General features: G+C 37.7%; 210 protein-coding genes and 1 tRNA gene (2 of these 211 only partly in view). 67 read left to right on the forward strand and 144 right to left on the reverse strand.

The window, feature by feature from the left end:
- From EWU22_RS00280 to EWU22_RS00305, 6 genes are all read left to right on the forward strand, one after another.
- On the forward strand, positions 1–107 hold the end of the coding sequence (locus tag EWU22_RS00280; protein ID WP_130923946.1) for a GtrA family protein. It extends 388 nt beyond the left edge of the window; 107 of the gene's 495 nt are visible here — the last part of the coding sequence; its start codon lies off the left edge, out of view; its stop codon occupies positions 105–107.
- Between the two features lie 197 nt (positions 108–304).
- Positions 305–478, forward strand: coding sequence for a hypothetical protein (locus EWU22_RS00285; RefSeq protein ID WP_193495328.1), 174 nt, complete (start codon positions 305–307; stop codon positions 476–478).
- A gap of 63 nt (positions 479–541) precedes the next feature.
- Positions 542–1,165: a SprT-like domain-containing protein gene (locus tag EWU22_RS00290; protein WP_109324242.1), complete on the forward strand. Its 624-nt coding sequence runs from the start codon at positions 542–544 to the stop codon at positions 1,163–1,165.
- Positions 1,125–4,466, forward strand: coding sequence for a type IX secretion system sortase PorU (porU, locus tag EWU22_RS00295; RefSeq protein WP_130923947.1), 3,342 nt, complete (start codon positions 1,125–1,127; stop codon positions 4,464–4,466). Before EWU22_RS00290 ends, porU begins: the two co-directional genes overlap by 41 nt.
- A 101-nt stretch (positions 4,467–4,567) precedes the next feature.
- A complete protein-coding gene (gene porV, locus EWU22_RS00300) occupies positions 4,568–5,749 on the forward strand; it encodes a type IX secretion system outer membrane channel protein PorV (protein WP_130923948.1) in 1,182 nt (393 codons plus the stop codon).
- A 68-nt stretch (positions 5,750–5,817) separates the two neighbouring features.
- The gene (locus tag EWU22_RS00305; protein ID WP_130923949.1) at positions 5,818–7,086 is read left to right on the forward strand and encodes a M16 family metallopeptidase; all 1,269 of its coding nucleotides are present in this window, start codon (positions 5,818–5,820) and stop codon (positions 7,084–7,086) included.
- On the opposite strand, the gene EWU22_RS00310 is transcribed toward EWU22_RS00305, so the two are convergent.
- Both EWU22_RS00310 and EWU22_RS00315 read right to left on the reverse strand, forming a co-directional pair.
- The gene (locus EWU22_RS00310; protein ID WP_130923950.1) at positions 7,083–7,991 is read right to left on the reverse strand and encodes a PfkB family carbohydrate kinase; all 909 of its coding nucleotides are present in this window, start codon (positions 7,989–7,991) and stop codon (positions 7,083–7,085) included. The two genes, EWU22_RS00305 and EWU22_RS00310, sit on opposite strands and share 4 nt — an antisense overlap.
- A gap of 10 nt (positions 7,992–8,001) precedes the next feature.
- The gene (locus tag EWU22_RS00315; RefSeq protein WP_109324271.1) at positions 8,002–9,180 is read right to left on the reverse strand and encodes a hypothetical protein; all 1,179 of its coding nucleotides are present in this window, start codon (positions 9,178–9,180) and stop codon (positions 8,002–8,004) included.
- 170 nt (positions 9,181–9,350) lie between these two features.
- Between EWU22_RS00315 and cysS the strand changes: the two genes are divergently transcribed.
- The 5 genes from cysS (at position 9,351) to typA (ending at position 16,397) form a co-directional block, all read left to right on the forward strand.
- Positions 9,351–10,844: a cysteine--tRNA ligase gene (cysS, locus tag EWU22_RS00320; protein ID WP_130923951.1), complete on the forward strand. Its 1,494-nt coding sequence runs from the start codon at positions 9,351–9,353 to the stop codon at positions 10,842–10,844.
- A gap of 4 nt (positions 10,845–10,848) precedes the next feature.
- Positions 10,849–11,589, forward strand: coding sequence for a rhomboid family intramembrane serine protease (locus EWU22_RS00325; protein ID WP_109324274.1), 741 nt, complete (start codon positions 10,849–10,851; stop codon positions 11,587–11,589).
- A gap of 1 nt (position 11,590) precedes the next feature.
- Entirely contained in the window at positions 11,591–12,454 is an 864-nt protein-coding gene (locus EWU22_RS00330; protein ID WP_130923952.1) for a rhomboid family protein, read from the forward strand.
- A 67-nt stretch (positions 12,455–12,521) separates the two neighbouring features.
- A complete protein-coding gene (gene dxs / locus EWU22_RS00335) occupies positions 12,522–14,474 on the forward strand; it encodes a 1-deoxy-D-xylulose-5-phosphate synthase (RefSeq protein ID WP_130923953.1) in 1,953 nt (650 codons plus the stop codon).
- A 114-nt stretch (positions 14,475–14,588) separates the two neighbouring features.
- A complete protein-coding gene (gene typA / locus EWU22_RS00340; RefSeq protein WP_109324277.1) occupies positions 14,589–16,397 on the forward strand; it encodes a translational GTPase TypA in 1,809 nt (602 codons plus the stop codon).
- 33 nt (positions 16,398–16,430) lie between these two features.
- Here the strand turns inward: typA and EWU22_RS00345 are convergent, their stop codons facing one another.
- The 8 genes from EWU22_RS00345 to EWU22_RS00380 all read right to left on the reverse strand — a co-directional run bounded on the left by EWU22_RS00345 (position 16,431) and on the right by EWU22_RS00380 (position 23,110).
- On the reverse strand, positions 16,431–18,398 hold the full coding sequence (locus EWU22_RS00345) for a ComEC/Rec2 family competence protein (protein ID WP_262708112.1): 1,968 nt from the start codon (positions 18,396–18,398) through the stop codon (positions 16,431–16,433).
- 123 nt (positions 18,399–18,521) lie between these two features.
- Entirely contained in the window at positions 18,522–19,094 is a 573-nt protein-coding gene (nadD, locus tag EWU22_RS00350) for a nicotinate (nicotinamide) nucleotide adenylyltransferase (RefSeq protein ID WP_130923955.1), read from the reverse strand.
- Positions 19,095–19,097: 3 nt separating this feature from the next.
- A complete protein-coding gene (gmk, locus tag EWU22_RS00355; RefSeq protein ID WP_130923956.1) occupies positions 19,098–19,664 on the reverse strand; it encodes a guanylate kinase in 567 nt (188 codons plus the stop codon).
- A gap of 20 nt (positions 19,665–19,684) precedes the next feature.
- Positions 19,685–19,957 (reverse strand): phosphohydrolase, encoded by a 273-nt coding sequence (locus tag EWU22_RS00360; RefSeq protein WP_109324294.1) that lies wholly within the window; start codon positions 19,955–19,957, stop codon positions 19,685–19,687.
- A gap of 53 nt (positions 19,958–20,010) precedes the next feature.
- Positions 20,011–20,619, reverse strand: a complete 609-nt coding sequence (locus tag EWU22_RS00365) for a sigma-70 family RNA polymerase sigma factor (protein WP_109325439.1) — start codon at positions 20,617–20,619, stop codon at positions 20,011–20,013.
- Between the two features lie 97 nt (positions 20,620–20,716).
- A complete protein-coding gene (locus tag EWU22_RS00370; RefSeq protein ID WP_109324295.1) occupies positions 20,717–21,226 on the reverse strand; it encodes a hypothetical protein in 510 nt (169 codons plus the stop codon).
- A 1-nt stretch (position 21,227) separates the two neighbouring features.
- Positions 21,228–22,067, reverse strand: a complete 840-nt coding sequence (mreC, locus tag EWU22_RS00375; RefSeq protein ID WP_109324298.1) for a rod shape-determining protein MreC — start codon at positions 22,065–22,067, stop codon at positions 21,228–21,230.
- Positions 22,068–22,084: 17 nt separating this feature from the next.
- Complete coding sequence (locus EWU22_RS00380; RefSeq protein WP_109324299.1) at positions 22,085–23,110, reverse strand: rod shape-determining protein; 1,026 nt, start codon at positions 23,108–23,110, stop codon at positions 22,085–22,087.
- 315 nt (positions 23,111–23,425) lie between these two features.
- On the opposite strand from EWU22_RS00380, the gene EWU22_RS00385 reads away from it, so the two are divergent.
- Positions 23,426–24,352, forward strand: a complete 927-nt coding sequence (locus EWU22_RS00385; protein WP_109324300.1) for an AraC family transcriptional regulator — start codon at positions 23,426–23,428, stop codon at positions 24,350–24,352.
- An 80-nt stretch (positions 24,353–24,432) separates the two neighbouring features.
- Here EWU22_RS00385 and EWU22_RS00390 read toward each other — a convergent pair whose 3' ends face one another.
- On the reverse strand, positions 24,433–26,400 hold the full coding sequence (locus tag EWU22_RS00390; protein WP_231962549.1) for a pseudouridine synthase: 1,968 nt from the start codon (positions 26,398–26,400) through the stop codon (positions 24,433–24,435).
- Between the two features lie 137 nt (positions 26,401–26,537).
- Between EWU22_RS00390 and EWU22_RS00395 the strand changes: the two genes are divergently transcribed.
- Positions 26,538–28,562 (forward strand): OmpA family protein, encoded by a 2,025-nt coding sequence (locus EWU22_RS00395; RefSeq protein ID WP_130923957.1) that lies wholly within the window; start codon positions 26,538–26,540, stop codon positions 28,560–28,562.
- A gap of 1 nt (position 28,563) precedes the next feature.
- Entirely contained in the window at positions 28,564–29,904 is a 1,341-nt protein-coding gene (locus EWU22_RS00400) for a dihydroorotase (RefSeq protein WP_130923958.1), read from the forward strand.
- Here the strand turns inward: EWU22_RS00400 and EWU22_RS00405 are convergent.
- Positions 29,901–30,575 (reverse strand): porin family protein, encoded by a 675-nt coding sequence (locus tag EWU22_RS00405; protein WP_231962551.1) that lies wholly within the window; start codon positions 30,573–30,575, stop codon positions 29,901–29,903. The two genes, EWU22_RS00400 and EWU22_RS00405, sit on opposite strands and share 4 nt — an antisense overlap.
- Before the next feature lie 80 nt (positions 30,576–30,655).
- On the opposite strand from EWU22_RS00405, the gene EWU22_RS00410 reads away from it, so the two are divergent.
- Together EWU22_RS00410 and EWU22_RS00415 are read left to right on the forward strand one after the other, a co-directional pair.
- Positions 30,656–31,243 (forward strand): ribonuclease HII, encoded by a 588-nt coding sequence (locus EWU22_RS00410; RefSeq protein ID WP_130923960.1) that lies wholly within the window; start codon positions 30,656–30,658, stop codon positions 31,241–31,243.
- Positions 31,244–31,279: 36 nt separating this feature from the next.
- Positions 31,280–35,260: a S8 family serine peptidase gene (locus EWU22_RS00415; RefSeq protein ID WP_130923961.1), complete on the forward strand. Its 3,981-nt coding sequence runs from the start codon at positions 31,280–31,282 to the stop codon at positions 35,258–35,260.
- On the opposite strand, the gene EWU22_RS00420 is transcribed toward EWU22_RS00415, so the two are convergent.
- Genes EWU22_RS00420 through fcl form a run of 3 tightly spaced genes read right to left on the reverse strand, consistent with a single transcriptional unit; the run spans position 35,257 to position 37,936 of the window.
- The gene (locus EWU22_RS00420; RefSeq protein WP_130923962.1) at positions 35,257–36,249 is read right to left on the reverse strand and encodes a YhdH/YhfP family quinone oxidoreductase; all 993 of its coding nucleotides are present in this window, start codon (positions 36,247–36,249) and stop codon (positions 35,257–35,259) included. The genes EWU22_RS00415 and EWU22_RS00420 overlap by 4 nt on opposite strands.
- A gap of 5 nt (positions 36,250–36,254) precedes the next feature.
- Positions 36,255–36,992, reverse strand: coding sequence for a class I SAM-dependent methyltransferase (locus EWU22_RS00425; protein ID WP_130923963.1), 738 nt, complete (start codon positions 36,990–36,992; stop codon positions 36,255–36,257).
- A 5-nt stretch (positions 36,993–36,997) separates the two neighbouring features.
- A complete protein-coding gene (gene fcl, locus EWU22_RS00430) occupies positions 36,998–37,936 on the reverse strand; it encodes a GDP-L-fucose synthase (RefSeq protein WP_130923964.1) in 939 nt (312 codons plus the stop codon).
- Between the two features lie 120 nt (positions 37,937–38,056).
- Between fcl and EWU22_RS00435 the strand changes: the two genes are divergently transcribed.
- From EWU22_RS00435 to EWU22_RS00450, 4 genes are read left to right on the forward strand one after another with little or no spacing between them, the layout of a single operon-like run.
- On the forward strand, positions 38,057–38,995 hold the full coding sequence (locus tag EWU22_RS00435; protein ID WP_130923965.1) for a toxin-antitoxin system YwqK family antitoxin: 939 nt from the start codon (positions 38,057–38,059) through the stop codon (positions 38,993–38,995).
- Positions 38,995–39,348: a hypothetical protein gene (locus tag EWU22_RS00440; protein WP_130923966.1), complete on the forward strand. Its 354-nt coding sequence runs from the start codon at positions 38,995–38,997 to the stop codon at positions 39,346–39,348. The genes EWU22_RS00435 and EWU22_RS00440 overlap by 1 nt, the downstream gene beginning before the upstream one ends.
- Positions 39,349–39,392: 44 nt before the next feature.
- A complete protein-coding gene (locus EWU22_RS00445) occupies positions 39,393–40,922 on the forward strand; it encodes a SulP family inorganic anion transporter (RefSeq protein ID WP_130923967.1) in 1,530 nt (509 codons plus the stop codon).
- Between the two features lie 2 nt (positions 40,923–40,924).
- Positions 40,925–41,566, forward strand: a complete 642-nt coding sequence (locus EWU22_RS00450) for a carbonic anhydrase (RefSeq protein WP_130923968.1) — start codon at positions 40,925–40,927, stop codon at positions 41,564–41,566.
- Here the strand turns inward: EWU22_RS00450 and aspS are convergent.
- Positions 41,561–43,321, reverse strand: a complete 1,761-nt coding sequence (gene aspS / locus EWU22_RS00455; protein WP_130923969.1) for an aspartate--tRNA ligase — start codon at positions 43,319–43,321, stop codon at positions 41,561–41,563. The genes EWU22_RS00450 and aspS overlap by 6 nt on opposite strands.
- Positions 43,322–43,426: 105 nt before the next feature.
- Here aspS and crtD point away from each other — a divergent pair, with 105 nt between their 5' ends.
- Positions 43,427–44,896, forward strand: a complete 1,470-nt coding sequence (crtD, locus tag EWU22_RS00460; protein WP_231962553.1) for a 1-hydroxycarotenoid 3,4-desaturase CrtD — start codon at positions 43,427–43,429, stop codon at positions 44,894–44,896.
- Between the two features lie 22 nt (positions 44,897–44,918).
- The gene (locus EWU22_RS00465; protein WP_109324327.1) at positions 44,919–45,392 is read left to right on the forward strand and encodes a DUF4293 domain-containing protein; all 474 of its coding nucleotides are present in this window, start codon (positions 44,919–44,921) and stop codon (positions 45,390–45,392) included.
- Between the two features lie 2 nt (positions 45,393–45,394).
- Here the strand turns inward: EWU22_RS00465 and EWU22_RS00470 are convergent, their stop codons facing one another.
- Complete coding sequence (locus EWU22_RS00470) at positions 45,395–46,363, reverse strand: KpsF/GutQ family sugar-phosphate isomerase (protein ID WP_130923971.1); 969 nt, start codon at positions 46,361–46,363, stop codon at positions 45,395–45,397.
- A gap of 88 nt (positions 46,364–46,451) precedes the next feature.
- On the opposite strand from EWU22_RS00470, the gene EWU22_RS00475 reads away from it, so the two are divergent.
- The 9 genes from EWU22_RS00475 to ribD all read left to right on the forward strand — a co-directional run bounded on the left by EWU22_RS00475 (position 46,452) and on the right by ribD (position 58,801).
- A complete protein-coding gene (locus EWU22_RS00475) occupies positions 46,452–48,773 on the forward strand; it encodes a RecQ family ATP-dependent DNA helicase (protein WP_231962555.1) in 2,322 nt (773 codons plus the stop codon).
- Positions 48,774–48,781: 8 nt separating this feature from the next.
- Positions 48,782–50,068: a phosphoribosylamine--glycine ligase gene (gene purD, locus EWU22_RS00480; RefSeq protein WP_130923973.1), complete on the forward strand. Its 1,287-nt coding sequence runs from the start codon at positions 48,782–48,784 to the stop codon at positions 50,066–50,068.
- A 24-nt stretch (positions 50,069–50,092) separates the two neighbouring features.
- Entirely contained in the window at positions 50,093–51,496 is a 1,404-nt protein-coding gene (gene ricT / locus EWU22_RS00485) for a regulatory iron-sulfur-containing complex subunit RicT (RefSeq protein ID WP_130923974.1), read from the forward strand.
- Positions 51,471–51,956 (forward strand): gliding motility lipoprotein GldH, encoded by a 486-nt coding sequence (locus EWU22_RS00490; RefSeq protein WP_262708111.1) that lies wholly within the window; start codon positions 51,471–51,473, stop codon positions 51,954–51,956. Before ricT ends, EWU22_RS00490 begins: the two co-directional genes overlap by 26 nt.
- Positions 51,957–51,960: 4 nt before the next feature.
- Positions 51,961–52,443, forward strand: coding sequence for an Lrp/AsnC family transcriptional regulator (locus tag EWU22_RS00495; RefSeq protein WP_109324333.1), 483 nt, complete (start codon positions 51,961–51,963; stop codon positions 52,441–52,443).
- A 72-nt stretch (positions 52,444–52,515) separates the two neighbouring features.
- On the forward strand, positions 52,516–53,613 hold the full coding sequence (locus EWU22_RS00500; protein WP_130923976.1) for an efflux RND transporter periplasmic adaptor subunit: 1,098 nt from the start codon (positions 52,516–52,518) through the stop codon (positions 53,611–53,613).
- A 7-nt stretch (positions 53,614–53,620) separates the two neighbouring features.
- Positions 53,621–54,667, forward strand: a complete 1,047-nt coding sequence (locus EWU22_RS00505; RefSeq protein WP_130923977.1) for a glycosyltransferase family 9 protein — start codon at positions 53,621–53,623, stop codon at positions 54,665–54,667.
- Between the two features lie 8 nt (positions 54,668–54,675).
- A complete protein-coding gene (locus EWU22_RS00510; protein ID WP_130923978.1) occupies positions 54,676–57,780 on the forward strand; it encodes an efflux RND transporter permease subunit in 3,105 nt (1,034 codons plus the stop codon).
- Positions 57,773–58,801 (forward strand): bifunctional diaminohydroxyphosphoribosylaminopyrimidine deaminase/5-amino-6-(5-phosphoribosylamino)uracil reductase RibD, encoded by a 1,029-nt coding sequence (ribD, locus tag EWU22_RS00515; RefSeq protein ID WP_130923979.1) that lies wholly within the window; start codon positions 57,773–57,775, stop codon positions 58,799–58,801. The genes EWU22_RS00510 and ribD overlap by 8 nt, the downstream gene beginning before the upstream one ends.
- Here the strand turns inward: ribD and EWU22_RS00520 are convergent.
- Positions 58,793–60,115, reverse strand: a complete 1,323-nt coding sequence (locus tag EWU22_RS00520) for an Nramp family divalent metal transporter (protein WP_109324345.1) — start codon at positions 60,113–60,115, stop codon at positions 58,793–58,795. The two genes, ribD and EWU22_RS00520, sit on opposite strands and share 9 nt — an antisense overlap.
- Before the next feature lie 129 nt (positions 60,116–60,244).
- Between EWU22_RS00520 and EWU22_RS00525 the strand changes: the two genes are divergently transcribed.
- Positions 60,245–60,907 carry a metal-dependent transcriptional regulator gene (locus EWU22_RS00525; protein WP_109324346.1) on the forward strand — a complete coding sequence of 221 codons (663 nt, stop codon included), beginning with the start codon at positions 60,245–60,247 and terminating at the stop codon, positions 60,905–60,907.
- A 20-nt stretch (positions 60,908–60,927) separates the two neighbouring features.
- On the opposite strand, the gene EWU22_RS00530 is transcribed toward EWU22_RS00525, so the two are convergent.
- The 4 genes from EWU22_RS00530 to EWU22_RS00545 all read right to left on the reverse strand — a co-directional run bounded on the left by EWU22_RS00530 (position 60,928) and on the right by EWU22_RS00545 (position 66,567).
- Positions 60,928–63,867, reverse strand: a complete 2,940-nt coding sequence (locus EWU22_RS00530) for a DEAD/DEAH box helicase (protein ID WP_130923980.1) — start codon at positions 63,865–63,867, stop codon at positions 60,928–60,930.
- 109 nt (positions 63,868–63,976) lie between these two features.
- Positions 63,977–64,804, reverse strand: coding sequence for a 50S ribosomal protein L11 methyltransferase (gene prmA, locus EWU22_RS00535; protein WP_130923981.1), 828 nt, complete (start codon positions 64,802–64,804; stop codon positions 63,977–63,979).
- A 6-nt stretch (positions 64,805–64,810) separates the two neighbouring features.
- Complete coding sequence (locus EWU22_RS00540; RefSeq protein WP_109324360.1) at positions 64,811–65,758, reverse strand: MlaD family protein; 948 nt, start codon at positions 65,756–65,758, stop codon at positions 64,811–64,813.
- A gap of 8 nt (positions 65,759–65,766) precedes the next feature.
- Entirely contained in the window at positions 65,767–66,567 is an 801-nt protein-coding gene (locus tag EWU22_RS00545) for an N-acetylmuramoyl-L-alanine amidase family protein (RefSeq protein ID WP_109324361.1), read from the reverse strand.
- A gap of 162 nt (positions 66,568–66,729) precedes the next feature.
- Between EWU22_RS00545 and EWU22_RS00550 the strand changes: the two genes are divergently transcribed.
- Complete coding sequence (locus EWU22_RS00550; protein WP_130923982.1) at positions 66,730–69,447, forward strand: putative LPS assembly protein LptD; 2,718 nt, start codon at positions 66,730–66,732, stop codon at positions 69,445–69,447.
- Here the strand turns inward: EWU22_RS00550 and msrA are convergent.
- Positions 69,444–70,001, reverse strand: a complete 558-nt coding sequence (gene msrA, locus EWU22_RS00555; RefSeq protein WP_226998224.1) for a peptide-methionine (S)-S-oxide reductase MsrA — start codon at positions 69,999–70,001, stop codon at positions 69,444–69,446. The genes EWU22_RS00550 and msrA overlap by 4 nt on opposite strands.
- A gap of 161 nt (positions 70,002–70,162) precedes the next feature.
- Here msrA and EWU22_RS00560 point away from each other — a divergent pair, with 161 nt between their 5' ends.
- Positions 70,163–70,801, forward strand: coding sequence for a phosphatase PAP2-related protein (locus EWU22_RS00560; RefSeq protein WP_130923983.1), 639 nt, complete (start codon positions 70,163–70,165; stop codon positions 70,799–70,801).
- On the opposite strand, the gene EWU22_RS00565 is transcribed toward EWU22_RS00560, so the two are convergent.
- The 4 genes from EWU22_RS00565 to EWU22_RS00580 all read right to left on the reverse strand — a co-directional run bounded on the left by EWU22_RS00565 (position 70,798) and on the right by EWU22_RS00580 (position 75,088).
- Entirely contained in the window at positions 70,798–72,726 is a 1,929-nt protein-coding gene (locus EWU22_RS00565; protein ID WP_130923984.1) for a polysaccharide biosynthesis protein, read from the reverse strand. The two genes, EWU22_RS00560 and EWU22_RS00565, sit on opposite strands and share 4 nt — an antisense overlap.
- Before the next feature lie 103 nt (positions 72,727–72,829).
- Positions 72,830–73,531 (reverse strand): WbqC family protein, encoded by a 702-nt coding sequence (locus EWU22_RS00570; RefSeq protein ID WP_130923985.1) that lies wholly within the window; start codon positions 73,529–73,531, stop codon positions 72,830–72,832.
- Between the two features lies 1 nt (position 73,532).
- Complete coding sequence (thiL, locus tag EWU22_RS00575) at positions 73,533–74,558, reverse strand: thiamine-phosphate kinase (RefSeq protein ID WP_130923986.1); 1,026 nt, start codon at positions 74,556–74,558, stop codon at positions 73,533–73,535.
- A 47-nt stretch (positions 74,559–74,605) separates the two neighbouring features.
- Entirely contained in the window at positions 74,606–75,088 is a 483-nt protein-coding gene (locus tag EWU22_RS00580) for a hypothetical protein (RefSeq protein ID WP_109324372.1), read from the reverse strand.
- A gap of 80 nt (positions 75,089–75,168) precedes the next feature.
- On the opposite strand from EWU22_RS00580, the gene EWU22_RS00585 reads away from it, so the two are divergent.
- The 3 genes from EWU22_RS00585 (at position 75,169) to EWU22_RS00595 (ending at position 77,806) form a co-directional block, all read left to right on the forward strand.
- A complete protein-coding gene (locus tag EWU22_RS00585; protein ID WP_226998226.1) occupies positions 75,169–75,426 on the forward strand; it encodes a cytochrome b5 domain-containing protein in 258 nt (85 codons plus the stop codon).
- Positions 75,427–75,430: 4 nt separating this feature from the next.
- A complete protein-coding gene (locus EWU22_RS00590) occupies positions 75,431–76,291 on the forward strand; it encodes an N-acetylglucosamine kinase (protein WP_130923987.1) in 861 nt (286 codons plus the stop codon).
- A gap of 93 nt (positions 76,292–76,384) precedes the next feature.
- Positions 76,385–77,806, forward strand: a complete 1,422-nt coding sequence (locus EWU22_RS00595) for a nicotinate-nucleotide adenylyltransferase (RefSeq protein WP_109324384.1) — start codon at positions 76,385–76,387, stop codon at positions 77,804–77,806.
- A gap of 55 nt (positions 77,807–77,861) precedes the next feature.
- Here the strand turns inward: EWU22_RS00595 and carA are convergent, their stop codons facing one another.
- From carA to rplC, 30 genes are all read right to left on the reverse strand, one after another.
- Entirely contained in the window at positions 77,862–78,962 is a 1,101-nt protein-coding gene (gene carA / locus EWU22_RS00600) for a glutamine-hydrolyzing carbamoyl-phosphate synthase small subunit (protein WP_109324385.1), read from the reverse strand.
- 89 nt (positions 78,963–79,051) lie between these two features.
- Positions 79,052–79,669: a 50S ribosomal protein L17 gene (gene rplQ / locus EWU22_RS00605; RefSeq protein WP_130923988.1), complete on the reverse strand. Its 618-nt coding sequence runs from the start codon at positions 79,667–79,669 to the stop codon at positions 79,052–79,054.
- Positions 79,670–79,759: 90 nt separating this feature from the next.
- Positions 79,760–80,749, reverse strand: a complete 990-nt coding sequence (locus EWU22_RS00610; protein ID WP_109324395.1) for a DNA-directed RNA polymerase subunit alpha — start codon at positions 80,747–80,749, stop codon at positions 79,760–79,762.
- A 71-nt stretch (positions 80,750–80,820) separates the two neighbouring features.
- Entirely contained in the window at positions 80,821–81,426 is a 606-nt protein-coding gene (gene rpsD, locus EWU22_RS00615) for a 30S ribosomal protein S4 (protein WP_109324396.1), read from the reverse strand.
- Positions 81,427–81,529: 103 nt separating this feature from the next.
- Positions 81,530–81,925 carry a 30S ribosomal protein S11 gene (rpsK, locus tag EWU22_RS00620; protein ID WP_109324397.1) on the reverse strand — a complete coding sequence of 132 codons (396 nt, stop codon included), beginning with the start codon at positions 81,923–81,925 and terminating at the stop codon, positions 81,530–81,532.
- A gap of 45 nt (positions 81,926–81,970) precedes the next feature.
- Complete coding sequence (gene rpsM / locus EWU22_RS00625; RefSeq protein WP_109324398.1) at positions 81,971–82,348, reverse strand: 30S ribosomal protein S13; 378 nt, start codon at positions 82,346–82,348, stop codon at positions 81,971–81,973.
- A 43-nt stretch (positions 82,349–82,391) separates the two neighbouring features.
- Positions 82,392–82,508: a 50S ribosomal protein L36 gene (gene rpmJ / locus EWU22_RS00630; RefSeq protein WP_109324399.1), complete on the reverse strand. Its 117-nt coding sequence runs from the start codon at positions 82,506–82,508 to the stop codon at positions 82,392–82,394.
- 28 nt (positions 82,509–82,536) lie between these two features.
- Positions 82,537–82,755, reverse strand: a complete 219-nt coding sequence (gene infA / locus EWU22_RS00635; protein ID WP_092013982.1) for a translation initiation factor IF-1 — start codon at positions 82,753–82,755, stop codon at positions 82,537–82,539.
- A gap of 9 nt (positions 82,756–82,764) precedes the next feature.
- Positions 82,765–83,571: a type I methionyl aminopeptidase gene (gene map, locus EWU22_RS00640; protein ID WP_130923989.1), complete on the reverse strand. Its 807-nt coding sequence runs from the start codon at positions 83,569–83,571 to the stop codon at positions 82,765–82,767.
- A gap of 1 nt (position 83,572) precedes the next feature.
- Entirely contained in the window at positions 83,573–84,892 is a 1,320-nt protein-coding gene (secY, locus tag EWU22_RS00645; protein ID WP_109324401.1) for a preprotein translocase subunit SecY, read from the reverse strand.
- A gap of 17 nt (positions 84,893–84,909) precedes the next feature.
- Positions 84,910–85,356 (reverse strand): 50S ribosomal protein L15, encoded by a 447-nt coding sequence (gene rplO / locus EWU22_RS00650; protein WP_109324402.1) that lies wholly within the window; start codon positions 85,354–85,356, stop codon positions 84,910–84,912.
- 45 nt (positions 85,357–85,401) lie between these two features.
- Entirely contained in the window at positions 85,402–85,581 is a 180-nt protein-coding gene (gene rpmD, locus EWU22_RS00655) for a 50S ribosomal protein L30 (protein WP_205753085.1), read from the reverse strand.
- 35 nt (positions 85,582–85,616) lie between these two features.
- Positions 85,617–86,135 carry a 30S ribosomal protein S5 gene (rpsE, locus tag EWU22_RS00660; protein ID WP_109324404.1) on the reverse strand — a complete coding sequence of 173 codons (519 nt, stop codon included), beginning with the start codon at positions 86,133–86,135 and terminating at the stop codon, positions 85,617–85,619.
- Between the two features lie 8 nt (positions 86,136–86,143).
- The gene (gene rplR, locus EWU22_RS00665; RefSeq protein WP_109324405.1) at positions 86,144–86,491 is read right to left on the reverse strand and encodes a 50S ribosomal protein L18; all 348 of its coding nucleotides are present in this window, start codon (positions 86,489–86,491) and stop codon (positions 86,144–86,146) included.
- A gap of 45 nt (positions 86,492–86,536) precedes the next feature.
- Positions 86,537–87,094 carry a 50S ribosomal protein L6 gene (rplF, locus tag EWU22_RS00670; protein ID WP_109324406.1) on the reverse strand — a complete coding sequence of 186 codons (558 nt, stop codon included), beginning with the start codon at positions 87,092–87,094 and terminating at the stop codon, positions 86,537–86,539.
- Positions 87,095–87,155: 61 nt separating this feature from the next.
- On the reverse strand, positions 87,156–87,551 hold the full coding sequence (gene rpsH, locus EWU22_RS00675) for a 30S ribosomal protein S8 (protein WP_109324407.1): 396 nt from the start codon (positions 87,549–87,551) through the stop codon (positions 87,156–87,158).
- Positions 87,552–87,627: 76 nt separating this feature from the next.
- Positions 87,628–87,897 (reverse strand): 30S ribosomal protein S14, encoded by a 270-nt coding sequence (gene rpsN, locus EWU22_RS00680; RefSeq protein ID WP_109324408.1) that lies wholly within the window; start codon positions 87,895–87,897, stop codon positions 87,628–87,630.
- Positions 87,898–87,936: 39 nt separating this feature from the next.
- Positions 87,937–88,491 (reverse strand): 50S ribosomal protein L5, encoded by a 555-nt coding sequence (gene rplE / locus EWU22_RS00685; RefSeq protein WP_109324409.1) that lies wholly within the window; start codon positions 88,489–88,491, stop codon positions 87,937–87,939.
- Positions 88,492–88,535: 44 nt separating this feature from the next.
- Positions 88,536–88,871, reverse strand: a complete 336-nt coding sequence (gene rplX / locus EWU22_RS00690) for a 50S ribosomal protein L24 (protein ID WP_109324410.1) — start codon at positions 88,869–88,871, stop codon at positions 88,536–88,538.
- Positions 88,872–88,912: 41 nt separating this feature from the next.
- A complete protein-coding gene (gene rplN / locus EWU22_RS00695) occupies positions 88,913–89,281 on the reverse strand; it encodes a 50S ribosomal protein L14 (protein ID WP_109324411.1) in 369 nt (122 codons plus the stop codon).
- Between the two features lie 46 nt (positions 89,282–89,327).
- Complete coding sequence (rpsQ, locus tag EWU22_RS00700) at positions 89,328–89,585, reverse strand: 30S ribosomal protein S17 (protein WP_109325446.1); 258 nt, start codon at positions 89,583–89,585, stop codon at positions 89,328–89,330.
- Positions 89,586–89,654: 69 nt separating this feature from the next.
- Positions 89,655–89,846, reverse strand: a complete 192-nt coding sequence (gene rpmC, locus EWU22_RS00705) for a 50S ribosomal protein L29 (RefSeq protein WP_109324412.1) — start codon at positions 89,844–89,846, stop codon at positions 89,655–89,657.
- A 39-nt stretch (positions 89,847–89,885) separates the two neighbouring features.
- The gene (gene rplP, locus EWU22_RS00710; RefSeq protein WP_109324413.1) at positions 89,886–90,305 is read right to left on the reverse strand and encodes a 50S ribosomal protein L16; all 420 of its coding nucleotides are present in this window, start codon (positions 90,303–90,305) and stop codon (positions 89,886–89,888) included.
- Between the two features lie 43 nt (positions 90,306–90,348).
- Entirely contained in the window at positions 90,349–91,176 is an 828-nt protein-coding gene (rpsC, locus tag EWU22_RS00715; protein WP_109324414.1) for a 30S ribosomal protein S3, read from the reverse strand.
- Between the two features lie 23 nt (positions 91,177–91,199).
- Entirely contained in the window at positions 91,200–91,577 is a 378-nt protein-coding gene (rplV, locus tag EWU22_RS00720) for a 50S ribosomal protein L22 (protein WP_109324427.1), read from the reverse strand.
- Positions 91,578–91,616: 39 nt separating this feature from the next.
- Positions 91,617–91,895 carry a 30S ribosomal protein S19 gene (gene rpsS / locus EWU22_RS00725; RefSeq protein ID WP_109324428.1) on the reverse strand — a complete coding sequence of 93 codons (279 nt, stop codon included), beginning with the start codon at positions 91,893–91,895 and terminating at the stop codon, positions 91,617–91,619.
- Positions 91,896–91,898: 3 nt separating this feature from the next.
- Positions 91,899–92,726, reverse strand: coding sequence for a 50S ribosomal protein L2 (gene rplB / locus EWU22_RS00730; RefSeq protein WP_109324429.1), 828 nt, complete (start codon positions 92,724–92,726; stop codon positions 91,899–91,901).
- 47 nt (positions 92,727–92,773) lie between these two features.
- Entirely contained in the window at positions 92,774–93,061 is a 288-nt protein-coding gene (gene rplW, locus EWU22_RS00735; RefSeq protein WP_109324430.1) for a 50S ribosomal protein L23, read from the reverse strand.
- Between the two features lie 37 nt (positions 93,062–93,098).
- Positions 93,099–93,728: a 50S ribosomal protein L4 gene (gene rplD / locus EWU22_RS00740; protein WP_109324431.1), complete on the reverse strand. Its 630-nt coding sequence runs from the start codon at positions 93,726–93,728 to the stop codon at positions 93,099–93,101.
- 42 nt (positions 93,729–93,770) lie between these two features.
- Positions 93,771–94,388 carry a 50S ribosomal protein L3 gene (gene rplC / locus EWU22_RS00745; RefSeq protein ID WP_109324432.1) on the reverse strand — a complete coding sequence of 206 codons (618 nt, stop codon included), beginning with the start codon at positions 94,386–94,388 and terminating at the stop codon, positions 93,771–93,773.
- A gap of 530 nt (positions 94,389–94,918) precedes the next feature.
- Here rplC and fbaA point away from each other — a divergent pair.
- Complete coding sequence (fbaA, locus tag EWU22_RS00750) at positions 94,919–96,001, forward strand: class II fructose-bisphosphate aldolase (protein ID WP_130923990.1); 1,083 nt, start codon at positions 94,919–94,921, stop codon at positions 95,999–96,001.
- A gap of 209 nt (positions 96,002–96,210) precedes the next feature.
- Here the strand turns inward: fbaA and EWU22_RS13425 are convergent, their stop codons facing one another.
- The 7 genes from EWU22_RS13425 to EWU22_RS00785 all read right to left on the reverse strand — a co-directional run bounded on the left by EWU22_RS13425 (position 96,211) and on the right by EWU22_RS00785 (position 101,977).
- Complete coding sequence (locus tag EWU22_RS13425; RefSeq protein WP_231962559.1) at positions 96,211–96,519, reverse strand: hypothetical protein; 309 nt, start codon at positions 96,517–96,519, stop codon at positions 96,211–96,213.
- 574 nt (positions 96,520–97,093) lie between these two features.
- Entirely contained in the window at positions 97,094–97,678 is a 585-nt protein-coding gene (locus EWU22_RS00760; protein WP_130923992.1) for a precorrin-2 dehydrogenase/sirohydrochlorin ferrochelatase family protein, read from the reverse strand.
- Between the two features lie 9 nt (positions 97,679–97,687).
- Complete coding sequence (gene rlmN, locus EWU22_RS00765) at positions 97,688–98,749, reverse strand: 23S rRNA (adenine(2503)-C(2))-methyltransferase RlmN (protein WP_109324437.1); 1,062 nt, start codon at positions 98,747–98,749, stop codon at positions 97,688–97,690.
- A gap of 1 nt (position 98,750) precedes the next feature.
- Entirely contained in the window at positions 98,751–99,203 is a 453-nt protein-coding gene (locus EWU22_RS00770) for a GatB/YqeY domain-containing protein (RefSeq protein ID WP_130923993.1), read from the reverse strand.
- 4 nt (positions 99,204–99,207) lie between these two features.
- Positions 99,208–100,740 (reverse strand): GH3 auxin-responsive promoter family protein, encoded by a 1,533-nt coding sequence (locus EWU22_RS00775; protein ID WP_231962561.1) that lies wholly within the window; start codon positions 100,738–100,740, stop codon positions 99,208–99,210.
- The gene (locus EWU22_RS00780) at positions 100,740–101,591 is read right to left on the reverse strand and encodes a glycerophosphodiester phosphodiesterase family protein (protein WP_231962562.1); all 852 of its coding nucleotides are present in this window, start codon (positions 101,589–101,591) and stop codon (positions 100,740–100,742) included. The genes EWU22_RS00775 and EWU22_RS00780 overlap by 1 nt, the downstream gene beginning before the upstream one ends.
- 44 nt (positions 101,592–101,635) lie before the next feature.
- Positions 101,636–101,977 carry a DUF4296 domain-containing protein gene (locus EWU22_RS00785; protein ID WP_130923994.1) on the reverse strand — a complete coding sequence of 114 codons (342 nt, stop codon included), beginning with the start codon at positions 101,975–101,977 and terminating at the stop codon, positions 101,636–101,638.
- A gap of 100 nt (positions 101,978–102,077) precedes the next feature.
- On the opposite strand from EWU22_RS00785, the gene EWU22_RS00790 reads away from it, so the two are divergent.
- The 4 genes from EWU22_RS00790 to ispE are packed head-to-tail and all read left to right on the forward strand — an operon-like array spanning position 102,078 to position 105,607.
- Positions 102,078–102,950 carry a DUF58 domain-containing protein gene (locus tag EWU22_RS00790; protein ID WP_231962564.1) on the forward strand — a complete coding sequence of 291 codons (873 nt, stop codon included), beginning with the start codon at positions 102,078–102,080 and terminating at the stop codon, positions 102,948–102,950.
- Positions 102,950–103,810: a hypothetical protein gene (locus EWU22_RS00795; protein WP_130923995.1), complete on the forward strand. Its 861-nt coding sequence runs from the start codon at positions 102,950–102,952 to the stop codon at positions 103,808–103,810. Before EWU22_RS00790 ends, EWU22_RS00795 begins: the two co-directional genes overlap by 1 nt.
- On the forward strand, positions 103,807–104,799 hold the full coding sequence (locus EWU22_RS00800; protein ID WP_130923996.1) for a VWA domain-containing protein: 993 nt from the start codon (positions 103,807–103,809) through the stop codon (positions 104,797–104,799). The genes EWU22_RS00795 and EWU22_RS00800 overlap by 4 nt, the downstream gene beginning before the upstream one ends.
- Position 104,800: 1 nt before the next feature.
- Positions 104,801–105,607 (forward strand): 4-(cytidine 5'-diphospho)-2-C-methyl-D-erythritol kinase, encoded by an 807-nt coding sequence (gene ispE / locus EWU22_RS00805; protein ID WP_130923997.1) that lies wholly within the window; start codon positions 104,801–104,803, stop codon positions 105,605–105,607.
- Here ispE and EWU22_RS00810 read toward each other — a convergent pair.
- Genes EWU22_RS00810 through EWU22_RS00820 form a run of 3 tightly spaced genes read right to left on the reverse strand, consistent with a single transcriptional unit; the run spans position 105,604 to position 111,483 of the window.
- A complete protein-coding gene (locus tag EWU22_RS00810) occupies positions 105,604–106,734 on the reverse strand; it encodes an efflux RND transporter periplasmic adaptor subunit (protein ID WP_130923998.1) in 1,131 nt (376 codons plus the stop codon). The two genes, ispE and EWU22_RS00810, sit on opposite strands and share 4 nt — an antisense overlap.
- Positions 106,727–111,055 carry a CusA/CzcA family heavy metal efflux RND transporter gene (locus EWU22_RS00815; protein WP_130923999.1) on the reverse strand — a complete coding sequence of 1,443 codons (4,329 nt, stop codon included), beginning with the start codon at positions 111,053–111,055 and terminating at the stop codon, positions 106,727–106,729. Before EWU22_RS00815 ends, EWU22_RS00810 begins: the two co-directional genes overlap by 8 nt.
- Positions 111,056–111,099: 44 nt before the next feature.
- Positions 111,100–111,483, reverse strand: coding sequence for a hypothetical protein (locus EWU22_RS00820; protein WP_130924000.1), 384 nt, complete (start codon positions 111,481–111,483; stop codon positions 111,100–111,102).
- A 114-nt stretch (positions 111,484–111,597) separates the two neighbouring features.
- Here EWU22_RS00820 and EWU22_RS00825 point away from each other — a divergent pair, with 114 nt between their 5' ends.
- Positions 111,598–112,215 carry a DedA family protein gene (locus EWU22_RS00825; protein ID WP_109324448.1) on the forward strand — a complete coding sequence of 206 codons (618 nt, stop codon included), beginning with the start codon at positions 111,598–111,600 and terminating at the stop codon, positions 112,213–112,215.
- Positions 112,215–112,679, forward strand: a complete 465-nt coding sequence (locus tag EWU22_RS00830; protein WP_130924001.1) for an NADH-quinone oxidoreductase subunit A — start codon at positions 112,215–112,217, stop codon at positions 112,677–112,679. The genes EWU22_RS00825 and EWU22_RS00830 overlap by 1 nt, the downstream gene beginning before the upstream one ends.
- A gap of 2 nt (positions 112,680–112,681) precedes the next feature.
- Here the strand turns inward: EWU22_RS00830 and EWU22_RS00835 are convergent, their stop codons facing one another.
- Positions 112,682–113,818, reverse strand: coding sequence for a PorP/SprF family type IX secretion system membrane protein (locus EWU22_RS00835; protein ID WP_130924002.1), 1,137 nt, complete (start codon positions 113,816–113,818; stop codon positions 112,682–112,684).
- 107 nt (positions 113,819–113,925) lie between these two features.
- On the opposite strand from EWU22_RS00835, the gene bshC reads away from it, so the two are divergent.
- From bshC to cysM, 4 genes are read left to right on the forward strand one after another with little or no spacing between them, the layout of a single operon-like run.
- On the forward strand, positions 113,926–115,488 hold the full coding sequence (gene bshC / locus EWU22_RS00840) for a bacillithiol biosynthesis cysteine-adding enzyme BshC (RefSeq protein WP_130924003.1): 1,563 nt from the start codon (positions 113,926–113,928) through the stop codon (positions 115,486–115,488).
- Positions 115,481–116,515 carry a tRNA 2-selenouridine(34) synthase MnmH gene (mnmH, locus tag EWU22_RS00845; protein WP_130924004.1) on the forward strand — a complete coding sequence of 345 codons (1,035 nt, stop codon included), beginning with the start codon at positions 115,481–115,483 and terminating at the stop codon, positions 116,513–116,515. The genes bshC and mnmH overlap by 8 nt, the downstream gene beginning before the upstream one ends.
- Before the next feature lie 6 nt (positions 116,516–116,521).
- Positions 116,522–117,325, forward strand: a complete 804-nt coding sequence (locus tag EWU22_RS00850; protein WP_130924005.1) for a serine O-acetyltransferase — start codon at positions 116,522–116,524, stop codon at positions 117,323–117,325.
- A gap of 1 nt (position 117,326) precedes the next feature.
- Positions 117,327–118,202 carry a cysteine synthase CysM gene (gene cysM, locus EWU22_RS00855; protein ID WP_130924006.1) on the forward strand — a complete coding sequence of 292 codons (876 nt, stop codon included), beginning with the start codon at positions 117,327–117,329 and terminating at the stop codon, positions 118,200–118,202.
- On the opposite strand, the gene EWU22_RS00860 is transcribed toward cysM, so the two are convergent.
- The 5 genes from EWU22_RS00860 to EWU22_RS00880 form a co-directional block, all read right to left on the reverse strand.
- Positions 118,188–118,763: a hypothetical protein gene (locus EWU22_RS00860; protein WP_130924007.1), complete on the reverse strand. Its 576-nt coding sequence runs from the start codon at positions 118,761–118,763 to the stop codon at positions 118,188–118,190. The two genes, cysM and EWU22_RS00860, sit on opposite strands and share 15 nt — an antisense overlap.
- A 101-nt stretch (positions 118,764–118,864) precedes the next feature.
- Complete coding sequence (locus EWU22_RS00865; protein ID WP_109324460.1) at positions 118,865–119,071, reverse strand: helix-turn-helix transcriptional regulator; 207 nt, start codon at positions 119,069–119,071, stop codon at positions 118,865–118,867.
- A gap of 205 nt (positions 119,072–119,276) precedes the next feature.
- Entirely contained in the window at positions 119,277–120,575 is a 1,299-nt protein-coding gene (locus EWU22_RS00870; protein ID WP_130924008.1) for an amidohydrolase family protein, read from the reverse strand.
- Between the two features lie 11 nt (positions 120,576–120,586).
- On the reverse strand, positions 120,587–123,592 hold the full coding sequence (locus tag EWU22_RS00875) for an amidohydrolase family protein (RefSeq protein WP_130924009.1): 3,006 nt from the start codon (positions 123,590–123,592) through the stop codon (positions 120,587–120,589).
- Between the two features lie 64 nt (positions 123,593–123,656).
- Positions 123,657–125,030, reverse strand: coding sequence for a DUF6056 family protein (locus tag EWU22_RS00880; RefSeq protein WP_130924010.1), 1,374 nt, complete (start codon positions 125,028–125,030; stop codon positions 123,657–123,659).
- Between the two features lie 258 nt (positions 125,031–125,288).
- Between EWU22_RS00880 and EWU22_RS00885 the strand changes: the two genes are divergently transcribed.
- Positions 125,289–127,028: a T9SS type A sorting domain-containing protein gene (locus EWU22_RS00885; protein ID WP_130924011.1), complete on the forward strand. Its 1,740-nt coding sequence runs from the start codon at positions 125,289–125,291 to the stop codon at positions 127,026–127,028.
- A gap of 2 nt (positions 127,029–127,030) precedes the next feature.
- Here EWU22_RS00885 and EWU22_RS00890 read toward each other — a convergent pair whose 3' ends face one another.
- On the reverse strand, positions 127,031–127,441 hold the full coding sequence (locus EWU22_RS00890) for a GNAT family N-acetyltransferase (RefSeq protein WP_130924012.1): 411 nt from the start codon (positions 127,439–127,441) through the stop codon (positions 127,031–127,033).
- Between the two features lie 131 nt (positions 127,442–127,572).
- Between EWU22_RS00890 and EWU22_RS00895 the strand changes: the two genes are divergently transcribed.
- Positions 127,573–130,035 carry a bifunctional YncE family protein/alkaline phosphatase family protein gene (locus EWU22_RS00895; RefSeq protein ID WP_231962566.1) on the forward strand — a complete coding sequence of 821 codons (2,463 nt, stop codon included), beginning with the start codon at positions 127,573–127,575 and terminating at the stop codon, positions 130,033–130,035.
- A complete protein-coding gene (locus EWU22_RS00900; protein ID WP_130924013.1) occupies positions 130,025–132,043 on the forward strand; it encodes a TonB-dependent receptor plug domain-containing protein in 2,019 nt (672 codons plus the stop codon). The genes EWU22_RS00895 and EWU22_RS00900 overlap by 11 nt, the downstream gene beginning before the upstream one ends.
- A 250-nt stretch (positions 132,044–132,293) precedes the next feature.
- Here EWU22_RS00900 and EWU22_RS00905 read toward each other — a convergent pair whose 3' ends face one another.
- The 3 genes from EWU22_RS00905 to EWU22_RS00915 all read right to left on the reverse strand — a co-directional run bounded on the left by EWU22_RS00905 (position 132,294) and on the right by EWU22_RS00915 (position 135,920).
- Positions 132,294–134,711 (reverse strand): glycoside hydrolase family 95 protein, encoded by a 2,418-nt coding sequence (locus EWU22_RS00905; protein ID WP_130924014.1) that lies wholly within the window; start codon positions 134,709–134,711, stop codon positions 132,294–132,296.
- Between the two features lie 8 nt (positions 134,712–134,719).
- Positions 134,720–135,667 (reverse strand): TIM barrel protein, encoded by a 948-nt coding sequence (locus EWU22_RS00910; protein ID WP_130924015.1) that lies wholly within the window; start codon positions 135,665–135,667, stop codon positions 134,720–134,722.
- A 180-nt stretch (positions 135,668–135,847) separates the two neighbouring features.
- A tRNA-Phe gene (locus EWU22_RS00915) sits at positions 135,848–135,920 on the reverse strand.
- A gap of 139 nt (positions 135,921–136,059) precedes the next feature.
- Between EWU22_RS00915 and lptB the strand changes: the two genes are divergently transcribed.
- The 3 genes from lptB (at position 136,060) to EWU22_RS00930 (ending at position 139,477) form a co-directional block, all read left to right on the forward strand.
- Complete coding sequence (gene lptB / locus EWU22_RS00920) at positions 136,060–136,791, forward strand: LPS export ABC transporter ATP-binding protein (protein ID WP_130924016.1); 732 nt, start codon at positions 136,060–136,062, stop codon at positions 136,789–136,791.
- A 65-nt stretch (positions 136,792–136,856) separates the two neighbouring features.
- Positions 136,857–137,984, forward strand: coding sequence for a trans-sulfuration enzyme family protein (locus EWU22_RS00925; RefSeq protein WP_130924017.1), 1,128 nt, complete (start codon positions 136,857–136,859; stop codon positions 137,982–137,984).
- 83 nt (positions 137,985–138,067) lie between these two features.
- A complete protein-coding gene (locus EWU22_RS00930) occupies positions 138,068–139,477 on the forward strand; it encodes a capsule assembly Wzi family protein (RefSeq protein WP_130924018.1) in 1,410 nt (469 codons plus the stop codon).
- A 5-nt stretch (positions 139,478–139,482) separates the two neighbouring features.
- Here the strand turns inward: EWU22_RS00930 and EWU22_RS00935 are convergent, their stop codons facing one another.
- The 4 genes from EWU22_RS00935 to EWU22_RS00950 all read right to left on the reverse strand — a co-directional run bounded on the left by EWU22_RS00935 (position 139,483) and on the right by EWU22_RS00950 (position 143,194).
- On the reverse strand, positions 139,483–140,214 hold the full coding sequence (locus tag EWU22_RS00935) for a hypothetical protein (protein ID WP_130924019.1): 732 nt from the start codon (positions 140,212–140,214) through the stop codon (positions 139,483–139,485).
- Between the two features lie 211 nt (positions 140,215–140,425).
- Positions 140,426–141,691, reverse strand: a complete 1,266-nt coding sequence (locus tag EWU22_RS00940; RefSeq protein WP_161566764.1) for an MBOAT family O-acyltransferase — start codon at positions 141,689–141,691, stop codon at positions 140,426–140,428.
- A 106-nt stretch (positions 141,692–141,797) separates the two neighbouring features.
- A complete protein-coding gene (locus EWU22_RS00945) occupies positions 141,798–142,985 on the reverse strand; it encodes a cytochrome P450 (protein ID WP_130924021.1) in 1,188 nt (395 codons plus the stop codon).
- Positions 142,964–143,194 carry an acyl carrier protein gene (locus tag EWU22_RS00950; RefSeq protein WP_130924022.1) on the reverse strand — a complete coding sequence of 77 codons (231 nt, stop codon included), beginning with the start codon at positions 143,192–143,194 and terminating at the stop codon, positions 142,964–142,966. The genes EWU22_RS00945 and EWU22_RS00950 overlap by 22 nt, the downstream gene beginning before the upstream one ends.
- A gap of 218 nt (positions 143,195–143,412) precedes the next feature.
- Here EWU22_RS00950 and EWU22_RS00955 point away from each other — a divergent pair, with 218 nt between their 5' ends.
- Positions 143,413–144,885 (forward strand): capsule assembly Wzi family protein, encoded by a 1,473-nt coding sequence (locus tag EWU22_RS00955; protein ID WP_130924023.1) that lies wholly within the window; start codon positions 143,413–143,415, stop codon positions 144,883–144,885.
- 1 nt (position 144,886) lies between these two features.
- Here the strand turns inward: EWU22_RS00955 and EWU22_RS00960 are convergent, their stop codons facing one another.
- The 46 genes from EWU22_RS00960 to EWU22_RS01180 all read right to left on the reverse strand — a co-directional run bounded on the left by EWU22_RS00960 (position 144,887) and on the right by EWU22_RS01180 (position 191,689).
- Positions 144,887–145,774 carry an NAD-dependent epimerase/dehydratase family protein gene (locus EWU22_RS00960; RefSeq protein WP_130924024.1) on the reverse strand — a complete coding sequence of 296 codons (888 nt, stop codon included), beginning with the start codon at positions 145,772–145,774 and terminating at the stop codon, positions 144,887–144,889.
- On the reverse strand, positions 145,771–146,952 hold the full coding sequence (locus tag EWU22_RS00965; RefSeq protein ID WP_130924025.1) for a glycosyltransferase family 4 protein: 1,182 nt from the start codon (positions 146,950–146,952) through the stop codon (positions 145,771–145,773). Before EWU22_RS00965 ends, EWU22_RS00960 begins: the two co-directional genes overlap by 4 nt.
- Positions 146,953–146,956: 4 nt before the next feature.
- The gene (locus EWU22_RS00970; protein ID WP_130924026.1) at positions 146,957–148,597 is read right to left on the reverse strand and encodes a heparinase II/III family protein; all 1,641 of its coding nucleotides are present in this window, start codon (positions 148,595–148,597) and stop codon (positions 146,957–146,959) included.
- A 4-nt stretch (positions 148,598–148,601) separates the two neighbouring features.
- Positions 148,602–149,690, reverse strand: a complete 1,089-nt coding sequence (gene wecB / locus EWU22_RS00975) for a non-hydrolyzing UDP-N-acetylglucosamine 2-epimerase (RefSeq protein ID WP_130924027.1) — start codon at positions 149,688–149,690, stop codon at positions 148,602–148,604.
- A gap of 1 nt (position 149,691) precedes the next feature.
- Positions 149,692–151,812 (reverse strand): bi-domain-containing oxidoreductase, encoded by a 2,121-nt coding sequence (locus tag EWU22_RS00980; RefSeq protein ID WP_130924028.1) that lies wholly within the window; start codon positions 151,810–151,812, stop codon positions 149,692–149,694.
- A gap of 16 nt (positions 151,813–151,828) precedes the next feature.
- Entirely contained in the window at positions 151,829–152,908 is a 1,080-nt protein-coding gene (locus EWU22_RS00985; protein WP_130924029.1) for an acyltransferase family protein, read from the reverse strand.
- A 1-nt stretch (position 152,909) separates the two neighbouring features.
- Positions 152,910–153,683 carry an AglZ/HisF2 family acetamidino modification protein gene (locus EWU22_RS00990; RefSeq protein ID WP_130924030.1) on the reverse strand — a complete coding sequence of 258 codons (774 nt, stop codon included), beginning with the start codon at positions 153,681–153,683 and terminating at the stop codon, positions 152,910–152,912.
- Positions 153,684–153,685: 2 nt separating this feature from the next.
- Entirely contained in the window at positions 153,686–154,321 is a 636-nt protein-coding gene (gene hisH / locus EWU22_RS00995) for an imidazole glycerol phosphate synthase subunit HisH (protein WP_130924031.1), read from the reverse strand.
- 1 nt (position 154,322) lies between these two features.
- The gene (locus tag EWU22_RS01000) at positions 154,323–155,462 is read right to left on the reverse strand and encodes an N-acetyl sugar amidotransferase (protein ID WP_130924032.1); all 1,140 of its coding nucleotides are present in this window, start codon (positions 155,460–155,462) and stop codon (positions 154,323–154,325) included.
- A 10-nt stretch (positions 155,463–155,472) separates the two neighbouring features.
- Complete coding sequence (gene asnB / locus EWU22_RS01005) at positions 155,473–157,359, reverse strand: asparagine synthase (glutamine-hydrolyzing) (RefSeq protein WP_130924033.1); 1,887 nt, start codon at positions 157,357–157,359, stop codon at positions 155,473–155,475.
- Positions 157,360–158,478 (reverse strand): glycosyltransferase, encoded by a 1,119-nt coding sequence (locus EWU22_RS01010; protein ID WP_130924034.1) that lies wholly within the window; start codon positions 158,476–158,478, stop codon positions 157,360–157,362. It abuts the gene before it with no gap.
- Positions 158,479–158,486: 8 nt separating this feature from the next.
- Positions 158,487–159,347: an NAD-dependent epimerase/dehydratase family protein gene (locus tag EWU22_RS01015; RefSeq protein ID WP_130924035.1), complete on the reverse strand. Its 861-nt coding sequence runs from the start codon at positions 159,345–159,347 to the stop codon at positions 158,487–158,489.
- Positions 159,344–160,045, reverse strand: a complete 702-nt coding sequence (locus EWU22_RS01020) for a nucleotidyltransferase family protein (RefSeq protein WP_130924036.1) — start codon at positions 160,043–160,045, stop codon at positions 159,344–159,346. Before EWU22_RS01020 ends, EWU22_RS01015 begins: the two co-directional genes overlap by 4 nt.
- A 2-nt stretch (positions 160,046–160,047) precedes the next feature.
- Positions 160,048–161,043: an NAD-dependent 4,6-dehydratase LegB gene (locus tag EWU22_RS01025; protein WP_130924037.1), complete on the reverse strand. Its 996-nt coding sequence runs from the start codon at positions 161,041–161,043 to the stop codon at positions 160,048–160,050.
- Positions 161,044–161,081: 38 nt separating this feature from the next.
- Positions 161,082–161,846: a glycosyltransferase family 2 protein gene (locus EWU22_RS01030; RefSeq protein WP_130924038.1), complete on the reverse strand. Its 765-nt coding sequence runs from the start codon at positions 161,844–161,846 to the stop codon at positions 161,082–161,084.
- A gap of 84 nt (positions 161,847–161,930) precedes the next feature.
- A complete protein-coding gene (locus tag EWU22_RS01035) occupies positions 161,931–163,199 on the reverse strand; it encodes a hypothetical protein (protein WP_130924039.1) in 1,269 nt (422 codons plus the stop codon).
- A 66-nt stretch (positions 163,200–163,265) separates the two neighbouring features.
- A complete protein-coding gene (locus tag EWU22_RS01040; protein WP_130924040.1) occupies positions 163,266–164,222 on the reverse strand; it encodes an NAD-dependent epimerase/dehydratase family protein in 957 nt (318 codons plus the stop codon).
- Between the two features lie 5 nt (positions 164,223–164,227).
- The gene (locus EWU22_RS01045; RefSeq protein ID WP_130924041.1) at positions 164,228–164,680 is read right to left on the reverse strand and encodes a dTDP-4-dehydrorhamnose 3,5-epimerase family protein; all 453 of its coding nucleotides are present in this window, start codon (positions 164,678–164,680) and stop codon (positions 164,228–164,230) included.
- Positions 164,677–165,750 (reverse strand): CDP-glucose 4,6-dehydratase, encoded by a 1,074-nt coding sequence (gene rfbG / locus EWU22_RS01050; protein ID WP_130924042.1) that lies wholly within the window; start codon positions 165,748–165,750, stop codon positions 164,677–164,679. Before rfbG ends, EWU22_RS01045 begins: the two co-directional genes overlap by 4 nt.
- Positions 165,735–166,517, reverse strand: a complete 783-nt coding sequence (rfbF, locus tag EWU22_RS01055; RefSeq protein ID WP_130924043.1) for a glucose-1-phosphate cytidylyltransferase — start codon at positions 166,515–166,517, stop codon at positions 165,735–165,737. Before rfbF ends, rfbG begins: the two co-directional genes overlap by 16 nt.
- Positions 166,518–166,554: 37 nt before the next feature.
- Positions 166,555–167,304, reverse strand: coding sequence for a class I SAM-dependent methyltransferase (locus tag EWU22_RS01060; protein ID WP_130924044.1), 750 nt, complete (start codon positions 167,302–167,304; stop codon positions 166,555–166,557).
- A gap of 3 nt (positions 167,305–167,307) precedes the next feature.
- Positions 167,308–168,528, reverse strand: coding sequence for a glycosyltransferase family 4 protein (locus EWU22_RS01065; RefSeq protein WP_130924045.1), 1,221 nt, complete (start codon positions 168,526–168,528; stop codon positions 167,308–167,310).
- Positions 168,529–168,594: 66 nt separating this feature from the next.
- Positions 168,595–169,110 (reverse strand): acyltransferase, encoded by a 516-nt coding sequence (locus EWU22_RS01070; RefSeq protein ID WP_231962569.1) that lies wholly within the window; start codon positions 169,108–169,110, stop codon positions 168,595–168,597.
- 121 nt (positions 169,111–169,231) lie between these two features.
- Positions 169,232–169,816, reverse strand: coding sequence for an adenylyl-sulfate kinase (gene cysC, locus EWU22_RS01075; protein WP_130924047.1), 585 nt, complete (start codon positions 169,814–169,816; stop codon positions 169,232–169,234).
- Entirely contained in the window at positions 169,803–170,225 is a 423-nt protein-coding gene (locus EWU22_RS01080; RefSeq protein ID WP_130924048.1) for a DUF2061 domain-containing protein, read from the reverse strand. The genes cysC and EWU22_RS01080 overlap by 14 nt, the downstream gene beginning before the upstream one ends.
- A gap of 3 nt (positions 170,226–170,228) precedes the next feature.
- On the reverse strand, positions 170,229–171,026 hold the full coding sequence (gene cysQ, locus EWU22_RS01085) for a 3'(2'),5'-bisphosphate nucleotidase CysQ (RefSeq protein ID WP_130924049.1): 798 nt from the start codon (positions 171,024–171,026) through the stop codon (positions 170,229–170,231).
- A gap of 13 nt (positions 171,027–171,039) precedes the next feature.
- Positions 171,040–172,794, reverse strand: a complete 1,755-nt coding sequence (locus EWU22_RS01090) for an LIC12162 family transferase (RefSeq protein WP_130924050.1) — start codon at positions 172,792–172,794, stop codon at positions 171,040–171,042.
- A gap of 23 nt (positions 172,795–172,817) precedes the next feature.
- On the reverse strand, positions 172,818–174,011 hold the full coding sequence (locus EWU22_RS01095) for a sulfotransferase family protein (RefSeq protein ID WP_130924051.1): 1,194 nt from the start codon (positions 174,009–174,011) through the stop codon (positions 172,818–172,820).
- Complete coding sequence (locus tag EWU22_RS01100; protein ID WP_130924052.1) at positions 174,004–175,098, reverse strand: hypothetical protein; 1,095 nt, start codon at positions 175,096–175,098, stop codon at positions 174,004–174,006. Before EWU22_RS01100 ends, EWU22_RS01095 begins: the two co-directional genes overlap by 8 nt.
- Positions 175,099–175,118: 20 nt before the next feature.
- Positions 175,119–175,673 carry a GNAT family N-acetyltransferase gene (locus tag EWU22_RS01105; RefSeq protein ID WP_130924053.1) on the reverse strand — a complete coding sequence of 185 codons (555 nt, stop codon included), beginning with the start codon at positions 175,671–175,673 and terminating at the stop codon, positions 175,119–175,121.
- A gap of 1 nt (position 175,674) precedes the next feature.
- On the reverse strand, positions 175,675–176,679 hold the full coding sequence (locus EWU22_RS01110) for a hypothetical protein (protein ID WP_130924054.1): 1,005 nt from the start codon (positions 176,677–176,679) through the stop codon (positions 175,675–175,677).
- A complete protein-coding gene (locus EWU22_RS01115; protein WP_130924055.1) occupies positions 176,666–177,961 on the reverse strand; it encodes a DUF4910 domain-containing protein in 1,296 nt (431 codons plus the stop codon). Before EWU22_RS01115 ends, EWU22_RS01110 begins: the two co-directional genes overlap by 14 nt.
- Positions 177,961–179,004: a pseudaminic acid synthase gene (gene pseI / locus EWU22_RS01120; RefSeq protein ID WP_130924056.1), complete on the reverse strand. Its 1,044-nt coding sequence runs from the start codon at positions 179,002–179,004 to the stop codon at positions 177,961–177,963. The genes EWU22_RS01115 and pseI overlap by 1 nt, the downstream gene beginning before the upstream one ends.
- A gap of 7 nt (positions 179,005–179,011) precedes the next feature.
- Complete coding sequence (locus EWU22_RS01125; RefSeq protein ID WP_130924057.1) at positions 179,012–179,872, reverse strand: methionyl-tRNA formyltransferase; 861 nt, start codon at positions 179,870–179,872, stop codon at positions 179,012–179,014.
- Entirely contained in the window at positions 179,869–180,429 is a 561-nt protein-coding gene (locus EWU22_RS01130) for a GNAT family N-acetyltransferase (protein ID WP_130924058.1), read from the reverse strand. Before EWU22_RS01130 ends, EWU22_RS01125 begins: the two co-directional genes overlap by 4 nt.
- Before the next feature lie 15 nt (positions 180,430–180,444).
- Positions 180,445–181,230 (reverse strand): imidazole glycerol phosphate synthase subunit HisF, encoded by a 786-nt coding sequence (gene hisF / locus EWU22_RS01135; RefSeq protein ID WP_130924059.1) that lies wholly within the window; start codon positions 181,228–181,230, stop codon positions 180,445–180,447.
- Positions 181,230–181,847 (reverse strand): imidazole glycerol phosphate synthase subunit HisH, encoded by a 618-nt coding sequence (gene hisH / locus EWU22_RS01140; protein ID WP_130924060.1) that lies wholly within the window; start codon positions 181,845–181,847, stop codon positions 181,230–181,232. The genes hisF and hisH (EWU22_RS01140) overlap by 1 nt, the downstream gene beginning before the upstream one ends.
- Entirely contained in the window at positions 181,848–183,035 is a 1,188-nt protein-coding gene (locus EWU22_RS01145; RefSeq protein ID WP_109324552.1) for an N-acetyl sugar amidotransferase, read from the reverse strand.
- Positions 183,036–183,059: 24 nt separating this feature from the next.
- Positions 183,060–184,367: an aminotransferase class III-fold pyridoxal phosphate-dependent enzyme gene (locus EWU22_RS13430; RefSeq protein ID WP_231962571.1), complete on the reverse strand. Its 1,308-nt coding sequence runs from the start codon at positions 184,365–184,367 to the stop codon at positions 183,060–183,062.
- Positions 184,367–185,134: a glycosyltransferase family protein gene (locus EWU22_RS13435; protein ID WP_231962573.1), complete on the reverse strand. Its 768-nt coding sequence runs from the start codon at positions 185,132–185,134 to the stop codon at positions 184,367–184,369. Before EWU22_RS13435 ends, EWU22_RS13430 begins: the two co-directional genes overlap by 1 nt.
- The gene (locus EWU22_RS01155) at positions 185,128–185,985 is read right to left on the reverse strand and encodes an aldo/keto reductase (protein ID WP_130924061.1); all 858 of its coding nucleotides are present in this window, start codon (positions 185,983–185,985) and stop codon (positions 185,128–185,130) included. Before EWU22_RS01155 ends, EWU22_RS13435 begins: the two co-directional genes overlap by 7 nt.
- A gap of 5 nt (positions 185,986–185,990) precedes the next feature.
- Positions 185,991–187,181, reverse strand: a complete 1,191-nt coding sequence (pseC, locus tag EWU22_RS01160; RefSeq protein ID WP_130924062.1) for a UDP-4-amino-4,6-dideoxy-N-acetyl-beta-L-altrosamine transaminase — start codon at positions 187,179–187,181, stop codon at positions 185,991–185,993.
- Positions 187,178–188,188, reverse strand: coding sequence for a UDP-N-acetylglucosamine 4,6-dehydratase (inverting) (gene pseB, locus EWU22_RS01165; RefSeq protein WP_130924063.1), 1,011 nt, complete (start codon positions 188,186–188,188; stop codon positions 187,178–187,180). Before pseB ends, pseC begins: the two co-directional genes overlap by 4 nt.
- A 100-nt stretch (positions 188,189–188,288) precedes the next feature.
- Complete coding sequence (locus EWU22_RS01170) at positions 188,289–189,746, reverse strand: lipopolysaccharide biosynthesis protein (RefSeq protein ID WP_130924064.1); 1,458 nt, start codon at positions 189,744–189,746, stop codon at positions 188,289–188,291.
- A 134-nt stretch (positions 189,747–189,880) separates the two neighbouring features.
- Complete coding sequence (locus EWU22_RS01175) at positions 189,881–191,143, reverse strand: nucleotide sugar dehydrogenase (protein ID WP_130924065.1); 1,263 nt, start codon at positions 191,141–191,143, stop codon at positions 189,881–189,883.
- Between the two features lie 6 nt (positions 191,144–191,149).
- Positions 191,150–191,689: an ArsR family transcriptional regulator gene (locus tag EWU22_RS01180; RefSeq protein ID WP_130924066.1), complete on the reverse strand. Its 540-nt coding sequence runs from the start codon at positions 191,687–191,689 to the stop codon at positions 191,150–191,152.
- Between the two features lie 192 nt (positions 191,690–191,881).
- On the opposite strand from EWU22_RS01180, the gene EWU22_RS01185 reads away from it, so the two are divergent.
- From EWU22_RS01185 to EWU22_RS01195, 3 genes are all read left to right on the forward strand, one after another.
- A complete protein-coding gene (locus tag EWU22_RS01185) occupies positions 191,882–192,442 on the forward strand; it encodes a sugar transferase (RefSeq protein WP_130924067.1) in 561 nt (186 codons plus the stop codon).
- Positions 192,443–192,670: 228 nt separating this feature from the next.
- Entirely contained in the window at positions 192,671–194,401 is a 1,731-nt protein-coding gene (gene recJ, locus EWU22_RS01190) for a single-stranded-DNA-specific exonuclease RecJ (protein WP_231962575.1), read from the forward strand.
- Between the two features lie 1,228 nt (positions 194,402–195,629).
- On the forward strand, positions 195,630–196,052 hold the full coding sequence (locus EWU22_RS01195) for a hypothetical protein (RefSeq protein ID WP_130924068.1): 423 nt from the start codon (positions 195,630–195,632) through the stop codon (positions 196,050–196,052).
- Between the two features lie 166 nt (positions 196,053–196,218).
- On the opposite strand, the gene EWU22_RS01200 is transcribed toward EWU22_RS01195, so the two are convergent.
- The 9 genes from EWU22_RS01200 to EWU22_RS01240 form a co-directional block, all read right to left on the reverse strand.
- Positions 196,219–198,642 (reverse strand): bifunctional YncE family protein/alkaline phosphatase family protein, encoded by a 2,424-nt coding sequence (locus EWU22_RS01200; RefSeq protein ID WP_130924069.1) that lies wholly within the window; start codon positions 198,640–198,642, stop codon positions 196,219–196,221.
- Between the two features lie 103 nt (positions 198,643–198,745).
- A complete protein-coding gene (locus EWU22_RS01205; RefSeq protein ID WP_130924070.1) occupies positions 198,746–199,402 on the reverse strand; it encodes a hypothetical protein in 657 nt (218 codons plus the stop codon).
- 103 nt (positions 199,403–199,505) lie between these two features.
- Positions 199,506–201,677 carry a c-type cytochrome domain-containing protein gene (locus tag EWU22_RS01210; protein ID WP_130924071.1) on the reverse strand — a complete coding sequence of 724 codons (2,172 nt, stop codon included), beginning with the start codon at positions 201,675–201,677 and terminating at the stop codon, positions 199,506–199,508.
- Positions 201,678–201,686: 9 nt separating this feature from the next.
- Positions 201,687–203,144 carry a DUF1501 domain-containing protein gene (locus tag EWU22_RS01215; RefSeq protein ID WP_130924072.1) on the reverse strand — a complete coding sequence of 486 codons (1,458 nt, stop codon included), beginning with the start codon at positions 203,142–203,144 and terminating at the stop codon, positions 201,687–201,689.
- A gap of 4 nt (positions 203,145–203,148) precedes the next feature.
- On the reverse strand, positions 203,149–205,479 hold the full coding sequence (locus tag EWU22_RS01220; RefSeq protein ID WP_130924073.1) for a PSD1 and planctomycete cytochrome C domain-containing protein: 2,331 nt from the start codon (positions 205,477–205,479) through the stop codon (positions 203,149–203,151).
- Positions 205,479–206,915 (reverse strand): DUF1501 domain-containing protein, encoded by a 1,437-nt coding sequence (locus EWU22_RS01225; protein ID WP_109324586.1) that lies wholly within the window; start codon positions 206,913–206,915, stop codon positions 205,479–205,481. The genes EWU22_RS01220 and EWU22_RS01225 overlap by 1 nt, the downstream gene beginning before the upstream one ends.
- Before the next feature lie 32 nt (positions 206,916–206,947).
- Positions 206,948–209,743, reverse strand: coding sequence for a PSD1 and planctomycete cytochrome C domain-containing protein (locus EWU22_RS01230; protein WP_161566767.1), 2,796 nt, complete (start codon positions 209,741–209,743; stop codon positions 206,948–206,950).
- 105 nt (positions 209,744–209,848) lie between these two features.
- On the reverse strand, positions 209,849–211,351 hold the full coding sequence (locus EWU22_RS01235; protein WP_130924074.1) for a RagB/SusD family nutrient uptake outer membrane protein: 1,503 nt from the start codon (positions 211,349–211,351) through the stop codon (positions 209,849–209,851).
- Between the two features lie 10 nt (positions 211,352–211,361).
- Complete coding sequence (locus tag EWU22_RS01240; protein ID WP_130924075.1) at positions 211,362–214,430, reverse strand: SusC/RagA family TonB-linked outer membrane protein; 3,069 nt, start codon at positions 214,428–214,430, stop codon at positions 211,362–211,364.
- Positions 214,431–214,821: 391 nt separating this feature from the next.
- Between EWU22_RS01240 and EWU22_RS01245 the strand changes: the two genes are divergently transcribed.
- The 5 genes from EWU22_RS01245 to EWU22_RS01265 all read left to right on the forward strand — a co-directional run bounded on the left by EWU22_RS01245 (position 214,822) and on the right by EWU22_RS01265 (position 217,456).
- Entirely contained in the window at positions 214,822–215,112 is a 291-nt protein-coding gene (locus EWU22_RS01245; protein ID WP_130924076.1) for a Dabb family protein, read from the forward strand.
- An 8-nt stretch (positions 215,113–215,120) separates the two neighbouring features.
- Positions 215,121–215,705, forward strand: a complete 585-nt coding sequence (locus EWU22_RS01250) for a Crp/Fnr family transcriptional regulator (RefSeq protein WP_130924077.1) — start codon at positions 215,121–215,123, stop codon at positions 215,703–215,705.
- Between the two features lie 120 nt (positions 215,706–215,825).
- Positions 215,826–216,545 (forward strand): pirin family protein, encoded by a 720-nt coding sequence (locus EWU22_RS01255; RefSeq protein WP_130924078.1) that lies wholly within the window; start codon positions 215,826–215,828, stop codon positions 216,543–216,545.
- 35 nt (positions 216,546–216,580) lie between these two features.
- Positions 216,581–217,111 (forward strand): YceI family protein, encoded by a 531-nt coding sequence (locus EWU22_RS01260; RefSeq protein ID WP_109324602.1) that lies wholly within the window; start codon positions 216,581–216,583, stop codon positions 217,109–217,111.
- 24 nt (positions 217,112–217,135) lie between these two features.
- Positions 217,136–217,456 carry a hypothetical protein gene (locus tag EWU22_RS01265; protein WP_130924079.1) on the forward strand — a complete coding sequence of 107 codons (321 nt, stop codon included), beginning with the start codon at positions 217,136–217,138 and terminating at the stop codon, positions 217,454–217,456.
- Between the two features lie 12 nt (positions 217,457–217,468).
- Here the strand turns inward: EWU22_RS01265 and EWU22_RS01270 are convergent, their stop codons facing one another.
- Together EWU22_RS01270 and EWU22_RS01275 are read right to left on the reverse strand one after the other, a co-directional pair.
- The gene (locus EWU22_RS01270) at positions 217,469–217,849 is read right to left on the reverse strand and encodes a hypothetical protein (RefSeq protein WP_130924080.1); all 381 of its coding nucleotides are present in this window, start codon (positions 217,847–217,849) and stop codon (positions 217,469–217,471) included.
- Between the two features lie 7 nt (positions 217,850–217,856).
- Complete coding sequence (locus EWU22_RS01275; RefSeq protein WP_130924081.1) at positions 217,857–218,744, reverse strand: patatin-like phospholipase family protein; 888 nt, start codon at positions 218,742–218,744, stop codon at positions 217,857–217,859.
- Between the two features lie 120 nt (positions 218,745–218,864).
- On the opposite strand from EWU22_RS01275, the gene EWU22_RS01280 reads away from it, so the two are divergent.
- Entirely contained in the window at positions 218,865–219,233 is a 369-nt protein-coding gene (locus tag EWU22_RS01280) for a hypothetical protein (protein ID WP_130924082.1), read from the forward strand.
- Between the two features lie 7 nt (positions 219,234–219,240).
- Here the strand turns inward: EWU22_RS01280 and EWU22_RS01285 are convergent, their stop codons facing one another.
- The 6 genes from EWU22_RS01285 to EWU22_RS01310 all read right to left on the reverse strand — a co-directional run bounded on the left by EWU22_RS01285 (position 219,241) and on the right by EWU22_RS01310 (position 226,154).
- Entirely contained in the window at positions 219,241–221,028 is a 1,788-nt protein-coding gene (locus EWU22_RS01285; RefSeq protein ID WP_130924083.1) for a hypothetical protein, read from the reverse strand.
- A gap of 131 nt (positions 221,029–221,159) precedes the next feature.
- Positions 221,160–221,894, reverse strand: coding sequence for an LOG family protein (locus EWU22_RS01290; RefSeq protein WP_130924084.1), 735 nt, complete (start codon positions 221,892–221,894; stop codon positions 221,160–221,162).
- 204 nt (positions 221,895–222,098) lie between these two features.
- Positions 222,099–222,947, reverse strand: a complete 849-nt coding sequence (locus EWU22_RS01295; RefSeq protein ID WP_130924085.1) for a sugar phosphate isomerase/epimerase family protein — start codon at positions 222,945–222,947, stop codon at positions 222,099–222,101.
- 12 nt (positions 222,948–222,959) lie between these two features.
- Positions 222,960–224,663: a GMC oxidoreductase gene (locus tag EWU22_RS01300; protein ID WP_130924086.1), complete on the reverse strand. Its 1,704-nt coding sequence runs from the start codon at positions 224,661–224,663 to the stop codon at positions 222,960–222,962.
- Positions 224,664–224,666: 3 nt separating this feature from the next.
- The gene (locus EWU22_RS01305) at positions 224,667–225,173 is read right to left on the reverse strand and encodes a gluconate 2-dehydrogenase subunit 3 family protein (protein ID WP_109324622.1); all 507 of its coding nucleotides are present in this window, start codon (positions 225,171–225,173) and stop codon (positions 224,667–224,669) included.
- A 99-nt stretch (positions 225,174–225,272) separates the two neighbouring features.
- Positions 225,273–226,154 (reverse strand): sugar phosphate isomerase/epimerase family protein, encoded by an 882-nt coding sequence (locus EWU22_RS01310; RefSeq protein WP_130924087.1) that lies wholly within the window; start codon positions 226,152–226,154, stop codon positions 225,273–225,275.
- Positions 226,155–226,321: 167 nt separating this feature from the next.
- On the opposite strand from EWU22_RS01310, the gene EWU22_RS01315 reads away from it, so the two are divergent.
- The 3 genes from EWU22_RS01315 to EWU22_RS01325 all read left to right on the forward strand — a co-directional run.
- Complete coding sequence (locus tag EWU22_RS01315; RefSeq protein WP_130924088.1) at positions 226,322–227,845, forward strand: sulfatase family protein; 1,524 nt, start codon at positions 226,322–226,324, stop codon at positions 227,843–227,845.
- Between the two features lie 685 nt (positions 227,846–228,530).
- The gene (locus tag EWU22_RS01320; RefSeq protein ID WP_130924089.1) at positions 228,531–229,727 is read left to right on the forward strand and encodes an AraC family transcriptional regulator; all 1,197 of its coding nucleotides are present in this window, start codon (positions 228,531–228,533) and stop codon (positions 229,725–229,727) included.
- Between the two features lie 78 nt (positions 229,728–229,805).
- Positions 229,806–230,686 carry the start of a glycoside hydrolase family 2 protein gene (locus EWU22_RS01325; RefSeq protein WP_130924090.1) on the forward strand. Its footprint extends 931 nt past the window's final position, so 881 of the gene's 1,812 nt are visible here — the first part of the coding sequence; the start codon lies at positions 229,806–229,808; its stop codon lies beyond the right edge, outside the window.

Consider the following 230,686-nt stretch of genomic DNA (forward strand, 5'->3'; position numbering starts at 1 on the left):
CCATCAATGGCATGGGCTTTAGTTTTGTGTCAAACTATGTTTTACACAAATCTTTCACCTTCAAAAGCAGTGGGTTTTACGACCGTTTCAAGGATTTAATCCGTTAATTTTGTTCAATTCTTAGAAATACTTAAGATTTACTTAATGTTTTTAGAATCAAAAAAGTACCCCTATTGGACATATTGGCATTTTTTCAATTAACCTCGGCTCAATACTTAAAAATTTCTTAAAATTTTTGTCGGAATAATTGGTAGATACGATTCAATCCATTAGTTTTGTAGCTCAAACCTTAAATATCAAAAAAATGAAAAAAGTATTCGCTCTAGCTTTCGTTGCTGCAATGGTAACTTTGGCATCTTGTGGTGAGAAAAAAACTGAAGCTGCTGCTGACACTGTAGCTGTTGATACTGCTGCTGCTGCTGCTGTTGATACTGCTGCTGCTGACACTGCTGCTGCTGACACTGCTGCTAAGAAATAATTTCTAAGCAAAAGAGAGAAAAATCCTTCGCATGCGAAGGATTTTTTTTATGCCCTTTACACAATGGTCAAAAGTAAAAGAATTCAATCCTTTTTCGATCATTTCCCCGCCAGCGTAGCTGAGTACTGTTTTCAGCTTTGGCAAGATTATTCTTTTGATTTTATTGTCAGTAAAGAACGTGGTTCCAAATTAGGGGACTACCGTTTTTCCCCAAAAAAAGGGCATCAAATTACGGTCAACCACAACCTCAATCCTTATGCTTTTTTGGTCACCTACATTCATGAGGTTGCTCACTTAACTACTTACCTAGCTTTCAAAAACAAGGTCTCTCCACATGGAAAGGAATGGAAACAGGAGTTTTACAAATTGTTTGAACCCATCCTTGATCCTGAATTACTCCCTGAACGCTTCGTTTTAGTCCTACAAACCTACCTGAAAAACCCAACCGCTTCTTCTTCCATGTATACCCCTTTGGTGGAAGTTTTAAAGACCTTTGATCCTGAAAACCCATTAGTTAGTCTACATGAATTAGAAGAAAATCAATTGTTTTTTCTAAAAAACCTCCGACTAGTCAAAGGGAAACTTCGTAGAACACGTTACATTTGCAAAGAACAGATTAGCGGGAAACTCTATTTAGTAGCCAAAAATGCCCAAGTTAGCCTATTGGAAAACCACTCGACCGATTAGTCCTGGACATCTCTTCTTGGCTTTCATTTCTTTTTTCCTGTTTCCTCGGATTAATTTAGCTCAATCACATTCTGCCCTATCAGAAGGAACATGGACAAAAGTTGCCATTACTCAAACAGGTGTCTATCAAATAAATAAAGAGTGGCTACTTAAACACAAAATCGATCCTAGCCGAATTAATCCTCAGAAAGTGGCTGTATATCAAGGCCAAAGAGGTGTACTCCCCCAATTAACTAGTAGCACTAGATTAAGAGATTTAGAGCCTATTACCAGTTTATTTATCGGAGAAGAGAACGGTATTTGGGATGAAAGTGATCAAATTTGTTTTTTTGCTGAGTCTCCCCATCTCACACAATGGGATAAAGTTCTGAAAAAATGGAAAACCGACACTCATCCCTACAGTGATTCTGCTTACTACTTTATCCGTTGGGATAGTCCTAGTACCAAGAGAATCAAGCAAAGCAAATGGGAAACAGGCCAAGATCCAAGCTTAGATTTTGCTTGGTCACATTTTCATTATCAACCTGATTTAACCAATGCCATACAATCAGGAAGACAATGGCTCGGCGACGCCTTTTATGGAAATAGTGAAAAAATCATTCAATATCCCATCAAAGATTACAAGGATGGGAAAGCAGCCCAACTTTTTGGCCAATTAGCCTCCAGCTCAGTAAAAGAAGGAACATTCTCTTTCACCATAGAAAACAATACGATTTCACCATGGGTACTAAATAGCATATCTGGGGATCGATATGATCAAAAAGTACAAATCAAAAATTTTTCTAGTGAAGTGACTCCCGTCATTAAAAACAATCAGTGGTCCTGGAAAATCAATTATGTCAATTCTGTTGGAACAGGTTATCTCAATAGCCTAACACTCAATTACCCGAGGATACTCAATGCCGCGAATGAAAATCCATTGTATTATTTTACCAATATTCAAGATTCTACCTTCAGTATTTCTATTCAAAATCTATCTAAACAACATCAAATTTGGTTAAAAAATGGAGAGCAGGATTGGCTTAGCCTCTCAAATGATCAAGCCAAAACTAAAATCACTACCTCTGCTGGAAGTAGCCTATTACTTTTTGATCCGACTAAATTGTCGACACCTAGCTTCATTCAACAGCTTGCCAACCAAGATATCAAACAAAATCCCACGAGTGAACTCATTATAGTCTGCAGCCCAGCCTTACATATTGCCGCCGAAAAACTCGCCCTATATAAAAATAAACAAGCCAATATTAAAACGACTGTCATCACCACCGATTTAATTTATCATGAATATTCTGGAGGTAAACAAGATGTAACAGCCATTCGAGATTATTTATATGATCAAAAAAATAGGCCAAATGCACTTTTAAAGTACGTTATACTGTTAGGTGATGCCACAATCGACTATAAAAACAAGAATACGATATCCACGTCAGCTGAAAAGTCCAGCTACGTACCCACTTATGAAAGTAGAGAATCATATCATCCGCTCCTAAGTTATGCTTCTGATGATTATTTTGGTTTCCTTGCTTCAGGTCAAGGCGAATGGGTGGAAGGCGATTTCCCTATCAATGAAAGCTTATCCATAGGAGTTGGTCGATTACCCGGAAGGAATCCAGACGAAGCTTTGGTACTGGTCAATAAACTGATAGATTATTCAGAAAAACAAAAATTGGCCAAAGCTTCTCTATTTCAATTCAGTTGGATAGCAGATGATGGCGATTCGAATTTACATACTCAAGATGCTGAAGATTTCTCTAGCAGTTTAGCCCAGAGTAAGCCCATTTTTCAGAAACAAAAAATCTATTTGGATCAATATCCGATGGAAATGACGAATGGGATATACACCTCGAAAGCCACCAAACAACAAGTGAAAAATGCCTGGGAAAAATATGGGGATTTTATTCACTTTATTGGACATGGGGCAGAAACGGTTTGGACGGATGAAAAAATCTGGACAACGGAGGATATTCAAAAAATTACGAATGCCCAACATCTCCCATGGATACTGACCGCTACTTGTCAATTTGGAAGATTTGATGACCCCAATGTGCTTTCTGGGGCCGAATTAAGTCTTATATCTGATAAAGGAGGCGCTATTGGTTTAATCAGTACTACAAGACCCGTTTTTCAAAGTAGTAATTATATCTTTGGTCAAGCCTTTTATCGACTTATCAAAGAACATGCCCATGATAAAAATTATCGCATTGGGGATTTGTTTCGAGATTCAAAAAATCAAAGTCATGCTGGAGTTATCAATCGAAATATTAGTCTATTAGGTGACCCCACAATGAACTTACCCTGGTCCTACCAGTCGATTGATTTACCTATAGACACACTTTTGGCTGGCTCTGAGACACCTATCACCATTCCAATCTCTGCTAATTTAGAAGAAGTAGAAGTTACATTAATTGGACCTAAGGTTGCTCAAAAAACATTAGGGACTAAATCCCCTTCATTTTCCTATCAAAAAGACGGCGATACATTTTGGAAAATATCCAGTAAAATCTTGAATGGTAAAATCACTATCTCTCCCAAAAGCATTCCTCAGCTATCAAGTTCAGTCCAGGAAGTAAGTTTAAAAGTGATCGGAAAAGATCAAGAAGGAAATACTTGGGGAGGAGCTAAATCCATATGGCTCAAAACTAGCCAACAGAATTTATCCGACAAGCAAGCTCCAAGCATACAAATCAGCATCAACGAACCCAATGTAGAAGCCACGAGTTCGAAACCGATCTTAGAAATTCAACTCAAAGATGATGTAGGTTTTTTATGGCAAAAATTAAATGGAGAAATTAGCTATTTGAGTATAAATGATACGCTTAAAGTACCATTACTGGATTATTACAAACCAAATCCGGGTTTCGCTAATGAAGGAACGGTACTTTATCCTTTTCAAAATTTAGAACCTGGTATCTACAAAATTCAGGTAAAATGTTACGATTTAAACAATAACATGAGCGAGTCATCGTTTCGTTTTCAAGTTTCAAAAGAGAATCTTGCGGCTAATTTTTGCCTTGTATATCCAAATCCCTTCCAAGAACAGTTGAATATTCGCCTAAGTCAAGAAAAATTCTGGTCGGATTATCAGTATAATTTCAAAATTATCAACCTCTTGGGTCAAACCATTGTTGAAAAAAACGGAAATTTACTGGGAGGAGGTTCTGAATTCATTGATCTTTCTTTCGTATTCAAAGAAGCAGAGCTGAGAAATATAGGAATGGGAGCTTATTATATGCTTGAAGTTAAAGATATAAGTGGTTCTGGTTTCCGTAAGTACAAGGGCAAAATAGCTACCTTAAAATAAATTTTGACAAATATTTTAGCTTATAAAACAACAATTAGCGTAAAAATGCCTATTTTTGGACTTCGCTTTATGCTGAATAGACTCTCTAATTTTTTTAAACAATGACGACAAACAATTCATTATTCCCAAAAGCATTATTAACCTTGGTAGCAGGCTTGATTAGTTCTTATGCATTTGGACAAGCATTAGTTTCTGGTCAAATAAATTCAGGAAGAATTCCTACACCAACCATGTTATTCTTGAATGTGGCTCCAGATGCGCGTTCGGCTGGAATGGGAGATGCTGGTGTCGCTATTTCATCGGATGTAAACGCCATTTATTGGAATCCAGCAAAATTAGCTACAGCTGAGAAGGACTTAGGATTCTCTATATCATATACTCCTTGGTTAAGAAACTTAGTAAATGATATGGCTCTTTACAATATTGCTGGCTACAAAAAGACAAGCAAAGATCAAGCATTTGGATTCTCTATCAACTATTTTGATCAAGGTTTATTCCAAGCAACTACTTCAACAGGACAAAGTGCAGGAAATTTCAATTCGAAAGAATATGCTATTACTGTATCTCACGCTCGTAAATTATCCAACACATTATCATTAGGTGTTAACTTAAAATACATTAACTCTAATTTATTAGGGAACTACACAGGAACCAATGGTTCAGGTGTTGCTATGAAACCTGCTCAAACTGTTGCTGCTGACGTAGCATTATATTGGAACAGCGTTTCTGCCAAAGAATGGAAGTATACTTACGGTTTAGTTTTATCTAACATATCTGGTAAAGTTTCTTACGGTGGCGTTGATAAAAACTTCATTCCAACAAACTTACGTTTTGGTGTTGCCACAACGAAAGACATTTCAGAAGGTAATCGTTTAACCTTTACTTTAGATTTCAACAAGTTAATGGTACCAACACCATATTCAATCGATGCTAATGGTGCTAAGGTTGGAAATGATCCAAACGACGCTACAGCAATCGGTGGTATCTTTAGTTCTTTGTTTGACGCTCCAGACGGATTTAGTGAAGAGTTAAAAGAAATTACTACTTCAATCGGTGCTGAATACTTATTCAATAATTCATTCGCTTTGAGAACAGGTTATTTCAATGAAAGCGAAATGAAAGGAAATCGTAAATATTTCACTTTCGGTGTTGGTTTCAAATTAGACCAAAAATACGGATTTGATTTTGCTTACTTAGTTCCAACAGGTTCTGGTAGCCCATTAGCTAATACACTTCGTGTGTCTTTATTAGCCGCTATCAATAATGGTTCATCTAAGAAATAAGCTAAGCTACTTGTTTTGATTTCAAATGACATTCCTAGGGATGTCATTTGTTTTTTTACCCTACTACCATGCTAGACCGTTCCACACCCCCTCCTGCTTTCCCGATTGAATTAGTGAAATTTCCTACTGTTGGTGTATTTCATCTAAGTAATGGAATTCCCGTTTACTCCATCAATCTAGGAGAGCAACCTGTCTTCAAACTGGAAATTATTAGTCCAGCAGGATCAAAGTCTGGATCGAAAACTGGCTTAGCCAACATGGTAGCCAATCTGATGAAAAGAGGTACTCTTACTCATTCCGCTCAAGCAATACATGAAGCATTTGATTTCTTAGGTGCGTTTTGGGATATACAGGCCAATCTAGATAATGCCAATTTTTCTGTTTACGGCTTAAATAAACACTTTGAAGCTCTGATTCCATGGGTAGCGGAACTTCTCAAAGAAGCAACATTCAGCCAAGAAGAATTTGAAAAGGAAATTGCCATCGAGATCCAAAAAAACAAGTTGAATTGGCAAAAAACTTCATTCGCTGCTAGCCAGTTATTTCGTGGACAAATTTTCGGAAATCATGCCTATGGACGCTATTCTTCTCCCGAAAGTTTAGCCGATTTAAGCCGAAATGATTTATTTGATTTCTATACATCTACATGGGTAAATGTCAAACCCATTATTTTTCTTTCAGGTAGAGTTTCCGACAGAGAATTGCAGTTACTTGACCGATTTATTGGCCAATTACGCTTTGATCAGCCATGGCCAGGTAAACTACCTATTGTGACACCTCAAGCTGTACAAATCGAACATGACCGTCGAGATGGAGCCTTACAAACTTCCATCCGTGTAGGTAAACTAGCCATTGGAAGAAATCATCCAGATTACTTCCAATTCAGTATTCTGAACACCATATTAGGTGGATATTTTGGTTCTAGGCTTCAAAATAATATTCGCGAGGATAAAGGTTTCACCTATGGTATATCTTCCTCCATAGTGCCGCTGCAAGAGTCCTCTTATTGGGTAACTGGCACAGATGTCAATGGAGAAAATAGCGAACAAACCTTAGAGGAAATCAAGAAGGAAATCCGGATATTACAAAATGAATTGGTTTCCGAAGAAGAATTAGAATTAGTTAAAAACTATTTGATGGGCAGTTTTACTGGCGAACTTACTCAGGCCTTTGACATTGCTGAAAAAATCAAAGTCATTCAGTTGGAAAACCTAGCGCCTGACTTCTATGATCAATTTCAAACGCAGATTATTCAATGCCAAGCTCAAGAATTGCGCGAAATAGCGAATCAATACTTGAACTTGGATGAATTACATGTGGTCATGGTAGGAGCTTAGAACCTAGCTAACTCTCGAAACTCATTCACACGAGACTCTAGATCCGCTGGACTAATTTCAAACAAACGCTCTGTTCCAAATTTCTCAACGCAGAAGGAAGCCATAGCTGAACCATATACAATGGCTTGGCGCATGTTTTCAAAAGACACATCGTCTTTCTGAGCTAGATAACCAATAAATCCACCTACAAAGGTATCTCCTGCTCCCGTTGGATCGAATACTTCTTCCAAAGGCAAAGCTGGACAATAGAACATTTTATCTTCTTGGAACAACAAGGCGCCGTGCTCTCCTTTTTTGATAATCAACGTTTTAGGTCCCATGGCCATAATCATCTTAGCCGCTATTCTCAAAGAATATTGACCAGATAACTGACGGGCTTCCTCATCATTGATACACAACACATCGACCATTTTCAATACGCGTTTCAAGTCGTCCATAGCTACATTCATCCAGAAATTCATTGTGTCCATTACGATTAATTTAGGGCGCTTACTTAAACCTTGAATGGCGTCAATTTGCACTTGTGGAGTCAAGTTACCCAACATTAAATAGTCACAATCTTGATATGCCGTAGGAATTGTCGGCTGAAAATCAGCTAATACATTGAGATCAGTCACCAAGGTATCACGGGTATTCATGTTATTGTGATACTTGCCTGCCCAAAAGAAAGTTTTTTCTCCTTCTTTGATCTGTAAACCAGTCAAATCAATTCCCTTTTCTTCCAAAGTTTCCATGTATTCTTTAGGAAAATCGTCACCAACTACAGCGACTACATTTACTTTAGGTAAGAAAAATGCGGCGGATAAACTAATGTAAGTACAAGATCCACCGATAATTTTATCTGTTTTTCCGTAAGGGGTTTCTAGGGCATCAAAAGCCACTGTTCCAATTGATAATAAGCTCATTTTGAATTATTTAGCCAACTTTAGGACAACGACTAAAGGGCTGATTTGGATTAAATAAATAACGATAGGTAATGTATGTTTTATCGATACTGGCACCTAACTGTGACACAAATCGAAGCATTTTTGGGTTAAAGTCTCCTACCCAATTCATATCCATTGTTTCATAAGGATAAAAAGGATTATCACGGGCAGCTTGACGGAATCTTAAAGCTATGGCAGACTCTACCCCTTTACCTTGGTGGTCAGGCACAACGCCAAAAATCACCCCACAGCAACGAGTTAAAGCCCCTTTCCATTTCAATAGTAAAAATTTAATCATTCCCCACACATTCATCTTTCCATTTAGATGCTTGACAATTTGATTCAAATCAGGAATGACAATAAAAAAAGCCACGGGATCTCCTTCAGCAGTATAAGCAAACCACAACAATTGTTCATCAATGATGGGCTTCATTTTCTTCACTAACTTCTGGGCTTGTTCTGAACTCATGGCTGTAACGCCTGGGAATTTTGCCCATGCCGCATTGAAGATAATTTTAAAGTCTTCGGCATATTTACTTAAATCCGATTTCTCAATATGCTTAAATACATAGTTGGGATTCTGATAAATTCTTTGTGCTTTTTCTTCAATCGAGGGAGCTACATTAGCCGCAGAAACCGGGGAAACAAACACATATTGCTGGAAATAATCTTTGAAACCATAGCGCTCAAAAAAAGCGATATAATACTCTTTGGTCCAAGGCATTTTGTAGGTTGGTTCAAATTCCCAACCCTTTACCATTAATCCCCAAAAGCTATCTCGTTCACCAAAATTAATAGGTCCATCCATGGCTTCTAAACCCTTGGATTTCAACCAATCCGCACAAGCATCAAACAAGACAAAGGCAGCCTTTTCATCTTCAATACACTCAAAAAATCCCATACCCCCAGCAGCTAATTCTCCTTCCTTAGCTGGTTTGCCATCATAAAAAGCAGCAACTCGACCAATTACTTGATTTTCTTCATTAAATAACAACCAGCGAATCGCATCACCGTGTTTAAAATGAGGATTTTTTTTAGGATCAAAAATAGACTCAATGTCTGAATCCAAAGGGCGAATCCAATTAGCATCATGCGCATACAAGCTAACAGGAAAGGTTAAAAAAGCTTTTTTTAATAGGCTATCTTCAGCTACTTCTCGTAAATACATGCTGGATTTTAAATGGTATTTTAATATTTAAACAAAGATAATAGAATGAGTCGAGCAATCCGACCTCCCATAAAACATTCAAGGGCTATAAATCGTTTGGTGGTTTAAAAGAATCAAAGTAATTTTAGTTCTTTTACAAATAGCCCTTCTGAAAAGGGAAAATAATTACCATGCAAGCCTTAAAATTATACAATACACTCAGTAGAGAAAAAGAATTATTCACGGCCATTAATGCTCCACATGTAGGTTTATATGTATGTGGGCCAACGGTCTATAATTATGTCCATCTGGGTAATTTAAGGACTTTCACCTCTTTTGACATACTTCATCGCTATTTGCGTCACTTGGGATATCAAGTTCGCTATGTCAGAAACATCACCGATGTGGGTCACTTAGTGGGTGATGGTGATGAAGGCGAAGACAAAATTGGTAAAATGGCCAAGCTAGAAAAGCTGGAGCCCATGGAAATTGTACATCGCTACACGCAAAACTTTCACCAAGTTTTGGAACAATTCAATTTACTTCCACCGAGCATCGAACCAACGGCTACGGGACATATTATGGAGCAAATTGAAACGACTAAAATATTACTAGACAAAGGATTAGCTTATGAATCCAATGGATCTGTCTATTTTGATATAGAAACCTACAATAAACAAGGCGGTGATTACGGAAAACTTTCTGGGCGCGTTTTGGAAGATTTATTAACAGAAACACGTGATTTAGATGGTATAGGTGAAAAGAGAAATCCCCTGGATTTCGCCTTATGGAAAAAAGCTGCACCCGAACATTTAATGCATTGGCCTTCCCCATGGGGTGAAGGTTTTCCGGGCTGGCATTTGGAATGTACTTGCATGAGCCACAAATATTTAGGAGATACCTTTGATATACATGGTGGTGGAATGGACTTAAAATTCCCGCATCATGAATGTGAAATCGCGCAGGCTAAGGCGACTTACGGAAAAGCCCCAGTCCGATATTGGATGCATACCAATATGCTGACTGTCAATGGCCAAAAAATGAGCAAGTCGCTGGGTAACTCATTTTTACCTTCGGAGTTATTTAGTGGGAGTCACCCATTATTGGAACAGGCATATAGTCCCATGACGGTTCGTTTTTTCATGTTACAATCGCAGTATAGAAGCACCTTGGACTTTTCTAATGAGGCGCTCAAGGCCGCTCAAAAAGGCTATAAACGGATTGCCAATGGCTTACGAATTGTCAAGAACATGACTTTCCCAATAGATGCCCAAAGCTCAGCCATTGAAACCAAACATGGAGAAGAAATTCAGGCTGCTGTTCAAGGGTGTTATGATGGAATGAACGATGATTTAAACACGGCAGTTACAATAGCTAATTTATTCACCTTGTTGAAGAAAATAAATCAGATTTATACTGGCCAAGTTTCGTTAGAATCCATTGGAGAAGAGTCGTTTAGTTTATTAAAATCAAGTTATATTTCTTTTTTAGAAGAAATTTTAGGCATTAAAGAAGAGCTTCCTGACAATTGGGAAAGCATGATTCAAGGTTTACTTCAACTGTATTCTGAATTCAAGCAGAGTAAGCAATACGACAAAGTGGATGAAATTAGAACTACTTTCAAATCCATGGGATTAATTATTAAAGACATGAAAACCTCCATTGATTGGGGTTACGAAGAATAAAAAAATGCTACAAAACTTAACACCAACAGTACGTACTTTATTGTTAATCAATGTGGGCCTTTATCTGATCAAAGGCTTTGGTTTTCCGCAAGAATTACTCACATTACATTATTTTGGAGCGAGCGATTTTCGCTTTTTTCAGGTGGTAAGCTATATGTTTGTACATGCTAGTTTCATGCACCTCCTAGGAAATATGTTTGGTCTTTACATGTTCGGCTCCTTATTAGAACGTATCTGGGGTGCTCAACGCTTTCTTTTCTTTTACTTTTTTTGCGGAATAGGTGCAGGGCTTTTGTATATGGGTATCCAGCATTTCATTGATTTTGCGGAAATCAGAAGAGCAACAGAACTAGTATTATCCAATCCCAACTCAGATAATTTAATTGATTATGCCCAACATTATGGGGTTATATCGGCCCCAGGAGGACAAATCAACATCAACTGGGTGATCGCTAATTATGAAGCTCTAATCAATATGGGAGCTTTAGGAGGTGCATCAGGAGCCATTTTTGGAATCATCATGGCTTTTGGCTACTTATTCCCAAATTCAGAAATGTTTTTATTCCCTTTCCCCATACCAATCAAGGCTAAATATTTTGTTACCTTTTACGGACTTTATGAACTCTATGCAGGGATACAGCAAAGTCAAGGGGACAATGTGGCTCATTTTGCTCATATTGGAGGAATGATTTTTGCCGTGATTCTTTTAAAAGTTTGGAAAACACAAAGAAACAATTTCTATTGAGATGAAAAGTATTTGGCAGGATATCAAACTCGTCATACAAAATCCAGAAAATGGATTGTGGCGACTTATTTTGGCCAATGTCTTCGTATTTGTGGTCGTGTCGTTGAGTCATGTATTTTTATCCCTTGCAGGAAAAGAAGCTTGGTATAATCAACTATTAGAACAAATCGCTCTTTCTTCCCAACCCAAGATTGTATTGTACAAACCTTGGACCTTCTTTACTTATTTCTTTGCCCATTTTGAAATATTCCACTTGGTATTTAATATGCTATTCCTATATTGGTTTGGCAGTATCATTCATTCATTTATAGGCCAAAAACGCCTCATTCAATTATATTTTTTAGGTGGATTAGCAGGAGCAATTGCCTACATCTTATTATTAAATAGCTTCTCCTACTTCGTTATGAAAGGGCCCATTTATCTCAATGGCGCCTCTGCTAGTGTTTTTGCCATTGTTGTAGCGGCAGCGACTTTACAACCCAATTATAAAGTTCATTTGTTAATCTTTGGGGAAGTAGCCATTAAATATGTAGCTGCATTCTACATACTTTGGTCTATGATTGAAACTACGGGCACGAATGCTGGAGGTAATATAGCCCATTTAGGAGGGGCCTTATTAGGCTTTCTCTATGCCTATTCATATCAAAGAAAACAATTACGGCGACCTGCTCCAGAAGAAAAAATTTATTCTTACTCCATGACAGTTCAAAAGAAAATTCAAGATTTTGTTGAGCAAAATGAGCCAGAAGAGATTGAAGAGGATGAATTGAATGCTATTTTAGATAAAATTTCGACCTCCGGTTATGAAAGTTTAAGTAAGCATGAAAAGAAACGATTGTTTAAAGCAAGTCAAAAAAATGACTAGTCAGCCGAAAACATTTTTACCTTTGTATTGTTAAATCAGAACCCTTCATCAAAATTACCCCTACAAGATGCAATTTCAAGCCGGACCGATCTTAAGCAAAATCCAATCCCCTGCGGATTTGCGAAAGTTGTCCCCTGCAGAATTACCTGCGGTTTGCCATGAATTGCGCCAATTTATCATTGATCACGTCTCTGTCAATGGAGGTCATTTTGGAGCATCTTTAGGTGTAACGGAATTAACAGTTGCTCTACATTATGTATTCAACACACCAGATGACCAACTTGTTTGGGATGTAGGTCATCAAGCCTATGGACACAAAATCCTGACGGGCCGTCAGGATTCATTTCATACTAATCGACTACTAGGAGGAATTAGCGGCTTCCCAAAACGTTCTGAGAGTGAATACGATGCATTTGGCGTAGGCCACTCATCTACTTCTATTTCCGCGGCATTGGGTATGGCTGTAGCATCTCGGTATAAAAAAGAATTTCATAAACAGCATATTGCCGTCATAGGAGATGGTTCCATGACTGCAGGTATGGCTTTTGAAGCCATGAATCATGCTGGAGATATTCCCAACAACATGCTGATTATCTTAAACGATAATTGCATGGCGATTGACCCCAATGTTGGAGCTTTAAAGGAATATTTAACCGATATTACCACCTCACATACTTACAACCGCGTAAAAGACGATGTTTGGAATCTATTAGGGAAGATGTCTAAATTCGGTAAATCCGCGCAAGAAATTGTTTCAAAAATAGAAAACGGATTAAAAGCTACCTTACTCAAGCAAAGTAACTTATTTGAGTCCCTGAATTTAAGGTACTTTGGCCCCATTGACGGACACGATGTTCAATATTTAACCACGGTGTTAAATGATTTAAAAGATATTCCAGGGCCTAAGATATTACATTGTATCACAACTAAAGGTAAAGGCTATTCCTTAGCAGAAAAAGATCAAACACTTTGGCATGCTCCTGGAAAATTTGACAAAATCACTGGAGAGATTCATAAAAAGACATTTGACAACCCACAACCTCCTAAATATCAGGAAGTTTTCGGTCATACAATTTTAGAATTGGCAGAACAAAATCCCAAAATTATGGGAATTACTCCTGCCATGCCTTCTGGGTCCTCTTTGAATATCATGATGAGGGCCATGCCAGATCGTGCGTTTGATGTAGGTATAGCCGAGCAACACGCAGTTACCTTCTCAGCAGGATTAGCTACTCAAGGACTCACTGTTTTTTGTAATATTTATAGTTCTTTCATGCAAAGAGGCTACGATCAAGTGGTCCATGATGTTTGCCTGCAAAAACTACCTGTTATATTCTGTTTAGATCGAGCAGGTCTAGCCGGTGCCGATGGTCCTACTCACCATGGTTTATATGATTTGGCCTATATGCGCTGCCTTCCAAACATGATTGTAGCTGCTCCCAAAAACGAACAGGAGCTCAGAAATATCATGTATACCGCCTCATTAGATAAATTCAAAGAACATCAGAAGGCGATGACAATCCGATACCCACGAGGCGCAGGTGTCATGCCCGTTTGGAGAACCTCTTTTGAAGAAATTAAAATTGGTCAAGGACAAAAAGTTCTCGATGGAGAAGAAATTGCCGTTTTAAGTATTGGCCATATCGGAAATGAAGCGGAAAAAGCTTGTCAAAAAGCAAAATCTTTGGGCATGAATCCCGCACTCTATGACATGCGATTCGTGAAACCATTGGATGAAAAAATACTTCATGAAGTATTTTCAACATACAATCAAATCATTACCGTGGAAGACGCTTGCGTTCAAGGAGGTTTTGGTTCTGCCATTGCCGAATTTATGCTGGATCATGGTTATAATAAACCAATTTTACGTTTAGGAGTCCCTGACGATATTATTGAACATGGAGAACCTCATGAACTTTACCAATTATGTGGGATTGATTCCGAGAATATCCTGAAGAAAATTGCTGATTTTTACCCGAACAAAATCAAATCTACTTCTCAGAAAGTAAATCAAGACTAAGATTTCACGATTTGATTATCTTCAATTAGTACTTTTCTAAGAAATTATCCCTACCTTTGCACCTTAAATTTCCTCAGGCAGAGAGATTTGATTTCATCAAAGCGCCATTATTTTATGCAAAGCATTCGCAACATTGCCATCATTGCCCACGTTGACCACGGTAAAACTACACTAGTCGACAAAATCATCCATGCATCTAAGATTTTTAGAGAAAATCAAGAATTTGGTGATCTGATCTTAGATAATAACGATCTTGAAAGAGAACGCGGAATTACTATCGTTTCAAAAAACGTATCTGTTCGCTATAATGGCGTAAAAATCAATATCATTGACACTCCTGGTCACGCCGACTTTGGAGGAGAAGTGGAACGTGTTTTACGTATGGCTGATGGTGTTTTGTTATTAGTGGATGCATTTGAAGGTCCAATGCCACAAACTCGTTTCGTTTTATCTAAAGCTATTGCTTTAGGTTTAAAGCCAATTGTAGTTGTAAATAAAGTAGATAAAGAAAACTGTCGCCCAGATGAAGTACATGAGTCTGTTTTTGACTTAATGTTCAACTTGAACGCGACAGAAGAGCAATTGGATTTCCCTTGCTTATATGGTTCTTCTAAACAAGGTTGGATGAATACTGATTGGAAAACTCCAACAGACAATATTATCCCATTATTAGATGCCATCATTGAGCACATTCCTGCATCTAAAGTACAGGAAGGTACTCCTCAAATGCAAATCACATCTTTGGACTACTCTTCATTTGTAGGTCGTATCGCGATCGGACGTTTGGAGCGTGGAACATTGAAAGAAAATATGCCAATCGCACTTTGTAAGTCAGATGGCTCTATTAAAAAAATGCGTATCAAAGAACTTCAGGTTTTTGAAGGCTTAGGTAAAGTACGTGTTGATACAGTAGAATGTGGAGAAATTTGTGCTGTAACAGGTATTGAAGATTTTGAAATCGGAGATACTTTGGCTGATCCAGAAAATCCAGAAGCATTAGAGCGTATCGCTATTGATGAACCAACCATGAACATGTTGTTTACCATCAACAACTCTCCATTCTTTGGAAGAGAAGGTAAAATGGTAACTTCTCGTCATATTCGTGAGCGTTTGTTCAAAGAGACAGAGAAAAACTTGGCTTTGCGAGTTATGACAACTGAAAGTGAAGATAAATTCTTAGTTTTTGGTCGTGGTATTCTTCACTTGTCAGTTTTAATTGAAACGATGCGTCGTGAAGGTTATGAATTACAAGTTGGTCAACCGCAAGTTATTTACAAAGAAGGCGATAATGGTGAAAAATTAGAGCCAATCGAATCATTAGTCGTTGACGTACCAGAAGAAGTAGCAGGTAAAGTAATTGAATTAGCTACACAAGGTAAAGGTGAGTTATTGATTATGGAACCTAAAGGTGACTTACAACACTTAGAATTCAACATTCCTTCAAGAGGTTTGATTGGACTTCGTTCTAAAGTGTTAACAGCTACCTTTGGTGAAGCTATCATGGCACACCGTTTTATTGGATATGAGCCCTTCAAAGGACCAATCCCAGGTAGAATTAATGGTTCATTGATTTCTATGAACACAGGGGTTGCTACACCATATGCAATTGATAAATTACAAGACAGAGGGGTGTTCTTCATCGATCCAGGTGAAGAGATTTACTCAGGTATGGTTGTTGGTGAACACAATCGCCAGAATGACATCGAGGTTAACTTGCAAAATGCAAAACAATTAACCAACATGCGTGCATCTGGTACAGATACCAATACCAAGATCGCTCCTAAATTAAACTTCTCGCTAGAAGAGTGTATGGAATTCATCCAAAAAGATGAATACTTAGAAATCACTCCTAAGTCTTTACGTATGCGTAAGATCTTCTTAGATCCAAACGAACGTAAACGTCAAGAGCAAAAAAATAAATAATATAAAAAAGGCTGTCCGAAACGACAGCCTTTTTTAATATACCTGGGCAGAGATCGTATCTAATGCTACTTGTTGCTTAGACAATGGACTCATCTCTGCTACTTTTTTGAGATAATAAGCTGATAATGATTGAGTCCAAAGCCAATCCACCTGTCTCCTAGATCTCAACCAATCAAAACCCTGTTTTTTTAATTTGCTATCGATAATCAAAACATTGATTTCTGTTGGAAAAAATACATGAACTTGATGTGCTAGGTAAAAGCTCTTCCTTTTCCAATACCAAGAAACATTCTTTCCATCTTCCCAGTTCAGCTGAACAGTATCTTGTATGTAATGGTGTGCTAATAAAGGAGATATATTGGACTGTATCCAAGCAGGATCATGTGACATACTATTGGAACCAACTATTTTAGCTTTTAATCCTTCCACCTCAAGCCAAACTGGCTCCCCTCGATATTGACCTAAATAGGCAATCTTTTGATCATGTACCGTTTTCCATTTCTCCAACTGAAAATAGAATACACTTCCAATGACCAATACACACAATCCCCATAGTAGGAATGTATTACGAGTTTCCCACCAGTATTTCCCCACCATGAGTAATAAAAAATAAGGAAAAAACATCCATACATCCCAATGTAAAAATGGAATTGTTGGTTGAAAAACAGTATCTATCCAAAACATGATTTCATGCAATAAAGTAAGACTATCATCAAACAGGGTACCTATAAAATAATACCACTTAGTCATACTGATTGCACTAAATACAGAGGCGATTAATAGAAATATCATTCCTATCACCAAAGAGATAGAAGAAAGTAAAACCAATATTGGATTTGCTAATAACATGATCCCCACATGTGGAAATTGATGAAAGTAATACAAGATCCAAGGGAAGGTCAATAGCTGAGCTGAAATGGCAACCATAGTTAGCGAAACCCCTTGTTTTAAGAGGTAATTAATCATTGGATTTTTAATCGAAGGTATTCCAATAGAGCTTAAAATAGGTTGGTAAACGAGTATACCTAAAACGGCTAAAAAGGAAAGTTGAAAACCAGCATCATATAATTGCATGGGATCCCAAACCAATATGACAAAAGCTGTGAAGGATAGCATATTGATTGAATTCATAGGATATCGAAATGTTTGAGCAAATAAGACGACCGAAAACATCCAGCTGGCTCGTAATACTGGAGCCGAAAATCCAGTTACACCTGCATAAAACCAAATGAGAATCAGAGGTAAGATAAAAAGGCCTATTTTAGCAATCAGCTTACGTTTTGGGATGAATTTGAGCATAAATTGAATGCATAAAAATAGTATTCCTACATGCATACCAGAAACAGATAGAATATGAATGGCCCCTAAAGCTGCATAACTCTTTTTAGTCTCAAAATCGATCTTTTCATGACTTCCCAATAACATAGCACCAGCTACAGACTTATTTCTTTCTCCTCGAACTACCTGATGAAGATGTTGCAGAAAACGGTGCTGCCACCTATCAAAATAGTGCTGAAATGAGAATAGTTCGGGTCTCTTTTCCAACTTTGTCCATGATGCTGCTAAATAGGCTGTTGAGAAAATCCCCTTTTTAGCATAATATTTAGGCCAATCTTGTCCATAGGGAAACGCAGCAGGTCGAATGAATTGGAGCTTAGACTTAGCTAAATAAAAATCACCTATCTGAGGTATAGCTCCTGTTTTTTCCAAGTAAAAAATGCTTTTCGTTCGAATCCTTTTCCAACGCCCTTTTGCATCCATAAATGCTGAAATTTCACCTTCAAATGCATATGTCTTCGGTTTTATTTGGGGAGTACTTGTAATTTGAAATCGAATGGCCCAAACATCTGATGGAGGTTTTTGAAAACGATTTTTTACTTCTTGAGTCCGAAGAAATGCCGCGATTAGGCAAACGAATGAAAGTAAAATTGAATAAAAAATATCCTTGTTTTTAGTCCATAAAACGAAGCTCATCGGTATGCATAAAAATAAACCATACATAGCTAAAACATCCTCTCTCCAAGTTTGATTGGGGACGATTATTATTCCCAAAACCCACCAAAGGCACAGTCGCAAAAAAGGAAAGGGACTAAAAAAGGAGAACAAAATTTAAGCGCTTAAGGCCTAAATGTAGAATTTTTTCTGAGCGATTAACTGCTCTATGTTATCAGGAACTAGATATTTAATTGACTGATTTTTTTGAATACACTCTCTGATATACGTAGCAGAAATATGTAAAACTGGCGCATTGACCTTTTTTACTTTAGGATGCTTCCAAAGCTCACTAGTAGGCTCTTCCCCTCTAGGATATACGTAAAGCCCAAAATAATCAAGAATCTTATCGTAATTCTTCCAACTTTTAAATTGTTCCAAATTATCTCCTCCCAAAATCAATTCAAATTCATGCTGGGGAAATTTCTCAGATAAATGAATGAGGGTATCAATGGTATAGGAAGGTTTCTTCAAGCTAAATTCAATGTCGCAACTTTTGAATTGAAAATTATCCGCAATGGCTCTTTCCACAAGATCTAAACGATCAAATTCATGAAGGAGGCTTTTACTCTTTTTATGCGGGTTCTGCGGAGAAACAACAAACCAAATCTGTTGGACATCGGTTTGGTTCAATACCGCTTGTGCAATCATCAAGTGTCCATGATGAATGGGGTTAAATGAACCAAAAAATAAACCGATTTTCATGGATTATTGGGTAAAATCATCGAAAAGGGCTTGCGCCTTTTCAATGGCTTCCTCTAATTTATCATTTACTAAAATGACATCAAATTGACTTTGGAAAGACCATTCAAATTTCATCTTAAAAATACGCTTGGATAAAGCCTCCTCACTTTCTGTGCCCCTAGACCGTAATCTCTCTTCCAATATTTCTAAGGTTGGAACCTTCACAAAAATGGCCAATGCACGTTCTCCGTAATATTTCTTGAGAGCTAAACCTCCTTTAACATCCACGTCAAAAATAACATGCTTTCCAGATGCCCAAATACGCTCAATTTCTGATTTTAATGTGCCATAATAGGCCCCGGGATAGACTTCTTCCCATTCAACAAAAGCCTCTTCATTGATTTTTTGACGAAACTCTTCTGGAGTTAAAAAATAATAATCTTTTCCGTTCTCCTCTGATCTTCCACGCTTATCTCGTGTACATGCTGAAATAGAAAATCCCAAATTGGAATTATTTTTGATGAGTTCTTTAACGATGGTCGTTTTACCTGAACCCGAAGGTGCTGAAAAAATAATTAATTTCCCTTCCAAAAAATTGTTGTTTGTTTAAGCTAACAAAATAAGGGAATTAAGATGGAAATAAGGATAATTAATAGAAAAAGTTTCTCTTTGATCCGGGCGAAAAGTTCGTCAGGGCATTTCGCAGTACATTTTTCTTTAATTGCCTTTTTTAAAGATGTCTCCAATTCATATCCCTCTTGACATGGAATACATTGATTTTTATTGGCCAAAAAGGCAGCCTCCTCTTCTGGACTTGCTTCTTTATCCAATATTCGCTGGATTAGCTTCATGCAATCTTTCTGATGTTCACAGCTCTTCTTCATGCTCATTAATTAATTCATTCTGTTTGGGCTAACGCAAGCCTTGGTGTAAAAGTTCAATCCAAATCTGACAAAGTGTCAGCTCCATATCCTTTTGATTTAGCATAAGTAGCTAAAGAGTCTTTCAATAATGCTCTGGCACGGTGTAAACGTGAACGTACAGTACCAATAGGAATATTTAAAATTTTAGCCATTTCTTCGTAGCTAAACTCTTCTAAATCACATAAAATGATAATCATTCTGAAATCAACTGGCAAAGCTTGAATGGCTTTAGTGATTTCATCACCCAGCATTTCATTGACTGTTTCTGCATGTAAATCCGCTTGATGAGCAGGTTCAGGATCATCATCTCCAGCAAAAGATTGCTCGACCCATTCAAATTCTACTTTGGATGGACCACGAGATTTTTTGCGGTAGTCATTGATGAAATTATTCTTTAGAATGCGGAATAACCAGGCTTTTGCATAGGTACCGGGCTCAAAAGAATTGATAAAGCGATAGGCTTTTAAGCAAGTATCTTGAACCAAATCTTGAGCATCATCCTCATCATTTGTCAATCTCAAAGCAAAATTATACATCGCATCTAAATGCGGCATAAATTCTTTTTCAAAAATCTGTCTCGCATGTGGCGAAGGGTCGATTTCATTTTCTACTTGGACGTCCATAGTCATTATATTAAAGCATTATCATTTTCTGATAACGTATTTCCTTCCTACAATTTTATGCCCAAGAAAAAAGAAAGGAAAAATATGACAAAAAGGCTTACTTATTCAAATTAAAAAGCTCTAGTATTCCAAAGACTAAAATTCCTAATAAACAACTTGAAAGCCCTCTCAATAAGCTAATTCCCACTAATTCGAAATCACTAGCTTCCAAAAGAAATAATAGTGTGTGATGACAAAATAGCATCAAAAATAAATAAGAAAAAAACCATAAGGGCCTCATTTCTTGTAAACTTACACTAGAACGTTCATCATAACCATTAGCTGGCGTCAACAAACGGAAAATTGGAGAGCGTAAGGATGCGATAAACACAGAGGCGAAGGCGTGCATTCCGTGGGTATTATAAAACACATCTACTATCCAACCTAGCACAAAGGCTCCTAACATTAGGTAGGCCGGTGGAGTATCTATTGGTGCTTTAATTAGTGGCCATACATACAAGAAACAAAAAGCAAAGTAGGCTATGGTCAAATCCCTTAAAAACAATACTTGAATAAGTAATGTAAAAATAACCGTCAAAATCCATCGAAAGGTGCTACCTGATCCCATCTTATTCCGGCTTAGGTTTAGATTGTTCCAATTTGGCTTGTTGCCATGCTAATCTATTTTTAATCACGTAAACATATTGCAACGTAGAGAAATGAGTTAACAACATGATTTTAATATCATGAAAATTTCCATCCTTCTTCAAGCCAAGCTTAGCTACAATCCCAATAGGCACATTGGGAGGAAAAACCGCATTGTAATCCGATGTTACCACGGTATCTCCCTTAACTACTTTTTTGTATTTGGACACATCCATCATTTCAGCTACTTCGGGCTGCCAGCCGGCCCATTTAACATAGCCTAATTCGCCACTGGACTTTAATTTTGCCGAAACGGTGTTGTTAATGTGTAAAATTGAAATGACCATCGATAAATTCTCTGTGCAAGACAGTACCTTCCCTACAACTCCTGTGGAAGAAATAACGGCCATTCCTGGATGAAGCCCATCCTTGGTCCCTTTATCAATCGTTAAATAATTCTGAGATTGCTGGGTTGTCAAATCAATGACTTTGCAGGCTACGGGTTGATATCTATTTAGCACTGCCTCATTGATGTAGTAAGGCAACTTCAAATCGGGTGCTTTCTGGGCTTTCAATCGAAATACTTCTTGGCGCAATTGGGCATTTTCTGAAGCCAATTCTCGATTGATATCTCTCAACTGATAATAATTCTGAACTTCTTGTTTTTGAGCTAATAAAGACGCCACCCACTGATTTGTGGTATTAAAATATAGGGTTCTCTGGTAGTCGTTGTATTTAAAAACTGACCACAAACTGATCAATTCCAATACGAAAAACAATAGGAAGTTCCTTTGTCGTAAGAGGAATTGAAACAATTGATTCATACCAAAATATGGGGTGACTAGGTGATTAAAACAGGCTTATATTTCTCTAAATTCTTCAAAATTTCTCCTGTTCCACGAACAACGGCTTTTAAAGGATCGTCTGCTACATGAACTTTCAATTGCGTTTTCTTTTCAATACGTTTGTCAAGTCCGTGTAGCATGGCACCACCACCTGCCAAGTGGATTCCATTATGGAAAATATCCCCAGATAACTCAGCAGGAGCCCGCTGAAGCGTTTCCATGATAGCTACTTCAATTTTAGTAATGGACGAATCTAAAGCATATGCTATTTCAGAGTAATTGATTAAGATCTCTTTAGGTATACCTGTCATTTGATCACGACCACGGATTTCAAAATCAGCTGGTGGGTTTTCAAGTTCTGGTAAAGCTGCACCTACCTGAATTTTGATTTGTTCTGCAGAGCGTTCCCCGATAATCAGCTTATGCTCTCTTAATAAGTAATCTTTGATATCACGGGTAAATTCATCTCCCGCAACGCGTATTGAATTCTCTACGACGATACCGCTTAAAGAAATAATAGCTACTTCTGTGGTTCCTCCTCCAATATCTACTACTAAAGAACCGTTAGGTTGTTCGATATCTATTCCAATTCCAATCGCCGCAGCAATCGGCTCATGAACCATGTATACTTCACGTGCACCGGCATGCTCTGCCGAATCTTTTACCGCTCTCTTTTCCACCTCTGTAATACCAGAAGGAATACAGATCACCATGCGTAATGCTGGAGAGAAAAATGAATTTCCTTTGTCCATCATTTTAATCAAGCCGCGCATCATTAACTCAGCTGCTGTAAAGTCGGCAATTACACCATCTTTCAGTGGCCGAATCGTTTTGATGTTATCGTTGGTCTTTTCATGCATCATCATGGCTTGTCTACCAACGGCCAAAACCTTATTGGTAGTCCTATCCAATGCGATAATGGATGGCTCATCTACCACCACTTGATTTTTGTGAATAATCAGGGTATTAGCCGTACCTAAGTCGATGGCAATATCCTTGGTTAGAAAATTAAAAATTCCCATAATTGAATGCTAAAATATACTCCAGTCGCGTGGCTGAACTAAAGCTAAAAAACAAATTTACCAATAAAAAACGAGCTAATTATTTAAATTAAATCAAAAAATGGAATATCCTCGAAATAATTATAAAAGTCAATCTAAAGTACGCTTTAAATACTTTCCTACCCATAAGCTGTCAATTATAGGTTTATTACAATAATTTATTTGTCAATTTAAGGAAAAAATTGGATTAAATAATTTGGAATTATTATCTGTTTTATTAGTTTTGTCCAAGTTTAATCCTACAAATGTTCTGAATGTTTGTAAACGAGCAAAAAAATGGAAGATTATAACAAAATTATCGAATCCCTTGGTGTTAAATTCATTAAGGCGAGAAACATTAGAATATTACAACCAATCCGCATCAAAAATTATTATGATGTAGAAAACTCCCTCTTGATTTTGTACAAAGGTGAGGTTTCTTTTGGTGAAGAAGACACTCCTGTAGAAGAGGGTGATATGCTCTTTATACCTGGCGGAAAAATGGTTAGTGTGACCTACGGTAATTCTGAAAAACCGAAAGCCGTCAACAATGAAGAATTCATGACTCACCGTGAATTGTATTTCGATCAAAACATGGATCCTAATACCATCGGTAAAGCTGATAACTCATTTGGTATGGTAGCATTTGAAGCTAAGGTATTTGACTCGGTCAACTTCTTTACTTCCTTAGACATACCTCCGTTTTTGATAAAAAAAGATGATGACTTAGCGCAATCCATCAAGGAAATCTTGTTGGAAGACATGTCAGAAGAGATAGGCAAAGGTCGTATCATTAAAATCAAGACTGAAGAAATTGTTATTGAAGTGATTCGTTATATCATTCGTAACCGTTTGTTTGTCGAGCAATTAGCCACGAACAGTACTTATTTCAAAGACCCACGCTTAATTGACATTTTTGCTTATATCAAAGATAACTTGGGTGGTGATCTTTCAAATAAAGTTTTAGCAAACGTAGCCAACGTCTCTGAAGATTATGTAGGTCAATATTTCAAAATGCTGACTGGTATTAATCCACAGGATTATATTGAATACCAACGTATGGAAGCAGCTGTTGGATTATTAAGAACAACAAAAAAATCCATCCGTGCCATTGGTTCCGAAGTAGGCTATAAAGACACAGCTTATTTCTGCCGTCGTTTCAAAATGATGTTTGGTATCCCAGCTGGAAAAATGAGAAGAAGAGAATCATTGATGAATATATAATGCTTCGCTTGGTTGTTGAAATAACAAGCATCATGATAATTAAAACAAAAGGCCCATTCACATGGGCCTTTTGTTTGTTACTACATTAAGTATTTCAACTTAACCAATTCTCTTTCGGATAAATATCTCCAATTTCCTCTTGGTAAATCTTTCTTATTTAATCCTGCAAAGGTAGTTCTATCCAACTTGGTTACTTCATAACCTACGTGTTCGAAAATACGACGAACAATCCGGTTTTTACCAGAGTGGATTTTCACCCCTACAACATAGCCATCCGGTGTAACCTTAGCGATATCATCTACTTTGATTTCTCCATCCTCTAAAGTCAAACCAGCCTTAATTTTTTCTAAATCTTCATCCGTCAAGGGCTTATCCAATTCGGCTTGATAGATTTTTTCAATCTCATTGGATGGATGCGTTAATTTATCAGCTAATTCGCCATCATTGGTCAATAAAATCAAACCAGTCGTATTTCTATCCAAACGACCAACTGGATAAATGCGGGCATCCCCAGCATTTTTCACCAATTCCATCACTGTTTTACGATCATTGGGATCTTCAGTCGTTGTTATGAAATCCTTAGGCTTATTTAAAAGTACATATACAGGCTTTTCTCTGTTCAATTTACGGTTACCATATTTTACAATATCCGTTGGCTGAACTTGATAGCCCATTTCTGTAATCACTTTATTATTTACTTTGATTTCTCCTGCTTCAATCAACTTATCAGCATCTCTTCTAGAGCAAATACCTGCATTGGCAATGAAACGATTCAAACGAATGGAATCATTTTTGCGCTCTTCTTGAATGAATTTCTTTTGAACACGAGCAGGAGCTTTTTCTCTAAATCGATCTAATTTATACTGAGGGGTAAATGCTGGTTTTTCTTCATAGCGATTTCTACTTTTAAAGGTATCACGCTTCGAAAACTTGGCATTTCTTCCTTCAGAAAAATCTCTACTTTCTGGAGCATCATCTCTTCTAGAATTAGGACGAGTACGATCACTTGAATAAGCTCTTGGCTTTACTTCATCATTTCCCTGTTCGCTACTTGGCTCAGAACGAAAATCTTCTTTAGGTACAAATGGCTTATCCTCTGAAAATTCTCGGTTCGCATCATATGGCCTTCTCTCTCCATCTCCGAATGGGCGACGAGAATCTCCTGAATCTCTTCTTGGGCCTGAGAATGAACGGCGCTCGCCTCCTTCACGATTTCCTTCGTAAGGTTTGCGGTCTGAATCGCCTCTCGGTCCTGAATATGGTCTTCTTTCTCCGTCTCCTGATGGGCGACGAGAATCTCCTGAATCTCTTCTCGGGCCAGAGAATGAACGGCGCTCGCCTCCTTCACGATTTCCATCGTATGGTTTACGATCTGAATCACTTCTTGGTCCTGAATATGGTCTTCTTTCTCCGTCTCCTGATGGGCGACGAGAATCTCCCGAATCTCTTCTTGGGCCAGAGAATGAACGGCGCTCGCCTCCTTCACGATTTCCTTCGTAAGGTTTACGGTCTGAATCGCCTCTCGGTCCTGAATATGGTCTTCTTTCTCCGTCTCCTGATGGGCGACGTGAATCTCCTGAATCTCTTCTCGGGCCAGAGAATGAACGACGCTGCTCGCCTCCTTCACGATTTCCATCGTATGGCTTGCGATCTGAATCGCTTCTTGGTCCTGAATACGGTCTTCTTTCTCCGTCTCCAGATGGGCGACGAGAATCTCCTGAATCTCTTCTTGGGCCAGAGAATGAACGACGCTCGCCTCCTTCACGATTTCCATCGTATGGCTTGCGATCTGAATCGCTTCTTGGTCCTGAATACGGTCTTCTTTCTCCGTCTCCAGATGGGCGACGAGAATCTCCTGAATCTCTTCTTGGGCCAGAAAAACTTCTTGGGCTATCTGAACGTGGTCCTGAATAGGTACGTCCTTCTGAATTGGCACGAGGACCTGCATAAGGTGCTCTTTCTCCGCCTCTACTTGATCGGCGGTCGTCCGAAGACTTGGGGGTTGAATCTGAACGACGGCCGTCGTTCTTATCAATTCTTTTTCTCATAATACTAAATTTGCAACATCACTGCTGTAAGAAGCAAGACGCTTTTGTCTTGTAATTATTTCGATTTTCGAAATTTATACAAAGGTACGTGAAATAAATGAGCTTAGCTTGTTACATTTGAATTTCTTTTACACTCCATGAAATACGCCAAACCGAAGTCAACATTGCGCTTGATCATCCATTCCTTCCTAGGAATCAGTTTTGCGCTATGTCTTGTTGCTTGCCAAGGAGATGAATTTAAGCTCAAAAAAGCACTAAACTCATTTGATAAAGGGGAATATGAGCTAGTGATACAACAATTAAAACCATTAGCTGAGAAGGGGTATCAATTAGACCAAACCACATACTTTATTGCAGAATCGTATCGACTCTCTAATCGAATATCATCAGCATTGCCTTATTATCAAACAGCTTTAGCTAAAGGAAATTCGGATAATACGATTCGCTTCAATTTAGCCTTTGCCGCTAAGGCAACAGGGAATTATGCACTAGCTCAAACGACTTTAAAGGATTTTCTTCAAAATAAGCCCAGTAAATCATTGAAGCTCAAAGCGGAAATTGAATTAGAAAATCTCCCACAAGTAAGTGAGTTACAGAAAAAAAGTAGCCCCGTTGGAGTCCAAGCAATTCAAGGTAACACCCCAATGGCTGAATTCTCTGCTCGAAAATTAGGAGATGAATTAATCATTACCAGTTCTCGAAAACAAAGTATCTACAAAAACAACGGACTCCCCTATTTAGGATTATATAAGGCATCATTAAAAAGCCCCGTTGAAATTGGTTCATTGAATTTATTTAGTCCGATGATAGACAAAGAAAATGCCAATGAAGGGACTCCTGCATTTTCTAAAGATGGCAATACCGTGGTATTTGCACGAGGTAATACAGGGAAGAACAAAGATTTATCACCCGATGTGGACCTTTATATTAGTCGTAGAAATGGGAGTGATTGGTCTCTACCAGAAAGATTAGCCATATCTGACTCCATTGCATGGGATGGCAGTCCTGCATTTTCATCCGATGGCAAAACCCTATATTTTAGTTCTAATAGACGAGGAGGCAAAGGCGGCTTGGATATTTATCGTTCACCTATGGATAATTCTGGCAGGTTTGGTAGACCTATAAATTTAGGTTCTGCTATTAATACGCCTGGTGATGAGATATTCCCTTTTGTGAGCGAAGATGGGAAATTATATTTTTCATCAGATGGCCATCCTAGCCTAGGAGGGCTTGATTTATTTGTTGCCTCTCGCAATGAAAATGAAATTGTGATCGAGCATTTAGGTGTTCCCATGAACTCCATTTCAGATGATTTTGGAATTAGTTTAGTTGATTCTGTTTCAGGATATTTTAGTTCAAACCGTGCTGGAGGAAAAGGAGATGATGATATTTATTATTTCAAATCACCTTCCATCAACCCCGAAAGATGGTGGACCAATGAGGCTCCGCCAGTTGTAGCCGCTACTGAAAACAAGATTGTTCAATACTTTTTACAAACCGAAATCATTGACCCATCAGGCAAGCCTATTGATTCAGTTAAAGTCAGTATACGTAGAAATGGCCAAAGTATCGACCCAAGTTACAGCAACAAGAAAGGTCGTTTAGAAATCTTGGATTTAGCAGAAAATGACCAGATTGATTTTGTGTGTGAAAAAGAAGATTATTTAACTAAGAGATCAACCTTCTCCATGGAAGGGCGAGAAATTCCAGCTAGGTTATTAAAAAAGGAACTTACAGATACCACGTTTGTTTGGCAAATCGTCATGGACAAAGCAGAGGTGGGAAAAGAAATCACTCAATTGTATCAAATCAATCCGATTTACTATAATCTAGACCGTTCAGAAATTCGAAATGATGCTTCCGAAGAATTAGAAAAAATTGTTCAATTCTTACGTGATAATACCAATGTTTCGATTGAATTAGGATCACATACGGATTCAAGAGGCAGTGTTCCATATAACCAAAAATTATCTCAACGAAGGGCAGAGTCAGCCGTTCGTTACATCGTTCAACGAGGCATTGATCAAAAGAGAATCAAAGCTAAAGGATACGGAGAAAGTCAATTAGTCAATGAATGTGCTGATGGTGTAGAATGTAGCGAAGAAATGCACCAACAAAACAGAAGAACCGAATTTAAAATTACAGAAATCAAAGCGGAGTAATATGTCAAATTACCTATTAAAAAATGCCAAGATAGTCAACGAAGGACAGACAATTGAAGGGGATATACGCATTTCAAATGGCCGAATTGACAAAATAGCCAGTTCCATTAGTCCTCAAGGCAATGAGCAAATCATGGATTTATCTGGCAAACATATTTTCCCAGGGATGATTGATGACCAGGTCCATTTTAGAGAGCCTGGTTTAACACATAAAGCCCATATTGCTAGTGAAGCTAGAGCTGCCGTTGCCGGTGGTGTGACAAGCTTTATGGAAATGCCCAATACTGTTCCAAATGCATTAAGTCAGGAGATCTTAGCAGATAAATATGCTATTGCCCAACGTTCCTCTTTGGCCAATTATTCATTTTTTATGGGGGCAGGGAATGACAACCTAGAGGAAGTATTAAAAACCAATAAACAAGATGTCTGCGGAATAAAAATATTCATGGGTTCTTCTACTGGCAATATGTTAGTAGATAATACTAAAACATTGGAAAATATCTTTTCAAAAAGCGAGCTGCTAATAGCTACCCATTGTGAAGATGAACCAACGGTAAAAGCTCGAACTCAATTATTTCATGAAAAATACCCAGAAGAAGCGCCTGCTTTCATTCATCCGTTAATCAGAAATGAAGAAGCTTGTTACTTGTCTTCTTCGACTGCGATTGAATTAGCGAAAAAGTGGAATACCCGATTACATATTTTACATATCAGTACAGAGGAAGAATTAGCTTTATTTGAAACGGGCAAAGCTGCTAAAGAAAAACGCATTACTTCTGAAGTATGTGTACATCATCTTTGGTTTGATGCTGCTGACTACGAAAAGCTAGGAAATCAAATCAAATGCAATCCTGCTATTAAAGATTCAAGACATAAAAATGCATTAAGAAAAGCATTACAAACTGGGAGCTTAGATATTATTGCAACAGATCATGCGCCTCATACTTGGGAAGAAAAGCAACAAGGTTATTGGAAATCGCCATCAGGTTTACCTTTGGTCCAACATCCCCTATTGATGCTGTTTGATTTAGAAAAAGAAGGTGTGCTTTCGTTGGAACAGATTGCAGAAAAAACGGCTCATACGGTCGCTGACATTTTTCAAATTCAGGATCGAGGATATATTAGAGAAGGCTATTGGGCCGATTTAGCCATTGTAGATTTTGATTCGCCTCAAAAAGTTGAAAAATCCAATCTTCATTATCAATGCCAATGGTCTCCCATGGAAGGCTATACTTTTGGTGCCAGCATAGCCCATACTTTTGTCTCTGGACATCTAGCTTATTCTCAAGGGAAATTCAATGAAAGTCAGTTAGGAAAGCGCTTACTATTTCAACGAAACTAAAACATATCGTCGAAGAATACCCTTAAATAAAAACCAATGGATTGATTGTAGGTTTTAACTGGGGGCTCTGTGATATTTAAAAAACCAGTTTGATACGTAACACCCACCGAAACAAAACGCTTTGAAACGATTCCTATTCCAAATTTCAATCCAGCATCTAGTCGGCGAAAATCACTAGAAAAGCTTTCACTTGTATTTGTGACAGTCTTATAGCTCCCTGGTTTTGCAGGATTAGCTATTCGATTTTCTACTAAAGTCTTGTCCCAAAGACCTACCCCCAAATAGGGCCCGCCCCAAACAGAAACATTGCTAGAAAATTCAGATGCATTCCCCAATGTAAATTCAAAATTGGGATTAAAATCCAAGTAATTTAATGTAATTGTCCTTTCTGAATAAGTGGAATCCGTAAACGATGCTTTACCATGATGTCCACGCTGAGCTAAATTTATTTCTGGATTAAAACTCCAATGCTTATTGATGGGAAATTGCAAACCAAATCCTACTTCAACCGATGGCTTAAATAAATAAGCTTCCCCACTTGCACCATCTCCATTAAATCGAACCGTTTTAACAGCTAAATGAAATATTTTTTTTGTTTTGCCTTGCTGCGCGACGACAACTTGGGTCAAGGTCAAAAACAAAATTGAAAAAAGATAAATTTTTATGCGCATGAGATTGCTTAGAGAAATATTCATCAATTTTACAGAAATAAGATTAATTAAAGAGAACACCTTTCAGTAGTTAAATACAAATGTCGAAACTTCTTCCCTATTTATCAAATAAAGGTTTTGAGGCTGGTCTTGATGAAGCTGGTCGAGGTTGTTTGGCTGGACCTGTCATTGCCGCAGCTGTTATTTTACCTTTGGATTTTTATCATCCTTTTTTAAACGATTCCAAACAATTGAATGCCAAACAAAGAGCAATCTTAAAAAAAGAAATAGAAAGTGTAGCTATCGACTATGCCGTTGCTGAAGTAGATGCTCCAACGATTGACCAAATCAACATTTATAAAGCAAGTGTTCTAGCCATGCACTTAGCAGTTGATCAATTGAAACACCGTCCAGACCATCTTTTGGTCGACGGAAATCGCTTTATTAGCTACCCATTAATCCCTCATACTTGTATAGTCAAAGGCGATTCCAAGTTTTTCTCCATAGCAGCGGCATCCATTTTAGCTAAAACATATCGAGATGAATTAATGGAAAAACTAGCCTCAGAATATCCTGAATACGGTTGGGAGCGAAATGCAGGATATCCGACAATGGAACATCGAAAAGCTATTCTTAGTCATGGCCCCTGTCATTTTCACCGAAAAACCTTTCGTGTGCAAATCAAATAAATTATAGTATTTTCGAAATTCATATCCACTAACAATTTGAAAACTACACCTTTAATCAAGTTTTTTTCGGCGATTGTTCTATTTTTTTTAACATCTCATTCTAATTTGGGGCAAGGAGAATTATATCCTATAGAAAGAAGAAAGGCCATATTAAATTTTGCTGAACAATTTAGTAATCAAAAGGATAGTTTATATCTCAAAATTCAAAAACTAGCTGCAGAAAAGGGAATAGCTACTACTGCTAAAATTGGGAATCGATCCATTTATCTCCAAAGTATAAATCCAAACGGTAGGCCAATATACAAAAGTGTTTTCTCCAATAGAGCCGCATCTATTGCCACAAAAACAAATCAGTTCTATTCAGGGGGTTCATTAGGCATAAACCTGACAGGAAAATCAGATAGTTTATACGGGAAATTGGCTGTTTGGGATGAACAAACTGTTCGAGTTACTCATCAGGAATTAACGGGCAGGATATTACCTCAAGAAAAAACCGTCACCTATGGGGAGCATTCCACCCACGTGGGAGGAACCATGATTGCTTCAGGAATATTTAATCCAGAGGCTCGTGGAATGGCATTTGAAGCCACCCTAAAATCATGGGACTTCCAAAATGATGACGCCAAAATTAGTGCTGCATCTCCTAATCTTCTTGTTAGCAATCACTCTTATGGAGCCATTGCGGGTTGGAGTTACGATTCCGATGTGAACAAATACCGCTGGTATGGAGATGATAAAATGAGTGTGTCTGAAGATTATGTATTTGGTTTTTATGATGACGATGCGCAGGCGAAAGATAAGATTGCTTATAATTCCCCCTATTATTTAATGGTGGCCGCCGCTGGAAATAGCGCGGATGAGAATGGCCCTCCTGCAGGTCAATATTACCTTATTGGCAATACCAAAGATTCTTCTAATGTTGTCAGAGCTACCAATACAGGATTTAATACGGTAGCTAGCCCTGCTACCGCAAAAAATTTACTTTCTGTGGGTGCAGCAGAGCCACTGGCATCTCCTCCCGTTAAACCGACGGATGTTACCATCACCAGCTTTTCTAGTCGCGGACCTACCGACGATGGCCGTATAAAACCCGAAATCATTGGAATAGGGAAAGATTTATTTTCAACGGGATACCTAAGTAACACCGATTATGAACGTATGAGTGGCACTTCCATGGCAACTCCTCAAGTATCTGGTTCTCTATTTCTATTGCAACAACTAAACTTACAACTAAATAAAAAATTCATGTGGGCCTCTACGCTTAGAGGCTTGGTAACTCATACGGCATTTGACGTAGGTCAGGCTGGCCCAGATTACACCAGCGGTTGGGGATTATTGGATATGGAAAAAGCTGGAAAAATGCTGCAAAATAAAGATAAATCTTATGCTATTTCCGAAGAGACTTTACAAAATGGAGGCTCTAAAAAAATGGATTTAATTGCCTCAGGTAAAGGTCAATTGCACGTTACAATTGCTTGGACAGACCCTGCCTATGAAGGTAGTAATGGAAAAGTATTGCCCATTATTCCTTCCAGTGTAAATTCCCGCATTCCCATGTTAATGAATGATTTGGATATTCGCTTGCAGTCTGAAGATGGCCAATTATTGCCCTTTATATTGGATCCAGACAATCCAACTAAAGCGGCTGTAGCAGGTGATAATATTCGAGATAATATTGAACAAATTTTAGTCAAGAATGTAGTGCCAGGTAAAAGTTATAGTCTAACGGTATCTCACAAAGGCACTTTAAAGAATTCCAAGCAGGATTACGCACTATTAATTTCAGGAATGGGAGGCAAAGCTTACTGTGCTATTTCGGCTCAAAACAAAAGTAATATCTTAACGAAATTCGCCTTAGGAAGCTACAGTAACAGTGTTTCCACAAGTCAAGATTTCACCCAAAATGCCATTCCTGTAGAAATTGGCTCAAAAATCCCCATTGACCTAACTTATGGTTCTGCTCAATCCAAGCAAACTAAAGTATTCGTGGATTGGAATCAAGATGGGGACTTCGATGATTCGGGTGAAATGATTTTGGATAGCGGTATACTTACTGCTGGCACATTTTCAGGAAATGCCTCGAATTTTCCAGTTACTGAAACGGGACAATATTATCGCATGAGGGTTGTTACTGAATTAGGAAACAGTGCTAGTTTAGCTGCGTCTTGTGGGAGCATTAGTAGTGGAGAAATAGAAGAATATGTCATTTTAACCACGAATGCATCCAATGATATAAGTGCCTTATCAATTAGTTCACCAACGGGTAGCTTTTGTGCTACATCAACAAGCAGTAGCCTCAACATCCTTGTAAAAAACCAAGGCCTGAAAGATCAAGTGAACGTACCATATGAGTTGAAAATTCTACAAAATGGCATTCAGGTTGGAAAATATTCAGGCACTATTGCTGAAATTATATCAGGTAAAGAGACAGAAGAAACGGTAAGTGGGAACTTTAATTTGCTAGCCGGGCAAGCTTATACCTTTGAACTTACTACGCTATTGAGCACAGATCAAAATACATTAAACAATACTTATTCTCTCGTTAAAACAATTGAAAATCCAAGTGCCCCAATTATAAGTGGAATACAATGTTCTGGACAATCGGAGTTGACCTTAACGGCTACTTCAGGTACACCTCTTTGGTATAATAGTGATAATGCTTTAGTAGGATCAGGTTTAAATATTAAAGTACCCAGTAATAGTAAATACTCCGCTTCTTACAATGATTTTAGTGGTGGAATAGGTCCAAAAACAAAATCGGAATTTGGAGGAGGGACCTATTATGGTTCCTTTGGGCCAACTGTAATTGTGGAAGCAAAAGTTCCCATCATTTTGGAAAGTGCCCGAATTTATGTTGGTACAGCTGGAAGAATCACTTTTGATGTAATCAATAAAGAAACTGGAAATATCGTATCCTCTGTAACAAAAACAGTCAAAGCAAGTAGAACTCTTAGTAGTGGAGGTAGCACAGGCCAACTAGTAGATGACAAAAAAGATGAAGGGCTAGTTGTCAATCTTAATTTGCAAATACCAATTGCTGGCACCTATTACCTTAGTCAAACCTGCTTAGATGGTGCCTCGATATATCGAAGCAACCGAAGTAAATCAGATACCATCAATGCACCAATCAATATTGGATTTCCATATGCCATTCCCAATATACTCAATATCCCAGGTGCCTTGTTTAATAATGGGGTTATTACCTCAGGTTTCTACTATTTCTATGATATGAAATTTAAATCTTTAGGATGTCCAAGTCCTAGAGCCAATGCCAATATTAGTATAAAAGATACGCCCATTGCATCCATTAGCCCGGTTGGGGATTTAACGGTTTGTCAGGGTGCTACTGTATCCATTCAAGGCAATGCATCTGAAAACACCATCATTCAATGGTATTTAAATGGGAAAGCGATAACAGGCGCGACAAGTTTAAGCTACAAAGCAACCACAAAAGGTAAATTTGAAATGGTAGCCAGTTACGCAGGGTCTTGTCCTGTTACAACACAAGCACTAACGATTAATGTGGGAACCATTCCCTCTCCTGCTGTCAGTTATAGCACGGGTATTTTAAAGGCGCCTAGTAATGCCAACGCTTACCAATGGTACTTTGGAATCACAGCAATTACCGGAGCTAATCAAGCTAGTTATATTCCTATTCAATCAGGCGCATATCAAGTAAAAGTTACGGATACAAATGGCTGTTTAGCTGTGTCTGACTACATCAATGTGGTCATATTAGCAACGAAGAAGGAGAATCCATACCAACAATTAACACTATTCCCAAACCCAACAAGAGAGTTTCTTCAATTAGGATTACCCGATCAGTCTATACTGGATGAATACCATATTGAAATTTGGGATTTACAAGGAAAGAAAGTCCTAGAAAAAACCATCAGTTCTTCTTCTATTTCTGATAACAGTATTAGCATGGATGTTAGAGGCTTACCTTCAGGGTCATATGTATTGAGAATGGCGGATTACCCAAGCCAATCACCTGTGAAATTCATAAAATATTAGGACTGGATTTGAACAATAGTCCTACCTGTATGATTACCCTCTCGAATCTTAGCTAAATATGTTGGGGCTTCTGCGAGTGTAATTATGCGAGAAATATGATCCAATGGAATATTCCAAGCTGTGGCTAATTTATCCCAAATTTCTAGTTTCTTTTCTAAAGGGGAATCAGCTGAATATATTCCAAACAAATTAGCCCCGCGTAAAATAAATGGATAAATCTGCAAAGGTAGTTCGACGCTAGAAGCCATACCACATGCCGAAACAGCTCCTCCAAAATGCAGACTTTTAATAATCTTCGTTAGTACGTCCCCACCAAGCACATCAATGGCTCCTACAAATTGCATGGGATAAAGAGCTCGAGGTTTTTCCGATAAAAATTCCTCCCGATCAATGATTCGATCAACTCCCAATTGTTTCAAAAATGCATATTGGTCCACTTTCCCTGTGATTGCCGCCACTTGAAAACCTATATGTTTTAACAATAAAATGGACACTAAACCTACGCCACCAGTTGCTCCTGTCACCACAATTTCACCTTGATTGGGCCTAATTCCATGGTGCCATAAAGCCGCCAAAGCCATACCGGCAGTTAATCCTGCCGTACCCCATTGCATGGCTTTGAGACACGACATGCCGTGAGGAAGAGCTATGATCCATTGTACAGGTACCGAAATATATTCAGCTAATCCTCCATGTGTATTCATGCCCAAATCAAATCCTGTGACAATCACTTCTTGTCCTATAGCAAATGTTTCGCTGGGGTCTTGAACGACTTTCCCCACAGCATCGATACCTGGAATATGCGGAAAATCACGGGTGATGCCTTTATGTCCATTAGCAGAAAGCGCATCTTTATAGTTAAGCGAGGAAAAGCTTACTTGAATAAGGACCCTGTTGGGAACTAATGTAGAAAAAGGTAAAGACTGAAGCTGGGTTTCAAAATGCCCATCAGGCATCTCTGTCGTCCAAAGTGCGTTAAAAAAATCCATAGGGCTTATTTTTTCACCCAGACAAAAATCATGCGGGTCGAGTTCTTTTCATCAAAAGAACCTAATTTATAATCTCCAAGCAAATCCACCAAATGTAAACCTGCTTTTGCCGCATAAGCAATGAAGTCATTCTTCGATATTAATTCAACTCGCTCTTCAAAATGATATGTCTCGCCCTGATCTTCAAAATCAATGGATTTAAATAAATAGCCATTCGATTCCCAACGTCTGATTCGAAATGTAATCCCTTCTCTCACTAAGCTTTCTTCTTCAATCAGATGAGCAATGACGTAGCTAGGGTTAAAAAAATCCATGACAAAAATGCCCTGTGGTTTCAGAACCTCACTTAGTACTTGAAAAGCTTGTTGGTTTTCTTCTTGTGAATCAAAATATCCAAAACTGGTGAAAAAATTAAATATAGCGTCAAACTGAAAATGTGTCGGTAAAGCAATCCTTAAATCATGGACAAAAAATGCCAATTTATCCGTTGAAAAGGCTTGTGCTTGTTCAATATTAGAAGGTGAGAGATCAAATGCTTTGACATCTAATTCTAATTCGTGCAACGTGATGGCATGCCTTCCTTTACCACAGGCCACATCTAAGACATGGGCACCTGCTTGTAGCTTTAATTTTGTCTGTAAGGAACGAATGAACGTAGCTGCCTCAACTTCATCACGTTGGGCATACAAAATATGATAATATGGGGAATCAAACCAGGTACTAAACCACTCCTTCACTTGCATCCTGCCTATTTCCTCGAGTTAGGGTTCTGTAAAAAATCTTGATAAGCTAATTGAATACCATCTTCTAGCACCACTTTATGCTTCCATCCAAGCTCATGCAATCTTGACACATCCATCAGTTTTCTAGGTGTACCATCTGGTCTAGAAGTATCCCATTGAATACTTCCTTCAAAGCCCGTAGCCTTTTTAACCATTTCAGCTAATTCCAAAATACTGACATCCTCACCCGTACCAATATTGATAAATTCAGCCTCATTATAGTTTTCCATGAGGTACAAACAGGCCTCAGCAAGGTCATCTGCATACAAAAATTCTCTTTGTGGAGAACCTGTCCCCCAAAGTGTAATAGAATGATCTCCACGAATTTTAGCTTCATGAAATTTACGAATCATAGCCGGCAATACATGGGAATTCTCTAGGTCATAATTATCATTCATCCCATACAAATTGGTAGGCATGACAGATATAAACTGACAACCGTATTGAGCTCGATATGCCTCGCACATCTTAATCCCCGCTATTTTGGCAATTGCATAAGGTTCATTTGTTGGCTCAAGGAATCCACTCAATAGATATGATTCTTTCAAAGGCTGTGGAGCCAATTTGGGATAAATACAAGAAGAACCTAAAAACATTAACTTCTTAACCTGATTAACAAATGAAGCATGAATCACATGATTTTGAATCGCTAAATTCTCATACAAGAAATCCGCACGATAGGTATTATTAGCAACAATTCCTCCTACTTTTGCTGCAGCCAAAAATACATAATCGGGTTTTTCTAATGCAAAAAATGCATCTACTGCTGCTTGATTTCTTAAATCTAACTCGGCGGATGTTCGCAGAATTAAATTGACATACCCTTGTGAAAGTAACTGCCTAACGATGGATGAACCCACCATTCCTCGATGTCCAGCGACGTATATTTTAGCTTCTTTTTCCAATGAATTCAATTTTTACTTAATGAATGCGGTTTAAGAGTGCAAAAATACATAAAAGCAGGTTCTAATTATTTAAATTCTTAATTTGCGAAATATTTTTGCCGTGCTATCGTTTCATTTCACATGATTAAATCGAACTTATTTCTTGGTTTAAGTTTATTGCTACTCGGATATATTCCAGGTCTAGCACAAAATAGCGCCTTGCAAACCAGTAAAAAGCCCCCTATTGATAGTACTAAAAGAGATAAAGGGACCCTACAAAGTATCTCTGATGCAGTTGGAAAAGGAAAAGATGAAAGCGCTAACTGGAAAAAAGAAAGTAAGGTCATTTTATCTGAATTAGGGATTCAAAACATCGGTTCTAAATCAAAAAATAGCCCGAAAAAGAAAAAAGCAGAAATCAAAGACGAATACGAGGGTGTCAAAACTGAACGACGAATTGGAACATATGGTAGTGGAAATAGAGCAACAGTTGAAGAACTCAATGTGGTAAAATATATTGAAGATGAAGCTGTTAGCCCATATAGTCAAGAAATTTGGTGGTATGACCCTGCTCAATCAAGGGTAGTTAATTCGCCCATCAAAGACAGCAAAAACGCCCAAATTTGCCATGGCCCCTATCGAAAATTTGTTCATGAAAATCTAGTAGAAGAAGGCCATTTTTACATGGGGGTCAAAGATGGTCGATGGGAAAATTATGGTCAAGAATTTGAACTTGAAAACAAACAATATTACAAAAAGGGTTTCCCTGCGGAGTCCATTATTTCCTATTATGATAAAGAACAGAAAAAGATCAAAGAAGTTGTCCCAAAGGTTTATGGCAAAATAGTAGGGCAGTTTTTATCTTTTTATCCGAATGGACTACTTAAAGAGGAAGGTAAACTGGATGATAGTGTTAAGGTAGGTCGATGGAGAGAGTATCATGAAAAAGGAAGTGGAGGAAGATTAAAGAAAGAATGGCGTTATGGAAAGGATAAATTTGATACCTTTGTGCCAGTTCTAGTGCAAGAGAGAGATAATCAAGCTAAAATTATCTTTCAGAGTACCCAGAAATTTGACTGATGAAACAACTAGGTTTTTCTTTATTGGCCTTTGCCTTTTTGATGGTAGCTACGGTGTATTCGCAGCTTAATTCCATCACGGCTGCCTCCACCATACCTGTTTCAAAAACAACAATTAAGACGGACAACTTAGAATCCAAAATGTTCATGGCTCCCTGGGTGGAGCTTTGCGAGGAAGAGGAAGAAGAAGAGGAAGGTAATGCCCAACATGCCTTGTCTGTTTTTACTAAACACGAAGATTTACAATTCATATTTTATGCTGAATCTATTCAGGATACTCATGTATTTCAGTCTTTTAGGCTAACACATCCCCATTTACAAAGCTTTTCCCCTCCTCCAGACATGCGTGGTTAATCTCCATTTCAATTTATTGTAGATTTTAATCAAACCACATTTATATGTCATTCAAGAATTATATTCAATCCTTCGCGCAGGGGGATTGGAAATCAGGAATTGCGGTCTTTCTGGTCGCATTGCCCTTATGCCTAGGTATAGCTTTGGCTTCGGGTGCTCCTCTACTTGCCGGATTAATTGCCGGTATCATTGGTGGTACCATCGTTTCATGGGCCTCCGGTTCTCAATTATCAGTTAGTGGACCTGCGGCTGGTCTAACCATCATTGTAGCCAATGCTATTTTAGATATAGGGTCATTTGCCGGTTTTTTAGTCATTGTTATTTTAGCAGGGATCATTCAAGTGGTTCTAGGATTAGCTAAAATGGGAAAATTAGGAAGTTTTTTCCCCTCATCGGTTATTCGAGGAATGTTGGTGGCGATAGGTATCGTGATCATCTTGAAACAAATCCCTCATGCCATTGGTGATGATTTAGACTTCATCGGAGAGTTTGAATTTAACCAAAGTGCAGATGGCCAAAATACCTTCAGTGAATTAATTGGCTCACTTTTATCCATTAATCCTGGGGCATTAATCATTGCTTTAGGAGGCTTACTTCTACTGTTTTCGTGGACACCCCTTAGTAAAAAAGTACCCCTACTTTCTCAGCTTCCCGCTTCCTTATTTGTAGTCATATTGGGAATCTTAATCAACACGGCTTATGGCATGTGGATACCTGAATGGTATTTAGGAAACTCAAAAGAACACATGGTAGGATTACCTCTTTTTTCGAGTTTAGCTGAAATAGGTCAAGCCATGGTTTTCCCTGATTGGGCACTGCTCAGCAATCCCAAAGTATATAGCCTAGCCATTACTTTAGCTTTGGTAGCCAGTTTAGAATCTTTGCTTTCTTTAGAAGCTACAGACTCATTGGATCCAGCTAAAAGAATTTCTTCCGCTGATCGAGAATTAGTCGCCCAAGGAGTAGGTAATATTTTTTCTGGCTTTTTAGGTGGCTTACCTATCACTTCAGTGATTGTACGTTCTTCTACCAACGTATACGCAGGAGGGAAGAGTAAAATGTCAGGATTTTTTCATGGAATTCTCTTATTATTAGCGGTGTTATTACTGCCCCAATATTTGAACAAAATTCCATTGGCCTGCTTAGCGAGCATCCTTTTATACACAGGATATAAATTAGCGCATCCTTCCCAGTTCAAAAAAGTAATATCGGAAGGTTGGAAACAATGGATTCCATTTATCATCACCATTGTGGTGGTTGTCATGGTTGACCTACTTTGGGGTATTTTTATAGGAACCATTGTAGGAATTGGTTTTGTTATTGTGACCAATTACTCCTCCGTTTTTTCTATTTTCAGTAATGGAAATGAGATTTTGATTAAATTCCAAAAAGACGTCACCTTTTTACATAAAATGGCTTTAAAAGAAACTTTTCGCAAAATCCCTTCTGGCTCAGATGTGTATATTGACACAACGAAAGTTCATTTTATAGACCATGATATTCAATTATTAATTCAAGAATTTATTAACACCGCTCACGAAAGAGGCATAGAAGCTGAAATCAAAAAGAAATAAACATGAAAGAATATAAAAAACTCCTATTAAGTAATAAAGCTTGGGCCTCTGATAAATTAGCCGTAGATGAGCATTATTTTGACAATCTTTCCAAAGACCAAAAACCTCTTTTTCTTTGGATCGGTTGTGCTGACAGTCGGGTTCCAGCAGAAGATATAACCAATTCTAACCCAGGCGACATTTTTGTCCATAGAAATGTGGCCAATATGGTGGTACATACTGACATGAACTTACTTTCCGTATTACAATATGCGGTGGAAGTTTTACAAGTAAAGCACGTGATTGTTTGCGGGCATTACAATTGCGGGGGTGTACGTGCAGCTATGACCAACAAAGATTATGGTTTGATTAATAAATGGTTGAGAAACATCAAGGAGGTTTACGAAAAGAATTTCAATGAAATTAAAGAACTTCCCAGTGAAAAAGAGCAATTTGATCGATTAGTTGAATTGAACGTTAAGGAACAAGTGCTCAACTTAGCGAAGACAACTATTGTACAAAAATCATGGAAAAAATTCGAATACCCATACCTACATGGATGGGTATTCGATATGCATCATGGTGAGATTAAAGAGATATTGAACATAAATCCAAATGAATGGCAAAGTTCTGTGTTCTCTTTCAATTTCGACGAAGAATTATAAATCCGTCTTAATTTTTAGTTCCTTTAATTGTGCAGGGGCAAGGGGTGACGGTGAGTCAATCATCACATCCCTACCTGCATTATTTTTAGGGAATGCAATATAATCACGTATCGATTCTGAACCTCCAAACAAAGAACATAGGCGGTCAAAACCAAAGGCTAAACCACCATGAGGAGGTGCTCCATACTCAAATGCATCCAGTAAAAAGCCAAATTGGGCTTTTGCTTCTTCCTCTGTAAATCCTAAGACTTCAAACATCGTAGATTGAAGTTCTTTTTGGAAGATACGAATTGATCCTCCTCCCACTTCTACGCCATTCACTACTAAATCATAGGCATTAGCTCTTACCTTACCCAAATCTCCCGCCAACATCAAAGGAATATCTTCCGGCTTAGGACTTGTAAATGGATGGTGCATCGCAAACCAACGATTTTCTTCTTCACTGTATTCCAATAAAGGAAAATCAACTACCCAATGTACTTTATAATTGTTCGGATCACGCAATCCCATGCGAGTACCCATTTCTAATCTCAATTCATTCAATTGCTTACGCACCTTATCCCCTTCTCCACTTAAAATCAGGATCAAATCTCCTGGTTCGGATTGAAAGGCCTCAGACCATTTTTTCAAATCTTCTTCCCCATAAAATTTATCAACGGATGACTTCAATCCATCAGCTTGATGACGTACATAGATTAATCCTTTGGCCCCAATTTGTGGACGACGAACAAAATCAGTTAACTCATCTACTTGCTTGCGGGTATACTCAGCAGCACCTTTCACACAGATACCAATGACATGAGAAGCAGAATCAAATACTTGAAAATCTTTGCCTGAAGTCAGATCATTTTCTTCCCCTTTCAGTTCCACAAAATGCATATCAAAACGAATATCAGGCTTATCAGAACCATAATATTTCATGGCATCTGCATAAGTCATTCGAGATACTTCACCTATATCCAATCCTTTCACTTGTAAAAACAAATGACGGATCAAACCTTCAAACATATTCAGGATATCTTCTTGCTCCACGAAAGACATTTCACAGTCGATCTGTGTAAACTCAGGTTGTCTATCTGCACGTAAATCTTCATCTCTAAAACACTTCACCAATTGATAGTAACGGTCAAAACCTGAAACCATTAACAATTGCTTAAAGGTTTGTGGAGATTGCGGTAAAGCATAAAATTCCCCTGGATTCATACGTGATGGAACGACAAAATCACGAGCTCCTTCTGGAGTGGATTTAATCAAAACGGGTGTTTCTACTTCAATGAAATCAGCATCATCCAAATAACGACGCACTTCTTTAGCTACGGTATGACGCAAGCGTAAACTTTCACGAATAGGTGTACGACGAAGGTCAAGGTAGCGATATTTCATGCGCACATCTTCTCCTCCATCCGTCTCGTCTTCAATCAAGAATGGAGGTAATTTAGCAGGATTAAGGACTTTTATTTCACTCACCTTGATCTCAATATCTCCAGTGGCTAACTTATCATTCTTAGCTAGTCGCTCTACAACTACTCCTTTTGCCTCCACGACAAATTCTCTACCCAAATTACGAGCCATTGCTAGAGCCTCTGAACTCGATTTCCCCTCCTCTAACATCAACTGAGTAATGCCATAACGATCACGTAAATCAACCCAAATCATTCCCCCTTTATCTCTTGTCCGCTGTATCCAACCACATAAGGTAACTTCTTGCCCTACATGATCCAATCGTAATTCGCCATTCGTATGAGTGCGTAGCATAGTTTATTCTCAGATTAAAAAAATTTGTGCAAAATTACGGAAAATATCTGTTTTAAACATTTTGTCCTTTTAATAAGTTAGACCCAATTGAGAAATATCATGACTATGAAACAAGTTGGGGTTGTTGGATCAGGTGTTGGAGGATTAGCTTTTGCAATCCGCATGGCTTGTTTAGGACATCAAGTTCAGGTATTTGAAGCTAATTCTTTTCCAGGTGGTAAACTATCCGAATTTCAAATCAATGGCTTTCGATTTGATGCTGGTCCTTCGCTATTTACCCTACCACATTTAGTGGATGAGCTATTTACGTTGGCTAATAAAAACCCGAGAGACTATTTTGATTATCAGCGATTACCTGAGGTTTGCCGCTATTTTTGGGAAGATCACACTCGCCTTATAACCTTACAAAATGCTGCGGATACAGCACATGAAATAGCTAAGAATTTGGGAGAAAATGAGAAAAATGTTCTCGATTTCATCTTGGGTTTACAAGAAAAATACCAAATCATTTCAGAGCTCTTTCTGGAGAATTCCTTACATCAAGCTAGCACTTGGCTTAGCAAAAAAGCCTGGAATGGTTATCTGAACATCCCACATTTGGGCATGTTTTCTACCATGCACCATGCGCACAAAAATCGATTTAAGAATGCTAAAACGGTTCAATTATTCGATCGCTATGCCACTTACAATGGATCAGATCCCTACCAAACTCCCGCTACTTTATCCATCATTCCTCATTTGGAATACAACATTGGCGCTTTTTTTCCAAGTGGAGGCATGATTGCTATTACCCAATCTTTGTACCAACTAGCCACCGATTTAGGCGTGCAATTTCATTTTAATGAAAAAGTCAATAGAATACTTTGTGAAAATAAACAAGCAGTTGGTCTTGAAACAGCTCAAGGAGAATATCCATTTGATATACTAGCAAGTAATATGGATATCCGTCCATCCTATCAACAATTATTGCCAGATCAAATTCAACCAAAAAGACTCCTACAACAAGAAAAATCAAGCTCAGGGATAATCTTTTATTGGGGAATGAGTAAACAATGGGATGAATTAGGGGTACATAACATTTTCTTCTCAGAACAATATCAAGCAGAATTTAAGGCCCTATTTACCGACAAAACCTTATCGAGTGACCCCACCGTATATCTCCATATCTCTAGTAAAGTTGCCCCTGAAGATGCACCAGTGGGTGGAGAAAATTGGTTTATTTTAATCAATGCCCCTGCCAATGAAGGTCAAAATTGGGATGAATTATTACGACTAACTCGAGAAAGAGTCATTCAAAAAATCAGTCGGGCTTTGGGTGAAGATATTAGCTCCTACATCGTCGTTGAGGATTATTTAGATCCGAGAAGAATTGAAGAAAGAACATCATCCTCAGGTGGCGCTCTGTATGGCAATGCTTCCAACAATCGTTTTGCTGCCTTTTTGCGTCACCCAAATTACCGAAGTGCTATCAAAAACCTGTATTGGATTGGAGGAAGTGTACACCCAGGTGGCGGAATCCCACTTTGCTTATCTTCTGCCAAAATTGCCGCCAAGCTTTTTCAAGAAAATGCGTAATTTCGCAGAAAATTGAAATAACATGATTCAAAGACCCCAATCTATTTTCTTACTCATTGTTCTTATTGCCGAAATTTTAGTCATAGCAGGCTGGCCATTATGGACCAAAACTGGTATGTCTGGTGAAACGGCACAAGTGTTTATCTCGGAATGGACTTCTCAGATCCAAGGAAAAGCACAGGTAGAAGCCAATTACATTCCGCTGGTTTTGCTATTGATTTCGGTAGCATTGACAGCCTATATTTTGTTCCAATTTAAAAACAGAATGCGCCAAATGGCATTGGGATTAGTGAATTCCATGTTAATTGCGGCCACCATGGGATATAGTTTTTATACTATTTATAAAAAAACGATTCCTTTGTTTAACCCAGAAATGCAAGGAGCTTATGACCTAGGATTTTATGCCCTAATTGTAGCCCTATTAGCTAATATGATCGCTAATCGTTTGATTCGTAAAGATGAAATGTTAGTACAATCATCCAATCGGATGCGCTAATATTATACGATTCCCTCACGTAGAAGGTCGTGGAGATGAATAAATCCCACGGCCTTTTCATTTTCAAGAACAACCAACTGTGTGATATTTTTTTCTTGCATGATGGCCAAAGCCTCTGTTGCAAATGCTTCCGATGAAATGGTTTTGGGGTTGGAATTCATCATTTGAACAATCTGGATATTCGCCCAGTCTTGTTGTTTTTCCAGCATCCGACGAACATCTCCATCGGTAATAATTCCCAATAATTCCTGCTTTTCGTTCATCACGGTAGTGGCTCCTAATCTCTTGGAACTAATTTCATGAATTGCCTCTTGGATACTGGCTTGAGGTAAAATACATGGAAACTCGTGCTGTGGATAAATATCCGCTACTTTTAAATACAAACGTTTACCCAAAGCCCCACCAGGGTGATATTTGGCAAAATCTTGAGAAGTAAAACCTTTGCATTCCAACAAACATACAGCCAAGGCATCTCCCAAAGCTAGGGCTACTGTGGTAGATGTGGTAGGTGCTAAATTCAACAAATCAGCTTCTTCATCCGCTTGAGCGTGGAGTACAAAATCAGATTGCAGAGCTAAATATGATTGTTTATTGGAAACCATCGCAATGAGGGAAACTCCCAATCTCTTAATTAGGGGCACTAAAACCTTAATTTCTGGTGTATCTCCTGATTTAGATATACAAATAACCGAATCTCCACGTTGTATCATCCCCAAATCTCCATGGATAGCATCTGCTGCATGCATGAACAAAGCTGGACTTCCTGTGGAATTGAGGGTAGCCACAATTTTCTGAGCTATTAAAGCTGATTTGCCTATGCCAGTGAAGACAATTCTTCCAGGACTTGCCAATAAATGTTCCACACAAGCTTCAAATTCAGAATTTATAGCAGCACTAACTTGTAAAATAGCTTCTGCTTCTTGGGTTAAAACTTTTTTTGCTGTGGATTGAATATTTTTGTTTAATTTCAATTTTAGTAGAATTTGAGAACACAAAGTTAATTAACTATGTACGAATAATTCTGCTACATTGTGAAACATACCAGTAGTTCCTAAAATTATGCCCATTCAAATTTCCAACGATACGTTAAAGGAGCATCTCAAGAAGACCTTTGGATTTAGCCAATTTCGTGGAGAACAGGAAGCTATCATCCAAAATACGCTTCAAGGGAATAATAGCTTTGTGCTCATGCCTACTGGAGCAGGGAAATCTCTTTGCTACCAACTTCCGGCGATTGTAATGCCTGGAACAGCCATTGTTATTTCACCTTTAATTGCCTTGATGAAAAACCAAGTGGATCAAATGATCGCATTTGGCGTCAATGCCCAATTTTTAAATTCATCCCTCACCCGATCTGAAATGAACCGGGTGAAAAATGAGGTCTTAAGTGGTGATGTAAAATTATTATACATTGCTCCTGAATCCCTAAATAAACAGGAGAATCTCAATTTTTTACAACAAGCCAATATCTCCTTTGTGGCCATTGATGAAGCACATTGTATTTCAGAATGGGGACACGACTTCAGACCAGAATATAGAAAAATTCGTGCCATCATTGAATCAGTAGATGAGAAACTACCGATTATCGCTTTGACAGCCACTGCTACACCAAAAGTGCAACTCGACATTCAAAAAACATTGAATTTAGAAGACGCCAAGGTGTTTAAATCTTCTTTCAATAGAAAGAACCTTTACTATGAAATTCGTTCCAAAAAGGATATTGATAAACAACTGATTCGTTACATCAAAAGTCATTCGGGAAAAGCTGGTATTATTTACTGCTTAAGTAGAAAACGAGTAGAGGAAATTGCAGATCTATTACATGTTAATGGCATCAAAGCCCTTCCCTACCATGCTGGATTAGATCCTGCCATTAGAATGGCCAATCAAGAGTCTTTTCTAAACGAAGAAGTAGAAGTGATGGTGGCAACCATTGCCTTTGGAATGGGCATCGATAAACCCGATGTGCGTTTTGTGATACATTATGATGCTCCTAAATCTTTAGAAGGATATTATCAAGAAACAGGTAGAGCTGGTAGAGATGGTTTAGATGGGACTTGTATCTTGTTTTACACGTACGACGACATCCTAAAACTAGATAAGTTCAATAAAGATAAAGCCGTTTCTGAAAAGGAAAATGCCAAATTATTGTTGGCAGAAATGGTGTATTATGCCAATTTGGGAGTTTGTCGAAGAAAACAATTACTCAATTATTTTGGAGAATACATGGCGGAGAATTGTGGCTTTTGCGACAACTGCCTTCATCCAACGCCAACCTTTAAGGCCGAAAGAGAAGTTGTTTTAGTCTTACAAGCCATTCAAGAAACAGAAGAAAAATTTGATGCCGAACACATTGCTGATGTGTTGGAAGGCAAAGTGAATCAGTACGTTCAAAGTTACGATCATGACAAATTACCTGTATTTGGGGCAGGTAAAACGGTTTCTTGGAATACTCAAGCCGTGGACGATGATGACGACGACGATGATAATGAGGATGAAGATGAGGATAATCCAACTCCTAAAAAACCGAAACTAAAAAAGAAGTCTCAGAAGGACAATCATGCTGAAGATGAGAAGTCTCCATGGATTTCATTCATCAAACAAATTACCATTCACGGGTATTTGGTCAAGGATATTGAAAACTATGGCGTCCTAAAATTAAGTGAAAAAGGTCTCAACTTTATTCAAGATTCTTACCCCGTAACTTTCTCAAGAGATCATGATTATGAGAAAGAAGCCGAGCCAGATGAAAATGATGAAATGAATGCGGGAGTAGGGGCCAAAGCCTACGACGATGCTTTATTTGAATTATTAAAAAACCTACGTAAGAAATTAGCCAAGGAGAAAAACCTTCCTCCTTATGTTATTTTCCAAGATCCATCTTTAGAAGAGATGGCGACTACTTATCCAAGCACCCAAGAAGAAATGGCTCAGATAAATGGAGTCGGAATGGGTAAAGTGATCAAGTTTGGAAAACCTTTCTTAGATGTAATCAATCGTTACGTAGATGAAAATGAGATTGAAACGGCCCGTGAAGTTGTTGTTAAATCGACCGTCAATAAGTCTAAAATTAAAATTTACATCATCCAGCAGGTAGATCGTAAAATAGATTTAGATGACATTGCTTATCAGAAAGAGTTAAGCATGGCTGAATTAATCGAAGAGATTGAAGCCATTTGTTATTCTGGTACTAAATTGAATTTAGATTATTACATCAATCAAGTCATTGAGCCTGACAAGCAAGAAGAAATTTACGATTACTTCTTGAGTTCGGATACGGATAATATTACCGAAGCATTAGACAATTGCAACATTGACGACGTCAGTGAGGAAGAGTTGCGTTTAATGCGAATTAAATTTTTAAGTGAACTAGCCAATTAACGAATATTATGAATGTATTACTTTTGGGATCCGGAGGACGAGAACATGCATTTGCCTGGAAAATATCCCAAAGTCCATTATTAAGTCAATTATACATTGCTCCGGGAAATCCTGGAACAGCCCAATTAGGCATCAATTTACCCTTTGGATACGCTGATTTTACAGCTATTGTAGATACTATTAGAACCCATCAAATTGAATTAGTGATTGTAGGTCCTGAAGAACCCCTCGTCAAAGGAGTGCGGGATTTTATTGAATCTCAGGAAGATTTACAACATGTAGGAATTGTGGGGCCTGGTGCTTTAGGTGCTCAATTAGAAGGAAGTAAAGATTTCTCTAAAAACTTCATGCATGCACATGGAGTTCCTACCGCTGCGTCCAAAACATTTACGAAAGAAACGGGAGAAGAAGGTTTAGCCTATTTGGCAACACAATCTTTACCCATCGTATTAAAAGCGGATGGATTGGCAGCTGGAAAAGGCGTAATTATTGCACAAAGTCATGCCGAAGCTGAAAAAGCTTTCAAAGAAATGATCTATGATGCCAAATTTGGCGAGGCTAGTTCTAAAGTGGTTATTGAACAATTTTTGAGAGGTATAGAACTGTCTGTTTTTGTGTTAACTGATGGAGAAAACTATGTGGTTTTACCTGAGGCAAAAGACTATAAGCGTATTGGGGAAAATGATGAAGGATTGAATACTGGAGGCATGGGAGCCGTTTCTCCCGTACCCTTTGCTACAGAACGATTTATGGAATTGGTCAAGCAAAAGGTGATTGAGCCCACGATTCAAGGATTAAAATCCGACAACATCCCCTACCAAGGTTTCATCTTCATAGGCTTAATGAATCATGAGGGAGAGCCTTATGTGATTGAATATAATGCCCGTATGGGAGATCCTGAAACAGAAGTAGTATTGCCAAGAATCGAATCAGATTTCTTATCTTTGCTTCTTGCTGCTGCTCGAGGGGAATTAAAAAACGAAAGTTTACAGATTTCTAACCAATATGCCGTTACCACCATGGTTGTGGCAGGAGGTTATCCTGAAGATTACCGAAAAGGGGATATCATGTCAGGCATTGAGAAAGTAGAAGAAGCCCTAGTATTCCATGCTGGGACCCGTGAGCAAGACGGACAAATTGTTACTTCGGGAGGCCGAGTAATGGCCTTAACAGGCACTTCAAATACCTTGGAAAGAGCGATTCAAAAGTCTCAAAGGGCTGCTCAAACCATTCAATTTGAAGGTAAAAACTTTAGACGAGATATTGGTCTCGATGTATTACGCTACAAGTCGTAATGAGACCGATTGACATATATACTTATGGCATGTAAATCGTGTTCAACTGGATCATGTGGATCCAAGGCGTCAGCAGAAGGTGCTGTTTCAGGCTGCCAAAGCAACGGAAGTTGTGGTACTGGAGCTTGTAATAAAATGAACGTTTTTGATTGGTTATCCGACTTGGATATCCCTCAATTTCAGCGTTTTCATGTGGTTGAAGTAAAATTCAAAGCAGGGAGAAAAGAATATTTCCGCAATCCTAATCAATTAGCCTTACATACAGGAGACTCCGTCATGGTCGATTCTTCATCTGGTGTGCAGCTGGGTGTTGTTTCACTTCAAGGAGAATTAGTGCGCTTACAATTATTGAAAAAGGGCATTAAAGACGATGATAAACTCAAAGATATCTTACGCATTGCAACGGATAAAGATGAAGAAAAACATCGCATTTCACTAGAAAGAGATTTACCTACCTTATATCGTACCCGTCAGATCATTGGAGATTTAAAGTTGAACATGAAACTTTCCGATGTAGAGTTTCTTTCTGATGGTACAAAAGCAGTATTTTATTATTCTTCAGACGACCGAGTTGATTTCCGAGAGTTAATTAAATTGCTGGCTACTGAATTTAAAATCCGAGTGGAAATGAAGCAGATTTCCCTTCGACAAGAGGCGGGAAGACTAGGAGGAATTGGTGTTTGTGGAAGAGAATTGTGTTGTTCCACTTGGCTTACTGACTTCAAAAATGTCACTACTTCGGCGGCTAGGTATCAAAATTTATCTTTAAATCCTGTCAAATTAAGTGGCCAGTGTGGTCGCTTAAAATGTTGTCTCAATTATGAATTGGAGACTTACATGGACGCATTGAAAGAAATCCCTACGATTGAAGGCAGATTAAAAACCAAGCGAGGAGATGCCATTTTACAAAAAACGGACATCTTTAAACGCATGATGTGGTTTGGGTATGCTGGAGAAGAATCCATTTGGATTCCTGTAACTTGTGACCGTGTCAAAGAAATTATTGATTTAAACAAAAAAGGGATCATTCCTGACTCCTTCGAAAACCTGAATCCTGATGTGCCCGAGGTTGAAAAACCTAAATTATCTGAATTAAATTCAGATTTGGAAAGGATGGACAAAAAATACGGCAAGGGTAAACCTAGTGGTCAACGTTCAGATAATCCAAGAAGAAATAATGGTGATCAAAAAGCACGTGGCAATTTCCAAAAAGGAAATAAAGGACCGGGAAATAACCCTAATAGACCACAAAGCAAGCCCGAAGGCAGTACGGACCGTCCTGATAATCGAGTAAAACCTCCTGTGGTAAATAGTCCAGAAGGCGCAGAAAATGCAGGAGAGGCTACACCAAAACCATTTAAAAAGAAATTCAAAAAGAAATTTAAACCCAGACCACCTAGAAATGGCCCTGAGACGCCCACTGCTTAAATTCTTTCTGTTATTTTTTTCCTTGAGCTTATTAATAGCTTGTCAAGGTGATCAGGTATTTGACCAAACAAGCAAAATGGGAGAGCAAGGCTGGTCGCAAAAAAATCAGATTGCTTATTCTTTTGAAATTAAAGACATCCATAAATCGTATAGCCTGTATGTGGCTTTACGACAATCGAATGATTACCCATTCAATAATTTTTATTTCATCCCCAAAGTACTTAGTTCAGATGGTAAATTGATCAAGCAAGCTTTGGCAGAAGCCATCTTGTATGATCCTAAATCAGGCAAAGCCAAAGGAGAGGGCTTAGGGGATATTTACAGCCACAAATTCTTAATTTTTAAGCAATTAAAATTTCCCAAAAAAGGCAAATACAGTTTACTTTTGTCGCATGACATGCGAACAGATACCTTGGCTGGAATAATTTCTGTCGGAGCATCCTTAGTCCCTAACCCCTAAGCTTATGTCTAAGATTGATGATATTGATAAACAAATCCTCGCCTTTTTACATGAAGACGCGTACATGTCCAATAAAGACATGGCCCAGCGCTTAGGCATGAGCCCTACTCCTATCCATGAACGCATTAAACGCATGGAAAAAGACGGTGTTATTACGGGGTATAAAGCCACCATCAATCCCAATAAATTAGGTAAATCTTTGACCGTATTTTGCGACATCTCCTTGAAAGAACATGCGGCAGAATACCTCAAGCAATTTGAAGAAGATGTGATGAATTTATCAGAAGTACAAGAATGCTACTGCGTATCTGGTCATAGTGATTTCTTGCTTAAAATCGTTGTGGCTGATATGGATGAATATCGAGATTTTATCCTACATAAACTGGCGAGTATCAAGAATATTGGAAATGCACAAAGCCACTTTGTGATGAATCAAATACGAAATGAAAGCATTTTACCTTGGTTAAATCAAGAAAAAACTAGATAAACCTATAAACTGGGGTAGATGCACCAATAAAATTACCTAACTTGAATAATTAACATCGTTTGAATTGACCTTATGAACAAGATTACAAAAACAATCGTCAGCCTATTAGTAATCGTTTTGATATTAGGCATCGCCTTTTACCCCAAGGTAAAAAAGACTTTTTTCGCCGAAAAGAAAGAAGAAGGTAAAGAGAAAGGCAAAGGTGGTCCTGGAGGGGGCAAAGGTGGTAAAACTACTGTCGTAGTGATGGTGGTAAAATCAACTCGACTAGATGACATGATCAATTCTACTGGTAGTATTTTACCCAATGAAGAAGTTGAAATCCGATCTGAAATAGCCGGAAGAATTATCCAATTAAATATCAAAGAAGGAGATGTAGTCCAGAAAGGAACAATTCTATTACATATCAATGACGATGATTTACAGGCGAGATTAAGAAAGCTAGGCTATAACAAAAAATTAGCGGAAGATAATGAAGCTCGTCAAAAGGTATTACTTCAAAAAGAAGCCATTTCTCAAAGAGAATATGATATTGCAGTAAACTCTGTTAATACCATTTCTGCGGATATCGAGGATTTAAAAGCTCAAATTTTAAAAACAACCATTCGCGCTCCTTTTTCAGGAACCGTTGGTTTTCGTTACGTAAGTATGGGTAGTTATATTTCGCCTACTACGAAAATTGCTACATTGACAAATACTAATCCAGCTAAAATAGAATTTTCTATTCCGGCTAAATATGCTTCTCAAATTCGCAAAGGCAATACGATTGAGTTTGTGACAGAAAATGAGACAAAAACATATGCTGGTAAAGTATATGCCATTGATCCCAAAATTGACCCTTTAACTCGTACACTTCAGATTAGAGCTTTGTCTCCAAACCCAGGAGGGGTATTAGTTCCAGGTGCATTCGCAAAAGTTAACCTAATTTTGAAAACGAAGGGATCTGCCATTTTGGTTCCTACAGAAGCTGTCATTCCTGAATCCAAAGGAAGTAAAGTATTTGTTGTGAAGAATGGCAAGGCTGTTTCTACCAAAGTAGAATTAGGAACACGTGGGGAGAAAAACGTGGAGATTTTATCTGGATTATCCATCGGTGACACATTGATTACCAATGGTATCATTCAAGTTAAACCAGACGGAGAAGTAGATATTAAAGAAGTCGTTCAATAAGATAAAGATGCCCAGCATTTACCTAAGTACAGCTCTTTGGCAATTTAAATTCCGCAAATTAGGTTATTTATTTGCAGGTTTAATTGCCTATATAAAGCTCTGTACTTGGGTTATTTTCCAACGAATTTCACATCCATCTAGACCAGTGGTGGGGGTATTGTTAGCTCAACATCTTGGTGATATTGTCGCCTCAGAGCCTATCATTCCTGCATTATTAGAGAAATATCCACAAGCTAAAATTGTGTGGATCATTCAAGGTCATTTTAGACCACTTTTAGAAAATCATCCAGGTATTTACCGCTTAGTTACGGAAGAAAATATGCTTTTTAGTTTCTTCTTAACAAAGTGGAATCCATTTCAGCAATTTTTCAACTTGCACTTAAATGAATTACGGAAAGATCCATATTTCCATATTCCTTTAGTCAATGAAACGGCGACAGAACTGAATATCAATATTCACAATTACTATTCCCAGCATAATTTATTGGAGAATTTTTCTCAATTAGCTGGCTTAGGATTATTGACTGGGCAGCCAACACTTTATTTACCTAACAAAAAGTTTAGCCTTCCTTTTGAAGGAAATTATTGGCTTATCCATCGGATCTCCAATGATCCTTGTCGCGAATGGACTGACGAAAATTGGATAAAACTACTACAAGCAGCTATTCGAGAATGGGATATCAATATAGTAGAAATAGGTACTAGCCAAGGATTAGATTTTCAACATCCGAATTTCTTATCATTGGTAGGCAAGACCAGTGTTGAGGATAGTTTATTCCTAATAAAATCCGCTCAGTTTTTTATTGGAATCGATTCAGGTCCAACACATTGTGCTAATGCTTTCCAAATTCCTGCTTTAATTATGCTAGGTGAATTTGCCGACTTTAAAAAGTATATGTCTTATTCCGGAGCATATCAATTAAGTAATATTGCCTGTCTGGTTTACCACGAAAATGGCCCAGCAAAAAAATTAAGCTTCGATGAAGTATGGACTAAGCTCCAGCAAAGCGTTGAGGTTAATCACATCTTACCAGAAATACCAAATCATAAATAATATAAATTATGGCCTCTCTATCAGAAACCAGCATTAAACGACCGGTATTATCCATTGTAATGTCCATCACGATTATCGTGTTTGGTATTATTGGATATACTTATTTGGGTGTTCGTGAATTCCCTTCCGTTGACCCTCCTGTCGTAACTGTACAGACTTCCTACACGGGAGCCAATGCAGACATTATTGAATCTCAAATTACGGAACCATTGGAAGAATCCATCAATGGTATTGCTGGTGTAAGAACCTTAGCTAGTTCCAGTAGAGATGGGCGCTCCAATATCACCGTTGAATTTGATTTAGCTGTAAATATTGAAGATGCGGCAAATGACGTTCGTGACCGTGTGTCTAGAGCTATGGCTTTATTGCCTAAAGATGTGGATCCTCCTGTTGTTGCAAAAGCCGATGCAGATGCCAATCCAATCTATAATATCAATATCTTCTCTAAAACCAGAGGTCTATTGGAATTGAATGAATTAGCTACTAGAAATGTGAAGGAAAAGTTCCAAACCATTCCTGGAGTTAGTTCAGTACAAATGTGGGGAGAGAAAAAATATGCCATGCGTATGCATATTGACCCAGAGCGCTTAGCTTCATTCCGATTAACTGCTCCTGATATCGTATCGGCTTTAAGCAAACAAAACATCGAATTGCCTTCAGGAAGTATTGAAGGTGCTAATACGGAGTTAACCGTACGTACACAAGGTAGAATGACCACTGTGGATGACTTCAACAACTTGATTATCAAAGAACAAGATGGCCGTTCCGTGAAATTTTCGGATGTAGGCTTTGCAGAATTGTCCCCTGAAAACGACAAGACTTTCTTTAAGCGTGATATGACACCCATGATTTCTATTGCGGTTATTCCTCAACCAGGTTCTAATCAAATTGAAATCGTTGATGCTATCAATAGAAAATTACCTCAAATTCGTCAAACTTTGCCAGCAGACGTTGAATTAAAAGAAGGTTTTGACAATACGAAATACGTACGCAAATCATTAGTAGAAGTAGAAGAAACCATCTTGACAGCCATTTTATTGGTAACAATTATCATCTTCTTATTCTTACGCGACTGGAGATCTACGCTAATTCCATTAACTGCCATTCCAGTCAGCTTAATTGGTGTATTTTTCTTTATGTACCTGGTCGGCTTCTCGGTCAATGTATTAACATTATTAGGTATCGTATTGTCCATCGGTCTGGTAGTGGATGATGCCATTGTGGTTTTGGAAAATATCTATTCCAAAATTGAAGATGGTATGACACCGTGGAAAGCAGCCTTAGAAGGATCTAAAGAGATTTATTTTGCTGTAATCTCCACCACAATCACCTTAGCAGCGGTATTCCTTCCTGTAATTTTCTTACAAGGTATTACTGGACGCTTGTTCCGTGAATTTGGTATAGTGGTAGCTGGTTCTGTTATCATTTCAGCTTTTGTTTCCTTGACCTTAACTCCCATGTTGAGTTCCAAATTATTGAAAGGCGGACACCATAAACCTTGGTTTTACCGAGTTACTGAGCCATTCTTTGTTTGGTTAACATCAGCATATCAAGGTTCATTGGAATCTTTCTTGAAAATTCGTTGGATGGCCTGGGTTGTCATGGTGTCTTTGATCGGTATCATCTATACCTTATTCAAATATGATGCTATACCTTCCGAATTAGCCCCATTAGAAGACCGCGGTGCCTTACGTATTAGTTCTACCGCACCCGAAGGAGCTACTTTTGATTATATGTTGAACTACACCGACAAAATGGCGAAGTTCTTAATGGAGGCAATACCTGCCAAAGAACGCTATGCCATTTATGCCATCACTTCTCCTCCTTTTGGAAATGGAGCAGCTAACACGGGTAGTTTCCGTATATTATTAGGTGATCCAGAAAAGAGAAGGACTCAACAAGAAATTGCGGATGAACTTTCTCCTAAAATCAAGAAATTTACAGGAGCTCGCTCTAACTTAATTCAAGAGCCAACCTTATCGACTGGACAGCGAGGTGGTGGCGGTATGCCAATTGCCTTTGTGGTTCAAGCTCCCAATTTTGAGAGTTTGAAAAAAATCATGCCTCAGTTCTTAGCGAAAGTGCGTGATAATCCGAAATTCGAGGCATCCGACGTCAATTTGAAATTTACTAAACCCGAGCTACGTATCGAAATTGATCGTGCCAAGGCACAAAATTTAGGAATTGCAATTCAAGATATTGCACAAACGCTCCAACTTGGACTATCGGGTCGTCGATTTGGTTATTTCATCATGGATGGAAAACAATATCAAGTCATTGGTCAAATTGATCGACCGATGCGTAATGACGTTAGTGATTTAAAGTCTCTTTATGTTAAAAATAACCGGGGTGATTTAATTCAATTAGACAATTTGGTTAAAATTACGGAACAGAGTACTCCTCCACAGCTTTTCCGCTATAACCGTTATGTGGCAGCTACAGTACAAGCCCAAATGGCAAAAGGTGTAACCTTAGGTGAAGCCTTGAATGAGATGGACAAAATTGCTAAAGAGACCCTAGATGTATCTTTCTCTACAGCTTATGATGGTCAAAGTAAGGAATTTAAAGAATCAAGTTCATCTTTATTATTTGCCTTTGCATTAGCCATTCTATTGATTTACTTAATCCTTTCTGCTCAGTTTGAAAGCTTTGTAGACCCTTTAATTATCTTGTTTACAGTGCCACTTGCTGTAGCTGGGGCCTTATTAACTTTGTGGGATTTCAGTCAAACGTTAAATATTTTCTCCCAAATTGGTATCATTGTCCTCATCGGATTGGTAACGAAAAATGGTATTTTGATTGTGGAATTTGCCAATCAGCGAAAAGAAGCTGGCTCTAACAAAATGTTGGCCGTTCAAGAAGCAGCTACAGCACGTTTCCGTCCAATTTTAATGACATCGCTTTGTACTATTTTAGGTATTTTACCTATTGCGCTTGCCTTAGGGTCTGGTTCTCAAAGTCGTGTTTCTATGGGTATTGCCGTGGTTGGTGGTATGTTATTTTCTACTACATTAACCTTGTACATTATCCCAGCAATTTATAGCTACATGTCGAGTAACCTAAAACACCAAGGGGAAAAAGAAGAAAGCCCTTCTTTAGTAGGCCATGAATAAACAAGAGATTTGGATGCAACGTGCCCTGGATTTATCCCTGTTGGGGTCAGGGCATGTTGCTCCTAATCCCTTAGTTGGTTGTGTTATTGTTAAAAATGACCAAATCATCGGTGAAGGATGGCATCAAGCCTATGGCCAAGCTCATGCTGAAGTCATGGCCATTCATTCATTAGCCAATCCAGAAGATAGCGTAGATTCTAGAGTTTATGTAAGTTTAGAACCTTGTTCTCATACGGGAAAAACCCCTCCATGTGCTGATTTACTGATAAAATCAAAAGTTAAAGAAGTCATCATTTGTAATTTAGATCCTAACCCACTCGTAGCGGGGCAAGGTATTGAGAAATTAAAAGCTGCAGGAATTCAAGTCATCCAGGGAGTATTAGAAAGTAAAGGTGCAAAAATCAACCGCCATTTTTTTACTTTTCACACGAAGAAACGCCCCTATATCACCTTAAAATGGGCCGCATCTTTGGATAGGTTCATTGCTCAAGAAAATGGGGAACCATATACTTTTTCCAATCCCCAAAGCCAGACTTTAGTACATCAAATGCGTACCCAACACCAAGGGATATTGGTCGGTGTCAATACCATCATTCAGGATAATCCTCAATTAAATGTTCGATTGTGGCCAGGAAACAATCCTATTCGGTTGGTGCTTGACTCCCATAATCGTATTCCCAAAAACAGTCATGTACTACAAGATGGGCAGCCGACTTGGATATTCACGAAGCAAGTAGAAGCAGAGCAAGGTTCATGTCATTGGATAGCTCTAGGTGAACATTACCAAATTAAGGATATTTTAAAATTTGCTTATAAAAAAGGGATTATTTCAATCTTAGTAGAAGGAGGAACTAAAACCTTATCGGCTTTTCTTCAGAGTGGCTTAGTCGACGAAGTTTGGAAACAAGAAAAAGATATTACCTTAGGAAAAGGCATTCCTGAGCCAGAATATGGCTTGAAATGGAAACAGCATCAACAGGTAGGTGAAGACAATGTATGGTATCAGGCAGAGTTAAGCTAGACCAAATATTTGCAATAATAAATAAGCATTCAAGCCTAAAATTACCGCACTAATTAACCAAGAAAGGGTAGTTAACCAAACAGGATTTACGAACTTCCCCATCTTAGCCTTATCACTGGTAAACCAAACTAAGGGTATGACAGCAAAACTTAATTGCATGGAAAGTATCACCTGAGAAAATACCAATAATTCACCCACTTTACTATCTCCCCATATCCAGGTGATAAAAAAGGCAGGCAAAATGGCTAACATTCGAGTGATCAATCGGCGTAACCAAGGAGCCAATTTTAAATCAATAAAACCCTCCATCACTATTTGACCAGCTAATGTCCCCGTTAATGTGGCATTTTGACCTGATGCAAGTAAAGCAATAGCAAACAGAGCTGAGGCCCATTTACTTCCTAAAACGGGATCCAGCAATTGATATGCATCACGAATATCCGCTACATGCGGCATTCCATTGATGTGAAATGCTGACGCTGCCAAAATCAAAATCCCGGCATTGATGAAAAAGGCTAATCCTAAAGAAAGCGTAGAATCAATTGTCGCAAATTTAACGGCTTTGGTTTTATCCGCTTCGGTATGAGCATAAGCTCGCGTTTGAACAATACTTGAGTGTAAATACAGATTATGGGGCATTACTGTGGCCCCCAATATACCAATAGCAACATACAATTGGCTAGAATCTTGAAAAATAGAAGCTTGAGGGACAAGGCCTTTCACCACACTACCAATATCTGGCTGAGAAAGCAAAAGTTCATATCCAAAACACAGTGAAATCACTGCCAATAGCGACATCACAATTGATTCCAGCACCCTGAAACCACGGTGCTGGAAGTATAAAATTAAGAACACATCCAATATAGTAATCAAAATACCATACAGAATTGGAATGTCAAAAAGTAAATTCAACGCGAGTGCCGATCCAATTACCTCAGCCAAATCACAAGCCACAATGGCTAATTCACAAAGTATCCAAAGAAAGATGGCTACCGGTTTTGAAAAAGCTTCTCCACAGGCCTGAGCTAAATCCCGACCAGTAGATACACCCAGTTTTAAAGCTAAATGCTGTAAAACAATAGCAAAAAGACTGGAAATAAAGATAACAGACAATAATGTATATCCGAATTGGGAACCTCCAGCTAAATCAGTAGCCCAGTTACCTGGATCCATATACCCCACGGCCACCATAAAACCAGGACCAATAAATGCACGTAAATTTTTCCAGAAGCCAGGTCCTGAATGAATAGGAATACTTCCATATACCTCGCTTAAAGAACGAGTCTTACCTTCTGATCGCCAAGCATTTGACATGAAATAATGGTTTTATTGCAAACAAATATAGACAAGAATTACGATTAAACAAAAATATTTTTTAGTCAAGACTAAAAATTTATTTTCTGTCTCATTTTGCTTACTTTTATAAAGCTTAACTAAAGAAAAATGGCAACATCATTTGCGGAGGAAAATTATTTAAAGATTATTTATCGTTTATCGGAATCGACTTTAGAAGATATTTCCACCAATGCTGTCGCTGAATTAACCCAAACCAAAGCCGCCTCAGTAACCGATATGCTAAGAAAATTAGCAGAAAAAGGCTGGGTGAATTATCAAAAATATCAAGGCGTACGCCTGACAGATGAAGGTGAAAAAATTGCCTTATCGGTAGTTAGAAAACACCGTTTATGGGAAGTTTTTTTAGTAGATAAAATGGGTTTCAACTGGGATGAAGTCCACGAAATTGCGGAGCAGTTAGAACATATTGAATCCGAAGCTCTGATCAATAAATTAGATGAGTTCTTAGATTTTCCTAAAACTGACCCACACGGTGACCCTATTCCAAATAAAGAGGGGATACTCCCTGAGCTGAGCTACATGCATCTGTCCGATTTAAAGGAAAACAAAGCTTGTGTATTAATGGGAGTAGCTAAAGATTCTGCTGTATTCCTACAACTGCTCACTCGACTGCATTTAAGCTTGGGAGCCAAGCTCATGGTAAAAGAAATTAATCCCTTTGATCGATCTATTTCCGTGTCCATCAATGACTCAGAACCAGTATTCATTAGTCATGAAGTCGCCAAAAATATTTTGATTAAAATCGTTTAATGTAAGGCTAGCCAGATTTTTTAACTCAATAAATCCAAGACTTCGTCTTCGCTTAGATTTCTCAATATACTTTCATCAGAAGTTACCAAATCATTGGCTAAGTCCAATTTTCTTTGTTGAAGAGCTAGAATCTTTTCCTCCACCGTCTGCTTAGATATGAACTTATAAGTAAATACGGTCTTTACTTGTCCAATACGATGTGCCCGGTCGATCGCCTGCGCCTCCGCCGCTGGATTCCACCAAGGGTCTAATAAAAACACATAATCTGCCGCCGTCAAATTTAAACCTACCCCACCCGCTTTCAAGGAAATCAAAAATACCGACTGACCATCTGCTTTTTGGAAACTTTCCACCTGCCCTTTTCTATCAGAAGTGCTTCCGTCCAAATAGGCATAGGCAATATTTCTTTCATCCAGTGCTTTTTTAATCAAAGCTAAATGCTGAACAAACTGACTAAAAATCAATACTTTATGATGTTGCTCTAGGACCGTCTCCAACTTTTCTAACACCGCTTCCATCTTACCCGATTCGCCTTCATAACCTTCTTCGCATAAAGATGGGTGGTTAGCTAATTGACGTAACTTAGTTAAACCTTGTAAAACAGAGAATCTAGATTTTTGCAAACCCTCATCTTTGATTTGCTTCAACAAAACATCGCGGTAAAAGGATTTTGTTTTATCATATAGCCTCTCTTGCTCTTCCGACATCACACAATAAGTCACGGATTCCATTTTAGCTGGTAAATCCGCTGCAACTTGACGTTTTTCTCTGCGCAATAAGTAAGGCTTTATTAAGAAATACAAACGCTTCTTTTTATCCGAATCTGCTTTCTTTTCAATAGGCACTTGAAACAAATCTTTGAAATAACGCTGTGAGCCAAGTAAGCCTGGATTGACAAAATTCATTTGCGACCACAAGTCCATCGTTGAATTTTCCAACGGTGTACCTGTCATGACCAAGCGGTATTTAGCCGACAGTTTTTGTACGGCTTTAGTGATATTAGCCAAAGGATTTTTAATGGCTTGAGATTCATCCAAAATCACATAACTGAAAGCTTGTTTTTCGAACCAATCGATGTCAGAGCGAACCATACCAAATGAGCAAAGAATCAAATCCACTTTACCTAATTGGGCTTGCAACTTTTCCCTTTGAGGGCCACTGTAAACTAAGACCCTTAATTGAGGTGTAAATTTCTTAGCCTCCATCTCCCAGTTATATAACAAGGATGTTGGCATCACCAATAAACTAGGTAAGGTCTCTCCTTGCTCTTTTAAGCTCTGCAACAAGCACAGGGTCTGAACGGTCTTTCCTAGACCCATATCGTCTGCTAGGCAAGCCCCTAGGCCTGCTGATTGGCGTGTCCGCATCCAGCGGTAGCCTTCCATTTGATATGGCCGCAAGGTTCCTTTAAATTGTTTGGGAACAGGGAATTCTTTGGTCTCTAAGGCCAAATCATGCATAGTCTTACTGCGCAGCGCTGTTTTGACCAAATCCTGATTTTCCCATTCTTGAACCAATTGAAAATGCTGACGCTTTAAATAAACCCCATCTTCACCTGGTCTTGTCTCTGAAAAATAAAATAGATCTTGGTAATCGTGAAACCAATTATCTGGAATAATAGCAATGGAACCATCAGGCAAATGAAACTCCTTCTTTTTCTGTAAGATTAATTGACGAATCTTCAAGAAAGGTATTTGGAATTCCCCAAATGAAATAATTGCCTGAATATCAAACCAATCCAACTTCTCTCCAATTCGAATCTTAATTTCTGGCTTACCTAAGAAATACCTTGGAGCTTGACCATCACCTTTAAACTGAACACTAAAACCAGCTTGATCCAAAGCAGCCTTATTCAACGTTAACCATTGAACGGCCTCCCCTCTTGAAAGTACAGCTTTACCATCAACCTCAATCTGCAAACCCAAGGCTTTTAATTGTTGATAAGCTCTTTTTTCCTTAGACAAGGAACGCATGATTTTTTGGAATGCATAACTGTCTCCTTTTTTCTCAAACAAGACATTCGCTTCAGAGCCTAATCCATCCCATGGGAAGCGATTATTCCCATATTGAAATGACAACACAAAATTCCATCGGTCAGCAGCTTCTAAGGCGGCTGATTTTTTACTAGGTACTTTCTCTTCTTCTACTTTATTTACGATAGGACCATAAGACAGTAAATACTGGCAATTCTTTTCCGTATTAAATATTTCAAAGCCTTTGGCATGTACTGGATATCTGGCTACCATCGCCTTCACAAACTTGCGGAAGTAATCTTCCTCCATGTTTTTAGGAATCACGACAAACTTCTTATTTAAAAAAGGTCGTAATTTTTTCCCTTCCAGCGCTGGCTTAAAGTGATATAATTTTTGATTCAATAACATCCATGCTGGCTCATCACACAGTACCATGGCGTCTTTATATTGAAATTCTAATTTATTGCCAGCATATTTTAAGGTAGGGAAATAATGTGTATTCTCTTCATTTCGCATAAAATGGAACAATACTTCCACAGGTTCAGGTTGAATCTGAACATGCTGGCGCATTGGGTTTCCATCATTTCCCATGATGAATAAAGTCTTATCTGGACAAATCAGCTCAAAAACCTGACCCCGCTTTTTTTCTACCACACTCAAAACCGCTTCCTGAATTTCCTTTTCGCCCTTTTCAGCATCAAATGTTTTTAAATAAAACTCTTCCATTGTTTTACGCTTGGAAGTATTGAATTTTTCAAAAATGGCTGCAGGCTTCATCCCTTCAATTAACTTGACAGCTTGCTCGTCGCGCTCATCTAAGCCATGGGCAAATTCATGAAAATTACGGGTAGTTAAAGTCTGATATTCCCAGGTTAATTGAGATTTTTCATTTAACTGTACCACAAAGACTTCGAACAAATAGCCGAGGCATTCATGGGATAACAAGGAATACATTACCTGAAAAGGCTTACTGGGTGAGATCTTCATGTACTAGTAAAGCACTCGAATGCACGAGTTCTTAGAGTAAAACCTTCAAAAATAAGGTTTTTAAACGAAATACCGAAAAAATATAGGCTAATATTAGAAAACTGCAAAATTAAAGCTTTCTCAAGTGCAAACAGGTCCAACGATTCTTCTCTTTTTCAGAAATAAAGGTAAGACCCGCATCGGAAGCTTCTTGCAACAGTAAGGGAACATCTTCTTGGTAAAAACCACTAAGCAATAAATGTCCGCCTGGCTTAATCCGAAGTGCGTATTCAGCCATTTCATCCAACAATATATTGCGATTAATATTGGCTAATAACACATCATATTCATCCGAAGATTGGTCTCGTATGGTTCCTAAATCAAAGCGAATGTCATTCAAATAATTCAATGCGGCATTTTCAATGGAATTTTCAACAGACCATTCATCTACGTCAAACCCATTCACAGGATTTCCTCCTAATTTTCTGGCCACAAAAGCCAAAATTCCAGTACCTGTACCTGCGTCCAAAACGGATTTTCCATCTATATCCAATGTAAACAAAGCTTCAACCATTAAACTGGTTGTTTCATGATGACCTGTTCCAAATGACATTTTCGGATTAATCACTAATTCCATCTGATAACCTGGCTCAGATTCATGAAAGCTAGCACGGATAAACAATAAATTGGAAATACGAATTGGGTCATAATTACTTTCCCAAACATGATTCCAGTTCTGCTTTTCTATTCGCCCCATTTCTACTTCTATGGGACCGATGGATTGATAACGTGTAATAATTTCTTGAAATGCTTCCTCTTGAAATAAAGCTTCAGGACAATAGGCAAAAAAGCCTTCCTCTGTATCTTCAAATATATCAAAGCCTATTTCACCTAATTCGGCCAATAGTATATCCGTCAATTCAGCAGAGGCTGAAATACGCGCTTGAATTGTTGCCATATTTTATTAATTGCTAGGAGGAGTATCTTTCTTCCCAAATACTGAAATATTCACGTAACGCTTCGGTTTCAAGCGAAAATCGATCAATAATTTATCTAAATCCAACAAAGTCTTATTTAAGCCGACGTATAAACTATCATTCTTCAAGAATTTACCTGCAGTACCTTGACCTTTTTCCAAGCCAGAAACAATGCGCTGGATAGATGCCACGGCCAAATTAGCCTCATGCAATGTTCTTCCTACTTGTAAAGCTTGTAAAGAATCTGCCACCGTATTGAATTTGACTAGAATGGGTTTCAATTGCTTCTCCGTTTCAATCAAGCTTTGAGATAAAGTCTTCATATTCGCTGAAATTTGCGCAATATTATTCCTGTTTTCCTCTACCATCCCATTCACCGAACCATTGATGCCGTTCACTGTACTATTGGAACTTTTAATCAACTCATTTAAATAAGTGCCCGTATGCTCAAACTTTTTACTGATTTGTCGAAACGAAATCAAAAGTGAATCCGCATTTTCAATCACAGGAATGGCTCTTTCTTTCAAAAGGGAAGTAACCCCTTTTTCTAAAGTCCCTGGTATAAAGGATTCTTCAGGCAAAGCTCCCTTTCCACCAAATTCCAACCGAATAATTTTACCTCCTAAGAGGGCTCCATCCATTAAAATAGCTTCCGTTTTATCTGGTATAATTAAATCTTTAGCTACGCGGAGTGTTACTAATATTTTATTCCCTTTTTCTGGCTGTAATGAGACTGATTTTACTTTCCCAACTTCAATACCATTGACCATAACCTGATTCGAGACCATCAAACCATCTACATTGTCGTATTCAACATAATAGATTCTTGAAGAAGAAAACACATCATTCCCCTTCAAAAAATTAAAGCCAAAATAGAGGATTAGAAAGGCGATTAAGGCCAAAAACCCAACTTTTAATTCATTACTTTGAAACATCTCAGAATCTATTTTTCGATTTCTTCCTTATACTTTTTAAATGCACCAACTATAGCATCCGCTACTTCTGATTGTCCCTTTTCCGAATTCAAATAACCCTCTTCATCTGGGTTAGTTAAAAATCCACTTTCAATCAAAACACTGGGCATGGCCGTTCTCCAAATGACCAAAAAACCAGCTTGCTTCACGCCAAAGCTCTTTCTATTATACACTTTTGCAAATTGTTCTTCCACCTTAGAAGCAAATTTTACCGAAGATGCCATAAAGGCACTTTGATAATTCGCCATCATAATATGCGCCAAAGGTGAGCTTGGATCAAATCCATTATAGGTGGTTTGATAATCTTTCTCTTGTAAAATAACGGAGTTTTCTCGCTTGGCTACGTTCAAATTACCGTCCGTTTTATGTAGTCCCATGGTATATGTTTCTGTACCATATGCTGCTTTATTAGGTGCAGCATTGCAATGAACAGAAATAAATAAATCCGAACGACTTCTATTGGCGATATTGGCTCGTTCGTTCAATTCAACAAAATCATCGGTATCTCGGGTATAAACGACCTTCAGATCTGGGAATTCACTTTTTAGGCGTTTTCCTACCTCTAAAATAATTTTCAAGGTTACTTTCCCCTCTTGTGCTCCCTTGGATCCCAAGCAACCGGGGTCTTTTCCCCCATGCCCAGCATCAAGACATATCGTTTTAACCAAGTTACGCTTAGCAGCACGAGTAGGCTCAGGGAAACTTGGAATGGCAGCAATTAACAGGCATGTTAAAGCAAAACCAACAAAAGCTCTAAGAACTGTAAACATTATTTTAATGAATTAGACGTAGGTAAGTCGCAATGATGTAATTTTGTATGCTTATACAAAGACAAATATAATTTTTAAATTCCATCCTTCGTTCATTAACATGCGAATTTATCACCAATCCCTTGATGATATACACATGCTGAACGTTGAACTAACGCTGATTTGATAAAGAATTGCATCTATTCTCTTTTTGTTATTTTACTTTTAACCTGCATAGGCCTTCCAAATGTCCATGCTCAAAGAATAGTCCGCGCCGATACCATACAAAAAAGCATTCCAAAAGATACAGCTAGTAAAAGTCAGGATTTACAAACTACCGTATTCTATTCAGCGGTAGATTCCACGGTCTTAGATGCAGATCAACAAATTGTTAATTTATATGGAGGTGCCAAAGTAAAATACGGTAATATTAGTTTAGAAGCAGAATACATTCGTTTAGATTGGGCAAAAAACGAAGTTTATGCCAAGGGGACTTTTGATACTACCAGCAAAAAAATGGTGGGCCTTCCCGTATTTACCCAAGGAAGTGACAAATATGACTCCGATGAAATTCGCTATAATTTCAAATCAAAAAGAGCCATCATTAAGGGTATAGTCACCCAACAAGGTGAGGGTTTTGTTCAAGGAAAAAATGTCAAAAAAGATGAAGAAGAAAATCTATACATCCGAAATGCCATTTATACTACGTGTAATTTGAGTCATCCCCATTTTAATATTCGTGCTAGCAAAATTAAAGTTGTTGGTAAAAAAGAAATCATTTCCGGTCCATTTCACTTTGAACTGAATGATATTCCACTCCCCATAGGTTTACCCTTTGGATTTTTCCCTTATTCGCAGCCAAAAGAAGCTGGAAAATCGGGTATTCTAATACCAACCTATGGCGAAGAGCCTTCTGGTAGAGGGTTTTATCTCCGAGATGGTGGCTATTATTGGGCCGCAAGTGAAAACATAGGCATACGATTTACTGGACAGATTTACTCCAAAGGTGGCTGGGGTTTAGGTGCTAATTCTCAATACAACAAGCGTTATCGATATACTGGCTCATTTAATTTGGCTCTAAATCGCAATAATTCAGGTTCTGAATTCAGTCCATCCACTCGTACAGATTTTGCCTTACAGTGGTCTCATAGCCCAAGAAGCTTAGGTAATTCTAGTTTCTCTGCCTCAGTCAATATCGCTTCGAACTCCTACAATCAATTCAATACATTTAATACACAGCAATACCTTTCTAATACCATCGGTTCCTCTGTTCAATATACCAAAGCCATTGGTCAAAATTTCAGAAGTGGAATCAGCCTACGTATCAATCAGAATACGACAACACGTATTTTTGATGCAGGGACAGATTTCAACCTAGGTTTAAATCAATTCCAACCATTTAAGAAAAAGAATGCGATTGCAGATCGCTTCATCGACCAGTTTAGAATTGGAATGGACTTTTCTGGAACGGTTAGTTTAACTAACCAAGTGTCTGATTTGTACACTCGTTATGAATTTGATGTGTATCCTCGTGAATCTAATAGTCAGCGAGGAATTATTCAAAAACCATTTATTCCCAAAAATGCAGATGATTTACCTCCGGGGGTAATTCCTTTAAATGGCAGTACGCTTCCTATGTTATTGGAAAAAGCGCAAACTAAATTCAATTATAGTATTCCATTATCCCTACCCAACATTAAAATTAACCCTTACATTAACCTAACTCCAGGAATTTCTTGGTCAGGTAATATGTATACCCGTTCCTACAAATACACCTACATGCCATCAGATTCTACCGTAAGAATCGATACCGTAGGAGGTTTGCCTAAATTCAGTTCACAGATTTCCTTTTCTGCCAGCATGAACACACGCGTTTATGGAACCATGCGCTTTACGAAAGGTCGACTTCAAGCTATCCGCCACACGATGGCACCAAGCATTAGTTTGAGTTATACTCCTGATTATTCTGATCCTACTTACGGTTACTACCAGGATGTTCGTATAAATAACAGGAAATTCATCAACAATAAAGGAGAAGAACAAGTAGGAGATATTCGAAGAATTAGCTCCTTTGATCCTCGTCAACTTAGTTATGGAGGAGCTTCTGGAAGCATCAGCTTTGGAATTCAAAATACTTTGGAAGCAAAACTGAAAACTAAATCCGATACAGCAACCAAAGAGTCCGAAAAGATCAATATCCTAGATAACTTTGGAATAAATGGAAGCTATAATTTATTAGCCAAGGAATACAATTTGTCCAATTTATCATTTAATGCCAATTCTAGAATCAAACAATTTGATATTAATATTGGAGGAAATTTAGATCCTTATTTATACGTCCCTGATCAATCTTTTGCCGTTGTAGGCAGAAGAACTCCCGATTTAATGGTCGCCAAAGGTGAAGGATTTGCTCGTTTACAATCCTTTAATTTATCCATTGGGAAGCGATTTGCTCCTGCCAAAGGCCAAGCAGAAAAAGTAAGTAAAAATGCTACGGAGGCTCAATTAAAGCAGATTAACAGAAATAGGGATGATTATGTGGACTGGAATATCCCATGGTCCTTTTCTTTCAGTTATCAATTTAGCATGAACCGAGCTGGTTTAGCTCCTTCCCAAAATATTAGTGGTTTAACCTTTCAGGGAGATGTGAGCTTAAGTGAGAAATGGAAGTTTTCTTTTAGTTCGGGTTACGATTTTAAATACAGCGGACTTACTTATACCAATATTTCGGTACATCGTGACTTACATTGCTGGGAACTAAATTTCAATTGGACGCCTATTGCCAGCCCATTCTACGGTAGAGCCAGCAACTACTCCTTTGATTTACGCGTTAAATCAAGTTTGCTTCAAGAGCTGAAAATCTCAAGAAGAAGAAGCTTTTACGATAAAGGAGGTTTCTAATTTATTTTATCCTTAAATGCTTTAAGGAATTTATCCATTTTAGGCTTAATCACTATTTTACAATAAGGCTCTTCTCCATTTAGATTAAAATAATCTTGGTGATAATCCTCAGCCGGGTAAAAAGTACTTTCTGCAGTAATTTCAGTTACTATAGGATTGGGAAACACTTTCTTGGCGTTCAAATTTTGTTTCCACTGGTCTGCTGCTGCTTTCTGTTCCTGAGTATGATAAAAAATAGCTGAACGATACTGAGTTCCTACATCGGCACCTTGGCGATTCAAAGTAGTGGGGTCATGCGTTTGCCAAAATATTTCTAATAAAGTCTCAAAAGACACAACTTTGGGATCATAGGTCAGCTGACATACTTCGGCATGTCCTGTTAAGCCTGTACAAACATCTCGGTAGCTCGGGTTTTTCATTTTCCCTCCCATATATCCAGATACCACCTTATGTACACCTTTAACCCTTTGATATACTGCTTCCACACACCAAAAACAACCCGCACCAAAGGTAATCGTTTCTAATTGTGCATTGCTTACTTCTGTCTTAGCCATTTTTGTATTTATTTTATCTTTTGTAGCGTTTCCACATGAAAAATGAGAAAAGCTTATTACTATTCCGAGAATTACCCAGGCATTTTTCATCAATTTCTCCATTATTTTAATTTTTAACGTAGTTTTGCGGACTTAAATTATAGATAGAACCAAAGATAAGCATGAAAAGTTATATTCAATCTGTTCGAGTAAACTGGTCAATGGCTTGGGAAGAAAATGCTTTTCGCTGGAAATTCATTGGAGCACTGCTAGTTTTCATGATTTTTCCATGGAAAGCAGATGACTATTTTCAGTGGATTCAACTGCGTGAGGGGATGTTAATTCAAGATGTAATTTTGGCTAATATTCCTGCATTCAACGTCTCTTACCCTATTTTTGGCATTATATATTGCAGTGTTGTTTATCTGCTATTACAATTGTTTCGTACACCCAAAACCTTTTTATGGTTTGCTTGGGCCTTCAATCTAGAAACCGTCATTCGGCTCACCTGCATTTACCTGATACCACTAAATCCTCCCATCAATTTAGTTGATTTGCATGATCCTCTAGCAGAAATATTTATTTATGGGGAGAACTTGGCTATTACCAAAGATTTATTCTTTTCGGGCCATACTGCCACCATGATTTTTGTATGCTTTTTTCTTCCGAATCAGCGTGATAAAAAATGGGCTTATGGATTAACGTTGCTATTGATGGTACTGTTGCTAGTTCAGCACGTACATTATACCATGGATGTCTTAGCTGCTCCTATAGTTACGATTGGATCAATATATCTGGTAAAAAGGTGGTTAAAGATTTAACCTTTGGAACGGATTGCAGCTTTATCCAATTGCTCAAAAATAGAGTTATTTGATTTATACTCTGGAATAATATCCTTGATTTTTGCAACAAGCTGATTACTTGTACCATGATCCAAAATATGTTCCAATTCATGGGATTGGATTTCCATGTAGGAATAACTTGGTGTATTCACTTTGGCAATTAAAATCTTAGGATGATGCGTTGGTAATGTATTCTCATTATTATTCAACAGCTCTTCATATAGTTTCTCTCCTGGACGTAAACCGGTATACTTAATTTCAATATCACGGTCGACCCGTAATCCACTCAAGGTTATCATCTTCTTGGCAAGATCAATGATTTTCACAGACTCTCCCATATCAAAAACAAACACTTCACCTCCATTACCCATAGTAGCAGCCTCTAAAACGAGCTCACAAGCTTCTGGAATTGTCATGAAATACCGTGTAATATCCGGATGAGTAACAGTCACTGGGCCACCTCTTTCGATTTGTTTTTTGAACAAAGGTATCACCGAACCACTTGAGCCCAATACATTCCCAAATCGAGTTGCTATAAACTTAGTAGAAACCCCTTCTAAATTATTCATTGATTGGGTATACATTTCAGCTAAACGCTTGGTGGCTCCCATCACATTCGTTGGATTCACCGCTTTATCTGTGGAAACCATCACAAAACGTTCCACATGATTTTCAGCAGCAAGTTCTGATAAAATCTTGGTTCCCAACACGTTGATTCGGACAGCTTCATAGGGATTACTTTCCATCAATGGCACATGCTTATATGCAGCTGCATGAAAAATAAAGTTAGGCTTATGCGCTGAAATTATTCGCGACATACGTTTTTGATCCGTGACATCAGCCACATATACCGACAATTTCGTATTGATAGGAATACTCGAGGACAATTCAAATTCTAGGTCAAACAATCCAGATTCTGCTTGATCAACTAATATGATAGATGCTGGCAAATAAGCAACGAGCTGTCGAACTATTTCACTTCCAATAGATCCCGCAGCCCCCGTCACCAAAATGGTTTTACTAAACAACTGTTCCCCCACCTGCTTGTTATTCATTTGAATAACATCTCGGCCAAGTAAGTCTTCAATTTTAACATTATGAATCTGATTCACTGCAAATTCTCCACCTACCCATTTCTCTACTGGCGGCAAGATTTTCACAACTACTCCTCGATCCAAAAAGACATCGCTAATTCTTTTTTTAACCTTAAGTGAAATTTTATTAATGGCCATAATGACCTCTAGTCCATCTGTCTTATCTACAAACTTGTCCATGGCTTCAGGTAAGCTATAAACTCGAATTCCTTCGATGGTCTTGCCTATTTTTGATTCATTATCATCAATAAAGCCCAAAATGGAATAATTAATACTGCGATCATTTTGAATCACATTCTTTGTCAGCATCCCTGTATACCCTGCTCCGTAAATTAATATGCCCACAGAAGGTCTAAACTCACGAATAAAGGACTCATAAAATGATTTTACCCAAAACCTTAATGACACCATTAAGAATAAACAGATAAAAAAATCGATCAACAAGATGGATAATGGGACGTAAAAAAGTGTATCTAAACCGAAATAATATCTAACAACTACTGATAGCATAGTCGCCAAAAATGTTCCAGTAAACACCGCTTTCAAAATAATACCGGCATCCTCTATACTGGTATGACGTATTATCCCTGTGTAAGATTGAAAGTACAAAAACGAAAGTACCCGAAAGATAAAAAGGAATAAGAAATGGTACTTAAAAGCATTAAAATCAATATCGATCAAACGGAAATTCATGCGAAGCAAAGTCGCAACCGAGAAGGAAAAAATGACAATTCCTAAATCAAAAGCAAACACTAACCACCTTGATAAGAAGGTATTAGAATATTTGCTAAGGAACAAAGATTGTGACATAGAACCCAATTACTTTCGACATTCTCATTAGAAAAGAATTCAAGTAAAGTTACTAATTCTACAAACAAATTATAAGTAAATTTATCTAACGGAATTTAACTTATTAAATCAAAGAATAAGTAGATAGCATATTTTTTATATCCTCTTTCGAATTCCACATAAGTACGTCTATCATGGATAATCCTGGGACAAAGTCATTTTGACCTCCTTGAAAATACGCAGGCAAGGATTGATTTAAAAAGTTTAATTGAAAACCTTGTTCGGCAAAATATTCTTTTTGATATAATTCTTGGCCATTCTTAGCATTTATATACTGATTACTTCCCAAATGTCCCGTAATCTCCATAAGTCTTTCAGCACGCTCTAAATCTTTAGAAACGCCCAATTGAGAACTAAAATGAAATCTTTTCTCTAATCCTACATATTGCCATGTCTTTATGACACTGGTTGCAGCTAAATCAGCAATACTAGTAGGCTTATCTTGTAATACAGATTCAATCAAGTCCATCACTGGTATAAACTGGGGAGCTTTTTTATAAGACGACTGCAATTGCTGCAACCATTTATTGGGAAACTCTGGGCCCCATGCAATCGTGGACTCTCTGATACTCTTGTTTTGACTTTGTTTTTCTAATGGAATAGTAAATAAAAAGGCTTTTTGCTGCAATAAAATTTGATTCCGATTTATCCAACCCTTTTTAATGAACATGACATCATCATAAAAGACAAAATCATCCACCGCTTGAACCAATTGGAAATAGCCCAAATACGGAAAAAAATAAGGCTGCATGATAGCTACTGACATATTATTGAGGTCCAAATCCAGGGGCTGTCAAAGCAACTACCTGCTCCGATTTCATGACCAACACTCGTTCATTGGGCAAATCAGTCATATATCCAATGGCCGTTACATCTGTAATTTTACTTACTTTATCAAAATCTGATTGGGAAATAGTAAATACTAATTCATAATCTTCGCCGCCGTTCAAGGCTGCAGTTAATGGACTTAAGCTAAATTCAGTAGCAACTAAATACGTTTCATCATCAATTGGAATATTTTTTTCAAATATTCGCGCCCCCGTTCCTGATGCATTGCATAAATGAATTATTTCTGAGGCTAAACCATCTGAACAATCTATCATAGAACTAGGTATCACGCCTAACTCCTTTAAATCATGAATGATATCAAAACGAGCCATCGGCTTGAGTTGTCGCATGACTACGTAGTTCTTTTCATTCAGTTCTGGTTGCATATCTGGGTTTGCCAAATACACTTGCTTTTCTCTTTCCAGCGATTGTAAACCCATCAAAGCTCCACCTAAATCCCCTGTAACACAAATAACATCATTGGGTTTTGCCCCACTTCGCTTCACTAACTGATCTTCTGCCACCAGGCCTAGAGCATTAACTGAAATAATCAAACCTTGCGGAGAAGAGGTTGTATCTCCACCGACAAGATCCATTTTATATTCTTCACATGCCAGCTTGATGCCTTCATATAATTCTTCCACTGCCTCAACAGAAAACCGGTTACTTAATCCTAAACCCACTGAAAGTTGGGCAGGAATGGCATTCATAGCCGCAATATCAGAAAGGGCAATGCTGACAACTTTAAAGCCTAAATGTTTTAAAGGAGTATATGACAAATCAAAATGGACTCCTTCAATTAATAATTCAGTTGTAGAAACGACTTTAAAGCCATTTGCTTCTAGACCTGCGGCATCGTCACCAATGCCCAAAATTGTCCAAGGTTGATGCGACTCAAACCCTTCTGACAATCGTTGAATAAGACCAAACTCTCCTAAAGATCCGATTTCTGTTCTTTTCTCCATACAATAGAAAAGCCGCCCGATGAGGCGGCCTCATGATTAATTTGTGATTAAGGATTGACTAAACTCAACCTAATCTTTTTATTACTTGCTTTTACATATGCCGTGGTAGACTCTATCACCAAGCTACTGGCCGTAGGTACTCCTGAAATAGTAAATGCTAACGTTCCTCCTGTACCTGTAGGTTCTGTACCATCACTTGTTTTTAGGCTAGATAATGTCAGTGTTTTATTATCTGATGACAAACTATAGGTCCCTGTAAATTTATTACCATCATATTCCGTCAAGGAGACAGAAGATGAACTCGTTAAATCCAATTTAAATTGTGCGTAACCAGCTACTAAATTAGAGGTTGCCGCTTTATCATATTGTACATTCCCATCCCATTGAATATTAGAAGCAGACCAAACTTTCTTGATAAGATCGGAAACTAAAGGTGTAGGAGTTGGTGTTGGTGCAGGATCACTCTTACTACATGATGTTACTAAGGCCAAACATAAGACGGAAATAAATACGCGTAAAGTATTTTTCATAAATCCTGTAATATTAAATATCAAGTAAAATTAAAAATCTTTGCTTATAAAACGGCTTTTCATGCTTTTTATTTAGTTTCGTGCTAATTATAATCACATTGGACTCCATACTTCCAAATTACACAAAAGCTCAATTGGCTTTAAGGAACGGTCAAGATCGTCCTGAGATCTGGGTGGCATATCAAGGAAAAATCTATGATATGAGCCATTCCCGACTTTGGAAAAATGGCAAACATTATGAGCATTGGGCTGGCCAAGATTTAAGTGATGAATTAAAAGATGCCCCACACACAGCACAAGTATTTGAAAAATATCAAGCCATTGGCATATTAATCTAATTCCATGATTCTATTAATAGAAAGCGGGTCCAGTAAGACAGAATGGAGGTATATTTCATCCCCTAATGAAGCATATCAATCTTTTCATTCACTTGGAATCAACCCCTATTATCAAACACCTGAAGAAATAGAAGCTTCTCAGAAGGAAGTTCTCTCCCAACTTAGTTCACTTCCTGTTGAAGAGATTTACTATTATGGTACTGGAATTACAGATGAATCTAAAAAAGTGATTATTCAACATTGGCTTAGATCATACTTTGAAGGTGCCAAGATCATACAAGTGGAAAATGATTTGATTGCCGCAGCTAGGTCTCTATGTGGAGACGATACTGGAATCGCATGTATTTTAGGAACAGGCTCAAATTCTGGCTTTTTTAATGGAAATGCTATCACGGAACAAATCCCCCCATTAGGATTTTGGTTAGGAGATGAAGGAAGTGGTGGTCATCTTGGGAAACTATTGGTCCTATCCTACTTACATCAGGAAATGCCGCAAGACATACGTGAACTATTCATTAAGCGCTTTGGGGCACTAAATCGTTTGGATGTTTTATCCAAAGCGTACCAAGGGGAATTTCCTAACCGATGGTTTGCTAGCTTCTCTAAATTCTTATTTGATCATCGGAAGCATCCTTTTTGTTATCAATTAATTGAGCATTCTTTTCAGGAATTCATCCGTTTATATGTAAGCAAATATGCGGAGTCTACTACTCAAAAAATTCATTTTACGGGTTCTGTAGCCTTTTATTATTCGGACATATTGAAACAAGTCATGCGAAAAAATCGTTATCACATTGGAAACATCAGTGAAGCCCCGATGGCAGGTTTAACATGGTATCACAAATCAAAAAAATGGCCTGAATAGGTTAGGATGTTTTCAAGAAAATCATTTAAATAGCGGGATAATTATATAACTTTGCTAAGTAGTTGCCTTTGTAATCAATAAACTCATTCGTCTATGACTGCCAAATTAAAATCCATTGGGACGAAACAAAAAGCCCTTCAGATCAATTTAGATCGCAGTATATATGGTTCATTTGCAGAAATAGGAGCCGGACAGGATGTTGCTGCTAATTTTTTCAAAGCAGGTGGAGCTTCTGGAACCATTGCCAAAACCATTTCAGCTTATGATATGGCCTTTTCTGATGCCATTTATGGAGAAGAGGAGTCGGGTAAATATGTGTGTGAACCGCGCTTAATGAAAATGCTTAATCGTGAGTTCAAATTATTAAAAGTACGATTAACTGAATCTGCCGATGAAAAACGGTTCTTTTCCTTTGCTGATACCGTTTCAGCCTTAAATTATCAGAAAGATAACGATGCACATGGTTGGGTAGGATTACGTTTTCAGTTAAGCCCTAATGGGCCAGTGAATGATGTGGTCATTCATATTAATATGTTGGATAATGACAATATCCTTCAACAACAAGCATTAGGTATCATTGGGGTGAATTTAATCTATGGTTGTTACCATTATCATGCCGATCCAGAAAAAATACTTGTTTCTTTATTAGATGATCTATCGCCTGATCGCATAGAGATTGACATGATTCGCTTTGAAGGACCTGATTTTAAGGAAGTAGATAATCGACTGATGTCCTTGTATTTAGTGAAACATGGCTTTACCCAGGCTGCCTTATTTGGACCTGATGGGAATGTGATGCAACCCTATGATGCACTTTCGAAGAAACACATTGTAGCCATCCGTGGAAGGTTTAGACCGGTGACAAATATCTTTTCAGATATGGTCAAAAAGGGTATTAAACAGTTTGAAAATGAAGCGGATATTGATGATGATAAAATCTGTGTAGTTTCAGAATTAACACTTCGAAATCTAGAAAATGAAGGGAATCACATCAATGAAAAAGACTTTTTAGACCGTGTAGACATTTTATGTTCATTAGGTCAAACGGTATTGATTTCCAATTTCCACGAATACTTTAAACTAGTAGCATATCTAAGCAAATTTAGCCGCTTAAAAATGGCATTAATCATGGGTATGCCTAACTTGGAATATATCTTTGAAGAGAAGCATTATACGCAATATCCAGGTGGGATATTAACGGCTTTTGCTAGTTTATTTGGCTTGAAAATAAAGCTTTATTTGTATCCAACTTTGGATGAAAATGGGCAATTGATAAATTTAACAAGCTTTCAACCTGAAGCTCATTTAAGGGGTTTGTTCCAATACTTGTTGGATAATGAAAAACTGGCTGACATACATTCATACGATGAAAATTTGATGAAAATTCGTACGGATCGAGTGTTGGATTTAATTCAACAAGGATCTGGTGAATGGGAAAACCTAGTACCTAGTTCTGTTGTCAAGCTTATCAAGGAAAAAGCATTGTTTGGCTTTCCTGAAAAGACAATGGCATAAATTCTTACGAAAGAATTCAATAAAAAAGGCAACTTCTCAGTTGCCTTTTTTATTTCTATTTCATCAAACCTATAAATTGATCAAATAAATAGCGAGAATCATGAGGTCCTGGACTTGCTTCTGGGTGATGTTGCACCGAGAATGCTTTTTTTCCATTCACACGTAATCCTTCTACCGTCTGATCATTTAAATTAATATGAGTGAGGGTTGCTTGTGAGCTAACACTAAGTTCTTCCATACGTACAGCAAAACCATGGTTTTGGGATGTAATCTCAGATAAACCTGTTTCTAAATTCTTCACAGGATGATTTAATCCACGGTGTCCATTGTGCATTTTGTACGTTGACAAACCACAAACTTGAGCTAAAATTTGGTGACCAAGGCAAATGCCGAATACCGGTTTATCACTAGCTAAAAATTGACTAACTGTTGCTACTGCATAAGGCATTACAGCAGGATCTCCTGGGCCATTGGATACAAAATACCCGTCAGGTTGCCAAGCTGCTATTTCATCATAAGAAGTTTTAGCTGGAAATACTTTCAAATAGCAACCACGATCTGTCAGATTACTTAATATGCTTTTCTTAACTCCTAAATCAAGCACTGCCACTTTTAATTCTGCGTTTTCGTCTCCTAAAAAATAGGTTTCTTGAGTACACACTTGAGAAGATAGCTCTAGTCCTTCCATGTCAGGTACTTTTGCTAATTCTTTTTGTAAAGAATCGATATCAAAAATTTCAGAAGAGATTAGGCAGTTCATCACTCCTTTGGTACGAATATGACGAACTAATGCCCTCGTATCAATACCTGAAATACCAACGATACCTGCATTTTCTAAATAATCTTGCAAAGATCCTGTGGCAGTAAATCGTGAATTGACACTTGAAAACTCATTACAAACCATACCTGCAATTTGCACTTGATTAGATTCTGCTTCTTGTGCATCCATCACGCCATAATTACCAATATGAGCGGTCGTATTAATAATTACTTGTCCAGCATAGGAAGGGTCTGTATAAATCTCCTGATAACCCGTCATTCCTGTATTAAAACAAATCTCACCACCGTGAGTCCCTATCTTGCCTAATGCTTTCCCGTGAAAGAGTGTACCATCTTGCAACAATAAAACCGCCGGAGTCGATTCTGTAATTTTCATAATGTATCTATGTTTGAATAAAATTTTATCTAAAAAAAGGGCTTCAACTAATTAAAGTTAAAGCCCTTCAAAATTAAAAGAGAAATGAATTATGCATCTTCTCCTTTTTCTTCTTTAGGCTCCTCTGTTGATTCTTCAGCTGTTGGCTCTTCAGCCGCAGCAACTTCTTCAACAACCTCAGCTGCTGGAGCTTCTACCACTTCTTCAGCGACAGCTACTTCCTCAACAACTTCAGCTGATGGAGCTTCTGCTACTGGAGCAGCAGCCTCAGCGCCTTCTTTCTTAGCACCTGAACGACGACTTCTACGAGTTTTACCAGCTTTTTCAGCAGAAGCAGCTAACATAGTTTCGTTGAAATCAACCAATTCGATGAAACAAATCTCAGCGTTGTCACCAAGACGATTCCCTAACTTGATAATACGTGTATAACCACCTGGACGTGCAGCAACTTTTTCAGAAACGATTCCAAACAATTCTTTTACTGAATCTTTGTTTTGAAGGTAAGAGAAAACAACACGACGATTGTTAGTGCTATCTGTCTTAGACTTAGTAATTAAAGGCTCAACATATTTGCGCAATTCTTTTGCTTTCGCAACCGTTGTTTCGATACGTTTGTGTAAAATTAAAGAGGATGCCATATTTGATAATAAGGCTGCTCTGTGGGAAGCTGTTCTTCCTAGGTGATTGAATTTTTTTCCGTGTCTCATTGTGTTAATTCGTAAGTTAAAAGCCCTCTCGGACTGCGGTTAGTGGATTTTACATGACCACCACCTATTACTTATTTAAAAATTGAATAATTAATCTTCGTCTAAACGATATTTCGCAACATCCATTCCGAAGGTTAAGCCTTTCTCTTCTACTAGTTGTTCTAGCTCAGTTAATGACTTTTTACCAAAGTTACGGAACTTCATCATATCAGAGATCTCTAATTTCACTAATTCTCCTAAAGTGCGAACATCAGCTGATTTAAGGCAGTTGTAAGCACGTACAGATAAATCTAGATCGGCTAAAGAAGTCTTCAATAATTTACGCATGTGTAACATCTCTTCGTCTACAACATTGTCTTCCTCCGCTTTTGGCGTTTCGAAAGTCATTGTTTGATCAGAGAATAACATGAAGTGTTGGATTAAGATATAAGCTGCACCTTTCAATGCATCTTCTGGATGGATAGACCCATCTGTTTCGATATCTAACACTAATTTTTCGTAGTCAGTTTTTTGCTCTACACGGGTATTTTCAATGCTAAATTTAACATTTTTGATAGGAGTGTAGATGGCATCAATGGCGATGTGACCAAAAGCTAACTCATTAGCACGAGGCTCATCAGCTGGTACATATCCACGACCTTTTTCGATGATTAACTCAACTTCTAATTCTTTAGAAGAATCCAAGTTGCAAATCACTAAATCAGGATTTAAAACGGTAAAGTAAGGCGTAAATTTAGCTATATCACCAGCAGTAAAAGCTGTTTGGCCTTTTACTTTGATATTAACTTTATTCTCCAAAATCTCTTGCGCCTTTTTAAGACGGATCTTCTTCAAGTTAAGGATGATTTCAGAAACATCTTCATGAACACCTTCAATTGCTGAAAACTCGTGTAAAACACCAGAAATCTTAACGCTTGTAATCGCATAACCTTCCAAAGAGGAAAGTAAAATTCTACGAAGTGCGTTACCAATGGTAACACCGTAGCCTTTTTCGAGTGGCTTGAACTCAAATGTCCCGTGGAAGTCATCGGCTTTCTCCATCACAACTTTCTCGGGCATTTGGAATGCTAATATTGACATATTTCGTAGCTTAAAATGATCTTGAAAAAACGTTATTGATACTCTTTTAAATTGTATTATTAAGCAGCTTATTACTTCGAATACAATTCGACGATAGCTTGCTCATTAAAGTTTTCAGGGATCTGATCTCTTTCTGGATAAGCAGTAAATTTACCTACTAACTCTACTCCATCCCACTCTAACCAGTTGAAACGCTTTGGTGAACGGCTCGCAAGCGAATCAGAAACAACCTCAAGAGATTTAGATTTTTCACGTACACCTACCAATTGGCCTGGGCGTAATGAGTAAGAGGGCACATTTACTACATCACCATCCACAATGATATGTTTGTGGATAACCAATTGACGAGCAGCACGACGAGTAGGAGCAATTCCTAAACGATATACTGTGTTGTCCAATCTTGCTTCACACATTTTTAACAAGTTCTCACCTGTAATACCTTCTTTAACAGCGGCTTTGTGAAACAAATTTTCGAACTGACGTTCTAAAATACCATAGGTATATTTTACCTTTTGTTTTTCCTTTAATTGGATGGCATATTCAGAAACTTTTGAACGTTTCCCTTTACCATGCATACCAGGAGCATAATTTTTACGAGCTAATGCTTTACTCGGACCTAAGATCGCTTCGCCGAAACGACGAGCAATTTTGGATTTTGGACCAGTGTATCTTGCCATTTTTTTTAAAAGTCAATGCCCCTCTTATGGGCAATGAAGTAATTAATTAAGTGAATAAATGATGTTGGAGAAAATAATTACTAATTACCCAACATGAATAAAATTAAACGCGACGACGTTTTGGAGGACGACATCCATTGTGAGGCATTGGAGTAATGTCCTTAATTAAGGAAACCTCAATACCTGAGTTTTGGATAGTACGGATAGCCGACTCACGTCCAGCTCCTGGTCCTTTTACAAAAACCTCTGCTTTTTTCATTCCCGCTTCTACAGCTACTGCTGCACAGTTAGATGCTGCCATCTGAGCTGCGTAAGGAGTGTTTTTCTTAGACCCACGGAAACCCATCTTTCCTGCAGATGCCCAAGAAATTACCTGTCCTGCTGAATTGGTAATTGAAATAATGATGTTGTTAAAGGAAGCTTTGATGTGTACTTGGCCTACAGACTCAACTACCACCACTCTTTTCTTCGCTTTATCTTTTCTTTTTGCTTGTGCCATTGGATAAAATCAATAAAAATTGTGTAGGGGAATTACCCCCTGTTATTATTTAGTTACTTTCTTCTTGTTAGCAACTGTCTTTCTACGACCTTTTCTCGTACGAGAATTGTTCTTAGTTCTTTGGCCACGTACAGGAAGTCCTTTACGGTGACGCAAACCACGGTAGCATCCAATATCCATCAAACGCTTGATGTTCAATTGAACCTCAGACTTAAGCTGTCCCTCCGTTTTGAATTCGGCAGCAATAATAGCACGGATAGCGCTAGCCTCCGTATCATTCCACTCACCAGCCTTCTTGTCAAACGAAATTTCTGCTTTCGTCAAAATCTTTTGAGCAGTGCTACGACCAATACCGAAGATATAAGTCAACGCAATTTCTCCTCTTTTTTTGTCGGGAATATCAACCCCTGCAATACGAGCCATATAGGTAATTAATTGTTGTTATTAATCATTTAATACTTTCGAATTATCCTTGACGTTGCTTGAACTTAGGATTCTTCTTGTTGATGACATAAAGCTTTCCGTGACGACGAATGACTTTGCATTCTGCACTACGCTTTTTGATCGATGCTTTAACTTTCATATTTGTTTAATTTATGGGTCAAACCTTATTATTTATAACGATAAACTATTCTTGCCTTACTCAAATCATAAGGAGACATTTCTAACTTCACTTTATCTCCAGGCAAAATCTTGATGTAATTCATCCGCATTTTACCTGAGATATGCGCAATCACTTGATGCGTATTCTCTAATTCCACCCGAAACATCGCGTTCGAAAGGGCTTCCAATATGATGCCGTCTACTTCGATCGAGGATTGTTTGGCCATAATTTTATGTTAAATATTCAACAATACTGTTGATGTTTTTAATACTTCTTCAATGTAACTAAAGGTTGTCAGCTGTAAAGCTTCATTCTTACCTACTGCTACGGTATGTTCAAAATGAGCAGATGCTTTACGGTCTATCGTCCGGATAGTCCAGCCATCCTTATCTACGGTGATTTGACGTTTCCCTAAATTAACCATAGGTTCAATGGCAATAACCATTCCCTCTTTCAATTTAGGTCCATCTCCTCGGCGACCATAATTAGGAACTTCAGGACTTTCGTGTAGATTTTTACCTACTCCATGTCCTACTAATTCCCTCACTACTCCGTAACCAAATCCTTCAGAATAAGTCTGCACAGCGGAACCAATATCTCCGATACGCTTTCCTGCAACTGCTTGCTTAATTCCTTGGTACAAAGACTCTTTTGTCCTTGTCAATAAATTCTCCACATCCTCACCTACTTGACCTATTGCATAGGTATAAGCGCTGTCGGCGTGAAAGCCATGCTTATAAACACCTGCATCAATGGAGATAATATCTCCTTCTTTCAGTTCTAAACTACCTGGTAATCCATGGACCACCACGTCATTTACTGAGATACAAAGCGAATAAGCATATTTTTTATCACCTACTTGGTAATTTAAAAAGGAAGGATGAGCTTCATGATCCTTAATAAATTGGTAGGCTATTTTATCTAAAGCTAATGTTGTTACTCCAGGTTGAATGGCCTTGGCAACTTCAGCGTGACATTTCCCCAAAATTTCGCCATTCGCTTGAATGATGGCTAACTCTTGAGGTGTCTTTAAATAAATCATCTTATCTGCTAATCATTTCGGAACGTCCTTTCACACGTCCTGATTGCATCAAACCTTCATATTTACGCATCAACAAATAACTTTCTATTTGTTGCAATGTATCTAAAACTACCCCTACCAAAATCAACAAGGAAGTTCCTCCAAAGAAGGAAGCAAATCCTCTAGTTACACCAAATAAGTTGGCGATAGCTGGTAAAATAGCGATGATAGACAACATCAATGCACCTGGCAAAGTAATGCGATCTAAAATACTAGCAATGAAGTTAGATGTTTCTTCACCTGGCTTAACACCTGGAACGAAACCTCCACCACGCTTCATATCATCCGAAATCTGTGTCGGGTTAATGGAAATTGCTGTGTAGAAAAAGGTAAATACCACAATCAATAAGGCAAATAAGGCATTGTATTGCCATGTGGTGAAATCACCAAATGCTTGAGCTACTGACTGAGCAAATTCACTTTTCTCAGCAAAAGACTGAGCCACTAATCCTGGGATAAACATTAATGCTTGAGCAAAAATGATTGGCATAACACCTGAAGCGTTCAACTTTAATGGAATGTATTGACGTTCACCACCTACAGACATCTTACTTCCTACAACTTGCTTAGCATATTGTACAGGAATACGACGAACCGCTTGAGTAACCATCACTGCACCCATCACGACGAAGAACAAGGCAATTACTTCAATGATGAATAATAAAGCACCTGCCATACCACGTGAACCAGCTTCTTGTAATAAGGAAGCAGGGAAACGCGAGACGATACCAATCATAATCAACATAGAAATACCATTACCAATACCTTTGTCGGTAATTTTTTCACCTAACCACATACACAACATGGTTCCACCAATTAAGATAGCTACACCATAAAGACGGAAGAACCAAGGATCAACCAAAATTGCTTCCGCAGGAATAGTTACTTGTAAATAGGTAAATCCTTGCGCAGCTGTAACGAAAATCGTTAAGATACGAGTGATTTGGTTTAATTTTTTACGACCAGATTCTCCATCCTTTTGCATCTTTTGGAAGTAAGGAAGAGCAATGGTCAACAACTGAATAGCGATAGATGCTGAAATGTAAGGCATGATGCCTAAAGCAAATACCGAAGCATTACTTAAAGCACCACCAGAAAACATATTCAACAAACCAAAGAGACCACCATCACCGGCTTGTGTTAATTTAGTCGCGTCTACACCAGGTAGAACGATATAAGAACCCAGACGGAAAAAGGCGATAAAAAGTAACGTATTAAAAATACGACCTCTTAATTCCTCAATCGCGAAGATATGCTTAAACGTTGTTATTAGCTTGTTCATTCGTTTAGAATAGAGGATTAACCAACAATTGCTTGACCACCTGCTGCTTCGATAGCAGCTTTAGCAGCACCAGAGAAACCTTTAACTGTAACTTCTAAAGCAGAAGTAACACTTCCACGACTTAAGATTTTCACTAAGTCAGACTTAGATACTAATCCGTGGCTGTAAAGTGTCTCAAAATTGATTTGCTTCAAACCAGTAGCATCAGCTAAAGCTTGTAAGGTATCTAAATTGATTGCTTTGTATTCTACACGATTGATATTTTTGAAACCGAACTTAGGTACACGACGTTGGATCGGCATCTGACCTCCTTCAAATCCACGCTTGCGTGAATAACCTGAACGAGACTGAGCTCCTTTGTGACCACGAGCGGAAGTACCACCAAGACCTGAACCTTGACCACGACCTACTCTTTTTCTTGTTTTTACCGAGCCTTCTGCCGGCTTTAATGAAGATAATTTCATGTGTATTGGGCTTAACGCTACCCTTTCGGGCAACTCGCAATTAAATTATATATTCTCTACTACAATTAAGTGATTGACTGCACGAATCATACCTGCGATAGCTGGGTTTAATTCTACTTCCACACTTTTACGGATCTTACCTAATCCTAGTGCTTGAATCGTACGTTTCTGAACTTCAGGACGCTTGATGGCACTTTTTACTTGGGTAATTTTAACTTTAGACATCGTATGTTCTATTTTAGAGGCACTAAGGCACTCGATTATCCATTAAATACTTTAGCTACAGAAATTCCTCTTTGGAAAGCCACTGTATGTGGAGCTCTCATTTTAACTAAAGCATCAATTGTTGCTTTAACTACGTTGTGAGGATTAGAAGAACCTTTAGATTTCGCTAATACGTCGTGAACACCTGCTGATTCTAACACAGCACGCATCGCACCACCGGCGATCAATCCTGTACCTGGAGCAGCTGGCTTAACTAATACGAAACCACCAGAGAATTTACCTAATTGCTCGTGAGGAACAGTGTTCTTCAACAATGGAATTTGGAATAAATTTTTCTTAGCGTCTTCGATACCTTTTGTGATAGCATCAGTTACTTCGTTAGCTTTTCCTAATCCGAAACCTACGATTCCGTGACCATCACCTACTACAACGATAGCAGAAAAACTGAAACGACGACCCCCTTTTACCACTTTGGCAACACGGTTGATGGCTACTACTTTCTCCTTCAACTCACCCTCATTAACCTTAATTGGTTTTGCTTGTAAATGCGACATATCTTTTATTAAAATTGTAAGCCACCCTCGCGAGCGCCTTCAGCTAATGATTTAATTCTTCCGTGATACAAATAACCGTTACGATCAAAAACCACTTTAGTGATTCCAGCAGCTTTGGCCTTATCTGCGATAGCTGTTCCTACTAATTTAGCAGCCTCTACATTGTTGTTCACTTTACCTTTCTTGTATGAGGTAGCAGACATAATCGTCTTTCCACTCAAATCATCTACCAACTGAGCGTACATCGCTGTGTTGGAACGGAAAACAGTTAAACGAGGACGTTCAGCTGTTCCCTTTATTTTCGCACGTATCGCACGTTTGATGCGAAGTCTACGTAAATCTTTTGTTGTTGCCATATTGATTTAACTTGTTTGTGTGGATTTCCGGCCCACGCTTTCTATTTATTTCTTACCACCTGCTTTACCTGCCTTGCGACGAACTTGCTCACCCACAAAACGAACACCTTTACCTTTGTAAGGCTCAACTGGACGAAGTGATTTGATTTTAGCTGCCACTTGACCGATCAATTGCTTGTCGATTCCTTCTAAGTTAACCATTGGGTTTTTACCTTTCTCCATCGCCGTAGTGATTTTGATTTCTGCAGGTATAGCCATAAAAATAGCGTGAGAGTAACCTAAGCTCAATTCCAAGATATTACCTTGGTTTGCTGCTTTGTAACCCACACCAATGATTTCTAAATTCTTCACGAAACCTTCACTCACACCAACAACCATGTTGTTGATCAATGAACGGTAAAGACCGTGCATAGCTTTGTGACGCTTTTGCTCTGTCGGACGTTTAACCGTCAACACGTTTCCTTCGATTTCGATGATGATATCTTGGTCTACTTGTTGTGATAAAGTTCCTTTAGGGCCTTTCACAGTTACCAAATTACCTGTGTTAACATCGACTGTTACGCCTGCAGGTAGGTTGATAATTTTATTTCCTATTCTTGACATGAAAATGTAGTTTTTGCTTAGATTTCGAGCTTAGCTCCTTTCAGCGTTAAACAATTAATTATTAATATACGTAGCAAAGTACTTCACCACCAACGTGTAGTGTACGCGCTTCTTTGTCAGTAATTACTCCTTTCGAAGTAGACAAGATAGCGATACCCAAACCGTTCAATACGCGTGGTAACTCTTCCGCTCCGTTGTACTTACGTAAACCTGGCTTAGAAATACGAGTCAAATTAATGATTGCAGGTTGCTTAGTTACTGCATTATATTTCAAAGCAATCTTGATGGTTCCTTGAACTGTAGTATCATCAAATTTATAATTTGAAATATACCCCTTATCAAAAAGCACCTTCGTGATTTCCTTTTTAATGTTGGAAGCAGGAATTTCAACTACCCTATGGCGTGCCTTCAAGGCATTTCTCAATCGGGTTAAATAGTCTGCTATAGGATCTGTCATTGTTTTTAAATTTGCCGCAAGCCATTAAAAAGGCCTGCAAAATTACAAAAATGAATTTAATTAATCAAATTTTATATTACCAGCTTGATTTGGTCACTCCTGGAATCAAACCATTCGATGCCATTTCACGGAAAGTAACACGGCTAATGCCGAATTTACGCATATAACCACGTGGACGACCAGTCAACTTACAACGGTTATGAAGACGTACTGGAGAAGCATTTTTAGGTAACTTATCCAATCCTAGGTAATCACCAGCTGCTTTCAATGCCGCTCTTTTCACTGCATATTTAGCAACTGCTGCTTCGCGTTTTCTTTCTCTAGCTTTTACTGACTCTTTAGCCATGATGTAAAAATTTTAAATGTGTTAGTAGCCGGTGGCTAATTATTTTTTAATATTGGAAAAAGGCATTCCTACGGCAGCCAATAAAGCATAAGCTTCTTCATCCGTGTTGGCTGTAGTCACAAAAGTGATATCCATACCCGAGATTTTAGCTACTTTATCAATTGATATTTCAGGGAAGATGATTTGCTCTTTTACACCTAAAGTATAATTTCCACGACCATCAAATCCTTTTTCTGAGATTCCTTTAAAGTCACGTACACGAGCTAAAGATACTGTAGTTAAACGATCTAAAAACTCATACATACGATCTCCACGCAATGTTACTTTCACACCAATTGGCATGTTTTCACGTAATTTAAAGTTAGAGATCGCCTTTTTAGAAATGGTTGCCACTGCTTTTTGACCAGCAATTTGAGTAATTTCTTCTACAGCTACATCTACTAGCTTTTTGTCCGCTACAGCGGCTCCTACACCTTTATTGATTACAACTTTAGTAATCTTAGGCACTTGCATCACAGACTTGTACTGAAACTTTTCTTTCAAGCTAGGTACAACCTCTTCTACAAAACGTTTTTTTAATCTAGGTACTGCCATTTTTGTATATGTTGTGGATTTCCGACCCACGCGTTAAATTCTATTTATGCAATAAATTTTCCTGTTACTTTAGAGTAGCGCTGTAACTTTCCTTGCTCGTTTACTTTACGACCAGTACGTACAGGCTTTCCGTTTTCAACCACCATCAAATTAGAGATGTGGATTGAACCCTCACGCTTTTCAATACCTCCTTGAGGATTGCTTGCTGAAGGCTTAACGTGCTTCGTTTGCAAATTAGCTCCTTCTACAATTGCACGAGATTTCTCAACGATAACTTGCTTGATAACGCCAGTTTTACCTTTGGCATTACCTGAAATCACCATCACAGTATCTCCTTTTTTTACGTGCAATTTTGTTTGCTTGCTTGTATTATTTTCCATGGTATGATTTTTTCTATTGGATAACCAATATATCTATCTATTTATAAAACTTCTGGGGCTAAAGAAACAATCTTCATAAAACCAGCTTCACGCAATTCACGTGCAACAGGTCCAAAAATACGAGTTCCTCTTGGCTCATCGTTGGCATTTAATAAAACGGCCGCGTTATCTTCAAAACGAATATACGTACCATCTTTGCGACGAATTTCTTTTTTCGTACGAACAACTACTGCTCTTGAAACTGTTCCTTTCTTCATGCTTGAAGAGGAAAGAGCCGACTTAACTGAAACTACAATTTTATCGCCTACAGAAGCATATCTTTTTCCAGTACCTCCCAAAACGCGAATCACTAAAACTTCTTTCGCTCCAGAATTATCCGCTACACCCAATCTTGATTCTTGCTGTAACATTATCTTTGATCTTTAAATTTTAAATTTTGAATAACAAGAGACAGAATTATTTCGCTTTTGCGATTACTTCTACTAATCTCCAACGCTTATTTTTAGAAAGAGGACGGGTTTCCATCACTTTCACTGTATCACCAATTCCGCACTCATTATTCTCATCATGAGCCATCAATTTAGTGGTCTTCTGTACGAACTTTCCGTACAAGGGGTGCTTAACCTTACGGTCTACTGTAATAGTGATTGATTTATCCATCTTATCACTAACCACTTTCCCAATCCTTACTTTTCTTAGGTTTCTTTCTTCCATGGTTGTTGGACTTGTTAAACAATTGACCATTAGCAATTCCGAAATGGTCTATTAAAAATTAATAATTAATTAAGCTTTTGCTTGCGCCGATAAAGCTGTCTCTAAGCGGGCAATCAATTTACGAGTTTCACGAATGCGCATTGGGTTCTCAATCGGTGAAATGGCATGTGCCAATTTCAAACGAGATAAGTTTTCCTGCTCCACAACAATTTGTTGTGTCAATTCCGCTACTCCTAATTTGTTTATTTCTGCGTTTTTCATAACGATGCTATTTAAATTTTAAACCTGGGGTCTAAAACTCTATTCTGAATAATCTCTACGTACTACAAATTTTGTACGCATCGGTAATTTCTGAGCGGCTAAACGCAAAGCTTCTTGCGCTAGGGCTAAAGGAACACCTGCTGATTCGAACAAAATAGTACCTGGACGAACGTTGGCTACCCAATACTCAGGAGCTCCCTTTCCTTTACCCATACGAACCTCTGCAGGTTTCTTAGTAATAGGTTTGTCAGGGAAAATACGAATCCAAACTTGACCTTCACGTTTCATGGCACGAGTTACCGAAATACGAGCTGCCTCAATTTGACGAGCTGTAATACGACCTGGCTCCAAAGATTTAATAGCGAATGATCCAAAATCAATTTCGTGGCCACGGGTAGCAACCCCTCTTACGCGACCTTTTTGCTGCTTACGAAATTTCGTTCTTTTTGGTTGTAACATCTTCTTATAAGTCTAATATCTAATACAAAATTATTATGGATGCTTAGCGCTTTCCTCCACGGCCACGGTTTGCACCACCAGCACCTGGTTTATTGCGATCACCACCTTGATCTGCTCCTTCTGGACGACGAGAACGTCCTCCTCCGCGACGGTCATCGTCACGACCACGTGGGCCACGATCACCAGGACGAGAATCTGCCGAAGTAGATTGCAAGCCCATGTTTGCGTTTGGAGATAAATCACGCTTTCCAAAAACCTCTCCACGGAATACCCATACTTTGATACCGATTTTACCGTAAACAGTTAATGCTTCAGAGATAGCATAATCCACATCTGCACGCAATGTGTGCAATGGGATACGTCCCTCCTTGTATCCTTCAGAACGTGCCATTTCAGCACCTCCTAAACGACCAGATAATTTCAATTTAATACCCTGAGCTCCTACACGCATCGCTGAAGCAATTGCTTGTTTCATGGCACGACGGAAAGAGATACGAGCTTGTAATTGTTGAGCAATTGCTTCTCCAATTAATTTAGCATCGATTTCTGGGCGTTTAATTTCAAAAATGTTGATTTGAACGTCTTTTCCAGTGATCTTTTTCAACTCCTCTTTTACCTTATCTACCTCGGCACCTTGCTTACCAATCACGACACCAGCACGAGCTGTATTGATCGTCAATGTGATACGCTTTAAAGTACGTTCAATAATAACTTTAGAGATAGATCCCTTTGGAATACGAGCAGCCACATACTTTCTGATCTTCTCGTCCTCAACCAATTTATCCGCGAAAGTCTTACCACCGTACCAGTTAGAATCCCAACCTCTTACGATACCTAATCTTAATCCAACGGGGTTAATTTTTTGTCCCATTTCTTGTTATATCTAATAGTTAATTATTCAGCTGAATTTGTTTCCTCTAAAGCAGGTGCTGCCGAAGAAGCCACTACTAAAGTGATGTGATTGGATCTTTTCAAAATCCGGTGACCTCTTCCCTGAGGAGCAGGACGTAAACGCTTGATAGATGAACCTCCATCTACGAAGATAGTCTTGATGTATAAATCAGCTTCTTCGATTTTAGCGTCCTCATGTTTGTTCTGCCAGTTAGAGACTGCTGATAACAACAATTTTTCAATTGCTTTAGCACCCACTTTAGGCTCAAACTTTAAAATACCTAAAGCCTTAGATACTTTTTGTCCGCGTACCATATCCGCTACCAAACGCATCTTTTGAGGCGAAGTAGGAACATTTCTTAATTTAGCAATAGCTTCCATTTTTCAATTTCTGATTATAAGACCCTTAGGTCAATATCTTTACTTTTTACCTTTGTCTTTTTTCGCTATGTGACCACGGAAGTTACGGGTCGGCGAGAACTCACCCAATTTGTGACCTACCATGTTTTCAGTTACATAAACTGGAATAAATTTATTCCCGTTGTGAACCGCAAACGTGTGGCCTACGAAATCTGGAGAAATCATTGAACGTCTTGACCATGTTTTGATCACCGACTTTTTGCCGGATTCGTTCATCACCTGTACCTTGTTGTCAAGGCGGTAATCAATGTAAGGACCTTTTTTTAGTGAACGTGCCATCTACTATTTTTTTCTTCTACTGATGATAAGACGATTAGTGTGTTTCTTTGGATTACGAGTTTTCTTACCCTTAGCCAATAAACCGGTACGAGAACGTGGGTGACCTCCTGAAGCGCGGCCCTCACCACCACCCATCGGGTGATCTACTGGGTTCATCACCACACCACGAACACGTGGACGGCGACCTAACCAACGATGACGACCTGCTTTACCCAAGTTAACGTTCATGTGATCTGCATTCGATACAGTACCGATTGTTGCTAAGCAACGAGCCAATACCATACGCATCTCTCCTGAAGGTAACTTAAGCGTGGCGTATTTACCATCACGTGCTAATAACTGAGCGTAAGTACCTGCCGAACGAGCCATTTCAGCTCCACGACCTGGTTGCAACTCAATTGCGTGTACCAAAGTACCCAATGGGATGTTTGCCAAAGGCAATGTATTTCCAATCTCGGGAGCCACTGACTCACCAGAGATAACTGTTTGACCTACTTGAATTCCTTGCGGAGCCAAGATATAAGCCTTTTCTCCATCTGTATACTCGACAAGAGCAATACGTGAAGTACGGTTTGGATCGTATTCTACTGTCAAAACAGTAGCCGATACATCAAATTTAGAGCGAGTAAAATCAATCACACGGTAACGACGCTTGTGACCACCTCCGATGTAACGCATCGAACGACGACCATCTGCATTTCTACCACCTGTGCGCTTGATAGGCTCCAAAAGGGGCTTATACGGCTTGTCCGTAGTAATCTCCTCAAACGTTGGCGCAATGCGCTGACGTTGGCCTGGAGTTGTTGGTTTTAATTTTTTAATAGCTGCCATTTATTTTAGTTCAAATTATCGGGATGAACCCCCTTAATACATTCTAATTAAATTCCTTGGTAGAAGTCAATTACTTCACCAGTTCCTACTGTAACGATTGCCTTCTTAATCGTAGAAGTACGTCCAGAAGTAATCTTAGTACGAGTGCTCTTGGATTTTTTCTTTCCAATTTGACGCATGGTTTTTACATCCAATACCTCTACTCCGTACATTTTCTTAACCTCCTTGGCAATCTCAATCTTGTTTGCAGTTAATTCAACCACAAATACATACTTGCCTTTTTCTTGCATGGCTTGCGACTTTTCAGTCAAGGCCGGACGTTTAATAATGCCCATGGTATATTTCGTTTATAACAGAACTAGGTTCTGAAAATTATTTACTAAAAGATGATTCAATTTTTTGGATCGCTGCTTCAGTGATCAACAATTTAGTAGCATTTACTAAATCATATGTATTCACATCAGATGCTGTCGAAACTTTTGCCTTAGGAACATTACGTCCTGACAATACCACATTCTTGTCTACTTCTGGAGTAATCAATAATGTCTTTGTATTATCTAAAGAGAAAGCTTTCAACATAGTCAAATATGCTTTTGTTTTGGGAGTGTCAAATGCCACTGAATCCAAAATTGCGATATCTCCACTCTGTGCTTTCGCAGCTAGAGCTGACTGGCGAGCCAATGACTTCACCTTTTTGTTTAATTTGAAATGGTAATCACGTGGACGTGGACCGAAGATACGACCACCACCTTTCATCAAAGGAGATTTCATCGAACCAGCACGTGCACCACCTGTACCTTTTTGTTTTTTAATCTTACGCGTTGAACGTGAAACTTCTGCACGCTCTTTCGCCTTGTGTGTTCCTTGACGTTGGTTCGCCAAATATTGCTTCACATCCAAGTAAACCACATGCTCGTTTGGAACAATGCCAAAGATCTCGTCAGAAAGGGTTACTTTCTTTCCGGTATCTTTACCTGCTATGTTATATACTGCTAATTCCATAATCAGAATGTCTATTGTTAAAGGCTCGCGCCTTTATGGGTTTTAATTTTCAATAATTACGTATGAGTTCTTCGCTCCAGGAATTGATCCTGATACCACCAAAAGGTTTTTGTCTGGATAAATTCTCAAAACCTCTAAGTTTTGAACCTTAACACGATTTCCTCCTGTGCGTCCAGCCATACGTAAGCCTTTGAATACACGTGATGGGAATGAACAAGCTCCAATAGAACCTGGGTGACGACCACGATTATGCTGACCGTGAGTTTGACCACCCACACCACCAAATCCGTGACGCTTAACAACACCTTGAAAACCTTTACCTTTAGAAGTTCCAACCGCATCAATGAAGGTTCCAACTTCTAACATTTCTACTGTTAATACATCTCCTAAGTTCAATGGTTGTTCGAACGTGCGAAACTCTACCAATTTTTTCTTTGGAGTTGTGTTAGCTTTCTTAAAGTGACCCAACAAAGATTTTGTTGTGTGCTTCTCTTTCTTTTCACCGAAACCGATTTGAACAGCGTTGTAGCCTTCGTTCTCAACAGTTTTCACTTGCGTAACAACACAAGGGCCGGCCTCAATCAGCGTACATGCAACGGATCTACCGTCTTCCATGTATAGGCTGGTCATTCCGATTTTTTTACCAATAATTCCAGACATATAATATTTTGTTTAAAAAATTATGCTCACAAGGCTAACTATGGCTTGTTGTGAGACTTTTATTCATAAATCATTGCGAACAATGACGAAGAATCAATAAAAATGCAGATTGGCGTAAAGCGACAAGATGGAGGCGCTGTGGATAACAGCGAAAAACACCTTGTGTAGCTTAATATTCAATCAATGGGTTGGGCATTCAACATTCATTAATCAATACCAGTTCTAACACAAAAATCGAGCTTACCTCAATTTAAACCATTTCGACCCGCATTTTTGGTGTTTTAAATAAATTCGAGAAGTTCTGCCAACCTCTTTCTGAATAAAAAACTGCGTTTGTCGAACGGGAGTGCAAAGGTAGGAAAAATATTAACACATCCAATAGCCCAATTAAAAATATTTTTTAGCTAATCCTCTGAGTCTGTGTATTATTCGGAATTAAGCCTTAGAATTTGTGCATTTTTACTAAATTTGTGCCCTACTCACCTGTTAATCAGGTAGTTTTTATTTATTTCCCAAGAAAAAAAATCATTATGTCAAGTTTAACCAACCAAAAAGGTGTTTTGCACGGAGATGCCGTTCAGGAATTATTTGAAATTGCTAAAAAACATCAATTTGCATTACCTGCGGTAAACGTTACTGGTACTGACACTGTTAATGGCGTATTAGAAGCTGCAAAAGCGGTTAATTCTCCTGTTATCATTCAATTCTCGAATGGCGGTGCTCAATTTTATGCTGGAAAGTCTCTTCCTAATGGAAACCAAGAAGCATCCATCGCTGGAGCAATCTCTGGTGCTTATCACGTACACCAATTAGCTAAAGTATATGGTGTGCAAGTAATTCTTCATACTGACCACTGTGCTAAAAAATTACTTCCTTGGTTAGACGGCCTTTTGGACGCAGGTGAAAAATTCTATACTGAAACAGGACAACCATTATTCTCTTCTCACATGATTGACTTGTCGGAAGAACCTTTAGAAGAAAACTTAGAAATCTGCGCAAAATACTTAACTCGTATGGCGAAGATTGGAATGACACTTGAAATTGAATTAGGAGTAACAGGTGGTGAAGAAGATGGAGTTGATAATTCAGATGTAGATTCTTCTAAATTATATACTCAGCCAGAAGAAGTAGCTTATGCTTATGAAGTATTAAATGCTATTTCTCACCGTTTCACGATTGCAGCTGCATTTGGAAACGTTCACGGTGTATACAAGCCAGGTAATGTGAAGTTACAACCTGTCATCTTGAAAAACTCTCAGGACTTCATTCGCAATAAATATGCATTAGCTGCAGAAAAACCTATCAACTTCGTTTTCCACGGTGGTTCAGGATCTTCACGCGAAGAAATTCGTGAAGCTATTTCATACGGTGCTATCAAAATGAACATTGATACCGATTTACAATGGGCTTTTTGGGAAGGTATTCTTAATTTCTACAAAGAGAAAGAAGCTTATTTGCAAGGTCAAATCGGTAACCCATCGGGTGAAGATGCTCCTAACAAGAAGTTTTATGACCCACGCGTTTGGTTACGTAAAGGTGAAGATACCTTTGTTGCTCGTTTAAAATCTGCATTTGAAGATTTAAATGCCAACAATGCAAATCAGTACTTATAATATAAGGTAACACATTTTAAAGAAGGGGGCTCAAATGGGTCCCCTTTTTTTATTGGATTTAATTCTTCGAGGTGTGGATGATGGGAAAATGCAGGTGGGGTTTTAGTTTTTGGATTGGTATTGGTATTGGTATAAAGATTTGACAACTTTTAAAAAGTTGTCAAATCTAATGGTCAAATCTAATAGGCAAATGTTAAAAAAAATCCATGCTACTCATCAATCAAAGAAAGAATATCAGTTTCCTTAAATTCTTGGACATGAAAATCAATAAACTGTTTTTTTCCTCCAAACCATTTCAAAACAAATTCTTTATCTACAAAACTCTTCTTGAATTGTAATATCTTCCCATATGAGGTCCACTCCCAGTTCCGGAAATCTGCTATTAGGCCATGCTTCTGAGGATTCAGGTGAATATATGCTATTAAAGTAGATAGATCCTCTAATTTGGCTACTAATGCCCTTTTGAAGGGAGTTTGAAATAAGGTACCAACCCGACCATGTTGTTTATTAAATGCCATGGTATACGATTGAAAAAACTTTTTTAGCCTCCTAGTAATAAGCTCATGTACCGGTTTCCCATCCAAATCACTTTCACTAAAATGATTCACCTGAACTAAAAAATGAAAATGATTATCATTTAGACTAAAAGCGATCACATTCACATAACCCTCCAGATATTTTGTCCATTGTCTTAAAAAATAAGAATAGTTTGATCTTGATTTGAAAATTGATTTCCTATCAACTCCTCTATTATAAAGGTGATAATATTCTCCAGAATAAAATTGTGTGTAATAATGCTCTACGTAGGCCATGAATGGGGAAATTAAAAACGAACCTACTCAATATCCATTACTTAAAGCAGCTTATGCATCAGATTATCAACATGTTGATAAAATTGATCAAACAAGAAAATTGATAAATTTTGATACTACATTTGGAAAAGAAATTCCTATAAAAGATTGTCTCATGAGTGCTTAGATTTGACAACTTTTAAAAAGTTGTCAAATCTTTAAACCCCACAAAACTTGGATAAACACAATAACCCCAATGAAATCATTGATATTCGTACAAATCAAAGATTAATACCACCAATTATTTCTTAAAAATCAAGCCCTTTGTTAATTCATTCAATGCCTTAATCTTGGAGTCAAAATCTCCCTTAAGTTCTTTGCGTAAAATCTCCAATGAATCTAAGGAGGTCTGAATGTCGTCCGGAATAACTTCCTCCAAAAATGCTCGAATCCGTTTAGCTAACGTAGGCGACTTGCCATTGGTAGAAATAGCAATTTTCAAATCCCCCTTTTGAACTATTGAACCCAAATAAAAATCACATAATGCAGGCGTATCTGCCACATTGCATAACAAATGTCTCTGCTTTGCTAATTCACTAATCTCAACATGCAAGTCGTATCGATCAGTCGTACAAATCACCAAATCCCTCCCATCTAAATCCTGCACTTCAAATGCTCTATGTATCAATTCAACCTGAGAAAAATCCTTCAAATAAGCCAATAGCTCTTCTCTAAAAAATGGAGCTACCATACTTATCTTAGAAGCTGGAGCATTTCTTAACATCGCCGACACCTTTTCCAAGGCCACATTTCCTCCTCCAACTACCAAAACATTCAGTTGTTCCAATTTTAGAAAAACAGGAAATAACCTATTCTGCGCTTCCATCCAATAAAATTATGCTGTTTTCTTCCCAGCTAATTGTCCACATGCAGCATCAATGTCCTTTCCTCTAGATCGACGAACATTGACAATCATCTTTTTGCTTTCTAAAAATGCCGTGAACTTAGCTAAAGCATCTGCCTCTGCATTCACAAAAGTTGCCTGAGCAATCGGGTTGTACTCAATGATATTAATCTTACAAGGCAACTTTCTAGCAAACTCCCATAACTCCTTCGCATCCTCCACCGTGTCGTTAAACTTATTAAACATGATATACTCTAAAGTAATCTCATTTTCTGTCTTATCGTAAAAATACCGCAATGCCTCCGCTAATGCCACCAACGTATTGGTTTCATTAATTGGCATAATCTGATTCCTTTTGGTATCATTTGCAGCGTGCAGCGAAAGTGCCAAATTAAATTTGACTTGATCATCTCCCAGCTTCTTAATCATTTTAGCAATTCCTGCCGTAGAAACAGTAATCCGCTTAGGAGACATTCCTAATCCGTCAGGTGAAGTGATCTCTTCTATCGATTTCAACACATTGGCATAATTCAACAAAGGTTCTCCCATGCCCATATAAACAATGTTGGTCAAAGGTATCCCGTATTTTTCTTGTGCCTGATCACGAATCAACACGACCTGATCGTAAATTTCATACGACTCCAGATTTCGTTTTCGATCCATATATCCCGTAGCACAAAAACTACAAGTTAAAGAGCAACCCACTTGCGATGATACACAAGCAGTCATTCTTTCCCTTGTTGGAATTAATACTCCTTCTACCAAATGTCCATCATGCAATTTAAAACTAGACTTAATAGTCCGGTCTGTACTTACTTGCATATCAGCTGTTTGTACACATTGCAAAGAAAAATGCTGATTCAACCACTCCCTAGTCGTTTTCGGAATATTACCCATCGCATCAAAGCTGCGAGCTGATTTTTTCCAAATCCACTCATGAACTTGTTTAGCTCGAAACGCAGGATCTCCATGCTGAATCATCAATTGCTTCAACTCTTCAAAACTGAGCTTTCTTATGGCTCCCAATTCCTCTTTCTTGGCTATTTCCGACACTTTATTTCTTTAAAAGTTCTCCTACCTTCGTTGAAATGGCTTTCCCATCTGCTAATCCAGCCAATTGCTTACTTGCCACTCCCATTACTTTACCCATATCCGCTGGACTACTAGCACCCACTTGAACGATGATCGATTGAATCTTCTCTGTCAATTCTGCTTCACTCAACTGTTTTGGTAAAAACTCTTCAATGATACTCAATTCAGCTTGTTCCTTCTCCGCTAAATCAGGACGGTTCTGTGTCACATATACTTCCAATGAATCCTTACGTTGCTTAGCAGCTTTCATCAAAATCTTCATTTCTGTATCAGTTGACAATTCGCCAACATTGGATCCAGACGTTTCTTCTAATAAAATTAGCGACTTAATAGCACGCAAAGCACGAAGTCTATCGGCATCTTTAGCACGCATGGCGTCTTTGATCCCGTTCTCAATGGTTACTTTTAATGACATGTTTTTATTCTTTAAAATGAGCTTTAACTCCCTCCAAAAATTCTCGATTATTACTCAATCGAGGGACTTTATGCTGCCCCCCTAACTTGCCTCTTTCTCGCATCCAAGCATAGAAAGTTCCTTGTGGAGCCTGATGAATAATGGGTGGACCTAATACCAAATCATAAGACCGCTTCGCATCATAATCGGAATTAATCTCGCGGAGGGTCTGATCTAATATCTCCACAAAGGTACGCATTTCTTTTGGTGCTTTTGAAAATTCTATAATCCATTCATGGCTCCCTCGCTGGCCTCCATTCATATAATTCGGCGCAGCTGTATATTCTTTAATGATGGAATTTGTCATCAAACAGGCCTTAGATATAGCCTTTTCTGCATTTTCCATAATGACTTCTTCTCCAAAAGCATTAATAAAATGCTTGGTTCTCCCTGAAATTTTTATTCTAAATGGGTCTAAAGATGTAAAACGAACCGTATCTCCAATTTTATATCGCCACAATCCCGCATTGGTACTTATCACCAAGGCGTAATTAACTCCCATTTCCACTTGACTTAAATCAACAATGATATCTTGCTCCTCTCCCTCATCGTTGATTGGTATAAATTCATAAAAAATTCCATAATCAAGCATCAGTAACAATTCATCATTCAACGACAAATCATCTTGTATACCAAAAAACCCTTCAGAAGCATTATAAATCTCTAAAAAACCTACCCCTTGATCTTTAAACACTTGTTTTTGAAATAATTCTCGATAAGGCCCAAATGCTACTGCACCATGAATCATGAATTCAAAGTTCTCCCACACTTCTAAAATGGACTTCTTACCCGTGATTTCCAAGATTTTCTCAATCAAAACCAAAGTCCAAGTAGGAACCCCCAAAATACTCGTCACATTTTCCTTAGAAGTTTCCAAAGCCATGCGCTCAATCTTTTGATCCCAATCATCCATCAAGGCTACTTCCAATGAAGGTGTCCGGATCATTTGGGCCCAAACAGGTAAATTCTTCATAATAACTGCCGAAACATCTCCTACAAGCACATTAGGATTAGTAGCACAATAAGATAAACTTCCTCCAATGGATAAGCCCTTGCCCTCGAAGACCCTTGTTTCTGGTCGATTATTAATTAATAAGGTAATCATGTCCTTTCCCCCCATCATGTGGCAAGATTCCAATGATTCCTTCGATACAGGGATAAACTTACTGCGGGCATTGGTAGTACCCGAAGACTTAGAAAACCAAGTAACTGGGCTATTCCAAAGGATTTGCTGTTCGCCTTGCATCACCCGATCGATGTAAGGAAAAATTTCCTCATAAGTAGAAATAGGCACCTGTGATTTGAATGTCGCATAATTACTAATTTGACCATAGCCAAATTGCTTCCCCCATTCGGTTTGTCGACCAGCCTGAACCAAATCTTTCAAACAAATTTCCTGTAAATCCAAAGGACGCGTGTATATAGACTCAATCCGCGACATACGTCGTTTCATGAACCATAATAGTGTCTCATTGAATAAGGAAATGCCGTTCGCCATTAATGCACTGATTTTAAATAATGAGGAACTCGATTCGGATAATCAGTAATGACAGCATCCACTCCCATATCAGATAACAACGAAATAATATTAGCTTCATTCGCCGTCCAGGGAACTACTTTCATCCCACTTTTATGGCTAAACTCCACGAAATCTTGAGTCACTGCTTGATAGTTAGGACTATAAATAGCAGGAGTAAATCCTAAATCTTTGATCGTGTTTTCAGGACTTTTTCTTGATACCAAAGCTGAAAGCATAACTTGTGGAGCTATTTTTCCATCATTCATTGCTTTATTCCAATATTTCAACACTTGAAAATCAAAACTTTGAAGTATAATGAATTCCGGCTTTACATATTTCTTAATCACCTTCCAAACCTTTTCGGAAAACTCTTCCACCGTTTTAGGCTGAGAAATCCCATATTCTGCCTCCACCGATTTTATTTCAATATTGTAATAAATAGTCCGCTGATGTTTTTTTCTGAATGCTTCTCCTAAACTCAACACTTCCGATAGTAATGGCTTATGTGCTTCCATTTTAATTTGCTCCGGAAATGAAGCATTACCTCTTTTCCCAGTATCAAACTTCTTTATTTCTCGATAAGTCATCTGATATAGATTAAATATCTTCTCTTCTTCTTTTTCTACTGGCTTACCATCCGGCTTAGAACTATATAATGAATTCATATATGGCTCATGGGAGACCACAACTTTCCCATCGGCTGAAATGCACACATCCATCTCAAGCACTTGAACACCTGCTTCCAAAGCATGCTCAAAAGCAGGTAAGGTATTTTCAGGATACAAACCCCTAAAACCACGATGACCTTGAATAAACGGCATTTGTGCCATAGTTACGAAGTTTAACATCCCCAAAAAACATATTACTCCTATTTTCATCGGTGTGAAGTTTCAGGCTTTTTAAATCGCTTTTCCATGATTCCATTCACCTTATCATACAGACGTAAAAAGTCCTTAGGCTCCTGCACATAGCGATCAAAATTTTTCGCAAATTGTAACGAATCAACTCCGTATTTCTTAAAAATACGCTTTTCTTGATAGTTATAGGCTAATATGGACGAGTCTATACTTCCAAAGTGCATATTGGAAACCTTGGATTCCTCAATGTGTATATCAACTAATATCTCCGCTAATTTATCCTCTTCAATGATTTTGGAAGACGATGATTCCCTGCATGCTAAGAATCCCAAACATAGGAGGAAATAAATTTTTCTCATGGTTCAAATTTCCCCTTAATTTAGAAAGCTTTTATGGCTTTTCATTCGACTTGCTCAAAAAATAGGTAATTTAGCACGATTCTAAGCCCCCATTCATTCCATGGATTCGGACATTCATTCCTTTCTATCACATGTTGTTCAATTGGAAATTCGCATTAGAAAAGCGATCAATACCCAAATGCATGGAAATTTTTCATCCATTTTCAAAGGGTCAGGATTGGAATTTAGTGATCTCCGTCAATACCATTATGGAGATGATGTACGCCACATCGACTGGAATACCACTGCCAAAGGACATGGTACTTTTGTTAAATTATTTAAAGAAGAAAAAGAGCAAACCGTATTTTTTTTGTTAGACGTAAGTGCTTCCCAACAGGTAGGACGAAATTCCCAATCTAAGCTCAAAACATTAAAAGAAGTGGCGGGTGTACTTTCCTTTTCGGCCATGCAAGAAGCTAGCCATTTAGGATTTTGTGGATTTTCAGACAAAAACGAGAAATTCATGCCTCCTGCCATGGGCAAAAAACATGCCTACCGGGTCATCTCCGAGCTTTTTAAAATGGAACCAGAAAATACAGGTACTGATCTAAAAGCCGCATTAGGATTTACTTTACAAGTATTAAAAAGGCGCAGTTTGATTTTTGTCCTGTCTGATTTCATTGATGAAAATTATCATGATCTACTGAGAGCCATGTCCCAAATGCATGATTTAGTTGTTATTCAATTAGTCGATAAACAAGAAATAAAACTACCTTCACTAGGCATAATTCCTATTTTCGACCCAGAAAGAAAAAGAACAACCTGGGTAAATACCAGTTCTAAATTCTTCAAAAACCTCCAAAGAGAACAAGGCTCCAATCGGGCTGAGGAACTCAAAAAATTATGCAAACAATGGCAAGCAGATTACATTAGTATACGGGCTGGAGAGGATTTTGTACCTACCCTAGTAAAATTGTTTACCATTAGAAAATAATGCAGCAAAAGCCAATTCAAATCAAAGGCCAATTTTTAGAGGATTCTGTCAAAATCGGACAGCAGATTCACTATAGCCTTTCTGTTAGGCATAGCAAAAACCAAGAGATTTTTTTCCCAGGCGTCAATCAAAATTACGGTGCATTTCAAGCTGTGGAAAGAACATACTTCCCTACAAGAACCGATGCCAGCGGAAGTATCGATTCTGCCGTGTATACCTTCAAACTATTTCAAATTGAAAATCAGCACAGCCTTGCCATACCTGTTTACCTCATGCAAGAAGCTGATTGTACCAAAATATACCCAAGCAAAGATCAAATATTTCTAAAGCGTTTAGTTCCACATCCTGAAAAAATCAATTTAGATTCTCTTTACCAACATGTACCTATAGCTCCATTGCAACCAAAAACCGACTTGAAAAATGTGGTCATTTGGGGGCTGGGTCTATTAGTTTTAACTGGATTAATTTACTGGTTCTTAGGAAAAAGCCTGAAAAGATGGTTTAAATTGTATGTATTGTGGAGAAAAAATGCAGAATTCCGTCGTGTATATCAACGACTAATCCGTAACATAGAAAACAACCAATTGGGCTTGCAAAATTTAGAACGAGCCTTTTCCCTTTGGAAAAAATACTTAGAAAGCCTTACATTCAAACCTTTTACAACTTTCACCACCAAGGAAATGGTGGATACGTTAGAAAATAAACAATTAGCCAAAGCTCTCCATGAATTAGATTCGGCCATTTATGGAGGTAATTTTTCGGGCAAAACTACCGATTCAGTCAATATGCTCATGGAAATTGCCAATTCCATCTATCAAGAGGAAAGAAAATTCATTTCGCAGGAAAATAAAAAGTCATGAAATACCAGCTATATTTTTCCTGGCAACAATTTGTATCGCTCTTCTCCTATCATTGGGAACATGAAGCCTTCCTATTTCTCCTACCCTTACCTCTGATTATATTTTTAATCCGATATTTATTAAATAGAAAAAACCAAGCTCGAATTACACTCTCATTTACTAAGCCTTTAGTTCAAAATCGTCTAATTCGACTCATCAGCTTCATCCCAGATATTGTTCAAATCTTGCTCTTAACCTGTATCATTTTGGCATTAGCAGGGCCTTATAAAATCAATCCCAAAAGAAAAATTCAACCTGATGGTATCGACATGGCCTTGGCAATTGATATATCCTCATCCATGCTAAATCGAGATGTAAGCCCTTCGCGATTAGTCATTGCCAAACAAGTAGCTACTTCCTTTGTCAAACAAAGAAAAAACGATTTTATATCCATTGTGGCATTTGCAGGAGCTCCGTATTTGGCCAGCCCTATCACGAATGATTCAAGTTATCTACAACAGGCTTTATTAGGCTTAGATTCAAAATTAATTAAGGAAGAAGGTACCGCTTTAGGGGATGCCCTCGGAATGTGTATCAATCAAGTAAGAGATTCTCCTAATCCTAAAAAAATTAGCATCTTAATTAGTGATGGAAATAATACAGCAGGAAATCTTGACCCACTAACATCCACTGAATTGGCTAAAACCTTTGGTATTAAGGTCTACACAATCGCCGTAGGTAGCTTAAAGCCTTCCATGGACCCTGTCGACGAAAGTACTTTACGGGTTATTGCCGAAAAAAGTAAAGGGAAGTTTTACCGAGCCACCGACCAAAAAAGCTTGAACGCCATCTTTGAAGAAATCAATCGAATGGAGTCCACCAAAGTGAAAGAAATCTATTGGGAAGAACATCAGGACCAAAGTAAATTCTTCTTCGATTTTGCCTTCATCCTATTCTTTTTGGGTCTATTCCTGAAACTTAGTCCTATCAGTAATATTTTAGAAGATTAATATGGTGCTTTTCCCTAATGCCAAAATTAATATTGGCTTGTACATTACTTCCAAAAGACCCGATGGTTTTCATGAATTGGAGACTTGCTTCTTTCATGTTCCATGGACAGATATCATAGAAATTAGTCCAAGCGACTCATTTGAATTTTCATCTTCTGGCCTACCTATCTCAAGTGAATTAAAAAACAATTTATGTTTTAAAGCTTATCAAGCCTTGGCTAAGGATTTCCAAATCCCACCCGTTCATATTCACTTACATAAAATCATCCCCATGGGTGCCGGTTTAGGAGGTGGCTCTTCGGATGCCGCATTTACTTTGATGGGCTTGAGGGATTTTTTTGATTTAGCCCTTACTAACGAACAGCTCGTTCCCTATGCTCAACAATTAGGCAGTGATTGTGCGTTTTTTCTTTCCCAACAAGCTCAATTGGGCAAAGGTAAGGGAGATGAATTAAGTCCTATTTCCAGTTCATTAGTTGGTTACCATGTGCTACTAATCTACCCCAATTTTGGCATTTCTACTCAAGAAGCTTATGCCCAAGTTAAACCCCAAGCACCAACTTATGATTTGACAACATCCATTTTACTTCCAATAGAACAATGGAAAGATTGTATCTCAAATGATTTTGAACTCAGCTTATTCCCTAAATACCCTATTCTAGCGCAAATTAAGCAAGAATTATACGATCAAGGGGCTATTTACGCGGCCATGAGTGGCTCTGGATCAACCCTCTTCGGGCTATTCAAAAAAGAAGTCGACACCAATCAATGGGCCGACTTCACTTGTTTTCAAGGTTTAATTTCTTAATCCTTAGCAAATATTGCCTCTAAGGCTGATGCTCCCCTTATAACAACCTTCCCTTCTGGCATGGTTTTAATCGGTTGCACGCCTACAAATTCTTCATTCGAACTAAGTATTTTTACAGGAACTTGCTCCATGATACCTTGTGGATTTTCCACATAAATAAATCCACCTTTTCCCACTCTAGCTAAACCCGCTTGTGGAATGGTTTTCATTTTTTGATTCCCTACCAAAATCTTGGCATTAATGAATTGACCTACCGTAAATCGTAGTTCATCTGCCTCATTATTGAAATGCCCATGAACCGATGTGGTACGCGTACTTAAGTCCACTTGCTTCCCAATTAAAAATACTTTCCCCTTGCCTTGTAATCCTTCGGCTTCAAATTGTATCGTTTGACCTAATTGCAAACTGCCCAAATCTCTTTCAAATACTTTTAATTCTACGTGCTTATGAGCTACTCCAACCAGCTTTACTAATTCATCTGTAGGTTGAATATATTTTCCAATCGATAAAAACACATCAACAATATAGCCATCAATAGGAGCTTTCACTTGCAGAACCGACGATATATTGCCTTTTGCTAATGAATTTAAATCACATCCTAAAATTTCCAATTTCAACCCAAGTGATTTCACTTGTGCTTGCACATTGGAAAAATCAGCTTCTGCCATTTGTAGCTTCTTTTTGGAACCCACCTCTTCGGAATTCAGCACCTGTTGACGCGATTTCTCAGATGTCAAATAAGTTTGCTGACTTACTGCTTGTATATATTCTTGTTGCATTTGAATATAATCCAAACTCGTGATGGTAGCCAAAACCTGGCCTTTATGAACTTGCTTTCCAGGCAATAATTCAAAAGTAGACTTCACATATCCCGCAATAGGTAGTGAGATCGAAGCTGATGAAATAGGAGGCACATCCACTAAACCTGTGCAGGAGACTTCTGATGCCATTTCCTTTTCTTCTAATGCTCCCAATTCAATACCTGCATTTTGCTTTTGCTCGGCACTTAATTTGATATTTGATACAACGGCTTCCTTTGCGGCCGTTTCCGTTTCTTTACTTCCACAAGCAAACATGCCACTGATGAAAATAAAGGTAATAACTCGATATATGATGTGCTTATTCATTTCCTAAAATGGTTTCAATTTGAATGATGTTTTGGTTATATGCCAAAACTTCTTGTAAATATTGTTCTCTGATTTGCCAGGCTTGTTGCGTATTTTGAAGCATTTCTACATACTCAATTTCTCCTTGCTGATAACTTTTCAAAGCCGTTTGCACCAGCCATTCTGCCTGAGGCAAGGCTGTTTGCTGGTAGTACTTCAAAGAATTTCCAAATTTGCCTAAGGATATTTGAGCATTTTGCAAATCAGTATTTATTTGACTCATTACCTGATCCTTTTGACTCGACAGTACCTGTTCTTGTTTTTGAGCAGCCGAAATACGGGCTTTCTGACCTTTCGCAAAAATGGGCAATGCTAAACCCGCTTGAACAAAGTTCTGGCCACCATAATTTTCAATACTTTGTGAAGTGGCTCCTAAACGAATATCCGGTTTCAATTTATTCCTCTCCACTTCCGTTTGAAGTTTGGCGTGGACCACTTGTTCTTCCAACAATTGTAGCGTAGGGTTTTTGGCTAAATCAGCCGGAATTGGAGGTGCTTGCATCGTTAATGCATTCGAGCTCTGGATATCAAATGGCTCCTTTCGATTCATCCAGTAAGCTAAATTCTGATAATTAGCCTGAATATCTGCTCGTAATGAAAGTTGTTTCTGTTGAAATTCCCTTAAACGCGCTTCGGCAGCTACTACCTCTAACCGGTTCGTTTCTCCTTGCTTGAAGCGGACACTGGCAGCCTTCAACATTTGGGAATAGATACTATCTTGTTGATGTAAATACTCTAGATGTTTTTGCTGAATTAGTAATTGATAGTAATACCATTTGACACTTGAGAGCACCAAAATCTGCGTTATCTTCTGTCTTTTCTCCACCAACATTTTTTGGGAAGTCAATGCCTTTACTTGAGCTCTTAACAAAGTCGGCCATGGAATACTCTGGGAAGCAATAATGGTATAATCCTGACTAAAATACGTTTGGGTTTTACCATATTGAAAATCAATACTTCCCTTAGGCAAATCCTTCCCTGATTGAATCAAGGCTTCTGCACTCTGAATTTCTAAGTTTCCTGTATTCAATAAGGCATTATGTTGCAAAGCTTCTTGCATGCAGCTCGACAAGCTCAAAACTGGTTTAGAACCTTGACCCAAGCTTGAAAAACTCAGCATTAAACCCGCTAAAATGACCATGACTATCATTGACTGAGACTTTGATTTATTTTCTTTTCTAGTCATCACCAAGGAATAAACCACAGGAATAACTACCAAGGTTAGGAACGTTGCAGTAATCAAACCCCCAATAACCACCGTAGCCAAGGGGCGCTGTACTTCCGCTCCTGGTGAATGACTCAAGGCCATAGGCAGAAACCCTAAAGAAGCAACCGAGGCTGTCATGATAACCGGACGGAAACGCAATTCCAAGCCTTTTTTTAATCGCTCTGCTACCGAATATCCCTCAGTCGCTAATTGTTTAAAAAATGAGAGAAGTACAATTCCGTTTAATACTGCTACCCCAAACAGGGCAATAAATCCAATTCCTGCAGATACCGAAAATGGCATTCCTCTCAAATACAATGCCCAAATACCCCCAATGGCAGAAAGCGGAATGGCTAGATAAATAATTGCCGCTTCTAACATAGAATTAAAAGTGAAAAATAAGAGGGCGAAAATAAGAGCCAAAGCCAGTGGTACCACTAAAGACAAACGAGATTTTGCCGCTTGTAGATTTTCAAATGTACCTCCATACTTTACATAGTAACCAGCTGGTAAGGTAATTTTATTCTTCATCACCTTTTCTATGTCATTCACTACACTTTGTACGTCTCTATTTCTAACATTGATACCAATGGTAATTCTCCGATTAGTATTATCTCGTGAAATTTCCACAGGAGCATTTTGATAATCCACCGTTGCCACTTCTTCTAAAGGAATTTGCGAGCCATTCGGAAGATCTAAATACAGTTCTTTCAAATTTTGGATATCAGCCCGATGAGCAGAGTCCATACGCACAACCAGATCGTAACGCTTCTCTCCCTCCATCACTAAGCCTGCGGTTTCACCTGCAAATGTCATTTTCACTCGACGGTTTACATCTTGAATACGTAAGCCATATTGTGCCATTTTTGCTCGATTATAATGTACTACCAATTGAGGCACTCCATCAATTTGCTGAACTTTAATATCGCCAACTCCCTCAATTTTGCGAATATAACGAGCTGCCTCAGTCGCTTTCTCAAATAGAATCTCTAAATCTTCTCCAAAAATCTTAATCGCTACATCCGACTTAACACCTGCAATTAACTCATTAAAACGCATTTGAATTGGTTGAGTGAATTCAAAATTTACTTCAGGAAAGGCGTCCAATTCACGATCCATTTTTTCTTCCAATTCCTCCATCGTTTTAGCTTTTTTCCAAACGCTTGGTTCATTCAAAATAATAATTAAATCACAGGCATTAATTCCCATTGGATCCGTTGGGATTTCTGAAGCTCCAATTCGGGAAACCACTTGCTTGATTTCATCAGGGAATTTTTTCAATAGTAAAGCTTGTGCATTATTATTGACCTCAATACTTTGAGACAAGGAGGCATTGGTAGGCAAAACTGTTTCTACTGCAAAATCACCTTCATTGAGTTCAGGAATGAATTCCCCACCCAAACTACTAAATAAGCCTATGCTGGCAGTTAACAGAACCAATGAAGCTATCACTACTTTTTTACGGTTACTAAGTGCCCAATTGACCATAGGACTGTATTTCCCGTATAAAAAATTCATGATTTTGTCTGCCCAAGTAACCTTATGACTTACTTTCTTACTTAAAAATAAGGAAGACATCATGGGAACATAGGTTAATGAAAGTAATAAAGCTCCAAAAATGGCAAATGATACCGTCTGGGCCATTGGTCTAAACATCTTCCCTTCGATCCCTCCTAATGCCATAATGGGCAAATACACAATCAAAATAATGATTACTCCAAATGCCGCTGATTTAAATATAGCTTGAGCAGAAATATTCACCTCTTCATCCATTTCATGCTGACTAAGCACTTCTCCTTTCCTTCGTGAATGAAGTCGATGAATGATGGATTCTACGATAATAACAGCTCCATCAACAATCAAACCAAAATCGATTGCTCCTAATGACATTAGATTGGCAGAAACACCAAAAATATTCATCATGGCAAAGGCAAAAAGCAAACAAAGTGGAATCATGGAGGCTACAATCAAACCTGCACGCCAATTCCCTAAGAGCAAGACTAGAATAAAGACAACAATTAACCCTCCTTCGATTAAGTTTTTCTCTACCGTATTTATGGCCTTACCAATCAATATACTTCGATCTAAGTATGCATTGATATGAATTCCTTGAGGTAGGGTTTTTTGGATCAATTCCATCCGATCCTTCACATCTTTTACTACCGTATTCGCATTAGCCCCTTTTAATAAAAGCATCACAGCTCCCACGGCTTCGCCATGACCATTTTTTGTCATTGCTCCATATCGAACAGCCTTCCCAAACTGCACTTGTGCTACATCCTTCACAAATACCGGTAAACCGCCAGATCCTCGCTGTTTTACCACGGTGTTTTCAATATCTGCAAGAGACTGGATCATCCCTTCTGAGCGAATGAAATAAGCATCGGTACCTTTTTCCAAATAACTACCCCCTGAATTGGAATTGTTATTTTCCAATGCCGCAAAAAGCTCATCAATACTGATGTTCATAGCACGAATACGTTCAGGATTGACGGCTACCTCATATTGTTTGACATAACCTCCAAAAGAACTTACCTCTACCACTCCTTTAATCCCAAGCAATTGACGCTTAACAATCCAGTCTTGATACGTTCGCAAGTCAGCTAATGAGTATTGATCCTTAAACTCAGGATCAACATCCAAGGTGTATTGATAAAACTCGCCAAGACCTGTCGTAATGGGTGCCATTTCAGGAATACCTGCTCCACGCAATAAATAAGGTTCAGCAGCTTTTAACTTTTCCGAAACCTGCTGTCGGGCTACCTCCATAGCTACTTCATCTTCAAAGACGACCGTAATAATAGATAAGCCCATGCGGGAAATGGAACGAATATCCTTGACATTGGGAATCGTTCTCAGCGAAATCTCCAAAGGATACGTGACAAATTTCTCTACTTCGGACGCAGCCAAAGCAGGAGATTGTGTGATGACTTGTACCTGGTTTGAAGTAATATCAGGCAATGCATCAATGGGCAAACGAGTGAGTGAATAACCACCCCATGCCACAAGACCTAAGACGAATAAACCTACAATGAGCTTATTCCGAATACTAAAATAAATTATCGAATTAATCATTTTTCAATGGTAATGGTGAACGTTAGGAAATGAAAGACAAATCCCTAGTACCGAGGAGGTGCGATTAGCACTCTAGCTAACGAAAAATGATATAGATTCTGCCAATTGATTAATTGGCGGCGTGATGAAACAAAAAGAAGAGGTAATAAAAAAACAAGAGAAATGGTCGGTAAAACATATCCACTTACCCCACTAAAATCAAAACTTGGCAAACTAGGATGTTTGGTCGTTTTAGCATGCTTGGAATCCGCTGCGTAATGCATCCAAAGAAAATCCATAAAACTAAAACCTGCAGGAGCTTGGCGCTTATGATCTTGAAAGTGCTTTAACAGTTCATTTGCTTTGAAACTTTGCTCCATTCCCACCTTCGGAATCCAGGATCCCGAAAAGATAATCACAAAAAGGATGGAGGCCAGCCAAGTTTTCATAGCTCAAATGTAGGAAAAAATGGAAATTTTAATGGATATTTATATCCTCAATTTACATTTTTTTGAGACAAAAGCCTAAAAACCAAGGATTAATAAGCGAGTATAGCCCCTATTATGGATGAAATAAATATTTTGTGGCATCAGTTAACTGATTCTGAAACCATCATTCGCTCTGGCTTGCTTGTTATTACGTTGATCGTTTTTGCAGAAAATGGACTGTTTTTCGCATTTTTCCTTCCAGGGGATTATTTACTTTTCTTAACTGGTGTCTTTGGAGGAACAGGGGTATTAAAAGAACCTCTATCAGGTTTATTAGCCAGCATTTTCTTAGCAGCGGTGGTGGGCTCACTTGTAGGTTACTTATCAGGCCGATTCTTTGGCAAATCGCTAGAAAGCAGACCAGATAGCCTCTTTTTCAAGAAAAAGCATTTGGATTCTACTCGTGAGTTTTTTGATAAATATGGCTTTATGGCTTTGGTCATTAGTCGTTTTTTACCTGTAGTTAGAACTTTTACGCCCATTTTAGCGGGTATCAGTCGAATGCCATGGTACAGCTATTTATTACTGAACGTAGTTGGCGGTGGCCTTTGGGTGGGGATATTAGTGACTTCGGGGTACTACCTTGGCCAGCATTTCCCATGGATTATCAATTATGTACATTATATCATTTTGTTTTTCCTTGGAATAACCACCTTTACCGTGATTAAAGGATATTTAAAAATGAGGCAATAATGGAAGCTTTTGCATATGTAGCAGCCTTTTTGATAGCTGGAATATTATTTTTAGCAGTTATTTTAACGCTCGCCAAATGGATTAGGCCGAATCGCCCTAATGTAGAAAAGCTAAGTACTTATGAGTCAGGAGAAGCACCCGTAGGAAATGCCAATATTCGTTTCAATCCTCGTTTTTATTTGATTGCCCTCTTATTTGTCTTATTTGAAATTGAATTAATATTTCTTTTTCCATGGGCCTCTGTTTTCCATCAAGCAGATTTAGAAAAAGCAAGCCCCATTTGGTCTACTTATGCCTTAGTTGAAATGTTTATCTTCATTGGCATATTGGCCTTAGGATTAGCTTTAGCTTGGGTAAAAGGTTATTTAAACTGGGATAAACCTGCCACTCAAACGACATCAACTGAAAGCCCAATACCTGAGCAGGCCTACCAAAAAATTCGTGATAAATACTCGACTAAATAAGATTAATGAGGAGTAGGAACTCCAATCTTATTGTTGATGGTGATTCCTAACACCAACTCATGTGAACCCATGGATTGATTCGCCAATCCATTCGCATTCAAATCATACGAATAGGACATGTGCATGTTATGCCGCAGTTGAACTCCAAACATGGCAGAATATGACTCTTTATGTCGATATCCAAATCCCATCCAAAGTTGTTGGTTAAAATCAGCTTTGACGTTTGCTTCAATGGACATGGTACCTGCTTTATAAAACTTCACTAATGCAGCCGGTGAAACGGTAAAATACTTGGATGTTCTAATATGGTAGCCAATCATGGCGAACAAATTGGGCTTCATGGTACCTGAATATAAGGCCCTGGTGCTTACCTTATCATTATCAAAATCCGAATTATTAGGCCAATAATACCGTCGACTCAAGGTATCCAAAGCTGCCGGATCAGAGCGTTCATAGGTGAAGTTTTCAAAAATCAATTGATTGGCAGATAGGCCTAAGAAAAATTCACGGTTATAATAGAGAACCCCAACATTCGCTAATAATTGACCTGCCGTCAGAGATCCATAAGGAGTAGGTGCACTCGTAATGGGCGTTCCAATAGGTGGATCCAAATATAAAATTAGTGGATCTCCCCCATCTTTTACATCAAAATTATTCATGTTTAAACCCCGAGAATAGTATCCGGCTGTAGCACCCACCGACAATTTATCTTCGCCACCCAAGGACACGTGGTAAGCATAGCTTCCTGCAACAGAAAAAGTAGACATGGGCCCAAACTGGTCAGCTTGAACTTGAAGTCCCAAACCTTGATGAAATTCCCAACGGTAATCTTTTTTTCGACGCTTGGTAGGATTAAAAGATCGTCGAATTGTTTTTGACATATAGGGCGTTCGGCCGGTGGATGTTCGATCTGACTTATCGATCGCCCAATTGGCAGTAGCATAAAAGGTTTTCATCCCTTCTGATAAACCTACCCACTGTTGCCTATACCCAACTTTAATATCAGTAAAATCCTCAAATCCAGCAAATGCAGGATTATACAGATAACGATTCATCATGAATTGAGTAACTTGAGGTGTTTGTTGGGCAAAGCCCAAATGAGCAACTAGAAATAAGAAAAGAAAGACGAAAAATCTCATTTGAAAAATTAGAACCTCAAAAATCTGTTAAATATATTTAATTTCGCTCGAACTTTCTGGAAAACAGTTGGGTTTTTATATATTAACGGCCCTTTCCATTCAACCATATGCCTATCCAAAGCTACCCACTATCTCAACTTTCTGCTTTCAGTTCATTACTGCTAGACTATTTAGATGAGAAACCTAATCTAAAGAACTTATACCAAAATAGCCCTAGTATTACTGGCTTTAAAAATCAATTAGTTGATAAAAAGTCCTTCCCTGCTAGCCATCGAAAAGTTTTGGTAGAGGTCCTTCAAGATCAATATCAAGGTGTGGAAAAAGCACCATCAATTGAAAAATTGCTGGACGACAATACATTTACTGTAACCACTGGGCACCAGCTCAATTTAATGACAGGTCCATTGTATGTCATTTACAAAATCGTCTCCACCATCAATTTGGCCAAACAGTTAAAAGCAGCATATCCTGCCTATAACTTTATTCCAATTTACTGGATGGCCACGGAAGATCACGATTGGGATGAAATTAATCATGTCCATTTAAACCAGTCGACTTTTCAATGGAATACTCAACAACAAGGAGCTGTCGGAAGATTTAACTTAGATGGAATAGGTGATTTTCTTTCTTCTTTACCTTTTTCATTACCCATTTTCCAACAAGCATATACTCAAAATAAAACTTTGTCCGAAGCTGTTCGATGTTACATGCATGAGCTTTTTGGAAAAGAGGGTTTAATTTGTTTAGATGCTGATGATCCTCGATTAAAATCCTTATTTCTTCCAATTATGGAAGCAGATTTGTTGGATCATGCACATGAGCCTTTGGTAGAAAAGCAAAACCAACAATTGAATGAGTTAGGGTATAAAACTCAAATCAATGCCCGAGGGATTAATTTATTTTATTTGGTTGATGGCATCAGAGAGCGAATCGAAAAGCAAGGTGATTTATTTAAAGTTCTGAATCAATCCATTCAGTTCAATACAGAAGAATTAAAAAATGAACTACATGTTCATCCTGAGAGATTTAGTCCCAATGTCGTTTTAAGGCCCATCTATCAAGAATGCATTTTACCTAATTTAGCCTATTTAGGAGGCCCTGCCGAAGTCGCCTATTGGTTGCAATTAAAAGGCATTTTTGATCAACATCAAATACCTTACCCCATCGTATTACCTAGAAATTTTGCGCTATTACTTCCAGCTTTAGAACAAAAGAGAATTGATAAATTAGGTATTCCGATCCCAGACTTATTTCTTTCAGAGACATCACTTATCAGAAAGTATGTACTTGAAAATACCATTTATAGCTTAGATTTTAACCAAGAAATAGAGGCCGTTAATCCGATTTTAGAACAAATGGTATTGAAAGCCAAGCAAGTTGACCCAACCTTAGAGGGTAGTATTATGGCGGAAAGACAACGTTGGATCAATGGTTTGGACCGAATGGCTAAAAAGTTAAAACGAGCGGAAGAAAGAAATCATGAAACAGCGATCCGTCAAATTCAGCAAGTAAAGTCCCGCTTATTCCCTCATGGTAATTGGCAAGAAAGGTATGATAATCTGTTAGATTATTACTTAGAAAAACCTAGCTTAATTCAGGATTTACTCGATAGCTTTGACCCATTAAATTTCGAACTTTACGTGATTCCCATAAAGCCTTCCAATGCCTGAAAAACTTAGCCCCATGGATTTTATTTCCGCTTCATCCGAAGGGGTGATATTAGATGTGCGGTCACCTGGGGAATTTGAAAGAGCGCATATTCCAGGAGCTATCTCTTTTCCTATGTTCAGTAATGAGGAAAGGGCCGCGGTAGGAACTTGTTATAAAAAAGAAGGAAAAGATAAAGCTGTTGAATTAGGCCTTTCCATCGTTGGGCCTAAATTAGCCCCTTGGGTAAAAACTGCTAAAAAATTAGCTCAGGGCAAACCATTATTGGTTCATTGCTGGCGTGGTGGAATGCGCAGTGGCAGTATGGCCTGGTTACTAGAAACCGCTGGTTTACAGGTTAAACTATTGGTTGGTGGATACAAAGCTTACCGACATTTAGTATTAAAAGCCTTTGAAGCACCCATCCCTTTACGGGTTTTAGGAGGAAAAACAGGTAGCGGGAAAACCGAAATATTATTGGAAATGAAAAAGCAAGGCTTTCAAGTCATCGATTTGGAAGGTATAGCTCATCATCGAGGATCAGCTTTTGGGCATTTGGGATTAGCTCCACAACCTACGAGTGAGCAATTTGAAAATGTATTGTTTCATGAATTACGCCATATGGATTACCATCAAGCTATTTGGGTAGAGGATGAAAGCAGACACATTGGAAAAGTGTTCATGAATTTGGATTTTTATTCGCAACTTCGGGAGGCTCCAGTCTTATTTTTGGATATTGATGCCCAATACCGTTTACCTTATTTGGTCAAAGTGTATGCTCAATATCCCAAAGAAATGTTGGCTGAAGCGATCGAGAAAATCAAGAAACGACTCGGAGGCCAACATTATCAGAGAGCTTTAGCCTGCTTGGATTTGGACCTATTTGAAGAAGTGGCTGCCATCACCTTGCAATACTATGATAAAGCATATTTACATGGTTTGGAACAAAGAGATCGTCAAAACATTCAACGATTAGAAATTAATTCCTTAGATACCCAAATACAAGTGGAGGCAATTATTCCACATTTAGCAGAAAGCCTAAAACATTAAAAACATATGTTACCTTCCGAATTCTTAGATGTTATTTTATCCAAGCACGAGCAAACTCGCGACTTTCCTGCTACCTCGGATATTAAAAAACTGTTTACGAAGATTATTCTGACCTTATTTCCAGAACAAACACGTAAACATTTTTCTCAAAAAGAAGAATTGGTAGCCGTGTGGGAAAGCATCGAAAATGGATTAGAGTCCATGTTGCATTCCATGAAAAAAGAATTACCCTCTGACCCGCATAGCTTAACACAAGCATACATGGAGCGTATTCCTAAAGTATATGATACGTTACTAACCGATGTGGAAGCCATGGTCAATGGAGATCCTGCTGCCAATACTGATTTTGAAGTTATCCGAACCTATCCTGGCTTTTATGCCATGGCATTTTATCGCTTGGCTCATGAACTTTGTGCGTTAGGAGTCCCTTTGATACCCCGTATATTAACAGAATATGCCCATTCAAAAACGGGTATTGATATCCATCCAGGAGCACAAATTGGTAAATACTTTTTCATGGACCATGGAACAGGAATTGTGATTGGTGAAACCTGCATTATCGGCGAAAGAGTAAAAATTTACCAAGGAGTAACTTTAGGAGCATTATCGGTAGATAAAAGCATGGCTTCTACAAAAAGACATCCAACCATTGAAGACGATGTGGTGATTTATTCAGGAGCCACTATTTTAGGTGGGGATACTACTGTAGGCAAAAATTCGGTCATTGGAGGGAATGTTTGGCTCACCAGAAGTGTCGCACCGAATACCAAAATATACCATCAAGAAAATACAAAAGTTATCTTAGACTAACATGAGCACGCTATTAGACTTAGTAGGAAATACCCCTTTAGTAGAATTAAACAAATTGCACACCAATAAAAATGTGCGCATTTATGGTAAGTTAGAAGGGAATAATCCAGGAGGATCTGTCAAAGATCGGGCGGCGAAAAACATGATTGAGTCTGCTTTAAAACGTGGAGATATTCAACCTGGCATGAAGCTCATTGAGGCTACTTCTGGAAATACGGGTATTGCCTTGGCAATGATTGCTTGCCTATATAATTTGGAAATTGAATTAGCCATGCCAGCCAATTCCACCAGAGAACGAGTGCTTACAATGGAAGCCTTTGGTGCTAAAGTAACCTTAACTAAAAGTATTGAAGAAGCTCGCGATTATGCTGTGGATAAAGCAGCAACAGGTGAATATATCTTGTTGAACCAATTTGAAAATCCCGACAATTACCTAGCCCATTATAAAAGCACTGGGCCCGAAATCTATCGGGATACTCAAGGCGAAATCACCCATTTTGTAAGCTCTATGGGGACAACGGGGACTATCATGGGAACTTCCATGTATTTAAAAGAGCAAAATCCTCATATTCAAATTGTGGGTTGTCAACCTACTGAAGGTTCTTCTATCCCTGGAATTCGTCGTTGGCCAGAAGCTTACCGCCCCAAAATATACCAACCAGAGCGTGTAGATCGTATCATGGATATTTCCGAAGAAGAAGCCGTATCTATGACGAGGAAATTAGCCAAAATAGAAGGTGTATTTGGAGGAATGAGTAGTGGAGGAGCTGTAGCTGCCAGTATTCGTTTGGCTGAAGAGCTCCAAGAAGGTGTGATTGTTTGTGTAATTTGTGACCGCGGAGATCGCTATTTGTCGAGCAATCTATTTGGAGAGTAAAACTCCTAATAATTTATAGTGCGTAGGTTTGCCCCATCTCAATTTTTGACTTCCTTCGATGTAGTAGGTTTGTACATACCCATCTGAAAATGTCATGTGCATGTTTTTATTCGTTTCAAAAAGAAAATTCTTTTGAGACACTTCAATCTCCACGCGAGTTGGTCTGTTCAGGCCATCCAAATGAACCATAAACTTCTTTACAGGTAAACTTTCTCCTAATTTTAAAGAATACCAAATCAAATCAGGTTCGGATAAATTATCGTAACTTTTTTCAAAAGCTGGTTTATTCAAATCTGCCTCTAAAAACAGGGCCCATTCTTTTGACCAATCGATGTCAGACACCACTTTTACTTCCTTTACTCCGTCTAAAAAAACCGTTTTGTGTACTTTAGGCTTCTTTACTTCGAAAGATTTGATATGTGAATTAAGTAAGTCTGCCCAAGCAAAATACGTGTTTTTAGGGCTTGTCTTGACCGTTTCAGAACATGAAATAAATAAGAAACCTGCCAATAAACAGAGAAATGGTAAAAATTGACGGGTATATAAATTAGAGTTTCTCAAAACAAAAACATTGTTTGATGCAAGCGTAAAGGTACGGATATTCCCTAAATATGAAATAGAAAAGCCGGCTTTTGAAAAACCGGCTTGCTCTGCTTATGGAATCAACTAGCCATAACTTCTTCCAAAGGTATCTTGAGCACCTTAGTCAATTGAAAAATTTTCGTCGCGTTAGGATAATGTTTACCAGATTCCCAATAATTATAAGCGCTCTGACTTACTCCTACGGCACTGGCGACTTGTTGTTGGGTGAGTTGTAAAGATTGCCTTGATTTGATCAAAGCAACAGAGAATAAATGTTTGGTTTTCATACTATTAATTGGTTAGGTGTTTATACTTAATTCAAATGTTTCGATTTGAAATATAATTTACAAATGCCTCCAAAGAAAATATCCAATTTTATGATTTTTTTGATATTGGCACTACATAATATGCAAAAAAATAGCCTGAAATGAGAATTTCAGGCTTAGTAGTAAAATCAAAAAAAGCCTGTGTTCGTAAGACACAGGCTAATCATTACTTTATTTGGTACTTATACTTATATCGTTCAAACAACTGAGTATGTTTGTTTTGTAAGTCAATGAAACGACCTTGAATAAAAGCATGGCTCAAAACACTCGACTTCATATCCAATAAATCTCCTTGGCAAATCAAGATGTTAGCATCTTTTCCATTTTCAATGGTTCCCGTTCTCTTTTCTATTCCTAAGATCTTAGCGGGGTTGAGCGTAATAACCTGCAAAGCCTCTTCTTTGGTCAAACCATAAGCCGCCAATGTTCCTGCCATAAAAGGTAAATTCCTTTGTTGGGTATAGCCGTCTCCAGAATCCTGACTTATACTTACCAAAACCCCCGCTTTATACAAGATAGCTCCCGTCTTATATGGCTGATCTACGGCATCATCTTCAGTAGCTGGTAAACTATGAGGTTCCGATAAAATAACACTCACTTGGTTTTCCTTCAAAATATCCGCAATCATCCAGCTATCTGCCCCTCCTGCAATGACCAATTTAAAATTAAACTCCTTGTTCAATTCAATGGCGGCCAACATTTCTTTCACTAAATCACAATGAATATATAGGGATTGACTTCGATCAAACAGCCCTTTTACAGCTTCAAATTTCAAATTAACTTCTGCATGCGATTTTTCATTTAAATAAGCCTTGGCTTCTCTGAAAAAACCCTTTGCCTGCTCAATGCGCGCTAAGCCCGCTCTAACTGGATCACCAGCAGGTGCATTTCCCCGGCGAACATTATTGGGACGATTAATCAAAGCAGGCATGGTCATGTGAATTCCTTCATCAACCAAATAGGCTGCATCTTCCCAGTTCCAAGCATCTAATTGTACCACACTGGAGCTTCCGGTGATTAATCCTCCTTGTGGAACTATCTGAGCCAATAAAACCCCGTTAGTTCTTAATGTATTAATCACTTTACTATCCGTATTATAGGCTACCAATGAACGTACATTGGGATGTATATCTCCCAACTCTACATAATCCAACGTAGCTCGCGTTGAGCTTACTTCCACCAAACCTAAATTGGTATTAGGAGCAATGATTCCTGGATAAATATGCTTGCCAGTCGCATCGATGTATTCCACATCTGCCCCTATACTAGGAGATGTACTTTCTATTTTCAATTTTCCCTTCTCAATAATTAAATTACTTTTCTCAATTACTTGGCCATTTCCTACGTGGATGGTTGCTCCTGTAATCACGATTTTCTTCGTTTGAGCCGGAGAAGGATGCATGGTTTCCTGCGCCTGAAGCCCCAGAGAAATCACACTTAATATAGCTATGAATATTTTTTTCATGTTGATGTCTATTAATTTTCTGTCAATACCATGCGAGATTGAATACGCTCCCAAAGACTTTTGTCGTGTTGGTGATCTTCTTCGCAATTATTCATTTCCTTGAAAGTAGGTGCTGCTGGACGAGTACTTGCTCCTCCCTTTTTGGCACTAGCCATTTTTTGAACTAATCGTTGTTTTTCTGCTTTCAAATTAGCTTGTAATGTAGCATCCAAATCACGATCAAAAACGATCATTCCATCCACAATCGTTTTTTCAGATTTAGCATAAATACTTAATGGATGCGCTGACCATAGTACTAAGTCGGCATCTTTACCTTCTTTAATACTTCCAACCCGGTCTGCCACATGCAACATTTTAGCCGGATTCAATGTCACCATTTTCAATGCATCTTCTTCACTCATTCCTGCATATTTCACCGATTTAGCTGCTTCCTGATTCAAACGACGAGCCATTTCGGCGTCATCTGAATTGATGGCTACATTAATCCCATTTTTTTGCATTAAATAAGCATTTTGAGGAATGGCATCAAGAACTTCCATTTTATAATTCCACCAATCACTGAATGTAGATGCATTGGCTCCATGCTGCTTCATTTTATCGGCTACTTTATATCCTTCTAAAATGTGTGTAAATGTATTGACTGAAAAATTAAAACTCGCTGCCACCTTCATCATGGAATTAATTTCACTCTGAACATAGGAATGGCAGGTTATAAATCGCTTCTTATTCAGAATTTCCAACAGTGTTTCTAATTCCAAATCGATGCGTTTGCCAGGTCCTAATTTTTCATATTCTCTCGCACGAGTAAAGGCATCAACCAATACTTGTTCTACGCCCATTCTCGAATCTGGGAAACGGTTATTGGCAGCATTATAAGAACGCTTCACGTTTTCTCCCAAAGCGAATTTGATGAAAGGATCCCAATTAGCAAACTTCATTTGCTCCGCGTTTTGACCCCAACGGAATTTGATTAATTGAGTTTGACCTCCAATGGTATTACAGCTACCATGTAAAATATGACTGCTTGTTACACCTCCACTCAATTGTCTATAAATGTCCACATCTTCTGGATCAATGACATCGGCTACTCTCACCTCAGCTGTTACAGACTGGGAACACTCGTTAATTCCTCCTGCTGCAGCCACGTGTGAATGCTCATCGATGATCCCAGCGGTAACGTGCTTATTGGTTCCATCAATCACTTTCGCAGAAGCATCTTTGAGATTTTTCCCCACCGAAACAATTTTCCCATTCTTCACCAAAACATCTGTTTCTTTCAATACCCCCTGTTTTTCATTCGTCCAAACCGTGGTATTTTTAATCAATATCGTTTCTTGTTTCGGTATACTTTTTTGACCAAACCCATTGAATGGATAAACCAAAGATCCAATGGCCTCCTCATCTGCTTTCTTTTCCTTTTTATCTGATTTGCTTTCTTCCAAAGCTCCCTCACGAGTCGCTTTCCAGCTAACCCAATCTCCAGAGGCTAATTGACCCGTTCCTAACCAATTGGCTCCTTGTTGTGTACCAGTCAAACGAATACGTTTTCCTGCGTCTCCCTTTTTAGTGAATACCAAATTGACCAATTGGTCTTTTTGGCTCAAGTCCACTTGAATGGTATCAGCGCCTTGTAAAGTTGCTTTTAAGTCTGGCTTAACCAGTAAGGTATATTTCTCTGAACCTAATTGGAAAGCATATTTCCCTGTTAAATTTGACCAAGCATCTACTTGTACACCATATCCATTCCCTTGTACCCAGTTTTCCACAATTTGTGTTTTATCCTGGAAAATAGGACCAGTTGTTATCAGAAAATTAGCCAACTTCCCTGCCTCCAAAGTTCCAACCTGATCCGCAATTCCTAATAGCTGAGCTGGACTAGTCGTCAAAGCCTCCATCGCTTTTTGCTCCGACAGACCCATTTGAATGGCCTTTTTCAAGTTAGTCATGAAAGAAGATGTTTCTTTCAATCCGTTCGTAGTTAAAGCAAAAGGAATTCCTGCCTTTTCGAAAGCAGCTGGGTTCGTTGGAGCTAATTCCCAATGTTTTAATTCAGCTACATTCACAAAACGTGCATCCGTAGGATCTTCCAAATCCATAGCTTGAGGAAAAGCTAATGGTAAAATGAAGCTCGCTTTCGTGGCTTTAATATCTTCGATGCGCTGATATTCATCTCCTGCCGCTTTGATGATGTATTGTACACCAAATTCATCCCCTATTTTATCGGCACGTAAGGCAGACCATTTATCACTTACTTCAAAAATTTGAGGCAAGGACAAATTCTCATTGAAAGAAGATAAACTCAGATTTAAGCCTTCTTTGCTTGGTTTAGATTTGTACCATTGGGCATCTAAAAAATTCTGTCTCAATAAGGCTACACTTCCCATTAAAGACGTTGGATAATCTTGAGTAGATGCTCCTTTGCTAAAAGAATAATGTGCAGATGCTTTTTCTTTCAAAATGACTAAATTCTCCTTTAAGTTGGCCAAGCTTACAATAGCTCCTACTCCTCTGGAAATCCCGTCCATTTGATGTGTTAAAACAACCCCAAATCCTGATTGTCTTAATTCCTTCGCTTTAGCTTCATTGACATTAAATAATTTCACATGGTCTACTTCTGACTTCAAAGCTTGGTTCCAAGAATAGGGCCCTTTGGTATTGGATAGCATTTGAGCAGGACTACGAAAATTGGTACCCCCGCTTGAAATAGCTGGAGTTCCATAATCGGAATACATATCAATAAACGATGGATAAATATATTTACCTTGACAATCGAGCACAACCGCTTCTTTTGGAATAGGTATATTAACTCCTACTTGTTCGATTTTCCCTTGTCGAATGATTAAGGTAGCATCTGTCAATGTATTTTTAGCATCTTTCACGATGGTCGCATGCGTAAAAGCATAATATCCTTGACGAGGATTAGCGACATCATTGAGGGGATACGTTATTTGGGCTAGAATAGGAATACTGATAACCCATAAGAGGGCCACTGCCCCCAAAGTAAAAAGGTGTTTCATAGTAAGTTTGTTAATGAATTTTAAAGGTAATCATTGAATGACTTTTCTTAACCTGTTTTGCCATTTAATTGTTTTTCAGTCGTACTTGTTTTTTGCCATAATACTTGGCTATGCACTTACACCACAAATGGCTTGAATCCGTTGAAATTTCCTCGTTAAATAAAAAGGCTGATTTAGTCTGAATGGCTGGTATTTCCACCTTGTCAGCAGGATTATGTTGAAGAGCCTCAAATCTAGCTTTCTGCTCTTTGGCAAATTGAAATGCTGTACCAGAACTAATTTCGGTTGCCATCAGGTGGGCACTTTTACTAAAATGCATATTAGGTAAAATCAATAACATGATGAGCAATTGAACAGGAAATTGGGCTTTTTCAGGTATTGACCAGGTTAACTTTTGATGCAGAACAAAACTCAAATAACTGGAACCTAATAATAAATACATAAACAATAAACTCAAGGTCCGATTCGGGATACCTGTTTCATCTAATGCCAAAGAAATAGGTAAAAAGCTCAGATAATACCCTAATGACAAAATACCTAAAACCCCAAAGAAAAGAGGCCATGAAAGTGGATATGCTTGTTTTTTACCCGTTCCAAATAAAAGAATCCAAACATTCATAAGCCAAAATAATGGCTCCTTTAAAAATAGATACAATTGATGAATGGCACTTTTTGCAGCCTCTAATAAGCCATCAACTAATGCAATGTGTTTAGTGGCACGAATGGCATTACCAGGTGCCAAAAAGACAATGGCTAAACCTAATACCCCTACTATTGCCAAAACCCAAAGTTCAGCTTCAATCCGTTTGTTTTTGATTATGCGATACAGTTGTATGCATCCAAATACGGTTGAAAAGAATATCATCGTGATCTCACTACTTCCGATTAGAAGGAATAAGACAAGAGGTAAAATGAAATACCGAATCCAAACTCCTTTTTCAAAATAATACAGATTAAAAAACAAGATGACTAATTGAAAAGATAAGGCATAAAATAAGCCTGAAAACCAAAAGTACCATTCATAAAATCCGGGAATCGTATACCAACCTATGGCTTGAAAAACCAGAGCACTCCAGATGACGGTGGCATTCCACCAAGGTTTCTGAAAGATATTTTTGAATAAAAAAAGTGCATTAGCCAATCCTAGACCCATAACAATCCATGTCCCCCATTTGAAATATCCAAAATCTGGACTAAATATTAGTGGATTCAAGTGCAACATGACATTACCAAAATATCGACCACTCCAACCGATATAATACTGGTAGGCACCTCCAAAAACGCCATATTCTTTCCCTACCCAAGCGAAACAAAAATCATCGGTGATATTCGGTCCATTCGCAATTGCCATACTTCCCATCAAGTATGCCATCATACCCCAAAAAAAGAAACCCAACAAAAGGAGTACGAGTGGTTTAATATTGGATTGGGGGGACATCGTTTTGGACATATTCTTACAAATAGAACTCTACAAAAGGTAGGTATGGGGTAAAAATACGCATAAAAAACAAAAAAATTAACCCCAAATCAATTTGAATCAACTCATTGAATTTGGCCATTTCTGACTAAAGGAAAAATAATTTAATGTCGGATTGAAATGAAAGGAATGAATAAATTTAAAAATATTGATACCTTGTACATGGTTTCCTAAATATATTTGTTAGAAATTTTCAGCTAGGGAAAGAAAAGCATATCCATGATTCATCGAATTTTAATTTTTTGTTGCCTCTTAGGTTTTTGTATCAAAACAGAGTTGAGTGCCCAAAAAATTGGCGATTTTGTATTCAATAAATTACCTCAGAATTATCACTTTTATCCTAGAGATGACAAAAACAAAGCTGATATCATCATTGCAGCCGATGTAACCAACAAATCGGTTACGGCTGTATCAGTAAAAGTTTTACGCAATGGCAGCTTATTTAAATATGCCAAATCGGCCCTGTCTGCCAACAGTCCATATAAAAACAACATTAGCATTAACGCAGAATTAGCCGAATATGATGTTGAGATTTATCAATTCATTGGTTTCGATTCTAGCTTAGTTGTCAAAAGAAAGAACATTGTAGCAGGAGATGCCTTTTTAGTCAGTGGGCAGTCGAATGCTTGGATTGGACCTATCGACGAGAAAGTTTTTCAAGGGGAATATTTACGTTCCTTTGGTGCAGTACAAGGTTCAGACAATTACGGGCCATACAACTTAGCGGATACCCTTTGGTCTCTTGCTACAGACAAAGCCCGTGTAGGACCCTGGGTTTCTGAAATAGCCAAATATCTAATTGAATCTGAAAAAGTCCCATTTTGCTTTATTAATTCAGCAGCAGGTGGCTCGGCTATCGACTTCCATTTGATATTGGATGGTGATTTGAAAGCGCCTTATGGTGGCAACATCATGCTGTATAAGGCCATGAAAGCGGGAGTATTGGATAAGGTTCAGGCCATTATTTACCGACAAGGAGAGGCTGAATCCACACTTCCTGCAGGTAGTCCATTTGATTGGTGGTGGAAATTTGACCAGTTAAAAACAAAATATAAAAAGTTCTTTCCCAGTGCTAAATACGTTTTTTGCCCACAGACCAACGTCTACGAATTTCAGTATTCCCCAGCGGCTTTGGTAAGAGAAAATCAACGAGCACAGTATACCAATGATTTATATGTCAAATCCTTTGCAACCGTAGGTACCAAGCAGTTTGACGGTCTCCATTATGGAAATGAGGGTTATCGTCAAAGTGGTTTTGAATTATTCCGCATTATTTCGGCCGAAATATATAAACGACCATGGGATAAACAGGTTTATAGTCCCAATGTTGTTAAGGCCTATTTCAAATCAAAATCTGAAACGAGAAAGCTGTATTTGGAGTTTGAACAAGGTCAAATTATGATCGCTCCTTCTGATACTACATTTATCGATCCGACAGGTAAAACGCAGAAGCGTAATATGAAGGATAATTTCTTTTATGATGGTATTAATGCGGTGAGTGCGGCCAAATACATCGACAACATCGAGGTGGAAGGCAATAAGGTTATTTTAAACTTGAATCAGGAATACCCGCATGAAATCATTAGTTATTTACCTGATTATTTTAGAGAATTTTATGCTTTTAACAAAGCTCCTTTCCCTGGACCCTTTATCCGAAATAAAGCAGGAATGCGGGCATTTGCATTTTCTTCCATTCCCATAGTTCGATTAGACCAGAACTTTGAATTTAGTATTGGCCCGAATCCTGCCGTGGATAAAATCACCATTCGCTGGCAGAATATGTCGACTGGCACTTTAAAAATATATGACATGAAAGGTAATATTGTCTTTGAAGACACTTACCTCGCCGTATTTTTTAAAGATGTGGATTTGTCCAAATTACCAGCAGCCAATTACTTTTTAAGTACTACTGGCCTTGATGGATCTACAATCACCAAACGCTTAGCGGTAGTAAAATAGTCCTATTGAATTTCATTGACATCGTCGATGAAAAAGCAAAAATCATGTTTTTGCATACCAATTTTAGGATAATAAGCTTGGGCAGCAGGAGCTGCAAGTAAGATTAATTTGGCCCTGGGATGCATTTTTTTGACCCGAATCACTAACTCTTTCCCTATTCCTTGATGTTGAAATGCTTCATCTACTGCCAAATCAGCTAAATAAGTAGTAAATACAAAATCTGTCATGCCTCTGGCAAGTCCTACTAATTTTTCTCCCGCATAAGCTCCAACATATACATTAGCGTTTTCTAGCATTAGTTGCATAGCAGCCACATCCTGCAAGGGTCTTCGTTGACCAAGAGTTGATTTATCTAAAATCTCGATAAAATCTTCAACGTTCAATGTGGGGTTTTCCCGATAGTAAATATCCATACAATCTACATTTAACTCCAATAAATTTAGTTTTTCTATTTATGGACAATTTTACTAAATCATTAAAAAATAAATACAGGATTCATTTATTTAAAAATGCTTGTAAATTGAACATTCAAAACCTTTTACTTATGAAAATCCATTTCTCCAAAAGCCTTTTCTTAGGCTTGGCTTGCTCGTTAATCGTGAGTCATACTATGCTGTCACAAGGAGCAAGTAAATTACAACAAGATTTACAGAAAAAGAGGGTCAGACTTCCCAACGGATGGAAATTATCTCCGCATGGCAAATCGCTATCATTAGGTGATTTACCTTTGAATTTAGCTGTATCAGCCAATAAACAATGGATGGTGGCAACCAATAATGGCCAAAGTATCCAAAGTTTACAATTAATAGATACGAAATCGAATGAAGTAGTTCACAGTATTGAAGTCGCTAAATCTTGGTATGGATTAGCCATATCTCAAGATAATAAAACTGTTTATGCTTCGGGTGGAAATGATAACAAGGTATTAAAATTTGAAATAAGTAATAAGCAATTAGTTGCCAAAGGTTCTATTTCGTTGACAGATAAAGCAAAAGACATCATCTCTCCTACTGGAATGGCTTTGGACGATGAGCGTGGAATTTTATATGTGGTATCCAAAGACAACAATAAACTCTATTTGGTAGATGTTCGCCAGAATAAAGTGAGTGATACCTTTCCTTTACCTGCCGAAGGATTTACTTGTTTATTAAGCCCTAAGCGAGATAAATTATACATTTCTATTTGGGGAGGCGCGCAAATATTACCCTTCAATTGTCAAACAAAAAGCTTTGACAAAGGCATTCCAGTTGGCGATCATCCAAATGAAATTTTATTAACAAAAGATGGCAATACCCTATTTGTTGCCAATGCAAATGACAACTCTGTTTCGGTCATTAATACGCGTAGCAACCAAGTGATAGAGGTATTGAATGCCGCCTTATTTCCCAATGCCTTGGAAGGCTCTTCTACGAATGGATTGGCATTATCAGAAGATGAAGAACGCTTGTATATCTCGAATGCAGACAATAATTGTTTAGCTGTTTTTGAGGTAGAGAATCCAGGCAAATCGAAGTCTCTTGGATTTATTCCAGTAGGCTGGTATCCAACCGCGGTGAAAGTCATTGGACAAACTGTCTATGTTGCCAATGGAAAAGGATTTTCTTCTTTTGCCAATCCGAAAGGACCAAATCCCATGGCAAAAATTCAAAAAGTAACATATCAGCAAGCAGATAATGAGAAAAAAGCTAAAGTAGAATACATTGGAGGTTTGATGAAAGGGACCATGTCTCTATTTCAAGAACCTAGTAGAGCAGAATTAGCCATTTTATCTAAAGCGGTATATACCAATACTCCATACAATAAACAGATTGAGCTCCAAGCAAAAGGAGAAAAAGGAAATCCTATCCCAACCAAGGTGGGGGGTAAATCACCCATCAAATATGTTTTTTATGTTTTAAAGGAAAACCGTACTTATGATCAGGTTTTAGCAGATGTAAAGGGAGGAAATGGCGATTTATCTTTGCTTTTATTTGGAGAAAAAGTAACCCCGAACCAACATAAATTAGTGAAAGACTTTGTCTTACTAGATAATTTTTATGTGGATGGAGAGGTTAGTTCAGATGGACACAACTGGTCTACTTCGGCCCATGCTACGGATTATTTGGAAAAAACCTGGCCAACAGGTTATGGAGGAAGAGGTGGTAAATATGATGGGGAAGGGAATCGTGCCATAGCAAATCCAAAAAATGGATTCATTTGGGATTATTGCAAAAGAGCGGGTGTTTCGTATCGGACATATGGAGAATTCGCTGATGATTTCAAGCCCAATATTCCTTCCATTGCAGGCCATTTCTGTCCAGATTTCCCTTCATTTGATCAGAAAATCATGGATACACTTCGATTCAATCGCTGGAAAAAGGATTTTGATGCCTTATTAGCCAAAAATCAGGTTCCACAATTCAATTCTTTGAGATTCCCGAATGATCATACGGAAGGTCAAAAATTGGGCTCTTATACACCTACAGCTTTTGTAGCAGAAAATGACTATGCCATTGGTCTATTCGTAGAACATTTATCGAAATCCAAAATTTGGAAAGAAACAGCCATATTTATAGTAGAAGATGATGCTCAAAATGGCTCAGACCACGTAGATGCACACCGTACTACGGCATATGTAGCAGGAGGTTTTGTAAAACGTGGATTTGTTGACCATACTCCTTATTCTACCTCTTCCATGTTAAGAACGATGGAATTGATTTTAGGAATCCCTCCAATGAGTCAATATGACGCTGCTGCAACGCCTATGTACAAATGCTTTACTTCAAAAGCTGATATAAGCCCATTCCAACACATTGCTCCACAGGTGAATATTTTCGAAAAGAATGTAGCAGATAATGCCAGTGCTCGACTAAGTGAAAAGCTTGATTTCTCGAAGGAGGATGCTATTCCAGATTTAGTATTGAACCAGATTATTTGGAAGTCGGTACGCGGAGAACACTCAGAAATGCCCGCACCCCGTAGAGCAGCTATTTTAAATACTAAAGAGGAAGAAGGGGATGAAGATTAAGTTAATAGCAGTCGTTTCATTGTATTTAATGAGTCAAGGCTCACCCATTTTAGCCCAAAAAAATGCAAGTGATACCCTTCAAAATATTGTAGTTAGTACCAGTAGAAGTGTCCAAAATGCATTAAAAACACCTTATGCGACTCAAATTTGGTCAGATTCTACGATCCGACAAAAAAGTGCGCGAACCAGCCCTGAGTTATTGATGAATATGCCAGGCATATTCCTTCAAAAAACCAATCAAGGTGGTGGTTCTATGTTTGTTAGGGGTTTAACGGGTAATCAAACGCTTTTGATGTTGGATGGAATTAGATTCAATAATTCCACATTTCGATATGGCCCTAATCAATACTTAAACACGATTGACCCATATACCTTAGAAAGAGTAGAAAGCGTCATGGGTTCAGGAGCTGTACAATATGGATCCGATGCTTTGACGGGTGTTATTCATATGTATAGTCAAAGACCTCAATTTAGCGCGAAACCTTTATTACAAATTGGGCTTCAAAAGCGCTGGGCAAGTAGTGACATGGAAAATTCTTATCAAGGAAAAATCGTGTATAGCCAAAAAAATTGGGGAATCTTAGCCTCAGGATCTACTAAAAAGTTTGGTGATTTAATCCGAGGAAATCAATTAGGTGCTCAAAGCCCAAGTGGCTATCAGGAAGGCTCCTCTATGTTTAAGTTTAGACATCAAGCTAGTAAGTCCTTTGAATGGGAAGTAGGCTACCAACAAATGGTTCAAAACAATGTGCCTGTCTACCATAAAATAGTATTAGAAAACTTTGCCATCAATGAAATGGAAAAGCAAAAATACGAACGTGTCTATTGGAAAGGGACTGTTACAACTCCAAAGGCTTGGGCCAATAAAATAACGGGGACTTTAGCCTTTCAGTCGAGTTTAGAAAACAGAAGGGCTCAGAAAAATGGAAGTAGTACCTTGCGTGTAGAATCAGATCAAGTAAATACGCGGAGTGTCAGTATAGATGTGGAAAGTCAATGGACAAAACATTGGTCTTCCACCTCAGGTGTTGAAATCTATCATGATTGGGTTGGAAGTTCTAGATCGGATATCAACCAGTCCTCACAAAAAATCACTCCTTTGAGAGGACTTTATCCTGATCAATCTCGGTATGAGCAGAGCTCTATCTTTTCTTTACATCATATCCAAATACCCAATTACCAAATTGAATTAGGTTTACGTTGGCATCAAGTGAAAGCCACTTTACCTGATACGACCTTGGGCTTAAGTATCGTTGAAAACCAAGCATTGGTTTATACCGCGGGAATTAGCCGATTCATAGGAACAAACTCTTCCATATATCTTTCCAGTAGTTCTGGCTTTCGATCTCCTAATTTAGATGATTTAGGCAGCTTGGGTATCGTTGATTTTAGGTATGAAAAACCGGCCTATCAATTAAAGCCAGAGTATTCCTTAAATCTGGAATTGGGCTATAAATTTGAAAATTATCGTTTTCGTCAACAAGTTTCGGTATTCAGAACTAGCTTAAGCAATTTGATTACACGGGTTAAAACAACTGCGGTTATTCAAGGCTATCCTGTTTACGAAAAAAGGAATGTAGAGGAGAGTTATTTGGCTGGAGGCGAATGGTCAGGATTATATAAAATCAACACAAAAAGTGCTTTACAAGGCCAATTATCTTATGTTATAGGTCAAAATTTGACACAAAATGAACCCATGCGACGTATTCCGCCTTTGCATGGATCGGTTCAATACCTGATTCAAACAGGGCGGTTTACCTCTCAAATCGAACATGTATTTGCCTTTAGTCAAGAGCGATTAAGTGCGGGTGATAAATCGGATAACCGAATGAATCCCTTGGGTACAGCTGGCTGGGGTGTGGTGAACTTACAGACAACCTATGCCCGTAAACATTGGCAGTTAAGCCTTCAACTTCAAAACTTGGGAGATGTAGATTACCGTATGCATGGCTCTGGCATCAATGGGGTTGGTAGAAGTATCTGGGGGCAGTTTCAGATTACCATGTAGAATTAGGAATGTAGAATGGAGAATTAGGGATGTAGAATTGTGAATATCTTGTCCCGAGATAGGCTGATTCCAAGGTCTTTTATACGACTTTTTATTAGATTAAACTTTCAGTGGAGAATGTAGCATGGAGCACAAAAACCAATCTACATTAATCGGCTAGCTTCTACGAAATTTGAAGTACGACGAGAATCTTTTCCTAAAAAATTCTCCAGTTTACATTCTTCATTCCTAATTCTTCATTCTACATTCCCTACAAGATTCTCACTTTCTTTCCTTTGGCTATTTGTATTTCTTTAGATGTTCCATTAACAATTATCGTCGTTTTCCCCCCAGGAACACCTTTGATGTATAACTTTACCACCTGACCATTTTTCCAAGCCATATCAATTTCAAATCCACCTCTTGCCTTCAAACCTTTTACTTCACCTTCCACTTTCCAGTCATCTGAAATAGCAGGAAGTAAATAAATTTGATGCATGTCGGATTGTACCAACATTTCTGCTACGGCAGCTGCTCCTCCAAAATTTCCATCAATCTGGAATGGAGGATGTGCATCAAATAAGTTAGGATACGTTCCCCCTCCTCGACGGTATTCAATCTTTACCCCGTCAGGTTCCACATATTTCAATAATTCACGATACATTTTGTAGGCATGATTCCCGTCTTTTAATCTCGCCCATAAATTGATTCTCCAACCCTTAGACCAGCCTGTGGTTTCATCCCCTTTAATTTCCAAAGTTCTTTTAGCTGCATTCGTCAAGACTGGTGTGTTTTCTACGGTCAAATGAGTTCCGGGAAACAATCCAAATAAATGACTTTGGTGACGGTGGGTAGGTTCTACATCTTCCCAGTCAAAATACCATTCTTGCAAATTTCCTTTTTTGCCCACTTGATATGGGTATAATTTCTTCAGGGCATCTTGAAGCTGTTGGCTAAAAGTTGCATCTTGTTTTAAGATTTTATCTGCTTCAATGAGGTCCTGAAAAAGCTCCCGTATCATGGCCAAATCGGCCGCTCCACCATAGGCTGTTTCTCCTTGATAACCCGTAGGAGTAATAAATCTATTTTCTGGAGAGGTCGATGGAGATGTAATCAAATTGCCATTTTTGTCTGGAATTAGCATCGCTAAACAAAACTCGGCAGCCCCTTTCATTAATGGATAGGCCTTTTCCTTCAAGAATTTATCATCCTTAGTAAAACTATAATGTTCCCATAAATGTGTAGCTGCCCAAGCGCCACCCATGTACCAATTAGCCCAACTAGGTGACCCATTTCCAAAATCCCCCACGGGATTCGTCATGGCCCAAATGTCCGAATTATGATGAACCGTCCAACCAGGTGCATCATAAAAGGTCTTTGCCGTTATTTTACCTGTTTTTTCTAAATTCTCAATAAAGCTGAGAAAAGGGGCATGCATTTCTGATAAATTGGTATTTTCTGCTAACCAATAATTCTCTTCAGCATTAATATTCATCGTATAATTACTACTCCAAGGTGGTTGAATATGTGGATTCCAAAGCCCTTGTAAATTAGCAGGTACACCCAAGGTTCTAGAACTTGATATCAATAAGTAACGGCCAAATTGAAAATACAAAGTTTCTAAATAAGGATCTTTTTCTCCTTTAGCATACCTTCTTAGACGATCATCTGTGGGAAGCTCAGGGGCCTGTTCCCCTCCTAAATGAAGGCTTACTCGTTTAAAATACTGTTGATAATCTTGAATATGCCTAGCTCGCATCTCAACAACCGTTTTTCTACTGGCCACTTGTAATTGTTCTTGAGCAATTGCATCGTCATTTAAACCTTGACTTTGTGGATTTTTATCAAATCCATTAAAACTAGTAGCTAATGACACTAAAATAGTTGCCTCTGTGGCATTGGAAAGACTAACAGTACTATCTGTTCTGGCCACTTGACCATCCGTAGACTGTAATAAAACATCTGCGGAGAAGCGAGTTCCTTGATTTTCCTTAAAAATAATTGGATTCCCCTTTTTCCTAACATAATTAGGATCTGCTCGCACTGGAGCTACTCCTTGAAAATGTAGGTGATTGATGGTTGACTTCGATTTGTACTTCAATTTGGAACCGAATCTAACACTAAAATTGAGCCCTTTAGCTTGAGAACTTTTCAAGTGAATCACTAATATTTTGTCTGGATAAGAGACAAAGTATTCTTTAGAAATAGTTTGGTTGCCTGCATCATACTTCACCGAAGCTATGGCCTTTTCCAAATCCAATTCTCGGTAATAATTCTTTACAGGGCTAGATTTAAAATCAATGTATAAGTCGCCCAATGGTGCATATGACTCCGAAAATTTACCTTGTAATTTACGGACTAAAGAATCCGCCAATTTATAATTTTCATTTTTTAGTGCTTCTCGAACTGCAGGTAAATGTTTGTAAGCTTGTGGATTCATGTTGGGATCCATGGGCTCTCCTGACCAAAGTGTAATATCATTTAAATGAATCTTATCGGTATCTGTACCTCCATAGACGGTAGCTCCGATTCGGCCATTACCTAATACCAGTGCTTCTTCAAAATATTGAGCAGGTTTATTATACCAAAGTTTTAATTTTTTTGAGGGAGAAGAATTTGCAGGTTCAGTGGCTAATGATACAAAAGTTATTCCACTAAAAAGAGCTATCAGTAAACTGAATTTTTTCATGAATTTAATTATACTTTATATTGGGCATTTACTCGTTTAACTACAGCTTTCATCTTTTCCAAGCCCGTTTTTGCCACCAACAAAGGATCTTGCGTGTAAAGTTGTTTATTAAACAATTCTAAGGATAATACGACTGGTTGGGCACTTGGTTTTAAGGCATGAACAATTTTATCAATAGGTGCTTCCCCATCGCCAGCATAGATGCGATCCGCGTCTTTAATTTGGTCGGGCTTAATACTAGTAACATAATCATTGATATGAAAAATTTCGATGGAATTCTCTCCTACCAAATGTAGGCTTTCGTGGCTAGACCCTCCTTTGTAGATATGAAATACGTCTAGTAATAAACGTGCCTTCTTATGTCCACTTTCTGCAGCTACAAAAAGCACATCTGCCACTCGATGTAAGTTCTTCGAATGCCCCCACATTTCCAATTGCGGAATCACGTTCATTTGTTCCCCCAATTCTAAGATGGTTCTGTAACGTTCTGCGGCAGCCTTTAAATTCAAACCGGCCTCTGCCGTAGCTCCCATAGGAGGTGCGGCGGTACGTTTACACCCTAACTCGGCCAATAAGCCCATTTCACGTTTCAATTGCTCAATTCCCTTGCTTCGAGTAGTTGTGTCATCCACAATCCATTGAGCAAAACCTATGGCATTTTCAATCGTTAAACCTAAATCAGCAATACGTTTTTTGGCCTCAACAATGGTCCCTCCTGAAGCTAAATATTTTTCTAAGGTAGGCATCCAAATTTCCACGGATCTAAATCCAGCTTGAGAAGCTACTTCTAATTCTTTGATAAAACCTAAATTTTGTCCCATGATGGTACTTAGGTTTAAACTCAAGCGAAAAGTGTTTTTGGATGGAATATTTTGGGCTTGAGAAAAAGTTGGAGCAAGCGCCATACCAGCGGTTGCACCTGATGCTTTCAATACATCCCTTCGACTTATTTTCATAGTGAATAGCTAAGTTAAAATCAGTTTATTCATATCAATTGCGCTTAAAATTGGCAAATGACATGTAGATTTGTCAACTTTTGGAAAGTTGACAAATCTAAGCAAACAGAATCAAATCTAGCCTAATATTACGTAAAAAAAAAGACCCTAACTTTCGTCAGGGTCTTTCTAAAATTGAAGTGGTAGAGCCCGGACTCGAACCGGGGACACACGGATTTTCAGTCCGATGCTCTACCAACTGAGCTACTCCACCTCAATTGCCCGATTGCTTTCGGGATTGCAAAAGTATGAATATTTTTTAAAAATGGCAATCCCCAAAATAAAAAAAATGGAAAAAGCTTGGAATGTGTATTCTTCTTGCTGACCCCAACTCTTTTCCCTATTTTTGAAATATGATCCTAAGAACAGAAAATCTGGTAAAAAAATACGGCCAACGCTTGGTCAATGACCACATTAGCTATCAGGTTGCCCAAGGAGAAATTGTTGGACTACTAGGACCCAATGGCGCCGGAAAAACAACCTCTTTTTATATAGCCACAGGCTTAGTAAAGCCTAATGAAGGCAAAGTTTGGTTAGATGATCTGGACGTCACCCACCTTCCCATGTACAAGCGTGCTAGGTTAGGAATTGGATACTTAGCTCAAGAAGCATCTGTTTTCAGAACACTCACCGTGGAAGAAAATATTTTGGCAGTGCTCGAAATGACCAAACTGACCAAAACAGAGCAAAAAGAGAAAACGGAATTACTATTAGAAGAGTTTTCTTTAACGCACGTTAGAAAAAGTCTGGGACAAGTACTGTCAGGAGGAGAACGTAGGCGAACTGAGATTGCAAGGGCATTAGCAGTAGACCCCAAGTTTATCTTATTAGATGAACCCTTCGCCGGTGTAGATCCCATCGCAGTCGAAGAAATTCAAAGTATTGTCGCCAAATTAAAATACCGAAATATTGGCATCTTAATCACCGATCATAATGTTGATGAGACTCTTTCCATCACCGATCGCGCCTATTTGTTGTTTGAAGGAAGAATTCTCAAAGCAGGAACGCCTCAAGAATTAGCCGATGACGAACAAGTTCGTCGCTTATATCTTGGTAAGAATTTCGAATTACGAAAGAAAAACTAATAAGTTATTAGGGTTTTTGAAGATAGAATGAAGAATGTAAAATGTAGAATTTCGGAGGTTTTGACATGAAAAAAGAAACACTAGCCATACATAGTACCAACCTGAAAGATGAAACAGCGGCTTCTATAGCAGCTCCTATCTTCCTAAGTACAACTTTTGAGCGCTCGGAGGATGGTACATATCCCAAAGGACATATGTATGCTAGAAATTCAAGCCCTAACCGCGAAGTGTTGGAAAAAGGTCTGGCCGCATTAGAAGGGGGCCTCAGAGCCTTTGCCTTTGGATCGGGTTTAGCAGCAGTTAATGCCGTTTTTCAATGCCTTCAATCGGGAGATCATATCTTAATGCCCTCAGTAGGTTATTATGCCAGTTATAAACTTGCCGAAGAAATTTTAGGCCCATGGGGTTTACAAGTCTCTCAAGTAGACATGACTGACCTAGAAGCCGTTAAAAATGCGATCCAATCTAACACAAAACTGATTTGGATAGAGTCTCCAGCCAATCCCATGTTAAGTTTAAGCGATATAGTTGGTATCTGCCAAATCGCCAGTAAATTAAGCATTAAAGTCGGGGTTGATAATACTTTGGCAAGTCCCATTTTACAGAACCCCATTGCCCTAGGAGCGGATATTGTGATGCATGCAACGACCAAGTACATTGGCGGACATTCTGACATATTAGGTGGAGCCGTTGTCCTCAAAGAAGATGATGATTGGGCACACAGAATCCAGCGAGTTCAGATTTTAATGGGCGCTACACCCAATCCGCTGGATTGTTACTTACTGGCTCGAGGTTTAAAAACATTGCCTTTGAGGATGAAAGAACACAGTAAAAACGCCGCCATTTTGGCAGAAAAATTAGAAAATCATCCTGCTGTAGAAAAAGTACACTACCCAGGACTCCCTAGTCACCCTCAGTACGACTTAGCCATGAAGCAAATGCCAAACGGACAAAGTGGCATGATTGCTATTCAGCTAAAAGCATCTGAAAATGCTACACAGAAGTTCGCTTCTACCCTACATTTGTTCCAACAAGCCACTAGTTTGGGTGGGGTAGAGAGTTTAATCGAACATCGCAAATCCATTGAAGGCCCCCAAAGCAGCACTCCAGGTAATTTATTACGTTTATCGATTGGTTTAGAGCACGTTGACGATTTATGGACCGACTTACGTACTGCACTAGATAAATTATAAAAGGACGATTCCCATTTATTCAAGCATATTTGTAAATTAGGTGCATAGATTTACGATCAATCTATCCGATATTCATTATTTGCATGCTTCTTTCTCTACTGTTAAGTTCATTTATTGGTATTACCAGTCCTGCTATAGCCAAAGATACCCTTAGGCATACTTCTGTAGATATCATGGCAGTTGGTGCTACCAATTCCACAAACCCATTTTGGACAAGAAGTTTACAATACGGTACAGTGCCCGTTGAAAATCCAACAGGAATCATTCGAACAAACACCGGAAAATGGTATAATCCCAAAAAAGACTTTGATTGGACATATCAAATAGAAGCCACAGGCTGGTTAGCTAAAGATTCTAAGTTTTTACTATCGGAAGCTTACATTGGCCTTAAAAAAGGGGCATTTGAAGTTTGGAGTGGCGCTAAAAGAGAGGTTATCGGCTTAGGAGATACAACGATGACGGCCGGTTTTTTTATTTGGTCTGGAAATGCCTTACCCATGCCAAAGGTTCATGTTGGCACTCGAAATTATGTTAATATATTACATGATTGGATAGGGATAAATTTCCAATTCGCTCATGGGTGGTTTGATAATCAAGGAGCCATTGCAAACTCCTATTTGCATCAAAAATCACTTTATTTACGATTCGGCCAACCTGTCTCCGCTTGGAATGCTTTTCTAGGATTTAACCACCAAGTACAATGGGGAGGTAGCAGAAAAGACCCCAAAGGAAGTATTTATGACGTCTATCCTTCCGATTTCAATACTTTTACTAAGGTATTACTGGGAACTGGTGAAGGAATTTTACCAGATGATGACGAGAATAATAAATACGGCAACCACTTAGGCAGTTTAGACTTGGGACTTCGTTATCAAAATGATCAGATGGAAATCCTTTTGTACCGACAAAATCCCTATGAATCTGATCGAATTTGGTCATTAAATACCATTGATGATGGCCTCACTGGCCTTTCCTTTAAGTTTAAAGAGACAAAAATCATTGAAGGATTAAGTTTAGAATACCTTTATACAGGAAATCAAGGAACTCACCAAAGCATATTGGGGAATCTATTAAATAAGCAGGATAATGATTATCCCAATATTGTCAATTACCTGAATGTTCGTGGTCGAGATGGTTGGATTTATTCGGGAAGAGGATTAGGTACACCCATACTTATCATGGATAAAGAAAGTCAGCAAGGAGGCGGATTAAGTTTTGCCTATAATGCCGTGAGGTCCATGTATGTTGGAATTCGAGGTACATTGCCTCAACAAATACATTGGATGGCCAAGCTAACTTCTACTTCTTATGATTATCCAGTCATCCCAGTCAATAGTCCATCATCTTATTTAAAGCAATTCTCAGCGTCCTTGAGTTTACAGAAACAAGTCAATAAAAGACTCGGAATTAGTTTTCAAATTGCAGCTGATCAAGGTGATCGTACCAAAAATACAGTTGGGGGAATGCTAGGGATAAAATATCGTTTCCCTTAAATTTATTACCATGAGGCTTCATTGGATTTGATGTATTTCAATAAGCCTTGTGAGTAAACATAAGCACCCTGATTGTTCAAGTGGTTTTTATTCTCTAAATACTTTGAATTAGTCATATTCCGTAAAAATTGCTCCTCATATTCCCACTTAGCCTCTTTGGGTATTTTATTAAAGACAGGAACTTTAACTTCGAATTCAGCTTTATCGTTGCAGGTAATTGGAAGTAAAAACACTACTTTAAATTCGTTTTGCTTTTGTGTTTTTAATACTTGATTTACTTTCCCAGATATATTCACATCCAATGGACAAGAGGCAAATGCCAGTAAATCTTCTTGACTTAAAAAAGACTCTTGGGTAACTATATCATTCCTGTTCGTTGGAGAAAACCCAATTTCATCATATCCATTATAATCCTCTTGAAATACAATCCCCTTGATTGCATTTTGATTTTGAATCATCGTATTCCAAAATGCTTTCTCAAAATCATCTAAAAACCCGTAATTTTTAGATGGAGGTAAGGGTTTCTCCAAAAATTTATAATACGAATTAGGGAAATCTGGTAGTTCCAAATATTCCACAGCCGTCTTAAATGTTTCAGGATAATTAACCATATAGGATGTCAATTCGATAAAAACGACCTTGTTCCCAGGCAAATGCTTAATATACTGAGCCAAATATAGATTCTGCGCCAAGGTATTTCCTAAAAGACCTACATTGTACACTTGCCAGGTTGACAAGGAGCCTTGAATCAACGGTGAATTAACACTTCGCTGAATTCTACTAGACCCTAAAAAGAAAATTGATTTTGAGGTCGAATCAAGCCTAGCTATTGATTGCTTTAATGTAGTGATATTTGAATTCCTCGAAAATCTTCTAAAAAGTACATTCGCATAGGCAAATAGTAGCATTAAGGATATCCAAAAAGTGAGTTTTAGTACAAATCTCATCTCAAAAAGCTAAATAATAATTATTAAGACCTCCCGTAAAATCCCCAAATACAAATAGACTTAAAACAAGTTGAGTATATATTAAACGTCTTTTCCAAGGTGCTACACTCTCTAGAAATGAATCCATTCTCTCATCTTTAGACCAGAAATTGTACAAATCGACCAGTAAGAACATCATTAAAAAGATGCATATATTTCGCCAATGAAGAAACCATACTTCCATGGGGAAGTACGTGGGCATTTGAATTTTGTTCCACAAAGCCCCAAGAGTAGGATAAATAAATACTAGCGCAATGAATGAACATCCTAAAATATGATATACTATACCCAGACTTTGTTTTAATAAGCCCCCCTGTTTAAGTTTATGTACTTTCAAAGCTTTCTCCAATAGAATCCATAACCCATTCAAAAATCCCCACAAAAGGTATTGCCAGCTAATTCCATGCCATAAACCTATAAGCATATACGTTAACAATAGAAGGAGATAAGGCTTATTTCGCCAGAACTGAAACTTGATTTGCCAATAAAAAAAATAATCTCTGAACCATTCATTTAAGGTAATATGCCATCCTCTCCAAAATTCATGTCGATTCCTAGAAAAATAGATTCGTTTATGAAAATTATCTTTTAATCGAACATTAAAAATTTCAGAAACCCCTTGAAAAAAATCAATAAATGAACTAAAACTGAAGTATATGTAGAAAAAGAACAAGCAACCAATTAACAGGGTCCACCATCCTCCTATTTCACTCCCTCTTAATGTGATTAGTAATTGATTTAATCGTTGAGCCAATACAAAATTCTTGAACAGTCCCCATAATATGAGTCGCATTCCATTACTAAATGACTTTTCGGATATGTTAGCTTGATCAAACTGCTCATTTAAATAGCTGAATCTGTGTAAGGGGCCAGCATGTAAGGTGGGGAAATAGAGTAAATAGAGCATTAATTTAAAAAATGAATCAGCTGGCTTGATAAACCTTCTTCTAATATCCATCAAATAACTTACGGCATTGAAAACAAAAAAACTTAAACCCACAATTTGCCAAATGCCCGTATTCTCCCAAAAATTTACTTCCAGTAAATTGATGTGATCAATCCAAGATTCTTTTAGTTTATATACGATCAAAAATCCTATGAGAATACCGATTCCTAATCCTATCCAAGGAAATGAAGATTGAATTTTATTTCCCATCCAATAGGTAATGCCGCTTCCTACTAAGAAAAAAAACAAGGTTAATGGCATAAAAATACCGATCGTAAGCATGGAGCCGACTAAAAGAGCTTTCCAAACCTGTTTTTTAAAAATAAAACTAAAACAAATGGTGAAGAGTATATAAAGAACACTTGAAAAAAGTCCAATTTGAGCCATATTAATACATTTTAACCATAGCTCTCTCTAAAGTCCTCATAAATATTTGATTCCCCCATTCCAAAGGTTGTGTTGAATCAATATTAAATTTTTGAAGGAACTCTACCATAGGTTTAAGTCCAAATTCCATTTCTTTTCTAGCGATCAAGGCCCCTAAACAGAGGTGTGTTCCTGCTCCAAAAGCTAGGTGTGGATTAATTTGTCTATCCGGTAAAATTTCTTCTGGCGATTCAAATATTTCCTCATCTCGGTTGGCACTAGCAATTCCCAAAACAAATCTCGTACCTGCAGCAAAATGTTGACCTTCAACAATGACATCCGTTTTGTTTTTCCTGATGGTAAACTGAAGTGGAGAATTGAAACGTATAAACTCCTCCGTTACCCATTTGATTTCTTTTGCATCCGCATTAACAATAAAATCTATTAATTGAGGATTTGACAAAACATAGTATAGAGTAAAGGACAAATTATCTTTTGAAGTCTCAAAAAAAGCCATTAAAGTCACAGCCAATATGGAATAATAATCATCCTCTTCGAATTCAAACCCTTCCAATTCTTTCACTAATTTGGCTTTAAAACCTGTTTCAGAAAAAAGACCTTTCCCCCACAAAAAACATTGGTTGATTTCTAAATACATTTGTTTAGAAACAAAAATATCCTGACTTCTAGCAGCCAAATTAGAGTACTCAACAACTTTTTCAAAGCTAGCAAAATCTTTGAGTCCAATAAATTGCTTTAGAATTTGAAAAATGAAGTACTTAGAAAAATCCACTAAATCTAATTCCTGATAATCTTGGAAATGATTCACACTATCTTTTACAGCCTCTTGAATCAAACGATCAAAATCATAGCTGAACAATACTTTTCCTAATGCAATTCTTAGCTTTCGGTGTATGTCTCCATTTAGATACATTAACCATTTACTCGTAGTTTTAGCAAGGAAAGGGCATTGAGGACTATTCTTAAAAATATAGCTTTCTTTACTCTCGAAATAAGTTGCCAAACTACTTACCTCAAAGTCCGTCGAATCTAAAATGGGCGCAATATCACGATATCTAAACAACAAAATATTCCCAAAACTGTCTTTCTGGATAGGGTTATGCTGCCGACAAAGGGCATAAATCGGATAGGGATCATTAAAATAATCAGGAGCAAAGGGGTTCCATTTTATTGTTGATTTTCCATCCATACACAGAGTTTATTTATCGTATTAAACTCCGAAAATAAGGAAGGATCTACATTTTCCAACTGAAATACGCTTTCCATTTCAAAAGATATGGAAACAATGGACAATGAATCTAAATTAAAATGTTCAAATGGCACGTCACAATCAACCTCTTCCTCTGCAATTGACGCCTCTGAGGCTATTTGTGTAATCAACCAATGCTTAAAATTCATTCAATTTTATATTTTATTAATTTTCAAATTTACATCATAAAAACAAATACTCCGCTCAAAATCCATATAAAGGCATTCTTATAAAAAATAGGACTTAAATCTCGTATCATCGAACAGCATTCATCCTTTGAATTTACCATTAAATAATTAGGCCCTTCAAACTTTGACATTTCTCCTTTTATTGTCTTATTTCAATTACCATTTGGACAACTAAGTAAATGCTCCAATTAAGAAGAATCGCCTTTTATTGTATCCCCAATTTACTATTTGGGGGAATTTTACTACTCCAACATTTCCCATTAATCGGTCGAGTGGATACAACCATTCATGCCCGCATAGAAGCTCAATTTTTAGCTTCTAATGTAGGTACTACACCATTTTGGATAAGAAGTTTACAATATGGTCAAGTTCCCATGGAAAACCCAGGGGCAGTTATTAGGGCTTGGTCAGGGAAGAATTACCATTTGAAGAAAAAATCCGATTGGAAATATGAGCTAGAAGCCACAGGATGGGGAGGCAAACAAAATGAATTTGGCTTAACACAAGCCTATATAAGTGGTAGAAGTGGGAAATGGGAATTATGGGCTGGAAGGAGAAAAGAGATCTATGGTTTAGGGGATTCCACGCTGTCTGGTGGATTTTATGCATGGTCTGGCAATGCACTTCCCATCCCAAAGGTTCAAATTGGCACCAGGGATTACCTTAACTTATTTAAAGGCTGGTTAGGGGTCCATATGACATTTTCTCATGGTTGGATGGATAACCAAGGTCCCACCATCCATGGTTTTTTACACCAAAAAAGTCTCTATGGTCGATTCGGGCGACAAGATGGATTCATTAATGTATTTGCAGGAATCAATCATCAAGTCATATGGGCTGGAGAAGCCAAGGTTAAAACTGGCAATAAAACAGACTTTTATCCTAGTCATTTAGACACCTATTTTTATGTTGTCACTGTTTTAAAAGATCGAGAACTCATAAAACCTGATTCAACAGCCACTTATGACGATTTGGGTAACCAATTTGGAAATCATCTAGGTTCATTTGATTTGGCTATCAAATTTCATCCACATTGGGGAGAGATTTTAATCTATAAGCAATCTGCCTATGAAACAGGGAGAGGATTTGCTTTGACCCAAATTAATGATGGATTAACTGGAATTTCCTTCAAAAATAAGACGGGGAGCTTCATTGATAGGATTACCTTGGAATATTTATACACGGCCAACCAAGGTAATTATATTTCAGGCTTAGCCGAATTTTTCAAAATCAAAGATCCCCATCAATCCGAAATTGAATCCTATTTCAACAATGGCTGTGGAAGCTGGCAATATGGAGGAAAGGGGATTGGAACGCCTTTGATCATCATTGACAGTGAAAGTCAGCAAGGCGGAGGATTAAATTTTACGTTAAATGCTGTAAAATCGTTTTACATTGGCCTCTCAGGAAGAATTAATAATACCACATTTTGGCAATCACGACTTTCTAGCTCTTTCTATGCTAGCCCAAGAAATCATGTAGCCCCGAGGCTATCTGAAAGTGATTTCATATCCCAGTTTTCAGGTATAATTTCTTTGCAAAAAATACTGAATGATCAATGTAATTTAAACCTTCAATTCGGATATGATGAAGGTAGTCGAGTGAAGAATACACTCGGCGGAAGCATAGGTATCAAATATAGCTTATTCTAAGCTATATTGAAGATTGTGAAAATGAGGTCAATGTTTTCAATATCCCTTCACGAGAGCTTAATGGCATATTTTTCCCAATAGCTTGAGTAATTTTTTCATTACTGACCACATAGCTCTCGGTTAATTTTGTCAATCTTTCTGAATTTAAAGGCAGATGAATCCAATCTCCCAATTGGGCCATTCTAGAAATAATTGCTTTAGGCAAATTCCAAATGGATGCTTGCTTCCCTGCAGATTGAGCCATTAATTGGATTAATTCATTCGTTGATAGCGACTCATCATCCGCTACTTGATAAATCCCTGATGGTATATCTTTTCTGTCAATTAGTTCTTGAATGACAAATACTAAATTATCTATACTACAAAAAGAACGGTGATTACTAAATGCTCCTAAAGGCCAAGGAATTCCTCGGCGAACTACCTCAAATAACAAGTTCAAATTTCCCTTATTTCCTGGACCATGAATCATACACGGTCGCAAGATATAGACTCTTTTCCCATCTGGAATAGCATGACTTAGTATATATTCCTCTGCCAAAAGCTTACTTTTCCCATAATGTGTTTGAGGATTAGGAAGTACCTCCTCCGTTAAAATACCTTCCACAGCATCCGCAGAAGCTTTAACTGAGCTCATAAATATAAACGTAGACGCTGTTGATTTCAAAAATGAATCAAAAACCTGCTTAGTCAATTCTGTATTGACGGCATAATATTCATTAGGCTCACTGACCTTTTTAAGATCATGTGCTTTCCCAGCTAAATGAAGAACAACATCGGATTCAACATTGAAATTCTCTCGGTCAAAAACATAGAATTCATGTGTAGGCGCAAGGCTCCCCATGACATTTTTTCCTACAAATCCAGAAGCGCCCGTTATAAATATTTTCACAAATATTGAATGATTGATTCCGCCATGGCGTGGTTAATATTATCTCTATTATACTTGCTGAAAAACTCCTTTCGGTCTATTTCTTTACCTTCATTGAATTCTTTCACGCCTCGAACCATAGCCTCCACATCACAAGGAGAGAAAACAAATGAACAAGTAATTTCCTTCTCAATGAACTCTTTAGCATAGCCAGAAACACCCGCAATCATGGGACTATCAAACGTGGCCAATTCAAAGATTTTACTGGGTAACACTTTTTTAAACGCATCTAAGTCATTCAAATGAAGGAATAAATAATCTGCTTTTTGGTACTCTTCAATTAACAAATTCCTTTGTATCGGCTTTCTTAGTTCTACATTGGTTACATGCCTTTTTTGTAATTCCGACAATAACTTGCCCTTTGCGCCTCCATCTCCAATGATGATAAATTGATATCCTTCTCCTAACATCACTGCAGCTTGAGGTATAATTTTATGAAGACCTTGCCCCTCTCCAATATTCCCAGCATAAACAATTGTCTTTACTGCATTGTGTTCCTTTCTTAAGCTTACAGGATTCGGTTTCACTTGTAAAAATTCATCGTCAATCCCATTCGTGAATTCCGAAAACTCTACGCCCTTAAATTGCTGAAAATATGTCTTAAATCCCCCGCTAATTAAATTAATGTGTACGGCATTGGAGAAGGTTTGATACTCAATAAGCTTTAACACGGGCAACATAAATAATTTAATGATGGGAGATTTAATAACATCACTAATCGTATCCACAAATATGTCCCTAATGTCCAAGTACAACGGTTTTTTATGCTTGATCGATAAAACATATCCCAAAAAAGCAGTAAAAAGTCTACTAGAAGAAGCAAATATTAAATCCGCTTTTTGCCCTTTGTTTAACCTAATAACCTCTTTAAAATACGTATAAAAAGATTTTATTTGATCCATCATCCCACTTTCATGAGCTGGCAAAGCTATTCGATGAATAATCAAATTACCTCTTTCTTCATATGCACTCGCCTCAGCATGGTAGGTATCGTATCGATTGGGCATGGTGGTATAAACTTCTACCACACTATCCTCCTTTACCTTTTCTGCCAAAACCTTGGCTAAAGGACTATTCCTAAAAGATCCTGCACACAAATCCGGTTCAAAGTAAAACGTTAAATAGACAATTCTTTTCAAGTGCTTAAAATGTTACATTCAAAATTATTTCTTGAGACTCTGGCAATGCTATTTCCAAGCAAATAGTAGGAACCGAAAGTCCAAATATAGGGTGATAGCTTGATTTTTTCTGTATGATTGGTATGTCATTAATACCATCTGAAGCTTTCAATACAGCTAAATTTTTACCATTTTTATCCAAATAAAGCACTTGATCTTCTTCCCTAACGGTTATTTCTGGATGAAGAAAATACCTAGCTTTTGCACTTGCTATTTTACCAAAGATCTGATCTTTAACGGTCAAAATTACCCCTTGCTTAGTCCAAGTCCTTCGATGAATTATATCTTTTGAAAATCGTTGATAACCTGTATGCGAACAAGCAAGTGTAAAATCAACTCCTTCTTGATTCCAATCCAAATCCATCGGTTCAGCACGACGTGCCACTCTAAATCCTGACCATACTTCAGATGAGTTTTCTCCATTAATTTCCACCGTTGAATGCGCGCTGGTACTTCGCTGCCTTAGCCTTTCTTGGCTCAGACCGTACAGGGAAGTTCCTGAATTAACAATGACACGTTCTCCATGTAAAGCTAATTCAAAGGATAATGTATCAGCATGTGCATGTCCTGGCAAATATGTTGGGCCAATTTCCCCAACATCAGCTATCATCTTAAATTCCTTACTGGCAGAAACAAAAAAACCTGATGACTTTAATAATCTTGTAGTGGCCTCCCCCTCCATTTTATTGACTTGAATCCCCAAATCGAAGGCAAAAGGTTCCAATTGATCCAATCTTGGGGCTATACCATTGGCACAATCATTAAAATGAGCCAATTCTCCATGAGCATAAGACATGAGTTGTAACCAGGTAAATCCCAATTGAATTTTTTGAGCTACCTCACTCCTAGGGAAAGTTGGTATGTTTGCATGGCAAATCGCAAATAGATCCAATAAATCCTCCATCCCTAAAGCATGATACATTGGGCTCAATTCAAAATGTGCTCCGTCTTCTAAAAACTGCTCATTCAACTCCTGGTTAAGTATCTCTAGACCTTGATTCAAATATTTCTGAGCCTCTAATCCTTTAAAAAACACCCCCGCAAATATCAATGCTTTGGCATTAATGAATAAGTGATTGCCCAAAAGATGGTATTCAGGTCTATCACCTAAATACCGTACTTGATTCCAAAGACTGGTCAGCGCTTTGTCTGTCAACAATTTTGTTCGCCAATGCCATTTTATCCAATTGATGATTCTCAAAGAGCTAGGATATGGCTCCCAGGCTGTTCCTTTCCCAAATGGGTTTTCATCAATCCACTGATGTATCAGATCCAGTTCTTTTTGAACTCTTGAATCTTCCTCTACATAAGAACTATTGATAAAATCAAAATAATGTAGATTATATCTCCACAATTTAGACACCTCAGGATGATCCCAGCCTATAGATGACAAACAATTGGTCTCGGATAAGAAGGTAAAACAATCCAGATCTTGAGTAAAGGATTGTTTAGCTATAAACCCTTGATAAGAAGTATCAGTATCGATTTTAGGATGTATAGATACCTCTCGAATACTTCTTGGTAAAAAATGAATAAACCGACCAATCAGCTGGGTCGGTTTTAAGAACTTAATCGTATGAAATAGTAAAGTAATTTTACGCCACATTATGCTAACCTAATTGAATCAACTTTTGTATAATGCGCTCTCCTGTTTTGCCATCCCATAAAGGAGGAATTCCACCCTTTTTCCAATCTCCTCGAAACAACTTTTCTAGAGCAGGAGCTATTGCTTTGGGATTAACACCTAACAATTCATTCGTTCCCAGACTAATCGTTTCGGGTCTTTCTGTATTATTTCTCAATGTCATGCAAGGTACTCCCATCATGGTAGTCTCTTCGGTAATTCCACCCGAATCAGTAATGACCGCTTTAGCATGTTTAACCAAATAATTAAACTCTAAATAAGACATTGGATCTATTTGAATTAAAGAATCATAGTTTACTTCTAATCGATTCAATATTTGTTTCGTACGAGGATGCACTGGAAATATCAAAGGCAATTGATTCGAATGAATCACTATTTGATCAATTAATTCTTTTAACTTACTTTCTTCATCCACATTGGCTGGACGATGTAATGTCATTACCAAATACTTCCCTTTTTCAAGATGGTGCTGATCCCAAACTTCTGGCTTTATAAACCTAGCTTGGTTCAACAATAAGGTATCAATCATCGTATTACCAACAAAAAAGATCCGATCATCTGATATCCCTGACTTTCTAAGATTTTCATTAGCTACCTCAGAAGTAGTGAAAAAATAATCGCTGATACTATCTGTCAATAATCGATTTACTTCTTCAGGCATACTGATGTCATGTGAACGAATACCTGCCTCCACGTGAGCGACTTTAATTTGTAATTTTTTGGCTACAATGGCACATGCCATGGTGGAAGTCACATCTCCTACCACCAAACATAAGTCCGTAGTCTCTTCTAGTAGGAGCTTTTCATAACCCATCATAATTTTAGCGGTTTGCTCCGCTTGGGTTCCCCCACCTGCGCCTAGATTTACATCAGGTTCAGGTAAATTCAATTGCTCAAAAAACGAATCACTCATATTTCGGTCAAAATGCTGACCTGTATGAATCAATCGGAATTGAATATTTAGTTTTTGCGCTTGTGCCTGCTTAATCGCATGGATGATGGATGCAATTTTAATAAAATTCGGTCTTGCGCCTGCTATTAAATCTATTTTCATACTAAACGGTAATCCAAGTTCCTTCACGTAAACTCTTTAATGCAGCGAAGGAAGCTTTTGTTGTGTTATAAATTTCATCAAATGGGATTAATGGCCCTTTACCTTGCTTGACACTTTCTATCAACCCTTTAAATTGGTCTTTATGACCTTTATCTAAAGTTCCACCCATGGAACTAAAACCCTTAAATCCATAAGCACTAAGCTTTCTAAAATTATCTACAATTAATGTTCTCCCTTGTGAATAAACTTCTATCCGCTCTTTGGCATATGCCTTACTGCCATTTGCAAAATAATTAATAACCCCTTGCGATCCATTCTCAAATTTCAAGGTAATAATCGCATTATCGGTCTGTTCCGTTGGATTTTTGCCTAAAGCGCTCATGGTCACTTCTGCCACTTTGCTTCCTGTTAAATACACCATCAAATCGATAAAATGGCATGCTTCCCCTACAATTCTTCCACCTCCAACTTGCAAGTCTTGAACCCATACATCGGCAGGAATAAAGCCTGCATTCATCGTTGCAATGATATTCAACGAATCTGTACTTCCTCCTAGCAATGTTTTTGCTTGTCTAACAAAGGGAGAAAACCTGCGATTAAATCCAACGGTTAAGGTCAAAGACGCTTCTAGTGATTGATAGACTTGTCTGATGTCTTCCAATTGTTCATCGTTGATAGCTAACGGTTTTTCTACAAAAACGTGTTTGCCAGCTTGCAATGATTCCTTCACCATCTGGGCATGTGCATCATGTCTGGTTGTGATTAAAACCAAGTCTACTTCTTCATCCTGTAATATTTGGTGGTAGTCTGTGGTACTAAATTCAAACCCATATTTATTGGCCAACGATTTAGCTGTCAGTCCCCCAGCACTAGAAATATATTTATACTGAGCTCCGCTATTTTTCAAGGCGGGCATCATCGTCATTTTAGTAAAATTCCCCGCCCCAATAATGCCAATTACCCCTGATGACTTTTGAGCGACATAAGCCTTACCAGAAACGACCGTCTGATTCCAATCAATGGTGTCAGTATATTCTAAAATAGAGGCGATGGAGCCTCCTCCCATTTTATTATAAATCTGCAAATAATCCGCCAAAGGAACTCGCTCTGTAATTAAATCAGCTACTTGTAATCTTTTGGTAGCTAATGCAGTCAATATGGCTTCAAAATTTCTCTTTTCTGTCCAACGAACATAGCCGATGGGATAGTCTACACCCTTCTGTTCATAATCTTCATCATATCTTCCAGGACCATACGAGCAAGAAACTTGAAAGCTTAGTTCTTTTTTGAAAAAGTCGGCGCGTTGAATATCCAATCCGATGACTCCAACTAGAACTATTTTACCTCGCTTTCGGCTCATTTGAGCAGCTTGACTGATGACCTCGTCACTTTTGGTGGAGGCGGTAATAATAACAGCATCAGCTCCCACTTGATGGGTTAGGGACTCGACCGTTTTCACCACATCCGTATGATTGGATTGGAAGGCATGTACCCCTTTCTTTTGGGCTAATTCAACTTTCTGAATATCAAAATCAAAACCAATCACTTGGCAACCATTGGCCAAAAGTAATTCTGCTGTAATCAGGCCGATTAGACCTAATCCGATTACAACCACTGTTTCTCCAAAGCTTGGATTAATTAGGCGAATTCCTTGTAAGCCAATTGAACCTATGACAGTAAACGCTGCTTCTTCATCACTGACATTATCTGGGATTTTGGCAACTAAATTTTGTGGAATACACACCACTTCGGCATGATGCCCATTGCTGGCCACTCGATCGCCTATGGCAAAATCTTTTACTCCTTCTCCCACAGCAACCACCTCACCCACATTGCAATACCCAAGAGGTAAAGGTTCATCTAATTTATTAAAAACAGCTTCCAAGGTTGGCATTAAGCCTTCCGTTTTAATTTTATCTAAAACCTGTTTTACCTTATCGGGTTGTTGCCTTGCTTTTGAAATGAGATTCCCTTTCCCAAACTCCACGAGCATTTTTTCAGTCCCTAATGAAACTAATGAACGTCTTGTTTTGATCAAAACAGCTCCTTTCCTGACCATGGGTGCAGGAACTTCTTCTAAGAGGGTATCTCCCTTTTTTAAATCTTGAATTATTTGAAGCATAGTGTATGTAACCGAACTAGTTGAGAATAACTTTTTTCCATGTTGACTTTAAACTTAAACAAGGCTTCTCGACCAATTTCCATGATAAATAGGCAAGAATAAACGTAATAGATAGGGCTAATAATAACTTATTACTAGTCACTTTTAAGTCTATTAAAATATTTACAACCACCATGTGATATAAATATATCCCATAAGAGAGGTCATTCCCTCTAAGAATTTTGTCTGATAAAGTTCCGTTTGAAAAAGCTGCTGATAAAACTAACATGGATAAAAATACATTGGATATCCAACCAAAAAAATTGGGATAATATGAGCCATCATATAGCCCCAATTTAAAATAAACAAGCCCTATGTAAACTCCATAAATGATTGCCCAAATCAAGAATTTTCCTTCAACCCATTTTCGAATATGCTTCCAAAAAATAAAGCTAAAATACCCGAGTAGAAAATAGGCTAAAAAGGGCGCAAGCGTAATATGATATAATTTAGCAAACATCAGATTGACGTCTAATGTCCGATAAAAATAATTAAGAAATAAAACGGCTACAATCAAAAAAGAACAGAAAACTAGCCAATTTCTTTTGGATAATTGCTTGTGTACAAAATAAATAAATGGCAAAAAGACATAAAATTGAATTTCCACTGGAATAGTCCACAAACTTCCATTAGGCGCTCCAACACCCCAAGTTCTTAAAAAATCAGGCGTATAAAATTGAAAAAAACTTATTTGACAAAGTACCCAACGCCAAAAGTAACTTGAAAACAGTGTATCGAAAGTTAAAACTCTGGTAGCAAATAAACCTAAAAGCAATATGATGAAGCAAAACCAAAGACCAGGGAAAATTCGAACTATTCGATTGATAGAATATTCTTTCCAACTCGGGTTACGATAAAATGAGTTAGAAATTAAGAACCCCGATACTGTAAAAAAAATAGGTACACCAGGAAACAATGATAGTACCTCAAAGCCAGAAGGTAATTTAACCTCCAAATGTGATGCAGAATGAGCCAATGCAACTTGGATTGCTGCAAAAATCCTGATTAAATTAAAGTTATTTGTTAAACTGAAAGTCGCTAATTTATCATTTACCATGCTATAATCCGGCTTTTAAAACTTCCTTCTTCTCCAACTTATTAGGGTAATTGATCAATACCGCCTTGTATTTCCCTTTAAAAACAAATAGACTACCTGCCGCTGCACCTATGACCCCAAACTCCTTCATTAAATTGGAAAGATCATCTAAGGATGCGGCTCCCCCAATCACCGTCATGGGTAAGGTTAGTTGCTTACGCATTTCTCTAATTAGTTTGATGTCATAACCCGACATCATCCCATCACGGTCCACCGAATTAATCACAATTTCTCCGGCCCCCAAGTCTTGGCATTTTTTAGCAAATTCAACAGGAGAAAGACCATGTGATTTTTTTCCATTCAAGGTTACCACCTCTTGTTTGCCAAATAAACCTTTGGCTTTTACATCAATGACCACCACAATACTCTGTGAACCAACCGCATGAGCCATGGATTGAATAATTTCGGGGTTTTCAACAGCAGCGGAACTTATGGCTACCTTTTCTATCCCTAAAGAAATGATCTTTTTTACTTGTTCGATCGTACTTACTCCTCCTCCATAACACAATGGCATCCGGCTCTCCATCGCCAACATGCGAATCAACTCAAAATCTGGCTCTCGTTGCTCTGCTGAGGCATCAATATCCAATACCATGAGTTCATCTACCTCTTTCTCATTGAATATTTTAACCGCATTTAATGGGTCTCCTACATATTTCCCTTCTTTAAACTTTTCCGTTTTAACTAAGCCTTTATTTCGAATTAAAAGACAAGGTATGATCCGAGGTCTTAGCATATTTATACTTGAGAAAAATTATAAAAAATATTGATACCGTTTTGATGACTCTTCTCTGGATGAAATTGCATCCCATAGACATTTTCATGGTGTACAGCAGATGCAAATGAAATTCCGTAGTCGGTAGTACTTAAGATATCTTGTGTGTTATGACAATCAAAATAATAACTATGCAAAAAATAAAATCCCTCTTCGGGGTCTACCTGATTAAAAATAGAATGCTCTTGTTGAATATTGACAGTATTCCAACCTAAATGAGGCAAATAAGGCTTTTGCTTAAATACCGATTCATCAAATTTCCTCACTTTACCTTTAATCCAACCGAATCCTTGGAGATTACCTTCTTCACTATTTTCTGCTAATAATTGCATCCCTACACATATGCCTAGAATCGGCTTCTGCTCCCCTAAAACCATTTCGTCCAAAAATACTTTTAAGCCTGAATCATTCAATGTTTTCATGGTTTCATCAAATGCCCCTACTCCTGGTAATATTAAATGACTCGCTTTGGCCAATTCCTTGGGCTCTGAAGAAATAAAAAAGTCAATATTCCCCTTTTTATAAATATTAGAAATGGAAAAAATATTTCCAGATCCATAATTCACTATTCCTATTTTAGCCTTTTTATTAAGATCCATTTTATCTTTTCCCTGCTTTTTCTATCCCCAACATTTTAAACAATTTGGCACCTATTTTATAAATGCTTTCTTGCGATTTATAATCCTTATAAGTCTTATTAGGTGCATCGAAATATCCTTGCAGTTCCTCCGTTGGGATTCCCAATTTATTCGCTATGTATTCAAAATCATGTTGAATCATAGATGGGTCAAAAGGACTATCTTTCAGTTTTTCGAGAGCTTCATCGCGTTTCATTTGCCCAGTCACAATCAAACTAGAATATTGAACCCTTCGAACATCATAACCAAACTTCTTTGGCAACCAATAGCTCTCATAGAATTTCGTAAATCTAGACTCAAAATGCTTTTGAGGATAAGGTTGCCAGCCAAACTTATCTTGCAATAATTGCATGGCCTCCGTTTTAATGTAAGGCACATAATTCAGTGGCTTAATGACTTTAATCCCCCTTAAATAAGGCAAAAATAATTTATGCCAAAGGATACTTGTCAACGGATACTTTTTCAAAGGCTTTCTGCCAAATTTTTGATGGATATCATTCAACTGAATAACATCGGATTGATAATACATCCATTCAATCGGGTTACGGATGCACTCCGTGGAGAAATTAGCTCCTGTCAATATATACTTCACCTTATACTTGGATGCAAAATTGTACATCGTGGCAAAAAAAGCATGGTCTTGTGGGGTATCAATATGAGGAACCCCAGCCTTAAAGTAGGATAATTGGAGATCTTTCATTTCTTCCCAATCAATCACTTCTGTATATAAATCCAGCTTGAGATGATCTACAATACGTTCGATATTATTCACAGCAATTTGTGAATTCCAGCCTGCATCTACGTGAAATACCAAAGGTCTTAATCCTAATATCTCTTTAGCTACATAAACTAAATAAGAACTATCAATACCTCCGCTCATTCCTATGATACAATCAAAGTCTTTTCCTTCTCCCTCTTTTTTTATTTTTTCTACCACTTTTTGTAGCTCTTTCATCCCCTTTTCTCCAGTATCCCAATGAGGTAAGGTGTGGGTATAATAGGTGTTACAGTGATCGCAAACTCCTTTTTCATCAAATACGATTTGGGTGTCAGAAGTATCCATGACACAATTCGTACAAATCTGATAATTAGTATTACTCATAAAATGAAGTTTATATGCCTTGCTTGTCGAGCCATATTTGCTGACAAAGCATCGAAAATAATAAATACGAATGATCTTCCTTCCCAGAAAATTGTTCGTTTAATAGTTGTTGTACTTGTTTTGGACGAAATATCCCCTGAGTTTCTAATCTCTGTAGATCAAAATAATGATCTATGAAAGCACTTCTTTTGGAAAACCATGATCGAATGGGAAGAGCAAATCCTGCTTTTTCACGATATATCACCTCTTTAGGCAAATAGGGCTCCATAGCTTTCTTTAAAATATATTTCTGCTGCCCGTTTTTCAGCATGAGTTCCCTCGGAATCGAATTCATCAATTGCACCATTTCAAAATCCAAAAATGGCACACGAACTTCCAGTCCTACCGCCATGCTCATTTTATCCGTATAAGATAAATTCAATGCCAGCAAATCAAATTGTTGATCGGCTAACAACATGGATGAGACGGCATCCAAATGGGCATGTTGATCCAAAAATTCCACTAAGTCCTGTCCAGGTTTTTCCACTTGCTGATCCACAAACAAGGACTTAATCTGTTCTCCTCCTCCCCACATAAAATAGCTGGCTACGCGTTCATGGGAGGGTTGCCCCGCTGCTTTAGCCAATTTTTTAAATCTTCTGTAAGTGGTGCTAAATTTCCCAGATAAATTAGATGGCAATATACTGCCCAAATTGGCTAATGTCTTCTTAGTCAAAGTAGACATATCCAAAATCATTTTTTCAGCCATATAGCGACGGTAACCTGCCAAATATTCATCGGCACCTTGTCCGCTTAACATCACTTTCACTCCATCTTTTCTAGCACTTTGGCAAATCAAAAAAGTATTGATGGCTGCCGGATCAGAAATGCCATCTTCCATGAAATCCAGTAAGGTGGGTAACAAACCTAAAAACTCTGATTCCGCTTGAATGATATGTAATTTCAAACCCAACTTCTTGGCCATTAAGCCTGCATAATGCAAATCCGAGCTTTGACCATCTAGAGCATTATCTTCCTCAGAAAATGAAATCGTATAAGCTGATTGGATATTCGCTTTTGCCTGAGCTGCTTCAAACGCAATGGAAGAGGAATCTAATCCACCGCTTAAGAAAAGTGAAATAGGGACATCGGCTATCAGCTGTCTTCTAACGGCTTTTTCTAAGGTTGCGTGCAATTGCTCCGTCAGGACTTCTTCTGAGGATTGACTGATAGGAGATTGTAAATGACTAAAAAGAGGTTTGGAATCAACTAGTTTGCCTTCAACATATCGATGATATATTCCTGGCTGAACTTTCAGAAACTCCTCATACATGGTATAAGGTTCTGGAACGTACATAAAGGCCAGTTGTTCTACTAACGATTGCTTCCTAACGGTTCTTTTCAAATTTTTAAATGCTAGTAAACCTTTCACTTCAGAAGAAAAAAACACGGAGTCTCCTTGGGCAGAAAAATACAAAGGTTTAATCCCTATAGGATCACGCAAAACGTGTAATTCTCTAGCCTCTTGATCATATATCGCTAAAGCGAAAATTCCATTCAATTGGGATAAAAAGCGATAACCTTCTCTAGCAAATCCTTCCAAAATCACCTCCGTATCAGAACTTGATTTCCAAGCTATAGGTCCGAAGGTTGATTCCAAATTGGTTTTAAGTTCTAGAAAATTATATACTTCGCCATTATAAGTCATCAAATATCTCCCTGACGAATCCTGCATGGGCTGATGCCCTGCAGCACTTAAATCAATGATGGAAAGTCGAACTTGGCCTAAATGAGCATCTCCCTCTTTGGATTGAAATATACCGTCATCATCTGGCCCTCGGTGGTGAATAGCTTGAATGGCATCATTCACATCAAACTGGCAATTTTTTGGCGAACTAATCGCTATTATTCCACACATCTATTCTTGAAAATTATAATATTTTTTAGCAACTAATCTCATAGAACACTCCTGATCAAATAAATCCAATGCTTCTTTCGAAGGTAAATACGGTTTTTTTACAATTTCATTTGAATAATCAAGTGCTTTATCAAACCAATCTTGATCATTTAAATCAGCAACAAAAATTCTTTCTCGCATGCAAGGTGCAACACTTTCAATCCAAGGATTGTACGTAACTACGATACAACACCCACAAAAGATGGATTCATATACACTTCTAGGTGATGAATCACTCATAGGGATTGAAATTGCCATTTTACAGTTTGACAAGACTTGGTAAATATCATTCTTTGAGGGTAATCTACCCAAATGGATATCCGTTGGTTTTAATTTTGCAAGAATGATGTCTTTATAATGCTGCTCCCAAAACGGATAAAACATAACAATGGGAGGTTTTGACGAACTTTTATCTCTCCCATCCAAAATTTCCTCAATTCTATATAATGGATAAAGGGCACGAATTGAAACAATTAGCTCTCTGGAAGAACTTTCTGAAACAATGGATTGAATACCTGAAACATCAATCCCATATTGAATTACATCCGATTCTTTCCCGCAAAGATTCCTAATCCCATTTTTTAAATTTATTGAATCTACAATGATATGCTCTGCAGCTAAAAGTGCTTTCGTTGAAAAATAATGATATAATTTTGATTCAAAAGGTCGAATTAGAATTTCAGCACCTTGAGGCGACCCTATATATTTAATATTAGCTAACCAACCAATAAAAAGATAATACATGGTATGTGCATGAAAGATGGCATTGGGGTATTGTTTTGCTAATCTTTTAAGTTTAATGACTTGAAGTGGAAAAAATAAAAGCTTAATTATATTCCTCCAAACATTGCCAAATGATGTTTGTCCATTTAATAATAGCTTATCTATAATTACTAAGCGAATAATATGGTCCTCTTCTTCAACTAATTTTCTATGTCCTTCAGATTCAATTAAATCAGTAGCAAATAAAACTGGTCTATCATGACAAATTTTCTTAATCATCCTATACCAATCAATAGCGTGAAAATCTCTTGCATTCCCCAAAAAAATAATCACATTTTTATTCATCTGCGACATCATGTATTCCTTTAATTATTCTTGGTTGAATTAATAATTCTTATTAATCCTCCATATAAATCTACTTTGGGTTTCCACCCTAATTCTTTATTGATTTTTGTAATATCGGCAACGGTATTTAATACCTCTCCTTTTCGCTCCACATTGGCATATCTTATTTTAGAAGTCGATTTAGAAATATTAGCTAACATTTCTACTAGTTCTCCCACAGAATAAGATAAACCTGTGCCCACATTGTAAATATTACAACCTTCTTTTTCTAAATCTATTGACAATAAAATGGCTTCTACCAAATCATCAATAAATACATAGTCGCGCTTCGGGCGAGAATCTTGGAGAAAAATCTCTTCATTTTGCAACTGGCTAATAATGGAAGGAATTAGAAAAGAACTTAATTGTCCTGGTCCATATACATTAAATGGCCTCAATATGATTGAATGCAATCCAAAATCCCTAGCATATGCTTGACAAAGATCCTCACATATTACTTTCGATTGCGTATAAGGGTTTAAAGGATTTTTTTGATGATTTTCGTCAATGGGTAAGTATTGTGGGTTGCCATACACATAAGTACTCAACAAAATAAACTTCGCCTTATCCCTTCTAGATTTCTCCAATAAATTTAATGTTGATAAAACATTATTCTGATAAAAAAAACCAGGATTATTGAAGGAATCTGGAATATAACTTTTCGCTGCTAAATGTATGATAACATCAACTTCTGGAAGATTTTCAACTTTTTCACTAGCACATAAATCAAATTCTTTACTTGAAGGGATTTCAATAACTTGGTAATTCTCTTTAGTCAATGCTTGACATAAATTATTCCCAATAAACCCAGAGCTACCGGACACCAAAATCCGCTTCATCATAAAAAAGTCATTTTTGTATGCTCCTCAACAGCTCTTTCATAATCAGCAGGTCTGCCAATATCTAGCCAATATCCATTAAACTCATGGATTCTTGGGTATTGCTTTTGTTCTATCAACGCATTCATCAAATGGTCAAAACCAAAAAAAGTATCATGTGGTATATACTCCAAATTTTTCTTATTCATCATATATATCCCCATACTAACTAAATAATCATTTTCTGGCTTCTCTTGAAATTGAATGAGTTCCGAATTTTCATTTCTAATTAATACCCCATATTCAACTTTATCTTTCCTTAAATAAGATGCAATCGTAAAATTAGATTTACTGGAAATATGTGATTGATAAAATTCTTCAAAATTAAGATCGGTCAAGATATCGCCATTCATCACTAAAAATTCTTCCGGCAAATCTGAAATTAATGTCAACGGCCCCATCGTACTCAAGGGTTTCAATTCCAATGAGTAGTCTATTTTTATTCCCCATTTACTCCCATCTCCAAAATATGCCTGAATTATTTCAGCCATATGATTAACGGTCAACGTTACATGATTAAAACCTGCCTTTTTTAACTGCCTAATGATGATTTCAAGAATAGGGACATCCCCAATAGGAACAAGTGGTTTTGGCAAAGAAATCGTGTATGGTTTCAATCTAGTACCTTTCCCTCCAGCAAGTATAATAGCTCTTTTACTCATATTTAAATATTATATAAATCGTGTTTGTACTTACTCAAATTTTCAGGTATTCTGAACCATTCAATTGTTTCTGCTATTCCCTCTTTAAAGTCATAGCTTAGAGTCCAATCTGTATTCTCCTTGATTTTCTGATTTGATCCGTATAATCTAAAAACCTCTGATTTCTCAGGTCGTAACCTTTGTTCGTCAACTTTAATTTTAGCGTTGGGGTTAATTTGTGCAATTAGTTCATTGGCCATTGCCTCAACAGAAATTTCAGATTGTGTCGCTATATTACAATCTTGCCCTATAAGCTTTTCCGACAAACTTATTTTTAAAAATCCAGAAACCGTATCCTTCACGTACAATAAATCTCTGGTCGGGGTTAAATCTCCTAATTGTATTTCTTCTACACCATTTAACAATTGAGTAATTATGGTTGGAATTACCGCTCTAGCAGATTGTCTTGGGCCATAGGTATTGAACGGCCTAACAATCGTAATAGGGAGATCAAAACTTCGATAAAATGACTCAGCAATACAATCAGCCCCAATTTTAGAAGCTGAGTAAGGAGACTGGGGTTGTCTCGGATGATTCTCATCGATAGGAATGTATTTTGCTGTCCCATATACTTCAGAAGTTGAAGTGACCAATATCCGTTCTACCTGTAAATCCCTAGCTGCCTGAATTACATTGAGCGTCCCTTTGATATTAGTATCGATGTAAGAATCTGGAGAATGATAGCTAAATGGTATCGCAATCAAAGCTGCCAAATGGAAAACAACTTGGCAACCCTGCATGGCCACTCTGACTCCATTAGGGTCACGTATATCTCCTGCAATTACTTCAATTTGAGCCAATTTTTCTTTAGGTAATGTGTCCAACCAACCCCAGCTATTAAATGAATTATAATACACAAATGCTTTTACTTGGTATCCTTCATTTAATAATAATTCCACTAAATGGCTTCCTATAAAACCATCCGCGCCAGTGACTAATACCTTACTTTTTATTTTCATAAAATGTTGTGTCTAATTTTAATTCGATACTTGAAAAATTACCTGCTTAATAATTTCAACAGGATAAAACGAGCTATACTGAAACTCGTAAAATACAGCAAAACTAGTTTTTCTTTCCAACTTAATAATCTTGCAAATAATGACATTTTAAACTTGATGATTTTGTATTCATTATTTGATCTAGAAACACTGCTAAATGAGGTACTGGAAACTCGAAATCTCACTAATGGCTTTTCAATCATATGAAACTTAAACCCTCGCATCCACAAATTGATCCATAAAGTATAGTCTTCTATCCCAGCGAAAACTCTGTTTTCATCAAATGATATATCATTCAAATTTCTCAAAATCACACTTGATAAAGTAACAGGATTATATCCAAAAAATTGGGACAATGTTTTCACTGGTTGATAACAATGTATTTTATTCATGCCCATTTCATTAAATAAAAGTGTTCCAGAATACACTAAATCAGCTGAATTTGATTCCAAAAATGGAAGCTGCAACTCCAATTTATTAGGCTCCCATAAGTCATCATCATCACAAAAAGCGAGGTATTTACCTTGGGCAGCTTGGATGCCTACATTTCTGTTTACCGCTATAATCCCACTATTTTGGTTTTGAATTGATTTAATTCTTTTATCATTAAAAGAGTCTATCAATTTCAAAAAATCATAATTAGAAAAGTTGTCTACAACGATTAATTCAAAATCCACTACACTTTGAGCCAATATGGATAGAATCGTTTCTTTTAATAATAATTCCCGATTGAATGTAGTAACTATGATACTAATTAAGGGCATAAAATTAGGTTGAAATAGCTTAGAATTTCAATTAATTATTTTCAATTAAATGAATTAACGGATGATTAATTGGTATTCCAGCATTTAAAATATCCTCTTGTATTTATTCATATAAAGTAATAAAGATGGAGCATACATCAAGGCAAACAATCCACTTTCCCATATAGTACTTCTTTGAAAAATAAATGGGAATAATACGATCAACGATGAGAAAATGACCTTTTCTTCCTTCAATAAATTACCCTTCAGTACTGCCCCAATTGAAATCATTAGCGTCATTATTGTTGCTACTAAATACCCCAATAGGGCTAAAAAACCTCCCGTATTGATATAATACCCTACAATAAAATTAGCAGGAATATAATTTTCATTTTTTTCAAGTCCACTAGTCGTTTCTGCTTGTTCTATTCCAAAAGGATATTTCACTAACATCACTGGAATATTCTCAATAGTCTTTAAAAAACTTATCTGCCTTACTTCGCTTGAATTTCCCTTTTGCTCATATTCTGTTATGAATTGATCCTGTAAATTCCACCAGCCAACGATGCCCATGATAATAGTAATGAATACAGACCAGATTAAGAATTTCTTATTTTTTGCAAAACTGATAAAGATGATGACTAATGCCAATAAAAATAAACTGATCATGCCGCCTAAGGAAAATGTAAAATAAAATGCCCCCAATAATATAATCAGACCAATGTATTTTTTATAAAAAATGGCATATGAGATTGCTGGCAATAAAAACATGGCCAATGTTCCAGGTTCATAAAAACAAGCATAATACCGAAAATGGGGTAATCCATCTGGCATCATATAAAGCCATGAAAACTTATTGATTAGAAATGGGCCATAAGGAGTTTCTATGTATTGGAAATTCAAGTTACCTAAGTAAATAGAATAATATTCTAACAAACTCAACAGATTAATGATCACAAAAAAATAATAATACCATTTCCATAGCTGCTTAACATCAATCGCCTTCTTCTTAATAAAATAGGGAATAGAAAGACAAAACAACCAGGGTAAAGTATTCGCTAATTGAGTAATAATTTTAATGTTTTGAAAAGAATAGTAAATAATATTAGCCGCCATTCCCAAAAAAATCATGATGGATGGTATTAAATACAGCTTCCAAGTTGTTACAGAAAATGAAGTCCCTTGGATTACATAAAAAGAAATAAAAAGAAGACTAATTAATACCGATAAATTGACAAATGTGGAAATTGTCAACAATGACCAAATGTATTTCAAACCTGTTGTTTGAAATAATAGGGTAGAAATAAATAAAAATAAGACGAAATAGGAATTCCGAATCTGAAAAGTCTGAGTATTTATTTTAAAGAGTTTCATGCCTTTATTCAGAGCTGCTTTCCTGATTTATTTGGGACTTTTCTTTTTTCAAACCTCTGTAATATTTCATCCTTTTTCGAAATAGGTAAACAATTCATTAATACCTTCTTCTAAAGTCATTTGAGGCAAAAAACCTAGTTTTTGAAGCTTTTGATTACTGATTATAAATTGAGGAGGCATTTCATTGACGTGTTTCGAATCAACCAATCCATGGATATTATAAATCGGCAAATTAATCCCAAAACGACTTTCATAAACCGCTTGGATTTTACAAGCTAAGCCTACTAAAGAAATAGTATTACCCGAAGAAATATGGTAAACGTTATCCTTTATTTTGCCCTCTAATCCAATCAACAAATCCAGTGCCTGACAAACGTCATCACCATGAATAAAATCTCTTTGTGGCGAACCATCTGACAATAATCTAATTTCTTTTTGAAAATATGCCGACTTACATAAATCATTAATGGCAAGCCACCAGCAATTGTTTTCTTCGAAAACGGGACTTCCATAACTGTTTGAAAGTCGAACAGAAATGACATTGCAGCTTGAATTAGCATTAAAATGTTGACAAATGTTTTCTCCTAGGAAGTGCGTCAATCCATACATATTTCCGGTATTGATGGCATAAGTTTCATCTACTTCACCAGTCATTTTTCCACCATAAACTTGAGCTGTAGAAAAATAGATAAATTTCTTTAGTCCCTTGGGGATACAGGCATGCAATAAACGCCAAGTAGGCAGCACATTCACTTCATTTACTACACTAGGGTCTGCTTCTGATTGGCGATGATCCAGTGATACTAAATGAATAATCACATCTGCTTCCTGATTAGCTACAAGTTGAATGGTTGCTTCTTCCTTGATATCTCCTTCTATCACATTAAACATGTGGGATGCCCAATCTACCTGCTTCTTCTCTAATTTTCGGACAAGTGAAATGACTTGATGCCCATGCTTGGCAAAATAAGTAGCTAGCCTTGCACCCACATACCCATTAGCTCCTGTAATTAGAATTTTCATGTGCGTTATCTATCTTTTAATGACCAATCGTAGTTAATTAAATCATTATCGTGCGGATCCATTCGAACTATTTCCTCTGCATCATGCGGGATATCTGTAAAATTGATGACAAATGCTTCTTCCACACCAATGCCTTTAAATCCATTCCATACAAAAGGAGGAACTGTGACCATGACATATTGGTTTTCTCCCATCACAAACTCCTGAATTTCACGGTAAGTAGGAGAATCAGGTCGATCATCATATAAGACAAACTTGATATTCCCTTTTAAAACAACATAATTCAATGTCATTTTTTTATGCATATGCCATCCTTTTACTACTCCAGGGTAAACCGTAGAACAATAAACTTCTCCAAAGGCCGAAAACTGCTCATCTGAAGATTTCATGATATGCATGATCTTTCCACGATCATCTGGGATAATTCTTTTGGTTGTAATTTTAACTCCTTCTATCATTTTTTATCTTCTAAGTATTTACGTATATGATTCATAGAGATTTCTCTTGGGTTAGCTCCATTTTTAAAATCTTTGTACCAAGAGATGGTCTGAAATACTGTTTGCTCAAACCCCCAAACTGGATGCCATGCTAATCCATGCTTGGCCTTTTCGCAATTCAAATGCAATAATCCTGCTTCATGTTTTGTGCCATCGGTCTTTCCTACCATTACTTCTCCACTACCATATACTTGGATACAAGATTCTACTAATTGTAATACAGTTTTGACTGAACCAAACTCTGGACCAAAGTTCCACGCCCCACTAAATTCCTTAGGCGATTCATATAGCCTTTGACCTAATAATAAATAACCTGAGAGTGGCTCTAAAACATGCTGCCAAGGTCTTGTTGAATTAGGGCTTCTTATTTCAATTGGGATATTTCTTGAAATAGAACGGATGCAATCTGGAATAATTCGATCCAAAGCCCAATCACCTCCACCAATCACGTTACCTGCACGTACGCTGGCTACTCCAATGGATTCATTCTTACTAAAAAAAGAATCTATATAGGATGAAAAAACAAGCTCAGCGGCAGCTTTTGAGGCACTATAAGGATCATGTCCCCCTAAAGCATCATTTTCACGATAACCCCAAATCCATTCATTGTTTTTATAACATTTATCACTGGTTACGTAAATCAATGATTTAACTGATTTCGTCTTTCGCACAGCTTCCAATACATTCACCGAACCTGATACATTCGTATCAAAAGTCGTTTTAGGGTCATCATATGACAGACGAACCAGCGCTTGTGCAGCTAAATGAAATACTATTTCGGGTTGGAACCGCTCAAAAACATCATTCAATAATTGACTATCTAATAAATTGCCGTCAATATGTTCAATATCATTCGCCAAGTTCAACAGATTAAAATGATCATCTTCTGAAGTGGGAGCTAAAGCATAACCTAGCACGTTTGCCCCCATTGAATGTAACCACAAGGCTAACCAGGAGCCTTTAAATCCTGTATCCCCTGTTAAGAGAACTCGTTTACCTTGATAAAATTGATTCATTACCATTTTTTCCATGGGGCATTGTTGTTTTCATACAAACCATTTAATAAGATAAATTCCCGATAGGTATCCATGGGTTGCCAAAAACCATCGTGATTAAACTGCATCAATTGTTGGTCTTTGACTAAATCCATCATGGGTTCTTTTTCAAAAACTAAATCATCATTTTCTGGTAGATAATCAAATAATTCGCGATTACAAACAAAAAAGCCCCCATTAATTCTACCACCTGCAGATTGAGGTTTTTCATTAAATTCCGAAATCACTCCCTCATCTGTACACATGATTTCTCCAAATCGACCAGGAGGTCTCACTCCAGTAAGGGTTAAATGCCGACCATGCGAATGATGAAATTCTACAAGTTTATTAATATCTACATCACTTAATCCATCTCCATAGGTTAATAAAAATTGAGAATCATCCCCAATGTATTTCTTGATTTTTCTGATGCGGGAACCTGTCATAGCCTTCTCCCCTGTCTCAGCAAATGTTATTTCCCAATCACTCTCTTGAATTTTATTTTTAAACTGAATCGATTCCTTATCCCCCAACCGAAGTGTAAAGTCGGAAGTATTCACTTGGTAGTTTAAAAAATATTCCTTGATAACCTTCCCTTGATGACCCAAGCAAATGATAAATTCCTTGTGTCCAAATAAGGAATAATATTTCATAATATGCCAAACTATGGGATAATTCCCCACTGGAATCATGGGTTTTGGAATATTATCGGCTACATCTCGAATTCGAGTTCCTTGACCGCCACAAAGAATAACAACTTTCATATTATAAAAATTTAATTAACTAATTCTGTCTTAAATATCAACCTCCTTTACGAACAAGTAATGTAAATCCAGCTGCAAATTGATTCGGGTACTTGTTGGTTAAACTTTTCACCACACCTTTCATAAATCCAAATCGTGAAATGAATGGAATAGAACCAAAATGATAACTTAAATCTTTGACAAGTGACAAATTAAACTTCTCCAACACTTTTAAGGTATCATTAAATTCATAAAATCGAATATGCGGGAATGTCCACCTACTTTCATTTTTAAAAAACGAGAAGGTATCAATATCATTGGTAAATAAAAATTTGACCCTAGCACTTAATGGAAAATGGTTAGGGACATGCAATAAGAAAACTCCACCTGGCTTAAGTACTCTTTTTATTTCTGCTACCGTATGTGTAGGATTTAACAAATGTTCAAAAACATCTTTGCAAACAATGACATCAAATGTATCATCATGAAAAGGTATTTTGTCGACGTTCAGATCTTCCACTTGTTTTACTTCTTTATATCCCCTTTTAATGGCTAGGTCCGCAAAATCAGTATGTCCATCTACTCCAAAACATTGAGTACATCCGACGTCCAATATATGCTTCATGAATAAACCCGTTCCACATCCTACATCTAGTACTTTTGAATTCTTCAAATCTACTTCCTTCCCTAATTCCTTTAAAACTGGAATAAAATAATTATCTGATTCTGAAATTTCTTCAATTTCTTCAAAGTATTTGCCTGCAAAATGCACGTTCTTTTCGCTTTCAACCTCTGAACTTGGATTCATAATTTATGCTTCTTTAATAATAGTATTATACTCTTTAGCCATTAAACTGGCATCATATTTATTTGCAAATGTAATCATCCCTCTTTCTCCCATTTCTTCCACTAGATTAGCATCTTGTAAAATATGTAAGATGGCATCTGCAAATTCATTGGAGTTCTTCGCAGAACATACCTTTCCTGCACCACTTCCTTCCATAACCTCTGGCATTCCACCCACATCTGTTGTAACAACGGGTATTCCCAAGGCCATCGCTTCAATAATTGTTAACCCAAATGACTCCTCCGACTGTGATGGAACCACTAACAAGGCTGCTTGAGCGAGTAAGGATATTTTATCGTCATGAAAATCGTGAAGCTCCACATTTTCCGCCAATCCCAATCTTTTCACTTCATTGGTTACGAGGTCTATTTCATGTTTTTTACCCGAATACCCATAAATTTTAAGCTTCATACTCGGTAGCTTTTCTACTACTTTTTTAAATGCTTGAAGCAAAAACAAATGTCCTTTTCTGGGTTCATACGTAGCTAGCATCAAACAATAGGGCCGCTGGGAAAGTGCAATAGGTCTAAATTGATGAGGATTTGGATTCTCTATTCCATTTAAAATAAAATGCAATTTTTGACTGTCTTTGAAAGTCGATCTCAACCTTAAACTATTTAAACAATGTTGCGTAACGCTAATGAAATGAGAAGAGGCTTTATTTACTTCCTTGTCAATGAAATTCTCAAAATAAGCATTATACCATTGAGTAGGAGCTGCATAATTATGAAAATTAAATATCACCTTTGTCTTTTTTCCAGAAAATTTCCAAGCTATAGCTGCAGATCGACATAATAAACTAGCAGGATATCCTCCATTGACCACCATCAGTCGATCGTAATTACTATTTCTAAATTTAATAGCTAATGTCAACACATACCATGGATACAATATGATGTATTCCAACATACGATAACTTAAAACAAAAAAAGCTCGGACTATTTTCCACTTGCTAATAGAAAAGCTGCTTTGACCCATTGCCATGGAAGTTGTATAAAAATACGTGTATTCCACTATGGATATTTTTCTCCTTGTTTGATTTTTAATAGTTTTTAGACCAGGATGTGACTGATTACATAGAAGTGTTAATTCATCTTGTTCATCTGGCCAGGCATTAAATAGATTAATTAAGAACGTGTCCAATCCTCCCTTGTATAAATTTTCAGTAAAAAATGCGATTTTCATATTTTGCAAAAGAGAATGATTCAATCAAGAATAAAAGATTTGGCTATTCCCAATATCAAATCAGAATTAAATTACTCTGGGTTTATTAACCAGTACTTTGGAGTTGTCAGGCACATCAAAAAAGACACTAACACCAGTTCCTATCACCACATTCTTCCCGATAGTTACTCCTGGTAAAATAATGGAATGGGAATAGATAATTGAATTATCTCCAATTACAATAGGAGCTATTTTCAAAACAACTGGTTTTTCGGCAGAATGATCTATCGTATGTAAACCATTTAAAAATGATAGAGTCACATGATCCCCAATTTTAATTCCCCCATGAGCTGAAATAACTGTTCCTCTATTAACATGAAAATGGTGGCCAATCTCGAGTTTAGAGGGGACATCAACCCATACATTTTTTCTAATAAAACTTGATCCGAATACATCAATTTTAACACCAGCAGCCCACCAAAAAAAAGGCCTGATGTAACCACATACATATAAATCCGGCAATAAATTTGCCAGTCCTAAAAAAATGGATAGTCTAATTCTCCCATCAATGATATCATCCTTGAATGCTCTTAAAAGTATCATAGGATATTTGAACACCTCTTTCATGAATACCAATTTATTTTGTTCAATAACTTTAAAAGTGGGAAATATGATAGATAAAATATGTTAAACCAAATCCTTCTTCTTTACATCTACGACCTACTTAAATTTTACCTTTCAAATACTCAACAACTAAGGACACAGACTCCTCAATACTATTCCCATTTTTCAATTCAATATCGGGGTTTTCAGGATTTTCATATGGACTTGTAATACCAGTAAATTCCGCTATTTCTCCATTTCTTGCCTTCTTATATAAGCCTTTTATATCCCGTTCTTCGCAAACTTCTAGACTTGTATTGACAAAAACCTCAATAAAATCATCTTCACCTATGATGTCACGAATCATTAATCGGTCTTTTTTCAGAGGTGATATAAATGCAGCCAAAACTACCATGCCTGCATCGACCATCAGTTTAGCAATCTCTGCTACTCGTCTCAAATTCTCTGCTCGATCTGCTTCACTAAATCCAAGTCCTTTATTTATCCCCATCCTGATTTTGTCGCCGTCCAAGATATACGTATGTACACCTGATTCATGCAGAATCTGTTGAACTCGATCTGATACAGTTGATTTTCCTGAACCAGACAAGCCTGTAAACCAAATAACTTTGGACAAATGTCCATTTAAAGCATTCTTATCCTGTCTGTTGATTTTGTAAAAGTGTTCTAGGTTATTGTTTTTCATTTGATTCTTGTTTTGGGGGTAATCCAAATTTAAATTTATGCCATACCTCTTCATGGATATAATAAAGTATAATCTTGGTAACGACTTCTGTCAACCCAATTTTCATTCCACTCACTGAATTACCTGAAATAAACCAAGCTAATAGAAATGTATCTACTGATCCGAAAAATCGATATGAAATGGATTTTACTAAATGCCTAAGTTTACTGTTAGTGAATTTGATTCTAAACCAAATTCTTTCATGCACATAGTATAATAATAATTTGGTAATCACTTCTGATATACCAATTTTCAATCCAAGTAAAGGCTCCCCAGTTATTATAAAAGAGACTACAATCGTATCTATGGTACCAACCACACGCCAAGAAATGGACTTACTAAAATGGCGTAAATGTGTAATATCCTTCATATTTTACTGTACTATAAAATAATGGTTTAATAAGTTCTCTTTATTATATCTAAGCTCCTCTTTTGTGTTATTGTCAATAACTTTATATCCGATTGCTTTGCAAATAGCATGACCCGCAGCCGTGTCCCATTCCATGGTTGGGCCAAACCTTGGATAAATATCTGCTAACCCTTCTGCCACTAAACAAAATTTCAAAGAACTCCCTTTAGACACGACCTCTACTTGATCATATGAAATTTTCAGTTCATTAATAAATCGAGTAGTCTCATCGTTCATATGCGACCGGCTTCCTACCACTCTGATTAAATCAAAACGGGGAGACTTTCGACTTAATATTTGAGATTGAGGGAACAGCTCATCTGGCATTGAAAAATCTTCTTCGATCACTCGTTTTACTGCAATACCAGCTTCGACATCCGCATAATATAACTCTCTGGTACAAGGTACAAATACCACCCCAAGAGTAGGCTTTCCCTTTTCTACTAATGCAATATTGACCGTAAATTCTCCATTTCTCTTAATGAATTCCTTCGTTCCATCCAATGGATCAACCAACCAACACACTGGCCAATTTTGACGAAGTTCAAAAGAATCTAATTTGTTCTCCTCACTAATAATGGGTATTCCAGTTTCTACTAGATATTGATTAATTACTTGGTTTGAAACTAAGTCTGCCTTCGTCAATGGCGACTCATCTGGTTTGGTATCAAAGTCAAAATCTCCTAGGTAAACTTTCATGATTTCAATACCAGCATCTAAAGCAGCCTGAATTGAAATTTTTAAATTTGCTGTTTTATTCAAAAGAAAATTGATTTTAGCTTTGTAAGATTTCTTTCATGGTTGCGACTGGATTTTCCACTCGACGAGCATATTGATGACAAAATTTATTTTTGGCAACTTGTAACTCCGGACTCGTCCACCATGCGTCTAAATTGTCCCAAATCTCATTGATATGCTTTGTTGCATCATCGGCTGTTCTAAATAATATACCTACTGATTCTAACAGCTCATAATAAGGCAGGGCCTCTTCATTAATCTCATCAAAATAAAATTGATCAAAAAATGCTATGGTCGGGATATTTAAAGAAAGGGTTTCTAGAATACCCGTAGAATCATAAGAATGTACTACCAATTTACTTTTATTGATTAAATCCCAAATTGGAACTGTCCCTGCATCGTACGGAAGAGTGGGATCAAAATCAAGCCAACGTTGTTTATCACACCAAGCACCTAAGGTATAATATGACAGTCGAATGTTCAGTTCACTTTTTAAATCCTGATGAAGTCCACTTACAAACCTAAATTGTTCTTGCTGATATATCTCCTGATTTAGATGTCTATCATAAGTAGCCAATCGATTATAAATTGTTCTTTCTATCAGCAATATCCCTTCTCCTGAACATTTTTCTCTAACAGGAAAGTTGGCCGTTTTAAACACAAAGGCCGGGACTACATGAGATGTTCCACTTCCCCAACCCCATGAAATAAACTTATCTGAGGTAGAATATTCGGGAATTTGATGGGTGTGATAAATCCAAGTTCCATACAAATTTCCATGCTGACCTACATAATACTTAATCCCTTGCTCTACTTTCTGAGCTGTCCATACTTTGAATACCTCGTCAGTATCAAAATTGTTAGAAGTAAAAATAAATTTAGGTGAGCTTGGCCAGGGTAATTGGGTAGTAAAATCGACTAAGCTACTGTAGCCTTCGACATAACAAGTAGGAATACACTCGGACAAAATTTGCCGAATGAATAAATCAAAACCCGAATGGCCCGAATAATTAAAGGAAATCTTACTCCTTATTTCATTATCAAATTCACATGACTCTACCGTTTGCTGTTCCCAAAAACTTGGAAATTGACCTAAACTTAATTGCAATTTGACTGCCAGGCCAACTGGTAAATAGCTATTGATGATAAATGCATCATCATCTCGAATCAAAAAACGAAATACGGATTTCCATATACGTTTCAATCTTACTTTAACCCCTTTTTCCTGAACCAAAGGTGAAGATTTTTGAAAGCTGATCGAATCATCTTCCACTGGCACCCTTCTTCTTTGAGATATCCCTTTAAAATCTAATACTCTTTTATAAAAATTCTGGTTCCATAAATCACTATACAAGGCAAGTTGAAATCCATAAGAATTTAGCGTAGCCAAACGGTATTGATCATTCCCATAAACAATTACCTCACTGATATCATAATGGTCCAACGCATGCATCAAACCATGGTATCTATTGATGCATACACTAACAAATCTTTGAAGCCAATACCCTAGCACAATATCCCAATATCGTCGACTATGATTACATTGGTGTAACCTATTAAGTTCATGACTTAGTTCATCCAGTAATTCTTCGTATACACTAATTAGTAGCTGATGATCTTTGGACTTTTGATCGGGTTCTAGCCCATATGGAGAAACCACTTCAGCATCAAGTATTGACCAGCTTTCTTTTCGATGATATTGCCTACACCATTCTCCCAAAAATAATATAGGTTCGTCTTTGGGCCATGTTTCCTCGTCAGCTGTTGTTACTAATACTCGTTTGTTTGACATTTAATTTTGTTAATCCTAATCTATTAAATTGAATCTTTGCCTTGCTGTCGAAGCCAAATAAAATAGTCATATTGGTAAAAAAAATCCGCTACTAAACTCGTATCGTATTGAGTATTATTCCCTTGCAATAAGAGTAAGCGGATTGACTCTAGATGAATATTAAATTGATGCCAAGTGCCTTCATAATTTTCTTTATTAGACACCAAATCTTGACACCAACCCGATAAAGTTTCGAATACATTATCTTGTAAATTCACTAATGAATCATAGTCTAATGAGGGACTTTCATTTGTAAAACTATATCCCAAAATTTCCATTTCTGCACCACAGTAAATCTCCGTTTGAAGAATGATTTCAGGGGGTAACACTTTTTTCCATTTATCTCTAGAAGCGGACACAATCCCTGTTGATTCCTCACTCACCTGATAACTCGAATTAGGCTTTTTAAAGCCTTTATTTATCATTTCAGAACTATAATCTAAGCCTAATAGATTCGTGATTTTTTGAAGGGTTATTTCAGGATCTGATATGATATCCTCGTATTTTACACCTACAAACCTATCCTTCATGAATAGATCATCATTTTCAAACTTCCATTGATAATAGACAGATTTTCTCCAATCTCTGATATTAAAAAATATAGGAAAACGAGAACCTTCGTCCTGATAATTGGACGCAATCACAGCCCTAGGATCTCTCAATATGTTAACAAATTTCATGTTGGGGAATGTCCTAGCTAATGGTTTTAGCAATTGCTCACACCAAGCAGTTTTTACCCCAAAGCAAGTTGTCCCAGGTTGTCCATAGGCCTCAAACAACAATTGCAAAATTTCGAGAAATAATCCATCAAAAGTAGTTGCCTTACAATATTGAAGTGGCTCAATAATTTCAGGACAATACTCTCCATCTCGAATAGCGATACGGGCTAATATTTCTTCTTTTAAATAAGGAGGAATAGGATGATTAAAATCGGTTTCATCAATAAATCGACTTACCTCTTTACTGCCCGAAAAGAAAAAATGATCAATCGGATACCCTACATCTTTTTTCACATTTTCCACGTGAAAATAGGCATAACGCATGAATCCTTTAAAAAACTCATTCATTGGATCTGCGATACACATAATGTTTGGGTGGTGATCCAAACATTCTGATAGTAAGGTAGTACCACTTCTGGCCAATCCTGTGACCAGGACCATATTACTGTCTTTATTCATGTTGACTTAATTCATGTATTAAACCTTGAGCTTGCTCTAGTATCTCATTTTTCATTAGCTCTTGATCTAAATATCGGACCCCTCTAAATAGAGGAAATGTTTTCCCCCCAAAACCTCTTTTAAACATGGAAATAGATAAATCTTTATCTGTGGGTGAATCAAAAAATTGAGGCCCAAACTGCTGATTATCTAATTCCATATAATCCCAACCTCTTGATTTATAATATTCCATAGCCTTCCATTGGCTTAATGGCCCATATGTCAATGGTACTTCTACATCTGGATCATCTGCTTCCGAAGCATAATAAGCGGTCTTATTTAAATGGACAAAATAAGAGAAGCTCACAAATTGACCTTGATACTTAATTCCAAGCAACATAGCTTCATCATTTTTCAGCATTTCAAATTGTTGATTGAATGTAGCTAAGGGACGAGTAACTCTTCCCGCCGCCTTGAAATGAAGATTTCTGTAATTTTCGTGGAGGGCAAAATCTGGATTATTTACATCCATGATAACCACTTCATAGGTTCTTTCTCCCTTATTGATTAGCGCTTTGTATGACTTCCTCAGTTCCATCCACAATAATTCTCTAGTCTTCTTCAAATCAATAATTTGAGTTGAGATAGAGACATCCAAATAACCATTTCTAGTCAGGTAATTAAAATTTTCACTTAGATATATAGCACATAGTGGATCAATCAAAAAATTGATTTTTTTCACTTGATGTTCTTTTGCCAAACTTTCTATTATTTCGAATGCTTCCTTTTCTATGGCTTTTCCTTGCATCTCGATGACCGACTGATCGATCAAAGGAGTTCGAAGACTTTCCAAAAATTCTCCCCTGTAAGAAAATCGATTGACACCTTGATAAGTTTCTAGATAAAGTGGACAAATGGCAATTGGGTGTTCGCCTGGGGCTAGTAAAATAAAACTCAGGTCCTTAACAAATCTATCTTCGGAATAAAGCTGCTGATACTTCATCCATCCTAATGAGTAAAAAACACTGACATGGGAATTCTTCGAGATAAAGTTATTCCAATGCTTTTCAAATGATGGGTTTTCTCTAAATATAACCTGACTTTGCATTATTTATTTAATACTGTTAATCACTTTACTGGATGGAAATCCTCCGCACAAAGCCCCAATAAAACTTGGTCTTGAAAAGTGCCGTTTAGCATCCATAATTTTTTCAATAAACCTTCTTTTTCAAATCCTGCTTTTTCAAAAGCCTTCATGGAACCCACATTCTTTTCGTAGCAACCTGCTTTCAATTTGTGTAGGTTTAAGACATTAAAACTAAAATGCGATACCAACTGGATCGCTTCTGTAGCGATTCCTTTGCCCCAAAAGGCTTTATCTCCAATCAAAAGACTTACATCTGCATAACGATGAATCCAATTAATAGGACCCACCTTAATATTTCCTATATGCATGGAAGATGTTTTATCACAAATTGCCAAAAGAACCTCATTGGAATTTCCATCTTTGCTTCGAACGAATTCCTCAATATTGTGCATGGATTGCGGCAAAAAACGAGTTTCAAGAAACTGGTTTATCTCTGGGTCATTTAACCATTGGTAATAATTTTCATTGACATCTGAAAGTCTTACTTCACGTAAGTAAATTCCAGACCCTTCTATAAAATGGTGGTATGGTTCCATATCAATATTCAATTTTGGTTGTCAAGCCATTTTCAATCCACTCTTGTGGCGTAAAAAAGCGATCTCCTGTTCTTAATTCGTGTATGACAGCGTTTCCTGAAGTATCATTCACTTCTGATAGTATGATGGTCCCCTGTCGGGTTGATACATATAGATTCCCCTGATAAATTTTATAAATTAATCCACATTGAAATGGATGAAATGGGCCATCATTCGTTTCAAAGCGGGCTTTTTTTATACGTACCATTTTGCCATTAATTTGGGTACTAACTCCCGCATAGGGATCATCAAAAGCACAAACAAATTTTTCAATATCTAAGGAATCCCATTGCCAATCAATGAATGCATTTTTTAAGGTATGTAATCTTGGGAAATACATACTAAAATTCTCTTGGAGCTTAAACGTATGAAAATGGTGTCCAGCAGAAATTTCATCAATAAATTCCTTGATAAAAAGTATTTCTTGGGATGTCGCAAATGCAAAATAATCATCTGGAATTCTAGCCTCATTAGGGAAAAGATATTCTTTAAATTTAATAATTTCCCCTGAATCAAAAACCCCTTGAATCATTTCATCATTGATGACCTGAAGATTACAAGCCCCTATCTTATTGCCCCTTAAAATTTGCCAAGTATAATGTGCCCCACCTCGATATTGAGGCAAGCGGATACCCATTAAGTCAATCAGTCTTCCTTCAAAAAGTGTAATTACCTCTGGCTTAAAACTCCAAGCTTCGCCTAAGCCAATTGCTAGACTATTTTCCGTAATTGAATTTAAAAATGAATCACAAAGATTAATATCCTCGGTAACGATATACTCAATTTCATTTTGCCTTAAATATCCTTCAAAAGTTAATCCACTTGGATAAATTATATCGGAAAGCTGACGAGGTGCAGTGAATAAATCAAACCTTAATATCCCCGATTGTTTGATGTATAGTGCTAACTCGGCAGTACACCTTGATCCACCCAATAAAATTACATGACTTATATTACCAAATTTCATATGTCGATTTCTTTTGAATAAACTTTTTGTCTACAAATTGACTGAGGTATTTATGAAGTGTTTGAAAAGGAATTTTATATTTAAAACATAAATCCACTAATGAATTATTCCCATCAATATTAAATTGAACTTGATTCATGAATAATTCAAATAATTCAGGTTCGTCTTTACTGTCAAAATACAATCCATGTTTAGTCAACCAAGGAGGCAAAATATGGGTATACTCTGGTATAAAATCCTGTTCAATTAATTGAATTAAGTAATTCACAAAATCAAGTGCTTGATTTAGATACTCATCTGAAAGTTTATCTGGAGTGTCATGACTTGAATGGTATTCATCAAAAGGAAATCTTTGTATTGCTACACTTGGAATTTTTATAGTTGGATATTCATACACCCTTTCCTCATTTCCATATCCTCCAAACATATTCGTTACCTTGTAATTTTTTAGAATATGTTCTGAAGCAATTATCATCAGCTTATCTATATAATTATCCCCACGCAATGATTGCTTTATTAACCATTCTTCACCCCTTCCAACAGTTTCTAAATTAATCATAGATTTTGTTCTTCGAACAACATCCATATTATTTCTCACATAAAAAAAAGTACCTATAACTTCTGGAATCAGTAAAAGTTGATAGGTATAATAAGGTTTGAAATTTTTATTCTTTGAAAGACTTTTAAACATCTCTATTAAAACTGCACAACTTGATAAATTGTCGTTACATAATTCATCTATATGTGCTGTAAAAGAAATGATATGATCTGTCTGTCCTATAATGGTGTACTCACCCACTTTCATTGATCTGTTGAAATCTTTTTCAACCTCGATTACTACGGAATAAGATTCATCTGGCATCGAATCCCAAAGTTGTTGTGGTAACGTGATTCCCCAATCAACAAGACTGTAATTATAGGCATTTCTATGTTCCATAAAATAGGCATCTTTCAATATGGGATGACATCTCACGTGCTTCGAAATTTCTTCCTTAGAAAATATGCCTGAAACAGGCTCGCTATATGCCGCTACAATTAAATGAGAATCCCTATCAGAAGCGATTAACTTCCCATTTATATCTCTTATTTCAGCTTTAATTAATTCCCAGCCACAAGGCACTTCCCAATCATCAGCAGCTTCATTCGGTTGATATTCATGTACAATTAAATCTGGCAAATACGTTTTTACCACTTCAAATGCTTTATCCATTCCAATAGAATTAATCATCCTTCTAAAAGGGAAAATTTCTTCTACTATTTTTTTAATTCCTAAATTCATCATTATTTAATAAACATAGCTTCTTCTAATCTACTTCCTCTAGAAATATCCATTGTTGCAATTTGCCCTAAGACACTAACATAATATTTTGGATGCAGTCCAAAACCGGGCCTAATACTTCTCACATTTTTCTCCGTAAATACTTCACCTGCTTTTACATCTTCAACCACATACAAAGAGCGACTAAAATCTTTACCCTTGGCCTGTTTTTCCGTTAACCGATAATCTACTTGTCCAATCGCTTTTTCGGCTTCTCGCACAGCTTTTACCATCTGTGCAAATTCTTCTTCGTTCATAGAAAAAGAAGCATCAGGTCCACCAATTGATCGGTCTAGAATAAAATGTTTTTCAATAATTTTACCTCCAAATACCGTGGCAACTACAGGTGCTGTACTACCTAAAGTATGATCAGATAAGCCCGAAATAACATCAAATCGATTAGCTAAATCTTGTACCATCATTAAATTAGCTTCTTCAATGGGAGCGGGATAACTAGAAGTACATTTGAGTAAGGCAATATCTCTATTTCCCATTCGATAACAAGCATCTAGAGCCAAAGAAATATCCTCTTCAGTGGCAATTCCCGTAGAAATAATGACTGGTTTTTGTTTAGAAGCCACGTATTCAATCAAGGGAATATCGGTTATTTCAAAAGAAGCAATTTTATACGCGGGAGTATGTAAGTTTTCTAAAAAATCGACTGCCGTTTTATCAAAGGGAGAAGAGAAGCAAATTAATCCTTCGTCTGCTGCTGCTTTAAATAAAGCCTCATGCCATTCCCATGGAGTATATGCTTCTTGATACAAATCATAAAAAGTTCTACCATCCCAAATGGAATTAGACCGCAATACAAAATCCTCATGGTCGCAATCGATGGTCAACGTATCAGCTGTATACGTCTGTAATTTTATAGCATCCGCACCCGAACGTTTTGCAGCTTTAATGGTTTCAATAGCTACTTCAAGACTACCATTATGGTTTGCTGAAAGTTCGGCTATGATAAAAACACCTGATTGCGCACTAATTTCAAAAGAACCTATCTTCATGTACTAATTAGTTTAAAATATCTCCAATGTGAATGGTTAGGTCAAAAGGTCTTACTTGTTTCAATTGTACAACGCCATTGGGTGTTTTCACCAAAATTGGATTAACAGAAATAATTTGTCCATTGGGTTGATCAAAATGAAATCCTCTCTCAGCAAATACCAGCTCATCTATAATTAATTTCTTCCCTTGTAAATAAGAAAATGCCCCAGGATATGGGAATGCCTGAGCCCTCACCCAGTTTCTAATTCTTTCCCTTTGCCAATTCCAATTGATTTGACCGTCCTCTGGAGTCCTTTTCCCAAAATAGGTGGCTAATGAATCGTCCTGTTGCGTCAATTGATATGAACCAGATTCTATTTTAGTAAGAACATCTTTCAATATGGGAAAATAGAGTTTTTTATATTTTTCCAAAATCAAATTGCCTGTGTCTTCTGATTCAATTCTAACTTGGATTTGTTCTAATATGGGTCCAGTATCACAACCTTCATCTATCACATGTGCTGTAATCCCTGTCTCAGATTCGTTATTAATAATAGCCCAAACATGAGGCGTTCTACCTCTATATTTCGGTAGTAATGACCCATGAATATTAATTGCAAATTTAGAAGGATGTCCAATTAGTTGATTATCAATAATATATAAATAGTTAACTGAAACTAGGACATCAATACTTTTATCTTTAATAAAGGTACTTGTCTTTTCATTTCTTGGATTTCCCACAAAAATTGGAATTGAATGAAGATTAGCATAATCCAAAATTTCCAAGGAATGCCTATCAGTAAAGACGAAAACAATATCATGGATCTCCCCAATTTTTATTAGAATTTCCGCTCCAAGTCCTCCACTTACTAATAAGCCTAACCTCATAGCTTATTCCATTTTGAATGAATAATGACGCTTTTAAATGCGTCATTGAAATAACAATGTTCCTTTAATTCCGCTTCTTTGATAAATCCATTAAGCTCTAAAACGGTATATAAATGCGGTCTCAGGTCAAATGCATATACATAAATCTTATGCAACTGCAGTTCTTCAAATGCTACTTCTTCAATTAAATTTAAATAGATTGACCAATGTTTTTCAAAATTATCCTTTTCTAATTCTGTATTCATGATGAAGGAAATCTCAGCATTTCTATCCATCCAATTGATGTGAACTAGTCCGCCATATCCTATGCATGTATCGCCTTCCAAATATGAAAACAAAATCTGATTGGGCTGATCTTGATTGAAAAGATTGGAGATGGTATTTGAAAAATAATTCCTCTGCTCCTGCTCCGTCAGTGGTTTATTTTGTCGCAAATGATAAATTTGCTCATTCCTCCACTTCATAATATCCAATTGATCTTTATCTCGAATTGGAACTATTTGAAAAGGACCTTTGGTAAATACTTGTTTTTTAAATGCTTTATATTCTCTACCCATCAACAATCTAAATTTTCAATTTTGCATTCGAATCTCAACTCCCGCGTTGAATATTTGAGAACGTGTTTGAATGAGGTTCTGATCACGGTGGGCAAAAAATGACCCTGCGCAAACTGCTTCTACGTTCGCTAGGAGGAATGCATCTGAAAAATGCTTCGCTAAACCGCATCCTCCACCACAAATAACAGGTATGTTCACCTGTTGTACTAGGCTACTGGGAACTTGTAGTTCAAGGCCATTCCTCATTCCATCATGGTCTATGCAAGTCAAAAGTAATTCACCTGCACCCAACGCTTCAGCTTGGATGGCCCACTGAATAGGATCTATTCCTGTAGCAAGAGTTCCTCCTTGAGTGTATACTTGAAAACTTCCATCTGCCTCTTTTTTGTAATCTATACTGACTACCACACATTGAGCACCATATTTATTCGACATTTCTGTGATAAATTCTGGACTTTCAACCGCTTTGGTATTAATAGAAATTTTATCTGCCCCATGAGATAATAATAAACGAAAATCATCGTCACTGGCTACACCTCCACCTACGGTCATCGGCATAAAAATCTCTTCTGAAACCTTAGCAATTACTTCACTAAGTGTTTTGATATTATTGGTATTACTCTCGATATTCAAAAAAATTAATTCATCGGCTGATTGATCTTGAAATATTTTTGATTGAGATACGGGATCACCTATTTCTATTTTATCGCCAAATTGCTTAGTTATGACCACAACTAATTTATTTGGATTATTTCTGCTGGTTGCTAATTGCAATTTGGGTATCAATCTTTTCTTAGACATCAGGGTTTCCAGTTTATAAAATTTTCTAACACCGTTAATCCTAAATCTTGACTCTTTTCTGGATGAAACTGAGTAGCGAAAATATTATCCTTCATAATGGCAGCAGTAACCGTTTCCCCATGTTGATAGGTGGCAACTCTTTCCGCTTCATGACGAACCTGCACTTGGTAGGAGTGAACTAAATAGAAATCCGAATTTTCGGGTAATCCTTTAAACAAGGGTATTTGCTTGTCAAACTGAATGGTATTCCAGCCTATGTTGGGTACTTTCAGGGTCGAATTTCCGGGATTTAAACGAACAACATCTGCATCAAACCAGCCTAAGCATGTATGTGTACCACCTTCAAAACTCTGCTTTGCCATCACTTGCATCCCCAAACAAATACCAAGAGTAGGTTTCGCTAATTGGAGAACTTGTTCGTTTAGAGCTTCCGTAAAACCACTTTCATTCAATTTTAATATACACTGACTGATAGCTCCAACTCCAGGCAACACAATTCGATCTACCTGACTTAAGTCTTCTGGTTTACTACAAATTTTGACGCTTAGCCCCAGGTATTCAAAAGCATTGAATACGGATAATAAGTTCCCCATTCCATAATCGACAATTCCAATCATCTATTGAGACTTTCTCCAATTTTCAATTTGCACATCCGCTTCTGATCTATCCATTTTGCCACTTCTTGTCCATTGATTGAAGTCTGGTAGCTTAGCTCCTGCTTCTTGTTCAAAAACATTTAGCTTCCAAGGCGAAACAGTATGACTCTGGGCAATTTCAAAAAATTCTGCTTCAGTTAGCCCCACCATTTCAAGAAAGATTTCTAAGCTTGCCGGTTTTTTGCCTTCAAATTCATCGATCATTTTCTCTCCATCTTCCCTATCTAATCTTCCATGACGAATATCGATGGATGCCAAGGCAGTTGGTCGAGTATATCCACGCTTAATGTATTTAATATAATCTCTAACTCCCTGCATGTGGCATTCAATCTTCTCGTAATTGTATTGAGGAGGTACATTTTCAACCAAATCTCCTTTCCAACCCAATTCATCCATAATGATTTTGGATTGAGTCTTTACATCCCAAGGTATATATGAACCAAGGCAAACGCTTTTGTAGTTAAGGGCTCTCAGCTCTTTCAAAGGAGGATAAGTATATGGTTTAAAGTCTCTTTCATCCAAATCACCTCCTAATCTCACAGCCATATCTAAGGCCGTAATTCCCAAATTCACAAAACGATTAAATCTTTTTTCATCCACTTCTTCAGGCTGATCATAGCTGTAATAGGAAGTATATTCAGCTGATGGCTCGCCCCAAAATATAAGCGGTACTTTATATTTTATAGCAATGTGCATGGGGTATGAAAAAATCCCAGTATGGCAGTGCCAACAAAAATCTCCTTTTTCTAAAAAGCTTTGCAACATTAATTTTTGCACTACTTTCCAATTGGGAGTAAATGAAATAAAATCAGCTCCTAGACCTCTTAGTACATTGATGGTGTTTTCATTTAAGTTTGGTCTTAGAAAACCATGATCAAAACGAACTACCAGTGGCTTGACTTTAAACTCTTTCATTAAATAATATAATGTCCAAACACTATCTTTCCCACCACTAAATGGAACGATACAATCGTAATCATATTTGCCCCTGTGCATTTCGATAAGTTCAGACAAATCCTTTTTTCTTGATTCCCAATCAATTTTTCCTTCCTTAAATTCGACTTGTCTGCAAATACTACAAACTCCCATTTCATCAAAAGAAATTGATTCATGAGTTTCTGGGAGTAAACATTTGGTGCACCTTTTCATTAGAATATTTTTTAAATATGAAATTTAATTTAGTCGTTTAAATCCTGCATGACAAACAGGGCCCTCTAATAATTCATTGATGTTTTTTTGACCCTTTTCACATTCAGAAATTACACGGTATACTTGATCCAGAGCATTAAAGTAAGAAGTAAAATGTGCTTCTTCATGTGCTACGGAGGCATAAAAATTGGTACTTGCTAGAAAACCCATTTTTAGCATTTCCTGCGTGAGATAGGTTTTATATTTTAATGCATTTTCTCCTGCAAATGAGTACGTAGAAAGTGAAGGAATACCTGAGATTGAAATATTCAGTTGATGACTATCTGCTAACTTTTTCCATCCTCTCTGCATCTTCAAACCATTTTCGGTAATGATTTCCCAAGACTTTATTCGCCTCATTACTTCCAAGGTTTTCAAGGCAGCCGTTGGGCCAATTCTCTCTGTCCAAAATGTACTACTTATAAACGTTTTTTGAGCTGCTTCCATGACCTCTCTCTTGCCTACTACAGCTGTTAAGGCATAGCCATTGCCAATTGTTTTGCCAAACATAGCTACATCTGGTTCGACGCCATATTTTTTATATATCCCTCCATAGGTCTCTCTAAATCCGGAGGTACATTCATCAAAAATTAAAACTATATGATGTTTTGTGGCCAAATCTCGAACTTTTTGAAGAAAATTATCCTCAGGGCCGAAATTTCTGACAACTTCCATTTTAATCACTCCGATATCTTGATTCTTAATCAAGTTTTCCAACTCTTCTATGTTATTGTAATGAAAAGGGAAAACGGTGTCTTTCAGATTTTTGGGGACACCCGAAGGATCTAAACCTGGCAAAAGGTGCCCTGATAATCCATCGCCTTGGTTATGGTTAGTAGATAAATACCAATCATGCCAACCATGGTAACCACAAATTGCGACCTTATCCTTTCCTGAAGCCGCCCTAGCAATTCGAATAGCTATGGCATTTGCCTCGCCTCCACTTCTAGCAAATCGAACCATTTGTGCCCAAGGGTTCATTTGAATTAACTCTTCAGCTAACCAAACTTCTTCAGGGCAATTGAGCGTACTCATGTTACCATTTTGGACGGTTTGAATAACAGCTGCATCTACTTCATCATTGCCATATCCTAAGGTATTAGTACCAATACCCATAATGCACATATCTAGGTACTCTTTACCATCAAGATCCCATACTTTACACCCTTTTGCCTTGCTATAATATGAAGGCCAATTGTCAGGTAAGAACATTTCTGGTCTTTTCGACAACAACATGGTTCCTCCAGGAATGAGTGTTTTAGCTTTTTTATATAATTCTTGACCTTTCCCCATTATTTATCATCTTTTTCTAAGGATTTAATATATCCTTCGTTTCGAACAATTTTTTGATTTTCAAATACTTTAGGATTCTCAACAATAAAATCGGCATATGTCTTCCAACTTTCATCCAATCCAAGTTTAGAGATCAACAAAGTGATGGTATCCAAATCGGAAGGCTCATCCACAGTCATTCTAACTTGATTATAATTTGCATTTGCTGGAAAATTCATCGCTTTGAATAAGGTTCCACCATTGAAATCCGTATTTTTTCTGATGTATGGTGTAACATGCTCCCGTTCAGATGGCAGTTTCGCCTCAAGCCAAGCTTTTTCTAGAGCGGACCATTTGATTACTTCAATATCCTGTCCATCTGGAAATTCTTCAACCAAAATATTGGCCCCATAATCAAGGTTATTTTGAACGGTCATTTCTATAACTTGATCAATTAATCGATGGTCAATCAATGGGCAGTCTGAAGTAACTCGAACAACAAAGTCTGGCTTATCATTTTTGGCGGCTTGATAAAAGCGATCAAGAACATCATCAGTGGACCCTTTAACTGCTTCTATGTTTTCTAGCATTGCTATTTCCACGATTTTATCTGATTCATTTTCAAACGTGGTGGCAACAACTATTTTTGACGCATTCTCTGACTTTTTCAGTCTTTTCAGATGAATTGAAAGTAAACTCTCCTCTCCAATTTTCTTTAAAACTTTTTGGGGAAATCTCGTACTTCCAATTCTCGCTTGAGTTAATATAATGACTTTTTCACTTACCATAAGGAAGGATTTAATAAATCAACGTTCAATATTTTGATGGCATCAATATGTTGAATTGTTTCTTCAGAAAGAACCGTTGATGCATTATGAACATTTTGTTCCATTTGCTCTAAACTATCTACTCCAAACAATACTCCATCGATGTATTTTTTCGATAATACATAGGCTATGGCCATATCATTTACAGAAATATGATTCTTTTTTGCAAGGGTAAGAAGTAGTTGAATTGATGGAATTAATGATTTTAGCTTTTCAGGAAACGTGTTTATTTCCTTAAAAAATAGACCTTGAAGAAAAACTGATCTTGTATGAAGTTCTTTCCCTGCCTCTTTAATTTTCAAAAATAAATCCCCACGTAAACTTTCATTATCTAATAAATTAAAAGGAGCTTGAATTAAATCTATTTCTGGATCTTCAATGACTGCTTTCAATTGATCATTAGTATAAATTGAAACACCTAATTTTTTATAAAATTCACCTTTAAATTTTCTATTTAGAGGCACTATTTGACTTTTACTATTTTGGTAATCTGAGTAAGAATGAAACATCATGGAGTTGACCGAATCAACTTGAAGTTTACCAATACTTGATTTCAATGAATCCTCACATGTTCTTCCATTCAAATTAAATTTGGTAATAATTTCAAATTTTTTGGATGGCCACTTTGTGAAATATCTCCCTAGCACTTCTTCGGCATTTCCATAATTGGCTGCAGTATCTAATCGACAAATTCCGTTTTGAAAAGCAAAATCCAGTATTTTGAACGCTTCTTCTTCCGCAGTTTGGCCATTTAAGTTATTAATGCCATAATTTAGACCAAACTGTACCGTTCCCAATATCAATTTTGACATTGCTTCTACCTTTTACTCGCCTTTAAACCCTGCAACACCATTTCTACCACATAGTTAAACTGTTCTTCTGTCAATGATGGAAACATGGGAAGACTAATACAATTTTTATAATAGTTTTCAGCATGTGGAAGGTCTCCTTCTTTCCATCCCAAGTTTTGATAGTATGGCATCAAATGAGTAGGAAAATAATGAATTTGAGCAAAAATGTTATTTGCTTTTAAATAATTATACAAATGCAATCTTTCTTCCACTTCAATGACATAAAGATGATAAGCATGACCCATTACAGTCCCCGATTTTCTCTTTATTCCTGAAATATTTTCAAAAGCTTTGGTATATTTTTGGGCTATTTTTCTTCGAATTTCTAGACCTTTTTCTGCCCTTGATAACTGACCTAATCCCAAAGCCGCTTGAAAATCTGTCAGCCGATAATTATACCCCAATTCTTGCATTTCCATATACCAATTTGGATAAGCAGATTCTCCCCCTGCTAATTGAATTGAATTGGTAAACAGTGCTTCATTCTTTACAATACCATGAGTTCTTAATTGAAGCAATTTTTGATACAATACTTCATCATTGGTCGTTATCATTCCTCCCTCTCCGCAAGCAATATGTTTCACCGGATGAAAAGAGAAAATAGACAGTTCTGCCAAATTTCCATTTCCACAATTTTGTTGAATTCCTTTTGAATCAATAAAGTATCCGCCAGGTGAATGACATGCATCTTCAATAATCCAACAATTAAACTCATCTGCCAACGCTCTAAAAGCTTCTAAATCGACAGCTCTGCCTGAAAAATCAACTGGAATAATACCTTGGTATGTTCCCTTGGGAGATGCTTCCAATATCTTCCTGACACTTTCTAAATCCAATAAATACGTTTCTGGATCAATGTCAGCAAACACCACTTCACCATCACAGTAGCGAATGCAATTGGCTGATGCAGCGAAGGTAATAGGGGTTGTTATTATTTTCTGGCCCTTTTTCACTCCTAAAGCCATGGCTGATAAATGTAAAGCGGCCGTTCCATTAGACACGGCAACAGCATATTTACATCCTAAATAGGAAGCCATGGCCCTTTCAAATTCAATAATTTTGGGGCCTTGGGTTAAATAATCTGATTTTAAAACATCAACTACTAATTGAATATCTTCTTCAGTAATATGCTGTTTTCCATAGGGTATTGGTATCATTCTACTGGTTTAAAGTTAGGATCAACGAATTCTTTAATTTTTAAACGCATGGAATCAACTGTTTCCCATTCAGTATTGGTTTCTGAATTATATTTAAATCCTTTTTTCACTTCCCAACCTTTGAAATGATCGAGGTATATATTCTTATCAGCATTTGAAGTTAGAATAGCATAATACTTGTCGAATTCGATGGTATTATACGAATCACTTTCAGTAATCATTTCTTCGTGTAATTTTTCTCCCGGTCTAATTCCAATCTCATCAATTTTTGCATTGGGAGCAATGGCTTTAGCTACCGTTTCAATGGTATAGGAAGGGATTTTGGGTACAAAAATTTCGCCTCCAATGGCATTTTCAATTGCCCACAAAACCATATCTACACCATCTTCCAGTGATATATTAAATCGGGTCATTTCCTTATGGGTAATTGGCAATATGCCTTCTTTCGCTCTTTCAAAAAAGAAAGGAATAACTGAACCTCTAGACCCCATTACATTCCCATAACGGACTACTGAAAAACGGATATCATGATGACCTCTAATATTATTAGCCGCTATAAATAATTTATCAGATACTAATTTGGTGGCTCCATATAAATTAATTGGAGCAGCTGCCTTATCAGTAGAAAGGGCTACAACTACGCGAACATTGGTTGATAAAGCGGCATCTATTACATTCTGTGCTCCACCAATATTAGTTTTAATACACTCATCGGGATTATATTCAGCTGCTGGCACTTGCTTTAAGGCTGCTGCATGAATGATGATGTCTATACCTTCACATGCTCGTTTAAATCTTGCCCCATCTCGTACATCTCCAATAAAATACCTGATTTGAGGATACTTGCTTCCAGAGAACACTTGAGCCATTTCATATTGTTTCAACTCATCCCTTGAATAGATTACCAATCTTTTAACCTGTGGATATCTTTCGAGAATTACTTTAGTAAACATTTTTCCGAATGAACCTGTACCCCCAGTAATTAAAATTGACTTATTGTTTAACATAATTTTTCAAGGATTAATTATAAAAAGTATTTATTTAATAATCGTTATTGCATTTATTTAAATGACCCTATATTCGATACAGGTCTACCAATTCAACTAATTAGGCCCTTTTTACTAAAGACACCATATTCAACATTTGACCCTTGAAATTTGATGAAGTAAAAAATAAGACTAGAAATGAAATCATCAACATGGCCGAAGCATAAGCACCAACTATCATTAAATTCCATTTAGATTTTTCCATTGGGAGAAATCCTGACAATAGATAATAAGAAATCAATAAAACCAAAATAGGCAATAGTATTGGCTTAATGTAATTTTCTAGAAATTGAATCAAGGACAAATTAAAAAATTTAATGAGTACAAATGCATAGATAGATGCATTAATACTGAATGCCAAAAATTTGAAAAATGCGAATGAATTTAATCCAAATGTAGAATAAGTAATAACGATTCCGGACCAATAGACAATTGGTAGTAGGGCGTTGACAACGTACATCATTTTTACCCTTTCCTGTGCCATTAAAAGTAATGATCCAGGATATGAGATAAACGCAAATATATTACAAGCGATTAAAAATTTAGCGGGAATAATGGATGCAACATATTGAGTTCCTACCCAGCTTAATATCAAAGAAGGCGAAATTAAAATAAGGGTAATGATTGGCAAAATAATGATTGGCGCAGTAACCTTGCTAATAGTAAAACAAAGCTCTTTTAATCCTTCTTGATCATTTGTTCCAATAAAATGGTTAAACCTAACACTAAATGGCCCAAACATAGAACCCAATATTGATCTAAAAAATGACATTATGGTTAGACCAATGGCAAATAATGCTACCTCTTTTGCTCCAATCCACTTTCCAATAGCTGTTGGGTCCAATTCATAATACAAGATCCAAGATGCCAATGAAAATAAACTTGTTAATGCCAATCCCTTGGTTTTATTAAAAATAGCTGGATTAAACTTAATGGAGGAAAAAAGTTGAAAGATATCGTATTTAAATCTTTTTTTAGCAATAATCAATACACTTAAAATGGCTAGAAAATTAAGAATTTGCGTAAATAGAAAATATCCAACTATGTTGTAATGATCCGCTCTGAAGAAATAAAGTACCGAAATTATTTTGCCTAGATTTGCCAAAATATTTATTCTTTGAACAATGTAATCTTCCAATCTTACGGCAAAAATCATCTGTGACATTCTTTGCAACATGGTAACTGGAGTAAAAATGGCTAAAATAAATAACAACTGAGATGCTATTATTAATTCACTTTCAGTAGCCAGTTTTTTAATCATCAAGTTTGGATTAAAGCTCAAATAAAAGAAGACCAATGACATTAATACCAATAAAACGATTAAAATGAAGTTGGTAAAGCCAATGATCCTCATTTCTTCACCCCTATCTCCTTTAGCAAAATATTCCGATGCATACTTTTGACCTGCACTGACAAATCCAAGGTCAGCATAAACAAGAAAAGAAGATATGGATATACAGACTGTATAAATTCCGTAAACTGCAGGATTGGAAGTTAAATAGGGTATTACGATGAACATCGAAATGAAGTTAAGCCCTATTGAAATAAACTGCCAAAGGTAGATTTTAAAGTAGTTTTTGGAAAAATTATCCTTCAAAGCTTAATTTTTTTATAAAACACAAGTTTGAATTCCCTTGCTTATTGATTTATTCACTATAACCTCGAATCCACTAATCCTCTATTTAAAAAAGATTTAATGTCAAAAATGACACTTTTGGTATCCGCTTTAAGCATTTGATAGTCTAGATTTAAAAATTCATTGTGGGATACAGCCAAAACTATGGCATTATAACTTCCAAGTTCCGAGGTAATTCGAAGCCCATACTCCTTTTCTACTTCCTGCGCATCGGCATGCGGATCATATACATCTACTTCCAATCCAAATTGCTTTAGTTCTTTATAGATGTCAATCACTTTTGAATTTCTAATATCTGGACAATTTTCTTTAAAAGTTATTCCCAAAACCAGCGCCTTCGCCCCTTTGATTACACTTCCTTTTTGTATCATCAATTTGACCACTTTGTTGGCCACAAACATCCCCATGTTATCATTCACCCTCCTTCCTGAAAGAATCACTTGAGGATGATATCCTAATGATTCTGCCTTATGTGCCAAATAATAGGGATCTACACCGATGCAATGTCCTCCAACCAAACCTGGTTTATATTTAAGAAAATTCCATTTCGTTCCTGCTGCCTCTAACACATCATGCGTGTCTATTCCCATTCGATCAAATATCAAGGCCAATTCATTGACGAATGAGATATTCACATCCCTTTGGGCATTTTCTATCGCCTTACTGGCTTCTGCTACCTTTAAACTTGGAGCCTTGTGCGTACCCGCTAAAATGACACTTTTATATAACTGATCCACTACTTCAGCAATCTCTGGAGTTGAGCCAGAAGTTACTTTCATAATTTTAGTTAGGGTATTGACCTTATCGCCTGGGTTAATTCTCTCTGGAGAATACCCACAATAAAAATCATGGTTAAACTTCAACCCTGAAATTTTTTCTAAGACAGGAACACAATCTTCCTCTGTGCAGCCTGGATATACGGTGCTTTCATAAATCACTATATCTCCCTTTTTTAAAATGCTTCCCAACATTTCAGAGGCCAACAATAATGGCTTTAAATCAGGGGCATTGAACTGGTCGATAGGGGTAGGTACCGTGACAATAAAAACATTGTAATGACTTAAATCTTCCTTGTTGGATGAAAACTTCAAATTTACTGAAGACTTAATTTCCTCTTCATTAGACTCTAATGTCCTATCTATTCCATTGGCCAATTCTTTTACCCTTTGGGTGTTGATATCAAAGCCTAATACGGAATAAATTTTTCCAAATTCGACAGCCAATGGCAATCCCACATAACCCAAACCAATAACTGCTATTTTCTTATCTGTTAAATGCATTTGAATCTAATTTAATAAATGAAAATACGGTCCATTAAAATTGTCCAAGAAAGCATGTTGTTCCCGGCTGGCATAAACCGCTACTCGTATTTTTTTTTGGGGGATAAGTCCCTCGGCCTTCTGAATTAATTGGTATAAATAGTCTTTATCCACATCACCAATCAACACTAAATCTACAAAAGGAGAATCTTTTCCTTCCGCTAAATCTCCCGTCAGATATACCTTTTCTACGTTTCCTAATTTGTCAATTACTTGTTCAATGATTTGATCCAAACCCACAAATTGCATGATAATTCCTCGTAGGGAGCTGAACATCGGGTGCGCCGTATTGACGGCATAATGCTTCACCTTGGTATTGTCTGGATCTACCTGAACTTTAATCAGGTGCATCTCATTCAGCTTATTCAATTCCAAACGGACCGTATTACTACTCACCCCTAACTCCCTTTCTAGACCACGTAAGTATACCTTACTTGCTGGATTAAGCAGGAGTTTGGTCAATAGCTTGACACGTATTTTACCAGAAAAGATGGAATCTAATTGCAAAGAAAAAGAGATGGCTTACTATGGCTTCGCCCACCTGACTCACATATTGTGTGAGCAGACTGATACAAAATTGAGTAACAAAAATAAACTTTTTCATTTAAAGAGGGAAATATTATTTATTATCTGGCACTTTATTTCCGAGGAATCCCTCATAGGCTTCAAATTGCCTATATTTGTATCAAAAATTAGACCATGAAGCGAATATTTGATTTACTTTTAGCCCTCGTTTTAAGCCTAATTCTTATAATTCCTGCCATTTTTATCGCTATTTTGGTGAAATTCACCTCCCCTGGACCTATTATCTATTGGTCTACCCGCATGGGTAAAAATAATGTCCCTTTCCCCATGCCCAAGTTCAGGACCATGTTGACCAATACCCCTGTAGTGGCTACGCACTTACTGAGCAACCCTGATCAATTTCTGACACCCATTGGTTCCTTTCTAAGAAAATCGAGTTTAGATGAAATCCCCCAGTTGTGGTGCATCCTGAATGGCGACATGTCGTTTGTGGGCCCACGTCCTTCGCTTCCTAGTCAGGCAGATTTAAATACTGCCAGAACTCAAGCTTCGGTACATACTTTAGTGCCAGGACTTACCGGCTGGGCTCAAGTCAATGGCCGCGATGAAATTCCTAATGAACAAAAAGTGGCATTCGATGCTGAATACCTCCAAAAGCAATCCTTTCTTTTTGATCTAAAAATCATGTGTTTAACTGCTTGGAAGGTGGTGAAGCGAGATGGGGTGGCACATTGATTAATGTAGAATTAAGAATGTAGAATTAAAAATGAAGGATTTTGTATTATAAAATCAAGCAATTGATAATCAATTATTTTAATTATTTAATCTGGGGATAATTATAGAGATTTAATGATTAAAAACCAGTTTAATAAATTCCTGATTGAATCATCCTCCTATTCTTCCATTCTAAGCCTTATTTAAAAAACAGTCATACTATTTTGTACCTCTACAAGCCGACCCTTTATGTTGCCTAAAAAGAAATGGACGCTGTTGCCTCCTCCCGAAAATGAAGCATTACAACAGCTATCTCATGAATTAAGTACCGTTAAAAATCCTTATTTCTTACAATTACTTTTATCCAGAGGAATACAAAACTTTGAACAAGCCAAAGCTTTCATGCTCCCTGAAATAGCTTCCATCCATGATCCTTTTTTGATGAAAGATATGGACAAAGCCGTAGAACGGCTTGGCCTAGCCTTGGAGACTGGTGAGAAAATATTGATTTATGGTGATTATGATGTGGATGGGACTACCTCTGTAGCGCTGGTTTATGGATATCTAAGTGAGATTCTTGGGGCGGATTGCGACTATTACATTCCCGACCGTTATACCGAAGGCTATGGAGTTTCTCAAGCTGGTGTTCAATATGCCAAAGACAATGACTATAGCTTAATTATTTCTTTAGACTGCGGCATCAAAGCCCACGAGAGAGTCGCTTGGTGTAATGAGCACGGCATCGATTTCATAGTATGTGATCACCACTTACCAGATGAGGTTCTTCCAAATGCCTTGGCTGTTTTAGATCCTAAACGAAAAGATTGTACCTATCCTTTTAAAGAATTGACAGGTTGTGGCGTAGGTTTCAAACTCTTACAGGCATTTATAGAAGCTAATTTTTTAGAACCTGAACCGCTCTGGGAACGAATCGATTTACTGGCGTGTAGTATAGCTGCCGACATGGTTCCTATCATTGGAGAAAATCGAATATTGACCTATTTTGGTTTGGAGAAACTAAGTAAAAACCCTTCTCCTGGATTAGCCTACTTACTTCAACATGCAGGAAGGACCGCTCCAATTCAAGTTACAGATATTGTATTCTCCATCTCTCCGGTCATCAATGCCGCTGGTAGAATGGATCATGCGCATGGTGCTGTTAAATTACTATTGGCTTCTGACACGCTCGAAGCTAGTCAATTAGCCGAGGCGGTTTTGAAACAGAACCAAAGTCGGAAGGAAGTAGAAAAAGAAATTGTTCAACAGGCCTTAGAAATCTTCCAACAAGATGCATTTTTACCAACAGCCTTTTCTACGGTACTTTTTCATGCTTCCTGGCACAAAGGTGTAGTGGGCATTGTGGCAAGTAAAATACAGGAACACTATTATCGTCCAACCATCATTCTCACTGAATCGAATGGCCATTTAGTTGGTTCCGCTCGTTCTGTCAAAGGCTTTGACATTCACGCTGCACTAGAATCTTGTGTGGATTTATTGGTTCAGTTTGGAGGACATACCCATGCAGCAGGCTTACATCTCAAACCAGAAGATTTACCAGCCTTTATTCAGCGGTTCGACGAGTTAGTCAAAATAGGTCTAACAGAAAATCCACCTCAAGCCGAATTATTAGTTGATATGGAAATTCCACTTTCTGCCCTCAATTTAGCTTTTCACGACAAATTATTAATTCGACTTTCTCCTTTCGGACCGGGAAATATGATTCCACTTTTTCAAAGTAATCAACTTTTCCAAACGGCTCCACCCACCATATTGAAAGAGGCGCATCTGAAATTATTTGTCCAAGACAAGCCTGAAAACCCAGCCATGGAGGTTATCGCCTTTAACCTTCGTGCCGACTTCTACGAAGGCTTAATGGATGCATATCTGAATCAGAAGCCCATTTCATTGGTCTATCACCTAGAAGTGAATGAGTTTAGAGGAAACCGTAAGCTGCAATTGAGGGCGTTGGATATGGCATAACGGTGGCTTCGAGGGCCTCAGCCACCATAGAATCAATATCAAATTTACAATAATGGTGACTTCGAGAACCTCAGTTACCTGAATAACAATTTTCACTCTTCAATAAAGGTGGCTTCGGGGGCCTCAGCCACCATAGAATCAATATCAACTTTACAATAACGGTGACTTCGAGAACCTCAGTCACCTTCTTCTATTGATTTATATAATAGAAGAATCATGCTGGGTTTGAGAAACTCAGCCCCCTAAATAACAATTTTCACTCCGCAATAACGGTGACTTCGAGAACCTCAGTCACCTGAATAACAATTTTCACTCTTCAATAAAGGTGGCTTCGAGGGCCTCAGACACCATAGAATCAATATCAAATTTACAATAATGGTGACTTCGAGAACCTCAGTCACCTGAATAGCAATTTTCACTCCGCAATAACGGTGACTTCGAGAACCTCAGTCACCTGAATAACAATTTTCACTCTTCAATAAAGGTCGCTTCGGGGGCCTCAGCCACCTTCTTTTATTGATTTATAATAGAAGAATCATGCTGGATTTGAGAAATTCAGCCTTCTAAATAACAATTTTCACTCCGCAATAACGGTGACTTCGAGAACCTCAGTCACCTTCTTCTATTGATTTATATAATGGAAGAATCATGTTGGGTTTGAGAAACTCAGCCTTCTAAATAACAATTTTCACTCCGCAATAACGGTGACTTCGAGAACCTCAGTCACCTTCTTCCATTGATTTATATAATGGAAGAATCATGTTGGATTTGAGAAATTCAGTCACCGTATAATAACCATCTAGCAAACTAGCAAGGTGGCTGAGGCTCTCGAAGCCACCGTATAATAACCATTTAGCAAACTAATAAGGTGGCTGAGGTTCTCGAAGCCACCGTATAATAACCATTTAGCAAACTAGCAAGGTGGCTGAGGCTCTCGAAGCCACCGTATAATAACCATTTAGCAAACTAATAAGGTGGCTGAGGCTCTCGAAGCCACCGTATAATAACCATTTAGCAAACTAATAAGGTGGCTGAGGTTCTCGAAGCCACCGTATAATAACCATTTAGCAAACTAATAAGGTGGCTGAGGCTCTCGAAGCCACCGTATAATAACCATTTAGCAAACTAATAAGGTGGCTGAGGCTCTCGAAGCCACCGACTGGGAGCTGATGTTTGTCATTTTTAATTCTTTCAGCTTCTCTTAGTTTTGAACCAAAGGATTTAGCTTATGGAAAGAAAAACAATCATTTGGTTCAGTAGAATCTCCTTGTTTATCATCTACTTTTGGTTCGGTGCGCTAAAAGTAGCAGGGATTTCTCCAGCAGAAAAATTAGTAGAACATTTGTATGAGGCTACCTTGCATCAGGCATTAGGCTTAGATACTTTCTCTTTTTATTTCGGATTTATTGAGTGTGCTTTAGGTCTAATTTGGCTATTTCCAGCATTTACATCTTGGGCATTTTACGCTTTGATATTGCACCTTATCACGACTTTTCTTCCGACTGTCTTTCTCCCAAATGATACTTGGCAATTCATATTTACTCCTACTTTGGTAGGACAATACATCATTAAAAACCTAGCACTATTATCTACTGCTTGGTTTATTCGTGAGGCACATACGGTGACTTCGAATACCTCAGCCACCGTCTAATAACCATGTTGGTAGAATTCAAAGTTGGATTATTCATTTAAAGCCAATGCTATTGTTGAAAGGCACAGCTATTATACGGTGACTGAGGTTACTCGAAGTCACCGTTATTGAGGAATTGATAGATATTCAAAGGTGGCTTCGAGAACCTCAGCCACCGTAAAATATATCAATCATCATCTTGGTCTTTTTTCTTAACAGGAAAGATAAAGGCAGCCCGCTTTGGCCCAGGAAATGGAATATTTCCTTTCAATCCATGCCATAACACTCGATTAAACGCTACATCGTTATTAGCATCTTCCTTTTCAAAATTGAATAATTCTGATTGCCTTTGCCACTGATTCTGAACCACATTTTTCTCCAATAAGTTAATTTGAAGAACGATGGCTTTAAAGTCAAAGGGCTTAGCCACTGAATCAAAGCTTCTCCACATAGGCATAGCCGCAGCATCATACTGCGTCATGGGAGGTAATCCTAAAATCAATTCCATGGTACGTAACATGGAACTTGTTGTATACATGGTATGATCCACAAAATTCCTTTTGACAAATCCTCCTGCCACATAGGCTGTACTCCGATGTGCATCTACGTGATCTGCACCGTTTTGAGCATCATCCTCCAAAATAAAGACCGCAGTTTCATTCCAAATAGGGCTTTTTGCTAATGTTTCGATCAATTGCCCAACTGCTAAATCATTGTCGGCCACGTGTGCATAGGGTGTTGGCTTCCCAATGCGCAACCCTTCTGTATGGTCATTTCCCATGCGCAATGAATTAAATCGAGGGACACGATTCTCTTTAACCATCTGTTCAAATTCCTTCTTCCAAATTGCCAAGCGTGTTGTATCCTGAATAGCCAAATTATAACTTGGAAATGTCGGATGAAAATGATTATTCAATATGGGAATATTAGCCTTTCCATTGGACACAAATTCCCCATAGGTTCTAAATGAAACCCCATATCGGTTACATTGATCCCAGATGTATCCATTCTTATTTTGAGATACACTACGCTCTGCCTCTCCATAAATTCCTCCTCCACGTCCACCGTAGCTAGTAGGCCAACTTTTCTCCATATAATCTGTGGCATATGCTCCCATGGTCCAATGGTGGCCATCTGCACTCACTTCAGCATCCACATAAAAATTATCTAATAGCACAAATGACTCGGCAATCGCGTGTTGATTGGGGGTATATTTCTTTCCAAAAAGCAATAATGTCGTATCTCCATTGCCCCCTTTTACATCAGCCAAAACTTGATCATAGGTTCTATTTTCCTTAATCACATAAAACACGTATTTAATGGGAGATATTTGCCCCGCCTTCATAGGAATTGGAAAACCAGGAGCTTGCTTATCAGCCACATCAGATTTCTCAGGTTGATAGGCTGAGTTTTGATATACCGCCTTCGTATAAACTGGCAAATCTTGAGACTTAGGCCTAGGAATAACACTCATTGTTCCTTTAAACATGGAGCCTATATATTGTACTTCCTTGGGAGCATTGGAATCTCCTGCATGTAAATTCACTTCTTCTCCTTTTCTAATTGGCCTAGGACCATAAGGATTAGCCATGGAAGTATTCCCTTTTCCATTGATAACCCAAATTTGATTTTGAATCACTTTGACATTACTGGGATACCAACCAACAGGGATAAAACCTTTAGCTAGACTTTTTCCAGGGATATTAACATCAAATACAGCAAGGCAATTATTATCCGCATTGGCAATGTACAAATAGTTACTTTTAGGGTCTATGGCCAGTCCATTGGTGGTAGATCCAGCTGGAGAATTGGGATATAAAGCTACATCCAAGGTTTCAATCACCTTCTGCGATTTCAAATCAATCACCGAAACACTATTGTCATTGGCATTACAAACCATCAATGTTTTACCATTTGGATGGAGCACCATTTCGTTGGGGTTATCTCCAACTTCGATGGACTTCTTCCATAAGTTCGCCTTTAAATCAAATACCAAAACTTGATTACATCCCCAGCAAGAAATATATAGTTCATTATTAGAAGGACTTAACAAACACATGTATGCTTCTCCATCTAGGCCAAATTGTTGAAGTACTTGATTATTTTTAGGATCAACTATATACAGACTGCGATTATCTCGCGTCACTACATATAATCTTTGACGTACATCATCAAAGGCTAAACCCGATGGAGCAATTCGGTTGGGCCAAGCATCTCCCAACTTGATTTCCCCCTTTAAGCTCAATTTACCAGCATTTATTCCTAAACGAAGAATCTTATTATCATGACCTCCTGAAACAAATAATTGTGAATCATCCGAATTAAATGCTAAACCATACCATGCTTTGGCCACCGTCATGGAATCAACCACCTGTTGCTTAGCAATATCAATGAGATAAACACTGTGCTTACTTTGCCCATTATTTGTCACCGCAGCCCATTTTTTGGAATGACTAATGACCATATTGAGGGGCAAATCTCCTAATGGAAACGATTTACCTGCTGGACTCAATTTCCACCCATTGGGTAAAGAAACGGTTGTACCTATATGTTGGGCATAAGTGAAAAAAGAAAAGCACAACATGCTCAATAATAAACATAGCTTTTTCATGGTTGTATGAGGTTTATATTAGCAAGTTAAGGGAAGTCCTTAGTAATACAAATATGCGCAAGTAAACAGTTTGTTAAATACCCTTACACACCTCTAAATCAAGCTATAAGCTTATTCTCACAAAGACCCCTGTATTCAACTTTTCAGCTTTGAAAGGTCCATAATAATCGAAGTTCATACCAATACCATAGGTAAATTTCTGGCGACTAATACCCGCCCGAAATGTATACCCACTGCGGGCATGAATTCCTCCATCCAATACTTGATTATACAACAATTGACCTCTTGTATATAGTCGGGTTTTAGGATTCAAGGAAGGCTTGAATTCCACCAAACTCACTACTTCCATATTGGTGGTAGGTAAAAGACAAATATTGGGAGATACTAAAAGCAACCACGTGGGGTTTGCTTTGAAATACTGGACACCTACCAAGGGTACTAATCCGAGTTTAAAATGCCACTGTGCTCCAGCACTAGCTTTGAAATTATTACCCAATTCGTAGTTAATCGTATTCACTACGACAATTTCTGTTTCTTCGTTTTTGTTATGGTAATCTACCGCCCCATTGGTCACATTAAAAAAAGAGAATTTCCCTTTTGCATCAATGGATTTATTAAGAATCAATTGAAAATTCATTCGGTTATTTCCAAACATCACTTCAACAGGAGTGGGTGCTGGAGGAGGTGCTGATTGCTGAGATAATAAAGTAGTACTTCCAAATAGTAAAATACTCCCTAGCAATAAAAGGCCATTTTTCATGGCGACAAATATAGAAAGGAAAATTTAGCAGAAAACTATATTCTTCTCTGTGTCATACATAAAGCGACAAAATCCCTAATTCCTCAGGATGAAATCGCAACTGCTAATTAAAAAACATCTCATCGACCAAAAACAAGGCACGCTTATCTTTAGAGGGATGCCAACCTGGGATTTTCTCCAGCGGCTTAGCCACTATTTTGATGTATTTAACGGTTGAAGGCTTAAATCTAGTCCCAATCAAAGGAAGGGTATGTGGGAAATTTTCCTTGGGAATGGCTGGCTTAAACTTAGCCATCAGTTTCCATTGATTTTCAATGGTGGCTCCCCAAACTTCCACGGATTCAGGAGGGAATATCCCCGTTTGAGTTTCTACCATGATTCTAAGCTCAACGGATGAAAGCGTAATGGCCTGCTTAAACATGGTCACTAAGACCAAATCATTATTCCTAACTCCCGCCCAATTATTAGCCCATGCTGGACTATTGGCATTGAAGGACCCTAGCCTACCATCAAAAAAAGTCTTGGCTCCCGCAGCTTGATGTACCCGATTGAGTGGCGTCAATAGAACTGCACTATCAGGTCTGAAATGTCCTCGATAAAAATCGAAGATAGCCTCTTCACTTCCAATCCATCCTGGTTTAAAGGCTCTAGCCCGAATAGAAGTATTTTGATTTAACCGCAAATTTCCTGCAAAAATGGAAGATTTAGCACTATCAGGAATACTGCCATCTGTAGTATAACGAATCTCAACCCCTTTAATAGGATGCCCTAATTGAGCATCAATATACTCATCAAATATGGTCGATGGATTCTTTACCTGAGGTGGGTTTAATTTCAAAGGATTGCTTCCATCATCTTGAAAACCTCCAACTACTTGAATTCCCTTTAATTGCTTTTGGAGGATTTGAATATCTTCTCGACTCAATCCCGCATCCCAAACATATACCTTTTTTAGGTTAGGTATGGCTTTCAAGGCAGAAGCCAATCCAGCTGCTTTAAGTTTCGTTCCTGAAATCGACAAAACCATTAATTCTTTCATGCCCGCCAACTCTTTCAAACCAACCTCCGAGATGTCTGTAAAATTCAAATTCAACGTATGCAGGTGTTCAAAGATTTTTACAAAAGCTAGATCGGCATTTTGAACAGGCATCTTTGCCAAACTTAAGGTGACAATTTGTTGCTTAATCTCCTTCAATTCCTCTAGCTTAGGGGCTTTGTATTGCGCTTTATTAAAGAAATTCACCGATAAGGCCGGCGAGTCTTTAGCAAAAAGCATAATCGTTCTATACTCATTTGATAGTTTTTGAATCGTCTTTTCATCCGCTTCTTGGAAATCAAATTCTTCCTCTTTGGGACCAGAAGACGCTAATAGTTTAGTAGATAATATTCGTAAGGAATCCGTGGAAGCTAAATCCACAACTTTCTTGGTAAACGAAGCTTTTTCTTTCACCCACCAGCTTAGTAATTGCAACTCATCATCACTTAACTGAGGTTTCCCAATAGGCGGCATGTGTTTTTTGTCATCAATGGATAAATGAGCACGCTGGATTAGCAAACTTAACTCGGGTTTTCCTGCCACAAACAATGGCCCCGTTTTACCTCCTTTGGCTATGGACTTAGCATCTGTCAATAAAAGCTCTCCCTTTATTTTATCTGGATTATGACATGCCACACATTTCTTTTCTAAAATGGGTTGTACTAAGTCTTGAAATACAACTGCCTCCTCTAAAGGTACTGTTTGACTTTTCATCAATGGCTCCAATACAAAGTTGCCGCCATGTGTCAGATTCCCTCCAAAATGTCCTACCAATACTAACATCAATGCCATGGATATCGACATGCATTTGGCCCAAGTAACCTGGTACCAACTCCTACTACGAATCCAATAAATCAGTGAAGCAAATAAATAAGTCCCAACTCCCAACCAACGATGCCAAAACAAATTTCCACCACCGTAGCCAGGTTCTTTGGCTAAAAAAATACCCATCATGACGGTAATACCCGAGCTCAATGCTCCTACCAAAATCAGCAATTGGGTTATCTGAAGATAGGTTTTATTCTCCTGTAGGCTAGCTTGAAAACGGAAAAATTCCATGAACATCGCCAACAATAACAAAACAATGGGGAAATGCAGAAGTAGCGTATGAAGTCGGCCGAAAGGCTGCAAAAACAAAGGTATTTTTAACTCACTTTCAAAAACCAGTAAAAAGCCTACAAAGAAAAAAGAGGCTAATAATACTTGTTCTAATATACCGGTAAGCTTACTATTCTTCATATAAAGCACTTAACTAATGATATCTCGAACCACCTTTCCTGATACATCAGTTAAACGGAACCTTCGACCCATATGTTTATAGACTAATTTTTCGTGATCTAAACCCAATTGATTTAAGACTGTAGCTTGGAAATCATGCACATGAACTGGATTTTTCTGAACATTATAGCCCAATTCATCCGTTTCTCCATACACCATACCTGGTTTAATACCTCCTCCGGCCATCCAAATACTAAAGCAGCGCGGGTGATGATCTCTTCCATAATTATCGATGGTCAATTTCCCTTGACTATAACATGTACGACCAAACTCCCCTCCCCAAATCACTAAGGTTTCATCCAATAATCCGCGTTGTTTTAAGTCGGTAATCAATGCAGCAGATGCTTGATCTGTATCTTTTGCCTGACTTTGTATCTCAAATGGTAAATTCCCATGTTGGTCCCAACCTTGGTGATACAATTGCACAAATCGAACACCATTTTCAGAAAGCTTTCTAGCCAATAAACAGTTGGCAGCAAAAGTCCCGGGGACTAAACAATCAGGACCATATAATTTGATGATATCATCTGACTCTTTCGATAAATCCATGACCTCAGGCACGGCAGTTTGCATGCGGTAGGCCATTTCATACTGCTTCACCTTAGCTGAAATCTCTGGATCTCCGAATTCCTGATAGGACAAATCATTGAGCTCCGCCAAATGATCCAGCATCTCTCTTCTCTCCTTGCGATCCATTCCTTCAGGATCTCTCAAGTACAAAACAGGATCTTCTCCTTTACTAAATTGAACCCCTTGATGAATGGAATCTAAAAAACCATTTGACCATAATTTGGAATATACCCCCTGACCATTTCCGATTCCACGAGAAAGTAAAACTGTAAAATCAGGTAAATTCTTATTCTCATTTCCCAATCCATAGCTCAACCAAGATCCCATACTCGGGCGATTACCTTGCTGTGAACCTGTCTGGAAAAACGTTAAAGCTGGGTCATGATTAATTGCCTCCGTGTACATCGATCGAATGATGCAAATATCATCCACAATCTTAGAAGTATAAGGCATAATATCACTTATCCATGCCCCAGATTGTCCGTATTGCTTGAAATTAGTAAAAGACGGTGCCAAAGGAAATGTAGCCTGATTGGCCGTCATGCCCGTCAAACGCTGCGTACCTCGTACAGATGCTGGAAGATCCAAGCCCATCATATCACAGAGTTTAGGCTTGTAATCAAATGTCTCTAATTGGGAAGGCGCGCCGTTCTGAAATAGATAAATAACCCGTTTTGCCTTAGGAGCAAAATGAGGAATCCCCGGGGTAAATTCAGTACCATCTTGGTCTCCTCCATTCAATAAACTTGGAACCAATAATGAGCCCAAGGCCACACTTCCTAGCCCTAAACTCATCGTCGATAAGAATCTTCTACGATTAAAACTTAGCCCGTGTTCCAATATTTCTTTTTCTAACATCAGCTTAGGTTCTAGTAATGGTTTCCTCTAAATTATAAATGGTATTGACCACACGCATCAATGCCGCTAATAGTTGCTTATCTACTTGATTGGGTATAGGATATTCCCCAACAGCCAACAATTTATTAGCTTGTTTTAAATTGATTTTCTTCAATTCTTTACTGTAATATGCCGTCAAAATATTCATCTCTTTCTCGGTAGGCCTCCGACAAACAATCATCCGGAAAGCCTTGTTGATTTTATCAGAAACCTGATTATTTTCTTGCAATAATTTGGCAGCCAAAACCCGAGACGCCTCCAAAACTGTTGGGTCGTTCATCATCACCAAAGCCTGCAATGGAGTATTGGTTTTCAATCTTCTCACCTCACAAACATCTCGATTACTCGCATCAAAAATACTCATGGTCGGAGGAGGTACCGTTCTTTTGATTAAAGTATACATTCCTCGGCGATACAAACTAGCTCCATGATCTTGCACATACATGGATAATAATCCACGACCTGAAGTAGCTCCTTCCCATAATCCAGGAGGTTGGTACGGTTTCACACTCGGACCACCAACCATTGGTACTAATAATCCACTACTAGATAAAACCACGTCCCGAACAAATTCAGCGTTTATTCGTGAACGTGAAGAACGAGACAAGTAGGTATTTTCAGGGTCTTTAGCCAATTTCTCAGGACTCATTTTGGCCGATTGGCGATAAGTTGCCGACATCACCATTTGTTTCACTAATCGTTTTATATTCCAGCCGTGCTCCATGAAATCAACCGCTAGCCAATCCAATAATGCTGGATTAGTAGGCAATTCCCCCTGCATACCGAAATCCCCAGTAGTTTTCACAATCCCTTTTCCAAAAAACTCTTGCCACATCTGATTCACAAATACGCGAGAAGTCAGTGGGTTTTTGCGATCAAAAAGCCATTTGCTAAGGCCTAATCTATTCTTGGGAAGATTTTTAGCAAAAGGCAAAATAACACTAGGCATAGCTGGCTGAACCACCTCACCAGGCGCATCATAATTTCCTCTTTTCAAGATGGTGCTCACACGTGCCGTATCCAAATCACTCATCACAGAGACAATAAGTCGAGATGTATCTTGTTTATTGATAAACTTCAAGATTCCCTTCACATCTTCATTGCTGATTTCCATCAAAGGCTTTTTAGCATAGGTTTCAGGACCGCCAATCACAGACTCAATTCCCACTTCTTTCACATTATTGAAAAATGCAAAAGTCTGATAATAGTCCTTTTGGGTGATCGGGTCATATTTATGATCATGACAACGAGCACATTCCATTGTGACACCTAAAAATGCTTTACCAAATAAATCACTCCGGTCTGCTACATAGCTGACCCGATATTCTTCTTGAATGACTCCTCCTTCTTCGGTGATTTTATGGTTACGATTAAAGCCTGTAGCCAATAATTGCTCTTTTGCTTGGGCTGGATTGGAAGTTGGCACTAAATCTCCTGCCAGCTGCCAAGTGACAAACTGACTATAAGGCATATTTTTGTTGAGCGCGTGAATGACCCAATCTCGCCAAGGCCATTGCGTTCTATATCCATCATCTTGATAGCCATGGGAGTCGGCATATCGAGCTAAGTCTAACCAATACACCGCCATTTTTTCACCATAACTAGGATTCTTCAACAGTTCATCCACCATTTTTTCGTAGGCTTTGGGTGAATTGTCTGCCAAAAAACGATCCATTTGGCTCAAACTCGGAGGTAAGCCATTTAAATCTAAAGCCACGCGTTTCAATAATCTTTCCTTATCAGCCTCCTCATTCGGACTTAAATCTTTCTGCTCCATTTTGTGAAGTACAAAGTAGTCTATCTCATTTTTTACCCAATCTTTCTGATCCACCTCAGGAAGGGTTGGCTTTTTAGGAGCCACAAAAGCCCAATGTTTTTCATATTTGGCTCCCTGCTTAATCCATTTTTCGATGAGGTCGATTTCTCGGGCAGATAACTTCAAATGTGAGGCTTTGGGCGGCATCATTTTCGTGGTATCATCCGTAGAAATACGAAGGAATACTTCGGATAATTCTGGCTTTCCGGGCACTAAGGCATAAGCGTTAGGATGTTCTTTTAATGCTTTAAATACGCTGACGGAATCATCTAAACGTAAGCCTGCCTCTCGCTTGTTAGCATCAGGTCCATGGCAGGCAGAGCACTTATCTGATAAGATTGGGCGTATATCAAAATTATAACTGACTAATTCAGGTATAGGTTCTTCCTGAACTTGGGAGGTATTTGAGGAACATGAATCCAAGCCCATAGCCAAACCAAGCACCAAACTATACGTTAACAGAACGTGGATCCCTTTCATTATGCTTTAATCAATAAATCTTTGACCACCTGACCTTTACCATCTGGCGTAGTATAGAAAGGTCTTTTCTCAATTTCATATTGTGTATCGGCTTTAATTCCTAATGCATGATACATGGTTTGATGAATACCCGCAATTTTTACAGGATTTTCAATGGTTTTGCACGGTCTTTCGTCAGCAGTTTTGCCATAAACGTGTCCACGCTTAATGCCTCCTCCAAACATAAGAATAGAACAACCATCTGTAAAGTGACGGTGCATCCCGTAAAATTTCATGTCATTCAGAATCTCCGGCTGATTGACTTGTTCTTTAACTGTTTGGTCAGGGCGACCTTCCACCATCATATCCCGACTAAACTCGGAAGCCACGATAACTAAGGTTCTGTCTAAGTGACCTGTTTTGTCCAAATCTTTGATCAATTGCGACACGGGACCATCGATTTGTTTTTTCATACCCACCATACGTGTATGGCCATTTTCATGAGTATCAAAACCAAAGAATGGCTCGTATTCGGTCGTTACAGAAATAAAACGAGCTCCCTGCTCCGTTAATCGACGGGCCAATAAACAACCTAGTCCAAAGCGTCCTGTATTGTAAATATCATAGCTTTCTTTTGGTTCAGAGCTTAAATTAAAGGCCTTGGATTCGGGTGAATTCAACAATATATAGGCTTGCTCCATAGAACGGCGAAGGGATTCTTTTTGATAATCACTACCAAAATCACCAAACGGACTCTTACTAATTAAATCATTGTATAGCTTATTTCTACCTTCAAATCGTTTCATATTCATCCCAACTGGGGGACGCACACTATCCAATCCTTGACTAGGATCTGGGATGAAAAAAGGGCCAAATTCATTTCCTAAAAAGCCTGCTGAGTGGAAAGCCTTTAATTCTTCTCCCTCACCGACTGTAAAACGCTGACCAATATCGATGAACGCAGGAATCACTGGGTTTTTAGGTCCTAATTCCTTGGCAATCCAAGCACCCATGTGAGGAGCCGCTACCGTTTGAGGAGGTTCATAACAAGTATGCCAATTATATTGATGGCGAGTATGCAAAATATGCCCCAAATCGGCAGCTACATAAGAACGGATTAAAGTCCCTTTGTCCATCACACTTCCGATTCCCTCCAATCCTTCTGAAAAATGAATTCCATCTAATTTGGTTGGCACCGACTTGAAGGTACTTAGTACTCGATTCCCTTCCATTCCTTTTTCATAAGGAGTATAGCGTTTCGGGTCAAAAGTCTCCGTATGGGCCATACCACCTGCCATCCACAACAAGATAACCGTATCAGCCGAGGCGGCCCTTTGGGCAATCGGATTATTGGAACCTGCGAGCAAACTTGCCATAGGCGAGTTCATTCCCATCGCCGCCAACGTGGCCATACTCGTATTCTGTAAAAATTCCCTTCTGTTATAATTCGTCTTCATATACAAAAATACACGATATTCTATTTCAAAACTTAGATAATCAATTGAAATTCAGGAAGTAATGTGATTGCCCACACAAAATCCTGTACTCCTTCTACACTGGGCTTTTTACCCAAGTACCGTATCGCTAATTCCATTTCACGTGAACTTGGGTTACGGCCCAAAGCTTGACGATACAGCGCGTTCACCAAGGCATCACTCGTGCTGTATTTGGCTACCCAAATCTTAGCCCCTGTATTCAAGGTATAATTGAATTTTACTCCATTGGTCAATTCCAATGCCTGTAATAAATTGGCTTGTGAAGTTCTACTGGTTGAAACCGTCTCACGATTAGGTCTCCCTAGTGCTGTTAAAAACGGATCATTTTTAACCAAGGCAGCCCGAGCAAAAGGAATATCTTTCTTGATGTCGGCTGGTAACATTTTCACTGCCAAGGCAGAATCCGAATATAAAGGGAAGAAAGACTGGCTCACCGCATCAGCAAATTGCTCGGCTGTTAATCGACGTTTCGTCATTCCTTTAAAGACATAATTAGATGCCGTTAACATAGATACTTCTTTGAAGCCAACCGTTGGTAATTGATAGGTTTTAGATGTCAAAATTTGAGACATTAATCGTTTCATATCTGACCCATTATTGGCAAAATCATAAGCCAAATAATCCAATAAATCTTGGCTCCAAGGCTCATTGTCCATGACATCTACTGGTTCAACGATACCACGTCCCATCAACTGTGCCCAAACCCGATTGACCAAAGTACGGTATAGTCGACCGTTTTTCTTTTGCACCAAAATATCTGCCAATTGAACCAAGCGATCAGCGGTGATGGGTGTTTCTTTAATTTTACCTAATGAATTATATAAGACACCACGGCCAGCCATACGGCCTGTTGGTAAATCACATTTATGAATTTCTAAGGTTTGATCCGCAAAAACATTGGCAAAGGCATAAGCGTCATCCAATTTCCAATCACTGATAAAACTATCATGGCAAGAAGCGCATTTTAAATTTAAGCCTAAGAATACCTGAGCCACATTCTGTGCGGCTTGCATCTCGGTGCTTTGACTCGAATTAATCGTTCCTCTCCACTTAATCCCTTTGATAAATCCTTCCGATTCCTTGTTAGGACTGATTAATTCTTTGACAAATTGGTCATAAGGTTTATTGTTTTTCAAAGAGCCATACAACCATTTAGAGATCCCAAATCGGCCGCCTGTGATATAACCTGTTCCAGTATAATCATTTCTCAACGCATCATTCCAAAAGCTAAACCAATGCTGGGCATAAGCCGAATTATCATTCAACAATGATTGTACTAACAACTCTCTTTTGTTGGCACGTTTATCCGAAATGAAGTTTTGGATGGCTTGTGGATTAGGTAATAAACCCTGCACATCCAAGTAAACTCGACGAATGTAGGTAGCATCATCCACGGGTTTTTTCCATGCAATCTTATTTTTCTTGAAATATTGATCTACAAATAAATCGATGGGTTGCTGTGCTTGGGCATTAGCCGTAGGGAGACTTGGTAAACGAGGCTCTAAAGCTGCTACTCGGTACAAACTTTTCTCTGGACCTGTAGGCCACGGTGCACCTTGTTTAATCCAAAATTCCAGTAAAGCAACATCTTCTTTGGTCAAACGCTTACCCTTGGTAGGCATGGCATCATCATGTCCTTCAGGTAATTTAACCCGACGAATCATATCACTTTTTTCAGGATATCCAGCCACTAAAATAGGCCCGTTTTCGCCCCCCTTAAATAGAAATTCTTTCTTATCAAGGCGAAGCTTCCCTTTGGTTTTGGTGGCATTATGGCAACTATAGCAATTATGGGCTAAGATGGTTCGAACTTTGATGTTCAATTCATCTACTTGATTCGTGTTTAAGATTTGTACTGCGGGACTTGCCACGGCATTTTCTCCTTCTTGAAAGGCAGCCGGAACTGGTCCTGTAGGTAAGTCATTAGAAACGGCCAAGTCCTTTTCTTTATCTTCAGGTAAAGCTAAAGGTCTTGTCGTATTCGGAGAATTAGGCCATGGGGCACCTTGTTTAATCCATGTTTCTAAAACTTCAATTTCTGCTTTTGTCAGACGCTTGCCTTTGGTTGGCATGGCATCATCATGACTAGCGGGTAATTTGATGCGATGAATGATATCGCTTTTTTCAGGATGGCCAATGACTAAGGCCTTTCCATTTTCTCCTCCTTTCAAGACGTATTTCAATTCGTCTAAACGGAGCTTCCCTTTTACTTTTTTGGTACCATGGCAGTTGGTACAGTGTTTGGTCAAAATACTTCTTGCCTCAATGGCTAAAGCTTCTTTTTGATCTACATTAATATCTCCTTGTAATTTTTTTACGTCAATTTTGGGTGCGACAGAAGTCGAATCTTTGGCCATTTCAGGATTCCAAACAGAGCTCAAGTAATCGTCACCATGTGTCAGCATAGCGCCATAGTGACCTGCAAAAGTTACTCCAAAAACGGAAAGCAATAATAAAGCTCGATAGGATTTGGTTTCGTCGGCTTTGAATGCCAACAAGGCCAAAGCTGCTAATACCAAGGTAGCAATACCAGACCATTGGTGCCAGGCTACCGTAGTACCTGCATAATCATCTTGGTTGGAAAGAATCAATCCAAAAGCTACGGCTAATAGGGCAGAGATACTCACTACCCAAAGCATTAAATGAATTGCTGGTTTAAATTGATGGGAGGATTGCTTCCATGAAATCGCTTCCAGCAGCAATACTACCCATAATAAACTTAAGGGGAAATGTACAATTAATGGGTGTAATCGACCTAAAAAGGCTATAAGTTCAGTACTATTTTGCACAGAAATGTTTGTTATAATAGGTTTAAATCTTTGTATTACCGAGGCACGGAGAGCAAGTCCGTGCACTCGGCAATTTTACAAAGATTAATCTAAATAAAAAATCCCTTAGTTATACCCTGGGTTTTGGGTTAATTTGTTATTAATCAAAATTTGAGGAGCAGGAATTGGTAAGTAATATTCAAAATCAGAATATACATAATCCAATGCATTAAAGGCGATTCCTCCTCTTGAAACAGTAGGATTTGCTTTCTCTCTAGCTCCATGCGCATTCATAAATGCTGTCAATTCAGATGGAGTCATGGTTCTTTGTAAATCAAACCAACGATGATTTTCAAAGGCCAATTCCACTCGACGCTCTTGCATAATAGCTGCGCGTAAACCTTCTTTTGATAAACCTGCCAAATCAGCTAAACCTGCTCTTTTACGAATGGCATTGACATAGCCTAATGCCTCTGCAGTTGGACCTGTGGATTCATTAATTGCCTCAGCTAACATCAATAACGCATCTGAATAACGTAATACAGGCCAGTTATTATCTGAACGACCAGAAATGGTATGCGGATAGGTGTATTTGTTTACATAAGGAATGCCCACAAAAGTTCCATTTAAAGTATAACCTGTTTTCAAAGAAATATCCTTACGTAAATCACCCGGCTCATAGGCATTAATCATATCACGTGTTGGAATATTTCTACCACTTGGAGTCGTGTTGGCATAACCCGTCACAGCTCCTTGAGATAAACGAGGTGCAAAAACGTACACAAAGTTACTTTGCTCACCTAAGTCATTACCTCCTTGATATTGAACTTCAAAAATAGACTCGGGTCCGTTTTTCTTCGCTGGATCAAAGTTGTCTTTGTAGTTAGCATTCAAAGAATAGCCTAAACTTAAAATATCCTTCAATGTGGTGCTTGCAGCGGCATAGTTCTTTCTAGTTAAATAGACTTTCCCTAACAAAGCTACGGCAGCGCCTTTTGTTACCTTTCCTTTTCCTGATGCAGGGTAAGTAGCAGGTAATAGCTTCACCGCGTCAGCTAAATCCGTTTCAATTTGCTTGTATACATCCGCCTGAGAAGAACGTACTAAATCAAATGACTCATTGGGATTAGTCAAAGTCTTCGTGGCCAATACAACATCTCCGAAATAACGAGTCAGATTGAAATAATGGTAAGCACGTAAGAATTTCAATTGTCCTTCAATGGCCGCCTTCGCAGTAGCTTCAACGGTGGAAGGTGCCAATTTCTCCAATGCATAATTGATATTGTACATCGTTGCGTAATGGTTGTTCCAAAGGGTGGAAATTTCTCCATTTCCTTGGTTCACTGTGGAGAATTCAAATGCCTCCCAACCTGCAGCACCACCACGATCCAATGGATTGAAGTCGAGCGTTGTATTGTCTGACATGAATTCCTGCTGAATATAGGCCGAGTTCGTAATCGTTTGTAATTGACCGTATATTCCATTCAAAGCCTGATTGAATTGAGTTTCATTTTGATAAAACAAATCTCGACCAATCCTCGTGGGATCTGTTGTCGTCAAAAAGTCTTCTTGACAAGAAAACTGAATGAAGCAAAAGGATAATAATATTGAAGCTGTTATTTTTTTCATTTCTGTAGAATTAGAAGTTTATTTTAACACCAAGAGCCATTGTTCTTGGAACTGGATATGACTCATCGTCATTGTTCAATTCCGTACCACCTCTAACACCTGCGTCTGGATTATTTCCTGGATAATGGGTAAATAAGAATAAGTTATTCGCAGTAAGGAATACTCTTGACTCGCTGAATATATTACTCATTTTAGGAAGCTTATATCCTAAAGTCACTGCCTTTAACCAAACATAACTTCCGTCATATACATAGCGCTCACTACTCTCACGAGACCATTTAAAATAGCTCGTTCCTCCTTGTGAGTTTTTATCATTTGGATTTGTACCTGGATTTGTCGCAGATCTCCAACGATCTTTTGCTTTATCTAACACGTTGAACACACCGTCCATATTCATGGTCGACGCTTCAATGTTACGGTAGATATCAAAATTCTGTGCTCCTACAAATAGTACGTTTAAATCCCATCTGCGGTAATCGGCTGCCATTGTCCATGCCCAAGTAAATGCAGGGTTTGGATTTCCGATCTCTGTCATATCTTGCGTATCATAAGAAATAACGCCATCTCCATTCATGTCTTTGAACTTCATACCTCCAGGAATTACTCCATCTTGCTTAGCCCATGCATCAATTTCTGCCTGAGTATTGAAAATTCCTTCTTTTCTGTAGCCATAAATCATACCAATCGGACGACCTACTTTCATGACATTGTAACCTCCATAAAAGCTACCATACCAAAGCATATCATTGGCTCCTTTGATCGCTAAAATTTTACTTTGATTCATCGTCACATTCACATTGGTTCTGAAATTAACAGGTCCCAAACTCGTACGATAATCAGCACTTAATTCAACTCCTGAATTTTGCACTTGACCAATGTTATCCAAACTGGTAGTAAAACCAGATACCGCTGGAATAGACACAGGCAATAGCATGTCATTCGTTATCTTGTTGTAATATTCAAAAGTGAAAGTCAACTTATTGTTAAACATGGCCAAATCTAAACCAATGTCCAATTGATCTGATTTTTCCCACTTCAATGAAGAGTTAGCAAAATTACTGATCACTTTTCCCGCCGCGAAGCTATTTCCTAAGATGTAGTTATTTGCCCCAACGAAAGCTAAACTTGGATAGTTACCGATGTTATTGTTACCAGTAACCCCCCAACTCGCACGAATCTTCATGTCGTTGACAAAGCTAAGATCCTTCATAAAAGGCTCTTCTGAAATTCTCCAACCTACAGATGCCGCTGGAAAATCTCCGTACTTATTACTTTCTCCAAAACGAGAACTTCCCTCTCTACGGAAAGAAGCAGAGAATAAATATTTATCTTTTAATGCGTAATTGACACGAGCAAAATAGGCTAATAAAGACCAGCTATATTCATAGGAGTTCGATGAACGAATCGACCCTGCTCCTAAATATGGAACCAAATCATCTGGAAAAGTATTTGCCGATCCATCTATACCATATACTTGCTCTTTCTGAGAAGTAAAACCTACCATCGCATCTAATTTATGCTCTTCTCCAATTTTAGGAGAATAGGTTAACAATTCATCAAAAGATACGTTTTGCAATTGCTCAGATATATCACGTGCTGTCGCAATTCTTGGAGGCGCACCCGATGTTCCAGAAGCAACTGAGGCTCCAATGGTTGATGGCACATACTCTTTAAATCGATTGTAATTCATTTTACCATTAACCGATGTTCTGAATTTTAATCCATCCACGATGGTGAATTCTGCAAAGGCATTTGCTAAAACATCCGATATATTTCTTTTACGAATTACATTTTGTAATAAAAACACTGGATTAGGAAAACCAAAAGCTCCATCAACACCACCAATATAAGGACGCATCGTTCCGTCTGCATTATAAATAGGTTCACGTGGATCCATCAATAAGGCTCCACCCACTAAGGCACTACGACCGTCGGTATTAGCTAAATTTTGACGAGTCAAACTTCCATTGACATTTAATCCAACCGTTAAGAATTTATTAACCTGACCTCCGTTATTGGAACGAATCGAGATACGGTCATAATCCGTATTCATGATGGTACCATCTTCTTTATAATAACCTACAGAAAACATCGACTTAATTGGGCCTTTTCCTGAGGTAATCGTCAAGTTGGCATCTTGGTAAGCAGAATTCTTATTGATAATAGCACCAAACCAATCTGTTGAATATTTCGTCTGCTCAGGATAACGATATCCAATAGGTACCTCTTCTAAAGAAGGTTCTCTATTTTGTAAAATACGAATAGCGTCCATGAAAACATCTTTCTTGAATTGAGCAAACTCTTGTCCATTCAGCATTTTCACACGACGTGAATCAGGAATGGAGTTTACGCCATAGTCTAAAGAGAAATTCACATTCACTTTTCCTTCTTGAGCATTTTTAGTAGTTATTAACACTACCCCGTTTGAACCCCTAGCTCCGTAAATCGCGGTAGAAGCCGCATCCTTAAGTACAGAGATACTCTCAATATCATTCGGATTAAAGTTAGAGCCTACGGAAGTACCTACTACAAATCCATCAATAACATATAAAGGATCACTACCTGCTCCTAAAGAACCTATACCACGTACACGTACTTCAAAAGCTCCACCTGGGGTACCCGCCTTTTGTTTAACGACTACTCCGGACGCACGTCCTTGTAATAATTGGTTCATGTTGCTAGCTGGCTGTTCCCCAATATCTTTCATGCCGATCACTGATACGGCTGAAGTGATATCTTGTTTTCTTTGGGAACCATAACCTACAACTACTACTTCGGATAATTCTTTCAGATTTTCTTCCAAAAGCACGTCTATTACCGTACGACCTTGTACCGATTCTGACTTAGGTAATAAACCCACTGAGGAGAAATTCAGAACGGCATTTTTCGATGATACTCGAATTGAATACTCTCCATTTGTATTCGTCACTGCACCGTTATTCGTTCCTTTTTCTAACACCGAAGTGCCGGGAACTCCTGCTCCTCCGGTAGTGCTTACTTTACCTCGGACTTGCACACTTTGAGCAAGTCCTTGGTAAACCAGGAGCATACAAAAAATTAGTAATGATAGTTTTTTCATAATAAGAGGTTTGAGTTTGGTTTTAAAAGGGTTGTATAATACCTGCTTTTCAAATAGAACTATTTAAAGAAACAATGATATTATTAGACCCAACTAACTCATTTGAGCAAAGTCAACCATCCTTAACTATCCTTATTAAAATTATTTATTATCTATTGTATCTTTTTGATAATCAGGCTAAAGCAACAAAATGATTATTATACGGTTATGGGAATTTGAATACCGAAAAAGAAATAGTCCAATTTTTTCGAAAAAAAATCAAATAACTGATTGGGGCTATAAAAAATATACCTAAATATGACCCTACGCATAAAGTTAAAAATAGTACCTATTCAAGATTCAAATCTGAGTTATTCAAATTATTTCTACCTTTGATTATAAATTTTAAGCTATGATTTTCCATTCTGTCTTTCTCCAATTTAAATCCAATGTAAGCCTTGAGCAACAAGATCATTTCTTCTCGGAGGCCAAAAAATTAGCTCAAATACCTGGGGTGCAATCCTTTCAATGTCTACAAGAAATAAGTCCTAAAAATCCCTTTGAATTTGGCTTAATCATGCAATTTGAAACGAATGCCCTTTATCAAGCTTATACGAATCATCCCGATCATATCCACTTTGTAGAAAACATTTGGATACCATTGGTAGCCAATTTTCAAGAAATAGACTACACCGTGATTTAATAAATACCATGTCGGCAAACACAGCATTATCCAATATTAAGAAGCTTATTCCTCTGAGTGAAGCAGATTGCGATTTGATTGACCGAACCTGGAGAAGAGTGAAACTAACTAAAAAAGAGAATTTATTTGAACGTGGCGAAATTACTAAAGATGCCGCATTGGTTATTTCTGGCTGCTTAAGATCCTTTTCCATAGATGAAAATGGTTTTGAACATATCATGCAATTCGCACCAACCAATTGGTGGATTACCGATATGTATAGTTTTATATCTCAAAAACCAGGAGACCTAAGTGTTCAAGCCATCATGGATTCCGAAGTTGTGCTACTCAGTCGAAAAGACCAGTTAATGCTCTTTGACAAAATCCCCGCACTAGAAAGGTATTTCCGAATTTTGACCGAGAACTCCTTAGTGGCCTATCGACAAAGGCTCATTGATAATCTAAGTCTAAGCGCCAAACAACGCTACGCTAATTTTTGCCAAACATTTCCAACTTTAATTAATGACGTTCCGCAAAAGTTAATCGCTGCTTACATTGGCGTCACTCCCGAATTCCTAAGCAAAATGCGAAGTGAATATTTACGATCCATTTAATCGTTAATTCATTTTCTATTTCGCTGTTTTCTAATGGATTAGCTCCATTTGCTTTCTTAATCTACATTATGTTTTTACGGTTTATTGGTTACGACCTTTGTATTGTTAATTCAAAACAATATGACAAAGAGCATCTTACACAAAGCAGACTCGAGGGGCCAAGCCAATCACGGATGGTTGGTTAGCTCTCATACCTTTAGTTTCGCCAATTATTATGATCCTTCAAGAATTCATTTTGGCGCACTAAGAGTACTCAATGATGATATGGTAAAAGGTGGAATGGGTTTTGGTCAACATCCACATGACAACATGGAAATCATCAGTATTCCATTGGAAGGAGATTTAGAACACAAAGACAGTATGGGTAACGTGGCGGTTATTCGTCAAGGAGATATTCAAGTGATGAGTGCTGGGACAGGTATTTACCACAGTGAGTATAATCACCATAAAGATGAGGCCGTTAAATTCTTACAAATTTGGGTGTTCCCAAATAAGAAAAACGTGACACCCCGCTATGACCAAATTACCTTACAAAATAAGGATAGCCTAAATCAATTGCAGCAAATCCTTTCTCCTAATCCAGAAGATGAAGGAGTTTGGATACACCAAGACGCTTGGTTTCATTTAGGTCATTTTGAAAAAGGCAAAACAAGTCACTATCAATTAAAAAAACCAGATAATGGCGTTTATGCTTTCGTTTTGGAAGGCGATTTTCAAATCAACGGTTATGATTTGAACCGTCGAGATGGATTAGGACTTTGGGATTTAGAAGGCTTTGATCTAAAAGCACAATCTGAAAATTCCAAAATTCTATTGATGGAAGTTCCTATGCACATTTAACACATAATTAATCAAACGAATAACAAACAAAAATCATGGCAAATTTAACTTGGGCATTAGACCCAACTCACTCCGAAATTCAATTTAAAGTAAAGCACTTAATGATCACGAATGTGACAGGCGGATTTACTGATTTTAATGTCAATGCAGAAAGCTCTGACGAATCTTTTGCTGATGCAAAGATTAATTTCACAGCCAAAGCAGCTAGTATTACTACCGGAAATGAACAGCGTGATGCACACTTAACCAGCGCTGATTTCTTTGAAGCTGATAAATTTGAAAACATCAGTTTCAGCTCTACTGGTATCGAAAAATCAAGTGATGACGAATTTAATCTATTAGGTAATTTAACCATCAAGGACGTAACTAAACCCGTAAAAATTCATGTAGAATTTGGTGGAGTAGCTAAGGATCCTTGGGGAAATTTAAAAGCTGGATTTACCATCAATACTAAAATCAACCGTACGGATTTTGGCTTAAACTGGAATGCAGCCTTAGAAACAGGTGGTGTATTAGTTAGCGAGGAAATTAAAATCGCTGGAGAAATCCAATTAGTAAAAGCCTAACCATTATTTTATCCTATACTCATCATGAAAATTCATAATGTCTTAGTGGTAGGAAAAAACGAAGCAATCGTAGCATTGCTGATCAAACTAGTAAATAAGTACCCCGAGCTTTTTGCTCTGGGTACTTGTGAGCTAGAAGAAATTCCAACTATATGCCAAATAAGTCCTGTGGACGTATTACTTTTCAGTAGTGGATTATGCTTAGCTGAAGAAAAAGACATTTCACAGAAAGTCGCACAATTTCACTCAAATGTAAAAACGGTAGAACATTTTGGAGGAGGTAGCGGACTTTTACGAACAGAATTAAATCAAGCCCTTGGCCTAATATTAGCATGTCCTGAGTAAAAATCTACCCAATCAATCACAAATTTCAATTGATAAGCCTTTGTTAGGTACTGGACTGTAAGCTTTACATTGAGCACACATTTTGTCTTCAGGTAAAGTGGAAATACTGAAATAAAATTCATCTCCCTCTTTCAAGTTTGTCGGGAAAGAACAAATGCTTTTTAAGGCAAAAGCCTTAGAATACAATTTACCTGTCATTGGGTGTTTCCAAGTCATTTCTACTTGACTGCTGTCTACCTGTCCCTCCAACACTTCAATCACATAATTCATACAGATTCCTTGGACCGCTAATCTTCCTTTTAAACAGGTCGACTTCGGCAATTCTTCTCTTTTACAGGCCAAGCACAAGCATAGACTTACACATAGACCTAAAAATAAAGCGCTTCTTTTCATGTTTAGCTTATCGTTTCGTTTTAGCTGACAATGCTTTCAAACAAGCCTTTCGACCATAAGAAATCAATTCTTTTGCTCGATCAAACTCAAATATAGAAGATATCGATTTAGGTATTTCAATCAATATGTCAGGAGGGTATTTGTCCACCATCATTTCCGTCACCTTATCTTGCGTCATTTCATAGGAATAAAAAAGAATATCACTCAGTGATTTCGTACTAGCTAATGTTGTTAAATCCTGCGTAGCTGGACTTATCCAATTTTTCCCCAACCATTCTTTAATCCCTTTTAACAGCTCTGAATCTTCTGATTCATTCTTTTCTGGCAAAACAAAAAACGGAGAGTCCCCATTTAAGTCCACCGCAATGACAAGTTCATCTTCTTGTTTTTTTACCACATTTAATGGAAGAGGATTCAGTACTCCCCCGTCGACCAAAACATGTTCTCCATCAATCACGGGAGTAAATATTCCAGGAATGGCAATTGATGCTCGTAATGCCCGATACAAATCTCCGGATTGAAACCACACTTCCTTTTTCGTATACATATCAGCAGCTACTGCCGTAAATGGAATCTTAAACTCCTCAATTTGAGGAACATTGATAAATTGAGATAATACTTCAAAAATCCGTTCTCCTTTCACAAATCCATGTTTGCCTAGGGTAAAATCCAAAAGGCTAAATACTTTGCTTTTGGTCAATCCCAAAGCCCAATCTTTATATGCCTCATGAAAACCTGCCGCATAAATTCCCCCAACAACCGCCCCCATAGAGCAGCCTGTCACACTAATAATCTCATAATCATGTTCTTCTAGTACATCGATGACCCCCATGTGCGCAAAGCCTCTGGCTCCTCCACTTCCTAAAACCAAGTGCACCTTTTTCTTTGATTCCATAGAATTCAACAACAATGTTCTAAATTACAGCTCAATAATTGAGCTCGAAGAAAATAATTTGCAACCCAATTTACAATAATTCTTCCTGCTATTTCGTATGAATATGAGCAACATGTAACCATGAAAAAGTACGGAATATTACTCTTACTGCCTCTTCTTATTCACTGTAAAAGTGCAGAGAAATTGAATCCTAGCTGCTACCAAGGCAAATTAGTACTGCAAGGAATCTGTATGAATTATGTCATCGAGGCTGTCAATAAAGACATCGATACATCCAAAGTAGCAGTCAATTGGCAAAATCCTGCCACAGGAAAAAACTACCAGCATGTATTTGCTTTAGCGAGTATATGTAACTTTCCTTCCAATATCAAAGAAGGTGACAGCTTTACCTTTAAAATCATTAATCCCCCTAAAGAAAATACTTGCGCCCAATGCCTGGCTTATAGCCCGACTCCAACTAAAAAACTGTTCATAGAAATCTGCCCTTAATCCTCAACTAGGCCAAATTTCTCTCTAAACTTGGAATAATTAAGTCTTCAATACGCTTTTCCATTTGTTTCAAATCAGGTAACATATTTTTCCAATTGGGAACCTGTAAGGCTTTATAATATTCCACGCCAGCAAGCAGATTCTGTTTGAATGTCTTCAAATAGCGCTCCTGTTTTACATTCATGTTTTCAATACTTTCTGCCAGCTCATTTTTAAGGTAGTCCACATAAAGACCCAATTCTTTCACAAACAAGTTCGGACGATCTTGGGTGTTCAAAATATTGATTCGTCCATAAATATGATCCACCATTTCTTTCAAAGAATATACCCCTGAAAAATATGCCAAATTCGGACCAGGACAAATTGCGATGGAATTCAAGTGATGTTTCGGCTTGATTCCATGATTTTTCAACACGGATGTTCCCAATCCTGTACACAAACAAGCCTTTTCTGTAATCTTATCAAAGATCTTTTGGAATTCATTTTTAGGCAAATTCTGAGCTTCCAACTCTTTAATTTTAGCATGTTGATACTGACGAGAAGCTGTACAAATGGGCTTTTCCGTAAACTCGGTATTAGTAGATAAATACTCCAAATTACACGGACTACCTGGTCTTCCTTTTTCTATTCTTTCCAAACGTTGTTTTTCAGAACTACTCTTTCTGAAATTATTAAAAGGAACACCTAATGGTGAAGCATGACTCATGTAATAGTCTGACTCCTCTGCCGTTGCCAAGGCCGTCAATGTAGCTTCATCTACATTGGTAGCTTCAGGAACTAACAAAAATGGACTTCCCCAACCCGTTCCTTGAGTTTGGTAATGCTCCAATAAAAATTCGTTTTCTTCGCTAGTACCTATTCCCCCTTGTACGGTAATTCGCATCTCGGGTAATTCCGCATAGTTAATTCCTCCTTTTTCCGTCAATACTTTTTGACACATATCAAAAAGCTCTTGTTTCATCCCCTCTCTACTATTCTTAAATTCTTCCAAAATGGGGCCCAATAATAGCCCATCCGTAGCAAAGGCATGGCCTCCACAATTTAAACCTGATTCTATTCGGAATTCAGAAATCCAAAGTCCTTTTTTAGCTAATAATTTCCCTTGAGTTAAAGCACTTCTAAAATCACTGACTTTCAAGATGATTTGCTTCTTTAGCTCCCCTTGTTCATTAGGAAAAAAGTCGTCAAATTGCTCGATATAACTATATAATAAGGGATTGTATCCTGCTGAAAAAATAACAGAAGATTTTAAATCACTCAACGCATACCCACGAAGTGCCGATAAAGCATCGGCATATTCTTTTTCCAAAGCTTCTCCCTCTTTGTTATAATTCGTCTTGTTCACTTTAGACATGATATTCACATCAATGGAACCGGGAATAATACTTTCTCTCAAGTAATTTTCTACGGATTCCTCTTTTGTTAAAAGCCAAGAAAGATACGCTTGCTTCAACGTAGACGTTTCTGGCAATAAGTCAAAATAACGATGTAAATCTGTCCCTTCCTCCCAAGTTTGAAGACGCATGGCCTCAATCTTTTCATTCACCAATTCATTCACCAAATTCAAATAGGCTTGAATACGCTTCGCACGATAATCACTGTCTGTTTTTAAAATAGGCATGAAATTTCGACCGTTCGCTTTAGAATGAACCTCCCTCATTTCTTCGACCAAGTGATCATCCATAATGGAAATAACTGATGAAATTCCCAAATGAGCTACTTTAAGAGGCGTATCAATGGTAAAGCCTAATCCCATGACAGGGATATGGAATGAATGTGCGAGCTTTTTTGACATAATCTAATGTTGTTTGTCGCAAAGTTCAACCCTAAGTCTCCAAATAAATATGACCTTCGTCAGGTATACCAACTTATTAAATGCCACTATAATAAGCCATTACCTATGAATTAGGTCGGTGGCTATGTTCCCTATCGCTTTTTGTATATTCGTTTCTCTCCCAAAATCCACAATGGTTGATTTGGATTTTCCCGAGATGGAACACGTTTCTCTGATTTGGTTTGAATATGCTCAATGGCCAAATTGATGTCGTCCGTAAACAAGATATAATCAAAGTCGTTAGGACCAACGGTCTCTTCTTTCACTAATGATTCAAAATATGCCATTAATTTCTCATGGTATTCTAAACCCATCACCACAACAGGAAAGTGATTGATTTTTCCTGTTTGGATTAAGGTAATTACCTCAAAGAACTCATCCAAAGTCCCTAATCCCCCTGGCATGACCACAAAGCCTGAAGAGTATTTTCGAAGTAACTCCTTTCTTACTGAAAAAAACCGAATCGTGACAAATTTATCTAAATAAGGGTTGGCTTGTTGTTCAAATGGCAATTCAATGTTACAGCCCAGCGATACTCCGCCTGCTTGACTGGCTCCTTTATTGGCTGCTTCCATGATCCCTGGTCCTCCACCTGTCATGATGGCAAATCCCAATTTGGAAAGCTCCCCAGCCAACTTCTCCGTGGTTTGATAATAAGAATGATCAGCATCAAAACGCGCTGATCCGAAAATAGTAATACATGGCCCAATGAAATGGAGATTTCTAAATCCTTTGATGTATTGAAAAAGTACTTCAATTGAAAAAATTAGTTCTTTCCAACGAGCTCGTGGTCCTTTTAAAAAATCAAATTCATTTGTCCATTTCATAGTTATCGCATTGAATTCATTGGAAACGAATTTACATGATTAATTAGTAGGGGCAAACCTTTTCTATTTTTCCTGACCAAAATCTCCTATTGTAAATAAGATATAAAAATCGTTCTAAGAGGAGAAAAAAATTGAAGAAAAACACCTCAAAATTGAAAATAGCTCAGGGCTTAAACCCTGAGCTATTTTAACACTATCTTCAAATTATAATGATTTCAAATAGCTAATACTCAAGGGCACATTGACCATTTCATTATCACTTTCGTCTTCTATAAAGCAATGCTCTACGCCCGCTTTTTTACCTAACTGAATTATCTTTTTCCAATTCCCTTGTCCAGTGCCTACCGGAACATCATTGACAGCAGGAGTATGTCCAGTCAAATCCCCAACAATCCCTTTACGTAAATCTTTCACGTGCATCAATTTCCAGCGGCCCGGATATTTCTTCAATAATTTAACAGGCATTTTTTCTCCTCCGCCATGTAAAGTCCACAATACATCCATTTCAAATGACACATAAGCTGGATCCGTCTTTTGAATGATGTAATCCAATAAAGTTCCTTTCTCAAAAGGATGAAACTCATATCCATGGTCATGGTAACATAGCGTAATGCCATTTTCCTTCAATACCTTGCCTGCTTTATTAAATACGTTCACTGCTTTTTGAGCATCCTCTAAAGTAAAATCATTTCCTTTGTGAGGAATCCATGCGCACATAACAAATTTTGCACCTAGAACTTTTGCTTTTTGAACTACAGCCATAGGATCCTTCTCCAATTCTCCAAAATCCGCCCCAGTGGATGGAATCGAAATCCCCCTAGCATCACATTGTTGCTTAAATTCTTGTAATGTCATTCCCTTGGCGCCTCCACCTTCTAATTCAGTAAAGCCCATTCCTTTGATAACATCCAAGGTCTTAAGTGGGTCTTGTGGAAATTGCTTTCTAAATGTGTAAGCCTGAACTCCCAATGGGTAAGTGTATACTTTCTGGGCATAAGCTCCCAAACTTAGGGTAATTCCCAGCAGGGCAATCATCAATCGATTTGTTTTCATGTGTATTTTGTTTTATAAGTTCTTTTTCTTCAATTCATCCACTGCATGATTAGCCGCTCGGGCAGCCAATGCCATGAAAGTTAAGGTAGGATTTTGTGTTCCGGTAGATGTCATACAAGCACCATCTGTCACAAATACATTTTTACAGGCATGTAATTGATTCCATTCATTCAATAAAGAAGTGGCAGGATTCTTACCCATGCGAACACCTCCCATTTCATGTATATCTGCCCCTGGTGCCGAACGAGAATCGGCCGTTCTGATTTGCTGAAAGCCCGCCTTTTCAAACATTTCTTGCATTTGCTCTCTAAAATCCTTGACCATTTTGACATCATTTTCCGTCCAGTCACAAGAGAACACTATTTGCGGAATCCCATATTTATCTTTCAAATCGGAATGTAATCGAATGTGATTTTGCTCTGTAGGTACCGTTTCTCCCATCATCCAAGCGGAAATGTTCCAATTCCCCCATTGTCGACTCAATAAATTATCTCGTAAAGTGTCTCCAATGCCTGTTTGTTTGGAATACTCCCCTCTACCTCCTCCCACACCTACTGCATAGCCCCGTAAGAAATCCGTTTCCTGACGAAGTACATTCCTGAACCTAGGAATATAAGCATTACTAGGATTTCCTCCCTCCGTCTTTTTATCTTTAAATCCATCATAACTTGCATTAGCGGTCCCTCGATAATTATGCCAAGCAATGAATTTCCCCAAAAGGCCCGAATCATTCCCTAAGCCATTGGGAAAACGACTTGATTGGGAATTCAAAAGAATCGCATTGGTGTTGATGGTTGAACCATTAACAAAAATCACTTTAGCATAAAATGAAATCATTTCATGGCTTTGAGCATCAATCACATTGACTCCTATTGCCCTTTTCTTTTTCTCATCGTATAGGATGGAATGGACTACCGCATGTGGGCGTAAGGTTAGGTTTCCAGTCTTAGCCGCCCAAGGCAGCGTAGAGGAATTACTACTAAAATACCCTCCATAATTACATCCTCTATTGCATTGTCGCTGACTTAAACATCGACCACGACCCTGCTGAAAATGAATTTCTTGAGGGTCTGTAAGGTGAGCACATCGACCAGAAATAACCCAACGGTTGCCATAAGCTTTAGTTAGAGTTTCTTTAAAATGTTGTTCCAAACAATTTAATTCAAATCCTGGCTGAACGATGCTATTGGGAAGTTCAGCCAAATTATCATTAAAACCAGCTATCCCCGCAAATTTCTCCACATGATCATACCAGGGTTCTATATCTTTGTAACGTATAGGCCAATCCGTTGCAAATCCATCTCGAATAGGTCCCTCAAAATCATAATCAGACCAACGCTGAGTTTGTCTTGCCCATAATAAAGACTTCCCTCCGACATGATATCCGCGTGTCCAACGAAAAGGTTTTTCATACACGACAGGCTGCTCATCATCTGGTAATGCCCAATGCTTGGTTTCCTCACGCATAAATCCACTTGCAGAAAAGCCTTGTTTATCAGCTAGGCTGACAGTCCCTCGATGTTCAAATTCCCAAGGAGCTTTAGATGCAGTAGGATAATCTTCCACATGCTTCACCTGCCTGCCTCGTTCTAAAACCAAGGTTTTCAAACCACGATCACAAAACTCCTTAGCCGCCCAGCCTCCACTTGCTCCTGAACCTATGACAATAACATCATAGGTATTTTTCTTCGCAATATTTAGATTCAAATTGGCCATAGATTATACATTTACACACCCATGGTAAAAACCTGGAGCCATCACATAATGGTAATGCTCCGTCAATACATATTCAGAAGTTGTATACCCCCGAATTGTCTCAGTTCGTAAAGTCGTATATGCCCAAAGATGTTCGGCCGACTTCTCTAAGTCTACTAATAATCCTTCTCGCTGAGCTGCACTACATGCCCCAAATGTCAAATGGTGATTTAAATCCGCCTGTAACATCAAAGCTTTGATAGCTGCTTTTAGTTTATTTTGATCTTCTATGGTATAACAATCACTAAAAAGTTTTTCTAGAAATAGCTCCACCCCAACCCCATTGGCTCCCTTTGATGCACCTTCTGGAATAAATGTTCCTGCGATGAGTCGAAGCATTTCTTTTTCCTCTAACTTAAAAACATGACTCGTAACTATATTTTCCCTACTCCAACCTTGAGCCCAGCTGGGCAAAATCACCATAGCTCCAGCTGAAAGGGCTATTGACTGCAAAAGCTTTCTTCGTTTCATAGTAGAATATTATTCCTGTAAATTGGATGAAAAATCAAGATTTACTACCATTCACTACCCTGATGCTACCCATTGGCTAATACAGGGAAAGATCATTGCCTATTTTAATTTACCTATTTGTTCCCGATAATATTTTACCGACCGTATGACCGAAGGGAGGTTACTCGGTTTTTCTTGAGTATCCCGCTCTATATTAATATTCCCTTGAAATCCTTGTCTTTTTAACTCTGCAAAGACCTCTGGAAAATTAACTACACCCGTTCCAATGGGTACATCTCTTAGTTTGGGATTGTTATATTCCGCAATATCCTTTAAATGAATAGCTATAATACGACCTTGCAATTTTTTCAACGCATCCACTGGGTTTATGCCACTTTTAGGATAATGACCTAAGTCTGGACAAGCATAGAAATTAGGATGGTTTTTCATGGCAATTAATAAGGAATCTGGTGTCCAATAAACACTTGTTCCTTTCCAATGATTATGAATAGCCACTTTTATCTTATATAAGCCAGCTAAACTATCTACTCCATCCCATAGGTTCACAGGTGGTTCTGCTGTTACATAACTGACGTCCAACTCTTTAGCAATATCAAACTCCTTCTTCCAACGATCAATGGTTTTACCTCCTACTAAATATAGGGATTCCATCTTAAGCCCTTTCTCTTTAATCATTTGCTTTAATTGTCGGATTCCAGTCCTTGACAAGTTCATCACAGATGAGTCTTTTAAGGCTGCACCAGCTTTGCCAAACGTATAGCCTTCAACAAAATGCAATCCAGCACTGTCAGCTTTGGCCAATTGGTCGGGAAATGAAGATGGGTTAAATGTGTAGAGGGCAACTCCCAGCTTCCAATCTTTAGGAGCCTTTTTTACTGAATTCAATTTTTTATTTACATATTTATCTGGCAGTTTGGCCAAATTGATGTGAGATAGACTTAGACATAAGCCTAATAAACAATAAGCATATATTTTTTTCATCAGGTTTGGTTTTATAAGAAGATAATAGGAACATTGGCCACTAGAAGCCAATCAAATTAAATGAAAAAAATCAGTATTTTACCTATATAAAACAGTAAAATAGCCGGATGGCTTGCCAAGAAATATTCCGTTAAATAATAAAACTCGTAAGCATTGAAACAAAAACTATGAAAAAGTCACTTCTTCTACTCCTAATTAGCTTTTATAGTTGGGGACAAACAAAACAAAGACCCAACATCATTTTTATTATTTCGGATGATCATACTTCACAAGCCATCAGCGCCTATGGAAGTAAATTGGCCCAAACACCCAACATTGATCGAATTGCCAGAGAAGGAGCCATTCTGTATAACAATGTGGTTACCAATTCCATTTGCGGACCTAGCAGAGCCACCTTGCTAACGGGTAAATTCAGTCATAAAAATGGCTATAAATTCAACGAGAAGAAATTTGATATTGAGCAAGCCGTTTTTCCTGAAGAATTACAAAAAAATGGATATCAAACAGCCTGGGTGGGAAAAATGCACTTAGGCACATTACCTCATGGTTTTGACTATTTGAACATCCTTCCGGGACATGGCAGCTATTATAATTCGGATTTTGTGGATAGTCAAAATAAAACTACTCGTCGAGAAGGTTATGTCACCAATGTCATTACTCAGTTATCGAAAGAATGGTTAAACCAGCGTGACACGAACAAACCATTTTTCATGGTCGTTGGACATAAAGCTACTCACCGTTCTTGGCTTCCCGATATTCAAGACTTAGGCGCATATGATGATGTGACTTTCCCCATACCCGATACTTTCTATGATAATTATGCAGGAAGATTGGCAGCCGCTGACCAAGATATGACGATCGATAAAACCATGATTTTAAGTCAAGATTTAAAAGTCCATGGTAAATATGAAGGCAATGGAGATGGGGGAAATTTCAATCGATTTACTCCTGAGCAAAGACCTCCATTTTATGACTACTATGAAAATAAAATAAGTAAAGAGTTTGAAGAGAAAAAACTCAGTGGAAGAGCCTTGGCTGAATGGAAATACCAGCGTTACATGAAAGACTATCTTTCAACGGCCAATTCACTAGATAGAAACATTGGTGAATTATTAGATTATTTAGATAAAACGGGCTTAGCAAAAAATACCGTAGTGGTCTATACTTCGGATCAAGGATTCTATTTAGGAGAGCATGGTTGGTTTGATAAACGCTTCATTTATGAAGAGTCGTTAAAGACTCCCTTTGTCATTCGCTATCCTGGCACCATCAAACCCGGAACTAAAGTAAGTCAGGTGGTATCCAATGTGGATTGGGCTCCTACTTTACTAGATATTGCTCAAACGAAAGTCCCTAACGAAATTCAAGGGAAATCCTTTTTGCCTGTTCTCAAAGGTCAAGGGAAAAACTGGAAAAATGAATCCTATTATCACTACTATGAATACCCACAGCCGCATCATGTCTATCCTCACTTTGGTTTAAGAACAGCTCAATATACCTTAGTTCGCTTCTATGGACCGAAAGATTTTTGGGAATTGTATGATATCAAAAAAGATCCTAAAAATTTACACAACATCTATGATAAAAAAGAAAATGCGCAAATTATTGCCGATTTGAAAAAACAATTAAAACAGAAGATGATTCAATATGAAGATAAAGAAGCTCTAGAGATTTACCAAAAAGGGCTATAAAAGAACTTTCACAGGATAAAAAAGCCTATCGCTAATAACGATAGGCTTTTTGCATTCCTGTGTTCTATAATTGTATACTATCTTTAATCGTACTATTTCATTTTAATAATTCTGAAAAAGAATTATATCAACGAAGCATCATTTTAAATTATTTGAATCAAACGATTCTACTTTTTAAAATAATAGCTCAAAAGTAGGAGAAATCTTATAAAAATTTCAACTTAAACTCAATAATTGGTATAATTTAAAAATTCTATACTAATTAGTCTCGTTTTAAATTATATCATTAAATAAAAAGCGTTGAGTTAATGGTTAGGCATTTTCTCTATTTTTTAAAAGTTTAACTCCAAAAAGCTCTTTCTTTTAGAAAAATAATACCTAATTTTAAAAAATTAATTTTTTCTTTTTAAACAACCGCTAATAATTTAGGTACAGATTTTGAATTTTAGGACAAAGGATTTGAACAAACAAATTCAGCTAAAGCGAAGCTTATCTAACTTAAATGCAATTAAAAAAACAACCCCGTTCTAAAATATATAACCAAGTCTAAACTAGTTATTTTTTTGCAAGGAATTCACCATTTCGAATAACAAATTAGCTGTTATTCGGTTAGGAGATGATAGGTCTTCGTGGTGGACTTTAAAAATTGGCAATTGAATTTCTATTTTAGTTATTTCCCATTTCAATGTTCCTAACCTTACCATTCCTATCCCTATTATTTTCTATTATTATTGCTTATTTCAATATAAAGAAGAATAAAGGGATCATTTTCCTGTCCATCTTTTACTTTTTAATCGGAGTAATTAGTTTAAAATACTATTTATTTACGTACGACAGCCAATTGCCTTGGTTATTGGCAATACTTTATGGGCATTTCTCCCCATTGTTTTTCTTGATTGGACCCGCAGCATATATATATGTACGTAACACGGTAACTGATCAAGAAGGGGTTACCAAAAAAGATATTTGGCACCTAATCCCAAGTCTATATATGCTCATTGGTTTGATTCCCTATTTTTTAAAATCATACCAAGACAAGCTGGCATTAGTAACTAAAATACTCAATCAACCAGGCGAACTTTACACGAATCAGATTCACCTCTTTACTCCTAGCCTAGTTAATGACTTTGTCCGTAATTTCTTGTATGTATATTATGCCTGGATGATGATTTTGTTGTTGATTAAAGCTACTTGGACTCAAAATTCCCATTCAAATGATTCTTATGAAATCCAAAGGCGTATTACCTTTCAATGGCTCATGATTTTTGTCTCCTTTAATACCTTCATAGCGAGTATCCTCTTATCCTCTAATTTCATTGTTCTGTTTAGCCCCGAACACGACTTTAGCAATCTAAATGAATACCTACCCTATTATAGAATCTTAATCATGATTGCTTTTGTCATGCCCTTACTCATTCTACTCTTTCCAAGAGTGCTGTATGGTATTCCGAAATTAACTTGGGAAGAGCTTGAGCTCATCCAATTGAAAAAGAAAAAATCAAATCTGGGAAAAACAGAACAAGAGGTTGACGATTCCTTTTTTGAACTCTCCCAAATCATACTAAACTACATTGAAACAGAAAAACCCTATTTGAATCCCCGCTTTTCCATTCGAGATATCGTGGTCACGTTAAATATTCCCCAGCATCATGTATCTTTTTGCTTTAATAAAATTTTAAATACCCCTTTTCCTACCATCAAAAATAAATACCGCATTGAATACGTCAAAGAACTTATATTGAAAGATAAAGAAAAACGATATTCACTAGAGGGCTTAATGAAGGAGGCTGGTTTTACTTCAAAGAACAGCTTCTTCCAAGCTTTTAAAGAAATAGAAGGCTGTACTCCTAAAGTATGGTCTGAACTACAAAAAGCTAGTTAATTCCAGCAATATATTACCATAAAAAGCCAAAAACTCTAGCTTTTTAATATCTTAGGTTTTTCAAATCTATACATTAACATGAAAAACCTCTTTATTGTAGCAATATTGGCTACGCAGCTTTTTTCCACGAATGCACAAACCTGGAAACCTGCTGGAAACAAAATCAAAAGCCCTTGGGCTGAAAAAGTAGACCCCAATAATACCCTTCCAGAATATCCTAGACCACAAATGGTTCGAGACCAATGGCAAAACTTAAACGGTTTGTGGGATTATGCCATCATCGACAAAGGAAGCAATATCCCAAATCAATTTGATGGTAAAATCTTGGTGCCATTTGCTGTAGAATCTAGTTTATCTGGTGTTCAAAAAACAGTAGGTGATCAAAAAGAACTCTGGTACCACCGTACATTTACGGTTCCTGCTACCTGGAAAAACAAAAATGTCATCTTACATTTTGGAGCCGTAGACTGGAAAGCTGACGTGTGGGTCAATGATATTAAAGTAGGGACTCACCAAGGTGGATATACCTCATTTAGTTTTGACATTACCCCATTTCTACAAAAAGATAAAGCTCAAAAAGTGGTAGTCAAAGTTTGGGACCCGAGTGATTTAGGCTTCCAACCTCGGGGTAAGCAAGTAAATAACCCGAGAGGTATTTGGTATACTCCTGTAACGGGAATATGGCAAACTGTATGGCTTGAACCTGTAGAGTCTACTTTCATAAGCCAACTAAAAACGGTTCCCAATATTGATGGCGGAAATATCAACGTTCAATCTAAAATTGAAGGAGCCATTCCTTCTGATATCATCGAAGTAAAAGTCTTAGATAATGGGAATCTGATTTCTTCAGGCAAAGCAGCCATAGGACAGGATGTTTTAGTTGCCATCCCCAATGCCAAATTATGGAGCCCTGAATCTCCTTTCTTATATGACTTAGAAATATCCGTTCTTCGAAATGG

Origin of the sequence: Aquirufa nivalisilvae (genome assembly GCF_004307455.1) — a bacterium.
GTDB lineage: Bacteria > Bacteroidota > Bacteroidia > Cytophagales > Spirosomataceae > Aquirufa > Aquirufa nivalisilvae.

Excerpts from the sequence above, each read along its gene's own strand:
- EWU22_RS00285 (WP_193495328.1), top strand. The coding sequence starts at position 305 with ATGAAAAAAGTATTCGCTCTAGCTTTCGTTGCTGCAATGGTAACTTTG.
- EWU22_RS00290 (WP_109324242.1), top strand. The coding sequence starts at position 542 with ATGGTCAAAAGTAAAAGAATTCAATCCTTTTTCGATCATTTCCCCGCC.
- porU (WP_130923947.1), top strand. The coding sequence starts at position 1,125 with ATGCCCAAGTTAGCCTATTGGAAAACCACTCGACCGATTAGTCCTGGA.
- porV (WP_130923948.1), top strand. The coding sequence starts at position 4,568 with ATGACGACAAACAATTCATTATTCCCAAAAGCATTATTAACCTTGGTA.
- EWU22_RS00305 (WP_130923949.1), top strand. The coding sequence starts at position 5,818 with ATGCTAGACCGTTCCACACCCCCTCCTGCTTTCCCGATTGAATTAGTG.
- EWU22_RS00310 (WP_130923950.1), bottom strand. The coding sequence starts at position 7,991 with ATGAGCTTATTATCAATTGGAACAGTGGCTTTTGATGCCCTAGAAACC.
- EWU22_RS00315 (WP_109324271.1), bottom strand. The coding sequence starts at position 9,180 with ATGTATTTACGAGAAGTAGCTGAAGATAGCCTATTAAAAAAAGCTTTT.
- cysS (WP_130923951.1), top strand. The coding sequence starts at position 9,351 with ATGCAAGCCTTAAAATTATACAATACACTCAGTAGAGAAAAAGAATTA.
- EWU22_RS00325 (WP_109324274.1), top strand. The coding sequence starts at position 10,849 with ATGCTACAAAACTTAACACCAACAGTACGTACTTTATTGTTAATCAAT.
- EWU22_RS00330 (WP_130923952.1), top strand. The coding sequence starts at position 11,591 with ATGAAAAGTATTTGGCAGGATATCAAACTCGTCATACAAAATCCAGAA.
- dxs (WP_130923953.1), top strand. The coding sequence starts at position 12,522 with ATGCAATTTCAAGCCGGACCGATCTTAAGCAAAATCCAATCCCCTGCG.
- typA (WP_109324277.1), top strand. The coding sequence starts at position 14,589 with ATGCAAAGCATTCGCAACATTGCCATCATTGCCCACGTTGACCACGGT.
- EWU22_RS00345 (WP_262708112.1), bottom strand. The coding sequence starts at position 18,398 with ATGTATGGTTTATTTTTATGCATACCGATGAGCTTCGTTTTATGGACT.
- nadD (WP_130923955.1), bottom strand. The coding sequence starts at position 19,094 with ATGAAAATCGGTTTATTTTTTGGTTCATTTAACCCCATTCATCATGGA.
- EWU22_RS00360 (WP_109324294.1), bottom strand. The coding sequence starts at position 19,957 with ATGAAGAAGAGCTGTGAACATCAGAAAGATTGCATGAAGCTAATCCAG.
- EWU22_RS00365 (WP_109325439.1), bottom strand. The coding sequence starts at position 20,619 with ATGGACGTCCAAGTAGAAAATGAAATCGACCCTTCGCCACATGCGAGA.
- EWU22_RS00370 (WP_109324295.1), bottom strand. The coding sequence starts at position 21,226 with ATGGGATCAGGTAGCACCTTTCGATGGATTTTGACGGTTATTTTTACA.
- mreC (WP_109324298.1), bottom strand. The coding sequence starts at position 22,067 with ATGAATCAATTGTTTCAATTCCTCTTACGACAAAGGAACTTCCTATTG.
- EWU22_RS00380 (WP_109324299.1), bottom strand. The coding sequence starts at position 23,110 with ATGGGAATTTTTAATTTTCTAACCAAGGATATTGCCATCGACTTAGGT.
- EWU22_RS00385 (WP_109324300.1), top strand. The coding sequence starts at position 23,426 with ATGGAAGATTATAACAAAATTATCGAATCCCTTGGTGTTAAATTCATT.
- EWU22_RS00390 (WP_231962549.1), bottom strand. The coding sequence starts at position 26,400 with ATGAGAAAAAGAATTGATAAGAACGACGGCCGTCGTTCAGATTCAACC.
- EWU22_RS00395 (WP_130923957.1), top strand. The coding sequence starts at position 26,538 with ATGAAATACGCCAAACCGAAGTCAACATTGCGCTTGATCATCCATTCC.
- EWU22_RS00400 (WP_130923958.1), top strand. The coding sequence starts at position 28,564 with ATGTCAAATTACCTATTAAAAAATGCCAAGATAGTCAACGAAGGACAG.
- EWU22_RS00405 (WP_231962551.1), bottom strand. The coding sequence starts at position 30,575 with ATGCGCATAAAAATTTATCTTTTTTCAATTTTGTTTTTGACCTTGACC.
- EWU22_RS00410 (WP_130923960.1), top strand. The coding sequence starts at position 30,656 with ATGTCGAAACTTCTTCCCTATTTATCAAATAAAGGTTTTGAGGCTGGT.
- EWU22_RS00420 (WP_130923962.1), bottom strand. The coding sequence starts at position 36,249 with ATGGATTTTTTTAACGCACTTTGGACGACAGAGATGCCTGATGGGCAT.
- EWU22_RS00425 (WP_130923963.1), bottom strand. The coding sequence starts at position 36,992 with ATGCAAGTGAAGGAGTGGTTTAGTACCTGGTTTGATTCCCCATATTAT.
- EWU22_RS00435 (WP_130923965.1), top strand. The coding sequence starts at position 38,057 with ATGATTAAATCGAACTTATTTCTTGGTTTAAGTTTATTGCTACTCGGA.
- EWU22_RS00440 (WP_130923966.1), top strand. The coding sequence starts at position 38,995 with ATGAAACAACTAGGTTTTTCTTTATTGGCCTTTGCCTTTTTGATGGTA.
- EWU22_RS00445 (WP_130923967.1), top strand. The coding sequence starts at position 39,393 with ATGTCATTCAAGAATTATATTCAATCCTTCGCGCAGGGGGATTGGAAA.
- EWU22_RS00450 (WP_130923968.1), top strand. The coding sequence starts at position 40,925 with ATGAAAGAATATAAAAAACTCCTATTAAGTAATAAAGCTTGGGCCTCT.
- aspS (WP_130923969.1), bottom strand. The coding sequence starts at position 43,321 with ATGCTACGCACTCATACGAATGGCGAATTACGATTGGATCATGTAGGG.
- crtD (WP_231962553.1), top strand. The coding sequence starts at position 43,427 with ATGAAACAAGTTGGGGTTGTTGGATCAGGTGTTGGAGGATTAGCTTTT.
- EWU22_RS00465 (WP_109324327.1), top strand. The coding sequence starts at position 44,919 with ATGATTCAAAGACCCCAATCTATTTTCTTACTCATTGTTCTTATTGCC.
- EWU22_RS00475 (WP_231962555.1), top strand. The coding sequence starts at position 46,452 with ATGCCCATTCAAATTTCCAACGATACGTTAAAGGAGCATCTCAAGAAG.
- purD (WP_130923973.1), top strand. The coding sequence starts at position 48,782 with ATGAATGTATTACTTTTGGGATCCGGAGGACGAGAACATGCATTTGCC.
- ricT (WP_130923974.1), top strand. The coding sequence starts at position 50,093 with ATGGCATGTAAATCGTGTTCAACTGGATCATGTGGATCCAAGGCGTCA.
- EWU22_RS00490 (WP_262708111.1), top strand. The coding sequence starts at position 51,471 with ATGGCCCTGAGACGCCCACTGCTTAAATTCTTTCTGTTATTTTTTTCC.
- EWU22_RS00495 (WP_109324333.1), top strand. The coding sequence starts at position 51,961 with ATGTCTAAGATTGATGATATTGATAAACAAATCCTCGCCTTTTTACAT.
- EWU22_RS00500 (WP_130923976.1), top strand. The coding sequence starts at position 52,516 with ATGAACAAGATTACAAAAACAATCGTCAGCCTATTAGTAATCGTTTTG.
- EWU22_RS00505 (WP_130923977.1), top strand. The coding sequence starts at position 53,621 with ATGCCCAGCATTTACCTAAGTACAGCTCTTTGGCAATTTAAATTCCGC.
- EWU22_RS00510 (WP_130923978.1), top strand. The coding sequence starts at position 54,676 with ATGGCCTCTCTATCAGAAACCAGCATTAAACGACCGGTATTATCCATT.
- ribD (WP_130923979.1), top strand. The coding sequence starts at position 57,773 with ATGAATAAACAAGAGATTTGGATGCAACGTGCCCTGGATTTATCCCTG.
- EWU22_RS00520 (WP_109324345.1), bottom strand. The coding sequence starts at position 60,115 with ATGTCAAATGCTTGGCGATCAGAAGGTAAGACTCGTTCTTTAAGCGAG.
- EWU22_RS00525 (WP_109324346.1), top strand. The coding sequence starts at position 60,245 with ATGGCAACATCATTTGCGGAGGAAAATTATTTAAAGATTATTTATCGT.
- EWU22_RS00530 (WP_130923980.1), bottom strand. The coding sequence starts at position 63,867 with ATGAAGATCTCACCCAGTAAGCCTTTTCAGGTAATGTATTCCTTGTTA.
- prmA (WP_130923981.1), bottom strand. The coding sequence starts at position 64,804 with ATGGCAACAATTCAAGCGCGTATTTCAGCCTCTGCTGAATTGACGGAT.
- EWU22_RS00540 (WP_109324360.1), bottom strand. The coding sequence starts at position 65,758 with ATGTTTCAAAGTAATGAATTAAAAGTTGGGTTTTTGGCCTTAATCGCC.
- EWU22_RS00545 (WP_109324361.1), bottom strand. The coding sequence starts at position 66,567 with ATGTTTACAGTTCTTAGAGCTTTTGTTGGTTTTGCTTTAACATGCCTG.
- msrA (WP_226998224.1), bottom strand. The coding sequence starts at position 70,001 with ATGGCTAAGACAGAAGTAAGCAATGCACAATTAGAAACGATTACCTTT.
- EWU22_RS00560 (WP_130923983.1), top strand. The coding sequence starts at position 70,163 with ATGAAAAGTTATATTCAATCTGTTCGAGTAAACTGGTCAATGGCTTGG.
- EWU22_RS00565 (WP_130923984.1), bottom strand. The coding sequence starts at position 72,726 with ATGTCACAATCTTTGTTCCTTAGCAAATATTCTAATACCTTCTTATCA.
- EWU22_RS00570 (WP_130923985.1), bottom strand. The coding sequence starts at position 73,531 with ATGTCAGTAGCTATCATGCAGCCTTATTTTTTTCCGTATTTGGGCTAT.
- thiL (WP_130923986.1), bottom strand. The coding sequence starts at position 74,558 with ATGGAGAAAAGAACAGAAATCGGATCTTTAGGAGAGTTTGGTCTTATT.
- EWU22_RS00580 (WP_109324372.1), bottom strand. The coding sequence starts at position 75,088 with ATGAAAAATACTTTACGCGTATTTATTTCCGTCTTATGTTTGGCCTTA.
- EWU22_RS00590 (WP_130923987.1), top strand. The coding sequence starts at position 75,431 with ATGATTCTATTAATAGAAAGCGGGTCCAGTAAGACAGAATGGAGGTAT.
- EWU22_RS00595 (WP_109324384.1), top strand. The coding sequence starts at position 76,385 with ATGACTGCCAAATTAAAATCCATTGGGACGAAACAAAAAGCCCTTCAG.
- carA (WP_109324385.1), bottom strand. The coding sequence starts at position 78,962 with ATGAAAATTACAGAATCGACTCCGGCGGTTTTATTGTTGCAAGATGGT.
- rplQ (WP_130923988.1), bottom strand. The coding sequence starts at position 79,669 with ATGAGACACGGAAAAAAATTCAATCACCTAGGAAGAACAGCTTCCCAC.
- EWU22_RS00610 (WP_109324395.1), bottom strand. The coding sequence starts at position 80,749 with ATGTCAATATTAGCATTCCAAATGCCCGAGAAAGTTGTGATGGAGAAA.
- rpsD (WP_109324396.1), bottom strand. The coding sequence starts at position 81,426 with ATGGCAAGATACACTGGTCCAAAATCCAAAATTGCTCGTCGTTTCGGC.
- rpsK (WP_109324397.1), bottom strand. The coding sequence starts at position 81,925 with ATGGCACAAGCAAAAAGAAAAGATAAAGCGAAGAAAAGAGTGGTGGTA.
- rpsM (WP_109324398.1), bottom strand. The coding sequence starts at position 82,348 with ATGGCTCGTATTGCAGGGGTTGATATTCCCGACAAAAAAAGAGGAGAA.
- rpmJ (WP_109324399.1), bottom strand. The coding sequence starts at position 82,508 with ATGAAAGTTAAAGCATCGATCAAAAAGCGTAGTGCAGAATGCAAAGTC.
- infA (WP_092013982.1), bottom strand. The coding sequence starts at position 82,755 with ATGGCCAAACAATCCTCGATCGAAGTAGACGGCATCATATTGGAAGCC.
- map (WP_130923989.1), bottom strand. The coding sequence starts at position 83,571 with ATGATTTATTTAAAGACACCTCAAGAGTTAGCCATCATTCAAGCGAAT.
- secY (WP_109324401.1), bottom strand. The coding sequence starts at position 84,892 with ATGAACAAGCTAATAACAACGTTTAAGCATATCTTCGCGATTGAGGAA.
- rplO (WP_109324402.1), bottom strand. The coding sequence starts at position 85,356 with ATGAAATTATCTTCATTAAAGCCGGCAGAAGGCTCGGTAAAAACAAGA.
- rpmD (WP_205753085.1), bottom strand. The coding sequence starts at position 85,581 with ATGTCTAAAGTTAAAATTACCCAAGTAAAAAGTGCCATCAAGCGTCCT.
- rpsE (WP_109324404.1), bottom strand. The coding sequence starts at position 86,135 with ATGTCGCATTTACAAGCAAAACCAATTAAGGTTAATGAGGGTGAGTTG.
- rplR (WP_109324405.1), bottom strand. The coding sequence starts at position 86,491 with ATGGCAACAACAAAAGATTTACGTAGACTTCGCATCAAACGTGCGATA.
- rplF (WP_109324406.1), bottom strand. The coding sequence starts at position 87,094 with ATGTCAAGAATAGGAAATAAAATTATCAACCTACCTGCAGGCGTAACA.
- rpsH (WP_109324407.1), bottom strand. The coding sequence starts at position 87,551 with ATGACAGATCCTATAGCAGACTATTTAACCCGATTGAGAAATGCCTTG.
- rpsN (WP_109324408.1), bottom strand. The coding sequence starts at position 87,897 with ATGGCTAAAGAGTCAGTAAAAGCTAGAGAAAGAAAACGCGAAGCAGCA.
- rplE (WP_109324409.1), bottom strand. The coding sequence starts at position 88,491 with ATGGCAGTACCTAGATTAAAAAAACGTTTTGTAGAAGAGGTTGTACCT.
- rplX (WP_109324410.1), bottom strand. The coding sequence starts at position 88,871 with ATGGAAAATAATACAAGCAAGCAAACAAAATTGCACGTAAAAAAAGGA.
- rplN (WP_109324411.1), bottom strand. The coding sequence starts at position 89,281 with ATGTTACAGCAAGAATCAAGATTGGGTGTAGCGGATAATTCTGGAGCG.
- rpsQ (WP_109325446.1), bottom strand. The coding sequence starts at position 89,585 with ATGGAAGAAAGAAACCTAAGAAAAGTAAGGATTGGGAAAGTGGTTAGT.
- rpmC (WP_109324412.1), bottom strand. The coding sequence starts at position 89,846 with ATGAAAAACGCAGAAATAAACAAATTAGGAGTAGCGGAATTGACACAA.
- rplP (WP_109324413.1), bottom strand. The coding sequence starts at position 90,305 with ATGTTACAACCAAAAAGAACGAAATTTCGTAAGCAGCAAAAAGGTCGC.
- rpsC (WP_109324414.1), bottom strand. The coding sequence starts at position 91,176 with ATGGGACAAAAAATTAACCCCGTTGGATTAAGATTAGGTATCGTAAGA.
- rplV (WP_109324427.1), bottom strand. The coding sequence starts at position 91,577 with ATGGAAGCTATTGCTAAATTAAGAAATGTTCCTACTTCGCCTCAAAAG.
- rpsS (WP_109324428.1), bottom strand. The coding sequence starts at position 91,895 with ATGGCACGTTCACTAAAAAAAGGTCCTTACATTGATTACCGCCTTGAC.
- rplB (WP_109324429.1), bottom strand. The coding sequence starts at position 92,726 with ATGGCAGCTATTAAAAAATTAAAACCAACAACTCCAGGCCAACGTCAG.
- rplW (WP_109324430.1), bottom strand. The coding sequence starts at position 93,061 with ATGGGCATTATTAAACGTCCGGCCTTGACTGAAAAGTCGCAAGCCATG.
- rplD (WP_109324431.1), bottom strand. The coding sequence starts at position 93,728 with ATGGAATTAGCAGTATATAACATAGCAGGTAAAGATACCGGAAAGAAA.
- rplC (WP_109324432.1), bottom strand. The coding sequence starts at position 94,388 with ATGTCTGGAATTATTGGTAAAAAAATCGGAATGACCAGCCTATACATG.
- fbaA (WP_130923990.1), top strand. The coding sequence starts at position 94,919 with ATGTCAAGTTTAACCAACCAAAAAGGTGTTTTGCACGGAGATGCCGTT.
- EWU22_RS13425 (WP_231962559.1), bottom strand. The coding sequence starts at position 96,519 with ATGGCATTTAATAAACAACATGGTCGGGTTGGTACCTTATTTCAAACT.
- EWU22_RS00760 (WP_130923992.1), bottom strand. The coding sequence starts at position 97,678 with ATGGAAGCGCAGAATAGGTTATTTCCTGTTTTTCTAAAATTGGAACAA.
- EWU22_RS00770 (WP_130923993.1), bottom strand. The coding sequence starts at position 99,203 with ATGTCATTAAAAGTAACCATTGAGAACGGGATCAAAGACGCCATGCGT.
- EWU22_RS00775 (WP_231962561.1), bottom strand. The coding sequence starts at position 100,740 with ATGGCGAACGGCATTTCCTTATTCAATGAGACACTATTATGGTTCATG.
- EWU22_RS00780 (WP_231962562.1), bottom strand. The coding sequence starts at position 101,591 with ATGGCACAAATGCCGTTTATTCAAGGTCATCGTGGTTTTAGGGGTTTG.
- EWU22_RS00785 (WP_130923994.1), bottom strand. The coding sequence starts at position 101,977 with ATGAGAAAAATTTATTTCCTCCTATGTTTGGGATTCTTAGCATGCAGG.
- EWU22_RS00790 (WP_231962564.1), top strand. The coding sequence starts at position 102,078 with ATGGATTCGGACATTCATTCCTTTCTATCACATGTTGTTCAATTGGAA.
- EWU22_RS00795 (WP_130923995.1), top strand. The coding sequence starts at position 102,950 with ATGCAGCAAAAGCCAATTCAAATCAAAGGCCAATTTTTAGAGGATTCT.
- EWU22_RS00800 (WP_130923996.1), top strand. The coding sequence starts at position 103,807 with ATGAAATACCAGCTATATTTTTCCTGGCAACAATTTGTATCGCTCTTC.
- ispE (WP_130923997.1), top strand. The coding sequence starts at position 104,801 with ATGGTGCTTTTCCCTAATGCCAAAATTAATATTGGCTTGTACATTACT.
- EWU22_RS00810 (WP_130923998.1), bottom strand. The coding sequence starts at position 106,734 with ATGAATAAGCACATCATATATCGAGTTATTACCTTTATTTTCATCAGT.
- EWU22_RS00815 (WP_130923999.1), bottom strand. The coding sequence starts at position 111,055 with ATGATTAATTCGATAATTTATTTTAGTATTCGGAATAAGCTCATTGTA.
- EWU22_RS00820 (WP_130924000.1), bottom strand. The coding sequence starts at position 111,483 with ATGAAAACTTGGCTGGCCTCCATCCTTTTTGTGATTATCTTTTCGGGA.
- EWU22_RS00825 (WP_109324448.1), top strand. The coding sequence starts at position 111,598 with ATGGATGAAATAAATATTTTGTGGCATCAGTTAACTGATTCTGAAACC.
- EWU22_RS00830 (WP_130924001.1), top strand. The coding sequence starts at position 112,215 with ATGGAAGCTTTTGCATATGTAGCAGCCTTTTTGATAGCTGGAATATTA.
- EWU22_RS00835 (WP_130924002.1), bottom strand. The coding sequence starts at position 113,818 with ATGAGATTTTTCGTCTTTCTTTTCTTATTTCTAGTTGCTCATTTGGGC.
- bshC (WP_130924003.1), top strand. The coding sequence starts at position 113,926 with ATGCCTATCCAAAGCTACCCACTATCTCAACTTTCTGCTTTCAGTTCA.
- mnmH (WP_130924004.1), top strand. The coding sequence starts at position 115,481 with ATGCCTGAAAAACTTAGCCCCATGGATTTTATTTCCGCTTCATCCGAA.
- EWU22_RS00850 (WP_130924005.1), top strand. The coding sequence starts at position 116,522 with ATGTTACCTTCCGAATTCTTAGATGTTATTTTATCCAAGCACGAGCAA.
- cysM (WP_130924006.1), top strand. The coding sequence starts at position 117,327 with ATGAGCACGCTATTAGACTTAGTAGGAAATACCCCTTTAGTAGAATTA.
- EWU22_RS00865 (WP_109324460.1), bottom strand. The coding sequence starts at position 119,071 with ATGAAAACCAAACATTTATTCTCTGTTGCTTTGATCAAATCAAGGCAA.
- EWU22_RS00870 (WP_130924008.1), bottom strand. The coding sequence starts at position 120,575 with ATGAAAAAAATATTCATAGCTATATTAAGTGTGATTTCTCTGGGGCTT.
- EWU22_RS00875 (WP_130924009.1), bottom strand. The coding sequence starts at position 123,592 with ATGAAACACCTTTTTACTTTGGGGGCAGTGGCCCTCTTATGGGTTATC.
- EWU22_RS00880 (WP_130924010.1), bottom strand. The coding sequence starts at position 125,030 with ATGTCCCCCCAATCCAATATTAAACCACTCGTACTCCTTTTGTTGGGT.
- EWU22_RS00885 (WP_130924011.1), top strand. The coding sequence starts at position 125,289 with ATGATTCATCGAATTTTAATTTTTTGTTGCCTCTTAGGTTTTTGTATC.
- EWU22_RS00890 (WP_130924012.1), bottom strand. The coding sequence starts at position 127,441 with ATGGATATTTACTATCGGGAAAACCCCACATTGAACGTTGAAGATTTT.
- EWU22_RS00895 (WP_231962566.1), top strand. The coding sequence starts at position 127,573 with ATGAAAATCCATTTCTCCAAAAGCCTTTTCTTAGGCTTGGCTTGCTCG.
- EWU22_RS00900 (WP_130924013.1), top strand. The coding sequence starts at position 130,025 with ATGAAGATTAAGTTAATAGCAGTCGTTTCATTGTATTTAATGAGTCAA.
- EWU22_RS00905 (WP_130924014.1), bottom strand. The coding sequence starts at position 134,711 with ATGAAAAAATTCAGTTTACTGATAGCTCTTTTTAGTGGAATAACTTTT.
- EWU22_RS00910 (WP_130924015.1), bottom strand. The coding sequence starts at position 135,667 with ATGAAAATAAGTCGAAGGGATGTATTGAAAGCATCAGGTGCAACCGCT.
- lptB (WP_130924016.1), top strand. The coding sequence starts at position 136,060 with ATGATCCTAAGAACAGAAAATCTGGTAAAAAAATACGGCCAACGCTTG.
- EWU22_RS00925 (WP_130924017.1), top strand. The coding sequence starts at position 136,857 with ATGAAAAAAGAAACACTAGCCATACATAGTACCAACCTGAAAGATGAA.
- EWU22_RS00930 (WP_130924018.1), top strand. The coding sequence starts at position 138,068 with ATGCTTCTTTCTCTACTGTTAAGTTCATTTATTGGTATTACCAGTCCT.
- EWU22_RS00940 (WP_161566764.1), bottom strand. The coding sequence starts at position 141,691 with ATGCTTACGATCGGTATTTTTATGCCATTAACCTTGTTTTTTTTCTTA.
- EWU22_RS00945 (WP_130924021.1), bottom strand. The coding sequence starts at position 142,985 with ATGGATGGAAAATCAACAATAAAATGGAACCCCTTTGCTCCTGATTAT.
- EWU22_RS00950 (WP_130924022.1), bottom strand. The coding sequence starts at position 143,194 with ATGAATTTTAAGCATTGGTTGATTACACAAATAGCCTCAGAGGCGTCA.
- EWU22_RS00955 (WP_130924023.1), top strand. The coding sequence starts at position 143,413 with ATGCTCCAATTAAGAAGAATCGCCTTTTATTGTATCCCCAATTTACTA.
- EWU22_RS00970 (WP_130924026.1), bottom strand. The coding sequence starts at position 148,597 with ATGTGGCGTAAAATTACTTTACTATTTCATACGATTAAGTTCTTAAAA.
- wecB (WP_130924027.1), bottom strand. The coding sequence starts at position 149,690 with ATGAAAATAGATTTAATAGCAGGCGCAAGACCGAATTTTATTAAAATT.
- EWU22_RS00980 (WP_130924028.1), bottom strand. The coding sequence starts at position 151,812 with ATGCTTCAAATAATTCAAGATTTAAAAAAGGGAGATACCCTCTTAGAA.
- EWU22_RS00985 (WP_130924029.1), bottom strand. The coding sequence starts at position 152,908 with ATGGTAAATGATAAATTAGCGACTTTCAGTTTAACAAATAACTTTAAT.
- EWU22_RS00990 (WP_130924030.1), bottom strand. The coding sequence starts at position 153,683 with ATGCTAAGACCTCGGATCATACCTTGTCTTTTAATTCGAAATAAAGGC.
- hisH (WP_130924031.1), bottom strand. The coding sequence starts at position 154,321 with ATGGATCTTAATAAAAAGGCTAAAATAGGAATAGTGAATTATGGATCT.
- EWU22_RS01000 (WP_130924032.1), bottom strand. The coding sequence starts at position 155,462 with ATGAGTAATACTAATTATCAGATTTGTACGAATTGTGTCATGGATACT.
- asnB (WP_130924033.1), bottom strand. The coding sequence starts at position 157,359 with ATGTGTGGAATAATAGCGATTAGTTCGCCAAAAAATTGCCAGTTTGAT.
- EWU22_RS01010 (WP_130924034.1), bottom strand. The coding sequence starts at position 158,478 with ATGATGTCGCAGATGAATAAAAATGTGATTATTTTTTTGGGGAATGCA.
- EWU22_RS01015 (WP_130924035.1), bottom strand. The coding sequence starts at position 159,347 with ATGATGAAGCGGATTTTGGTGTCCGGTAGCTCTGGGTTTATTGGGAAT.
- EWU22_RS01020 (WP_130924036.1), bottom strand. The coding sequence starts at position 160,045 with ATGAGTAAAAGAGCTATTATACTTGCTGGAGGGAAAGGTACTAGATTG.
- EWU22_RS01025 (WP_130924037.1), bottom strand. The coding sequence starts at position 161,043 with ATGAAAATAAAAAGTAAGGTATTAGTCACTGGCGCGGATGGTTTTATA.
- EWU22_RS01030 (WP_130924038.1), bottom strand. The coding sequence starts at position 161,846 with ATGCCCTTAATTAGTATCATAGTTACTACATTCAATCGGGAATTATTA.
- EWU22_RS01035 (WP_130924039.1), bottom strand. The coding sequence starts at position 163,199 with ATGAAACTCTTTAAAATAAATACTCAGACTTTTCAGATTCGGAATTCC.
- EWU22_RS01040 (WP_130924040.1), bottom strand. The coding sequence starts at position 164,222 with ATGAAAATTCTAATTACAGGAGCTAATGGGTATGTGGGTGCAAGGCTA.
- EWU22_RS01045 (WP_130924041.1), bottom strand. The coding sequence starts at position 164,680 with ATGATAGAAGGAGTTAAAATTACAACCAAAAGAATTATCCCAGATGAT.
- rfbG (WP_130924042.1), bottom strand. The coding sequence starts at position 165,750 with ATGGAAAAAATGGTAATGAATCAATTTTATCAAGGTAAACGAGTTCTC.
- rfbF (WP_130924043.1), bottom strand. The coding sequence starts at position 166,517 with ATGAAAGTTGTTATTCTTTGTGGCGGTCAAGGAACTCGAATTCGAGAT.
- EWU22_RS01060 (WP_130924044.1), bottom strand. The coding sequence starts at position 167,304 with ATGAATCCAAGTTCAGAGGTTGAAAGCGAAAAGAACGTGCATTTTGCA.
- EWU22_RS01065 (WP_130924045.1), bottom strand. The coding sequence starts at position 168,528 with ATGAAAATCGCATTTTTTACTGAAAATTTATACAAGGGAGGATTGGAC.
- EWU22_RS01070 (WP_231962569.1), bottom strand. The coding sequence starts at position 169,110 with ATGATACTTTTAAGAGCATTCAAGGATGATATCATTGATGGGAGAATT.
- cysC (WP_130924047.1), bottom strand. The coding sequence starts at position 169,816 with ATGAAAAACAATAACCTAGAACACTTTTACAAAATCAACAGACAGGAT.
- EWU22_RS01080 (WP_130924048.1), bottom strand. The coding sequence starts at position 170,225 with ATGAAGGATATTACACATTTACGCCATTTTAGTAAGTCCATTTCTTGG.
- EWU22_RS01090 (WP_130924050.1), bottom strand. The coding sequence starts at position 172,794 with ATGTCAAACAAACGAGTATTAGTAACAACAGCTGACGAGGAAACATGG.
- EWU22_RS01095 (WP_130924051.1), bottom strand. The coding sequence starts at position 174,011 with ATGAATAAAGACAGTAATATGGTCCTGGTCACAGGATTGGCCAGAAGT.
- EWU22_RS01100 (WP_130924052.1), bottom strand. The coding sequence starts at position 175,098 with ATGCAAAGTCAGGTTATATTTAGAGAAAACCCATCATTTGAAAAGCAT.
- EWU22_RS01105 (WP_130924053.1), bottom strand. The coding sequence starts at position 175,673 with ATGGAACCATACCACCATTTTATAGAAGGGTCTGGAATTTACTTACGT.
- EWU22_RS01110 (WP_130924054.1), bottom strand. The coding sequence starts at position 176,679 with ATGAAATTTGGTAATATAAGTCATGTAATTTTATTGGGTGGATCAAGG.
- EWU22_RS01115 (WP_130924055.1), bottom strand. The coding sequence starts at position 177,961 with ATGATGAATTTAGGAATTAAAAAAATAGTAGAAGAAATTTTCCCTTTT.
- pseI (WP_130924056.1), bottom strand. The coding sequence starts at position 179,004 with ATGAAGATAGGTTCTTTTGAAATTAGTGCGCAATCAGGTGTTTTTATC.
- EWU22_RS01125 (WP_130924057.1), bottom strand. The coding sequence starts at position 179,872 with ATGAGGTTAGGCTTATTAGTAAGTGGAGGACTTGGAGCGGAAATTCTA.
- EWU22_RS01130 (WP_130924058.1), bottom strand. The coding sequence starts at position 180,429 with ATGGGTAGAGAATATAAAGCATTTAAAAAACAAGTATTTACCAAAGGT.
- hisF (WP_130924059.1), bottom strand. The coding sequence starts at position 181,230 with ATGTCTAAGAAAAGATTGATACCCAAATTGCAATTAGCAACCAGCAGA.
- hisH (WP_130924060.1), bottom strand. The coding sequence starts at position 181,847 with ATGATTGGAATTGTCGATTATGGAATGGGGAACTTATTATCCGTATTC.
- EWU22_RS01145 (WP_109324552.1), bottom strand. The coding sequence starts at position 183,035 with ATGAAAAGGTGCACCAAATGTTTACTCCCAGAAACTCATGAATCAATT.
- EWU22_RS13430 (WP_231962571.1), bottom strand. The coding sequence starts at position 184,367 with ATGGGGAAAGGTCAAGAATTATATAAAAAAGCTAAAACACTCATTCCT.
- EWU22_RS13435 (WP_231962573.1), bottom strand. The coding sequence starts at position 185,134 with ATGGTAAGTGAAAAAGTCATTATATTAACTCAAGCGAGAATTGGAAGT.
- EWU22_RS01155 (WP_130924061.1), bottom strand. The coding sequence starts at position 185,985 with ATGTCAAAATTGATATTGGGAACGGTACAGTTTGGTCTAAATTATGGC.
- pseC (WP_130924062.1), bottom strand. The coding sequence starts at position 187,181 with ATGATACCAATACCCTATGGAAAACAGCATATTACTGAAGAAGATATT.
- pseB (WP_130924063.1), bottom strand. The coding sequence starts at position 188,188 with ATGTTAAACAATAAGTCAATTTTAATTACTGGGGGTACAGGTTCATTC.
- EWU22_RS01170 (WP_130924064.1), bottom strand. The coding sequence starts at position 189,746 with ATGTTCATCGTAATACCCTATTTAACTTCCAATCCTGCAGTTTACGGA.
- EWU22_RS01175 (WP_130924065.1), bottom strand. The coding sequence starts at position 191,143 with ATGCATTTAACAGATAAGAAAATAGCAGTTATTGGTTTGGGTTATGTG.
- EWU22_RS01185 (WP_130924067.1), top strand. The coding sequence starts at position 191,882 with ATGAAGCGAATATTTGATTTACTTTTAGCCCTCGTTTTAAGCCTAATT.
- recJ (WP_231962575.1), top strand. The coding sequence starts at position 192,671 with ATGTTGCCTAAAAAGAAATGGACGCTGTTGCCTCCTCCCGAAAATGAA.
- EWU22_RS01195 (WP_130924068.1), top strand. The coding sequence starts at position 195,630 with ATGGAAAGAAAAACAATCATTTGGTTCAGTAGAATCTCCTTGTTTATC.
- EWU22_RS01200 (WP_130924069.1), bottom strand. The coding sequence starts at position 198,642 with ATGAAAAAGCTATGTTTATTATTGAGCATGTTGTGCTTTTCTTTTTTC.
- EWU22_RS01205 (WP_130924070.1), bottom strand. The coding sequence starts at position 199,402 with ATGAAAAATGGCCTTTTATTGCTAGGGAGTATTTTACTATTTGGAAGT.
- EWU22_RS01210 (WP_130924071.1), bottom strand. The coding sequence starts at position 201,677 with ATGAAGAATAGTAAGCTTACCGGTATATTAGAACAAGTATTATTAGCC.
- EWU22_RS01215 (WP_130924072.1), bottom strand. The coding sequence starts at position 203,144 with ATGTTAGAAAAAGAAATATTGGAACACGGGCTAAGTTTTAATCGTAGA.
- EWU22_RS01220 (WP_130924073.1), bottom strand. The coding sequence starts at position 205,479 with ATGAAAGGGATCCACGTTCTGTTAACGTATAGTTTGGTGCTTGGTTTG.
- EWU22_RS01225 (WP_109324586.1), bottom strand. The coding sequence starts at position 206,915 with ATGAAGACGAATTATAACAGAAGGGAATTTTTACAGAATACGAGTATG.
- EWU22_RS01235 (WP_130924074.1), bottom strand. The coding sequence starts at position 211,351 with ATGAAAAAAATAACAGCTTCAATATTATTATCCTTTTGCTTCATTCAG.
- EWU22_RS01240 (WP_130924075.1), bottom strand. The coding sequence starts at position 214,430 with ATGAAAAAACTATCATTACTAATTTTTTGTATGCTCCTGGTTTACCAA.
- EWU22_RS01245 (WP_130924076.1), top strand. The coding sequence starts at position 214,822 with ATGATTTTCCATTCTGTCTTTCTCCAATTTAAATCCAATGTAAGCCTT.
- EWU22_RS01250 (WP_130924077.1), top strand. The coding sequence starts at position 215,121 with ATGTCGGCAAACACAGCATTATCCAATATTAAGAAGCTTATTCCTCTG.
- EWU22_RS01255 (WP_130924078.1), top strand. The coding sequence starts at position 215,826 with ATGACAAAGAGCATCTTACACAAAGCAGACTCGAGGGGCCAAGCCAAT.
- EWU22_RS01260 (WP_109324602.1), top strand. The coding sequence starts at position 216,581 with ATGGCAAATTTAACTTGGGCATTAGACCCAACTCACTCCGAAATTCAA.
- EWU22_RS01265 (WP_130924079.1), top strand. The coding sequence starts at position 217,136 with ATGAAAATTCATAATGTCTTAGTGGTAGGAAAAAACGAAGCAATCGTA.
- EWU22_RS01270 (WP_130924080.1), bottom strand. The coding sequence starts at position 217,849 with ATGAAAAGAAGCGCTTTATTTTTAGGTCTATGTGTAAGTCTATGCTTG.
- EWU22_RS01275 (WP_130924081.1), bottom strand. The coding sequence starts at position 218,744 with ATGGAATCAAAGAAAAAGGTGCACTTGGTTTTAGGAAGTGGAGGAGCC.
- EWU22_RS01280 (WP_130924082.1), top strand. The coding sequence starts at position 218,865 with ATGAAAAAGTACGGAATATTACTCTTACTGCCTCTTCTTATTCACTGT.
- EWU22_RS01285 (WP_130924083.1), bottom strand. The coding sequence starts at position 221,028 with ATGTCAAAAAAGCTCGCACATTCATTCCATATCCCTGTCATGGGATTA.
- EWU22_RS01290 (WP_130924084.1), bottom strand. The coding sequence starts at position 221,894 with ATGAAATGGACAAATGAATTTGATTTTTTAAAAGGACCACGAGCTCGT.
- EWU22_RS01295 (WP_130924085.1), bottom strand. The coding sequence starts at position 222,947 with ATGAAAACAAATCGATTGATGATTGCCCTGCTGGGAATTACCCTAAGT.
- EWU22_RS01300 (WP_130924086.1), bottom strand. The coding sequence starts at position 224,663 with ATGGCCAATTTGAATCTAAATATTGCGAAGAAAAATACCTATGATGTT.
- EWU22_RS01305 (WP_109324622.1), bottom strand. The coding sequence starts at position 225,173 with ATGAAACGAAGAAAGCTTTTGCAGTCAATAGCCCTTTCAGCTGGAGCT.
- EWU22_RS01310 (WP_130924087.1), bottom strand. The coding sequence starts at position 226,154 with ATGAAAAAAATATATGCTTATTGTTTATTAGGCTTATGTCTAAGTCTA.
- EWU22_RS01315 (WP_130924088.1), top strand. The coding sequence starts at position 226,322 with ATGAAAAAGTCACTTCTTCTACTCCTAATTAGCTTTTATAGTTGGGGA.
- EWU22_RS01320 (WP_130924089.1), top strand. The coding sequence starts at position 228,531 with ATGTTCCTAACCTTACCATTCCTATCCCTATTATTTTCTATTATTATT.